This is a genomic window from Streptomyces sp. NPDC026394, from assembly GCF_055567735.1.
The window spans coordinates 1-229,488 of the sequence record NZ_JBVHPX010000007.1; the positions used below are offsets into that span (position 1 = coordinate 1).

Consider the following 229,488-nt stretch of genomic DNA (forward strand, 5'->3'; position numbering starts at 1 on the left):
CCGTTCGCCGCACCCGGCACCGACGAGACCGAGCCCGACACCCGCGAGACGGTCGTCGTCGAGGTCGGCGGCAAGCGCCTGGAAGTCTCGCTGCCCGTCCTCCCTGAGCATGCCCCTGGCCCGCGCCGCGGTCGCCGGCGGCGCCAAGCCCAAGCGCACGGCCGCCAAGAAGTCCGGCTCCGCCGCCTCCGGCGACACCCTCGCCTCCCCCATGCAGGGCACCATCGTCAAGGTCGCCGTCGAGGAAGGCCAGCAGGTCGCCGAAGGCGACCTCGTCGTCGTCCTCGAAGCGATGAAGATGGAACAGCCCATCACCGCCCACAAGGCCGGCACGATCGTGGGCCTGACCGCCGGAGCCGGCGCGTCCGTCACCGCCGGGTCCCCGATCTGCGACGTCAAGGAGTAGACCGTGACCGACCTCGTCTGCCCGCCGTCGGGCTTCCCTCCGGTCCCGCCCCTAGGCGCCCCGCCCTTCGCCCCCGTACGCCAGGTCGTCGTGCAGGCCGACGGCGTCCGGCTCTCCGGACTGCACTGCGCTCCCGTCTCCGGGCCGCCCCGCGCCATGGTCGTGGCGCTGCACGGCGCCGGAATGCGCGCCGGGTACTTCCACGGCCCCGCCCACCCCGGCCTCTCCCTGCTCACCCTGGGCGCCGAGCTCGGCTTCTCCGTCCTGGCGCTGGACCGCCCCGGCTACGGCCTGTCCGCCGCCGCCTTCCCCGACGGGCTGTCCCTGCCCGAACAGTCCGCCGTCCTCCGCAGCGCGCTCGACGCCATCCGCCGCCGGTACACGACCGGGGCCGGCGTGTTCCTGCTCGCGCACTCCTTCGGCGGCAAACTGGCCCTCACCCACGCCGCGGAACACCCCGCCGACGGCCTCCTCGGCGTGGACGTCTCGGGTTGCGGCCACCGCTACGCCCCCGGCGCCGAGAAGGCCCTCCGTGGCCGCGACGGCCGCGCGGCCTGGCAGTTCCACTGGGGTCCGCTCCGCCTCTATCCCGCCCGCACCCACACCACCAGCCGCGACCTGGTGACGCCGATGCCCGCACGGGAGACGGCGGACGCCCTGAGCTGGCCCGAAGCCTTCCTGCGGCTCGCCCCGCGCATCCGCGTCCCGGTCCGTCTCACCTTCGCCGAGCACGAACGCTGGTGGTGCCACGACGCACGGGCGGTGGACGAGATACGCGGCGCACTCGCCGGCGCGCCCGTCCAGGTGGAGCGTCAGCCCGACGCCGGCCACAACCTCAGCCTCGGGTGGGCCGCCCGCACGTACCACCTGCGGGCCCTCGACGGTTTCGCCACGCACCTGGCACAGCACTCCCCGCGCACCGCACACGGCGTACCGAACGCCCCGCAGCCCGTCCCGTACCCGTGATCGCGTCCCTGCTTCCTCCCACGGTCCGCGCCGCCGAAGTCCTCGCCGCCCCCGGCCACGCCTCTGGCCTCCCGGGCTCTGCCCTCGGTGCCGAGCAGGAAGACCCCAGCGCCGTCCTGCACCCCGAGGAACTCGCGCACCTCCAGCACGCCGTCGCCAAACGCCGCCGCGAATTCGCCCTGGTCCGGGCCTGCGCCCGCCGTGCCCTGCACGCGCTCGGCGCCCCACCGGCCCCGGTACTGCCCGGGCCGCACGGAGCCCCCCAGTGGCCCGCAGGCATCGTGGGCAGCATGACCCACCGCCAGGGCTACTGCGCAGCCGCCCTGGCGCACAGCGCCGACCTCCTGTCCCTGGGCATCGACGCCGAGCCCAACGAGCCCCTGTCCCCCGCTGTCCTGCGCGCCTTCGCCCTGCCCGAGGAACGCGACAGCCTCCGCCCCTGCCCCCACCACCCCGGTGTGCACCACGACCGTCTCCTCTTCAGCGCGAAGGAGTCGGTCTACAAGGCGTGGTTCCCCCTGACCCACCGCCCGCTACGGCCCCAGCACCTCCAGGTCCGCCTCCACTGCCCTTCCGCAAGGACCGCCTCGTCCACCGGCATCCCACCCCACACAGGCACCTTCCACGCCCGCCCCCTGCCCACGACGGACCCGGTACCCGACGCCCCGGCCCCACCCCGTCTCTTCACCGGCAGCTGGCTGGCACACCACAACCTCATCCTCACCGCAGTCACCGTCCCACACCCCACCACTCCGGCCCCGACGGCCACGAAGCCCTTGTGACGCGCGGGCACTGCGTCGCCGGCACGGGCCCAACCGCTCACAGCGGTAAGGGCGGCAAGAACTGGAACAAACCACAGGCCACCAGCAGCTTGTTGCAACGAGTAAGGGCGCGGCCGAGTCAGCAGCCGCGCCCCCTCGTACCGGAACCGGTAGGCCGGTCAGTCGCGCTGGGTGTTCGCCGGGAGGGCGCGCAGCTTCATCGTCTTGGACTTGGGGGTGCCGAAGCCGTGGTCGAGCAGCTTGGCGGCGTCGGCGTAGCGGTCCTTGCTGTTGAGGACGGTGCCGTAGAGGGTCTTGTCGCCGCGGGTGGCGGCGAAGACCAGGCAGTCGCCGGCCGGGGTGGTGGTGCCGGTCTTGATGCCGATGACGCCGTCGTAGGAGCCGAGCAGCTGGTTGGTGTTGTTCCAGGTGTAGTAGCGGGTGCGGCCGTTGGCCGCGGGTGCCTCACCCTTGTACTGCTTGGTCTTGACGACCGTGCGGAAGGTCTCGTTCCGCATGGCGTGGCGGGCGAGCTCGACCAGCTCCCTGGGGGTGCTGGCGTCGGTGCCCGCCCCGTCGAAGGAGGTGAACTTGGTGTGGTCGAGTCCGAGTTCGCCGGCCTTCTGGTTCATCTGGGCGATGAAGGAGGCGGTGCGCTCGTCGTTGGTGCTGCCGGTGCCGAAGGTGTCGGCGAGGGCGTAGGCGGCGTCCGCGCCGGAGGGCAGCAGGGCGGCGTAGAGCAACTGGCGGACGGTGAGCTTGTCGCCGGTCTGGAGGTCCGCGGTGCTGGAGCCGTGCTGGGTGACGAAGTCCCGGTACTCCTGCTTGACGGGGACCCGCCGCTCCAGGTCGACGCCCTTGGTGTCGAGCACCACGGAGGCGGCCATGATCTTCGCCGTACTGGCGATGGGGCGGACCGTGTCCGCCTCCTTGCCGAAGAGGGACCTGCCGGACGCGCCGTCGACCAGGCTCGCACCCTTGGCCGCGATGACGGGTGCGGTCTGAGTGGGCCGCGGGGTCTGGAAGGTGTGGGCGGCGGGTGCGTTCTGCGTGGGGGGTGTGACCTGAGCGGCCTGCGCGGTCAGGGGGGAGAGGGCGAGCAGGGCGCCGCCTGCGACGGCCGCCACTCGCGAAGTCAGGACTCGGGCAGTCAAGTTGGAACGCTCCATAACTGTCGTGCTGCTGGTCGAACTGTGTTCCCGTGCGGGACGAGCCTGCAGAGGATGCCCTCTACATCCAACTCCATGACCGGGGTTACGTCACCGCCGGGCCGGTCCCTGCCACCGCGCCGGGCGCGCGACTTGCGGAAGTAAGACGGCGGTTTGCCGGATACCGCCGGTCTGTACCGGATTGCCCCTGAGGTGTCGGAGGATTGGGGTTGGGTCCGAATCCGGGGAGGCGTAGGAAGGCGTAGGCAAGGCGTAGGAGTGGCGTCGTGGGGGGCGCTGCGTAGGTCGGGGGCGGTGTCCGCGAAGGGGGCGTCGCGAGGGGGGAGGTCCATGATGCGCGTCGTCCTCGGGGAAGACCTGTTCCTCCTGCGGGAGGGCATGGAGCACCTGCTGACCGCCCACGGCTGCACGGTCGTCGCCTCCGTCGGCAGCGCCCCGGAGCTGTTGCGCGCCCTGCTCGACGAGCGGCCCGACGTGGCCGTCGTGGACGTACGGCTACCGCCGGCCTTCTCGGACGAGGGCATCCAGGTCGCACTGGAGGCCCGCCGCCGCGTCCCCGGCCTGCCCGTCCTGGTCCTCTCGCAGTACGTGGAGCAGTTGTACGCCCGTGAACTGCTCGCGGACGGCGCGGGAGCGGTCGGCTACCTCCTCAAGGACCGGGTGCTCGACAGCCGCCAGTTCCTCGACGCGGTGCGCCGCGTCGCGGGCGGCGGTACGGCCATGGACCCCGCGGTCGTCGAGCGGCTGCTGCGCAACGGGCCGCGCCGCGAGCCGCTGGACCTTCTCACCCGGCGCGAGCTGGAGGTACTGGGTCTGATGGCCGAAGGCAGGTCGAACGCCGCCATCGCCGATGCGCTGTTCGTCACGGGCAAGGCCATCGACAAACACATCAACAGCATCTTCACCAAGCTTCGGCTACTGCCGTCCAAGGACGACAACCGCCGGGTGCAGGCGGTCCTGGCGTATCTGACCTACGTGCATCACGACCATGACGACCACCACGCCCCGGCCCGGCCGGCGGTGGCCGCCGCCGCGGTCACCGCGCGGAAGTAGGGCCAGCACCACTGACTACCTGCGCCGCGCGTCGGACGATGGACGCGTGAGGGACGAGTAAGGGATGCGGGTGCGGATGCGAATCCGTATGCGTACGACGCCGCGCACGCCCCGCACCGGGCGCCCGACCCCGGGCCCCGGGCCGGGCACGCGCACCGACACGGAGACGAGTGAGATGGCCGAAGGTCCAGGTCCGGGCAGCGACGTTCAGGATGTGCGCCAGGGACGCAACTGGTTCACCGCCGGCTGGTCGGCCATGGGGCGCGGCCTGAGCATGTTCTTCCTCGGTGTGCTCGCCGTCGTCCTCGCCTGGGTCGCCCTCGCCGGGATGTCCCTGGTGCTGCTCGGGTTCGGCCTGTTCCTCGTGCCGGGCCTGGTCGCGGCCCTGCGCCGGGCCGCGGGCGCGCAGCGGCGCCTGACCGGGAAGACGGGGGTGCCGATCGCCGAGCCGTACCGGCCCGCGCCCCGTGCGGAGAGCGGCTGGAAGGGTGCTCGGCGCCGCTGCGAAGCGGTCTTCACCGACAGCGCCACCTGGCGCGACGTGCTGTGGGCGCAGTGTGCCGTCACCGTGACGGGCCTCCTCGCGATCGTCCCGTTCGGAATGCTCGCGCACGGCCTGTTCGGGATGGCGCTGCCGTTCGTCTGGGAGCCGGTGACCGGGGCCTGGGACGGCACCTGGTACCTGTTCGTGCCCGTACGCGGCCAGGAGAGCGCCTGGATCGCCGCCGGCCTCGGCTTGGCCGAGATCCCCGTCGGCCTGCTGATCGCCCCGTACGTGCTGCGCCTGCACGCCCGCATCACGCGCTCCCTGCTGGCGCCGACCGCCAAGGCCGAGATGGGCCTGCGGGTGGAGCATCTGGCCCGCACCCGCACCGATGCCGTCGACTCGTCCGCGGCCGAGATCCGCCGCATCGAGCGCGACCTGCACGACGGGGCGCAGGCCCGGCTGCTGGCCATGGGCATGAAGCTGAGCGCCGCCGAATCGCTCCTGGACGAGAACCCCGAGGCCGTCCGTACGCTGCTGGCCGAGACCCGCGACGCCTCCATACGCGCGCTGGAGGAACTGCGCGACCTCGTCCGCGGCATCCACCCTCCGGTACTGGCCGACCGCGGCCTGGTGGACGCCGTCCGCTCACTCGCCCTGGAGAGCCGCCTCCAGGTCCGGGTGACCGCGGACCTGCCGTCCCGTCCGGAGCCTGCTGTGGAGTCCGCCGCCTACTTCGCCGTCTGCGAGCTGCTGACCAACGCCACCAAGCACTCCGGCGCGCAGCGGGTGCTGATCGACATCCAGTACCGCTCCGGCGCGCTCGTCGTAGGCGTCACCGACGACGGCAACGGCGGCGCGGGTCCGGAGCACGGCAGCGGCCTCCAGGGCATCCAGCGGCGGCTGGCCGCCTTCGACGGCACCCTCGGCATCAGCAGTCCGGCGGGCGGCCCGACGATCGTCAGCTTCCAGGTGCCCTGCGCGTTGACGGTCATGTCCTGAGCCTGTGCCCCGCCGGTGTGCCGAGGCGGAGGGAACAGCCGTACGTCACGCGCCTCGGCGCACGTAACCGGCCGTCGGATTCCGGGCACTTGCGACGCCACAGCTCCTTGTCCTTACCTGAGACGTGACCGAACAGGAGACCCTTGTGACCACGCACCGCCCCGCAGTCCGGCCCGGCACCCGCGCCGATGTACCCCGCGTCCTGCGCACGCTGGACCGCGCGTTCGCCGACTACCCCTTCACCCGGCACACCATCGCGGCCGACGACCACGCCGCCCGCCTGCACCGCTTCAACGAACTGTTCGTCACCCGGATCGGGCTGGACCACGGCCGGGTGTGGGTGGCCGACGACGGCGACGCGGTGGCCGTGTGGACCACCCCGGAGACCTCGGCGGCGGGCGATGTCTTCGCCGAGCTGGGCCCACGCTTCGCGGAGATCGCCGGGGACCGTGCCGAAGCGTCCGCGCGGGCCGAGGCCGCCATGAGCGGACACCGGCCCGGCGAACCCGTGTGGTTCCTCGGCTCGGTGGGCGTCCACCCCGGGTGCCAGGGCCGTGGTCTGGGCAGCGCGGTGATCCGCCCGGGACTCGAAGCCGCCGAGGCGGCGGGAGTGCCCGCCTTCCTGGAGACCTCCGACGAACGCAACGTGCGCTTCTACGAACACCTCGGATTCGAGGTCACCGCCGAGTGCTCGCTCCCCGACGGCGGCCCCCGCGCCTGGGCGATGACGCGTAAGACTGGGGCCTGACCGGGAGTTCGCCCTCGCTCGCGGCTGTGCGGCGGCTTTTCAGCGGGCGTTGGAATGCCCGTCGCGGCAAAAACGTTCAGGGGGCATCCACTTGCACCCACCGGAGGCCGCACGCATGCCGCAGACGACGGAACAGCGCGCCGGGGAACCGGCGCCCACCGCCGCGCATCCCCTGCCCGACCCCACCGAAGCAGCCCTTGACGCACCCGACGGGGCCCGGCGGACCGGAAGCGGCGCCGTCGTCCCCGTACTCGCCTTCGCCGGCATCGTCGTCGCCGTCATGCAGACGATGCTCGTACCGGTCATCAAGGACCTGCCGGCCCTCCTGGCCACCGCCCCGGGCAACGCCACCTGGGTGATGACGGCGACGCTGCTCACCGGCGCCGTCGCCACCCCCGTCATGGGCCGGCTCGGTGACCTGTACGGCAAGCGGCGGATGCTGCTGACGAGCTTGGCGTTCATGGTCCTCGGCTCGCTGATCTGCGGCTTTACGGTTGACATGGCCACGATGCTGGTGGGCAGGTCGCTCCAGGGCTTCGCCATGGGCGCCATCCCGCTCGGCATCGGCATCATGCGCGACGAGCTGCCCCGGGAACGCCTCGGCTCGGCCATGGCGCTGATGAGTTCGTCCATCGGCGTCGGCGGCGGCCTCGCGCTGCCCGCCGCGTCCCTGGTCGCCCAGCAGACCGACTGGCACGCGCTGTTCTTCGGCGCCGCGGGACTGGGCGTGCTGGCCATGCTGCTCAGCGTGGCCTTCGTACCCGAGACCTCCGTACGGGCCACCGGCCGGTTCGACGTGCTCGGCGCCATCGGGCTGACCGGTGGCCTCGTCTGCCTGCTGCTGCCGATCACCAAGGGCAGTGACTGGGGCTGGGGTTCGCCCACCACCCTCGGGCTCTTCGGCGGCGCGGTCGCCCTCCTGCTCCTGTGGGGCCTCTACGAACTCCGCGTCGCCGCCCCGCTGGTGGACCTGCGCACCACCGCCCGCCGCGAGGTCCTGCTCACCAACCTCACGTCCATCATGGTCGGTGTCGCCTTCTACGCGATCTCCCTCGTCCTGCCGCAGCTCCTCCAGCTCCCGGCGTCCACCGGGTACGGCCTGGGCCAGTCGATGGTGGTGGCGGGCCTGTGCGTGGCCCCGCTCGGCCTGACGATGATGCTCACCGCCCCCGTGTACGCGCGGATCTCCGCCCGGCGCGGCCCCAAGGCCACCCTCATGCTCGGCATGCTGGTCATCGCCGTCGGGTACGGCGCCGGGCTCGGCCTGATGAGCGCCGCCTGACAGACCGTGATCATCTCGGTGGTCGTCGGCGCGGGCATCGGCCTGGCGTACTCCTCACTGCCCGCCCTGATCGTGGGTGCCGTCGACCCGTCGGAGACCAGCGCCGCCAACGGCCTCAACACCCTGATGCGCTCGATCGGCACGTCCGTGTCGAGCGCCGTCATCGGCATGGTGCTGGCCCGCATGTCCGCCCCGGCGGGGACGGGTTCGGTGCCGACCCTGGCGGGGTTCCGCACCTCGTTCGCCATCGCCACCGGCGCGGTCGCCGTCGGGCTCGTCCTGGCGGCGTTCCTGCCGTCCCAGCGCACGGCGTCCCGCCCGCAGTTGCTGGCGCGCGGCGGGGAGGAGAGCGGGGACTTCGAACTGGTCGCGCCGGGCGGCGGGAAGGGCTACGGGGAGGGCGGCGTCTCGGACGGCGGGCGACGGACGGATCCCGCGGGCGCCACCACGCCCGCGTCGACCCTCGTCACCCCGCCCAGGTCCGGCTCCCACCGCATCCACGGCACCCTGCTCGGAGGCGCCGACGGCACCCCGCTCGACGGCGGACGCGTCGTCCTCACCGACGCGCACGGCGCGGTCGTGGCCACCACGACGGCCGATGCGCAGGGCGGTTGGGAACTGACCGGGCTCCCGCCCGGGAACGTCACCCTGGTACTGAGCGCCGCGGGTCACCGCCCGCTCGCACGCTCGCTCATGTCTCCCGGCACACCCGCACGTCAGGATGCCCGGCTCTACCCGGCGGCCGCGGTCCGCGGCACCGTACGGGACCCGCACGGACGTCCGCTGCCGGACGCCGCCGTCACTCTTCAGGATCAGGGCGGTGCACCCGCCGTCCACACCGTGACCGGTCCGGACGGCACCTTCGCCTTCACCGGTCTCGCTGGCGGCGCCTACACGCTGACGGCCGCCGGCTGCCCGCCGCACGCCCAGCGGGTCACGCTCGCCGCCGGTGACCGGGAACGCCGCCTCGATCTCGACCTCACCCACGAGGCTGCCAGGAGGCCGCTTCCGTAAGCCGGTCGGGGCCGGAGGGGCTGCTGCCGGTATCCGGTGCGTCCGTTGTCACCTGCGCCGTACGGCTCCGGGGCCCAGCGGCTCCAGGACTCACTGGCGCCAGGACTCACGGGCTCACGCGGTTGCGGCTCAGGCCCGCGCCCGGTACGGATCGGGCCCGCGCTCGGCACGGCCCGGAACGCCCGGCTCGGAACGCCCGGCTCGGCCCGCGCGTACTCCGTACGGCTCAGGCCGGGCAGAGGACGCGCTCGGGCCGACGGGCGGCGGGCACCGCGCCGCGGGGCGACGGCACCGCGGCGGCACGGGCCGGCGGCGCGCCCACGGGAGCGCTGTAGGGGGCCGGGTGCGACGCCGCGTACGGGGCGTCGAAGGCGTCGGCCTGCACGCAACGGGAGCTGGGTGCCGCGCCGTGCGCCTCGGCACGGATGCGCTGCTTCATCGTCGGCGGCAGGGTCCGCCCGTACATCGTCCGGGACGTGGCGAACAGTGGCGCGGTGCCCGGGTACCCGAAGTCGGGCTCGGCGTGCGGGCTTCGGGCCGCGTCCGGTGCCGGGCGCGACGCCGCGTGCGTCCTGCTGCCGGGCGGCGCGGTCGCCTCCCTCGCCCCGGGCGCGCGCCCGGCCCCGTCGGCGGCGGGCGCGGCGGCCGTGCCGCGCGTCTCCCCCTCGGCGGGGGCGGGGATCGTGGCGAAGGCCACGGAGGAGGCCGCGGCGGGGGTGCGGAACCCCAGTGCGGCGAGGAACTTGACGATGACGACGAGGAAGGCGGTCCAGAGTTTCGTGACCTTGGTGGCGGCCATGATCCCTCTCTTCTCTGCTCGGTCCTGCGGTGGTTCCGGGCCGTCGGGCTGCGCCGCGGTGCGGCGGTGGCACAGCGCCGGTGAGACGCTTGTCCCGATGACCGATTTGCGTACTTTCCTCATGATGTGTAGACGCCGCCGGAACACGAGCACCGGCCGCCGCGATTCGCCGTTCTTCGGATGAACACCACCCGGTCGGCCGAACCCGGCTCGCGCCGCCCCATCGCCCCGTGCCCACCGCGCCGCGCCCGCTTCCCTCTCCGCGCCCTCCGTTGGGGTGGCAGCGGCCGAGGCGCCGTGTGGTGGTCACCCGGCATTCACCGTGGGCTGGTGGGCTTCGCAGCGTCGGCATCCGGCCGGCGTACGAAGAGGAGAGCTCATGCGAAGACTGCGCCTGTCCCGCCGCAGCGTCATCACCGGTGCCGCCGTGGTGCTCGCCACCGCCGCGGCCGTACCCGCGGGAGCCGTCGCGTTCGGGTCAGCGGACCAGGCGGAGCGGGCGGTCCGGGGCGGAGCGGCGAAGAACGTCATCCTGCTGATCGGCGACGGGATGGGCGACAGCGAGATCACCCTCGCCCGGGACTACACCGTGGGGGCCGCGGGGCGGCTGAACATGGACAAGTTCCCGATGACCGGCACGTACACCACGTACGCCGTCGACAAGCGGAAGAAGCCGGACTACGTCACCGACTCCGCGGCCAGCGGCAGCGGCTGGGCCACCGGCCACAAGACGGTCAACGGCCGGATCTCCAAGACGCCGGACACCGACAAGGCGCTGCCGACGATCCTGGAGCTGGCGCAGAAGAACGGTTACGCCACCGGCTCCGTCACCACCGCCGAGCTGACCGACGCCACCCCGGCCGTGCTCGCCTCGCACGCCACCGACCGTAGCTGCCAGGGCCCGGCCGACATGGCCAAGTGCCCCACCGACAGGATCAGCAAGGGCGGCCCCGGCTCGATCGCCGAGCAGAGCGTCAACCACAAGGTGGACGTGCTCCTCGGCGGCGGCAAGCAGCGCTTCGACCAGAAGATCACCGAAGGCCCGTACAAGGGTCTGACGGTGGCCGAGCAGGCCCGCAAGCTGGGCTACCAGGTCGTCACCGACCGCGACGCGCTCAAGCGGGTCGAGAGCGTCGCGCACGGCAAGCCGGTGCTCGGCCTCTTCGCGCCGGGCAACGTGCCCGTGGAGTGGACCGGCAAGCCCGCCGCCGTCGGCGGCACCGACCCGCAGCGCTGCACCACCGGCAACCCGCAGCGGTCCAAGGGCACGCCCGCCCTGGACGAGCAGGCGGCCAAGGCGATCCAGTTGCTGGAGAAGAAGCAGCGGGCGCAGCGCGGCCACGGCCGGGACAAGGGCTTCTTCCTCCAGGTCGAGGGTGCCTCGATCGACAAGCAGGACCACGCGGCCGACCCCTGCGGGCAGATCGGCGAGACCGCGGCGTTCGACCGCGCGGTGAAGGTGGCGCGGGACTACGCCGCCAAGCACCCCGACACCCTCGTCGTCACCACCGCCGACCACGGCCACTCCAGCCAGATCGTGCCGCTGGACGCCAACCCGCCCGGCCTCTCCTCGACGCTCGTCACCGACGAGGGCGGCAAGCTGAAGGTCAACTACTCGACGAACACGCCGGGCAAGTCGCAGGAGCACACCGGTACGCAGGTCCGGATCGCCGCGCAGGGTCCGCAGGCGTACCGCGTCCTCGGTGTCACCGACCAGACGCAGCTCTTCAGCACCCTTCGCACCGCGCTGCGGCTGCGCTGACGGGCAGACAGCGGGCCGAGGCCACCTGAATCTCCCGGGGGGCTGCACGGGGAACGGGGGAGCGGGGGAATGCGGAGGGCCGGGGCCGATGCCCCGGCCCTCCGCACGTTCAGGGCCGTACCGGTCCGCACCCCCACCCTGGCGCGCCAGAATCTACAAGGCTGTAGATTTTGCTTGCGCATTACTCGACCAGCAGTGATGCGCGGCACCACGCGGGAACGACAAGGAGATCCACATGGCTCTGTGGGACCGGATCAAGGATTCCGCCCAGACGATGCAGACCCAGCTCGTCGCGAAGAAGAACGAACTGAAGAGCGGCGCCTTCCGGGACGCGAGCATGGCGATGTGCGCGCTCGTCGCCGCCGCCGACGGACACGTCGACCCCTCCGAACGGCAGCGGGTGGCCCAGCTCATCGCCACCAACGAGGTGCTGCAGAACTTCGCCGCCGACGATCTGCGCCGCCGCTTCGACACCTACCTGGACAAGCTGACCGCCGACTTCGACTTCGGCAAGGTCGGCCTCATGCAGGAGATCGGCAAGGTGAAGAAGAAGCCGGTCGAGGCGCGCGCCGTCATCCAGATCGGCATCGTCATCGGCGGCGCCGACGGCGACTTCGACAAGACCGAGCAGGCCGTCGTGCGCGAGGTCTGCTACGCGCTGGACATCCCGCCGGCCGAGTTCGACCTCTGACCGGACCGCGTCGTACGACGGGCGGGCCCGCGGCACATGCGCCGCGGGCCCGCCGTCGTACCGCTCCCGTCCGGGCCCGGGTCAGACGTTGACGCCGAAGTCCGCCGCGATGCCGGCCAGTCCGGACGCGTAGCCCTGGCCGACGGCGCGGAACTTCCACTCCGTGCCGTGCCGGTACAGCTCGCCGAAGACCATGGCGGTCTCGGTGGAGGCGTCCTCGGTCAGGTCGTAGCGGGCCAGCTCGGCGCCGTCCGCCTGGTTGACGACGCGGATGAACGCGTTGCGGACCTGGCCGAAGCTCTGGCCGCGGGACTGCGCGTCGTGGATGGACACCGGGAAGACGATCTTGGAGACCTCGGCGGGCACGCCCGCCAGGTTCACGTTGACGGACTCGTCGTCGCCCTCGCCCTCACCGGTCAGGTTGTCGCCGGTGTGCTGGACCGAGCCGTCCGGGCTGGTGAGGTTGTTGTAGAAGACGAAGTGCCGGTCCGAGACGACCTTGCCCGACTCGTTGCACAGCAGGGCGCTCGCGTCGAGGTCGTAGTCGGCACCGGTGGTCGTACGGACGTCCCAGCCGAGGCCCACCGTCACGGCGGTCAGGCCGGGCGCCTCCTTCGACAGCGAGACGTTGCCGCCCTTGGCCAGCGAGACTCCCATGGATGTTCCTCCCGGGTCGGGGTGTGGCCTCCCCTGTGCGGCGGGCCACAAAATCTACAGTGCTGTAGAAGATGACGAACGGGGAGCGGGACGCGTTCCCGCGCTGCTCAGTAGGATGCGGCGACGCCCCCGCCGCGCGGGGCATGCGGTACGAACGGGAGGCGACGGCGATGAACGGGGACCCCTCCGACGGCCGTACGGGCAGGTTCGGCGGCCATACGGGCGGACCCGGCGGCCGTACGGACGGATGCGACGCCCACCCGGACGGCCGCGACCGCGCGCGCCGCCGGGGCCAGGGCGAGCTGGAGGCGCAGGTGCTCGCCGCGCTGCACCAGGCGCCCGGCGCGGCCACCGCCGCCTGGGTGCAGGACCACCTCGGCGGCGACCTCGCGTACACGACGGTGATGACGATCCTCTCCCGTCTGCACGCCAAGAAGGCCGTCACCCGTGAACGCGCCGGCCGCTCCTACGTGTGGACCCCGGCCGCCGACGAGGCCGGGCTCGCCGCGCTGCGGATGCGCCGCGTCCTGGACAGCGAGTCCGACCGGGACGCCGTCCTGGCCAGCTTCGTCTCGGCGCTCTCCGCCCAGGACGAACAGTTGCTGCGCACCCTGCTGGAGCGCGCCACCGGCGAGGACCCCGGCCACGACGCCACCGGGCCCGGACCCGGACCCGGCCCGGACCGTCCCCCGCACGGAGACTGAACTGACCCATGGGCGTCTTCGTCTTCCTCCCGCTCGTCCTGCCGCTGACCGCGCTGCCGATCGCCCGCCTCGCCGGGCAGCATCTGCACCCGCGCAGCACCACCCGCCTGCTGACCGCCCTGTCCGTGGTCCTCGGCGTGTGCAGCACGTTGTGCCTGGGGCTGCTGATGGTGGTGGGCACCGCCCAGCTCCCCGGCAACCCGCTGCCCGACGGATGGTCCGACCCGGAGGTGCGCGCGGCGGTGCCGTTCGCCGAGGTGGCCGGTACGGCGGCGATCGCCGCGCTCGCCGCCGTCCTGACGGCCGGCGGTACCGAACTGCGCCGCCACTACCGCGTCCGCTCCCGTACGCACCGCGCGCTGGACGGCCTGCCGTCCGCCACGGAACTGGCGGTCCTGCCCGACGACTCCCCGTACGCCTACGCCGTCCCCGGCCTGCCCGCGCGCCCGGGCAGACCCGCGCGGGCCGGCCGGATCGCGGTCTCCCGCGGCATGCTGCGCAGCCTGGACAGCGACGAGCGCCGCGCCCTCCTCGCCCACGAGCGAGCCCACCTGACGGAGCGCCACCACCGCTTCCAGCTCGCCGTACGGCTGGCGGGCTGTGCGAATCCGCTGCTGCGGCCGCTGCGTACGGCGGTCGCCTTCAGCGCCGAGCGCTGGGCCGACGAGGAAGCGGCGCGGGCCGTGGGCGACCGGCGGCTGACCGCGCGGGCCGTCGGCAAGGCCGCGCTCGTCTCCCGGCCCACGCCAGGGCCCGCGCTGGCGGGCTTCGCCACCCCGGAACCGGGCCCCGTACCGCGCCGGGTGGCGGCCCTCCTGGGCCCGGTGCCCCCGGCCCGCAGTTGGCCGCCGGCTCTCACCCCGGCGGGCCTCGCCGCCCTGGTCGCGGCCGCCGGCACCGCCGCTTCGGCGCTCTCCGCACTGAACGCGGCGGTCGCCCTCTTCCTCGTCCTCAAGGCGGCCACCCCGCTCTGACGCCCCGTCCACCGGCCTCCGCCGACCCGTCCCACCCCCCTTTCCGCCCCACCCCTGTGTGATTCGCCCCACACCCACTCTCTTCTACAGTCCTGTAGAGCCGGACTGTAGAGTGCGCCGGAACATGCGCAACCGACGTGGTGGCAGGGGGAGATGACGACGAAGTCCGGGCCCTCGCCGGGAGGCGGTCCCCCTCCGGAGGCGGAGGTGCAGTGGGTCTACCAGCCGGTGGAGCTGCAACACCCCGACGGCGGGTGGGAATTGGGCCGCATCACCGCCTGGTGGCGGGACGGGGCAGGCGAACTGTGGTGCAGGTTGCGTACGATGCGCGGCAGCGGCGGCAGTTGCCCGCAGTGGTTTCCGTACGACCCCGACCGGATTCTCGTTCTGCCGAGCGCGGGCATCTGACGCACCAGAAGGACCATAGAGCGTGCAAGACAGGCACCGGCCCCGGCGGGGCGCACCCTCCGGCCAGACCGGCACTTCCGTCACCTCCGGCCCCGCGGGCCGGAGCGGCTCCTCGGGCCGCACCGGCCCCGCCGGGGGCTCCCGCCGGGCCGCCCGTGCGGGCTCCGGCGGCTCCCGCCGGGCCGCCGGCTCCGGCCGCGGGCGCAGGCCCGGCAAGGCCCGGATGACCCGGCGCGGGCGCATCCTCGCCTGGACCGGTGGCATCATCGGCGTCCTGCTGCTGATCACGGCCGGGGTGGGCGGCTGGGTCTACTTCAAGCTGGACGGCAACATCCACGGCGCGGACGTCGGCAGCCGGCTCGGCGGCGACCGCCCCGCCAACCTCAGCCCCGGCTCCAAGAACATCCTCGTCGTCGGGTCGGACAGCCGTGCGGGCGCCAACGCCAAGTACGGCAAGAACCTGGAGACGATGCAGTCGGACACCCTGATGGTGCTGCACATCGCCGCCAACCGGGAGTGGGCCACCGCCGTCTCCTTCCCGCGGGACTCCTGGGTGTCCATCCCGTCCTGCGACAGCGGCAACGGCCGGAAGTCCAAGCCCCACCACTTCAAGATCAACGAAGCGTTCACCATCGGCGGCGAGAGCGGTGACGTCGCCAACGCGGCGGCCTGCACCATCAAGACCGTCGAGAAGAACACCGGGCTGCGCATCGACCACTTCGTCTCGGTCGACTTCCAGGGCTTCAAGGGCATGGTCAACGCCCTGGGGGGCATAAAGGTCTGCCCGAAGACCGCGATCCACGACAAGAAGGCCCACCTGGACATGGAGGCGGGCTGCCAGAACGTCCAGGACGAGAAGGCGCTCGGTTACGTCCGTACCCGCTACAGCGTCGGCGACGGCTCCGACCTCGGCCGGATCGGCCGCCAGCAGGAATTCATGAAGGCGCTCGGCGAGAAGGCGCAGTCCAAGCTGACCAGCCCCGGCGCGCTGTACGACTTCCTCGACTCGGCCACCAAGTCGATCACCACCGACAACGAGCTGGCGGGCGTCAAACCGCTGTCCGAGCTGGCCTCCACGGTCAAGGACATCCCCAGCGACCGGCTCACGTTCCTGACCGTGCCGAACTATCCGCGCGAGGCGGACGTGCCCACCGACAAGGCGAACGTGGTGTGGCAGTACCCGCAGGCCGGCGGCCTCTTCAGCGACCTGGCGCACGACAAGGAGGTCGACAAGGACAAGCTGGCCGCCGAAGGCAAGAAGCTCGTCACGGCGCGCTCGGTGAAGGTACGGGTCCTCAACGGCACGGGGAGGACCGGCTACGCGGCCGAGGTGGCGGCGGCCCTGCGCAAGATGGGCTTCACGGTCGTCTCCACCGACAACGCGCCCCCCGGCACCAGCGAGACGGCCATCACCTACCCCGCGTCGCTGGACGCGCAGGCCAAGGTCCTCTCCGCCCGGCTCGCGGGCGTCAAGACGGAGAAGTCGGCGGACGCGACGGCCGCCGGTCCTGGCGTGGTGACACTGACGGTCGGGGAAGGGTTCAGCACGACGGGCTGACGGCTCCGGGGGGCGGCACGACGGGCCGGCCCCTCTGCGACGTACGTCAGCGTCGCGCAGACGCCGGAGCGCCGGGCGGGCTGAGTGGTCAGCCCGCCCGGCGCTCCGGCGTCAGTCCGTGTCCGGGAACCCGTCAGCTCTTCTCCTCCAGGTCGCCCTCGGTCTCCAGGAACGCCTCCCGGAGCGCCGTCAGCGTCTCCTTGTCCGGCTCGGCCCACATGCCGCGCGACTCCGCCTCCAGGAGGCGTTCCGCGATGCCGTGCAGGGCCCAGGGGTTGGCCTCCTGGAGGAACGCGCGGTTCTCCGGGTCCAGGACGTACGTCTGGGCGAGCTTGTCGTACATCCAGTCGGCGACGACGCCGGTCGTGGCGTCGTACCCGAACAGGTAGTCGACGGTCGCGGCCAGCTCGAAGGCGCCCTTGTAGCCGTGGCGGCGCATCGCCTCGATCCAGCGCGGGTTGACCACGCGGGCGCGAAAGACCCGGGAGGTCTCCTCGACCAGCGTGCGGGTGCGGACCGTCTCCGGGCGCGTCGAGTCGCCGATGTACGCCTCGGGCGCGGTGCCCTTGAGCGCGCGCACCGTCGCGACCATGCCGCCGTGGTACTGGAAGTAGTCGTCCGAGTCGGCGATGTCGTGCTCGCGGGTGTCGGTGTTCTTCGCCGCCACCGCGATCCGCTTGTACGCGGTCTCCATCTCCTCGCGCGCCGGGCAGCCCTCCAGGCCGCGCCCGTACGCGTAACCGCCCCACACCGTGTAGACCTCGGCGAGGTCCGCGTCGGTGCGCCAGTCGCGGGAGTCGATGAGCTGGAGCAGACCCGCGCCGTACGTGCCGGGGCGGGAGCCGAAGATACGGGTGGTGGCGCGGCGCTCGTCGCCGTGCGCGGCCAGGTCGGCCTGGGCGTGCGCGCGCACGTAGTTGACGTCGGCGGGCTCGTCCAGGGACGCGGCGAGCCGTACGGCGTCGTCCAGCAGGCCGATGACGTGCGGGAACGCGTCGCGGAAGAAGCCGGAGATGCGCAGCGTCACATCGACGCGCGGGCGGCCCAGTTCGTCTGCCGGGATCGGCTCCAGGCCGGTCACCCGGCGCGAGGCGTCGTCCCACACGGGCCGGATGCCGAGCAGGGCGAGCGCTTCGGCGACGTCGTCACCGGAGGTGCGCATCGCGCTCGTACCCCACAGGGACAGGCCCACCGAGGTCGGCCAGTCGCCGTGGTCGGTGCGGTAACGCTCCAGGAGGCTGTCGGCGAGGGCCTGGCCGGTCTCCCAGGCCAGCTTGCTGGGTACCGCCTTGGGGTCGACCGAGTAGAAGTTGCGGCCGGTCGGCAGCACGTTGACCAGGCCGCGCAGCGGCGAGCCGGACGGGCCCGCCGGGACGAAGCCGCCGGCCAGCGCGTGCACGGCGTGGTCGATCTCGTCGGTGGTCGCGGCCAGACGCGGCACGACCTCGCGGGCGGCGAAGGCGAGGATCGCCGCCACCGGCTCGCGCTGGTCACCGGGCAGCTCGGCGGTGACCCGCTCGACGGCCGCCGGGTCCCAGTCCGCGTCGTCCATGGCCTGCACCAGGCCGCGGGCCTGCTCCTCGACCGCGTCGGCGGTCGTCCGGGTCGCCGCCGACTCGTCCAGGCCCAGCGCCTCGCGCAGGCCAGGCAGCGAGGACGTGCCGCCCCAGATCTGGCGGGCGCGCAGGATGGCGAGGACGAGGTTGACGCGTGCCTCGCCCGCCGGCGCGCCGCCGAGGACGTGCAGCCCGTCGCGGATCTGCGCGTCCTTGACCTCGCACAGCCAGCCGTCGACGTGCAGCAGGAAGTCGTCGAAGCCCTCGTCGTCCGGGCGCTCCTCCAGGCCGAGGTCGTGGTGGAGCTTGGCGGCCTGGATCAGCGTCCAGATCTGGGCGCGGATGGCGGGCAGCTTGGCCGGGTCCATGGCGGAGATCGCCGCGTACTCGTCCAGCAACTGCTCCAGGCGCGCGATGTCGCCGTACGACTCGGCGCGGGCCATCGGCGGCACCAGGTGGTCGACGAGGGTGGCGTGCACCCGGCGCTTGGCCTGGGTGCCCTCGCCCGGGTCGTTGACCAGGAACGGGTAGATCAGCGGCAGGTCGCCGAGGGCCGCGTCCGGGCCACAGGCGGCGGACAGGCCGGCGTTCTTGCCGGGCAGCCACTCCAGGTTGCCGTGCTTGCCGAGGTGGACCATGGCGTCGGCGCCGAAGCCGCCGTCCTCCTGGGAGGCGGCGATCCAGCGGTACGCGGCCAGGTAGTGGTGCGAGGGCGGCAGATCGGGGTCGTGGTAGATCGCGATCGGGTTCTCGCCGAAGCCGCGCGGCGGCTGGATGAGGATGAGCAGATTGCCGCGGCGCAGCGCCGCCAGCACGATGTCGCCGTCCGGGTTCCGGCTCCGGTCCACGAACATCTCGCCGGGCGGCGGGCCCCAGTGCTCCTCGACCTGCTCGCGCAGTTCCTTCGGCAGCGTGCCGTACCAGCGCTTGTAGTCGGCGGCGGGGATGCGGACGGGGTTGCGGGCGAGCTGCTCCTCGGTGAGCCATTCCTGGTCGTGGCCGCCGGCCTCGATCAGCGCGTAGATCAGCTCGTCGCCGTCACCGGACTCCAGGCCGGGCACGGGCTCGTCCCCGTAGTCGTAGCCCTCTTCGCGGAGGCGCCGCAGCAGCGCCACCGCGCTCGCCGGGGTGTCCAGGCCGACCGCGTTGCCGATGCGGGAGTGCTTGGTCGGGTACGCGGACAGCACCAGCGCCAGGCGCTTGTCGGCCGGGGCGACGTGGCGCAGCCGGGCGTGGCGTACGGCGATGCCGGCGACCCGGGCGGCGCGCTCGGGGTCGGCGACGTACACCGGCAGGCCGTCCTCGTCGGTCTCCTTGAAGGAGAACGGGACGGTGATCAGCCGGCCGTCGAACTCCGGCACCGCGATCTGGCTGGCGGCGTCCAGCGGCGACAGACCCTCGTCGTTCTCCTCCCAGGCGCTGCGCGGCCCGGTCAGGCACAGGGCCTGGAGGATCGGCACGTCCAGCGCGGCCAGCGCGCCCGCGTCCCAGGACTCGTCGTCACCGCCGGCCGACGCCTCGGCGGGCTTGGTGCCGCCCGCCGCCAGCACGGTCGTCACGATGGCGTCGGCGGCCCGCAGCTCCTCGATCAGCTCCGGCTCGGGCGCCCGCAGCGAGGCGACGAACAGCGGCATCGGGCGGCCGCCGGCCTCCTCGATCCGCTCGCACAGCGACTCTATGAAGCCGGTGTTGCCGCTCATGTGGTGCGCGCGGTAGTAGAGCACGGCGACCAGCGGGCCGGTCGCGGCGCCCGTGTCGTCCGTACGGGCCACGACCTCCGCGCCGGTACGCGCCTCGGCCGCCAGGTGCTTCGAGCGCTCCAGGTGGCCCCAGGAGGGCGCGGCGGCCGGCGGCTCGAAGCCGTGGCCGGTCAGCAGCACGGTGTCGGACAGGAAGCGGGCGAGCTGCTCCAGGTTGGCGGGGCCGCCGTGCGCCAGGTAGGCGTGCGCCTCGGCCGCGATGCCGATGGGGACGGTGGACGCCTCCATGAGCTGCGCGTCCGGCGCCTGTTCGCCGGTGAGCACCACGACGGGCCGGGTCCGGCCGGCGGCGAGGAGCTGGTCCAGGCCCTCCTGCCAGGCGCGCAGACCGCCGAGGAGGCGGACGACGACCAGGTCGGCGCCGTCCAGGAGCGCGGGCAGCTCGGCGAGGTCGAGACGGGCGGGGTTGGCGAGCCGGTACGGCACGGGACCGGCGGCCGCACGGGCGCTGAGCAGGTCGGTGTCGGACGTCGACAGCAGCAGGATCATTGCGGCGTCTGGCCTTCCTCGGGGTCCGCGCCCCGGGCGGTGTCACGGACGGCGGGAGTTCCTGGCTCGCCCCGCGGTGGCCGGGCTCACAGTGGCGGGACCGCGCCGGGTTTCCACCGGGCTTCCTCCCTTGGCGCCGTCGCTGGCGTCCGATGGGCCAGCTGACCCACCGACCTGCATAGTAGAGGCTGTGATCGAACGGCGGGCAGCAGACCGTACAGACCATCGTCGGTATGCTCGCCGCCATGCCGCCCACCCCCGCGATACCCCCGCACCGGGACGAATCCCTCGTACGGGACAGCGGTGCCGCCTGCGCACAGGACCGTGGCGACGCCGTACCGCCCCGCGGGGACGCCGTACGGGGCCGTGCGGACACCCGGGGACCGGAGCACGCGGACGCCCGCGTACCGGCCCGTGAAGACGCCCTCGCGCAGGACAGCGGACCCGCCCGCACCCAGGACCGGGGCACCGCCCGCGTACGGGGCCGTGAAGACCCCCTCGTACGGGACCGCGGGGACGCCTGCCCCGGAGCGCTGCGGCTGCACTCCGCCGCCGACGGCTCCCTGGCCCGACTCCGTCTCCCTGCCGGGCTCCTGACCCCCGCTCAGGCACGCGCCCTCGCCGACGCCGCCGACCGCCTCGGCGACGGCCACCTCTCCCTCACCTCCCGCGGCAACGTGGAGCTGCGCGGCCTGGGCGACGGCTGCGCCGCGCCGCTCGCTGACCTGCTGCGCGCTGCCGGCCTCCTCCCCTCCGACCAGCACGAACGCATCCGCAACATCGTCGCCTCGCCGCTCGCGGGCCTGGACGGGCAGGGCGCCGACGGCGGCGCCGCCGTCCAGGAGTGGGCCCGTGAGCTGGACCGCCTGCTGTGCGCGAGCGACACGGCCCCCGCCCTCTCCGGCCGCTTCCTCTTCGCGCTGGACGACGGCCGCGGCGACGTGGCCGCGCTCGGCGGCGATGTGACGTTGGTCGCAGAACCCGGTGGCACGGCGCTGCTGCGCGTCGGCGACGACTCCGCGGCCCTGCGCCTCCCCGGCAGTGAGGCCACCCGCGCGGCCCGCACCGCCGCAGAAGTCTTTCTCTCCGTGGCCCACGAGGCCGGCAACGGCTCCTGGCGGGTCCGCGAACTCCCGCCGGGGCACGACGCCGCCGCCGTACGCGCCCTGCTCCGTACCCGCCTCCCGCAGCCGTACGAGACGACCGCGGCCCCCGCGCCCACCGCGCCCCGCCCGCCCCGTCCCGGCATCTTCACCGCCCCCGACGGCACCCGGGCCGCCCTCTCCCTCCTCGCCCCCCTCGGCCGCCTCACCACCGCCCAGCTACGGCGGCTGGCGGACGTGGCGGCCCAGGACGGCCACGGCGAACTCCGTATGACACCCTGGCGCGGCGTGGTCCTGCCCGGCCTCTCCCCCGAGGCGGCCGGCCCCCGGCTGCGCGCACTGGCCACGGCCGGCCTGGTCACCGACCCGGCCTCCCCCTGGTACGGACTCGGCGCCTGCACCGGCCGCCCCGGCTGCGCCAAGTCCCTGTCCGACGTACGGACGGACGCCGTGACCGGCCTGCGTACGGACGGCACCGGCGGCCCGCCCGGGGACGGCACCGGCGCACGCCGGGAAGACACCGGCCCGCGCGAGGACGGCACCGCCCCGCACCGGACAGGCGGCACCGGCCTCCTGCCCGTCCACTGGTCGGGCTGCGCACGCCGCTGCGGCCACCCGCACGGCGCGTGGGTCGATGTCGTCGCCACCGGCGACGCCTACGAGGTGTCCGTACGGGGCACCCGGCACGCGGCGCCCGCCACGGCCACCGTCCCCCTGACCGAACCCGGCCGCCTCGCCGACGCCGTCGCGTCGGCCCGCGCGGCCGGCCGCACCACGCCATGACGGCCCCCCGCACACCTGACCTGACCGATGACATGACCGAGGGCAACGAAACACAGTGAGCGAGTTCGACTACGAGAAGGACGGCGCGGAGATCTACCGCCAGTCCTTCGCCACCATCCGCGCCGAGGCGGACCTCGCGGACCTGCCCGACGACGTCAGCCGGGTCGCCGTCCGCATGATCCACGCCTGCGGCATGACCGACCTCGTACGCGACCTGGTGTACTCCCCGAAGGTCGTCGCCCACGCGAGCGAGGCCCTGCGCGGCGGCGCCCCCGTCCTCTGCGACGCCAACATGGTCGCCAGCGGCGTCACCCGCAAGCGGCTGCCCGCGGACAACGAGGTGCTCTGCACCCTCGCCGACCCGTCCGTACCGGACCTGGCCAAGCGCATGGGCACCACCCGCAGCGCCGCCGCCCTCGAACTGTGGCGCGACCGCCTGGACGGCGCGGTGGTCGCCGTCGGCAACGCCCCCACCGCCCTCTTCCGACTCCTGGAGATGATCGAGGAGGGCGCGCCCCGCCCGGCCGCCGTCATCGGCATCCCGGTCGGCTTCATCGGCGCGGCCGAGTCCAAGGACGCGCTGGCCCAGCACCCCGCGGGCCTGGAACACCTGGTGGTACGCGGCCGGCGCGGCGGCAGCGCCATGGCCGCGGCAGCGATCAACGCGATAGCGAGCGTGGAAGAGTGACCGAGCAGCACACCGCAGGCCACACGGCCGAGCCGTCCGCCCCTGCCCCGGGCCGCCTGTACGGAGTCGGCCTCGGCCCCGGCGACCCTTCCCTCATGACGCTGCGCGCCGTCGAGGTCATCTCCTCCGCCGACGTGATCGCGTACCACAGCGCCCGGCACGGCCGCTCGATCGCCCGTTCCATCGCCGAGCGCCACATCCGCCCGGACCACCACGAAGAACCCCTGGTCTACCCGGTCACCACCGAGTCCACGGACCACCCCGACGGCTACCGGGGCGCCCTCAACGACTTCTACACCGAGGCCGCCGCCCGCCTCGCCGCCCACCTCGACGCGGGCCGCACGGTCGCCGTACTCGCCGAGGGCGACCCCCTCTTCTACGGCTCGTACCAGCACATGCACCAGCGTCTGGCCGACCGGTACGAGACCGAGGTCATCCCCGGCGTCACCTCCGTGAGCGCCGCCGCGGCCCGCCTCGGCAAGCCCCTGTGCGAGGCGGACGAGGTCCTCACCATCCTCCCCGGCACCCTGCCCGCCGAGGAACTGACCGCCCGTCTCGCCGCCACCGACGCCGCCGTCGTCATGAAGCTCGGCCGCACCTTCCCCTCCGTGCACCAGGCCCTGACCGACTCCGGCCGCCTCCCGGAGGCCGACTACGTCGAACGCGCCACGATGCCCGGCGAACGCACGGCGCCCCTCTCGGACGTGGACCCGTCCACCGTCCCCTACTTCTCCGTCGCCGTCGTCCCCAGCCGCATCGCCACCCCGCCCCCCGCCCCCGTCTCCGGCTCGGTCGTGGTCGTCGGCACCGGCCCGGCAGGCCCCCGCTGGCTCACCCCCGAATCGCGCGGCGCCCTCGCCTCCGCCACCGACCTCGTCGGCTACACCACCTACCTGGACCGCGTCCCCGTACGCCCCGGGCAGGAGCGCCACGCCTCCGACAACAAGGTCGAGTCCGAACGCGCCGAACTCGCCTTGGACCTGGCCCGCCGCGGCCGCCGGGTCGCGGTCGTCTCCGGCGGTGATCCCGGCATCTTCGCGATGGCCACCGCCGTCCTCGAAGTAGCCGCCCAGGAGCCTTACCGCGCCATCCCCGTACACGTCCTCCCCGGCGTCACCGCAGCCAACGCTGCCGCCGCCCGCGCCGGCGCGCCCCTCGGCCACGACTACGCGGTCATCTCCCTCTCCGACCGCCTCAAGCCCTGGGAGGTCATCGCCGACCGCCTCCACGCGGCCGCCTCCGCCGACCTGGCACTGGCCCTGTACAACCCCGGCTCCCGCACCCGCACCTGGCAGGTCGCCAAGGCCCGCGAACTCCTCCTGGAACACCGCGCCCCCGACACCCCGGTGGTCATGGCCCGCGACGTCGGCGGCCCGACCGAATCCGTCCGTGTGGTCCCCCTGGCCGACCTCGCCCCGGAGGAGGTCGACATGCGCACCATCCTCCTCATCGGCTCCTCCCAGACGGAATCGGTACGGCGGGACAACACCGACCGGGACACGGTCTGGACGCCACGGCGCTACCCGGAGAAGTAGCCGCGTGACGGCCGGACCGGGCGCACACCCCGGCCCGGCCGTACCGCCCCGTATCCCTTCTCCCGGTCGAATACCCGCCACAAGGTCCCCACTCAGCAGGCGAATTCAGCCACCACCGGGCCGTGCCACCCCCGATCACCTACCCTCGGCGCGGTCCCGCCCACCCGGCGGACGACACACCGGAACACGCAGGCGGGGGCGGCACCACATGACCGGCACATCCAGAACCAGGCACACGCACTTACGCACCGCCGCAGCCACCGCCACGGCACTCCTGCTGACAACCTCAGCCACCGGCTGCGCCACCGAGGACGAACGCTGCGGTCCGGCCCCCTCGTCGCGCTACCGTGCCGCCGATCTCCACGGCGCCTGGACCTCCCTGAAGGGCGGCCGCCTCAAGCTCAGCGACCTCGGCGGCAAGCTGGGCCAGACCTTCGTCACCCTCGACTGGCCGAAAAACACCACCCTCGACCAGACCGTCAACGGCGCCCCCCTCGAAGGCGGCCTCTCCGGCAAGGGCAACTGGTCCCTCTCCACCGACCACACCACCCTCACCCTCACCTTCGACCGCCTGGACGCCGACCTGGAACGCAGCACCATCCACACCCTGCGGACCGGCGAGGAGAAGAACCGCCCGGTGCTCTACACCAGGGTCGGAGACCCGAAGGAGTGCCACGTGCTCACGCTGACGCGGCAGGGGGACTGAGCAGGGGTCCGGTGATGGGCCGGGGCCGGCAATGAGAGCCCCGCCCGTACCGCGACAAGGGCGCTTGGCGGTAGTGCGCGACCGCTCCTCCGCCTGTTCGGACGCCCCGACAACCGGTACGCCCTCCGATATGGCCGGCTTTCGGGCGTCCAACGCCGGCGCCCCCGCATGCACCGCTGTCAGCTTCGGCACGGGCAGGGGCTCGAAGGAAGACGGTGTGTCCGCGCTCGACGGGGAGGGGCTGAGTCAGGAGCGGTGGTCGCGCCCCTTCAGTTCGCCTATGAAGGCAACCCACGCGGCGTGGGTGAATATCAGCGTTGGGCCGTCTGCGTCCTTGCTGTCGCGTACGCGCAGCGAACCGGTGACCGCGTCGGCTACCTCGACACAGTTGCCGTCGCCGCCGTTGCTGTGGCTGCTCTTACGCCACCTCCCCGCCGCCGGGCCGTTGCCTCTACTCATGCCGTACTGCCCTCCAACAGGTGCTTGATGTACGCGACCGAGTCACACGGCGCCAGCGCCAAGTCCCACAACCGTTCATAGGACAGGCGGTACTGCGCCACCTCTGCCGCGTCCTCGATGAGTTCCCCCGACTTGTTGCCTTCAAGGTAGGCAACGGCACTTCCGTCCGCCATCCACAAGAGGGAAAGCGAGCCACCGAGCAGGTCGTGTACTCCCGCACTGAGCGGAAGTACCTGCAAGACGATGTTCGGCACGTCGGCGGACGCCATGAGATGCGCAAGCTGGGCCTGCCAGATCTCCGCGTCTTTCAACGGCCGCATGAGTACCGACTCGTCGATGATCACGCGGATATGGGGAGGCGTCGCTCGGCACAGGATTTCCTGCCTGCCGATGCGGGTCGCGACCGCCTCCTCCACTTCCTCTTCGCAGAGAGGCGTCGGGGCCGACGGGAGAACCGCCTTGGCGTAGTCCTCTGTCTGCAACAGGCCAGGCAGCACCATCATGTACTTGTGCATGACAGTGGCCCTCGCCTCGTACCACATGAACGACTTGTAGCGGTCTTTGAAAGCGTCCTGACGTGCGAGCCTCCACAGCCCAACAAGCAATTTGCCCGTTCCGTAGACCCGGTCCAGCGCCTCCATGACCTCCCGCCGCGACAGGCGCTCGCCGTTTTCCAGGCGGTTCAAGTACGTACGGTCGTACCTGGTTTCCTCAGCGAGCTGAGCCAGCGACATCCCGGATGCGTCCCGCAAACGGCTCGACTCACGCGCGAGCACCTCACGCGCCGACTCCTCTGCTCCGGCACCCTCCGTAGCCATGCGGCCTCCTCTGTTGCCCCTTCAGGGGTGACAACAGCGCCCCCCTACCTGCGGCTTGTCCGGAGGGTAACCATGGATGGACACAAGGTGCCCACGAACTCCATCGTCCACTCAAAGGCAGAAACACGTGGCTACGAATACGCCCACCCGAACCACGAACCCGATCAAAAACGCCGAGGAAGCGCGCGACGAACTCCGTACCGCCCTCACCGCAGTCGGCGTCAAACTGCCCACCCTGAGCCTGGACGCCGCCTCCCTCACCGGCGACATCGCCCGCCCGCTCGTCACCCTCGGCCGCTGCACCCCCGAGGTGGCCCGCCGCCTCGCCGCCGTACTCCGGACGTGCTCCACGTGACCGCCGAACAGCCGCGACCTCCGGAGCGGCCGTCAGAGCCGCCTCCGCCCCCGGGCCTGCCCATCCGCCGCGAGGCCCTGGAGGCACGTGTCCGGGAAGCCAACCGTTGGAGTGCGTCATGGCCCGGTGAAACGCGGCTCCGCGCGCCATAATCCAGCCAGGAGCCTGAACATTGCCCCTCGGACAAGAATGCGCGAAGCGACGGCAGTCCCCGCACCGAAGCCCTGGGGTTCGACACGGATGCGGCCCTTCCCCAAGGCATCCACCCTTGCCCCCGCCCGGGCCGTACTCGCCCCCGAGAGCCGAACCGCCCGGTGGCAGCACCCGGACGGGAGCGAACTGTCCACGCTGGAGCGGCACAGGCGATCGGAAACATCTTCCGGGACGGCGGTGCTGACCAACCCGGACGGCAACGCCGACCAGGGCAGTGACCAGGAAGGCGACACCGATTGACCGGTCAGCCACCCGTCCTGGTGGTCACCAGGCCGGACGACGCGACGGCAGACGTGGTGACGACCGAGCTGTACCGGCGCGCGGTCCCGGTCGTCCGCTTGGACCCGGGCGATTTCCCCACCGAGGTCGCCCTCAATGCCCACCTCGGCGAGGACGGTCTCACGGGGACCATCCGTACAGCGACCAGGAACGTGTCCCTCTCTGAGGTACGGGCCGTCTCCTGGCGGCGGCCCACCTCCTGCCCGCCTCCGCCGCTCCTCGCGGAGCAGGATGCTCGGTGGTGCGTGGAACAGGCCCGGTACGGCCTTGGCGGAGTGCTGGCCGCGCTACCGGGTGCGCACTACGTGAATCACCCGTGGCGCAACACCTCGCGGTCACAGCGCCAGCAGCCAGTCGACCGCCTGCCCCGGAGCCTCGACGACCGGTACACCGGGCGGGACCGCCGGCCTCTGTACGACCACCACCGGTACCCCCGCCTCCCGCGCCGCCGCCAGCTTCGGGGCGGTGGCTGTCGCGCCGCTGTCCTTCGTCACCAGGACGTCGATGCGGTGCTCGCGGAGCAGGGCGCGTTCGCCTTCGAGGGTGAAGGGGCCGCGGTCGAGGAGGGTCTCCATCCGGGGCGGGAACGGGGGCTCGGGGGCGTCCACGGAGCGGACGAGGAACCAGAGGTCGGTGAGGTGGGCGAAGGTGGCGAGGCCCATGCGGCCGGTGGTGAGGAAGACGCGGTGGCCGAGGGCGGGGAGAGTGGCGGCGGCCTCTTCGAGGGAGGCGGCCGGGTGCCAGTCGTCGCCCGGACCGGGGACCCAGCCGGGCCTGCGGAGGGCGAGCAGGGGAACATGGGCGGAGGCGGCCGCCTGCGCCGCGTTGAAACTGATCGTGCCGGCGAAGGGATGGGTGGCGTCGATGAGCGCGTCCACCGCGTGCTCGCGCAGCCAGTGTGCGAGGCCGTCCGGGCCTCCGAAACCGCCGATGCGCACCTCTCCGGCCGGGAGCCGGGGCGCGGCCACCCGGCCGGCCAGGGATGTGGTGACGCGCAGGCCGGGGTGCCCGTCCGCCAGTTCGGCGGCCAGCCGGCGGGCCTCGGTCGTGCCGCCGAGGATCAGGACGTGGGGAACACGCGCAGGTGCGGCGGGACCGGTCATGGCGGGCGGCATTCTCCATGGCTGAGACGGGTGCGGTTCCGGGTTCGGAGGGGAACAGTACGGGAGACGCGGGAAGCGGTGCCGGCGGCCGTACGGCGCAGCTCGCGCACACCGGGCTGCGGCACGGCTGGACGACCGGGGCCTGTGCGACCGCGGCGACGACCGCCGCGTACACGGCGCTGCTGACCGGGGACTTCCCGGACCCGGTGACGATCACCCTGCCGAAGGGGCAGACACCCGCGTTCGCGCTGGCCGCCGAGGAGCTGCCCGCGGACCGCGCCACGGCCATGGCGGCCGTGGTCAAGGACGCGGGAGACGATCCCGACGTGACGCACGGGGCGCTGATCCGGGCCACCGTGCGCCGGCTTCCGGCGGGCAGCGGCGTGGTGTTCAAGGCCGGGCCGGGGGTGGGTACGGTCACCCGCCCCGGGCTGCCGCTGGACGTGGGCGAACCGGCGGTCAATCCCGTGCCGCGGCAGATGATGCGGGAGCACGTCGCGGAGGTCGCGCGGCGGTACGGGGGCAGTGCGGACGTCGAGGTCGAGCTGTCGGTCGATCATGGTGAGGAGATCGCGCGCAGTACGTGGAACCCGCGGCTGGGGATCTTGGGAGGACTGTCGATCCTGGGGACTACCGGGATCGTGGTGCCGTACTCGTGCTCGGCGTGGATCGACTCGATCCGGCGGGGTGTGGATGTGGCGCGTGCGGCGGGGCGTACGCATGTGGCCGGGTGCACCGGTTCGACCTCGGAGAAGGTCGTCGTCGCCGAGCACGGCCTGCCCGAGGACGCGCTGCTGGACATGGGCGACTTCGCGGGCGCGGTGCTGAAGTACGTACGGCGGCATCCCGTGCCCAGGCTGACCGTGTGCGGCGGGTTCGCGAAGCTGTCGAAGCTGGCGGCGGGGCACCTGGACCTGCACTCGGCGCGGTCGCAGGTGGACAAGGGGTTTCTCGCCGAGCTGGCGCGGCAGGGCGGTGCGGACGCGGAGCTGACGGGCGAGGTCGCCGTGGCCAATACGGGGCTGGCCGCGCTCCAGTTGTGCGCGGCGCGCGGCGTACCGCTCGGTGACCTGGTCGCCAGGACGGCCCGCGACGAGGCGCTGGCGGTCCTGCGAGGCGCGCCGGTCGCGGTGGATGTGATCTGCATCGACCGGGCGGGGAACGTGGTGGGACGGGTCGGACCCCGGGGGCCGCGGGACGGGGAGTGACAGGCGCGGGCCTGGCGTACGCCCGCGTTCCGTTATGCGGCGGCCGGGCCCGGCGGTGCGGGCGGCGCGGGCGGCGCTTGGAACGGCACATCCTTCGCGTACGCGATGATTTCGACCTCGTCACCGAGGGCCCACTCCGCGACCCGCGAGGCCATCGCCGCCGGGACTCCCTCCGTCTCGCCCGGCGCGGGCGGTACGTCGTACGTGCCGTGCGCGTCGTGCGGCAGGACGACGCGGTACTCGCGCTCCAGGGCGGACCGCGAGGTCGCCAGCACGCACATCTCGGACATCACGCCGCAGACGACGAGGGACCGTACGCCGGACTCGGTGAGCAGCTCGCCCAGCGGCGTCCCGGCGAAACCGTCGTCCTGCGTCTTGCGGAGCACGACCTCGCGCGGGCCGGGCTCGACGTTCAGGTGCAGCTCCCAGCCCCGGGTGCCCGTCTCGTCGGACATACCGGGCGCACCGTCGTTCTGGAGGTGGACGATGAGCGCGCCGGCCGCCCGCGCCCGGTCGACCAGGTCCTCGGCGCGCGCCTGGACGGCCGCCGCGTGCGGTGCCGCGCCCTCGCCGGCGAAGAAGGCCGACTGCATGTCGACGACGATCAGCGCTTCGACAGGCTCGGGCAGGGGCTTGTCGGACTCGTGCGGGGTCTTGTCGGACTCGGCCAGGGCTTCGACGGGCTCGGGCTGCGGCATCGCGTTCATCCGGTCGATTCTGCTGAGGCCGCCGTACCCGATCAACCGGTTATCCGGCCTGCGCGTCGCGGAGTTGGCCGGACTCCGCCGCGCATCCCCGTTCCCGCTCCGTCGAGTACAGGTGGCTGTCGCGGAACTGCGAGGCGCCCAGCGTGCGGCCGACCATGATGACCGCCGTACGGACCACACCCGCCGCCTTCACCTGGTCCGCGATGTCGGCGAGCGTGCCGCGCAGCACCAGTTCGTCGGGGCGGGAGGCCATCGCGACGACCGCGGCGGGGCAGTCGGCGCCGTAGTGCGGCAGGAGTTCGCCGACGACCCGGTCCACGTAACGGGCCGCGAGGTGCAGGACCAGGAGGGCGCCGCTGCGGCCCAGGGTCGCCAGGTCCTCGCCCTCGGGCATGGGGGTGGCCTGCTGGGCGATACGGGTGAGGATGACGGTCTGGCCGACGGTGGGGACGGTCAGTTCGCGTTTGAGGGCGGCCGCCGCGGCGGCGAACGCCGGAACGCCGGGGACGACCTCGTACGGCACGCCCGCCGCGTCCAGGCGGCGCATCTGCTCGGCCACGGCGCTGAAGACGGACGGGTCGCCGGAGTGCAGCCGGGCGACGTCCTGGCCGGCCTCGTGGGCGCTGACCAGTTCGGCGGTGATCCGGTCGAGGTCCAGGTTCGCGGTGTCGACCAGGCGGGCGCCGGGCGGGCACTCGTCCAGCAGTTCGCGCGGCACCAGACTGCCCGCGTACAGGCAGACCTCGCAGCGCGCCAGGACGCGGGCGCCGCGCAGCGTGATCAGGTCGGCCGCGCCCGGTCCGGCGCCGATGAAGTGGACGGTCACTGTGCGTCTCCTGAGGCGGTGGGGTCGGAGGGGGCGATGGGGTCGGTGGTGGCAAAGGGGGCTGTGGTGCCGGAGGGGGCCGTCGCGGCGGAGGGGACGGAAGGTGCGGTAGGTGAGGGCGTCGCGGGCTTCGTCACCGACCACTGCGTGACCGGCATCGCCTGCCGCCAGCCGGTGAAGCCGCCCACCGGTACGGCGTGCGCGACCGCGAGCCGTACGAGGTCGCCGCCGTGCCGCCGGTACCAGTCGGCGAGCAGCGCCTCGGACTCCAGCGTGACGGTGTTGGCCACCAGCCGGCCGCCCGGCGGCAGCGCCGCCCAGCATGCCTCCAGGAGGCCGGGGGCGGTGAGGCCGCCGCCGATGAACACGGCGTGCGGGGCCGGGAGTCCGGCGAGCGCTTCGGGCGCGGGGCCGGTGACCACGCGCAGTGCCGGTACGCCGAGCGCGTCCGCGTTGCGGGCGATGCGTCCGGCCCGTACGGCGTCCCGCTCGACGGCGACGGCGCGGCAGGTGCGGTGCGTACGCATCCACTCGATGCCGATGGAGCCGGAGCCGCCGCCGACGTCCCACAGCAGTTCGCCGGGGGCGGGGGCCAGCGCGGCGAGGGTGGCGGCGCGTACATGGCGCTTGGTCAGCTGGCCGTCGTGCTCGTACGCGTCGTCCGGCAGACCGGGGGCGGCGGAGAGGCGGAGGGCTTCGGGGGCGCGGGAGCAGTCCAGGGCGATGACGTTGAGCGGGTCGATCGCGTGGAGCGGATGGCCCGTGGGGGTCGGGTCGGTGGCGTCGGTGGCGGGCGGGGGCGGCCAGTCCGCGGCCGTGACCTCGGCCTGCCGTTCGCGCGGGCCACCGAGCTGTTCCAGTACGCGCATCCGGGTCGGCCCGAAACCGTGCTCCCGCAGCAGCCCGGCGACCTGCGCGGGAGTCTCGGCGCCCGCGGAGAGGACGAGCAGCCGGCGACCGTCGTGCAGGGCGGCCGCCAGGCCCGCGAGGGGGCGGCCGACGAGGGTGACGACCTCGGTGTCCTCGACGGGCCAGCCGAGCCGGGCGCACGCGTACGAGACGGAGGACGGGTGCGGCAGCACACGCGGCGGCGCGGCACCCGCCTCGGCGAGCACTTCGGTGAGCGTCCGCCCGATGCCGTGGAACATCGGGTCGCCGCTGGCCAGGACGCACACCTCGCGCCCGGCGTGCGCGGCGAGCAACCCCGGTACGGCGGGCCGCAGCGGCGACGGCCACGGAACCCGCTCGCCCGCGCACTCCGCGGGCAACAGGGCGAGCTGCCGTGCGCCCCCGACGAGCGCCCCCGCGCCCCGCAGCACCTCTTGTGAGGCGGCCGGCAGCCCGTCCCAGCCGTCCGCGCCGATTCCGACGACGGTGACACGGGCGGGGCCGGGGACGCGCGGTACGGGGGCCGCCGACGACGGTTCGGGCGTACCCGGCGCGGGCGCTGCGGGCGGCGGGGCGGGGCTCACTGCCGGTTACCTCATGGCTTCGGGTCGGCCGCCGTACGGGGCGGCACGACGGGGTCCGGTGGACGCGGAAAGTCAACCGGGAGCAGACAACCCGGTCGGTGCGTTTCCAGAGTAAGAGGCGGTGCTCACGGCCCTCACCGGCGGGCTCCGGCCGCCGCTGCGCGCGATGCCCGCGGAACCGCCGCCGAATTCGTTTCACGGGCGCATAATTGGCTACTCCTAGTAATCGTGGCTTCACCGAGCGATGCTGTTCGGTGACGCGCGAACCGGGCTCCGAGGGAAGGCGCTGCGATCATGGACACAGTGGAACGCGCAACGGCGGGCGAAAAGATCACGGACGCGGAGGCGGCGCTGGACGAACTCCAGGCCGCGCTGGCCGGAGTGGGCATCACCCTGCCGTCACTGGGCCTGGACGGCCCGTCGCTGGCGGCCGACGCACCACGGCCGCTGGTGGAACTGGGCCGCTGCGCGCCCGACGTGGCACGGCGGCTGGCGGCCGCGCTGCGGTGCACGGGCCGGGAACGGTGAGGCCGCGGCGAGCGGTGAGGGCGCGGCAAGCCGTGAGAGCACGGCGAACGGCTACGGTGCGGCGGACGGCGACGGTGCGGCGAGCGGTGAGCGGCGGGTGGCCCGGAGAAGAAGGGTGCGGCGGGCTGCGGCTTCCGGGCCCGTAGAACCTGCTGAGCCCGGCCCGGCCCCGGGCAGGACCGGACCCGGCCCGGACCGGCCCCGGACAGGACCTGGCCCGGCCCGAACCCGGATAGGAACCGAACCGAGGAATCGGCTGGGGCGGAGACCGCCGACCCGCGTTGCGGCGGCGTGCCACGGACGCGTGGGCCACGCCGGCGGCGGACGTCTGCGCCCCGCCCTCTCGGCAATACAGGCCCCTCCTGTTCGAGGAGTCTGCGCAGTGGTGGTGCAGGTGTGGCGACGCCCCCGCGCGGACATGAAGGAGTACACCTGCCGCAACGCCCCACCAGCCCCGTGAGCCCCCTGCGCGGGCCCGCCATCGCGGCCGGCCACCGGGGCAAGGTTTCCTCAAGGACCGGTCAAGGCTTCCGTCCCGCGCCGCGGGCATCCCCACCTCAACCGGCCGACGTGTCCGGTCCGGAACACGCCGGCTTGATCCGACAGGGGGATGCCATGGGGGCATTGAGCGCTTTCGACAAGAATTCACCACACCAGTTACGTGAGTGGCTGACCCTCACCGGCCGCAAACGCGTCCTCGTCGTCGCCCACACGGTGACGTACATCAAACGCCTCCAGGAAGTGTTCTCGCTCCTGGAGTCCGACCTGCGGGTCCAGGTCCTGTTCACCGCCCCTCCGCACCCGTTCGGGGACGGGGTGGCCGCGTTCCTCCACCGGCTCGGCAGCGCGGTGCTGCCCTGGGAGAAGGCGGCCCGGCTCGAATACGACCTCGCGCTCGCCGCGGGGCCGCGCGGGCTGGGTGAGATCAGCGCGCCGCTGATCACGTTGCCGCACGGGGCCAACTACCTCAAGCGCATCATCGAGGGCACGGACGCCCGGGTGGCCGGCCTGGGGCGCCCGGACATCGTTCCGGACGGCCGGTGCCTGCCCGCCGCCGTGGTTCTGCCCCACCGGGACGACCTGCACGGCCTGGCGCAGTTGTGCCCGGAAGCCCTCCCCGTGGCCTCCGTGGTCGGGGACCCGGTGCACGACCGCATCGTGGCCAGCCTGCCCCGGCGCCCCGCCTACCGGCGGGCGCTCGGACTGCGCAAGGGGCAGAAGCTCGTCGCCGTGGTGTCCACCTGGGGCGCGCTGTCGTCCTTCGGGGCGATCGAAGCGCTGATCCCCCGCCTCATCAACGAGTTGTCCGGCAAGGACCGGCGGGTGGCGCTGCTGATCCATCCCAACGTCTGGTCGGGGCACGGCGCCTGGCAGGTACGGGCCTGGCTGGCGCAGTGCCGGCGGCACGGCATCGCCGTCGTACCGCCCGAGGCGGACTGGCGATCCGTCCTGGTGGCGGCGGACTGGATCATCGGGGACCACGGGTCGGTGACGCTGTACGGAACACTGACCCGCGCCCCGATCCTGCTCGCCTCGTCGCCGGAGCGGGAGATCAACCCCATGTCGCCCGCCGCGACCCTGGCGCGGACCGCTCCTGCCCTGTCTCCTGGCCATTCGCTCACCAGCCAACTGGCGTACGCCGCCGCCGAGTACGCGGAGCACCAGGGCGAGGAGTACGCGGCCATCGCGTCCCGGATCACCTCGGAACCGGGGCGGTTCACGAGAAACATGCGGCGGCTGATGTACCGGGTCCTGGGCCTGGGGCAGCCCGCGCACCCGGCGGTCACCCGGCAACTGCCGCTGCCGCCGCGCCTGGACTCCTGGTGCGCCTCGGACGCCGGTGCGGATACGGAGGCGACGGCATGATCGGTACGTGGGGCACGTCGGGCACGGCCGGCACGTCGGGCACGGCCGGCACGTCGGGCACGGCCGGTACGCCGGGCACAGCCGGTACGTGGGGCACGGCCGGTACCGCCGGTACCGCCGGTACCACCGCGCTACCGGCATCCGGCGGCCGGTGGGGGTGGCACCGTTCAGTACGGGTGCTCTCCGGGCCGCCGACCGCCGGTGCTTTCCGTACGGGAGCCGCCCCGGTACCCGGCATCACCCTCACCACGCGAACCGGAGTACGCACCGTGCTCGTCCGCACCGGGCAGCCGGACGTACCGGCCAGACCGGCCGCACCGGCCGCACCGGCCGCACCGGCCGCGCACCAGGCACTCCTCGGCACCGACGACCACTTCACCGTCGACGCCGACACCTGCGCCGAAGAGCCCTGGCTCGACTGCGCGGACGTCCTGGTCCACAGCCGGCCACGGCAGCGGCGCGAAGCGTGGCTTCGGCTCGACCGCGTACTCGCTCGCCATGTCGGCTGCCGGCTCGCGGCCTCGCCCCTTCTGGACGGCACCTGTGCCGTGGCGGTCCGCGACGGCACCCGATGCCTGCTGCGTCTCACCGAAGGGTCGGGTGCGGCGGGGCCGGAGAGATGGTCGCAGGCCGCGTCGTGCCTCCACGGCCTGGTCTCCACGGGGCACACCCTGGACGGGCTGCGTCACGTCAGCTTTCTGACGGGTCCGTAGGGCGCTCCTCCCGGGGGCCTGCCGGATCCACCGGCCTGCTCGTATCACCCAGGCCGGCCAGCAGGTCCCCTACGCGCCGGGCGTTCGAAGGGCTCTGTGACGCGTACAGATTCCTGGCGCGCTCCCAGTGTTCACGTGCCGTGTCCGGGAGGGAGTGCTCGCGCGCACACGCTCCCAGCATCTCCGACACCCGCGCCTGCCAGTGGGCGGACCCCGCGGAGGCGAAGAACCGCAGCGCCTCGCCGAGACGCTCCGCCGCCGTGTCGTACGTCCCGGTCAGCGCACTCGCCCGTCCGGAGAAGGCGAGCGCCCGCGCGGCGTCGTACGGGTCGTCCAGCGCCACCAGCGCTTCGTACGCCTGCGAGAAGAGTTCCGCCGCTCGCTCGGCCGGGCCGCCCGCGCCGCCGGAACGTTCTCTCTCCGCGTCCTCCAGCGCGATCTCGCCCAGTATGATCCGCGCCAGTGCCACTCCCCGCTCGTACCCCGCGGCCTGCCAGGTCGAGATGGACCGGTGGAGGTGGTCCGCCGCTTCCCGGAAACGTCCCGCCTCCCGGTGCGCGGCGCCGAGGCCGAGCAGCGCCTGCCCCTCGTCACGGGTGTCGCCCGCCTCGCGGGCGGCCCGCAGTGACTGCGTGAACCAGTCGATCGCGTCATCGGTGCGCCCGGCCGCGTTCAGGCCTATGGCACCGGAGTTCAGCATCTGGCGTTCCGCCGCACGGTCTCCGTCGCGGCGCGCCGCCCGGCGGCCGATCTCGTGTGCTTCGATCCAGAGGTCGTAGTAGCGCAGCCGGTGGAACATGGGCCATAACGCGTCCACGAGTTGCCAGGCCAGCTTGTCCCACCGCTTCTCGTCAGCGGTGCGCACGGTCGCCATCAGGTCCGCGCGCCGGGTCTCCAGCCAGGTGAGGGCGCCGCTCTCGTCCGTGAAGGGGCAGGAAAGGGCCGGTTCGTAGGCGTACGTGCGACCGAGGGTGAACTGTATGGGAGAGAGCAGCGCCTGTGCTGCTGACGCGGTGCGCAGGTGCCAGTCACCCACGCGCCGAAGCGTTTCTTCCCGGGCTGCCGGGCTCTCTTCCGCCCGGCCGCGTTCCTCGGCGTGCAGGCGGACGAGGTCGTGGAAGCGGTAGGCGTCCGGGCCCGTGTCCTCCACCAGGTTGGCCTCGACCAGCACGTCCAGCAGCCGCTCCGCCTCGCCGAGGGGCACGTCGAGAGCCACCGCCGCGAGGCGCGCGTCCAGTTCCCGGGCCGGGAGCAGCGCGAGGCGCCGGTACAGCCGGGCCGCCTCGGGCGTCAGTACCGCATACGACTCGTCCAGCGCCGCGTACACCGACAATTCCCCCTCCACGGCCAGCGCCGCCAACCGTCCTCGGTCCTGCTCCAACGCTTCCACCATGGTGCGCACCGGCTGCCGGGGGCGGGAGGCGAGCCGGGCGGACGCCAGGCACACCGCCAAGGGCAGACCGGCGCACAGGGACACGACCTGGTGCACCGCGCCGCCCTCACGCCGTACGCGCTCCGCGCCGATCCCCCGGGCAAGAATCTCGACGGCGGCATCCTGCTCCAGCAGGCCCAGTTCGTGGTACAGCGCTCCGTCGGCGCGCAGCCCGGTCAAGCGGTATCTGCTGGTCACGACGGTCAGACTGGGCCGGCCGCCGGGCAGCAGGGCCCGTGCCTGGGCGGCGGACAGGACGTTGTCGAGCATGATCGATATGTGCAGGCCGGCGGTGACCGAGCGCCACAGCGCGGCTCGCTCGCCCAGGCCGCGAGGCACCTCCCCGACGCCCAGCGCGCGCAGGAACTGGCTCATGACGTCGCCCGGAGCGGCCGGCCCGGTGTCCGAGTGGCCGCGGAGATCGGCGTACAACTGGCCGTCGGGAAATCGCTCGGTCATCCCGCGCAGCCATCGGGACACCAGGGCCGTCTTGCCGATTCCGGCGGGCCCGCTGACGACGATCAACGGGGTGGACAGCTCGGGAAATCTTCCGTGGAGATCCGCCAGTGCCGACAGATCATTTTCCCGGTCGGTGAAATGCGGCGTCACGGACAGAAGCTGGCGCGGAACGGGAAGCCGCGCGGCGGGGTCCCCGTGCACGTGTATGCCGCCGCTGACATCTCCCGTCTGGATACTCGTACCGTGAATCCTGGCCGAACCGCCAATGGCGTTCACATCCCGGCGCATCCCCCACCCCCGTCCGGTACGTCATGGATCACTTCAGCTCTACCCACGGAACAGTGACGGGAGACCTCCGGAAGGACGGCGGATGCCGCGAAGCCCGGCCACGGACCCGAACCGGCCACCCCCGGTGCCTACTGGCCACTTCAACCATTGAGTGCCATGCTCACCGAACCGGTATGGGGCGCCGATGAGGGGAGGCGCTGATGGAGATTTTCGTCCTCGGCCCCATTTGCCTCGGCTCGGACACGCACCGGGTCGGCCTCGGCTCCGACAAAGAGCGTGGCGTTCTCGCGTCGCTGGCCTTGTCCGTGGGCCGGCCCGTCGCCCTGGACGCATTGATCGACCGCCTTTGGGACGGCGCACCGCCGGGCAAAGCCCGTGAGTCGGTTCACACGTATGTGTCACGCATTCGCAAATCCATACGCGTGGCCGCCGCCGGAACCGGTCTTCCCGAGGCTGCGGCGATCACCCATCATGCGCACACTTATACCCTCGAAATTCTGCCCGAACGCATTGACTGGCACCGTTTCCGGGCTCTCGTCTCCAGGGCCCGGCGCCTGTCGGACGACGGGGGTGACGACCGGGCGGTCGCGCTGCTTCACCAGGCGGACGACCTGTGGCGCGGCGATCCCCTCGCGGGCCTGCCGGGATCGTGGGCCGAGCGGACGCGGACGAGTCTGGCCGAACAGCGCCTCAGCGCCACGACCTCGCGTATCGCCATGCAGTTGCGTCTGGGGCGCTTCAGCGAGGTGGTCGGTGTGCTCTGCTCCCTGGTCGACCAGTTCCCCGACGACGAAACCCTCCTCGGCTACTACATGCTGGCCTGTTACGGCTGCGGCCGGCACGCGGACGCCTTACGGATCTACCAGGAAGCCCGCCGGAAACTCCGTACGGAACTGGGCTCCGACCCCAGCGAAGAACTCGCGCGCATCCACCAGAGAATTCTGCGGCGCGTGCCGGCCCGCGAGGTCCTTTTCGACGGCCCGCAACATGCCCCTGACACATTCCGTACGGATTACGCCCCGCACAACCTGCCACGTCAGGTCGCTCTCGTCGGCCGCCGGCCGGAAATGCGGCGGTTCCACGCCGTCATCGCCGCCGCGAGCCGGACGGAAGGGGACGGTTACGCCTCCATCGTGGCCCTGGAAGCGATTTCCGGTATGGCCGGCGTGGGCAAGACGGCCCTGGCCGTGAACGCCGCCAGTGCGCTGGGCCGCCACTTCCCCGACGGGCAGCTCTACATCGACCTGCGCACCCATGCCCGCGTCCAGGAACCGATGAGCGCCGCCACCGCGCTGGCAACCCTGCTCCGCCTCCTGGGAGTTCCGGCGACCGCCATTCCTGCCGCGCTCGAAGAACGCACGGACCTGTGGCGGACGATGCTTTCGCACAAAAGAGCCGTCATCATCCTCGACGACGCCGCCGACACCGACCAGGTACGCCCGCTTCTTCCCGGCCTGTCACCCTCGCTCATCATCATCACCAGCCGCCGCCATTTGGCGGGATTACCCGGTGCCCACTCCCTCGCTCTCGATGTACTCCCCCCGCAGGACGCCGTGGCCCTCTTCCGTACGTTCTCCGGTCAGGAACGCACCCAGGACACCACCGGCATATCCCGGATCGTGAGCCTCTGCGGACATCTGCCGCTCGCCATCGAGATCGCCGCCAACCGGTTCAACGCCCGCCCCGCCTGGTCCCTGGCCGACCTCCGCGAACGACTCACCCGGGGCCCCGGCCGGCTCGCGGAACTGCACGACGGATACTCGGAGGTGGCCCGCGCCTTCGAGATGTCCTACCTGACGCTGACTCCCGCTCAGCAGTCCGCGTTCCGCCGCCTCGCCCTCCATCTGGGCGCCGAGTTCGGCCCGCACGCGGCGTCCGCTCTGCTGGGCCTGCCCCCGCAGCAAACGGAACGGCTTCTCGAAAGCCTGCTGTACTGCCATTTGCTCCAGGAGCCCCGCCCCGACCGGTACCGGTTCCACGACCTGCTCGGGGAGTACGCACGGGCACTGGCGCATTCCGAGGACGACGAGGAAACCCGCGACCAGGCCGTGCATCGCCTGATCGACTATTACTTGTCCGCCACCGAGACCGCTGACGCTCTCGTCTATCCGCAGCGGCCCCGGATGGCCCGTCAGCGCGCCGACAGCACCACCGGCTCCGTCGGCACCGTCGGCACCCGTCTGCCCTGGCGCGACGCCGAGGCGGCGAAGGAATGGCTCGTCACGGAACGCTCCAACCTCCTCACTGTGGAGCGCCATGCGCGCACCCACGGCATTCCCCGCCAGGCCGCACTGCTCAGCCACGCGCTGGCGGAGTTCCTGGACGCCGAATGCCATTGGGTGGACACCGACCGGATGCAGCGGCACGCCGTCGATCACTGGAAACAGGCGGGTGACCAGCGCGCACTCTGCCTGGCCCTGCTCGACCTGAGCGCCACCCGCACGAACACCGGGCACTACCCCGAGGCCATGGCGGCCGCCCGCCACGCGCTCGAACTGGCACGCGCCACACATGCCCCGGACGCGGAAGCCGACGCGCTGCGCAAACTGGGCATCCTGCACTGGAATCACGGCCGGAATCACGAGGCACTCGCCGCGCACCGGGAAGCCATCGCCGTACATGTCCGCTCGGGCAATACCTGGGGCCAGGCCCGCTGCGAAAACAACTATGCCATTTCCCTATTACATCTGGGAAAGCACCAGGAAGCTCTGGAGTATTTCACCCGGGCGATCGACACGTTCCAGCAGGCCGGCGACCGGCGGAATTCCGCCAAATGCATCAACAACCTCGGTGATCTGCACCTGCAAGTGGGCGATGTGGAGCTGGCACGCCGGACGTACGAAACCTCCCTCGCCCTCACCATGGACGTCGGAAGCCTCTCCGACGTGGCGACGATGCAGGCCAATCTCGCCGGACTGCTCTCCGCCTCGGCCGACCGGCACGACGTCGCTTCTGGCATGGACATGTTTAGGGAGTGCCTGTTCACCTTCCGGCGGCTCGGTGACCGAAAGAACGAGGGAAATGCTCTGATCGGCCTGGGCACGGCCCACTTCGGCCTAGGACAGTTCACCGAGGCGGCCACCCACCATCAGCAGGCCCTGACGCTCGCCCGGAGCATCGGCGCCGCCCAGGAAGAGGCGCGCGCTCTGCGGTGCCTGGGAAGCGCGGAGGCGGCACTCGGCCACCTCGCCGTCGCGGCGGAACACCTTTGCGCGGCGATTTCGCTCGCCCACCGAATTCACTTCCCGGAGGAAGAGGCGCGGGCGACGGATGCCCTGGCGGAGGTACGGCTCCGGGAGGGGAGCCGCGAAGCGGCCCAGGAGCTGTGGCGACAGGCGTTCGAATTGTTCGATGGTCTGGACAAGACGGAGGCGTCTCGGGTGGCTCGACGCCTTGATACAAAAGACGCCAAGAGTTGACAGTATTGTCAACCAACGTGCGTCGGAAGTAAGTTACTGATGAGCAAGTGTTGTCTTCCTGGCGACACGCATGGTCCAATGCGCCCTCAAGATCAGTCAAGCTTTCGACCGAGGACCATGCAAAGTGCACAATTGCGTAACTAGGCGTCTCGTCGCCTTAGCACTGGCCGGCGCCGCAGCCCTTCTGGCGCTGACCGTAGCGACCGCCTCGCCCGCGGCTGTGGAAGATCAAAAAGCCGCCCACAGCATGGTGTCCGCCACCGCGACACCCACCATGCGCGCGATCGCGAGGATATGTATACCGACGTAGACGCTCACGTCCGTCGTCAGTCGCGCCGAGGGGGCCGACGCAAGACCTGCGTCGGCCCCCTCGGCAGCCTCCGCCCCGCACCCCCCTGACCTGCACCGATGCGCCATCCGACGGTAATGACAACGGTCACCGGTGCAGCCTTTGGATCTAGCGGAGAAGTGCGGTTTGCTTCGTGGCGCACGTCCTGTCGGACGCCCCAGGGAGGAGCGCGCCCCATGACCGAGCACGCCCACAGCCACAGCCACGGACATGCGCATTCACATGCGCACTCGCACACCCTCTCCCCCGACGCCGATCGCCGCTGGCTGCGGGCCGCGCTGGTGCTGATCACCGCGTTCATGGCCGTGGAGGTGGTGATCGGGTTCCTGGCGCGCTCCCTGGCGCTGATCTCCGACGCGGCCCACATGCTCACCGACGCCGCCTCGATCGTGCTCGCCCTGGTCGCGATGCGGCTGGCCGCGCGGCCCGCGCGCGGTGGTTACACGTATGGACTCAAGCGCGCCGAGATCCTGTCCGCGCAGGCCAACGGCATCACTCTGCTCGTGCTGTCCCTCTGGCTCGGATACGAGGCGATCACCCGCCTGGTGTCACCGCCCGAGGTGACCGGCGGCCTGGTCCTGGTCACCGCGCTGGCCGGGGTCGTCGTCAACATCGCGGCCGCCTGGTGCATCTCCCGGGCCAACCGCAGCAGCCTGAACGTCGAGGGCGCCTACCAGCACATCCTCACCGACCTGTTCGGGTTCATCGCCACCGCCGTCGCCGGCGCGGTCGTCCTGACCACCGGCTTCGCGCGGGCCGACGCCATCGCCTCGCTCGTCGTGGTCGTCCTGATGCTGCGGGCGGGCACCGGCCTGGTCCGCGAGTCCGGGCGGATCTTCATGGAGGCCGCGCCGAGCGGTGTGGACCCGGACGCGCTGGGGGACCACCTGGTCGAGGTGGACCAGGTCGTGGAGGTCCACGACCTGCACATCTGGGAGATCACGTCCGGCGAACCGGCCCTGTCCGCGCACATCCTGGTCGCGGACGGCGGCGATTGCCACGCCGTACGGCGCGGCCTGCACGAGCTGCTGAGCCTGAAGTACGGCATCACCCATGCCACCCTCCAGGTCGACCACGTGGGCGAGCTGCCCCGGCCCGGCGAGGTGCTGTACATAGCGGCGGGGCCGGACGACGCGGCGCTGGCGCCCCCGCACTGCGAGGGCACGCACGGGCCGGTGCACCGGCCGGGCCCGCACGACCATTGAGGCGAGTCCGTCAGAAAGTGCCGTCCATCAGAAGGCGATGACTGTCAGAAGGTGCTGACTGTCGAAAGGTGACGACCGTCAGAAGGTGATGACCGTCTTGCCCTGCGTATGCCCCGCCCGGCTGGTCTCCAGCGCCTCCGGGGCCTCCCCCAGCGTGATCTCGTCGCCGAGGATCACGGTCAGCCGGCCCGCGTCGAGCTGACCGGCGAGGATCTCCAGGAGCTGCGGCGACGGCCGGTTCTGGAAGTTGAAGCCGCGCAGGTTGTGGTCGGTCAGCACGTCCGCGTCGGCGGACCCGACCGTGGAGACGGCCGTACCGCCGTCCCGTACGGTCCGGGTCATCTCGCCGAACGCGGCCGGACCGCTGACCAGGTCGAGCAGCACGTCCACACCGTCCGGGTGGGCGGCCAGCACCTGGTCGGCCACCGGGCCCAGCGTGTGGTCCACCGTCTCGGCGGCGCCCAGGCCGGCCACCAGGTCCGTCAGGCCCGGCCGCGCGGTGACGATCACCTCGGCGCCCCGGCCGGCCGCGAGCTGGGTGGCGAAGGTGCCGACACCGCCGGTCCCACCGACGATCAGGACCCGTTTGCCCTCGCTGATCCGGGTCTCCTCCACCAGGTTGTAGGCCGACGTCCCGGCGGTGGGGACGGCCGCCGAGGTCGCGTACGTGACGTTGCGGGCCGCGCCGGCCAAGGCCTTCTCCTCGGCCGCCGCGAACTCGCCGTACGAGCCGCCGCCCCGCTCCGGCCGCTGGAACTGGCCGAACACCGAGTCGCCCACCGTGAAGCGGCGCACTCCGGGGCCCACGGCGACCACCTCGCCCGCGCCGTCCGACCCCAGGACGAGCGGGAAGGTGTGCGGTGCCGCGTCCTTGAGAAGACCGTCGGCGATCTTCCAGTCAAGGGGGTTGACCCCGGCGGCGGACATCCGCACCAGGACCTCGCCCGGTCCGGGATCGGGCTCCGACAGTTCCATGAGCTGGGGCTGTTCGCCGAATGCGGTGACTGCTACGGCCTTCATCGTCGCGTTCCCTTCCGCCCGAACGATCCTCGATCCACCCTCCCGACCGGTGGCAGGGCAAGGGCCGCCGTCAACATGGCGCCCGTCGCGGCCCGCCTTCGGGTGAAACGACGCCAGGTGACGACAGCCCACAGGATCGTAAGCACGCGAACCGGGCGTATCCGGCAGGACGAGGGGCGGTGCCCCGGAAGCAACTCGTACGGCCCCCTTCCGAACCGGTGCCGCCCGGCTCCGCGCCGCGCCGCGTTTGCCCCGCGGCCCGGCCGGTTACCCGTCCTCGGTATGAGCGGCAGCAGCGGCGGCGCGGACGACGCACACACCATCAAGGCGGGGCGGCGCACGGTCAGGATCAGCCGGCCCGGCAAGGTGCTCTTCCCGGACGACGGGATCACCAAGGCCGACCTGGCCGACCACTACAAGGCGGTCGCCCGGCGCGCGGTCCCGCAGCTGCGCGACCGGCCGCTGATGATGGAGCGGCACCCCGACGGCATCGGCGGCAAGCCCCTGATGCAGAAGAACGCCCCCGACCACTTCCCCGACTGGGTACGGCGTTCCGAGCAGCCCAAGGAGGGTGGCACCGTCACCCACGTCGTGTGCGACGACCCGGCGACCCTCGTCTACCTCGCGGACCAGGCCACCGTCACCGTCCACCGCTGGCTCTCCCGTGAGCACCGCCCCGACCACCCCGACCTGATCATTTTCGATCTCGACCCGGCCGAGGGCGCGGACTTCGAGGACGTACGGTGGGCCGCCCACCGGGTCTGCGAACTGTGGGACGAACTGAAGCTGCCCGCCCGCCTGATGACCACCGGCTCGCGCGGCCTGCACGTCATCGCGCCGCTGGACGGCGGCTCCGCCTTCGACGCGGTGCGCGACTTCGCGCACCTGGCCGCCGAACGGCTCGCCCGCCAGTACCCGGACCGGCTCACCACCGAGCAGCGCAAGGCCGACCGCAAGGGCCGCATCTACCTGGACGTGCAGCGCAACGCGTACGCGCAGACCGCGGTCGCGCCCTATTCCGTACGGGCGAAGCCGGGCGCGCCGGTGGCGACACCGATCTCCCGCGACGAGCTGGACGACCCCGGCCTGACGGCCCAGCGGTGGACGGTCGCCACCCTCCCCGACCGTCTCGCCGAGGACGACCCGTGGGCCGGACTGTCCTGGCGCGGCCGGTCGGTCCGGGCGGCGCGGGAGCGGCTGGAGGCGTTGGAGGAGTAGGGCGGGGGGCGACTGCGCTCGCGCGGCCCGCCTGCGGGGCGGGCGGCGGGCGTGACTGCCCCTCGCGCGCGGTTCCGCCCGTTCGCAGGGCCAGCACGCACACTTCCGCACAGTCCCGCCCGTTCACAGGGCCACCGCGCACGCTTCCGCACGGCCCCGCCCGTTTGCCCGCATAAGGCGACCGCCTCCGGACCGCGGGCTTCAATGGACCAATGATCCGGTTCGAGTCCGTCACCAAGCGCTATCCGGACGGCACCACCGCCGTGGACGACCTGTCCTTCGAGGTCGCCGAGGGCGAGCTGGTGACGCTGGTCGGACCGTCCGGCTGCGGCAAGACCACGACGATGAAGATGGTCAACCGGCTCATCGACCCGACCGGCGGCCGCATCCTCGTCGAGGACGAGGACATCGCGACGGCCGATCCCGTACGCCTGCGCCGCCGCATCGGCTACGTCATCCAGCAGACCGGCCTCTTCCCCCACCGCACCGTCCTCGACAACACGGCCACCGTGCCGCACCTGCTCGGCTGGCCGCGCAAGAAAGCCCGCGCCCGCGCCGCCGAACTCCTGGACCTGGTGGGCCTGGACCCCGGCCTGCACGGGCCGCGCTACCCGGACCAGCTCTCCGGCGGCGAGCGGCAGCGCGTCGGCGTGGCCCGCGCGCTGGCCGCCGACCCGCCCGTCCTGCTGATGGACGAACCGTTCGGCGCGGTCGACCCGGTCGTCCGCGACCGGCTCCAGCGGGAGTTCCTGCGGCTCCAGGCCACCCTGCACAAGACGGTGCTGCTGGTCACGCACGACATCGAGGAGGCCATCCGGCTGGGCGACCGGATCGCGGTCTACGGGCAGGGCCGGATCGAGCAGTACGACACTCCGGCGAGCGTGCTGGGCGCGCCGGCCTCCCCGTACGTCGCCGAGTTCGTCGGCAGCGACCGGGCACTGAAGCAGCTCGCGGTCACCGGCATCGACCCCGGCGACCTGGAACACCCGCCCTTCGCCCGGCTCGGCGAACCGGCCGGCCGGGCGGCGGAGCGGCTGCGCGCGGAGGGCGCGCGCTGGGCCGTCGTCCTGGACGAGGAGGGCGGGCTGCACGGGTGGGTGGGGACGGAGGAGGTGACCGAAGCGCGGGGGAACGTTTCGGCGCACGCGCGCCGGATGGAGGCCTGGGTCCCGGTGAGCGGCTCGCTCAAAGACGCCTTCAGCGAGATGCTCAAGTACGACGCGGGCTGGATCGCCGTCGTGGACGGCACCCGCTTCCTGGGCGTCCTGACCCCGGCCAGGCTGCACGAGGCGCTGCGGCGCACGATCGGGTCCGACGAGCAGGGGGTGCCGCGGGAGGAGGCGGAGGTGGATTCCGTACCCACGGAGTGAGCGGGCGCCGCGACTGAGGGTCCGGTCACCGGCCCTACAGCAATCCCGCTGAGGGGACCGGCCACCGTCCCTACAGCAATCCCTTCTTCCGCAGGTAGTCCCGTGCCACGTCCTCCGGGAGCCGCCGCCAACTGTCCACCCGCTGGTTGAGGTCGGCCAGGTCCTCCGTCGTCAGTGCGGAGTTGAGCTTGCCGAGGGCAGCGGCGACCCGGGCGCTGCCCGCGCGGGCCCGGTTGACCACCGGAACGACGTAGTCCGCGTTCTGCAGCTTCTTGTCGTCCGCCAGGAAGACCAGCCCGAACTGCTCGACCGTCGCGTCCGTACTGGTCGTCAGCACCATCTGGTCCTGTCCGTTCTGCACGGCCTGCTTGGCGGGCGTGGTGCCCACCCCCTTCGGGTCGACGGCCGTGATGTCGATCCCGTACGTACGCTTCAGACCGGGCGCGCAGAACGGCCGCCGCACGCACTCGTCGCCCGCCGCCAGCCGCACCGGCAGCTTGGCGCGCCCCAGGTCGCTGAGGGTTTTCAGGCGGTGCTGCTTCGCGTACGAGGCGGCCACGGCGAACGCGTTCTGGTCGACGGCCCGGCCCGGCGGCAGCACGGTCAGGCCGCGGGGCGTGGCGAGGTCGCGCAGCGCCTTCATCGTCGTGCCGAGGTCCGGTGAGGCGACCGGGTCGGCGTCGGCCCCCTTGGTCTTGGCGTTCAGCCAGTCGGCGAAGGTCGCCGCGTACTCGGGTACGACGTCGATCTGGCCGCTTTCCAGAGACGGCTCGTACAGCTCCCGGTTGCCGACGGTGAGGATCTCGGTCTCGTACCCGGCCTTGTCGAGCAGCACCGCGTACATCTGGGCCAGCAGCTCACTCTCGGTGAAGCCGGCCGAGCCGATCGAAAGACGGTGGCTGTCGCCGGGCGCGGCGGTGACCTGCCCGCGGTTCTCCAGGGGCGGGCCGGTGGCGCACCCGGAGAGGGCCGACGCCACCAGCGCCACGGCGACGACGAAGCGGCGGGCGCTGCCGGGCGTACGGAGACGACCGGCCGCGGGGTCTCGTGGCCCGGTCGCGGAGCCTGGTAGACCGGCGGCGGAGCCGCGTAGACCGACGGCGGAACCTCGTAGCCAGGCCGCGGAACCTCGTAGCCCGGCCGCGGCTCCTCTGGTCGCTGTGCCTCGTCGCCTGATCGCGGCTCCTCCGGCCGCGGTTCCGCGTCGTCCGCTCACCGCGCCCTCCCCCGTGCCCAGGCCGGCCCCAGCCGCTGCACCACCTCGAACAGCACCTCCATCACCAGCGCGAACACCGCCACGATCACCGCCCCCGCCACCACCTGCGGCGTACTCGCCAGGTTGAACCCCGCCGTGATGATCCGCCCGAGCCCGCCACCGCCGACCAGCGCGGCCAGCGTCGCCGTGGCCACCAGTTGCACCGCCGCGATCCGCACCCCGGTCAGCACCAGCGGCAGCGCCAGCGGCACCTCAACCCGCCGCACCAACTGCCCGCCGGACATCCCCATCCCGCGCGCCGCCTCCACCACGTCCCGGTCCACCTCCCGCATCCCGACGTACGCGTTGGTCAGCAGCGGTGGCAGCGCGAACAGCACCAGCGCGATGAACGTCGGCCAGTCCCCGTGCCGGCCGAGCGGGGTCAGCAGGAGCAGCACCAGCACCGCGAAGGTGGGCACGGCGCGCCCGACGTTGGCGAGGTTGACGGCCAGCGCGCCGCCGCGGCCGAGGTGCCCGAGGGTGACGGCGACGGGCAGCGCGATCAGGCAGGCGGCGAGCAGGCAGCCGACGGTCAGCAGCAGATGTTCCGTGAGGCGGTGCCAGACACCGTTCTCACCCGCCCAGTTCGCGCCCGTGGCGAGCCAGGTCCAGACGTCTCCGAGCGTGCTCATACGTACCGCCACATCGAGCTCATGCGCGCCGCCACATCGTGTTCATGCGCGCCGCCACGGCGTCAGCAGCCGTTCCAGGCCGAGCAGCAGCAGGTCGAACGCGACGGCGATGACGACGCACAGGACGGACGCCGTCAGCACCTGCGCCTTGAAGAACGAGTTCATCCCCGCGTAGATCAGGTTGCCCAGCCCGCCGTGGCCGACGATCGCCCCGATCGTCGTCAGTGCGACGGCGGAGACGGTCGCGATGCGCAGCCCCGCCATCGCGGCGGGCACCGCCAGCGGCAGTTCGACGGCGAGCAGTTGCCGCAGCGGCCCGTACCCCATGCCGCGGGCCGCCTCCTTCGCCTCCTCCGGTACGCCGGCCAGGCCCGCCAGGATGTTCCGTACGAGCAGGGTCAGGGAGTACAGCGCCAGACCCACGATCACCAGGGTGGACGACAGCCCGTACAGCGGCAGCAGCAGCGAGAACATCGCCAGCGACGGGATGGTGTAGAGCACGGTGGTGACGCCCAGCACCGGCCCCACCGCCCAGCGCCACCGGCGCGCGATCAACGCCAGCGGCAGCGCGATCACCAGGCCGAGCAGCACGGACACCACGGTCAGGTGGAGGTGCTGGAGCGTCGCGTCGAGGAGGATGTGGCGGCGGGTGGCGAGGTAATCGCCGCAGATCCAGTCGTTGCGGGCCAGGCAGTCGTCCGGAGGGGCGGTCACGACAGCAGTCCACCGCGGTGCGGGGCGGGTGTCCTGCCGGGTGAGCCGGACGGGTGAGGGCGCCCGCACCTGCGCTGACCCCTACCTTGTCCGCTCCTTCCTTTTCCGCACCCTCCTTGTCCGCACCTTTCCCTGCCTTGTCCCTACGGCGTCGGAGACGGAGACGGAGACCGGGACGGCCGGGATGGCGACGGCGTCGCCCCCGCCCCCGGCCGCTTCGGCGGCGCGTGCGCGGCCTCCACGTCCTGCGGGAACGTGAGCTGACGCCCCTGCCACTCCAGGGCCGGCGCCACCTCCCGCCGCCATGTCGCGAACTGATGGCTGCCCCGCGGCAGGATGATCGAGTCGACGGTCATCGGGGGCTTCGCCGCCTCGACGAACCGCAGGGTGTCCCGGTAGTTCGGCTCACCCAGGCGGCTGCTGGCCACCAGTACCGAGACCCGCGGTACGGGCCGGTGCGCCAGCCGCCACAGCAGGTCGTGCTCGCGCTCCCGGCGCGCGGCGGCCGCACCGCTACCGAACAGGCTCCCGGTCGTCAGGTCGTCCTTGACGGCGTAGTCACCGGAGAGCGAGACCGCCGAGGTGTAGGTGCCGGGGCTGCGCAGGGCCAGCAGCATCGAACACGTACCGCCGGAGGAATAGCCGAACGCGCCCCACGCGCTGGGGTCGTGTCCGACCCGGTAGGCCGCCTTGACGGCCTCCGGCAGATCCTGGGTGAAGAACGTCTCGGCCTGCGGCCCGCCCGGCACGTCCACACACTCGGTGTCCCGCGGCGGCGCGATCGTCGGCCGGACCATCACCAGCACGGTCGGCTGCATCCGGCCCTCCTCGATCAGCCTGCCCGCGGTCTGCGGGATGCGGAGATGCTGCGCGAGGTTCATGATGCCGCCCGGGTAGCCGCTGATGACGACGGAGACGGGGAAGCGCTGGCGGCGGTACTGGTGCTGGAAGTACTGCGGCGGCAGGTAGACGAAGGCCGGGTTGACGACGCGGGTACGGCGCCCGACGAGCCGTACGGACTCCACCTTGCCGACCTCGTGGGGCGGGCCCTCCGGCAGCCCGGTCACCCGGTCCAGACCCTGCGGCCCGGCCGGCTGGACCAGTCCGCCCCGGAGGCTGCGGGCATCGGCGTACCGCGGGCCGCCGCCCCCGCTCACCGCCACCGGCCCCTCGTCGGCGGTGCCCAGCAGCTCGTCCCAACTGCTGTAGAACTCGAAGCTGGAGTTCACGGCCAGCGCGAGCGAGCACAGGACCGCCACCTGGGTGACGAGAATGGACCCGATCCTGCCCAGTACGGGGAGCACACCGCGCAGGGACAGCCGCGGCCACAGCCACACCGTCAGGGCCACACAGGCCACGGCCAGCGTGATCACCGCGATTTCGAGCGACTGACTGGTCAGCCCCATGCGCCCACATCTCCCGTCACCCGTACGAGGGTTGCCCGGTCCTCCGGACCGCCGCCAGGGTCAACGGGCGTCCGGTCGATGGGTCACCACACGGGCCGCGCCCACCACGGTCCCGCCGCCTCCGCCGCCGGGCGCCGAACTGTCCGTCCCTCCCACGACACCCCCATGTGACGTGCGCAGACGCCTACGTCACCGGCCCCGCACGCGGTCTTTCCGCAACCTCCACCCCTCCCTCACCACCCCTCACCGCACAAACATCCGCCTCGCCCAGTCGTCACGCCTCCTCCCTACCGTTCCCCTCCGCGTCCTCCGCGCCCTTCCGTCCCCTTCCGCTCCCCTCCGCCCCCTCGCTCCCGCCCCTTCGCACATCCGCCCGCCACACATACGCTCTCCCCACACACGTCCCACCCGCACACCCCCCACACCTCCACACCTCCACACCACCCCGCTACACAAAACACCCAAACGGGGCGTGCCGCGAGACGCGCGGGCTCCCACGATGGGACCGGCCCAGGCGGCTACCCTTACGTGTCCGGCCTGGTCAGGGACATGTCCGCGCTTCTCGGACATTCGCCGCACCCCACACACGCTAGAGAGGTTCGCCGATGGGCATTCGGAGTCTGCTGCGCAACGCTTTCGGTCGCTCCAAGGCGGCCCGCGAGGAATCGAACACCGCGGCGAGCGGCACCAAGGCGCCGGAAACGGCGACGATCCCGGAGGCCCGCGAAGAGGCCACCCCGGAACCCGCCACGCCCCGCGACCCCGCCGTCCCCACGGCCCGCACCGCCCCCGCCGACCCCCCGGCCGCCGCCCTCCCCGCCCAGACCACCCGCACGGACACCACGTCCCCCGCCGAGGACTCGGCCTCCGACCTCGTCTCCCAGGCATTCGACGCACCGAAGCCGACGCGGGGGGCGGAGGCGGAGACGGCAGCCAAGGCGGAGACCGAGGCGAAGGCGGAGGCGAAGGCGGAGACCGAGGCCAAGGCCGAAGGCGAGGCGAAGCACGGACCGGAGGCGGCGAAGGCGGAGCCGGAGGCCGTGGTCGAGGCCGTCGTCGAGGCAAAGCCGGAAGCCGTGGCCAAGACGGCGCCTGACACCAAGCCGGAGGCCGCGGCCAAACCGGAGACCGTGGCCGAGGCTGCGCCTGAGACCAAACCGGTGGCCGCGGCCAAGCCGGAACCTGACACCGAGCCGGGGGCCCTGGCCGAGCCGGAGCCCGAAGCGAAGGCAGAGCCCGAAGCCGCGGCGGAACCCCAGCCCGTAGCCAAGACCGAGCCCGAGACCACGCCCGAACCCGAGGCCACGCCCGAACCCGCGCCCGTAGCCAAGACGGCCCCCGAGCCGACCGTCGAGCCCGAACCCGTAACCGACACGGCCCCCGAGCCGACCGTCGAACCCGAACCCGAACCCGTAACCGAGACAGAACCCACCCCCACCTCCCCCTCCGCCCCCACCTCCCTGACCAAGGTCGAAGCCCAGGCCCCCGCCCTCGTCAGTCTCTACAAGGCGGCCCGGGTCTCCCTGGAGAAGCAGGGTCTGGCCACCCAGCGCGCCGCGGTCTACCTCGTCCTCGACCGCTCGGGTTCGATGCGCAACTACTACAAGGACGGCACCGTCCAGCACCTGGCCGAGCAGGCCCTCGGCCTGTCCGCCAACCTCGACGACGACGGCACCGTCCCGGTGGTCTTCTTCTCCACCGATGTCGACGGAACCGCCGACCTCGACCTGACCAACTACGCGGGCCGCATCGAAGAGTTGCACGCGGGCCTCGGCCACATGGGCCGTACGAACTACCACTGGGCGATCAACGCCGTGATCGAGCACTACGAGAAGTCCGGTGCCAGCGACCCCGCCTTCGTCATCTTCCAGACGGACGGCGCCCCCACGTCCAAGCCGGCCGCCGAGAAGGCGCTCTGCGAGGCCGCGAAGCTCCCCATCTTCTGGCAGTTCGTCGGCTTCGGCGACCCGGACGCCAAGGGCTTCGACTTCCTCCGCAAGCTGGACGACCTGGCCGTACCGGAGAAGCGCGTGGTCGACAACGCGGGCTTCTTCCACGCCGGCCGCGACCCGCGCGCCCTCGCCGACGCCGACCTCTACCAGCAGCTCATGGTCGAGTTCCCCGCCTGGCTCCAGGAAGCCCGCTCCGCCGGCATCCTCCCCGCCTGACGCACCACCCCTGCACTCCCCCGCACCACCCGTCGGGCGCGGGCCGGCCCCCCCCCCCCCCCCCCCCCCCCCCCCCCCCCCCCCCCCCCCCCGGGCCGCCCCGCCCCCCCCCCCCCCCCCCCCCCCCCCGACGGCATTTCCGCCACCACCCCTTGGTTGAACCCTTCACGGCGACCGCGGCCCAGCCGGTTCCCACAACTCCCAGCTCCACCGTCAGTGCCATGTGTAAGAGTGTTACGGCGTTGACCACACGGGGGTAGGGGGATCGCTATGTCATTGACCGAAGAAATCGCCGACATGTACGCGCACGACGGCGACCCACCGGCACTGATCGGGGAATTCCGCCGCACGAGCGTCTTGGTGCCCGTAACCGACGACGGGCTCATGTCCGCTGAATGGGGCGGAATACGCTGGCTCTACGCATTCACGGACGAGGACGCGCTCAGCCGCTTCGCCCTCGCCAGGGGAAGCACACCGGGCACCCGTTGGCATGCGCCCTGGACTCGGTCGGCGCGGAAGGAGTGGCCGACAAGGTCCGCTCCGCGGGCGAGGACGTTGCCGACAACCTCGGCGCCCACGTCGACGAGCGGAACCTGGGCGAGACCGACGACCCCAAGGACCTGGTCCACGGCGACGCCTCCGCGATCAACGAATCCGCTGCGCACCTGAAGGACTTCTACGCCGCCTTCGAACGGGTCGGCCAAGGCCTGCGCAAGCTGGACTCCGGCGGCTGGGAGGGCAAGGCGGCGGACAGCTTCCACGAGGAGTTCGACGCCCACCCGAAGCAGTGGATGCAGGCGGCGGACGCCTGCGAAGCAGCAGGCAAGGCCCTGCACGCGTACGGGGAGACGGTCTCCTGGGCCCAGAGCAAGGCCGAGACGGCCATCCACAAGTACCAGGCCGCGCAGGACGCCACCAAGAAGGCCATGGACGCCCACCAGGCCGAGGTCGACTCGTACAACGCCAAGGCGGACGCGTACAACGCCGCCTTGGAGAAGAACGCCGACCCGGGGCAGAAGCCCCAGAAGCCGGGCGCCTTCTCCGACCCCGGCGCGGAAGGGCGCAAGGCCGCCCAGGAACTGCTCAAGAACGCCCGCCACCAGCGGGACGAGGCTGCCGAGCGCGCTCAGCACGCCATCAGCCAAGCGCTGGCCCACGCGCCCCGGGAGCCGAAGTTCGGCCAGCAGTTCCTCTCCGACGTGTCGGACGGGGCGGTGTCCGGCGGCATCCAGCTCATGCACCTGGCAGGGGGTGTCCTCAGGACCGGGGCGGAAACGGTGGAACTGGTCCGTACGGTCAACCCGCTGGACATCTACAACCTCACCCACCCCTTCCAGTACATGTCCAACCTCTCCACCACGCTGATGGGACTCACCACCACGGCGGCCCACCCCGAGCGGCTGCCCAAGGCCCTGCTGGGTACGGGGTGGGGCAGCGACCCGGGGGACGCGACAGGGGCTCTGATCGGCAACCTCGTGGGCGGCAAAGGGGCCGGTGGCCTGGTCAAGGGCGCCGCCAAAGCCGGCGCGAAGGGGGCCGCCAAGGACTCCGCGCGCGCCGCGGTCAAGGAAGGCGGCAAGACCGCCCTTCGCGACCGCGCCCGCCGCTCCTGGTGCAAGGTCTTCGGCAGCGACCCGATCGACATGGCCACCGGCCGCATGATCCTGCCGCAGACCGACATCACCCTGCCCGGCAGCCTCCCGCTCGCCTTCAGCCGCACCTTCGAGTCGTCCTACCGGACCGGCCGCTGGTTCGGCCCCACCTGGATGAGCACCGTCGACCAGCGTCTGGAGATCGACGCCGAGGGCGTCGTCCTCATCGGTGAGGAAGGCAACCTGCTCGCCTACCCGCATCCGGCCGTCGGCGTCCCCTCCCTCCCCGTCGAGGGCGAAGGCCACCCGCTGGAGCGCACCCCGGACGGCGACTACTTCCTCACCGATCCGGTCGGCGGGACCCGCTGGTACTTCACCACGTACACCGACGACACCGCCGTCCTCGACGAGATCTCCGACCGCCGCGGCAACCGTCACACCTTCGACTACGACGAGACCGGTACACCGACCGCCATCACCCACAGCGCCGGCTACCGCCTGGTGTTCACGACCGAGGCGGGCCGCATCACCGCCCTCCACCTGGCAGGAGCGGCCCCCGGCGGCGGCGATCAGCTCATCCGCCGCTACGGCTACGACGAAACCGGCAACCTCACCACCGTCACCAACTCCTCCGGCCGGCCGCTGCGCTTCACCTACGACACCGCCGACCGCATCACATCGTGGACGGACACCAACAACAGCTCGTACAGCTACGCCTACGACGACCGGCACCGCTGCATCTGGCAGAGCGGCACCGAAGGCCACCTGCGGGCGCACTTCACCTGGGGCGACACCGACCCCGACACGGGTCTGCGCACCAACCTCCACCACAACTCCCACGACCAGGTGACCCGGCACCTGGTGAACGACCACCATCAGATCGTCGCCTCCACCGACCCCACCGGTGCCACGACCCGTACGGTCCGCGACGCCCTGCACCGCGTGCTGTCCGTGACCGACCCGCTGGGCCGCACGACCCGCTTCACGTACGACGACGGCCGCCCCACGGAGGTCACCCTCCCCGACGGCAGCCGCACCACCTCCACGTACAACGGCCTCGGCCAGCCGCTCACCACCACGGGGCCGGACGGAACCACCTGGTCCCACACCTACGACCTCGGCGGCAACCGCACCTCCTCCACGGACCCCGCAGGCGCGACCACGCACTACGCGTACGACGCCCGAGGTCACCTCTCCTCCGTCACCGACGCCCTCGGCAACACCACCCGCCTCTACTGCAACGAAGCGGGCCTGCCGCTCTCCACCACTGACCCCCTCGGCGCCCGCACCCATTACCGGCGCGACGCCTTCGGCCGCATCACCTCCGTCACGGACCCGCTCGGCGAGACCACCCACCTCATCTGGACCGTCGAGGGGCAGCTCGCCACCCGCATCGACCCCACCGGCGCCGCCGAACACTGGACGTACGACGGCGAGGGCAACCGCACCTCCCACACCGACGCCATCGGCCAGGTCACCCGCTTCGCATACACCCACTTCGACCTGCTCGCGGCCCGCACCGACCCGGACGGCACCCGTCACACCTTCACCCACGACACCGAACTACGCCTGACCCAGGTCACCAACCCCAAAGGCCTGACCTGGAGCTACGCCTACGACAGCGCCGGCCGCCTGTCCTCCGAGACCGACTTCGACGACCGCGTCCTCGCCTACACGCACGACGCGGCGGGCCGGCTCACCAGTCGTACCGACGCGCTGGGCCAGGTCACCACCTACACCCACACCCTCCTCGACCACCTCGCCGAGAAGAACGCCGCGGGCCTCGTCACCACCTACGAGTACGACATCGCCGGCCGCCTCCTGCGCACCGCCAATCCCGACGCGTCCATCACCTACACCCGCGACGCCCTCGGCCGCGTCACCACCGAAACCGTCGACGGCCGCACCCTCTCCTTCACCTACGACGCCCTCGGCCGCCGTACCTCCCGTACGACGCCCACCGGCGCCACCACCACCTACGCCTACGACGCCGTCGGCAACCGCACCCACATGTCGGCCTCCGGCCACCCGCTCGCCTTCGACCACGACGCCGCCGGCCGCGAAACCACCCGCCACCTCTCCGACGCCCTCACCCTCATCCAGTCCTGGGATCCCACAGGCCGCCTCACCTCCCAGTCCCTCACCTCTTCCTCTTCCCCTTCCTCCTCCCCTACCTCACCCCAAGCTCCCCTCCCCCCTCTCCTCTCCCGCACCTACACCTACCGCCCGGACGGCAACCTCACCGGACTCGACGACTCCGCCCGCGGCCACCGCACCTTCGACCTCGACCGCGCGGGCCGCGTCACGGCCGTCAACGCCGCCGACTGGTCGGAGACCTACGCCTACGACGAGTCCGGCAACCAGACCCACGCCACCTGGCCCGCCGAACACCCCGGCGCCGCCGCACAAGGGCCTCGCTCCTACACCGGCACCCGCATCAACCGAGCCGGCTCGATCCGCTACGAACACGACGCCCTCGGCCGCGTCACCCTCCGCCAGAAAACCCGCCTCTCCCGTAAACCCGACACCTGGCACTACACCTGGAACGCGGAAGACCGCCTCACCACCGTCACCACCCCCGACGGCGCCCTCTGGCACTACACCTACGACCCACTGGGCCGCCGCACCGCCAAACACCGCCTGTCCCCGGACGGCTCCACGCCCCTCGAATCCACCCGCTTCACCTGGGACGGCCCCACCCTCACCGAACAATCCACCACAACCCCCACCTCCCCCCAGTCCCTGACCCTCACCTGGGACCACGAGGGCCTGACTCCCCTGACCCAAACGGAACGCAAACTCACCACAGGCGACCTGTCCGCCGCTCCCCAACGGGTCGTGGACGAACGCTTTTTCGCCATCGTCACGGACCTGGTGGGCACGCCTACGGAGCTGGTCTCCGAGACGGGCGAGGTGGCGTGGCAGTCGCGCCCTACCCTCTGGGGCACCACCACCTGGAACGCGGGCGCCACGGCGTATACGCCGCTTCGGTTCCCTGGGCAGTATTTCGACTTGGAGACACACCTTCATTACAATCTTCAACGTCATTACGACCCGCACACAGCTCGCTTTATATCGCGCGATCCACTCGGCCTGAGGCCCGCAGATAATCCGGCTACCTACGTATCAAATCCGCACATATTCGTCGACCCACTCGGCCTCTCCCCATGCGAATGGAACATGGCGAAGATCGACGAGAAGTACGATAAGCACGTGTATGGCGACGGGAAGCCCAACGGCAGACCGGACATGCCCGAATACCAAGACCAAAGTCCAACCGACGACGGATTTGTCAGATACCAAAGGGACTCGCAAGCCCTTTCTCGTGACCCGCTACCCGAGGGCGCCCGAGAGATTGTGCGCAGCGGAGACGGCGCGATACTCCGCATGGACAAGGAAGGGCGACTGATCATCATGCAAGACGGTAAAATCAACACATACTTCCGACCGGACAACCCTCGCGAGTACATGGAAAATGAAAGTGAACGCTAAATCTTCGCCTTTCGCCTCGCACTTCAATCAGACTTTCCACTCACTGGGATGGACTCACGACATTTCACCAACCCAAGCGATTGACAGGTGGAATACATTCGAAGTGGATTGTCGGCAAGGGTACCCATGGGACCTTGAGGACTACCAGAACGAACTCACCCTCAGGAGCACACTGAAGAAAGCAATCCCCCAGCTACACCGGTACGAACCGACAGCTACTGCCGAAATGGTCGAGCGGATAGGAGCCATCGACCAGAGCCTCCAAACGCTCTTTACGAACCTCCTCAGCCCAGTCGCGGTTGACTGGTGGGTAAGGTTCACTCTCCCGTACGCATCAGCTTCGTTCTGCGAACAGGTTGGCGAGGCTTACGGAGTCCACATCCGGCCGAGTTCCAAATTCGATGAAAACTTGTTGCAATTGCAGCAAGCCTTGCCCAAAAGGCGAAATCCTGCCGAAGCATACCTGATAGCACGACGGGACGGATGGTACGTAACCGAACGCCCATCCTTGTTCTACCGGTGCTGCACGCATGCTTTCACCATGGACCGTCGACAAAGACAAGCACTCAGGTTGTGGATTCATGGGAAGCTGACGGATGAAGCATTCCAAGCCGCCTTTCAATCCGAACCGATTCAGTAAGAGAGGCGCAGATGCACGACACCGCCCAAACTGAACTTATGTTGTGACTCCTCGCCCGGGCGACGTGTGGCCGAGAGGGAGCGTGTCCTCCTGCACCCGGCCCGCCTCAGCCGGGCCGCCCACATCTCTTGGACGGATCTCGGCCTGGGCTTCGTCCTCGGGCGCTGCCTGCATTTCGACGAGGAGCGCTTCGGGAGATGGTTCACCGAGACGGTGGGCATCTACCGCACCCTAATGACGAATCCCGCGAGGGTGGGCCCAACTACAAGACGGTGGTGCCGAAGGCCCCCGTGGACGGGAAATACACCCTCACTAAGAATTTGAGTGACACGGTGGGCGCCCAGGTCCCGCGCAACGGCTCGTACGCTCACCGCATGACCACGGTGGACGGGCAATACCAGTCCGGCGCCAAGTCACTGGTGCTGCTCTCGATGTACGGCTCCGTCAGCGACCCGATGGAGGCCGTCAAGCAGACGATTCACGGAATGGAGAGCAGCGGCGGCGAACTGGTCGTGCCGAAGCGCGAAGAGCGGCCGCACGGCACCGAGGAACCGGTGTATTGCGGTGTCTTCGTGAAGCGGCAGATGGGCCAAAAATTTACCGCGCCGTTCTGCACCTGGGCGGATTCGAGTACGACCGGGAATGTGATGGAGACCGACGCGGAGCGGGTCGACGCCGATCCGTTCTCGGTGGACCTGGAAGCACTCGCGGAAAAGACGGACCGGATCCGTACCGAGACCAAGGTACCGACCGGGCCATAACCGGAGCCCGGGCGGCCGACAGGCGAGGGGGCGGGCCAGCGCCTACGCTGGTTTCGGGCTGCGGTGCTCGCCCGATGGGTGACCGCTGTCCGTTGTCCACGGCGGAGGCGGGTATTCATGAGCCAGGGTCAGGGTCAGAGCCGGACGCGGGAACGGACGGATACGGCAGGGGAGCCTGATCCGCGGCGGTGGTGGGGGCTCGTCGTCATTGCCGTGGCTCAGTTGATGGTTGTGCTGGACGCGACGATCGTGAATATCGCCTTGCCGTCCGCGCAGCGGGAGTTGCACATGTCGGATGCGAACCGGCAGTGGGTGATCACGGCATACACGCTTGCGTTTGGTGGGCTGTTGTTGCTGGGTGGGCGGATCGCTGACCTGGTGGGGCGGAAGCGGTCGTTCGTCATCGGGCTGGTGGGGTTCGCGGTCGCTTCCGCGCTGGGTGGGGCGGCGTCCGGGCAGGGGTTGCTGTTCGGGGCCCGGGCGTTGCAGGGGGCGTTCGCTGCTGTGCTGGCACCGTCCGCGTTGTCGTTGTTGACGACGACCTTCACGGACGGGAAAGAGCGGAGCAAGGCGTTCGGGATTTACGGCGCCATTGCGGGTGGCGGGTCGGCCATCGGGCTGATAGCCGGCGGGTTGCTGACGGAGTATCTGGACTGGCGCTGGTGTCTCTACGTGAATGTGCCGATCGCGGTGGTGGCCATCGCGGGGGCCTGGGTCTTTCTGCACGACCGGCGGGGGCATGGGGAAGCTCGGCTGGACGTTCCCGGCGTGGTGTTGGGGTGTGGTGGGCTGGTCGCGATCGTTTACGGGTGCAGTGAGGCGCAGCCGCGGGGTTGGGGGGATGCGATGGTTATCGGGCTGCTGGTGGGTGGGGCCCTGTTGTTGGCCGTTTTTGCGTGGTGGCAGGGGCGGGCGCGTTCACCGTTGCTGCCGTTGCACATCGTGCGGGACCGGAATCGTGCGGGGGCGTTTCTGACCATGGCGTTGGCGGTCATCGCCATGTTCGGGATGTTCCTTTTCATGACGTACTACCTCCAGGTGGTGCTGGGGTATTCGCCGGTGAAGACGGGCCTGGCGTTTCTGCCGATCACGGCGGCGATCATTGTGGGGTCGACACAGATATCGGCACGGCTGCTGCACCACCTGCCGCCCCGCGTGCTGATGGTGCCGGGCGCGGTGTTCGCGGCGGCGGGGCTGTTCTGGCTGACGACGTTGACCGCCGAACCCGCGTACGTCTCGCATGTGCTGCCGTCGGAGTTGCTGGTCGGGCTCGGGATGGGCCTGATCTTCATGCCGGTGATGTCCACGGCCACGGCGGGCGTCGCGCCGCAGGACTCGGGGGTGACCTCCGCGACCGTCAACACGGCTCAGCAGGTGGGTGGTTCGATCGGCACGGCGCTGCTGAACACCATCGCCACGTCGACGAGTGCCACGTACATCGGAACTCATCTGGCCACGGCTGCGAAGGAGGCGGGCGGGCGCCTGACGCCCGCGATGCGGGAGGGGGTCGTCAAGGACGGTGTCGTGCACGGGTTCACCGTGGCCATCGGGTGGGGCGCGGGGATCATGCTGCTGGCGGGGGTCGTCGCGGGCGTACTGGTGAATGGGAGGGCGCCGAAGCACGGGGATGGGGCTGGGGATGGGCCTGGGCCTGGGGCGAGGGCGGAGGCAGAGGCGGGGGCGAAGCCCGGGTGACGGCTTCGGGCACTGCGGGGTTCGCGCTGAGGGACTCGTACCGCGGGCCCGAAAAAATGTTGGCCACCCATGTCGAGAACTCCCGATCGGCTCCGTCCCCGTAGTGAACGCGACCACAATGGGCCGCACCACTCCGAGGAGACCCACGATGGCCAAGTACCTGCTGCTGAAGCACTACCGTGGCGCGCCGGCCCCGGTGAACGACGTGCCCATGGACCAGTGGACGCCGGAAGAGATCTCCGCCCACATGCAGTACATGCAGGACTTCGCGGACCGGCTGGAGAAGACCGGCGAGTTCGTGGACGGTCAGGCACTCGCCTCCGAGGGGGCGTGGGTCCGGTACGACGGGGAGGGCCGTCCGCCGGTGACCGACGGGCCGTTCGCCGAGACCAAGGACCTCATCGCCGGGTGGATGGTGATCGACGTCGACCGTTACGAGCGCGCCGTCGAGCTGGCCGGCGAACTGTCGGCCGCTCCCGGGGCGGGCGGGAAGCCGATTCACGAGTGGCTGGAGGTGCGCCCGTTCCTGGCCGCGCCGCCCACCGTCACGGAGTGACCTCCCAGGTGACGCGGATGGACGAGGCCCTGCTGCGGAGCCTCACGCCGAGCGTGATCGGGGTCCTCGTCCGCCGCGGGGCCGACTTCGCGGCGGCCGAGGACGCCGTACAGGAGGCTCTGGTCGAGGCGGTCCGCGGCTGGCCGGACGACCAGCCGCGCCATCCCAAGGGCTGGCTGGTCACGGTGGCCTGGCGCCGGCTTCTCGACGCGGCCCGGGCGGACGCGTCCCGCCGCCGCCGGGAGGACCTCGTCGACCAGGAGCCGGCGCCCGGGCCCGCGCCCGCGGCGGACGACACGCTCCAGTTGTACTTCCTGTGCGCCCACCCGTCGCTGTCGCCGTCGTCCGCGGTCGCGCTCACGCTGCGGGCGGTCGGCGGGCTCACCACCCGCCAGATCGCCCGCGCCTATCTGGTGCCCGAGGCGACGATGGCGCAGCGGATCAGCCGGGCGAAACGGACCGTGTCCGGCGTACGTCTCGATCGGCCCGGCGACGTCGCCACCGTGCTGCGCGTCCTCTACCTGGTCTTCAACGAGGGGTACTCCGGCGACCTGGACCTCGCCGCCGAGGCCGTCCGGCTCACCCGGCAGCTCGCGGCCGTGATCGACCACCCCGAGGTGGCGGGCCTGCTCGCCCTGATGCTGCTCCACCACGCACGCCGTGCCGCCCGTACCGCGGCCGACGGCAGTCTGGTGCCGCTCGCCGAGCAGGACCGGGGCCGGTGGGACACCGGGGCGATCGCGGAGGGCGTCGGGATCTTGCAGGCGGCGCTCGCCCGCGACCGGCTCGGCGAGTTCCAGGCCCAGGCCGCCATCGCGGCCCTCCACGCCGACGCGCCCACCGCGGCGGAGACCGACTGGATGCAGATCGTCGAGTGGTACGACGAGCTGGCGCGCCTGACCGACAGCCCGGTCGTACGGCTCAACCGCGCGGTGGCCGTCGGTGAGGCCGACGGGCCGCGGGCCGGGATGGCAGCGCTCGCGAAGCTGGACGCCTCGCTGCCCCGCCATGCCGCGGTGGCGGCGTACCTCCACGAGCGGGACGGCGACCCGGCGACGGCGGCGCGGCTGTACGCGGAGGCCGCGCGAAAGGCGCCCAACCTCGCCGAGCGCGACCACCTGACGCGCCAGGCCGCCCGGCTCAACGCCCGCCGGGACCGCCGACAGCCATAGCAGTCCCAGTAGTCCCAGTAGTCCCAGCAACATCAGCAGCGTCAGCAGCCCCCGGCATCGCAGTCCGCACGCGGAACGGTCCATGGCGGAGAGCCGACCTCAGTACGCTGGCCCCGTGTTCACCCCCGAGGGACCGACGCTCCGCGAGCTGACCGTGCAGGCGCTCTCCTCCGTCGAGCGCGGCTACGACCTGCTGGCCCCGAAGTTCGATCACACACCGTTCCGTACGCCGGACCGGATTCTCGACGCGACGGCGGAGGCGCTGCGGGGCCTCGGCCCGTTCGGGTCCGGGCTCGACGTCTGCTGCGGCACGGGAGCGGGCATGGGCGTGCTGCGGTCCCTGTGCCGGGAGCGGATCGTGGGGGCCGACTTCAGTACGGGGATGCTCGCGGCGGCGCGGAGCGCGCAGGAGCCCACAGTCCGTCCGGAGCCCACGGTCGGTCCGGAGTCCACGACGGGTCGGGAGCCCACGACGGGTCCGCCCGCCGACCCCACCACCGAGGGGCCATCCACCGGTCCCGCCACGGAAGCCCCGCCCACCGGCCCCACCGGCCCCACCGGCCCCACCGGCCCCACCGGCCCCACCGGCCCCACCGCAGCGTACGTACGCGCCGACGCCCGCGCCCTCCCCTTCCCCGCCGCCTTCGACCTGGCCGTCACCTTCGGCGCCCTCGGCCACTTCCTGCCCGCCGAGCGCGCCGCGGTCTTCGCCGGTGTGCACCGGGCGCTGCGTCCGGGCGGGACCTTCGCCTTCCCGATCGCCGCGCCCCCGCACCCCCGCTCCGCGCTGTACTGGACCCTGCTCGGCTTCGACGCGGTGATGCGCGCACGGAACGCGCTGTGGCGTCCCCCGTTCGTCATGTACTACCGGACCTGCGCGCTGCGCGACATACGGGCCGATCTGCGCACGGCGGGGTTCACCGTGGAGCTCCGGCCGGTGCGGGGAGCCGCCCGTCGCCCCGACGGCAGCCCCGGCTGGGGGCTCGTGGTGGCCCGCCGGCCCTGACCGCCCGAAAGAGACGATCAAGGACCGTACCGAGCGCGGAAAACCGGGCGCGGTCGCCCCGTACCCGTCCAGTACGATATTGACGTTCCGTAGAACAAAACCTCACTCACCGTAGCGACTTGGGAGCAGCCGGCAATGGCTCGACACCTCATCACCAGCGCCCTTCCGTACATCAACGGGATCAAGCACCTGGGCAACATGGTGGGGTCCATGCTCCCGGCCGACGTGTACGGGCGGTATATGCGCCAGCGCGGCCACGAGGTGCTCTACATCTGTGCGACGGACGAGCACGGCACGCCCGCCGAGCTGGCGGCCAAGGACGCCGGCCAGTCCGTCGACGCGTACTGCGGCGAGCAGCACGACGCGCAGAAGGCCATCTACGACGGCTTCCATCTGCAGTTCGACCACTTCGGGCGCAGCTCCTCGCAGCAGAACGTGGAGCTGACCCAGCACTTCGCGCGCAAGCTGCACGAGAACGGCTTCATCGAGGAGCGCGCCATCCGGCAGGTCTACTCGATCGCCGACGAGCGCTTCCTCCCGGACCGCTACATCGTCGGCACCTGCCCGCACTGCGGTTACGACAAGGCGCGCGGCGACCAGTGCGAGAACTGCACCCGGGTCCTGGACCCGACCGACCTGATCGACGCCCGGTCGGCGATCAGCGGCAGCAGCGACCTGGAGGTGCGCGAGACCAAGCACCTCTTCCTGCTCCAGTCCAAGCTCCAGGGCGAGGTCGAGCAGTGGATCGACGACAGCAGCGAGGACTGGCCGACGCTGGCGTCGTCCATCGCCCGCAAGTGGCTGACCGAGGGCCTCCAGGACCGGGCGATCACCCGTGACCTGGAGTGGGGCGTGCCGGTGCCGGCCGACGTGTGGCCGGAGCTGGCCGCCGAGGGCAAGGTCTTCTACGTCTGGTTCGACGCGCCGATCGAGTACATCGCCTCGACGAAGGAGTGGGCGGACGCCGACCCGGCGAACCGCGACTGGAAGTCGTGGTGGTACGAGGCCGACGACGTGCGCTACACGGAGTTCATGGCCAAGGACAACGTCCCGTTCCACTCGGTGATGTTCCCGGCCACCGAGCTGGGCACCCGCGAGCCGTGGAAGAAGGTCGACTTCCTCAAGGCGTTCAACTGGCTGACGTACTACGGCGGCAAGTTCTCCACCTCGCAGCGGCGCGGCATCTTCACCGACGCGGCGCTGGAGCTGCTGCCCGCCGACTACTGGCGCTACTTCCTGATCGCCAACGCGCCGGAGTCCGACGACACGTCCTTCACCTGGGAGCTGTTCTCCTCCTCGGTCAACAAGGACCTGGCCGACACCCTCGGCAACTTCGTCAACCGGGTGCTGTCCTTCTCCCGCAAGCGCTTCGGCGACGAGGTGCCGGCGGGCGCGGCGGCCGGGGAGGCCGAGGCGAAGCTGGGCGAGCAGATCGCCGAGCTGCTGGCGGAGTACGAGGGCCACATGGAGGCCCTCCAGTTCCGCAAGGCGGCCGCGGCCCTGCGGGCGCTGTGGAGCGCGGGCAACTCCTACCTGGAGGAGAAGGCCCCCTGGCTGGAGATCAAGACCGACCAGGAAGCGGCGGCGCTGACGCTGCGTACGGCGATGAACCTGATCCACCTGTACGCGATCGTCTCGGAGCCGTTCATCCCGGCGGCGGCGAAGGCGATGCGCGGCGCGTTCGCGCTCGACGGCGACACGGCGGCCTGGGTCACGGCGGAGGAGGCGCGGGCGCTGGCCTCGGTCCCGGCGGGTACGGCGTTCACGGTCCCGCCGGTGCTCTTCGCGAAGATCACGGAGGATGACCTGGCGGCGTACCGGGAGCGGTTCGGCGCGGCGGAGTAGGCACGCGGACGACGTAGGCCGAGGGGCCCGGAACCGGTCACCGGTTCCGGGCCCCCGTCATGTCTCCCGCTTCGATTCCACGCCCGGCTCCGCCAGCCAGCAGGACGGCTGGCAGGTACGCCGGGAGACCGTGTCGAAGTCACGGTCGTAGTGCAGAAGCGTCATGCCGGAGAGTTCCGCGGTGGCGGCAACGATCAGGTCGACCGGGCCGGCGGAACGGTGTTCGCCGTGGTCGGTGAGGAGTTGCTGCACCTCACGGGCTCGCTGGAAGACCAGGTCGGGCACGGGGGCCCAGACGAACGCCTGGCGCAGTTCTTCCTGTATGCCATCCCGGTCCCGGCGCGACCTCGCCGAGCAGAGAACCTCGATCTCCGTGAGGTCGCACATGGCGATCAAGCCGTTGACCATAGGTTCTGCCCAGTGATCGTCATACGCTTCGCTGCTCAGCAGTCGTACGGCGGCCGAAGTGTCGATCAGGTACGAGTTCTTCACCCGCGGTAGTTCCTCTTGTCGAGGAGAAGATCGAAGTCGCCGCGCGCACCCCTCTTCCTGAGCTTGGCGAGCGCTATGGCCCGACTACGCCGCTTGGCCACCTCCATCAGCGCCATGTTGACGGTGTCCTTCTTGGTCTTCGTGCCGAGGAGCTTCGCGGCTTCCGCCAGCGCCTCGTCGTCGACCTCCAGCAAAAGTTTCGACATACCGATCACTCCCCATATATCAGTCTACAAAAACTGTATATGCGGGCCATCCGGCCGTCCAATGAACCGTCAACGCGACGCCCGCAGAACCCTCCCCAGCTCCCTCGCCGATACGCCGCCTCAGCGCACCCAGCCCTTCAGCGGCTCGGTGTCCAGTTCGATGCCCACCGGGTCCGGCAGGGCGACCGTCTTCCCGAACGGCACCGTCAGGAGCATCTCGTAGCGGCCGCCGTCGGACTGCGAGTGCACCTTGACCTCGCAGGTGTCCCGGTCGATCAGCAGGTACACCGGGATGCCGGTCTCGGCGTACGCCTTCGGCTTCTCCACGCGGTCCCGGCGATCGGCGGCGTGGTCACGGGAGGTGATCTCGACGGCCATGAGCACTCCCTCGGCGTCCGTCCACCCGCCCTGGCCGACGAAGTTCTCGCTCGGCGCGAGGCAGCCGGTAGGGCGAGCATTGCTCTTGCGGTACGTCCCGACCCGCAGCCCCCGTCCCGCGTGAAGCCACCATCCCTCATCGGCCTTCATGCACAGACGCGTCAACCACGCGATGATCTCTGCATGGTCGCCGTCCGGCATGGGCTTCTCCCGGATCCTCCCGTTGACGAACTCCAGGCGCAGCGCCTCGTCCACGCGCTCACCGAAGCGAGCCAGCTCCTCGAACTGCTCCTGGCTCAGGACACTCGCGTGTACGTCTTCGCTGTCCGCCGCGGCCGGAGCCGCTTCGTGTGTCGCCATCCCCCCCGCAGCGTGGCACGCGAAAGGGCCCGCGATCATCCGATCGCGGGCCCTTCACACGTACGTATGAACTACTTGACCTGCGGCTTCCGGATCGACAGGTGCAGCTCCTTCAGGCGCGACTCCTCGACCTCCGACGGGGCGCCCATGAGCAGGTCCTGGGCGTTGCCGTTGAGGGGGAAGGCGATGGTCTCGCGGATGTTGGGCTCGTCGGCGAGGAGCATGACGATGCGGTCGACGCCGGGGGCGATGCCGCCGTGCGGCGGGGCGCCGAACTTGAAGGCGCGGAGCATGCCGCCGAACTCGGCCTCGACGGTGTCCTTGTCGTAGCCGGCGATGGCGAACGCCTTGTACATGACGTCCGGCTCGTGGTTGCGGATGGCGCCGGAGGACAGCTCGACGCCGTTGCAGACGATGTCGTACTGCCAGGCGAGGATGTCCAGCGGGTCCTTGGTCTCCAGCGCCTCCAGGCCGCCCTGCGGCATGGAGAACGGGTTGTGGGAGAACTCGATCTTGCCGGTGTCCTCGTCCTTCTCGAACATCGGGAAGTCGACGATCCAGCAGAAGCGGAACTCGCCCTCGACGAAGTGGCCGGTGCGCTTGGCCGCCTCGACGCGGACCGCGCCCATGATCTTGGAGACCTCGTCGAACTCGCCGGCGCCGAAGAAGACGGCGGAGCCGGGCTTCAGGTCCAGCGCCTCGACCAGCGCCTTCACGTCGTCCTCGGTGAGGAACTTGGCGATCGGACCGGTCAGGGTGTTCGACTCGCCCACGCGGACCCAGGCCAGGCCCTTCGCGCCCTGCTGGACGGCGAAGTCACCCATCTGGTCGAAGAACTTCCGCGGCTGGTCGGCGGTGTCCGGCACGGCCAGGGCGCGGACGTGCTTGTCGGCGAAGGCCTTGAAGCCGGAGCCGGCGAAGACGGACGAGACGTCGACCAGCTCCAGCTCGGCGCGGAGGTCCGGCTTGTCGGAGCCGTACTTGAGCATCGACTCGCGGAACGGGATGCGCGGGAACGGCGAGGTGACCGTGCGGCCGCCGCCGAACTCGGTGAACAGCTCGGTCATCAGCTGCTCGATCGGGCCGAAGACGTCCTCCTGCTCGACGAAGCTCATCTCGACGTCGAGCTGGTAGAACTCGCCCGGCGAGCGGTCGGCGCGGGCGTCCTCGTCGCGGAAGCAGGGCGCGATCTGGAAGTAGCGGTCGAAGCCCGCGATCATCAGGAGCTGCTTGAACTGCTGCGGGGCCTGCGGCAGCGCGTAGAACTTGCCGGCGTGCAGCCGGGACGGGACGAGGAAGTCGCGGGCGCCCTCGGGGGAGGTCGCGGACAGGATCGGCGTCGCCATCTCGTTGAAGCCGAGCGCGGTCATCTTGTGCCGGATGGCGGAGATGACGGCGGTGCGCAGCATCAGGTTGCGGTGCATCCGCTCGCGGCGCAGGTCGAGGAAGCGGTATTCGAGGCGCTTCTCCTCGTTGACCCCGTCCTCGGCGTTGATCGTGAAGGGGATCTGCTCGGCGGCGCCCAGCACCTCGACGGCCGTGACCTCGACCTCGATCTCGCCGGTGGGCAGGTCGGGGTTGACGTTGTCCGCGCCGCGGGCGCTGACCTTGCCGTCGATACGGACGACGGACTCCTTGGTCAGGGAGCCGAGCGCCTCGTTGGCGGGGGTGCCGGGACGGGCGACGAGCTGGACCAGACCGTAGTGGTCGCGCAGATCGATGAAGAGGATGCCGCCCAGGTCACGTCGATTGTGCAGCCAGCCGCTGAGGCGGACGTCGGTGTCGACGTCCGCGGCTCGGAGCTCGCCACAGTTATGGGACCGGTACCGATGCATCGCTCATCCAAGTCGTCGCAAGTTGGAGGGTGGGTTTCCTGTAACCGTTCCAGGTTACCGGTCACCCCACCGCCCGCGGTTGTCATATGCGCGTCAATCGGGCCATGGGATGATGGTCGGGTCCGCCGCACTGGTCGGCCGCCGTCAAACCCACATAAAGTGATGCAATGCGCACCAAGGACCTCCTGGCCGCCACCGCGACCGGCCTGTGGCGCTGGGACAACGTCTCGGGAGAAGTGACCCTCGACGCCGAGACCGCCCGGCTGCTGGGGCTGCCCGCGGAGCCCACCGAGCTGTCCGAGGCGGCCATGCGCTCCCGCCTCCACCCCGCCGACTTCGCCGAGATCACCGGCATCGTCAACCTCGCCGTCACCGAGAGCAGCATCGCCGAGGCACGGCTGCGCGTCATGGACAGCGCCGGCCGGGTGCTGCGCACCGTCCGCACCCGCTCCCGCGCCTTCCTGCGCAGCGACACCGACCACACGGACTACGAGCTGGTCGGCACCGTCCAGGAGATCTTCGAGGCCCAGCCCGGAACCGCCTCCCCGCACGCCCCGGCCAACGGCGACTGGCGCCGCTCGCGCGAGGCGTTCCTGCTGGACGCGGGCCGCGCGCTGGCCGAGGCGCACTCCACCGCCGAGGTGCTGCGCGTCGCCGCCGGCCTGTCCATGCCCGGCTTCAGCCCGGACGGCCTGGCGGTCTTCGGCATCGAGGGCGACCGGATCTCCGTCATCGGCCACCACGGGCACCGGCAGGGCGATCTCGCCCCCTTCGTCGACATGCCGCTGGACACCGACTATCCGGCCGCCGAGGTGGTACGGACCGGCCGCGCCGTCTACCTGCCCACCCCCGAGGACTACCGCCGCCGCTACCCCGCCACCTGGCCGCTGGCCGCCGCCTTCCGCCGGGCATCCTGGGCCTTCCTGCCCCTGGTGAGCGCGGGCCGCACGATCGGCGCCTGGATGGCGGCCTTCGGCACGCCGGTCGCCTTCACACCCGACGAACGCTCGGTGCTCACCACCGTCGCCCGGATGCTCGCCCAGGCGCTGGCCCGCGCCGGCGACCAGGAGTCGCGGCGCGAGCTGACCGACGGCCTGCAGCGCAGCATGATGCCGACGGTGCATCCGGACATCCCCGGCATGACGGTGGCGGCGCGGTACGTGCCGACCGGCGGCGGCCTGGAGGTCGGCGGCGACTGGTACGACATGATCACGCTGCCGTCCGGCCGGTTCGCGCTGGTCATCGGCGACGTGCAGGGCCACGACGTACGGGCCGCCGGCCTGATGGGGCAGTTGCGGATCGCCCTGCGCGCCTACGCCTCCGAGGGCCACCACCCCGACGCGGTGCTCTCCCGCGCCTCCCGCTTCCTGTCCGGCATCAACGACACCGAGTTCGGCGGCGAGGACCCGCGCTTCGCCACCTGCCTCTACATCGAGGTGGACCCGGCGACCGGCCTGCTGGACATCGCGCGGGCCGGGCACCCCGACCCGACCATCCGGATGGCCGACGGGACCGTTCTCGTCCGGCCCACCGCGGGCGGCCTGCCGCTGGGCATCGTGCCGGACACCGACTACCCCACCACCCGGCTCGTCCTGGAGCCCGGCGAGACGATGCTGGTCTGCACGGACGGGCTGATCGAGACCGGCGGGCACGACCTGGAGTCGGGCTGGGCGCGGCTGCGCCACGTGATCGAGACATACGGGGCCGAGGACCCGTCCGGCACCGCCACGGACGTGGTCGCGCCGACCCTGGAGGACGCGGCGGGCCTGGAGAAGCTCGCCGACGCGCTCGTGCAGGCCGTGCACGGCCCGCCGTCGTACCACACCACCGGCCCGTTCATGGATCGCCGCGAGGACGACATAGCGATGCTGCTGCTGTGCCGCGAGGGCGGGAGCTGCGGGGTGGGTACGGGCGGCACGGCGGCGCACCGGCCCGTCCGCCGTACGGTGCTGACCGTCAAGCAGGCCGAGCCCGAGCGGATAGCGGAGGCCCGTCACCAGGTCCGCGACGTGCTGCACGACTGGGCCGACGAGGACCAGGTCGACTCGGCCGTCCTGATGGTCTCCGAGATGGTCACCAACGTGCTGATGCACACGGACGGGGACGCGCTGCTGGTCGCGGAGATCACCGGCGAGAAGGGCAGCCGCCGGATCCGCGTGGACGTCGCCGACAGCAGCGACGAGCTGCCGCACCGCCGTACCCCGGGCGAACTGGCCTCCTCGGGGCGCGGCCTGGTGCTGATGGAACTGCTGGCGGGCGCGTGGGGCGTGGACCCGCGCGGCGACGGCAAGTCGACGTGGTTCGAGCTCTACGAGGACGCGGCGGGCGGCGCCGAGCCGTCACTGGCGGACCTCGCCGCCCCGGCCGGCCCGCCGGTCGATCCGCTGCCCGAACCCGCGGCGTAGTGCCGGCGCAGCTCCGAGAGCACGCCGAACGCCGCCGCGGTCAGCGGCACGGACAGCAGCATCCCCATCACCCCGGCGACGCTGGCGCCCGCGGTGATCGCCAGCATCACGATGGCCGGGTGCATCTGGACCGTACGGCTCTGCACGATCGGCTGGAGGATGTGGCCCTCCAGGAAGAACACCACCAGGACGATGCCCAGCGTCCAGATCGCGATGGCCGGGCCCCGGTCGTCGGCGAACGCGACCAGCACGGCCACCGAGCCGGACAGGAACGAGCCCAGGTACGGGATGTAGGCGCCCACGAAGACCAGCGCGCCCAGCCCGAACGCGCCGGGCACCTGGAGGATCAGCAGGCCGACGGTGATGCCGACCGCGTCGATCAGCGCGATCAGCGTCGTACCGCGCATGAAGCCCTCGATGGCCTGGTAGCCGCGGCGGGCCATCTGCTCCAGCCCCGGGCCGGAGTCGCCGGGCGCCCAGTCGTGCAGGGCGCGGACGGCCTTGTCCGCGTCGCGCAGGAAGAAGAACGTCAGGAACAGGGCGAGTACGGACGCGGCGAGGGTGGCCGCGACGACGCCGACGCCCTCCAGGACACCGGTGGCCGCGGTGCCGCCGAACTTCCCTATGAAGGGCTTGGCGTTGGAGACGATGTCGTCCAGTGAGGTGCCGGCGGCGCCGAAGTGCCGGGACACCTCCTTGGCGGCGTCCTTGAGCGAGGCGATGATCTGGTCGCCGGTGTCGATCAGCGCGCTGACGACGATGTACCCGGCGCCGCCGACCACCACGATCAGCAGGGCGCAGGTCAGCCCGGCGGCCAGCGAACGGTTCAGTTTCATCGCCACCAGCCGCCGGTAGACCGGCCCGAGCAGCGCGCTGCCGAGCAGTGCCAGCAGAACGGGGGTGACGGCGGCGCTCAGGGTCACGCACAGCCAGACGCCGACCGCCGCCACGGCGGCGACGAGCAGGCCCACACCGCACCAGGCCGCGGCACGGCGGGCGGGGTCCGGGAGCAGCGGCTGACGGTCCGGGGGTCTCAGATCGTTTCGCACCCCGCCAGTGGATCACGGGGCCGCCCGTGCGGGGCGGCATTCCGCCGCGAGCGGATGCGGTCTTGATGCGGCCGCGGGCGGGTACGGACCACCGTCGGCCCGTACCCGCTGTCTCCGGCTCAGTGGCCTTCGGCCGGCACCGTCCCCAGCCGTCCGGCCTGGAAGTCCTCGAAGGCCTGGGCCAGTTCGGCGTGGGTGTTCATGACGAACGGGCCGTAGTGCATCATCGGCTCGCGGATCGGCTGCCCGCCGAGCAGCACGACCTCCAGGTTGGGGCTGCGGGACTCCTGTGTGGCGTCCGCCCGGAGGGTGAGCGAGTCGCCGCCGGGGCCGAACACGACGGCCTGTCCGGTACGGAACGGCCGCCCGAGCGGGCCCGCGGTGCCGCGGCCGGCCAGCCCGTACGCCAGCGCGTTGAAGTCCGAGCGCCACGGGATGGTCACCTCGGCACCAGGATTGACCGAGACGTGCATCATCGTGATCGGGGTGTGGGTGATGCCCGGCCCCTCGTGACCGTCGATGTCACCCGCGATCAGCCGCAGCAGCGCACCGCCGTCCGCCGAGGTCAGCAGCTTGACCTGGCCGCCGCCGATGTCCTGGTAGCGCGGCGCCATCATCTTGTCCTTCTTGGGCAGGTTCACCCACAGCTGGAGGCCGTGGAAGAGCCCGCCCGTCATGACCAGCTCCTCCGGCGGCGCCTCGATGTGCAGCAGGCCGGAGCCCGCCGTCATCCACTGGGTGTCGCCGTCGTTGATGACGCCACCGCCGCCGTGCGAGTCACGGTGGATGAAGCTGCCGTCGATCAGGTACGTGACGGTCTCGAAGCCGCGGTGCGGGTGCCAGGGGGTGCCCTTGGGCTCCCCCGGCGCGTACTCCACCTCGCCCATCTGATCCATCATGATGAACGGGTCCAGGTACGTGTAGTCGATGCCGGCGAAGGCACGGCGTACCGGGAAGCCCTCCCCCTCGAAACCGCTCGGCGCGGTGGACACCGCGAGCACGGCTCGCGGCCGGGCGTCGGCGGGCGCCGATACCCGCGGCAGGGTCAGCGGGTTCTCTACGGTCACTGCGGGCATGACGGCCTCCTCGGTCGTTCACCGTTCAACTTAGTTGAAGACTGAACAACCTGCAAGGCGTCCGTCATTCCCCAGCCCCTTACGACGGAGAAGCCGCAGGTCACGGCGGTGCCGGAAAGCGGTACCCGGCGCACCACTTCCGCCCCTCCCGCGCCCCTCGCGCCGACCGCGTGTCCGGCGCACTCTGGACGCATGGGTGCATCCGCTCAGGACCCAGCGGGCCACGGAGAAAGGTGGAGGCAGCCGGGCCAGGGTCCCCCGGCGGCCTCGGGACAGGGACAGCCGGCACCGCCCGGCTCGCCGTACTCGGCAGCACCGCCGCCACCCGGGCGCAAGCGCGGCAAGGGATGTATGACCTGCGGCATCGCCGCGGCCGTCGCGGCCGTCGTGGTGGTGATCGCGATCATCGCCGTGTTCGCCTCCATGGGCGGCTCCGACGGCGGCAAGGAGGAGAGCGGCGGATCCGGCGGCTCGACGTCGCCGTCCGCGCCGGCCGGGAAGGGCAAGATCACCAAGGAGATGTACGACCGGGTCCGTACGGGCATGTCCGAGCGCGAGGTCACCGCGATCACCGGCCCCTGCGAGTCCTCGGCGGAGGACGAGGTGGCCGGCGTCCGGGGCAAGGTGCTGACCTGCCAGGGCGCCGAAGCCTTCAGCTCGGCGACGTTCACCTTCAGCAACGGCCGGCTGGCCGCCAAGGGGCAGGTGGGCCTGGGCGGCGACGCGGCCAGGAAGGGGTCGATGACCAAGGAGAAGTACGACCGGCTGCGGACCGGGATGACCGAGCAGGAAGCCCTGGCCGTCGCGGGGACGTGCGAGAAGAACTCCGACACCGACATCGCGGACAGCTCGGCGACCGGCTACACCTGCATGTCGGCGGACGGGCTGGGCAACGCATCGCTCGTGTTCTCCGACGGGAAGCTGGTGTCGAAGGCACAGGCCGGGCTGGAGTGACTGGCGCGGAACCGATGGCAGCGCGGCGGCGCCCCGGGGCGCCGCCGTCGTGCGGATGTCAGCCGTACATCCGGCGCATCGCGAAGTCGACCATCTGTTCCACCGACTTGGCGTCGAAGACCATGCGGTGGTCGCCCTCCATGTCCAGGACGAAGCCGTAGCCGGTGGGGAGCAGGTCGAGGACCTCGGCGCCGGTGATCACGAAGTACTTGGACTCCTTGCCCGCGTACCGGCGCAGCTCCTTGAGCGAGGTGAACATCGGGATGACCGGCTGCTGCGTGTTGTGCAGCGCCAGGAACCCGGGGTTGTCGCCGCGCGGGCAGTAGACCTTGGAGGTCGAGAAGATGCCCTGGAAGTCCTCCGCCGACATCGAGCCGGTGGTGAAGGCACGCACCGCGTCGGCGAGGGAGGGCGGGGACGGCTCGGGGTAGAGCGGCTGCTCGCCGTAGCCGCCGGGGGCCGGGTGCTGCGGCGGGGGCGCACCGTACTGCTGCTGCCCGGCGCCCGCGTTCTGGTCGTAGCCGTACATGCGGCACAGCGTACTGAGTCGGCGCGGTACGTACGCCGCTACGTTGGAAGAGCTCAGAGTCCGCCCGACCGACCGAGGCCCGCACCGATGACCGATCGCGATCGACCGAAGCCGCGCGTCACCCGTGGCGGCGTGCTGCTCACCGTCAGCGCCGTGACCGCCTGCGGGCTGATGCTCTTCGGCGCCATCCAGCTCAGGAACGCGCAGGCCGCCTGGTCCCTGACGTACGAGGCCACCCCCACGGGAGGGCCGCCGCGGGCCGACGAGGTGCGCTACCGGCACTCCGACGGCGGTGACGAGCGCGAGGAGGAGACCGGCAGGACGCGTCTGCCGTGGCGCGAGACGGTGGTCGTGGACGCGGGTGAGGAAGCGTGGCTGAAGGTGCGGCCGGCCGGGAACGGTACGGCTTCCTGCCGGATCCTGCTCGACGGCGAGCGCCAGGTCGCCTCGGGGAAGTCCGCGGGGCCGGGGAAGCCCGCCGTGTGCCGGGTGACCACCAGTGACACGTCGCAGCAGTGGCGGTAGGAGCCGTAGGGAGCCATAGAAGGGCCGTGGGGAGCGACAGGGGCGTGCGGCAGGGCCGCCCGGCCCCTCCGGAGCGGCGCAAAAAGGGCACCGCGGCCCCCGTAGACGTACGGCAGGGGCCCTGGCGCCGCGCATTGACGCTCGTCACAGATGGGCGGTCAGGGGTTGCTTCTTATTACCGACGGGTAGCATCATCGTAGCTACTTGCTGGTATTGCGTTTGAGGTCCCTCGCTTCCAAGCGCTGGGTCTCCTCCCGAACCTTACGGAGCCGTACCCATGGGCCACTACAAGTCGAATCTCCGCGACATCGAGTTCAACCTCTTCGAGGTGCTCGGCCGCGACGCCGTGTACGGCACCGGACCGTTCGCGGAGATGGACGTCGACACCGCCAAGAGCGTGCTGAACGAGATCGCCCGGCTCTCCGAGAACGAGCTGGCGGACTCCTTCGCGGACACCGACCGCAACCCGCCGGTCTTCGACCCGGACACCAACACCGCGCCGGTGCCCGACACCTTCAAGAAGAGCTACCAGGCGTACATGGACGCCGAGTGGTGGCGGCTGGGCATCCCGGAGGAGATCGGCGGAACCACCGCGCCGCGCTCCCTGCTGTGGGCCTTCGCCGAGACCATCCTGGGCGCCAACCCGGCCGTCTGGATGTACGCCTCCGGCCCGGCCTTCGCGGGCGTGCTGCACGAGGAGGGCACCGAGGAGCAGCACCGCATCGCACAGCTCATGGTGGACCGTCAGTGGGGCTCCACCATGGTGCTGACCGAGCCCGACGCGGGTTCGGACGTGGGCGCCGGCCGCACCAAGGCCACGCAGCAGGCGGACGGCACCTGGCACATCGAGGGCGTCAAGCGCTTCATCACCTCCGGCGAGCACGACATGTCCGAGAACATCGTGCACTTCGTGCTGGCGCGTCCCGAGGGTGCCGGTCCGGGCACCAAGGGCCTGTCGCTGTTCATCGTGCCGAAGTACGACTTCGACTGGGAGACCGGCGAGCTGGGCGAGCGCAACGGCGTCTACGCCACCAACGTCGAGCACAAGATGGGCCTGAAGGCCTCCAACACCTGCGAGATGACCTTCGGCGCCAACCACCCGGCCAAGGGCTGGCTGCTGGGCGAGAAGCACGACGGCATCCGCCAGATGTTCAAGATCATCGAGTTCGCGCGGATGATGGTCGGCACGAAGGCCATCGCCACCCTCTCCACCGGCTACCTCAACGCCCTGGAGTACGCCAAGGAGCGTGTGCAGGGCCCGGACCTGGCCGCCTTCACCGACAAGACCGCGCCGCGCGTCACCATCACCCACCACCCCGACGTGCGCCGCGCGCTGATGACGCAGAAGGCGTACGCCGAGGGCATGCGCGCCCTGGTGCTCTACACCGCGACCGTCCAGGACGAGATCATCGCCAAGGAGGCCGCGGGTGAGGACGCCACCGCCGCGACCCGCCTGAACGACCTGCTGCTGCCGATCGTCAAGGGCTACGGCTCGGAGAAGTCCTACGAGCAGCTGGCCCAGTCGCTGCAGACCTTCGGCGGCTCCGGGTACCTCCAGGAGTACCCGATCGAGCAGTACATCCGGGACGCCAAGATCGACACCCTCTACGAGGGCACCACCGCCATCCAGGGCCAGGACTTCTTCTTCCGGAAGATCGTCCGGGACCAGGGCCAGGCGCTGACCGCGCTCTCCGAGGAGATCAAGAAGTTCCTCGCGGAGGCCGTCGGCGGCGAGGCGCTGGAGACGGCCCGCGGCGAGCTGGCCAAGGCCGCCGCCGACCTGGAGGCGATCGTCGGCGCGATGCTGACCGACCTGGCCGGCACCGAGAAGGACGTGAAGTCCATCTACAAGGTGGGGCTGAACACCACCCGCCTGCTGATGGCCTCCGGCGACGTCGTCATCGGCTACCTGCTCCTGAAGGGCGCCGCGGTCGCGAGCGAGAAGCTGGCGGGCGCCTCCAGCAAGGACAAGCCGTTCTACGAGGGCAAGATCGCGGCGGCGAAGTTCTTCGCGCACAACGTGCTGCCGGGCGTGTCCGTGCAGCGTGGACTGGCCGAGACCGTCGACCAGTCGCTGATGGAGCTGGACGAGGCCGCGTTCTGAGGTGACCCGAGGGGCACGGCGCGCTCTGCGGGTCTTCTAAGGGCGGCTTAAGCCCCGTCCGGAAAAAACCGGTTTACGGGACGCTCTCACAGCGTTCTCAGACAAGCGCGCCAGTCTGGCGTTGCCCGCCTCCCATCCCCCGGGGAGGCGGGCATCGTCGTTCGGGGAGCTGCCGTACGGGCCTGACGGAAGGTGCCCGAACGGGCTTCCAGGAGATTCCCGAACGGGCCGCCCGGGTTCCCGTACGGGCCTTCCGGGGGACGCGGACGCGGGCCTCCCGGAGACGCCGACGCGGGCCTCCATGAGCCGTGGTCACGGCCCTCCGGGAGCCGCGCGAACGCCGGCCGCCGGGGCGTTCCGGTTCTCCTGCCGTGATGCATGCGGATTCGTATACCGAGGAAGGGCGCCCGCTAGTCCTTATGCTGAATCCATGAGCCATTCCGCCCGCTTCGACCGCGGCCACACCGACGACCTGATGTCCTTCCTCGCCGCCGCCCCCTCGCCGTACCACGCAGTGGCCAACGCGGCCGAGCGGCTGGAGAAGGCGGGGTTCCGGCAGGTGGCCGAGACCGACGCCTGGGACGGCGAGAGCGGCGGCAAGTACGTCCTGCGCGGCGGGGCGATCATCGCCTGGTACGTCCCGGAGAGCGCCACGGCAGCCACTCCGTACCGCATCGTCGGCGCACACACCGACTCGCCCAATCTGCGCGTCAAACCCATCCCGGACACCGGCCACCGCGGCTGGCGGCAGGTCGCCGTCGAGGTCTACGGCGGCACCCTGCTCAACACCTGGCTCGACCGTGACCTGGGCCTGAGCGGCCGGGTCACGCTGCGCGACGGCAGCAGCCGGCTGGTCAACGTCGACCGCGCCCTGATGCGGGTGCCGCAGCTCGCCGTGCACCTGGACCGCTCGGTCAACGCCGACGGCCTCAAGCTCGACAAGCAGCGCCACATGACGCCGATCTGGGGCCTGGGCGAGGTGCGCGAAGGTGATCTGGTCGCCTTCGTGGAGGAGGAGATCGGAGTGCCGGCCGGCCACATACGCGGCTGGGACCTGATGCTCCACAGCATCGAGCCGCCCGCCTACCTCGGCCGTGACCGCGAGCTGGTGGCCGGTCCGCGGATGGACAACCTGCTGTCCGTGCACGCCGGTACGGCCGCGCTGGCGGCGGTCGCCACGTCCGACGAGGAGCCGCCGTACATCCCGGTGCTCGCCGCCTTCGACCACGAGGAGAACGGCAGCCAGTCCGACACCGGCGCCGACGGCCCGCTGCTCGGTACGGTGCTGGAACGTTCGGTCTTCGCCCGCGGCGGCTCGTACGAGGACCGCGCCCGCGCCTTCGCCGGCACGGTCTGCCTCTCCTCCGACACCGGCCACGCCCTGCACCCCAACTACACCGAGCGGCACGACCCGGGCCACCACCCGATGCCCAACGGCGGGCCGATCCTGAAGGTCAACGTCAACCAGCGGTACGCCACCGACGGCAGCGGCCGCGCGGTCTTCGCGGACGCCTGCGAGCGGGCCGGCGTGCCGTGGCAGTCCTTCGTCTCGAACAACGCCATGCCCTGCGGCACCACCATCGGGCCGATCACCGCGGCCCGCCACGGAATCGCCACGGTCGACATCGGCGTTGCCATCCTGTCGATGCACTCGGCGCGCGAGCTGTGCGGCAGCGAGGACCCGCACCTGCTGGCGAGCGCCCTGACGGCCTTCCTGGAGGGCTGAGTTGGACTTCTCCCTGCTGGGCCCGATATCCGTCACCACCGGTTCCGGTGAGCTGGCGCTCGGGCCCGCCAAACGGAGCAGCGTGCTCGCGCTGCTGCTGTTGCAGCCCAACACGACTGTTCCCCTGGAGCAGTTGATCGACTCCCTGTGGGAGGAGGAACCACCCGAACACGCCCGTACCGTCGTCCAGGGCCATGTCTCGCGGCTGCGCGCCACGCTGGCCAGCGGCGGCGCCGAGGCGTACGGCATCGAACTGGCCACCCACGGCTCGGCGTACCTGCTGCGCCTGCCCGAGGAACTGATCGACGCCCACCGCTTCGCCGAACTGGTCGCCCTGGCCCGCCCCGAGGCGGCTCCCGCGGACGCGGTGCCGCTGCTGCGCGAGGCGCTCGGACTGTGGCGCGGCCCGGCCCTCACCGGCACGGTCACCAGCCCGCCGTTCGCGGCCGCCGCGCACGCGCTGGAGGAACAGCGGCTCGCCGCGACCGAGGCGCTGGCCCGGGCGCACGGCGCGCTCGGCGAGCACGAACAGGCCGCGGCGATCCTCTACACGGCCGCGGTCAACAACCCGCTGCGCGAGGGGATGGTCGCCGAGCTGATGCGGGCGCTGTTCCGTACGGGACGGCAGTCGGACGCGATGGAGTGGTTCCACCGGACCCGGCGCCTGCTCGACGAGGAACTGGGTGTCGGCCCCGGGGCGCGGCTCAAGGGCGCCTACGAGGAAATCCTCCGCGCGGAGGAAGCCGGGGCCGGGGGGCGTGCGCGGGGCGGCGCGGATCCCGGTACCGGCCGAAGAGGCGGCGCGGGACGGACGGCGCAGGGCGCGCCGCAGGAGGCGGGCGCCTCCGACGCGCGCCCCACCACCGCCGCGGACCCCCGCGTGCCCGCCCAGGGCGGCCGCGGCCCCACGGGCGGCGCACCCGGCCGTACCGCCGGCCCGCCCGCCGTACCCCGCCTGCTGCCCCGGCCACCCGCCCGCTTCCTCGGGCGGGAGCAGCAACTCGCCGCGCTCACCACCGTGGTGCAGTCCGCCGTACCCGGTGAGAGCCCGCTCGCCGTCGTCACCGGACCGGCCGGCGTCGGCAAGACCGCCTGCGCGGTCCAGTGGTCCCACGCGTACGCCGGGGCCTTCCCCGACGGCCAGCTCTTCGCTGACCTGCGCGGCTTCAACGAGGGCGCGGCGGCCGAACCCGTCGAGATCCTGCGCGACTTCCTGCTCGCGCTCGGTACGCCCCCGGACCGCGTACCGACGTCAGCGCAGTCGGCCTCCGCGCTGTTCAGGTCGCTGGTGGCCGAGCGCCGGCTGCTGGTCGTCCTCGACAACGCGCAGAGCTCCGCACAGGTGCGCCCGCTGCTGCCCGGCGGCGCGCACTGCGCGACGGTCGTCACCAGCCGCAGCCGCCTGGACGGCCTGGTCGCCACCGACGTCGCCCGGCCGGTGCCCGTCCAGGCGCTCGGCGCGGCGGAGGGCACCGCCCTGCTCGGGGCGATGCTCGGCGCGGAACGCGTCGCCGACGACCCGGACGCCGCGCAGGAACTGGTCGCCCTGTGCGACGGGCTTCCGCTGGCCCTGCGCGCGGCGGCCGCCCAACTGACGGCCAGGCCGCGCTGGCGTCTGGCCCGCCTGGCCGCCGCCCTGCGCGACGAACGGCGGCGGCTGGCCCTGCTGTCCGCCGAGGACACCGGGGTCGCGGCGGCCCTGCGGATGTCCGTGGCCCGCCTCTCGGCGGACGACGCGCGCCTGCTCAGCGCGCTCGCCGCGAACGCCGACGGCCATCTGAACGCGTCCGTCGCGGCGGCGCTGGCCGGTTCCGACCCGGAGCTCATCCAGGAGGGCCTGGACCGGCTCACCGAGATGCACCTGGTCGACGAGGAGGCCACCGACGTCTACACGATCAGCACGCTGACCCAGTTGTTCGCGCGCGACGAAGGGCCGGCCGGGGGGCCGGAGGGAGCACCGGGCGGCGGAACCGGCGGCAGCTCACAGCAGTAACCGGCGCGAGGCCGGACGCACGACCGACGGACCGCCGGCGCAGACGCCGGGCAACGGGGGACGGTCCGGAGGGCGGGCATCAGGGGTGGGCATCAGGGGCGGGAGCGGGTCGTAGCAGTCGGCGCCCGGGGCGGTCCATCGCGGCACGTGCCAGGGGCTGTCCCGGCGTACGCTCCACCCCGGCCCCGAGGGACGGAACGGACAGCCCCCTCCGAACCCCCACGTATCCGCAACACGTCTGCCCCTGCCCCCCGTTCGAACTGTTCCCTTCCCGGCCGGTACCCCCTACCGTCTGCGGATGCGCATGATCAAACGCCGGTACACGGCCGCTGCCGCCGCTCTCGCCTGCACGGCGTCCCTCTTCGCCGCCCAGTCCGCCACCGCGCGGCCGGCCGACCCGAGTGCCCGGTCCGCCGGCCACCACGCCACCCCGGTCTGGCAGCAGGTGGGTGACGGCATCACGTCGGGGATAAGCGGCCTCGCCGTCGTACCGGGTTCCCGGGCGGCCCGGACCGACCTCCTCGTCGCCCGCGACAACAAGGAGCCCGGCGAGAACCGGCTGGCCCTCGTACGCCTGCGCCCCGGCGACCGCCCCCAGGTCCGACCGCTGGCCTGGCGGGGCAGCCGCACCCCCGCCGACCTCGAAGCGCTCGACGCGGTCCCCGGCCGGCCCGGCGAGTACGTCGCCCTGGCCAGCGACGGCACCGGCTACCACCTGCGCCTGGACGCCGGTGCGGGCGTGGCGCGCGTCCTCGGCACCTTCACCGTCCCCGGCGCCGCGGAGGACGACAACTACGAGGGCTTCGCGCTCTCCGCCCAGGGCCACCGGCTCGTCGCCGTATGGGCCGACCGCGGCGAGGACAGCCGCCCCGGCACCCTGCACGCCGCCCGCCTCGACCTCACCCGGCGCGCCTTCTCCGCCCCGGTCACGGCCGCGTTCCGCGCGCCGTACCCCGCCGAGCACGTACGGCACGTCAGCGACCTGAAGATCGGCGCGGGCGGCGCGCTCAAGGTCTCCGCGGCCTCGGACAACGGCGACGACGGCCCGTTCGACTCCGCCCTCTACGACGCGGGTACGGTGTCCGTCGACGGCCGGGGCACGGTACGGCTGTCCGTACGGAACGCCCCGGAGCCCCTCGGCCGTTACGCCGGCCACAAGATAGAGGCGCTGGCCTGCCTGCCGCACTCCCGCCACGGCGTGTTCGGAACCGACGACGAGAACGCGGGCGGCGCGCTCCGCACCGTCGTCGGCGGCCCGTGCTGAAGCGGCACCCGGGAGCACCGCGCCGGCGCGCGGCCGGTCCGCGCCGGTGCCGAGCGGCCGATCCGCGCCGGTTCCGTTAGGCAAGCGTTAGCCAGGCGCCAGGGGAGCACGTCAGGGTGGCAGTACAGCATGCAGCGAACGTAGCGACCCCGGGAGTCCCCATGCCGCGCCACACCGTTACGGAGGCCGCCACCCCCCACAGCGCCCGCCGCCGTGCCGACGGCGGGCGCGCGCGTACCCGTACGCTACGGACCGCCGCCGCCGGACTCACGGCCGTGGCCGCCCTCGGCCTGCTCACCGCCTGCGGCGGGCAGGAGGCGCTCAAGACCAGTGACGCCAAGCCGTTCCACCCCTTCGGGAAGGACTCCGGCGGCTCGGACGAGCCGATGGGCCCCGGCATGCCCAGCAGCTCCCGTACCGGCCAGGCCGTCGGCAACAGCGGGCGCCCGGCCTGCGACTCCTCGAAGGTGGTGGTCGCGGCCAAGCCGCTTCCCCAGCCGCCCGGCCGTCTCCTCCTCCAGGCCACCAACACCTCCGCCGCCGCCTGCGACCTGTACGGCTTCCCGCGCCTGCGGGACGGTGACGTGTCCCCCACCGCCCCGAACACCCGCAACGCGCCCCGCTCACCCCTCACCCTCGCCCCCGGCGGCACCGCGTACGCCGCCCTCACGCCGTCCGCCACCGATTCCGCTCCCGAGACGCGCACCCTGTCGGTCGGCTTCACGGACCACCGCGGCCACGTCATACCCGGGGCCCGCACGCACGTCCGGCTGCCCGGCGGAGTCCGCTTCGACAGCGGCGCGCAGGTCACCTACTGGCAGTACGACGTGAACCGCGCGGTCCGGCCGTAACGATCCGCCCCCGAAACGGCACGATCCGGCCGAAAAGCTCCACCCGCCGCGCCCCCACCGGACGAGACACGCGATTGGCCCCACCGGCCCCGGGTACCCGGTCGACGACCGGCCCGGAACATCCAATTGCGTACGGAGGCACAACCATGGGCATCGGATGGTGCATCGGTCTGCTCGCGCTGGGAGGCATCCTGACCTTCGCGGTGGACTGGCACATGGCCGGAGTCAACCTCCACCTCGTCGGCCTGATCCTGATGGCGGTCGGCATCATCGGCATCGCGGCGTACGTCAGCATCTTCAAGCGCCGCCGCATGCAGCCGCCGCGCCCGGCGGCCCCGGTGGTCGAGGAGACCCACCGCATGCACTACGACGACTGACACGGCTGACACGCCTGGCACCGCCGCCGTCAGCGCGGCCCGGGCATCCCACCCGGCCCGCGAGCGCCGCAAAACCCTTTGCCCCCGCGGTGCGCCGCGAGGACCCTGTACGCCATGCCTTCACGACAGGACGGCCTCTGGGACGCGGAGACCGCTCGCCGCTACGACACCCCCGGCACCGGCATGTTCGCACCGGAGGTGCTGGACCCGACCGTCGACCGCCTCGCCCAACTCGCGGACGGCGGCAGGGCGCTGGAGTTCGCCATCGGCACCGGCCGCGTAGCCGTACCGCTCGCGCGGCGCGGCGTCCCGGTCACCGGCATCGAACTGTCCCGTCCGATGCTCGACCAACTACGCACAAAAGCCGACGAGGCAACCATCCCGGTCGTCGTCGGCGACATGGCAACCGCCACCGCCCCCGGCCCGTTCCACCTCGTCTACCTCGTCTTCAACACCATCTCCAACCTCCTCACCCAGCCCGAACAGGTCGAGTGCTTCCGCAACGCCGCCCGCCACCTCACCCCGGGCGGCCGTTTCGTCATCGAACTGGAAGTACCCGCCCTGCGAAAACTCCCGCCCGGCCAGCACGCCGTGGTCTTCACCTCGGACCCCGGCTACCTCGGCGTGGACACCTACGATCCCCTCCACCAACACCTCACCTCCCACCACTTCCGCTACACCGAGGACGGCAAGGCCCACCTGGCCCGCAGTCCCCACCGTTACATCTGGCCGGCCGAACTCGACCTCATGGCCCAACTGGCGGGGTTTGAGTTGGAGTGCCGGCATGCGGACTGGAAGGGCGGTGCGTTCACGGCGGAGTCGGGCTCTCATGTGTCGGTCTACCGGCTGCCGGATGGCGCATAGCGGTCCTCGCCGGCGGGACGGCCAACGGGCTCCGCCCCGCGATCGCGTCGCGGGGTGGAGCCCGGGGTGGGCACCGGTGCTAGTCGAACGGTATCCACCACTTCATGTAGGGATTGGATTCCGAGAAGTTGCTGGTGTACGCCTGACCCTTCATGTTGGAGTCCAGGGCGCGCTTGTTCTGGTGGTTGACCAGCGTGGATGCACCGGTCGTCAGGTAGTGCTGCTCCCACAACTGCCGGGGGTTCTCGGAGTCGCAGGCTCTGGCCATCACGCGGTCGCTTCCTGTCCCCCCGCCCGTGAGGCAGAGGCCGGTCTTGCTGTTCTGCAGCATCACTCCCTTACCGGAGGTGTGGAAGTACCAGCGCTGGTAGGGGTTGTTCACGCCGCAGCCGTTGCTGTTGTCCTTGGTGTAGACGGCTCCGTCGGCGTCGCTGTCGAGGCAGTACGACGTCTGCCAGTTGGTGAGCCCGCTGGACGCGCCCTGGGCGGCCGCGGGGGTCTGCGTGGCCACGACAGTCATGCAGGCGGCGGCGAACAGGGCGCCGACCACACCGGTCTTCTTCTTCACCGAGATCTTCATTGGTTACCTCCATTGAGAATGCTTCGGCCCGCCGGGGCAGGTCCTGGGCTTCGCCGGTACGGTCCCGCGGGCTGTGTGCGGACCGTGGGGTGTGGGCAGGGCCGACTCGGTTCTGCCCGGCAAGAGGGCATGGTCAGCGTCCGCTGCCGTAGAGCCCGAGGAAGGGGGCGAGCCGCGGGACGCCCTCGGTTCCCAGACGTATCTGCGTGATGTTGCGGTACGTGCGTCCGTCGATCGTCACGGGAGCAGCGTTCCCACCGTGCACGGTCTGGTGAGCGACGCGGGACAGGGCCGACCACTGGGTCTGCAGTCCGACACCGAAGTTGCCGAGGTGGGCCGGATGGTTCGGATCGCTCGGGTCGAAACCCAGGTCGATGGCGGCGGCGATACGGTTCTCGATCCAGCCGAAGCGCGCGGCTTCGGCGGTGGCACCGATGAGGTAGGCCAGGGTGCCTCGGTAGGTGCTGCGCGTCGCGTCGGTGATGTAGCTCAGGTCCGTCATTCTGTGCTGCATGTCGATCGCCCGGTACGCGAGGTGCCGACGGTTGGCGTCAGGGTCCAGGGAGTCGTAGTTGCCCCGGTAACCGAGATCGGTGAAGAGCGGCGGAACGGCCGACCTTTCGAAGTTCTGGATCTCATGCGCCAGCGGAAGCGTGGTGTCACGGAACTGATAGTGGTGGCCGCGGGCGGTGAAGCCGAGGAGATACAGGTTGTCCACGCTGAAGTAGAGCTTCACATGGCACTCGCTGGGGCCGCCGTACTCGTTGGTCCAGACGCGGACTTCGATGACCCGGTTCGTGTTCGTCCGTGTCGGCGTGTCGAGCAGGGCCGGGCTGTCGGCGCCGGTCATCTCGTGGCCCGAGGCGGCGCGGAGTTGCGCGACCATCTGCCGGTACCGGTTCGCACGGTCCGCGCCCGCGTTGCCCCCGGAACTGGTGTCGTCGAAGCCCTCCATGTGCCAGTCGATGACGGTGTACCGCCGGGAGGTTTCCGCCTGGGCCGGCGTGCTGCCGACGGTCATCAGGGTGCAGGTGGCCAGGAGGGCCAGGAGCATGGTGCCCAGGCGTCTGCCCGCGCGGCGTAGTGCGGGGATCGGATTCATCGGTGGCTTCCCTGAGGTGGTCGGCGCGGGCCCACGCACACAGGTGCGGGCTCCGCGGAGAGGAAGGTGGCGGCTTCGGGACGCCGGTGGTTCCGGTTCCTTGTCCGCGCCTCAGAGCCAACCCGATGAAAGGCAGGCGGCCCAGGCATTTCCACCGGCAGAAGTAGCGTCGGGCATACTTCTGCCGGACGGTTCACCGTTCCTGCCGGGACCACGTCGATCAGGGGATGCACACGGATGGGCACCGGGACACCGGCTGACGGCGCCTTCGGCGCGCGCTTGCGCGCGCTGCGCACGGGCGTGGGGCTGAGCCAGGCGGAGCTGGCGCAGAGCGCGGGGCTCAGTGTGCGCGGGCTGTCGGACATGGAGCGCGGCACTTCCCGCGGCCCGCAGCGCCGGACCGTGCAGGCCCTGTCCGCCGCCCTGCGCCTGGACCCCGCGACCGCCCGAGAACTGGAGCGCCTCGCAAGCCTGGGCCGCCCCCGCCCGGCTCGCGCCGAAGCCCCCCGTCCGGCCGCCGCATCCCCCGCCGCCCGCGACGCCGCCACCGCACAGCCGCCGGCCCCCCGGGAGGCCGCGCACCACACGCTGGCCCTGCCCCGTGACCTGAACGACTTCACCGCCCGCGGCCCGGCCCTCGACCGGCTCCGGGCCCTGGTGGAAGACCTCGATCCGGCCCGGCCGCCGGTGGCCGTGGTCTGCGGACAGCCGGGCCTGGGCAAGACCAGCTTCGCCGTGCACGCCGCCCATACCCTCGCCCCGCACTTCCCCGACGGGCAGTTCACCCTGGATCTGCGCGGCATGGATCCCTGCCCCGTCGCCCCCCGCGACGCACTCGCCCGGTTGCTGCGCGCCCTGGGCGTGGCGGAGGGTGCCGTGCCCGCCGGCACCGAGGACCGCGCCGGGCTGCTCCGTTCCGTCCTGCGCGAGCGGCGCGCACTGCTCCTGCTCGACAACGCCGCCACCGAGGACCAGGTCCGCCCTCTGCTGCCCGGCCACAGCCCCACCCTCACCCTGGTCACCAGCCGGCACACCCTGGCGGGCCTCGAAGCCGTGCACCGCACCGAACTCGCCCTGTTGCGCCGTGAGGAAGCCGTCGAACTGCTCACCCGCATCATCGGCCCCGAACGCGTCCGTCAGGAGAGCCAGGCCGCCCGCGACCTCGCGGAACTGTGCGGACACCTGCCGCTGGCCGTACGCATCGCCGGGCAGCGCCTGGCCTCCTGCCCCGGCGAACGCCTCGCCAAGCTCGTCGACCGGTTCGCCGCCCACGAGAGCCGCCTCGACGCGCTGCGGGCCGGCTCCCTCCAGGTCCGCGCCGCCTTCGCGCTGTCCTATCAGCAACTGGACCCGACCGCCCGCACCGTCTTCCGCCGCGCCGCTCTCGCCGACGGCCCCGACTTCAGCCCCCGGACCGCCGCCCTCCTGGCGGGTCTGCCCCTGCGCCACGCGGCCGGGTACGCACAGGACCTCACCGACGCCGGCCTTCTCCAGCCCCACCCCAGCGCCGACCGTTACCGCTTCCACGACCTCCTCCGCCTGTTCGCCACCGAACAGCTGGACGAGGAGGACACGCCCGCCGACATCTCCCTCGCCCACGCCCGGACCGACGCCTGGATGCTGCGCCGGGCCACCGCCGCCGCCCGGCTGTTCACCATCGACCACCGCCCCGACGGCTGCCGCGACGACGAGAGCGGCGACCCCGACCCGGCCACCGCGCCGGCCGACCGCGACCAGGCCCACGCCTGGCTGGAGGCCGAACGGCCCCAGTGGCTCGCCGCCCTGCGCCGGACCCAGGCGGCCGGCCGCCACCGGGAGGTCGTCGACACCGCCGAGGCGATGCACTGGTTCTCCGACCGCACCTCGCACTGGGAGCTGTGGACGGAGGTCTTCGAGCGGGCCGTCGGCTCCGCCCGCGCCCTGAACAGCAGCCGCGACGAAACCGTCCATCTCAACTACCTCGCCTGGGCCCACAACACCTGCCTCCACGACCACGCCACCGCGCTGAGCACCGCGCAGGCGGCCCTGGCCCTGGCACGTGAGACCGGCGACCAGCTCCAGGTCGGCTGGGCCCACAACTACGCGGCCCTGGCTCTCGACAGGCTCGGACGGCCCGACGAAGGCATCGCCCACCTCCACCAAGGCGCCGACTGCCTCGGCCGGCAGACCGGCGCGCAGAGCCGGCTCGCCGAACTCTCCATCCTCAACGCCCTCGGCCGGCTCCTGCGCCAGGCCGGCCGCGCGGACGAGGCACTGACCGTCCACCGGCGCAGCGAGGCCCTGTGCCGCGCCGGCATCCCGGGAAAGCCCCACGAACTGATCGACCTGTACCGGGCATCGGCCCAGCAGCACATCGGCAACGACCTCGCCGCCCTGCACCGCTGGGACGAGGCCGAAGCACCGCTACGGCACGCGGTCGCCCGCTTCGAGGCAGCCCGTATGCCGGCCTGGAGCGAACCGGCCCGCCTCGACCTCGGCATCGTCCTGCGCCGCTGCCACCGGGCCGAAGAGGCCCGCGCCACCCTGACCGCCGCCTACGAGGGCCTCGTCCGGCTGAACCACCCCCGCCAGCTCGAAGCCGCCGACCTGCTGCGCCTGCTCGACGAAGCAGGCGGTTCGCTGACAGGAACCCGGTCGGAACGAGGCACCGGCGGAGAGTGACTGCGCCGTGTGAAGGTTCGGCGCGTGACTGCGCCGAGTGAAGGTCCTGTGCCGAATTCCAGTGGCCGACGAGCGTGGGCCCGGCCCCGTACGTCCCGTCCATCCAGCACCACGCATTCTGCCCGCACAGAATGACGTCGATTCGGCTGATTGCAGTGTTCCGGCGCCAAAAGTGACGGCACTGGCGTCCCGGGCCCCACTCGTTATGGTGGCTTTGCCATGACACCGACGCACGCCCCGCCCAATCCGTACCGCCGATCGCAGTGAAACCGCTGGGGGACCACATGACCGCACGCCGCTCCCGCCGCTCAGCCGCCTGTGCGGCGATCGCCGTCGCGATGGCCGGATCGCTCGCTCTGACCGGCTGTTCCGGGAATGCGAAGAGCAAGAAAAGCGCGAAAAAGTCGTCTTCGAAGTCCTCGAAGTCCTCGTCGAAGAGCAAGAAGAAAAAGATCGTCGGCGGGGGCGCGGCGGCGGGTGCCGGGGCGGCGGCCGGGTCGCGGAGTGCGCGGGCGTGCGGTCCGGGCATGTTTCGTTTCGAGGTGTATGCGCACGCGCCGAACGATCATGTCGTGATCAAGGCCGTGAACACCAGCAGCACCCGTTCCTGCCTGGTCCACCACCACCCGCTGATCCGCTTCGGCGGCGCCAAGGACCCGCTGCCGCTGCTCAAGGGCAGCAATGTCATGGGCGGGGACGTGGAGACCGTACGGCCCAAGGGGGCGATATGGGCGAGCGTTCCCACCGCCACCGCCGCCCAGAAGGGCAGTGGCAAGAAGACGTACGCGACGATCGAGTTCAGCGGCAGCGACCTGAACGGTGCCCCGAAGGGGCCGCCGCAGCGCGTCGACTTCCGTAACGCGCCGGTCGCGGTCGGCGCCTCCCAGGTCACGTACTGGCAGAGCACGCTGAACCGGGCGGAGAGCTACACGAAGCCGAAGGGGTGAGGGGCAGCGGTCCGGACCGGCGGCCCGGACCGCACCGCGTCACTCCGCGCTCGCCTCGTCCATCCCCGCCAGCACCAGCGCCAGCCGCCCCGTGCCGCCCTCGACGACGCGTACCGGGACGCCCCAGTCCTGCTGGTGCACGTGGCAGGCCGGGTACTCGACGGCCGGGTCGTCGTCGCAGGACGCCGCCATCGCGGAGACGTGCAGCACGCCCTCCGTCACACCGTCCGCCAGGACCAGCTCGCGACTGAGGTCGGTGTCCGCGCCGTCGCCGGAGGCCAGCAGTTCGGGCGGGGTCGAGCTGACGAGGAGGCGGGTGGACGGGCCGTAGCGGAGGTCCAGCTTCTGGCCCGCCGGAGCCTGGAAGATGACATCGAGGCGGAGCTTGCCGGGGCCGACCTCGGTCGCCGCGCGCTGCGTGCGGTGCGCGACGGACTCGACCCGTACGGCCTCCTCGGGCAGCCGCAGCCGGGTCAGGCGGTGCCGCGCCGACTCGACCACGATGATGTCCGGATCGCCGGAACCGTCGCCGCCGACGAGCACCGCGTCCGAGGGCTCGCGCAGGTCGGTGGCGAGGGTGGTGACCTGCCCGGTCGCCGGATCGTAGCGGCGCAGCGCGTGGTTGTACGTGTCGGAGACGGCGACCGAGCCGTCGGGCAGCGCGGTGACACCCAGCGGGTGCTGGAGCAGTGCCCGGGCCGCGTCGCCGTCGCGGTGTCCGAAGTCGAAGAGGCCGGTGCCGACCGCCGTGTGCACGACGAGGTCGGTGTCGAGCCAGCGGACCGCGCTGGTCTCGGAGTCGGCGACCCACAGCCGGTCGCCGCCCGCCGCCAGCCCGGACGGCTGCGCGAACCACGCCTCGGCCGCCGGGCCGTCCACCAGCCCCTCGTTCGTCGTACCGGCGACCGCCTCGACGGTCTCCGTGGCCGGGTCGTACGTCCACAACTGGTGCACGCCGGCCATCGCGATCCACAGCCGGTCCTGCCACCAGGCCACGTCCCACGGCGAGGACAGGTCCACCTCGCGGGCGGGCCCGGAGGTCGCCGAGCCCTGCCACCACTGCTTGCCGGTGCCGGCCACGGTCGCGACCTCGCCGGTCTCCGGGTCGAAGGTGCGGATCGCGTGGTTGACGGTGTCCGCGACGGCGACCTTGCCGTCCGGCAGCAGCGCCAGGCCCTGCGGCTCGCTGAAGGAGTCCGGGCCGAGGCCGCGCTCCCCGCTGCCGATCCGGCGCAGTACGGTCTCGCCGTCCGCGGCCAGCTCCACGAGCTGGTGCCGGGTGGTGTCGGAGACCAGGAACGTGCCACCGGGCAGGCGCAGTGCCTTGCCGGGGAAGCGCAGGTCGGTGGCGACCGGCTCCGGCGGTACGTACGGCCCGTCGCCGCGCCGCAGCGTCCCCTTCGCCTCGTGCTCCGCCTCCAGCTCCGCGACCAGCGTCTCGATGGCGTGCGCGTGTCCCTCACCGGCGTGCTGGGCGACGACGTACCCCTCGGGGTCGATGACGACGAGCGTCGGCCAGGCCCGTACCGCGTACTGCTTCCAGGTGGCCAGCTCCGGGTCGTCCAGCACCGGGTGCTCGACCTCGTACCGCTCGACGGCGTCGACGACGGCCTGGTGCTCGGCCTCGTGCACGAACTTCGGCGAGTGCACCCCGATGATCACCACGGTGTCCCGGTGCCGCTCCTCCAGCTCCCGCAGCTCGTCCAGGACGTGCAGGCAGTTCACGCAGCAGAAGGTCCAAAAATCCAGGATGACGATGCGTCCCCGCAGGTCAGTAAGGGTGTAGTCCTTACCGCCGGTGTTCAGCCAGCCGCCCTTGCCGATCAGCTCGGGAGCACGGACTCGGGCGCGGCGCGGGGTGTTCGGGGCGGGGGCGGCGTCGTTCATGGTTCAAGGGTGCCACTTGGGCATGAACACGCGGTCACGGGAGTACGACGCGCGGGGCGGCGGGGAGGACCGCTTCGCCCTCACGTCCACCCCGCCTCCAGCTCCGTCCCGTGGACCGTGCGCATGTGCTGTTTGATCAGGACCCGGGCGTCCGTCTCGGCGCTGCGGTCGTGGGCGGCCGCCGCGCGGCGGCGGGCTGTGTTCAGGTGGGCGCAGCGGGTGCAGCCCGGGTCCGGGGTGAAGCGCCGTGTCGTCGCCGCGTCTGCCATGGGGTCATGGTCCGGGTGCGGTGGCCTGCGGAGGCGAAGGACCCGCGCAAGCTCCGTACAAGGTCACCTGGGTGCGCGGGCGGGGCGGGCGGCGGCGTGTCCCGGGGCGTACGGGCGCGTGGGGGCGGAGCGGCCGGGAACATGGGCGGCATGAAGTTTCTCGTGCACGACCGGATCTTCGGCATCGGTGACGATTACTGGATCGACGACGAGCACGGCCGGCATGCCTATCTCGTCGACGGCAAGGCGCTGCGGCTGCGGGAGACCTTCGAGCTGAAGGACACCGAGCGGCGGGTGCTGGTGACCATCCGCAAGAAGTGGCTCGCCCTGCGGGACACCATGACCCTCGAACGGGACGACCGGCCGCTGGCCACCGTCCGGCGCAAGCGGCTGTCGCTGCTGCGCAACCACTACCGGGTGGAGCTGGTGGACGGCACCGAGCTGGACGTCAGCGGCAAGATCCTGGACCGCGAGTTCGCCGTCGAGTACGACGGCGAACTGCTGGCGGACATCTCGCGTCGCTGGCTGTCCGTGCGGGACACGTATGCGGTGCACGTCGTGCGGGAGGACGCCGACGCGGCGCTGCTGATCGCCGTGGCGGTGTGTGTCATCCGGCTGGCGGAGCGGGAGCGGGGGGAGGACTGACGGCCGGGCGCCTCGCCTGCGGTTACGGGGCCTCCAGGCCCAGCACCCGGTCGCGCAGGGCCGGGAAGTCGGCGCGGGTCTTGGCCACCTTGGCCGGGTCCAGGTCGACGGTCAGCACTTCCTCGTACGGTCCGGCCTCCGCGAGGACCTCGCCCCACGGGTCGACGACGACGCTGTGGCCCGCCTGTTCGACGCCGCCGTTGGTGCCCGCGGTGCCGCAGGCCAGTACGTAGCTCTGGTTCTCGACCGCGCGGGCGCGGGCCAGCAGCGACCAGTGCGCACGGCGGCGGGCGGGCCAGCCCGCGGGGACGACGAGGGTCTGCGCGCCGGCGTCCACCAACTGCCGGAAGAGTTCGGGGAAGCGCAGGTCGTAGCAGGTGGCGAGGCCCAGGGTGGTGTCGGGCAGCGCTACCGTGACCGGCGTGTCGCCGGCGCCCATCAGGACCGCCTCGCCCTTGTCGAAGCCGAAGCGGTGGATCTTGCGGTAGGAGGCGGCGAGCTGCCCGTCCGGGGAGAAGACGAGGGACGTGTTGTAAAGGGTGCCGTCGGGGGCCCGTTCGACGAAGGAGCCCGCGTGCAGCCAGACGCCGGTGTCGCGCGCGGCCTGCGACATCGCCTGGTGGGTGGGGCCTTCGAAGGGTTCCGCCGCGTCGGCGAACGTCTCGAACGCGAAGGCCCCGACCGGCCACAGTTCGGGGAGGACGACGAGGTCGCTGGTCGCCCGTTCGCGGATCAGTGAACCGGCCCGTTCACGGCGTGAATTGACTGGTTCCGCCGGGTCCACGTGCATCTGGATCAGTGAAGCGCGCACAGTACCACCGCCTAAGCATTCGAGCCGGTCCGCCGTCAAAATTCAGCCTACGATGGTCACCCGAAAGCGCTGCCGGGGTACCGGTGCGCAGCGTAACTTAACTGAACAGACCGCAGCCCGCGTACGAACCGTCCGAGGGGTCCCGTGACCGTCCATCCCAGCCTGCAGCCCTCCATCGACGCCTGGACGCACTCCATCGAAGCGATATCCGAGCTGGTCAAGCCACTTGTCGAGGGCGAGTGGAACCGGGCGACGGACCTCCCGGGGTGGTCCGTGCGCGACATCGTCTCGCACATCATCGGCCTGGAGAGCGAGATGCTCGGGGACCCCCGGCCCATCCACTCCCTGCCACGCGACCTCTACCACGTACGCACGGAATTCGCCCGCCGGATGGAGCTCCAGGTGGACGTCCGGCGGCACCACACCGGTCCGGAGATGACCGCCGAGCTGGAGTACATGGTCATCCGCCGCGCGCGGTCGCTGCGCAACGAGACTCGCGACCCCGAGACGGTGCTGCGCACCCCGCTCGGCGAGGACCGCACGCTCGCGTACGCCCTGCGGCAGCGGGCGTTCGACGTCTGGGTCCACGAACAGGACCTGCGCCACGCGCTGAACCTGCCCGGCAACCTCGACTCCCCCGGCGCGCAGCTCACCCGGGACCTGCTGCTGCTCGCGCTGCCGAAGGTGGTCGCCAAGGACGCGGGCGCGCCCGCCGATGCGGCCGTGGTCTTCGACGTGGGCGGCGCGCTGGAGTTCATGCGGACGGTCCGGGTGGACGCGCAGGGCAACGGCACGATCGACGAGAGTGTCTCGCTCGGCCCGGCCGTGACGCTCTCGATGGACTGGGAGACGTTCTTCCGGCTGGCCTGCGGGCGGGTGCGGCCCGCCGCCGTCGCCGGGCAGGTGAAGATCGACGGCGACCGGCCGCTGGCGGACGCGGTGCTGGAGCACTTCGCGATCACGCCGTAGGGCTGCCCCGCACGGCCGTCGCCCGGCCGCTCACGCCGGTACGTGCACCGCCTCCACCCGGCTGGTCACCAGCCGCTCCCGCTCCCGCCGGTGCGCCGGCCCGCGCAGCCGCAGGATCTGCGCGACGCCCAGCGCCTCCAGGACGAAGACGGAGACGAACGCGATCCGGTAGTTGTCGCCGGTGGCGTCCAGCAGGACGCCGATGGCCAGCAGCGTGGTCATCGACGCGGTGAAGCCGCCCATGTTGACGATGCCGGAGGCGGTGCCCTGGCGCTCCGGCGGGTTGGCCGGGCGGGCGAAGTCGAAGCCGATCATCGAGGCGGGGCCGCAGGCGCCGAGCACCACGCACAGGACGATCAGCAGCCATACGGGCGCGTGGTCGGCCGGCCAGGCCAGCGTGGCCGCCCACAGCAGTGCGGTGGCGGCGACGGTGCCGAGCGCCAGCGGCGTACGGGCGTTGTGGTGGCGGGCGATGACCTGCCCGTAGACCAGGCCGACGACCATGTTGGACAGCACGACGAGGGTGAGCAGTTCGCCCGCTTCGCCGCGCGTCAGGCCCTGGGCCTCGACGAGGAACGGCAGGCCCCACAGGAGCAGGAAGACCATCGCCGGGAACTGGGTGGTGAAGTGCACCCACATGCCCAGCCGGGTGCCCGGTTCGCGCCAGGCGTCGGCTATCTGGCGCCGGACGTACGCGCCGCCGGTGTGGGTGGCGGGTGCCGGGGGCGGTTCGAAGCCCTCGGGGTGGTCCTTGAGGAAGGCCAGTACCAGGGCGAGGACGACGAAGCCGCCGGCCGCGCTGGCCACGAAGGTCGGCGTCCAGCCGAAGGTGTGCAGGAGGCGGGCCAGGACGAGGGTGGAGACGAGGTTGCCCGCCATGCCGATGAGGGCGGCGATCTGGGCTATCAGCGGGCCGCGGCGGGCCGGGAACCAGCGCGCGCCCAGCCGCAGCACGCTGATGAACGTCAGCGCGTCGCCGCAGCCGAGCAGGGCCCGTGAGCCCAGCGCCATGGCGTACGACTGCGACAGCGCGAAGCCGAACTGGCCGACGGTGTACAGCACGACGCCCAGGATCAGCACCTTCTTGGTGCCGAGCCGGTCGACCATCAGGCCGACGGGTATCTGCATGCCCGCGTAGACGAGCAGTTGGAGGATGGAGAAGGTGGAGAGCGCGGAGGCGTTGATGTGGAAACGTTCCGCCGCGTCCAGGCCGGCGACACCGAGGCTCGTACGGTAGGTGATCGCCACGAAGTAGACGGCGACGCCGATGCCCCAGACGGCCATGGCTCTGCGGCCGCCGGGCGGGTCGCCGGGCAGCAGGGTGCCCCGGCCCGTGGTGGTGCCGCTCATCGGACGTCTCCCTGCGCCAGGTTCCGCACCCAGCTGACGTGGCGGTGCACGGCGTCCACGGCCGCGGCCGCGTCGCCGGCGCGCAGCGCCTGGAGGATCTCGCCGTGCTCCGCGATGTTCTTCGCGATCCGGTCCGGGTTGGCGTGCATCACGGCGACACCCATCCGCAGTTGCCGGTCCCGCAGCTGTTCGTACAGCCGGTCCAGGATCTGGTTTCCGGCGCTGCGGACGATCGCGGCGTGGAAGCAGCGGTCGGCGACGGAGACGGCGGCGAGGTCGCCGGAGGCGGCCAGCTCCACCATCTTGGCGAGCTGTTCCTCCAGCTCGGCGAGGAGCGCGGGGGAGGCCGGCACGGCCTTGCGCGCGGCGTGCTCCTCGACGAGCAGCCGGGTCTCGACCACGTCCGCGATCTCCTGGGCGGAGACCGGCAGGACCATGGCGCCCTTCTTCGGGTAGAGCTTCAGCAGCCCTTCGACCTCAAGGCGCAGCAGCGCTTCCCGTACGGGCGTGCGCGACACGCCGACGGCCTCGGCCAGCTCCCCTTCGGTGAGCAGCACGCCGCCCTCGTAGTGGCGCTCCAGTACGGCCTGCTTGACGTACGCGTAGACGCGCTCGGCGGCGGGCGGGGCTTTGGCGGGAGCGGGGGCGGGGGCGTTCGTGGCGCGTGAGGTGTCCGGGGCAGAAGTGACCGGTGCGGCTGCTGAAGGCATGCGCACAGCATAGATACAACACGTATGCGTCAGGGAGGGCGGTCCGGGATGCGGACGGGGGCGGCGGCGGGGCGCAGGGGGCGCTCAGTGCTCGTGCGCCGACAGTTCCTCGTCGCGGTCCAGGGCGTACGCCCAGATCAGGTGCCGTACGCGGGGAGCGCTGCCGGGACGGGTCAGGCTGCGCGCCCGGATCTCCAGCTCCTGGTCCTCCTTGGTCCCGCGTTCCAGGTGCTGGCGCAGGTGTTCCCGCTCGGAGACGACGGTGAACGTTTCGAGGAAGAGCGTCGGGTCGTCCATGTCCTCGTACAGGCCCCACATCGTGGCGCCGGTCCGCCGCCGGGCCTGGCCGACCGGCCGCATGGCCCGGATGAACGCCTCCGCGTCCGGCCGGTCCACCCGCCACTCCACGATGACCAGGACGGGCCCGATGTTGCGGCCGGGCGTCTGCATGCTCTCCGGCTCGGGCCAGTGCTGGACGTGTTCCACGTCGATGTGGCCCGCGGGCATCGGCATCGTCCGCATGCCCATGACCGTGGTCAGCGCCAGCCCGATGCCTGCGATCACGAACGCGCTCTGCACGCCGAACCAGTCGGCCACCAGCCCCCAGCCCACCCCGCCCACCGCCTGGCCGCCCATGAAGACCAGTTGGTAGTAGGCGAGCGCGCGGGTGCGCGCCCAGACGGGCAGCAGGATCTGGGCGGAGGCGGAGAGGGTGGACAGCACCGCCACCCAGGCCAGCCCCGAGATGATCAGTGCGACGGCGGCGACGATCGACGACGTCACCAGTCCGATCACGGCCATGGTGGCCGCGTAGAGGATCATCGCGACGGTGACCAGGCCGTTCGTCGTCGTACGGGGCCGTACCGCGGGCAGCGCCAGCGCGCCGCCCACCGCGCCCACCCCGACGCAGCCGAGCAGCAGCCCGTAGCCGCCCGCGCTCATGCCCAGCGGGCCGCGGGCGATCGCCGGGAGCAGCGCCCACAGCCCGCCCGCGAAGAGCATGAACAGCCCGGAGCGGCCGAGTACGGCGCCGAACTCCGGAGCCCTGCGGACGTACCGGGCGCCCGCGCGGATCGCGCCGCGTACGTGCTCCGAGCCCAGCGGCCGGTGGGTGGCGGGCCGCCGCCAGGCGTACAGGACGACCATGACGCCCAGGAAGGACAGCGCGTTGATCCCGAAGGTGGCCGCCGGGCCCGCCGCGGAGATCAGCAGGCCGCCGAGGGCCGGTCCGGCGGCCCGCGCGACGTTGCCGTTGGCGCTGTTGAGGAGGGCTGCCTGGGGGATCTCGTCCTTGGTGACCAGTTCGGGCTGGATGGCCTGGAAGGAGGAGATGCAGAAGGCCTCGCCGACGCCCATCACGGCGGTGAGCAGGAGCAGCGAGGTCGGGGTGGCCCGGTCGGCGGCGGTGACGGCGGACAGGCCGGCCGCCCCGATGAACATCAGCAGTTGCCCGCCGAGGAGCAGCCGGCGCTGGTCGAGGATGTCGCCGAGCGCTCCGGCGGGCACCACCAGCGCGAAGACCGGCAGGGTGGTGGCCGTCTGGACGAGGGCGACCTCCAGCGCTCCGCCACCGAGGTCGCCCATCAGCCACTGGGCGCCCACGGTCTGCATCCAGGTGCCCATGTTGGCGGCGAGCTGGGCGATCCACAGCGCCCGGAACATCCGGCGGCGCATCGGGGCCCACGCCGACGGTTCCGGACGAGCCGCCTCCGGAGGCGCTTCGTCCGGGGGCGGCTCGTCCAGCACGGGTGGCTGATTCACCGGAAACGTTCTCCTCGCCGTGGGCACCGACCGCTGTGTCCCTGTGTCCGTACCCGCGACGACTGCGGACGGTCCCTTACATCCCGAGATTCACCGGTCTGGGAGAGGGGGCGGCGGCTCCGGAGGGCGGCTGCGGACCGCGGCTCCCGTGGCCGGGTCCGCGCCACGGGCACCGGCCGCCGGGCCGGATCTGCCGCTGACGGCCGAGGCGGGCAGCCGGGTACCGATGCTGCGGTAGCGGACGGGCAGGGCGGCCATCTGCTCCGGACTGAGGCAGTTCTTGCCGTCGATGACCAGCCGCGGCTCGTACAGCAGGGCCGCCAGGGCCCGCCAGTCCGCCTCGATCGCCTGCGGCCACTCGGTGAGCACCACGACGGCGTGCGCCCCCTCGACCGCCTCCGTCAGGCCGGACGCCGGGCGGGCGCCGGGGAAGAGGCCCGCGATGGCGTCCGGGTCGGTGCCCGGGTCCCACACCCGTACGCGTGCGCCGTGGCCGAGCAGCGCCGGGACCACCGTGCGGCTGGGCGCCGCGCGCAGGTCGTCGCTCCAGGGCTCGTACCGTACGCCGAGCACCGCGATCTCCGCGTCCGCCAGGCCGTCGGCGGGCCCGTCGCCGAGTTCGGTGCGCAGCAGGTGGACGGCCAGCCCGAACTGGGCGTCGTTGACGGCGATGGTGGCGCGCAGCAGCGGGGTCGGCAGGCCCGCGGTGCTCGCCCAGTGGGCCAGCGCGTTGGTGTCCTTGGGCAGGCAGGAGTCGCCGTAGCCGAGGCCGGGCTGGAGGAAGGCGTGGCCGATCCGGGGGTCGAAGCCGACGCCCTGCATCACGTGGTCGACGTCGATGTCGGGGCCGCAGCACATGCCGGCCACCTCGTTCGCGAAGCTGATCTTCGTGGCGAGGAAGGCGTTGCTCGCGTATTTGATCATTTCGGCGCCGGACGGCGTGGTCTCGACCCACGGCGCGGCGATCCCCTCGTACAGCTCGCGCAGCGCCCGCAGACCGGCCTCGCCCCAGGTGCCGGCCACGATACGGGCAGGCACCGACCAGTCCTCCAGCGCGCTTCCCTGGTTCAGGAACTCGGGGTTGTACGCGAAGCGTTCCCGCAGTCCGGGGTACGTCTCGGCGAGCACGGCGCTCGTGCCGGGCGGCACGGTGGACTTCAGCACCACGCAGGGGGCGGGCAGCAGTTGCAGGACCTCGTCCAGTACGGAGGTGACCTGCGTCAGGTCGGCGGACCCGTCGGAGGCGGGCGGCGTGCCGACCGTGACGAGCACGATGTCGAAAGGTGTCCGCCGGTGGGTCTCGGTGACGGAGCCGGAGAAGTCGAGCCGCCCGGTGGCCTGTGCGGCCGCGAGCTGCTCCGGCAGTCCGGGCTCGAAGACCGGGGCCCGGCCCGCGCCCAGGACGCGCAGCCGGTCCGGGTCCTGCTCGACCCCGGTGACGTGATGCCCTTGGTGGGCCAGGGCGACCGCTCCGGTCAAGCCCACATATCCCTGTCCTACGACCGCTACTCGCATCACAAATCAGCCCCTTCGGTCCTGCTGATTTGATTCGCCGCGCCCCCGGAATGGCGGATTCGTGCCGCGCGACGAGGCAATTGCTGCCAGTGTGCGGGGTGCGGTGCGAAGGCGCAGCCGGAGCCGGCCTCCCGTAGCGGAAAAGGCGTCCGGGGCAGCGGTTCCCCCACCGCCCCGGACGCCTTTCACTTCACCTGCCGGCCCGCTGCCTCGGGGCCGCGCGGTTCAGCGCTTCCCGTTCGTGCTCAGCGCTTCCAGTTCGTACCGACCGACACCAGCTTGTCCTTGCCGCAGTCACCGCCGAACGACCACGACCCACGGCCGACCCAGGCGCCGTTCTTGGCGTAGGTCTTCCGCTTCTTGTTCCAGCACTCGGTCTCGGCACGCGCCTTGCCGCTCCACACGATGCAGCTCGCGGTCCACTTGTGCTTGCCGCTCTTCCAGTTGCCGCACGCGTAGTCGTTCGACTTGGCGCTGGCGGGCGAGGCCGTACCGAGCAGCATGCCGCCGACGAACACCGCGGTGGCCGCGATCCCGGCCGCCCGGCCGCGCTTTCCCGAAATCCGCATTCCCCGTGAACCCCGTTTCCGCCCGGAAGTGCCGGGCGTACGTACGCAAATGAACTCACCCGCACCAATGTGTGCGCGTGACCGGCCCGGCGCTTACCCGCGCGGGCGCGTGATCATTGTCCCATGAAGGGGGCGGGAGTTCAGCCGTGAATCACCCCGGGAACAGCGGCACCCGGGCAGGGAGAAAACGCGGGAGGAGGCGCGGGGCGGCCCCCCTGCGCCGGCGGGCGGCCGGGCCGTTGACGGACCGCTGACCGGCCGCCGACGGACCGCCCGCCGGCGGGCCCGGCAGGTCCGCCCCTCAGGCCGCAGCCGTACCGCCACCCACCCCCGCCCCCTGCTCCGCGAGCCAGGACCGGTACCAGTCCACCGTCGCGCCGATCCCGGCGGGCAGCGGGGTCGGCGCCATGTCGAAGCGCCGCTCGAACGCGTCCGAGACCATCGTCTGCGCCTCGGTGTGCTGGTAGAACAGCTCGGCGTACTCCGCCATGAACGCCTCGTCGAACGGCCCCCAGGGGCGCGGTTCCGCCAGCACCTGCGTCTCGAACGGAACCCCGGCGCGCTCCCGCACGAGAGCCAGCACCTCGCGCATCGTGGGGGCCGGGGCCGTCGGCAGGTGCCAGGCCCGGCCGTACGCGTCCGGCTCCTGGCCGAGGCGGGCCAGGCCGCGGGCGACGTCGCCGATGTACGTGAAGCTGTGCGGCAGGTCCAGGTCGCCGAGAGCCAGGGCCGTGCCGCCGATCAGGGCCGCGGGGAAGGCCGTGGCGCCCAGCGTCGAGTTGAGGACGCGCGGCCCGTAGAAGTCGGCGGCGCGGGCCAGTACGACCGGCAGCCGACCCGCCTCATGGGCCGCCAGGTACGCCTCGTCCAGCTCGGCCCGCATCCGTCCCTTACGGGAGGTGGCCCGCCATGGGGAGTCCTCGGTCAGCGGCACGCCGCCGGACGGGCCGTACGGGTAGAGGGTGTCCATCACCACCAGCCGGGCACCGGCCGCCGCCACGGCGTCCACGATGACCTTCTGGAGGGCGGGCATCACCTCCACCTGAAGCTCGTAGGCCACGTTGACGCAGTGGTAGACCACCGCGGCCCCGGCCACCGCCTCCCGTGCGGCGTCCGGTGATCCCAGGTCGGCGGCGACGGCCTCCGCGCCGGGCGGTCCGCCCCGGCCCGAGCGGTCGACGGTCCGTACGCGGAAGCCCTGCCGGAGCAGTTCCTCGGCCAGCGTGGTCCCGGCCGGGCCGGTACCGAGGACGACGTGCAGCGGGCGGGACGACGTGACGGCGGACATGCGGAACCCCTGTCTTCGAAGGAACGGCGGAAGAACGGCAGGCGGAACGGTGACGCGGCGTGCCACGCCACGGCGCTCGGCGCTACCGGCCCTCACTGTAGCTATAACCTCTAACCAAATCTACAGCCGATCGCATTTCCGTTACCCTCCACACGAAGAGCCCGCCCCGGTCCCCGTCCCCGCTGGAGCCGCACCATGTCCCCCTCCACCACCGACCCCGCCCAGACGCCACGCCAGCGCTACCGCGCCCAGGTCCAGCAGGAGATCAAGCAGACCGCGCTGGCCCAGATCGCGGAAGGCGGCATCGAGGCGCTGAGCATCAACGCCATCGCCAAGGCCCTCGGCATGTCGGGCCCCGCGCTCTACAAGTACTTCCGCAACCGCGACGACCTGCTCACCGCGCTCATCAGCGACGGGTACGAGGACGCCGCCGAGGCCGTCCGCACGGCCGCGCACCGGGCCGCCGACCGGTCACCGCGCGAGCGTCTGCTCGCCCTCGCCCACGCGTACCGCGACTGGGCCCTCGCGCAGCCGCACCGCTACCTGCTCCTCCAGGGCACACCCGCCACGACGTACGAGGCCCCCGCCCACACCACGGACAGCGCCCGCGCGGTCATGGGCCCGTTCCTGGCCGTCCTGGCCGAGGGCACGCCGTGGCCGGCCGCCGAACCGCTGTACGACGAGGTGCGCGCCTGGGTGACGGACGCCCCCGCGGTCGCCGAGTGGGCCGCCGCGTACGCCCCCACCGCCGACGACCCGGTCCCCGCGCTCGCGGCCTCCGTGCTCGCCTGGTCCCGTATGCACGGCATCGTCAGCCTCGAAGTCCAGGGCAGCTTCCAGGGCATGGGCCACGACTCCGCGACGCTCCTCGCCCTCGAAATCGGCTCACTGGCCGACGCGGCGGGGTTGCCTTCCGTCGCCTGACACCGCACGGAAAAGGGCCTTGGCGATGCCCATCGCCAAGGCCCCACACGGCGGCGACGCTGCGCCGCAGAGGGGGAAGAGTTGAGACCTATCCGATGAGTCCCACCGGGGCCTTGCCGCCCGACTGAAGGCAGGTCGTAGGTCGCAGGCCTTCCGGTCAGGACCGGCGCACGAACAATGGCTCATTTTTATTTAACGTTCAACCTATGTAGGGGGCATGCTGATGGGAGCAACGGAGACCGCCCCGGTCTCCGGTTCAACACCCCAGCCGATCAACGGAGATGACCCACATGAGCCAGGCCCTGCCGCTCCGTCTTCACCACCACGCATGGATCACCGACGACCAGGAGGCCAACCGGCACTTCTACGAGGACGTCATCGGCCTGCCTCTGGTGGCCACATGGACCGAACGCGAGGTGCTCTCCGGGGCCGAACGCGCCTACAGCCACACCCTCTACGGTATGGCCGACGGCAGCGCGCTCGCCTTCTTCCAGTTCGCCGACCCCGAGGACCAGGAGGAGTTCAAGACGGACCTCAATTCCACCCCCGTGCGCCACATCGCCTTCAAGGTCGAGACGGAGACCCAGGAAGCCATACTCCAGCGCGTCAACGCGGCCGGCTACGCCGATGCGAACGCCCACGTACTCGACCACGGCTTCTGCGTCTCGCTGTACGTCACGGACCCCAACGGGCTCATCCTGGAATTCGCCGTCGACCACCCCGACGTGGAAAAGATCGACGCCGAGCGACGCGCCACAGCCCACGCCGACCTCGCCCGCTGGCTCGCCGGCGACCACACCAGCAACAACCACTGGCGCTGAACCTGCTGCCGCACCGGGCTCTCCAACGGACGGAGTTCGGCACGGGAAGGCATCCAGGGGCACAGATTCACACGGCGGGGTCCGCCGCGCGTATCAGTCCGTCGATCACGGCGGCACGGAAAGCCAGCCACTCACGGTCGCCGAAGAGCAAGGTGCGTCCCAACGGGTTCTTCGAGTCGCGGACCGCCACGACGTCGGGCACGTTGGTCGCCACCTCGACACATTCCGCGTGCGGCTCCCCGCCACTGTGGCTGGACTTTACGTACACGAACGGGCCCACGGTCCTACGTCTCCTTGAGGATGCTCTCGATCAACCGCGTCGAGTTACTTTGTGCCAGCCCCAGATGCGTGATGCGGTCGAAAATCGCTAGGTGCTGCGCAGCGTCAGTCTCGCTCTCCAACCACAGTGACGTCGAGACGGTATCTGCGCGCACCACGTCCAGCGCCCCTGCTTCGGCGAACGAAACCACGCTGAAGGCGCTGGTCATGCCGGGGTGAGCGCCCGCCGAATACGGCAGGATTTGGATCTCCACGTGGGGCAGCCGGGCCATGTCCAGCAGGTGCTCCAGTTGGCCGCGCATGACAGCCCGGCCACCGACGAGCTGCCTCAACGCATTCTCCTGGACGACAGCCCACACGTGCAAAGGCGCCTCACCGCCCAGTCGAGCCTGTCGTGCCATCCTCGCTTCCACGAAGCTCTCGATCTCCGCCAGGTTCCGCCACGCACCGTTACCCACAACCAAGGCACGCGCGTAGTCCGGAGTCTGGAGCAGGCCCGGTACGGTCGTCAGTTGCCAGGTCCTTATCGAGGTCGCAATGTCTTCCAGCGCGAAGTACTCGGCCTGCGAACGCAAGACCGGGTACTGGTTCCACCAACCCTTCGCTTTTCGGCGCTCCCGGTCCAACCGCGCCAGGTCGAGGAGGGCTCCCACCACTTCAGGGCCGTCCTGTCCGTAGAACGCGCACAAGGCACGGATATCCGGATCTCTCACCGGAACCCATCCGCGCTCCATCTTCACAATCTTCGTAGCTGTCGCACTCAGGACTTGGGCGGCTTCTTGCTGCGTCTTGCCCGCCGCGTCACGGAGCAGCAGGAGCTGCCCGCCGAGCCGCCTACCCAACACGGTCGAAGCGCGGTTTCCCTGCTCTGAACGGTTCACCGGGACAGTCTTGCCTGCACCAGGCCTCGCCGTCGACGACCTTCACTCTGTCGGGGAATTTATTCCCCGTAACTTGAGTCCCGAGAGCAGAGTTCCCATACAGTCGGCACTCACTCGCGCTGCTACAGCGCACAGTTGGCCACCAGACGGAGGCGATCAGCCATGCCCGTTCCCCAACTCCCCCACCTCGTCCACGAGGACAAGCTCGACTACACCCCCACCGCCCGCAGCGTCTCCCTCGCCCGGCGGCGGGCCGCGCGGCTGGTGGCGGAGTGGGGGCAGGCGGAAGCCGCCGGGGATGCGGCGTTGATCGTTTCGGAGTTGGCCACCAACGCGCTGCTGCACGGGACGCTGCGGGGGCGGCTCTTCCGGGTGCGTCTGGTGATGAGCGCGACGATGTTGCGGGTCGAGGTCAGTGATCCGCGGGGGGAGCGCGTGCCGCGGAAGAGGCGCGGGGTGGCCTCCACGTCGGGGCACGGGCTCGTGCTCGTCGACGGCCTCGCCGACCGGTGGGGGATCGAGCCCCGTACGGTCGGCAAGACGGTGTGGGCGGAGGTGGAGCTGGGGGTCCGGGCGCGCGCCGTCAAGCGGACATGCGGCCCTGCGCGATCAGGCGGTTGACCACCCGCGCATGAGCCGGCGCGCAGCGCTCGCGCGCCTCGTGGCGGTCGAACCAGGCGTATTCGGCGATCTCGCGGCCGGGGACGGGCGTGATGTCCTGCGGGCCGCCGGTGAAGCACGTCATGTGGAGGCGGCGGCCGGCGTTCACGCCGTGGGCGGTGGCGTGGACGGTGAAGGCTTCGGTGAGGTCGGCTGCCGGGACCGTCAGGCCCAGTTCCTCGGAGAGTTCGCGGGAGAGGGCCTCGGACGCGGTCTCGCCCGGTTCGTACTTGCCGCCGGGCAGGTAGAACGTGTCGTTGCCGCGCGTACGGACGCTGAGCAGGCGGCCGTCCCGTACGTGCAGCCAGCCTACGGAGCGCAGCGGCGCCGGGCGTTCGAGAGCGACCAGGGTTTCGCCGGTCGCCTCGTCCGTGCGGCGGGCGCGCTCCGTGAAGCCGAGGTGGGCGTAGAACGCGCGGGCCGCCTCGTTGCGTTCGAAGGCTTCGAGGGTGAGGGCGCCGTGGCGGGACGCGGCGTGTTCGAGGAGCTGGGCGCCGATGCCACGGCCCTGCGCCTCGGGGGCCACGAACAGGCCGCCGATCTCGGAGCCGAGCAGCCCCAGGAGGGCGACGACCGTGCCGTCGCGCTCGTCCTCGGCGACCCAGTTGTCCGCCTGGACCAGGTAGACCTCGCGGACCTCGCGCGCCCGTTCCCCCGTTCCCTCGCCCTCGATGAACGGGTGGGCCCGGCGTACGGCGCGGGACCACAGGTCCATGACGGCGGGCTCGTCCGCCGGACGGTAGGGGCGGATGATCGTCGCGCTGCTCATCCGGCCGACGGTAGGCGGGGCGGGCGGGGGCGGCAACTTCATTTCCCGGGGAGGCGAGGACCGGGCCCCCTTCGCGCCGCCGCGATCTGCCGAAGGATGTACCTGATGCCCGGAAGGTGTCCGACTTAAGGCTGACGTGAGTCTGTACCTGACGCGTACGACATCGGCGGATTCCCGTGAAGTAATGGGAGGGAGGGGTCGCCAGTGCGGCTCTGAACCGTACGCAAGGGGAGACCACCATGCAGTCCAGGACGAACGCCGGCCGACGTGCTCGGACCACCGTCATGGTCGCGCTGCTCGTGGCCGCGCTGTGGGGCGGTATCGCGCTGACGAAGGGCGCGGCGCAGGCCGAGCCCTCGGCGCCGGGCGGGCCCGTGGGGCACCTCAGCCGCGCCGTCGAGATCATCCGGGGCTGAGCAGCGAAGACACAGCACGAAGACGCACAGGGCGGGCCCGGAGGCGAACCGTTTCGGTTGCCTCCGGGCCCGCCCTCATGGGGTGCGGGGGCCGGGGCCGGAACCCGGCCCGTGACCCGTCAGGCCCAGGTGATCAGGCGCTTGGGCTGTTCCAGGATCGCCGCGGTGTCCGCGAGGACCTTGGAGCCCAGCTCGCCGTCGACCAGGCGGTGGTCGAAGGAGAGCGCCAGCGTGGTGACCTGGCGGGGCTTGACCTTGCCCTTGTGGACCCAGGGCTGGAGCTTGACCGCGCCCATGGCGAGGATCGCCGGCTCCCCCGGGTTGAGGATCGGGGTGCCGGTGTCGACGCCGAAGACACCCACATTGGTGATGGTGATCGTGCCGCCCGCCATGTCACCGGGCGCCGTCCGGCCCTCGCGGGCCGTGGCGACCAGCTCGCCGAGCGCGGCGGCAAGCTGCGGCAGGGTCTTGGCGTCCGCGTCCTTGATGTTCGGCACGATCAGACCGCGGGGGGTGGCCGCGGCGATGCCCAGGTTCACGTAGTCCTTGCGGACGATCTCCTGGTTCTCCTCGTCCCAGGCCGCGCTGATCTCCGGGTTGCGCTTGATGGCGACCAGCAGCGCCTTGGCGACCAGCAGCAGCGGGTTGACACGCAGGCCCGCCATGTCGGGGTCCTGCTTCAGCTCCTGGACGAGCTTCATCGTGCGGGTCACGTCGACGGTGATGAACTCCGTGACGTGCGGCGCGGTGAAGGCACTGTTGACCATCGCCTGGGCAGTGGCCTTGCGTACGCCCTTGATCGGGACGCGGGTCTCCCGGGCCCGGACCGCCTCGGAGCCCGAGGGGGCCGGGGAAACATCCGGCTGCACGGCCGAAGCCGGGGCCTCGGCGGCGGGCGCGGGGGCCGCCGCCGCATGCACGTCCTCGCGGGTGATCACGCCGTCCGGACCGGTCGGGGTGACCGAGGCCAGGTCGATGCCGAGATCCTTGGCCAGCTTGCGGACGGGCGGCTTGGCCAGCGGCCGGCCGGCCACGGGGACGGCGGCCGGGGCGGACGGAGCCGGGGCGGGAGCGGAAGGGGCGGCGGGAGCGGCCGGGGCCGCGGCGTGGCCGTTGAGTTCCGCCTGGACCGCCGCGGCGGCCGGCTCCTGCGCCGGGACGCCCGGCTGCGGCTTGCGCGCCCGCCGCTTGGTGGACGACGGGGCCGCGCCGTACCCGACGAGGACGGCCTGCCGGCCCTGCGGCTCGGTGTCCTCCTCGGCAGCGGCCGCAGCGGGCTCGGGAGCGGCGGCCGGGGCCTCGGCCGGGCCGGCGCCCGGGTCGGTGTCCACGGCGATGATCGAGGTGCCCACGTCGACGGTGGCGCCCTCCTCGAAGTGCACCGCGTGCACCACACCCTCGTACGGGCAGGGCAGCTCCACGGCGGCCTTGGCGGTCTCCACCTCGCAGATGACCTGCCCGTCGGTGACGGTGTCACCCGGCTGTACGTACCACTTGAGGATCTCGGCCTCGGTGAGCCCCTCGCCCACGTCGGGCATCTTGAACTCGCGGAAGCGCTGCCCGGTTGCAGTCATGGTCACTACTCCTCAAGCCCTTCAGTACGCCAGCACGCGGTCGACCGCATCGAGCACCCGGTCGAGTCCCGGCAGGTATTCGTCCTCCAGCCTGGACGGCGGATACGGCGAGTGGAAACCGCCCACCCGCAGCACCGGCGCCTCCAGGTGGTAGAAGCACCGCTCGGTGATGCGGGCGGCGACCTCCGAACCCGAACCGAGGAAGACCGGCGCCTCGTGGACGACCACCAGCCGCCGCGTCTTCTCCACCGAGGCCTGGATCGCGTCGAAGTCCATGGGCGAGATGGACCGCAGGTCCAGCACCTCGACCGACCTGCCCTCCTCGGCGGCCACCTTGGCGGCGTCCAGACAGACCTTGACCATCGGCCCGTACGCGGCCAGCGTCACGTCCGTGCCGATCTGCGCCACCCGCGCCGCGTGCAGCGGATCAGGAATCGCCTCGGTGTCCAGGCGGCCCTTGTCGTGATAGCGGCGCTTGGGCTCGAAGTAGATGACCGGATCATCGCTCTCGATGGCCTGGCGCATCATCCAGTACGCGTCCGAGGCGTTCGAGGGCGAGACACACTTCAGGCCCGCGACATGCGCGAACAGAGCCTCGGGCGACTCGGAGTGATGCTCGACCGCCCCGATGCCACCGCCGTAGGGGATACGGATGACGACCGGCATCTTGATCTTGCCCAGCGCGCGGGCGTGCATCTTCGCGAGCTGCGTGACGATCTGGTCGTACGCGGGAAAGACGAAACCGTCGAACTGGATCTCCACCACCGGCCGGTAGCCGCGCAGCGCCATGCCGATGGCGGTGCCGACGATGCCGGACTCGGCCAGCGGGGTGTCGATCACCCGCTCCTCACCGAAGTCCTTCTGCAGCCCGTCGGTGACCCGGAAGACACCACCGAGCTTGCCGACGTCCTCACCCATGACCAGGACCTTGGAGTCGGCCTCCATGGAGGCGCGCAGCGACGCGTTGATCGCCTTGGACAGCGTGATCTTCTCGAAGACAGCCATGGTCAGTTCTCCTCCGCGTCCACGAACGACGCCTGGTACGCGGCGAACTGCGCGCGCTCCTCGTCGACGAGCGCGTGTCCGTCGGCGTACACGTTCTCAAAAATGGCCATCGTGTCCGGATCCGGCATCGTGCGCACCACCTCACGCACCCGCTTGCCCAGCGTCTCGCTCTCCTCCTCGACCGCGTCCAGGTACGCCTGGTCGGCGATGCCCTCGGTCTCCAGGTAGGTGCGCAGCCGCAGGATCGGGTCCTTGGCCTCCCACGCCTCACGCTCCTCGTCGGCGCGGTAGCGCGTCGGGTCGTCGGAGGTGGTGTGCGCGCCCATCCGGTACGTGAACGCCTCCACCAGCGTCGGCCCCTCACCCGCACGGGCCCGCTCCAGAGCCGCCCTGGTCACCGCCAGGCACGCCAGGACGTCATTGCCGTCCACCCGCACACCGGGGAAACCGTAACCACGGGCCCGCTGGTAAAGCGGGACACGGGTCTGCTTCTCCGTGGGCTCGGAGATCGCCCACTGGTTGTTCTGGCAGAAGAACACCACAGGCGCGTTGTAGACCGCGGAGAAGGTGAACGACTCGGCCACATCACCCTGGCTGGAGGCGCCGTCACCGAAGTACGCGATGACCGCCGAGTCGGCGCCGTCCTTCTGGACGCCCATGGCGTAGCCGGTCGCGTGCAGCGCCTGCGAGCCGATGACGATCGTGTACAGGTGGAAGTTGTTGGTGTTGGGGTCCCAGCCGCCGTTGTTCACGCCGCGGAACATGCCCAGCAGGTTCGTCGGGTCCACGCCACGGCACCAGGCGACCCCGTGCTCCCGGTAGGTCGGGAAGACGTAGTCGTCGTCGCGCAGCGCGCGCCCGGAGCCGATCTGCGCGGCCTCCTGACCGAGCAGCGAGGCCCACAGGCCCAGCTCGCCCTGGCGCTGGAGGGTGGTCGCCTCGGCGTCGAAGCGTCGCGTCAGGACCATGTCCCGGTACAGTCCGCGCAGTTCCTCGTCCGACAGGTCGATCGCGTACTCGGGGTGCTCGACGCGCTTGCCTTCGGGGGTCAGCAGCTGTACAAGCTGGTCCTGCTCCGCCTCGGCAGACGCCGGGGCGGCCGTCTTCGCCTTGGCGGGTGACGTCTTTTTTGCGGTGGTGCGCTTGCCGCCACCGCGGGTGTTCTTCCGCGCGGCAGTGCTCTCCACGGTCACGTGCTGCTCCTCCGTCTGTCCGGCCCCCGGGGTCCGCCGGTGGCCGTATTGCGGCTCACCCGGTATCCGATACGGCGCACGGGGTGTGTGCGGCACGGCGCGGCCCGGGTGGAACAAGGTGCCCCGGCCACGGCCTGCCGGAAGGGGCGTTGTGCCCTACTTCCGGAGCCTAGGCGAAAGGGGCCCTGACCTGCGACTTTGCTTGGGGTTCCAAGTATTTTGCTTGGATTTCCGAGCATTCGCGCCGATCAGTCGGCAATCCCCTGTTCACAGCGTTGCAGTCCGCCGGGACAACGGCACGTTATATCGGTGACACGGAGCACGGGAAGAGTTGGTGTGTGAGACTGATCGGGTGCGCGACGACGGAAAAATCACGGTATTCCTGCTCGACGACCACGAGGTCGTGCGGCGCGGCGTCCACGAGATGCTCTCGGTGGAGGCGGACATCGAGGTGGTCGGCGAGGCCGGCACCGCCGCAGATGCCCTGGTCAGGATCCCTGCGACGCGTCCGGACGTGGCCGTGCTGGACGTCCGGCTGCCGGACGGCAGCGGGGTGGAGGTCTGCCGGGAGATCCGCTCCCAGGACGAGTCCATCAAATGCCTGATGCTCACCTCTTTCGCGGACGACGAAGCTCTTTTCGACGCCATCATGGCGGGCGCGTCCGGGTACGTGCTCAAGGCGATCCGGGGCAACGAGCTGCTGACCGCCGTACGGGACGTGGCGGCCGGCAAGTCGCTGCTGGACCCGGTGGCGACCGCCCGTGTACTGGAGCGCCTGCGGGACGGCAACAACCCGCGCGGCGACGACCGGCTGGCCAGCCTGACCGAGCAGGAGCGCAAGATCCTCGACCTGATCGGCGAGGGGCTGACCAACCGGGTGATCGGTGAGCGGCTGCACCTCGCCGAGAAAACGATCAAGAACTATGTCTCCAGCCTGCTCTCGAAGCTGGGCATGGAGCGCCGGTCGCAGGCGGCCGCCTATGTGGCGCGGATGCAGGCGGAGCGGCAGTAGTACCGCGCAGTACCGCGTGAAAATCCTGGGGGTTTTCCGTGGACGAATAGTGTGGGCGGACGGGGGTGAACGTTCAAGAGTAGGGAAAATCCGCCGCCCGTAACTGGTCTGACCTGCTGAAATAGCACCGAAGCGGAGAATTGCCGCACGATTCAGGACCAACGTCCCGTTTCCACCAGGGCGGGTGCCCCTACTTTTGAGCACACCGGCACGGCAGGGTGTAGTCATGCCCACCGACGACCTCCATGCCATCGAGCTGCTGCACCGCGTCCCCTACGGACGGGTGTCGGCCAGCCAGCGGGCACTGCCCTTCACCGCCGTCACGCGGCATGTCGTGACCGACGGCCGGCTGCTGCTGCGGCTGCACCGCGGCCACGGCTACCACCGCGCCCTGGACGGCAACGTCGTCGCCTACGAGGCCGACAACGTGAACTCCGGCGCGAACGACACCTGGTCCGTCCAGTTCACCGGCACCGCCCGCGCCATCGTGCCCACGCCGGCCGAGTACGAACTGTTCGGCCCCACGCCGCGGCTGGCCGACGGAGAGCCCTTCGACCCGGTTTTCCTCCGCGTGGAACCGGAGTTTGTCAAGGTCCACTACCTCTGTGATGTCCCTGTGTTCCGTTACGCCCACTCAGCGTGACGCAGTGATCTAACATCTGGCGCGTGCTGCGCTCATCCGATGTCCGGACGGTGACCACGCCCGACGGACACATCCTCGGCTCCCTGCTGCGCCGTTACGGCGCCGGGGAGCCGTTGACGTGCGAGCCGGTCGCCGAGGGGCTGCTCAACCGCGGTTACCGCCTCGCCACCACCCACGGCCGCTACTTCCTCAAACACCACCTCGACGGCGACCAGGCCGCCATCGCCCGCCAGCACCGCGCCACGCGCCGCCTGGGCGCGCTCGGCCTGCCGGTCGCCCCGCCGCTCGCCGACGCGGACGGCCGTACGGTCACGGTCCTCGGCGGCCGGTGCTACGCGCTGCACCCCTGGGTCGAGGGCCGGCACCGCGACGGCGCCGCCCTCACCCGGCTCCAGTCGCGCCGCCTGGGCGCCCTGCTGGGCCGTGTGCACACCGCGCTGGAGCAGGTCATAACGCGCGAGCCGACGGTGCCCCGCGCCCCGTACGAACACCCGGGCGCCGACCCGGCGCGAACCTTCGAGATGATCGACGAACTGCTCGCGCTCGCCCGCCGGACCCGCCCGCGCAGCAGCTTCGACGAACTGGCCGAACACCGGCTGCTGGAACGCCGGACGCTGCTGGAACGGGAGGCGCACCGGCGCCCCGCGGCCGCGCAGGTACCGGCCGCCGGCTGGGTCCACGGCGACTTCCACCCGCTCAACCTGCTCTACCGGGGCGCCGAGCCCGCCGCCATCGTCGACTGGGACCGGCTGGGCGTGCAGCCCCGCGCCGAGGAGGCCGTACGGGCCGCGGCCATCTTCTTCGTCCAGCCCGCCGGCACCCTCGACCTGCCGAAGGTACGGGCCTACGCGAGCGCCTACCGCCGCGCCTCGGGCGCCGGCGCGGCGGAACTGGCCGCCGCCGTCCACCGGGTGTGGTGGGAGCGCCTCAACGACTTCTGGATGCTCGACTGGCGCTACCGGCTCGGCGACCGGCGGGCCGACCCGCAGTTCCCCGCGGCGGCCGCGCTGGCGGTGTGGTGGACGCGGGAGTACGGGGCGGTGCGGGGGGCTTTCACGGAGTGAGGGGGCGGGGACGCCACAGCGGGCGGCCGGTGATCCGGCCGCCCGCTGTGTCCGGACGAGGTGCTGAGCAGTGGTCAGACGGTCGCTGAGCAGTGATCAGGCGGGGAGGCGGTCAGTCGCCGTCCAGGTCGCCGACGGCGCCGCTGCCGCCCGGGCCGCTGCCCGCGTTCGTCCCGGCGTTCGTGTTGCCGCTGCTCGTGTTGCCGCTCGACGTGTTGCCGTTGGAGTCACCGCCGTTGCCGCCGTTGGCACCGCTGCTCGTGTTGCCGCTGGACGTGTTGCCGTTGGTCGGCTTGCCGGTCGGCGTCGTCGTCGGGGGCTTGCTCGACGGCGGCGGCGAGCTGGGCGGCTGGGAGGTGCGCGGCGTGCTCGGGTAGCGCGTCGTCGGCGGGTTGTACGTGTGCGAGTTGCCGCCCGAGCCGCCCGGCTGCGTGTACGTGTTGGTCGGCTCGTCGGACGGCTCCTCGGAGGGCTGCTCCGAGGCGCTCTGGGAGGCCGACGGGCTCTTGGTCGGCGCCGGGTCCTTCTTCTTGTCGGCGCCCGCGTTCTGCAGCGCGATGGCCACCCCGACCGCGATGGCGATCACCGCGAGCGCCGCGATCAGCCAGATCTTGCCGCGGCCGCCCTTGGCGGGCCGGTGTCCGCCCTCGTAGCCGCCGTCGCCGTCCCGCATACCGGGGGGCAGGATCGGCTGGGCCGTGGTCTGCCCGTGGTCCGGGTGCGGCAGCGCCGTGGTGGCGGCGGCCGAGCCCAGGGCCGGGGTGTGCCCGCCCTCGTGCACGGCGACCGGGCCGGTGTTCCACGTACCGGTGTGGCCGCCCTGCTCGTGCAGCATCTGCAGGGCGTACTGGACCAGCCCGCGCATCTCCTCCGCGGTCTGGAAACGGTCGTCCGGGTCCTTGGCCAACGAGCGCATCACCAGGCCGTCCAGCTCCGGCGGCACCGCTCCGGCGACCTCGGAGGGCGGCACCGGCATGTCCTGGACGTGCTGGTAGACGACCGACAGCGGGGTCTCGCCGGTGAACGGGGGGCGCAGGGCCAGCAGTTCGTACAGCAGGCAGCCGGTCGCGTACAGGTCGGAGCGGGTGTCCACGGTCTTGCCGAGGGCCTGCTCGGGCGACAGGTACTGCGGCGTGCCCATGACCATGCCGGTCTGGGTCATCGTCGACTGCGCGCCGTGCAGCGCGCGGGCGATGCCGAAGTCCATCACCTTGACCGCGCCGCCGTGCGTGATGATCACGTTCGCGGGCTTGATGTCGCGGTGCACGATGCCGTGCTGGTGGCTGTAGGCCAGCGCCTCCAGCACCCCGGAGACGATGATCAGCGCCTGGTCCGGCGGCGGGGCGTCCGCGTTCAGCAGCAGGTCACGGATGGTGCGGCCCTCGACCAGCTCCATCACGATGTACGGCACGGTGTTGCCGCCGACGTAGTCCTCGCCGGAGTCGTACACCGCCACCACCGCGTGATGGTTCAGCCCCGCGACGGACTGTGCCTCACGCGTGAAGCGGGCCTTGGAGACCGGGTCCTCCGCGAGGTCGGCCCGCAGCAGCTTGACGGCGACGGTGCGGCCGAGGCGCACGTCCTCGGCGGCGAACACCTCCGCCATGCCGCCACGGCCGAGCCGGCGCGTGAGCCGGTAGCGTCCGTCGCCCACCAAACCGCCATTGCCCCACATCTCCGGTGCATCGGAAGGATTTGCATCAGGAGAGTGGGAGCCGGTGGCATCAGGATCGGACGGGCCCTGGGGGCTCTGCGTCGGTGCCATCGGTCCTCGCCGTCGTATCGATCCGCATCACAGCGGTAAGGTCTCGGTCTTCGCTAGAGCACGCTACAGGCTCCGCGGCACACGCCGGTCCCGTGATGGACCGGTCATCACACCTTCTACGGCCCCATTGTCGCAAGTTAACCCCGGGCGACGACCCGCCGACGGGCGGCCCGGACGGTCCGGGACCGTAATGGGATCTTGCGCATCCGGTCACGGAACGGGCACACGGCTTGACGTGTCCGTGCCCTGGGAGACACTGGGCTGGGATTCGGCCACGATCCCGGTACAACCCATACTGATCTCGGCACGTCCGCAGGCGCACGTGCCGCGGGCCCACCACCTGCCGCAGGTACCGGGGGCCCACCACCTTGAGTAACGTCTGTGCACGTCAACAGGTCACACAGGGCGGCACGGACGGGCACGGCAACAGCCACGAGGCGCGGCGCGCCGCAACACGGGCGCGGGAACAGCGCGCCGAGGGGGAAGCGGAACCATGAGCCAGGACGGCGCTCAGAACGGGTACGAGGGCCGTTCGGTCGGCGGGGGACGCTACCAGCTCCGTGATCTTCTGGGCGCCGGCGGCATGGCGTCCGTGCACCTCGCGTACGACACCGTCCTGGACCGCGAGGTCGCGATCAAGACGCTGCACACCGAGCTCGGCCGCGAGCAGGCGTTCCGCGAACGCTTCCGGCGCGAGGCCCAGTCCGTGGCGAAGCTCACGCACACCAACATCGTCTCGGTGTTCGATTCCGGCGAGGACACGCTGTCCGACAGCGCCTCCGGCGCGGGGGACGGCGGCGTGGTGCCGTACATCGTCATGGAGTACGTGGCGGGCCAGCCGCTCCGCTCCGACCTGGACGGCGACATCGCCCGGCACGGCGCGATGCCCACCGGGAAGGCCCTGAAGATCACCGCCGATGTGCTGGCCGCCCTGGAGGCCAGCCACGAGATGGGCCTGGTCCACCGGGACATCAAGCCCGGCAACGTCATGCTGAACAAGCGCGGCGTCGTCAAGGTCATGGACTTCGGCATCGCCCGCGCCATGCAGTCCGGCGTCACCTCCATGACACAGACCGGCATGGTCGTCGGCACCCCGCAGTACCTCTCGCCCGAGCAGGCCCTGGGCCGCGGCGTGGACGCCCGCTCCGACCTGTACTCGGTCGGCATCATGCTCTTCGAACTGCTGACCGGCCGCCTCCCCTTCGACGCGGACTCCCCGCTGGCCATCGCGTACGCGCACGTCCAGGAGGAGCCGCCGGTCCCCTCCGGCATCAACCGGTCGCTGCCGCCCGCCGTGGACGCGCTGGTCGCCCGCGCGCTGAAGAAGAACCCCAACGAGCGGTTCCCGACCGCCGAGGCGATGCGCGAGGAGTGCCTGCGCGTCGCCGGGTCGGGCCAGTCCGGCGCCACCCCGCTGATCATCAGCGAGGGCCCGCGCGCCCGTACCAGCGGCGCCTCGGTGGCCTCCGCGGTCTTCCCGACCGCGTCCCCGAACGCCGCCGGGCCGCAGACCCCGGCGCCGCCGAGCGTCCAGACGCCGTACCGGCCGACGCAGGCCGCGCCCCAGTCCGGCCCGCAGATGGGCCCCGGCCCGTCGGCGGCCGGCGGACCGGGCTTCGGGCCGTCGGCGCCGTCCACGCCGCCGCCGGTGAACGCTTATCCGGGGCCGGGTCAGGGGCCGATTCCGGGGCAGGGGCCGATGGGGGCTCCGGGGCCGATGGGGGCGTCTGGGTCGATGGGGACGTCTGGGCCGGTGGGGGTTTCGGGGCCTGTGGGGGCTCAGGGGCCGATCCCGTCACAGGGGCCGATGCCGTCACAGGGATCGATGCCGTCACAGGGTCCGCTTCCGGCCCAAGGTCCGGCTCCGTTCAACAGCGGCTTCCAGACCCCGCCGCCGTACGCCGGACCGTCGACCCCCGCTCCGGCGCCCGCACCGGTCGGCCCTCGGCCGGGCGGCAACCGTTCCGGCGGCCGCGGCAACACCCCGGTGATCGTCGTCTCCGCCGTCATCGGCGTGGTCGTGGTCACCGCGATCGCCATCGGCATCGGCCTGAGCGGCGGCAGCGACACCACGCACACCCGCCGCACCAGCCCGTACACCTACTCGCCGTCCCCCTCGGTCAAGCCCGAGGACCCGACGGCCACGATCTCCACCACGCGCTGCACCGACCCGGCCAAGAGCTACAGCCAGAAGGGCAAGATCTTCCTGCCGTCCTTCTACGGCAAGAACCTGACCTCGGTGAAGCAGTGCATGGACGCGGCCGGCTGGTCGTACGACATCTCCGAGCGCAGCAGCTCCATCCACGGCAAGAACACCGTCGTCAGCCAGTCCCCGACCACCCTGTGGGACCCCAAGGGCGGCGAGAAGATTCACCTGACCGTGTCCACCGGGCGCAGTTCGTAGGACCGGGACCGCTCCGGCCGGCCGATCGGCCGGAGCAGGGGGCCGGGCGGCTCAGAGGTACGGACCCGAGCGGGCGCCGCCCTGGCCGGGGTTGGGCTGCTCCATGTCGTCGGCCGGCACCGCACCGGGCGGCAGCGCGCGGCGCATCTGCTCCAACTGGGCGCGGGCCGCCATCTGCTGGGCGAACAGCGCGGTCTGGATGCCGTGGAACAGGCCCTCCAGCCAGCCGACCAACTGGGCCTGGGCGATCCGCAGTTCCGCGTCCGTGGGCACCGAGTCGTCGGTGAACGGCAGGGACAGCCGCTCCAGCTCCTCCACCAGCTCCGGCGCCAGGCCGTCCTCCAGCTCCTTGACCGAGCTGGAGTGGATCTCCTTGAGGCGCACCCGGCTCGCCTCGTCCAGCGGCGCCGCCTTCACCTCTTCGAGAAGCTGCTTGATCATGCTGCCGATGCGCATGACCTTTGCGGGCTGTTCGACCATGTCCGTCACGGGAACCTCGCGGGACTCGTCGTCGCCGTCCCCGCCCCCGGAGCCGGCGCTGCCGAGAGCCATTCCGTCCGGGCCGACCACCAGGACGTGCGGGCTCTCCTGCGACCGTTCGTTCATCGGCATATCCATGCCGCCATTCTCTCGTACAGCCGACCAGGAACGGTTGTGCCCCGGGAGAAAGGTGATCCAACCTCCGGGGCCGGACGGGCTTCGGGGAGAGTGCGGGGTGATCTTGAGGCGTACGGGGGTGATCTCGAGGCGGGCGCCGGGCCGGGCTCAGGAGCGTCTCAGGCGCAGGGCGATGAAACCGAGGCCCAGCCCGGTCAGCGCCATGCCGGCGCCCAGTGGCAGGACCCGGTGGACGCCGCTGCCCGTACCGGAGTCGGCGTACGGGGCCCGGGACGCGGCGGAGGCGGCGCCGGGCACCGCGCCGGGCGCGTAGCGGGAAGGACCGTGCGTCCGGGCGGCGGTCGCCGTCGGAGCGGGGGCCTGGAGAGGCGGCAGGGGCACGTAGGGGCGGCGGGCGAGGCGTCCGGCCAGATCACCCCGTCGGGTGGCCGCGGGGGCGGGAGAGGCCGCTCCAGGGCGTTGCGAGGTGGCGGCTGGGGACGGGGGACGGGACACACGGCCGTCCGTGGCGCCCGCGGCGGCCGAGGGGGCGGCGTTCGGGGTGGACGGGTGCGGCTCCGACGGGAGGGCCGGGTGGGCGGGGCCCGGACCGGAACCGAGCAGGGGGCCGAGCGGGACCGGGAGGAGAGGGCTCAGGGGGTTGGCCTGTTCGAGCTCGGTCAGGGGGTCGGGGGCGGGGTGGGGGGTGGAGTGGGGATTGGAGTGCGGGTTGCTGTGGTGCGGGTTGGTGTGGTGCGGGTTGGTGTGGTGCGAGTCGGTGTGGGGGTGGTGGTGACGGCTGGGGCTACGGGTGGGAGCAGGGGCGGGAGTGCTCCGGCCCGTATCGGGGGCAGGGCTGTGGCCGGAGGCGTCACCGCTGCGGAGAACGGCGTGAGCGGCCGTGCCCGCTGCCGTGGCCGCCGATGCGGTCCCGTGGAGAAGGGGCAGCAGCGTGGCGGTGCAGAGCAGCAGGCCGGAGGCGAGACGGAGGCGGAACCGACGGGGGCGGGCCCGCTGTAGCCAGGGGCGGGCCCGACGGGTGCGGACCCGCTGTGGGCGGGGGCGGTCCCGGTTCGGACGGGGGCGGGCCCGGTGCGGGCGGGGGCCGTCCCGGTGCAGGCGGGGGCGGTACGGCCGCCGCCGTTGCCGCAGCGCCGCGGCCACAGGTCCCGGGGCCATGGGTTCCGGGGTCACGCGTTCCGAAGTCACGCCCATGACCTCCCGGGCCTGCGGAGTCGTCGCCTGATCACCTCAGCGTCACACGGAGGGTGGTCAGCGGCATCTCGGGCGTAGCGGGCGTACGGCCGGGGGATGATGGCGCGGCCCGGGAGGAGGTGGGTTCAGACCGTCAGGACGACCTTGCCCACGTGGCCGCTCGCGTCCACGACCCGGTGCGCCTCGGCGGCCTCCGCGATCGGCAGCGTACGGTCCACGATCGGCTTGACCCGGCCGTTCTCGATCAGCGGCCAGACGTGTTCGCGTACCGCCGCCACGATCGACGCCTTCTCGGCCAGCGGACGGCCACGCAGCGAGGTGGCGGTGACGGCACCGCGCTTGGCCAGCAGCGCGCCAAGATGCAACTCGCCCTTGGCGCCGCCCTGGAGGCCGATGATCGCGAGCCGTCCGTTGGTGGCCAGCGCCTTGACGTTCGGGCCGAGGTACTTGGCACCCATGATGTCCAGGATGACGTCCGCGCCCTTGCCCTCGGTGGCCTTGCGCACCTCCTTGACGAAGTCCTGGTCCCGGTAGTTGACGAGGATGTCGGCGCCCAGTTCGGCGCAGCGGGCCAGCTTGTCGGCGCTGCCCGCGGTGACCGCCACCCGGGCGCCGACGGCCTTGGCGAGCTGGATCGCCATCGTGCCGATGCCGCTGGAGCCGCCGTGCACGAGCAGCGTCTCGCCGGGCCGCAGGTGGGCGATCATGAAGACGTTGGACCAAACGGTGCACGTCACCTCGGGCAGCGCCGCCGCGGCGGCCATGTCGAGGCCCTTCGGTACGGGCAGTAGCTGGCCCGCCGGGACGACGACCTGCTCCGCGTACCCGCCGCCCGCCAGCAGCGCGCACACCTCGTCGCCGACCGACCAGCCGCTGACCCCCGGGCCGAGGGCCTTGACGCGCCCGGCGCACTCCAGGCCGGGGTACGGGGGCGCGCCGGGCGGCGGGTCGTAGAAACCCTGGCGCTGGAGGAGGTCGGCGCGGTTGACGGCCGTGGCCGCCACCTCGACCAGGACCTCCCCCTCGGACGGTTGCGGGTCGGGCACCTCCGCCCATACGAGGGCGTCGGGACCGCCGGGTTCGGGAATGGTGATCGCACGCATGGCCGCGAGGCTACTCCGCCGCCCGGGGCGGTGGAGGGAGGCGGGGAGGCAGGCAGGCGAAGGAGGCGGGGCTCGGGGGCTCGGGGGCTCGGGCTGGGAGCTCGTCCTAGTCGTCGCGGCGCACCGGCGCCATCGAGGACACCCCCGTACCGGGGATCATCGGCTTCACGCCGGGCTTGGTCGGGCCGTCCTGCTGTTCCGCGGACGCCGCCCGGACGATGGTGATCACCCGGTCCGCGGCCTGCAACGGGCTGGCCGCCGGATCGTCGTACCCGAGCAGCCGGTGCCCGCGCAGCACGGAGACGATCAGGTCGTCGGTCTCCCGTACCGACTTGCCGACCTCGGCCTTCACCACCGGGCGCTCGATCAGGTCCAGCCCGCTGCCCTGCTGGATCAGGTCCTCCAGGACCGTACCGGCGCTGGGACTGTGCACCGACAGGCCCAGCAGCCGGCCGGCGGCGCTGGCCGAGGTGATGACCATGTCGGCGCCGGACTGGCGCAGCAGCGGCGCGTTCTCCTCCTCCCGTACGGCCGCGACGATGTTGGCCTTCTTGTTGAGCTGGCGGGCGGTGAGCGAGACGAGGACGGCCGTGTCGTCGCGCTGGGTGGCGATGACGACCTGCCGGGCCCGCTGGATCTCGGCCCGTACGAGGACGTCGCTGCGGGTCGCGTCGCCGACCACGCCCGCGAAGCCCTCGGCCACCGCCGAGTCGATGACCTTGGGGCTCGGGTCGACGATGACGATGCGGTCGCGGGTCAGGCCCGTCGCGCGCAGGGTCTGGGCCGCCGACCGGCCCTTGGTGCCGAATCCGACGATGACGGTGTGGTCGCGCAAGGCGTTTCTCCAGCGGTTCAGTTGCCACTGCTCGCGGGTGCGCTCGGTGAGGACTTCGAGCGTGGTGCCGACCAGGATGATCAGGAAGAGGACCCGGAGGGGCGTGATGAGCAGGATGTTCAGCAGCCGCGCGCCGTCTCCGTACGGGACGATGTCGCCGTAACCGGTGGTGGAGAGCGTGACGGTGGCGTAGTAGACGCAGTCGAGGAAGTCGACGGAGCCGTTGGCGTTGTCGTGGTACTCGTCGCGGTCGACCCAGACGATGGCCACCGTCGCGACGAGCACGAGCAGGGCCATCAGGAGCCGGCGCGCGACCTGGCGCAGCGGCGCCACCGGGGTGCGGCGGGGCAGCACGACGCGGTGGCTGGACTCCTCGGGGATCTCGCGCGCCGCGGCGTCGTGGGTGGGGAGCTTCACGCGGCGCCTCCGCCGGTCGGGTCGGTGGGGCCGGGTGAGGGGGTGGGTGGGGGGTCGGGTGGGGTGGGGCCCGGTGGGGTGGCTTCTGGAGCGTTGTCCGGTGGCCGGGGCGCGGAAACGTTCGAGCGCGGGTCTGGGGTGGTGCCGGAACCGGGACGGTCCCCGGTGTCGGGGGCGTCGGAGGGGGCGGGCTGGGGGGATGCACCAGGCGTGACGGAAGGGGTGGGCTGGGGAGATACGCCAGACGTGACGGAGGAGGTGGGCCGGGGGGACGCGCCAGGTGTGGCGGGCGGGGCGGGTGCCTCGGGCGCCCAGCCCGTCACCGCGTCCGCCGTCCCGTCGGCCGTCCAGGGCAGGTCGAGGAGTTCGACCTCGTCACCCCGTTCCGCGCCGCCGGGCGGTACGACCGCCATCGCGTCGGCCGCCGCGATGCCGCGCAGCATGGCGGGCCCGCTGAAACGCAGCGGTACGACCGCGCCGCCGTCCTCCTCGTCGGCCGCGCCGTCCCGGAAGGCGACCGGAACCAGCCGCGTGTCGTGCGGGTGGCCGGGCACGTCGGCGGTCAGCGGTGCCCGGTAGGAGGGCAGCCGACGGCGGGCGGCGAGCGTGCGCAGTGCCGGTTCCGCCAGGGTGAGCAGGCCCGACACGGCTGCCAGGGGATTGCCGGGCAGCCCGACGAGGAGACGGCCGGGGGCCGGGTGGCCTGGTTTGCACGGATCGTTCGGATGATCCGGGTGGTCCGGGTGGTCCGGGTGGTCCGGGATACGGGCGAGGAGCATGGGGTGGCCGGGGCGTACCGCCACACCGTCCACCAGAATCTCCGCCCCCAGCCTGCGCAGCGTGGGGTGGACATGGTCGACCGGCCCGGACGCCGTACCCCCGGTGGTGATCACCAGATCGGCCTCCGAGGACGCGAGGGCGTCGTACAACACCTCGGCGTCGTCCCCGAGATGGCGGGGCGGCCCGGCCTCAGCGCCCAGCGCCCGCAGCCATGGGGTGATCATCGGGCCGAGCGCGTCCCGGATGCGGCCCTCACCGGGCAGCCCGGAACTCAGCAACTCGTCACCGAGCACCAGAACTTCCACGCGCGGCCTGGCGTACGCGGCCAGCGCGTCGTACCCCGCGGCGGCGGCCAGGCCCAGCACGGCCGGGGTCACCAGCGCACCGGCGGGCAGGAGTTGGTCGCCACGGCGGCACTCCTGCCCGCGCGGCCGGATGTCCTGACCGTGCGGTACGGGAGCGGGCGCGTACAACTGCGCGCCGCCGGTGGGCCGGACGCGTACCTCGCCGTGTTCGCTGCGCAGTACGGCCGTGGCGCCGGGCGGGATGCGCGCGCCCGTGGCGATCGGCACCGCGTCACCGTCGGCCACGCCTTCGGACGTCTCGTGACCGGCCAGGATGCCGTGCTCGCGCTCATCCGGGCGGGTACGGGCGGCGAGATGCCAAGGGCCGGGCCCGGCCACCGCCCAGCCGTCCATCGCGGAGGTGTCGAAGGACGGCAGGTCGGTGAGCGCGACCAGCGGCTCGGCGAGGGTACGGCCGAGCGCCGCGCTGCCCAGCGGGCAGACGACCGGGGGCAGCGGGCCGTACGGCGCACGGGCGGCGATCCTGCGGGCCGTGCGCCATGAGGTGGGCGCGGGGTGGTCGTGCTGGGTGCGTCGGCCGTGGTGGTCGGGGATGTCGCGGGTGGGGTTGCGGGGGACGGTGGGAGCGCTGGGGTGGTCGGGGGCACCGGGGCGATGGGGATCGCCGGAGCAACCGGGGGCGCCGGGGCCGGCCGCCGGTGGGGACGGCACGGGTGAGGAGGGGCGCGTCGAAGGTGAAGTCCGGGGCACGGGCGCGGACGGGGGATCGGGCGCGCTGCCAGGGGCGTGCGGCGGCTCGTGCGCTCCCGAGGGCGGGGCGGCGTCCCACGGGGTGTAGGGGCCCCGGCGCGTGTCGTCGTCCAGCCCCGTACCGGCCGTCGGCGCCCGTCCTCCCCTGCCGGTCTCCCGGGTCGGCTCCCGCTCCTCGAAGATCCACGCGTAACCGTCGTCGAAGACCGGCGCGTAACGGTCATCACCGGAGGCGGGAGCGGGAGCGGCACCGGAAGCGGGCGCGGGCGCGGGCACGGCACCGGAAGCGGGCTCGCCCCCGTACCCGTACTCGTTCCTGTTCGCGTACCCGTCACCGTGCTCCGGCGCCCGGCCGGCACCGGAACCAGAACCGGCACCGCGATACCCCGAGCGCCCGTCGTCGTACCGGCTCCGCTCACGCCGGTCGCCGTCGTAGCCGCTTTCCCCACGCCGGCCGTCGTCGTAGCGGCTTTCCCCACGCCGGCCGTCGTCGTACCGGCCCGGCGCACGCTGAGCGTCGGCGTCGTGGCCCGGCGGCCGGTGAGCGTCGCGGCGCGGCATCTCGACCGGGCCGCCGTTGGCCAGCGCCAGCGCGTCGTCGAACTCCCCGTCGGTCATTCCGCCGGCTTCGCTTCCGGCTCGGCCTCGGGTGCCGCCTCCGGCGTGGCACCGGCAGTCCCGGCGGCCCCGGTGCTCCCAGCGCTCCCGGCCTTCCCGGTGACCTCAGCGGCCCCGGGGTTCCCGGCGGCCCCGGTGTTCTCGGCGGTCCCGGTGCCTCCGGCGGCCTCGGCGGCCCAGCGGTTGGCCAGCGCGGCCGCCTTCTCCGCCAGGGCCGACACGTCCCGGCCCTGCTGGGCGGCGGCGTAACCGACCAGGAACGTCGTCAGCGGCGCCGCCGGCCGGGCCACACCGTGCGCGGCGTCGCGCGCGAGGTCGAGGAGGGCCGCCGTGTCGACATCGAGTTCAATGCCCAGTTCGGCCTTGGCTGCGGTGATCCATTCGTCCAACACGGTTCCATGCTCCCTGATGCGGGCGCGTGCCGCCTCGATGTCCTCCCAGGTGTCGCAGTCGAAGGACGCCGCGGCCGTCGGATCCGGCACCCGGCGCAGCGCCAACCGCCCCGTCAGCGCGCGCAACGGCAGCCCGGTGAGCGCGCCGTGCTCGGCCCGTACGCCGTCCAGCGCCCGGCGCAGCGGCTCCGCCCGGTATGCGGCGACCAGCGGCTGGTCCCGGCCCTCCGTGTCCCGGAGCAGGGCGCCGTCGGCCCCGTCCTGCGCGGCCGCCGCGAGCAGGGCCCGTACGGTCACGCCGGTCAGGAACGGCAGGTCGGCGGAGAGCACGAGCACCACCGGCGCCGTGCTGTGCCGCAGCCCGGCGTCCAGCGCGGCCAGCGGCCCGCCACCGGGCGGCTCCTCACGGGCGTGCACGACCGGCCGCACGGTGGGCCTCGCGGGCCCGACGACGACCGCGGTCGTCGCGTCCGCGCAGGCGTCGAGCACCCGGTCCAGCAACGGCCGTCCCCCGACGGACACCGCGGGCTTGTCCACCCCGCCGAGCCGCCGGGCAGCGCCCCCGGCCGGAACGATCACGTCGTACGGACGCTGATCGTGCGAACCCTGGCCGTACGGACCCTGGTCGTACGGACTCTGACCGTGCGGGTCCTTGCCGTGCGGGTCCTTGCCGTGCGCGGTCTGGTGGTCGGTCACTCCTTGAGTATCGCCGGGAGCGTCCCGATCACCGACCGGGCCCGCTCACACCGAGCGCAACAACACCGCCGGCCGCTCCACACAGTCCGCGACAAACCGCAGGAACCCGCCCGCCGTACCTCCGTCACACACCCGGTGGTCGAAGGTGAGCGACAGCTGCACGACCTGGCGTACGGCCAACTCCCCCTCGTGGACCCACGGCTTCGCCGTTATTCGGCCCACCCCCAGCATCGCCGCTTCGGGATGGTTGATGATCGGTGTGGAGCCGTCGACGCCGAAGACGCCGTAGTTGTTGAGGGTGAAGGTGCCGTGGGTCAGCTCGGCCAGGCCGAGCTGACCGGTCCGGGCCGCCTCGGTCAGCCGGGCCATCTCGGCGGACAGCCCCTCGGCCGTACGGCGGTGCGCGTCCCGTACGACCGGCACGACCAGTCCGCGATCGGTCTGCGCCGCGAAGCCCAGGTGCACGGCGGGCAGCCGAACGATCTCGTTGGCCGCCAGGTCGACGGTGGCGTTGAGCTGCGGATACCGCGCGAGCGCCGCCGTACAGACACGGGCCAGCAGCGCGAGCAGCGAGACCTTCGCCCCACCGGCCGCGTTCATGTCCCGCCGCGCGGCGAGCAGTTCCGTGGCGTCGGCGTCCACCCAGCAGGTCGCGTCGGGGATCTCCTGACGGCTGCGCCGGAACTTCTCCGCCGCGGCGCCCCGCATGCCCCGCAGCGGTATGCGCTCGGCCTCCGGGGGAAGCCCCACGGACGTCACCGCACCGCCTTCCGCACCGGCCGCACTCCCCGACACGGCCGACGGCCGGCCCTCACCACCGACGGCCCCGAGCCCGACGCCGGGCCGAGCCCCAGCCCCGACCCGGGCTCCAGCCTCGGTCACGGCCCCGGTCCCGGCTCCGGCCGCCCGCGCCCGTACCGCCATCTCCACATCCGTACGGAGGATCAGGCCCTCCGGCCCCGACCCGCGTATCTCCCGCAGGTCCAGCCCGTGCTCCCGCGCCAGCCGTCGGACGAGCGGGGAAATCACCGGCACCGGACCGGCCGCCGCACCACCCCGCCGTACGTCCTTCGGCCCCGAAGCCCCGCCCCGCCCCGCGCCCGAGGCCCCACCCGGTCCCCCGGCCGCCCCGGCACCCGCGCTGGGGCGGACCCGTCGCCGACGCGCCGCCGCTGCACTCGTGCCGTACCCGACCAGGACATTCCCCGACCCTTCGGCCGCACCCGTACCCGCACCGGACCCCGCGTCCCCACCGGCCTCACCACTCGCTTCCCCCGCACCCGCGCCCTCCTCGGCGGCCCCTGCCTGCCCGGCGCCCGGCGCCTGCGACCCGACCGCCACCGTCAGCAACGGCGACCCGACGGGCAGTTCCGCCCCCTCGTCCCCGAACCGCGCGGTGACCACACCCCCGTACGGGCACGGCACGTCCACCAGCGCCTTCGCGGTCTCCACCTCGACCACCGGCTGATCGACGGCGACGACCTCGCCGACCTCGACCAGCCACCGCACCACCGTCGCCTCGGTCAGGCCCTCTCCGAGGTCGGGCAGCGTGAACTCACGGACCACGGCCATCAGTCACCGCTCCCCTCGGTCCAGTCCGACTCCCACTGGAGGCGGCTGACGGTGTCCAGGATCCGGTCGACGCCCGGCAGGTGGTGGCGCTCCAGCATGGGCGGCGGGTACGGGATGTCGAAGCCCGCGACCCGCAGCACCGGCGCCTCCAGATGGTGGAAACAGCGCTCCGTGATGCGCGCGGCTATCTCCCCGCCGGGGCCGCCGAAGCCGCTGGACTCGTGCACGACGACCGCGCGGCCCGTACGCCGTACCGAGGCGCAGACCGTCTCGTCGTCGAAGGGCACCAGCGAGCGCAGGTCGAGGACCTCCAGGTCCCAGCCCTCCGCCGTGGCCGCTTCGGCCGCCTCCAGGCAGACCGGCAGCGACGGTCCGTACGTGATCAGCGTGGCGCTGCGCCCGGGCCGCCGGATCTCGGCGCGGCCCAGTTCGGCCACCGGTTCCGGGGCGTCGGGGGACCAGTCGGCGCGCGACCAGTACAGGCGCTTCGGTTCGAGGAAGACCACCGGGTCGTCGGAGGCGATGGCCGCCCGCAGCAGCCCGTACGCGTCGGCGACCGTCGCCGGGGTGACGACCTGGAGCCCGGGGGTGGCGAGGTAGTACGCCTCGGAGGAGTCGCTGTGGTGCTCCACGCCGCCGATGCCGCCGCCGTACGGGACGCGGATGGTCAGCGGCAGCGGCATGGCACCCCGGGTGCGGTTGCGCATCCGGGCGACATGGCTGATGAGCTGCTCGAACCCGGGGTAGGCGAAGGCGTCGAACTGCATCTCCACGACCGGCCGCAGCCCGTACATGGCCATACCGACCGCCGTACCGAGGATGCCCGCCTCGGCGAGCGGGGTGTCGCCGCAGCGCTCCTCGCCGAACTCCTTCGCCAGGCCGTCGGTGATCCGGAAGACCCCGCCCAGCTCGGCCACGTCCTCGCCCATCACATGGACGGCCGGATCGTCGGCCATCGCGTCGCGCAGCGCGCGGTTCAGCGCCTGCGCCATGCTGGCGGGCTTGCGTCCGGCCTCCGCCGCTGTCGCCGTCATGTCCGCTCCTCCTCAGCCGCGCCGCGCGCCGTCCCGCCGGCGGTATCCCCTCCGGTGTCGCCCTCGGCGTCCGCCGCCTCGGCCTCCAGCTCGGCCCGGAGCTGCGCCGCCTGCTCACGCAACTGGGCGGTCTGCTCGGCGTAGACGTGCGCAAACAGGTCCATCGGGGCCAGGGCCGGGTCCTGGTTCATCCGCTCCCGGAGTCCGGCGGCCAGCTCCTCGGCGCCGTCCCGGGTCCGCTGCACGAAGTCGTCGGTGAGCAGGCCGCGCTCGGTCAGCTCCCGCTCCACCAGGGCTATCGGGTCGTGCTGACGCCACTCCTCGACCTCGGCCTCGGTGCGGTAGCGGGTGGCGTCGTCGGCGTTGGTGTGCGCCTCGATGCGGTACGTGAGCGCCTCCACGAGCGTCGGTCCCCCGCCCCGGCGCGCCCGCTCCACCGCCTCGCCGAGCACCTCGTGCAGCGCGGGCGCGTCGTTGCCGTCCACCAGACGGCCCGGCATCCCGTACCCGACGGCCTTGTGGGCGAGGGACGGTGCGGCGGACTGCTTGGCGAGCGGTACGGAGATCGCGAACCCGTTGTTCTGGACGAGGAAGACCACCGGGGCCTGCCACACCGCGGCGAAGTTCAGCGCCTCGTGGAAGTCACCCTCGCTGGTGCCGCCGTCACCCACCAGTGCGAGCGCCACCACGTCGTCCCCCTTCAGGCGCGCGGCGTGCGCGAGGCCCACCGCGTGCGGGAGCTGGGTGGCGAGCGGTGTGCACAGCGGGGCGATGCGGTGCTCGTGCGGGTCGTACCCCGTGTGCCAGTCGCCCCTCAGGAGGGTGAGGGCCTGTACGGGATCGAGGCCGCGGGCCACGGTGGCGAGGGTGTCGCGGTAGCTGGGGAAGAGCCAGTCCTGCTCCTTCAGCACCCGCGCGGCGACGACCTGGCACGCCTCCTGGCCGGTGGAGGAGGGGTAGACCGCCAGCCTGCCCTGCCGCGTCAGGGCCGTGGCCTGGGCGTTGTAGCGGCGGCCGCGCACCAGTTGCTCGTACAGGTCCGTCAGCAGTCCGGCATCGATCCGGCCGGCGGCGTCCGTGCCCAGCAGCCGGTACGGCTCCGCGTCGGGCAGGAGGGGCGCGGGGTCCACGCGGGGACGCCACGCGGGCGGCGGTGCGGGCCAGTAGCTCCCGCTCCTCCTGCTGCCGCGCTGCTCAAGAACCGTCATGACGAGCACCTCCTTGGACTTCGGAAAGAGTGGCGCGGAGCGCCTGGCGGGGGTCGGTGATGGACGACGGGCGGGTAGAGGAACGAAGGGACCGGACGAGTGGCCCGCACCTACCGATTGTTCGGTCGTCGGCACATTTTGGCTACAGGCGGGCTCAGCCTGTGGACAATCGGTTCTCCACAGCCTGAGATGAGGACAGGGTGTCCATCCAGGGGAGGCGAGGCGGTATGCCGGACGAACAGATGGCCAACGGTGGCGGGCAGCGCCCCGCCCGCCCCTTGGACACCATCGACCGCGCGATCCTGAACATGCTGCAGGCGGACGGACGCGCATCCATACGCTCCGTTGCCGAGCGTGTACACGTCTCCCGCGCCAACGCCTACGCGCGCATCAACCGGCTGATCGACGACGGAGTGATCCGCGGCTTCAGCGCGCGCATCGACCAGGAACGGGCCGGGCAGGGCGCCTCCGCCTACGTCACGCTGAAGATCGTGCAGAACTCCTGGCGCACGGTCCGCGCCCAGCTCACCGAGCTTCCGGGGGCCGCGCACATCGCCCTGGTCAGCGGCGATTTCGACGTGCTGCTGTTAGTGCACACCAAGGACAACCAGGAGCTGCGGGAACTGGTCCTCACCCGTATCCAGTCGATCCCGGAGGTGCTCAGCACCCGCACCCTGCTCGTCTTCGAGGAGACCGATCTGGGGGCCGAGCGCAGTTAGACGCGCCGTTCAGGGACGTCTGAAGGACGTCTCAGGACGTCGGCGGCCGGCCCGGGGCCCCGCCTCAGGTCCGCAGCCCCGCGAACGCCGTCCGCACCACGGCCTCGGCGACCTCGTCACTGTTCGCCGAGCCGCCCCGGCCCGGCCGGTACCACTCCACGATCGAGTTGATCATGCCGAAGAGCAGCCGGGTCGCCAGCCGGACGTCCACGTCCGCGCGCAGGTCACCGTCGGCGGCGGCCTGCTTGAGCAGCTCGGTGACCTCGCCGTCGAAGTCCCGCCGGCGCTCCATGGCCCAGCGCTCCGTGTCGGTGTTGCCGCGCACCCGCAGCAGCAGCGTCACGTACGGCAGCTCCTCCATCAGCACTTCCGCCTCGCGCCTGGCCACGTACTCCAGCCGCTCGATGGCCCGCCCCGTACGCGCGCCGGGCTCCTGGAGGACTCCGAAGAGCCCGTCCAGTGCCCGGCTTATGGCGCGGTGCAGCAGTTCTTCCTTGCTGCGTACGTGGTGGTAGATCGAGGACTTGGAGATACCGGCCGCCCGGGAGAGGTGCTCCATGGAGGTGCCGTCGTACCCGCGCTCGTTGAACACCTCGACGGCGACCGACAGCAGCGAATCGGGCGTGTAGGTGTCGCGCTTGGCCATGGTCATGATTAGAGCATCCGGCCGTTCAGCTTCAAACTGCGGCGCAGGGCCCGGGACGGTCCGTAACGGCCGTCGGCGTACTGGTGGCGCAGCGTCTCCAGCAGGTCGCACACCCAGTGCCGGCCGACGCGCGCGGCCCACTCCGAGGGCCCGCCGGGGTAGTTCACCCCGAGCCGCATGGCCGTGTCGATGTCCTCGCGGCTCGCGACGCCGCGCGCCTCGGCGTCCGCGGCGAAGTCCACGATCATCGCGACGGTACGGGCGACGATCATGCCCGGTACGTCGTCGATGACGCTCACCTTCTTGCCGAGCGCCTGGAAGAGGCCGACCGCCTCCCGTACGTCCTGCTCGGATGCCTCCGCGCCGGGCGCGAGGGCGATGCGGGTCGCGGCCCAGTAGTCCAGCGCCAGGTCGAAGCGGATCGCCGGACCTGACGGGTCCCCGGTGGCGGGGCGGCCGTCGGTCAGCGCCAGGCGGGCGCCGCCCGGCAACCGGATGCAGCCCTGGTGCTCCCCTGGCGTGCCGTCCCGGGTGACCTTGATGCCGGCCTCGTCGATCAGCTCCTGGAGGACGGCGGCCGGCCCGGTGAGCTGCGTGTGCACCGTCACGGCCGCCGGTGCCGGGCACGGCTGCGCGGTGTGCGGCTGCTGCCCGGGGGCGCCGTCGGCGTGGTCGTACCAGCCCCGCCCCGTCTTGCGGCCCAGCAGCCCGGCCTCCACCAGGCGCCGCTGCGCCAGTGAGGGCGTGAACTTCGGGTCACGGAAGAAGCCTTCCCACACCGATCGGGTGACGGCTTCGTTCACGTCCTGTCCGATGAGGTCCATCAGCTCGAACGGCCCCATCCGGAAGCCGCAGGACCCGCGCAGCACGGCATCGACGGTGGCCGGGTCGGCGGCCCGCTCCTCGTACACGCGCAGGGCCTCCGCGTAGAAGGGGCGGGCGATGCGGTTGACGATGAAGCCGGGAGTGTCGGCGCTGCGTACGGGAGTCTTGCCCCAGGCCGCGGCCGTCTCGTACGCGGTGGTGGCCGCCGAGGCGTCCGTCGTGAATCCGCTGACGACCTCGACGAGGGGCAGGAGCGGTGCCGGGTTGAAGAAGTGCAGGCCCACGAAGCGCCCGGGCAGGCGGAGCGCGCCGGCGACGGCGGTGACGGACAGGGAGGAGGTGTTGGTGGCCAGCAGGCAGTCCTCGCCGACCACGTCCTCCAGGGCGGCGAACAGTTCCTGCTTCGCGCCGAGTTCCTCCACGATCGCCTCGACGACGAGTGCGGCGTCGGCGAGTTGGGGGAGTGCGGAAGCGGGGGTGAGGCGCGCGCGGGCCGCCGCGCGCTCCGCGGGCGCCATCCTGCCCTTCTCCACCAGCCGGTCCAGGCGGCGTCCGATCACCTCGGCGGCATCGGCGGCCCGGCCCGGCAGCGCGTCGTAGAGCCGCACCGGGTGGCCCGCGATCAGCGCGACCTGCGCGATTCCCTGGCCCATGGTGCCCGTGCCGACGACCGCGACGGTGCGGCCCGCTTCGATGGCTGTCATGACGGCTGATCCTCCCCGACGGAGTTGTCCACAGGTTCGCCGGACCCGCTTGCCCCGACCGATCGTTCGGTTACTCTAGCCCCGTCGCCGAAATGGTGCCCAGCCCTGTCCTCGGACCTGTCCGCGCAGAGGCGTCGCTTCCTCGGCGTGGCGTCCGCGCCGCGCGTCGGGCGCCCTGAGACGGCAGGCCCAGCCCGCCCGACGAGGAGTTGGTCTTCGATGGCCGCCGAACTGACCGCAGCGCAGCTGCTCGAAAAGCACCGTCCGACGCTCGACCAGGCGCTGGAGGCGATCCGTACCCGCGCGTACTGGTCCCCGCATCCCGAGCATCCCAAGGCCTACGGGGAGAACGCCGCGGCGGACGGCCAGAGCGCCTTCGACGCCCTGCGCGGCAAGCGTTTCGAGCTGGACCAGCCCGGTACGGACGACTGGGTGGGCGCGGAAGTCTCCCCGTACGGCATCGGGTTGAACATCAGCTACCCGCACCCGGACGCGGACGTGCTGCTGCCCGCGATGCGCGCGGCGGTGCCCGCGTGGCGCGATGCCGGCCCGCAGACCAGGGCCCTGGTCTGTCTGGAGATCCTGTCGCGGATCAGCGCGCGCACCCATGAGTTCGCGCAGGCCGTGATGCACACCAGCGGCCAGGCGTTCATGATGGCGTTCCAGGCGGGCGGGCCGCACGCCCAGGATCGCGGCATGGAGGCCGTCGCGTACGCCTACGCCGAGCAGGTCCGCACCCCGGACCAGGCCTCCTGGTCCAAGCCGCAGGGCAAGCGCGACCCGCTGGAGCTGACCAAGTCCTTCAAGGCCGTCCCCCGCGGCGTCGCCCTCCTGATCGGCTGCAACACCTTCCCGACGTGGAACGGCTACCCGGGCCTGTTCGCCTCCCTGGCCACCGGCAACGCGGTCCTGGTCAAACCGCACCCACGGGCCGTGCTGCCGCTCGCGCTCACCGTCCGGGTGGCGCGCGAGGTGCTGGCCGAGGCCGGGTTCTCCCCCGACCTGGTCGCCCTGGCCGTCGACCGGCCCGGCGAGGGCCTGGCCAAGACCCTCGCGGTACGCCCCGAGGTCCGCATCATCGACTACACGGGCTCCACCGAGTTCGGCGACTGGCTGGAGGCCAACGCGCCCCAGGCGCGCGTCTACACGGAGAAGGCCGGCGTCAACACGGTCGTCATCGACTCGACGGACGACTACAAGGGCATGCTCGGCAACCTCGCCTTCTCCCTGTCCCTGTACAGCGGCCAGATGTGCACCACCCCGCAGAACCTCCTCATCCCCCGCGACGGCATCACCACGGACGTCGGCCCCAAGTCGTACGACGACGTGGTCGGCGACCTCGCGACCGCCGTGGACAAGCTGCTGGGCGACGACGCGCGGGCCAACGCCCTGCTGGGCGCGATTGTCAACCCGCAGGTCAAGGAGCGGATCGAGGCGGCCTCCGGGCTGGGCGAGGTGGCTCTGCCCTCCCGCGAGGTGGCCAACCCCGACTTCCCCGACGCCACGGTCCGTACGCCAGTGATGGTCAAGATGGACGGCGCACGCAAGCTCTGGGAAGGCGCGGGCGCCGACGCCGCCTACCTCTCGGAGTGCTTCGGCCCCGTCTCCTTCGCGGTGGCCGTCGACTCCGCGGCGGACGCGGTGGACCTGCTGCGGCACACGACCCGCGTCAAGGGCGCGATGACGGTCGGCGCGTACACCACTTCCGGGGAGGTGGAGAAACTGGTGGAAGAGGCGTGCCTGGAGGAGTGCGCGCAGCTCTCCCTCAACCTGACCGGCGGGGTGTACGTCAACCAGACCGCCGCCTTCTCCGACTTCCACGGCTCGGGCGGCAACCCGGCGGCCAACGCGGCCCTGTGCGACGGCGCGTTCGTGGCCGACCGCTTCCGGACGGTGGAGGTGCGCAGGCCCGCCCAGGAGAACTAGAGCCCAGGAGAGAAGAGCGTCGGCCCGGCAGCCGCTCCGTTCACCCCGGCCGCGGCGGCCGGTGCCGCCGTGCCGCGGGACATCCAGTGGAAGAGGCCCATGGCCACGCTCGTGGCCAGGTTGAAGCTGGACACCCGCGCCTGCATCGGCACCGCGACCAGCGCCGTCGCCCGCTCCCGCAGCTCGTCCGAGATGCCCTGCCGCTCGGACCCGAAGGCCAGGATCGCGTCGTCCGGGAACGTCACGGAGCGGATGTCCACGCCTTCGGGGTCGAGGGCATAGACCGGTCCTGGCGGCAGTTCCGGCAGCGTCAGGCGCTCCACCGCACCGGCGAAGTGCAGACCGGCGCTGCCCCGTACGGCGTTGGGGTGCCAGGGGTCGAGCGAGCCGGTGGTGACCACGCCGGTGGCGCCGAAACCGGCCGCCAGGCGGACGACGGCACCGATGTTGCCCAGGTTGCGGGGATTCTCCAGGAGCACGACGGGAGCGGGCCGCGGGACCTCGCGGAGCCGGGCCAGGTTCGCCGCGGCGTCGGGGCGTACGGCGAGGGCCGCGACACCCGTGGGGTGCACCTTCGGCAGGAGAGTACGCAGTGCGGTCACGGGAACCTGCTCCGCCAGCGCGTCGAGGTCGCCGGTCAGGTCGTCCGCGAGTTCCTCGGCGAGCGCCAGCAGGGCGGGCTTGTCGCTGGTCAGGACGTGCCGGACGTCCCCGCCGAAGCGCAGGGCGTGCTTCAGCGCGTGGAAGCCGTCCAGGAGGACCGAGGCCGGATCGCCGGCGCTCGCGCGCCAGCGCCGTACCGGATCGTCCGAGGTCCCGTTCTCGATCATTTCTCCACTATCTCAACTGCCCGCCGGGCGGACACCCGCCGCTCCCGTCCACGGCGTCACTCACGTACCGCCGCATGACGTCACTCGCGGACCGCTGGACGACATCACTCGCGTACCGCTGTACGGCGTGGGAGCACCCGGTCGCGTACGGAGGTGACCCGGGCTCCCAGCCACACCAGGAAGACCGTCGGCAGGAACACCGCGTCCGCCGTGATCATCGCGAGCGAGAAGAACGGCAGGCCGAGCAGGAACGCGATCGACAGGTGCTCGCAGATCATCGCGACCAGCAGCACGTTCTTCAGGCGGCGGTTGAAGAGGGTGAAGGGGAAGGCGACCTGCACGATCACCGTGCCGTACGTGATCAGCATGATCATCAGGCCGTTGTCGGCGAGCACCCGGGACAGCTCCGGCCAGGGCGAGAAGTAGTCCAGGTGCATCGGGTAGTACACCGCGGTGCCGTCCTGCCAGCGCGTTCCCTGGATCTTGTACCAGCCCGCCGTGGCGTAGATCAGGCAGACCTCGACGACGATCACCAGCAGGGCACCGTTGTGGATCAGCTTGGTGATCATGTCGAGGACGGTGCGCGGCTCTCCGGGCGCGTACCTCCGCACCGCCCACCACACCCCGTGCGAGAGCCACAGCAACCAGAAGGTCAGGCCCCAGCCCACGTTCGGGAAAGGCCCGGGGCCGAACCAGGAGAGGCCCGACAGGCCCAGGACCTGGGCGACGGCGAGGAACAGCCCGAGAACCGCCCACAGGACGACTCCGGTGAGGTCACGCGACGGTCCCCCGCCGGGCGGTCCCGCGTGCTGCGCCGCGCGGCGCGCGTCCAGCGACCACACCTGCCCGCACCGGGTCAGCACCAGGTATATCGCCATCAGGTGCAGGACGTTGTCGCCGCCGTCCCCGATGAAGATGCTGCGGTTCTGCAGCGAGAGCACACCCACCATGAACAGCACCGACATGGTGCGGGTCCGCCAGCCGACCAGCAGCAGGGCGCTGGCGACGACGGCGAGGCCGTAGACGAGTTCGAACCAGCCCCGGTTGTCGGTCCACGTCAGGACCGAGAACGCCTCGTTTCCGTCGAGGAGCCGACGCGCCATGTCGCCGCTCCAGGGGCCGTGGGGACCGTACAGCTCGTGCCGGTACGGCCACTCCCGCAGCAGGAAGAAGAGCCAGGTGGCCGCGAACCCGATGCGGATGACGGCGGACTGGTACGGGGCGAACGCGCTGCCCGTGACGCGCCTGAAGGCCTGTCCGAAGGCGCGCTCGACGCGCGTCTCGTCGGGGCGGGCGGTCGTCGCGGGGGCCGGGCGGGGGGCCGGGTCGGACGCCGGGACGGTGGGCGGCTCCGAAGGCGGGCCGGGGGGCTGGGGGACGGTGGGCCAGACGGTGCGGGCCTGGGCGGGGGAGTCGGTGTGTTCCGTCCGGCTCTGGGCAGGGACGGTTGCTGCGGGACGGCCGGTGTCCGTGTCGGTGTCCGAGTTCGAGCCCGAGTCCGGGTCCGAGTCCGAGCGGTTCTGGGCGGGGACGACCGCCGCGGCGACGCCGCTGTCCGTCCGGCCGGTTGTCAGCGCGGTGCCGGCTCCGGTACCGGTGGTCGTCGCCGAGGAGCCGATACCGCTCTCGCCGACTGCCGGCGGCGTGCCGGTGTCCGTACGGCCGCTCCCCGCCGCGGCCTCCGTCTCCGTACGGCGCTTCGCCGCCGGGGAACCGGTGTCCGCCGCGTCCCGCGCCCCTTGCGGAGTCCCTTGCGAAGGCGTCCTGTGCGCTGTCACTGGATTTTCGCTCCTTCGGGCAGGTCGTCTGCGGTGACCGGCCACCAGGGCAGCTCGCGGTACCTGGGCTTCTCGCTGATCTTCTCCGAGCTCCACGACGGCGGGCTGACGGCCGTCGTCATCGAGCGCACCTGAATCTGCTCGACCTTGCCGCGCGCCGCCCACTGCGCGCTCATGCGCTGCATCACGATCCGCCGTACGTACTGCTCGGCCAGCTCACCTCGTGCACCGGAGGTGCGGTTCTGTGCGTCGTGGGTGTTCAGGTAGTACTCCCAGGCGCGGCGGAGTTCGTTCTGCTGCGTGTGACTGGGTACGGGGTTGTGCAGCAGGGCCCGGCCGTCGACGGCGGACAGGTCGGTCCAGCCGGTGGTCAGCCGGTCGTCGCCCTCGGTGCGCACCTGGGCGCGCACCTGCACCGCGATGTTCTGCTGCAGCGGGTTGGGCGCGAACAGCTTCCAGTTCTGCTCGTACTCCGGGAAGACGTAGTCGTTGATCACTTCGCTGTGCTGCTTGCTCAGCGTGTTGGGCGGCGCCACGTGCAGGAACATCATCGCCAGGTGGACGGCGACGGCCAGCGTCACGGCGCCCGCCACGACGGTCACCACGATGCGTGACGGTAGCGAGAGCGCGGCCGGTGGCCGCGGTTCGTCCCCGTAATGCTGCATTCCTGCCCCGTTCCCAGATCCCGAGCGGCTTTTCACCGCTCCGGAACCGTACCTAGGCGACCCCACGCGGCACACCCTCCCCTGAGTTATCCACAGGCTTGACACCCCGCACGCGCGGCCACACCATTGAACCGAACGATCGGTCGGTCGGGAGGCAGGGGGATCACATGACGACGATCGCGCCGGGCGAGGAGTCCCTCGCGGCCCTGGAGTCAGGCTTCGACGCCGCCGTGGCAGCGGACGAGCGCATCGAGCCGCGTGACTGGATGCCGGACGCCTACCGCTCCTCGCTGGTACGCCAGATAGCGCAGCACGCGCACTCCGAGATCATCGGGATGCAGCCGGAGGCGAACTGGATCGCCCGGGCCCCGTCGTTGCGCCGCAAGGCGATCCTGATGGCGAAGGTGCAGGACGAGGCGGGCCACGGCCTGTATCTCTACAGCGCCGCCGAGACCCTCGGAGCAAGCCGCGACGAGCTGCTCGACAAGTTGCACTCCGGCCGCCAGAAGTACTCGTCCATCTTCAACTACCCCACCCTGACCTGGGCCGACGTCGGTGCCATCGGCTGGCTGGTGGACGGCGCCGCGATCACGAACCAGGTCCCGCTGTGCCGCTGTTCGTACGGCCCGTACGCCCGCGCCATGGTCCGCGTCTGCAAGGAGGAGTCCTTCCATCAGCGCCAGGGCTACGAGCTCCTGCTGGCCCTGAGCCGCGGCACCGAGGCCCAGCACGCCATGGCGCAGGATGCCGTGGACCGGTGGTGGTGGCCCTCGCTGATGATGTTCGGCCCGCCCGACGACGCATCGGCGCACTCGGCCCAGTCCATGGCCTGGAAGATCAAACGGCACTCCAACGACGAACTGCGCCAGCGCTTCGTGGACATCTGCGTCCCACAGGCCGAATCCCTCGGCCTCACCCTCCCGGACCCCGACCTGACGTGGAACGAACAGCGCGGTCACTGGGACTTCGGCCCCATCGACTGGGACGAGTTCCGCGAGGTGCTCAAGGGCAACGGGCCCTGCAACGACCAGCGGATGAGCCAGCGGCGCCGCGCCCACGAAGAAGGCGCCTGGGTGCGCGACGCCGCGGCGGCGTACGCGGCCAAGCACGGGGAGGGGACCCGATGACCACGACCGGTACGCAAAGCAGCGAGCACCCGGGAAGCCGGCCGGCTCCGGACGGCGCCGGGAGCCGGACCGGACCGAGGAGCCAGCCCGAGTCCGGGGCTGCACCAGCGGGACCGGACACACCGCAGCCGGCACCCGGCGGTGCGCCCGCCGCCCACCGGGGCAGCACACCGGCCACGCCCACCGCGAAGCCCACCGACTGGCCCCTGTGGGAGGTCTTCGTCCGTAGCCGGCGCGGCCTGTCCCACACCCACGCGGGCAGCCTGCACGCTCCGGACGCCGAGATGGCCCTGCGCAACGCCCGCGACCTCTACACCCGCCGCTCGGAAGGCATCTCGATCTGGGTGGTCCCGTCCGCCACGATCTCCGCCTCCTCCCCGGACGAGAAGGACTCCTTCTTCGAACCGGCCGCCGACAAGCCCTACCGCCACCCGACCTTCTACGAGATCCCGGACGGGGTGCAGCACCTGTGAAGCCCGTACCGACAGCACAGGCCCCGGCCACCGCCGACAGCACCGCCGCGGCTCCCGCCCCCGCGGGCTCCCTCGCCCGGGACGTCGCCGCCGCTGCCCCGGCCCTGGCCCTCGGTGACGACGCCCTCGTCCTGTCCCACCGGCTGGGGGAGTGGGCCGGGCACGCCCCCGTACTGGAGGAGGAGGTGGCCCTCGCCAACATCGCGCTGGACCTCCTCGGCCAGGCCCGCGTCCTGCTCTCCCTCGCCGGGGACGAGGACGAACTGGCCTACCTCCGCGAGGAACGGGCCTTCCGCAACTGCCAGCTCGTCGAGCAGCCCAACGGCGACTTCGCCCACACCATCGCCCGCCAGCTGTACTTCTCCACCTACCAGGAGCTGCTGTACGGCCACCTGGCCTCCGGGGGCTCCCCACTGGCCCCGCTGGCGGCGAAGGCGGTCAAGGAGGTCGCCTACCACCGTGACCACGCCGAGCAGTGGACCCTGCGCCTGGGCGACGGCACCGAGGAGAGCCACGAGCGGATGCAGCGCGGCCTGACCGCCTTGTGGCGCTTCACCGGCGAGCTCTTCGAGCCCGTGCCGGGGCTGGACGTCGACCTGCCCGCCCTGCACGACGCCTGGACCACCCGCATCGAGGACATCCTAACGCAAGCCACCCTCACCGTCCCCCAGGGCCCGAGCCGCGGTGCCTGGACCGCGGGGGCCGGGCGCCAAGGGCTGCACACCGAACCGTTCGGCCGGATGCTCGCCGAGATGCAGCACCTGCATCGAAGCCACCCGGGGGCGACATGGTGACCACCGCCCTCGAAGAACGGCTGCGCGATCTGGCCGGCTCCGTACCCGACCCGGAGCTGCCGGTCGTCACCCTGGCCGAACTGGGCGTTCTCCGCGGGCTGCGGCTGACCGGCCCCGGGCAGGTGGAGGTCGAACTCACCCCGACGTACACGGGCTGCCCCGCCGTCGAGGCCATGTCCGCCGACATCGAACGCGTCCTCCACGACAACGGCGTCCCCCAGGTCGAGGTGCGTACCGTCCTCGACCCGCCGTGGACGACCGACGCGATCACGGCCGAGGGCCGCCGCAAGCTGACCGAGTACGGCATCGCCCCGCCGCGCCCCACCGGCCCGGCCGGCGGGCCCGTACCGGTGGCGCTGGCCATCCGCTGCCCGCACTGCGGATCGACCGACACCACGCTGCTCAGCCGGTTCTCCTCCACCGCCTGCAAGGCACTGCGCCGCTGCGAGACCTGCCGCGAACCGTTCGACCACTTCAAGGAGTTGTGATGTTCCACCCGCTCCGGGTCGCGGAGATCGAACGGCTCACGGACGACGCCGTCGCCGTCACCTTCCAGGTGCCGCCAGAGCTGCGCACGACCTTCCGGCACGTCCCGGGCCAGCACATCGCCCTGCGCCGCACGGTGGACGGCCGGGAGATCCGCCGTACGTACTCGATCTGCACCCCGGCAGCGGACGCCCCCGTGCTGCGGGTGGGGATACGGCTGGTCGAGGACGGCGAGTTCTCCACCTACGCGCTCAAGGAACTGGCCGTCGGTGACACGGTCGACGTCATGGCGCCGGCCGGGCGCTTCGTTCTGGAGCCCCGCCCCGGGCACTTCGTCGGCATCGTCGGCGGCAGCGGCATCACACCGGTGCTGTCCATCGTCGCGACGCTGCTGACCCGTCAGCCGGACGCCCGTTTCTGCCTGGTCCGCAGCGACCGTACGGCAGCGTCGACGATGTTCCTGGAGGAGGTCGCCGACCTCAAGGACCGCTTCCCGGAGCGCTTCCAGCTCGTCTCCGTCCTCTCCCGCGAGGATCAGCAGTCGGGCCTGTCCTCCGGCCGACTGGACGAGGAACGGCTGCGCGCGCTGTTGCCCGCCCTGCTGCCCGTGGCATCCGTCGACGGCTGGTACCTGTGCGGCCCGTACGGCCTCGTCCAAGCCGCGGAACACGCCCTGCGCAGCCTCCAGGTCCCCCGGAACCGCATCCACGAAGAAATCTTCCACATATCCGGGCCCACACCCGCGGAAGCCGCCCTCGCGGACGCCGCCTCCACGAACCCCACCGTTACTGCCCCCACCTTCGCGGGCACCACGGTTGCGGGAGACTCCACCTCTCTCCCCGGCGGCCCCGAACCTCTTCGCGCCCCCGCCCACAGCACCGTGACCGCGACCCTGGACGGCCGGGCAGGTAGCTGGCCGGTCCTGGACGGTGAACCGCTGCTGGAAACCGTGCTGCGCAACAGGGCGGACGCCCCGTACGCCTGCAAGGGAGGCGTCTGCGGCACCTGCCGCGCGTTCCTGGTGTCGGGTGAGGTCCGGATGGACCGCAACTATGCCTTGGAGGACGAGGAAGTCGCATCGGGATACGTTCTCGCCTGTCAGTCGCATCCCGTGACGGAGGAGGTCGAGCTGGACTTCGACCGCTGACCCCATTCACAAATACTGCAACCTGTTCTAACTTGACGACCCGTCAGGCAGTCGCCGTGCGGGCACGCGGGAGGACAGGACAGTGGACTTCACCTTCACCGAGGAGCAGCAGGCGGCCGTCGAGGCGGCCAAGGCGGTCTTCGCGGATGTCGCTCCCGACAGCGTGCCGAGCCCAGCCCTCACCGCCGGTGCCGTGGCCGACGACATCGACCGCCCCCTGTGGCGCAAGCTGGCCGACGCCGACCTGCTGAGCCTGGTGCTCGCCCCGGAGTACGGCGGTGCGGGGCTGGACCCGATCGCGCTCTGCCTGGTGCTGTGCGAGTCCGCCAAGGTGCTCGCCCGCGTACCGCTGCTGGAGAACAGCGCCGCGGGCCTCGCTGTCCAGACCTACGCCACCGACGCTCTGCGCGCCGATGTACTGCCCCGGGCCGGACGCGGCGAGCTGGTCCTGACGGTCGCCGCTGCCGGACGCACCGGCCACGACCCTGCCGAGCTCGCCGTCACCGCCCGCCATGAAGACACCGGCTGGGTCCTCGACGGCATGCAGACCGCCGTCCCCTGGGCGCAGGCCGCCGACCGCCTCCTCGTCCCCGCCCACACCGGCGACGGAACCGCCGTGCTCGCCCTCGTACCCCGCCTCCAGCACGGCGTCCGCCTCGACGACCAGACCTCCACCAACGGCGAACGCCACGCGGAAGTCCACCTGGACTCCGTACGGATCCGCGACGAAGAGATGATCACCGCGCCCGGCGCCTGGGAGTGGCTGCGCAACCTCCTCACCACCGGCACCTGCGCGCTGGCCCTCGGCCTCGGCCAAGCCGTACTGGCCATGACCAGCGCCTACACGGCGAAGCGCGAACAGTTCGGCTTCCCCGTCGCCACCTTCCAGGCCGTCGCCGTCCAGGCCGCCGACCGCTACATCGACCTGCGGGCCATGGAGGCCACCCTCTGGCAGGCCGCGTGGCGCATCAGCAGCGGCGCGAACGGCGCACTGCCGCCGGCGGGGGATGTCGCGGTGGCCAAAATCTGGGCGTCGGAGGGCGTACGCCGCGTCGTGCAGACCGCACAGCACCTGCACGGCGGCTTCGGAGCGGACACCGACTACGCACTGCACCGGTACCACGCCTGGGCGAAGCAGCTCGAACTCTCGCTCGGCCCCGCCGCCGCACACGAAGAAGCCCTGGGCGACCTGCTGGCCGCCCACGCCCTCGGCTGAGCGGCCGGCCGAACGCGGCAGGTCAGACGACCGCGCCCGGCTCGCCCTTGCTGTCCTTCACCGGGCGGCCGGAAGCCTCCCACGCCTGCATCCCGCCATCGACGTTCACCGCGTCGATGCCCTGCTGGATCAGGTACTGGGCGACCTGCGCGGAACGGCCACCGACCCGGCACAGCACATAGACCTTGCCGCCGTCGGGCGCCCGCTCCGTCAACTCGCCGTACCGGGCGACGAACTCGCTCATGGGGATGTGCAGCGCGCCTTCGGCGTGCCCCGCCTCCCACTCGTCATCCTCCCGGACGTCCAGGAGGAAGTCCTCGGACGTCAATGCGTCCACCTTGACCGTGGGCAGAGAACCGAAATGCATGGGCCCGACGCTACCCGACCAGCTGCGTCAGGTACGCCTCGCGCTCGGCCACATCCGCCAACAGCTTCTCGGCGATCTCCTCCAGCAGCGCGTCCGGATCCTCGGGCGCCATCTTGATCATCGCGCCGATCGCACTGTCCTCCAGCTCGGCGGCGATCGCCGCGAGCATCTCCTTACGCGCCGCCAGCCACTCCAGCCGCGCGTAGAGCTCCTCACTCTCGCTCGGCCGCTGCTCCTGCGGCACCGGGCCGGCCTCCCACTCACGGGCCAGCTCACGCAGCGCCGCCTCGTCCCCGGCCCCGTACGCGGCGTTGACCCGCATGATGAACGCGTCCCTGCGGCCCCGCTCGGCCTCGTCGCGCGCCAGGTCGGGGTGGGCCTTGCGCACCAGGTCGCGGTAGACCCGACGGGCCTCCTCGCTCGGCCGCACCTTCTGCGGCGGCCGGACCGACTGTTCGTTGAGCATCGCTTCGGCCTCCGGGTACAGCCCCTCGGACCCCATCCACCCGTGGAAGAGCTCCTCGACATCAGGCATCGGCAGCACCGACGCCCGCGCCTCCCGCGCCTTGCGTACGTCCTCGGGGTCGCCCGTACGAGCTGCGATCGCCTCGGCGATCCGGGCATCCAGCTCGTCCAGCCGCGCGTACATGGGGCCGAGGCGCTGATGGTGCAGCCGGGAGAAGTTCTCCACCTCCACCCGGAAGGTCTCCACCGCGATCTCGAACTCGATCAACGCCTGCTCAGCGGTTTCCACCGCCCGCGCCAACCGCCGCGTCGAAGCCCCGCCCGCGCCGTCGTCCTCGTGTGCGCGGCCCGCATCCGCACCCTGGACGCCGGGGTCGGCGTGATCGCCCCGCACCGCATCGGCCGCCGGGCCCGCCTGCCCCGTCTGCCCCGGCTGAGTCCCTTGATCCATCAGGCCCCCCTGACCCGCCTGGCCTGTCGGGCCCTCCTGACCCGCCTGGGCCTGGTGTCCCCCTTGCGTCGCGTGGGCCGCATGCCCCGGGGCCCCGTGGTCAGCGTGTGCGTCCTGGCCGTCCTGCGCGTTCTCCGCCTGCGAGTTCGTCACCCGGCCACCCTACGGCCCGTGCCGACCCCGCTCAGACTCCCGTCTCCGCGGCTATCCGTCCCTTCCTGATCGCCGCGACCAACTCCGCGTGATCCGCCTCCGTACGGTCCGCGTAGACCACCGCGAAGTCGGCCAGCGCCTCGTCCAACGCCTCCCCCTTGCCGCAGTAACCCGCCACCACACGCGGATCGGCGCTGTGCGCATGCGCCCGGGCCAGCAACGCGCCTGTCATCCGTGCGTAGTCGTCGATCTGGTCGCCGGCTAGGGCGGTCGGGTCGACGCTGCCTTTACGGTTCCGGAACTGCCGCACCTGGTAGGGCCTCCCCGCCCCCTCCCCCCGCCCCCCACCCCGCCCTTCGTGTCGTGCCCCCGCCCACCCCTCAGCCCGCCACCGGGCCGACGTCTCGCCCTCGCCCTCGCCCAGCCCCTCACCCCAGGCCCTGCCCGGCCTCGCGCCCCACGTCACTCCCCGCTTCGCACACCCCGTCCCGCCACGCCCCGCACCCCACGCCCCGTTACGCCCTTCGCCCCACGCCTCACCGTGCCCCTCACCCCACGCCTCGCCAGGCCCCTCAGCCCACTCCTCGCCCCGGCCCCTGCCACGCCCTCGCTCGCGTCCCCGCCCCGCTTGCTCGCCTGCGTCACCGCCGCTCTCACCGCTTCCCGCGTGCGGCTCGTACACCGTCGTCCAGCCCAGCAAGCTGTCGCTCACCACCTGCATGTGCCGCTGTCCGCGTACGATCCGTCGGCCCTCGTGCGCGACCGCCGACGCAGGGAAGCCGGCCTTCTCCGCGTACGGTGTCAGCGCCGAACTCCTCGCCTCCTTCACCTGGAGCACCAGTGGCTCACCACGGTGGTCGAGCAGCAGCACCACATAGGAGCGCAGGCCCACACTCCCCGTGCCCACCACCCTGAACGCCACGTCCTGCACCTCGTACCTGGCCAGCAGCGGGAGCCGGTGCTCCGGCAGCGTGTCCAGGTAGCCGGCGAGCGAGGAGGCGACCGCGGCGGCCTCCGCGTCCGGTATGCGCCGCAGTACGGGCGGGGCGTCCACGAACCTCCTGCCGCCGCCGGATATCTCCTCCGTCGCCTTCGCCGCGAACCGCGCGCTGGTGTTCTTCCGGGCCTTGGCCACCACCCGCTCCAGCGTGCCCAGCAGATCGCGGGCGTCCGTGTGGGAGACCAGTTCCTCGTCGGCTATCGCGTGCCAGGCGTCGGCGGCCGACATGCCCGCCAGCAGCCGCATCGTGCGGCGGTACGCACCCACCGCGTCCCGGGCCGCCTCACGGCACTGCTCCTCACTCGCCCCCGCCTCCCGGCCGGCCAGCACCAACGACGCCACGAGCCGCTTCAGGTCCCATTCCCAGGGCCCGTACAACGTCTCGTCGAAGTCGTTGAGATCCATCACCAGCTTGCCGCGGGCGTCGCCGTAGAGACCGAAGTTGGCCGCGTGCGCGTCACCGCATATCTGCGCGCCGATGCCGGTCACCGGGGTGGTCATCAGGTCGTACGCCATCAGGCCGGCGGTCCCGCGGAGGAAGGCGAAGGGACCGGCAGCCATGCGGCCGACCCGTATGGGCACCAGTTCCGGTAGACGGCCGGTGTTGGATTCCTCGACCGTCGTCACCGCGTCGGGCCGCCCGGCGTCCGGCGTGAACCGGCCGTGCGCGGAGCGGGGTGCCCGCTCCCGGAGCGCCTTGCCGACCGCTTTCGGTGCGGGTCCCCGCGCGTCCGGCTTCGCGAACCCCGTTACGTACGGCAATCGCGTCATCGCCGCCACCTCCCCCTTCGTACCCCTGCCCCTGCCCCGGACTCCGTCGTCCGGCCGCGTCGGAACCCGCAGAAACCGGTGGTCTGCCGCCGGTTGGCGGAGCGCTGTCTCCGCCGCGTGTTCACGACGGTACAGACAGACCCCGCCTTGCGGCAGGGCCTGTGGATAACTCTGGGTGACGGATTTGAGGGACGGATCTGCGGGACGGAGTGGGAAGGGGCGAGGCGGGTGCGTCACCCGTGGCGGGTGCCTTACGACTCGGTCGACCCGGTCGGTCGGGTCGGTTGGGGCGGTTGGGGCGGTTGGGTCGGGCCGCCCGGACCGGTCGGTTCACCCGGCCCGGGCGATCCTGCCCAGGCTCGCCCGGCCCGGTCGGCCCGGTCGGCTCAGACTCCGACTGCCTCTTCCATCTCCTCCTCGGCCTCCTCGGCCTTTTCATCTGCCTCGGACCGCCCAGCCCGCTCCGCGTTCCGGCCATCGCCGGCCCCCGCAGCATGGGCGGGGCGGCGTTCCGGCACCGTTGCGGCCACGGCGGCTGCGGCCACGGCCGTCGCGTTCTGCGCTGCTGCCGCCGCCGCGCGCCGGCGGCGTGCCTCGGCAAGGGATGCCACGCCGATCATCACGAAGCCCACGATCAGCCACAGCACCAGCGTCCAGACGTGCCCGGCCAGCCCGTTGCCGTCGAAGTAGACGTGGCTGCGGGTGCCCTCGACGAAGCCGGCGCCGTTCCAGAACGCGTGGAGGGAGGCGAAGAAACCGTTCTGCAGCTCGGGGCGGAAGACACCGCCCGCAGAGGTGAAGTTGAGCATGACGAACAGCGCCATGACACCCAGCGTGGTCCAGCGCTTGAGGAACGTGTGCAGGCCGGTACCGATCAGCAGGATGCCCGCCGAGTACAGCCAGGCCATGGCCCACAGCCCCCACAGCCCGTGGTCCACGAGGTGGAAGACCGGTCCGGCGAAGAGCGTTCCGAGGATGCTGACCACGAAGGAGGTACCGACCGCCAGCGCCGCGCGCAGCCGGATCGGCAGGACGGCCCCGGCGCCGCCGATCACCGCGACCGAGGCGTACGAGCCGATGCTGATCGCGACCATCAGGAAGAAGAGGCCCTGGCCCGTCGGGTCGTCCTCGCTCGGCGGAGCGACATCGGTGACCTTGAGCGGCGTGCCCTGCTGGGCCGCGACGGGCGTGAAGATCTTCTGCACCACGGTCGCCGTGGTGTCGGAGCCGGCGGTCGCGACCATCAGTTCCGGCGCCGCCTTCGCCCCTGCGCCGTTCTTCGCCGCCGACGCGCCGCCCCCCTTCGAGGCCGGCGCTCCGCCGCTCGCCCCGGCCGGCGCACCGCTGCCGGCGGCGTGCGCGTCCATCACGTACGCGCCGAAGATCTCCTGGTGCTTCAGCTGGTCCACGGCCTCGGCCCGGTCGCCGACCGTGCGGACGTCCAGGCCGCCGTGCGCCTTGTCACTGATCGACTGGGCGAGCACCTGTGCCGGGGATCCCGAACCGACCACGGCGACGGGCAGGTGGTGCGGCTCGGGGTGCGCGAACGCCCCCAGGTAGGCCAGGCCCATCCCGATGCACATCAGCAACGGGGTGATCAGGTGGGTCAGGACGTGCCGCAGATCGGCTCGGTGGTCGGGGCGGTGGTGGTCAGGACGTCGGACCGAACTCATGCGTCGTGCCTTCTCAAGCTAGTCGCTCAGCATCGAGTAGTTGGCTTATACAACTCTCACTTCACGTTGTACTATACAACTACTACGACGAAAGGCAAGCACCCGTGGCCCGCAGAGACGAATCCGTCGAGACCATCCAGCAGGAGATGACCGCGTTCGCCCGCCGGGCACGCGCCACCGCCGCCCGTATGCACCCCGAGCTCTCGCTCGTCTCCTACACACTGCTGGCGCATCTCGACGATCAGAAGGGCTGCCGCGCGACCGACCTCGCCGCGCATTACCTCCTGGACAAGTCCACGGTCAGCCGGCAGATCTCCGCCTTGGAGAAGCTCGGCTTCGTCGAGCGCCGCGTCGACCCGGACGACCACCGCGTCCAGGTGCTGCACCCCACGACCAAGGGCGCGCAGATGCTGGCCAACGTCACCGCCAGCCGCCGCCAGGCGTTCCACGAGCGGCTCGCCGACTGGGACGAGGAGGACCTGGACCGTTTCGCCTCGTACCTGCTGCGCTACAACGCCGCGCAGGCGCGGCTCGGCTGAGAGTCGCAGACGGGCCCGAGCCCTGCCTCTGCCGCGCCGACCGGGAATCCCGCCCCTGCCGTCTCGACCGGGAGGGGCCCTGCCTCTGCCACCTCGGCAGCCCTTGCCGTCCCCGCCCCCGCTCAGCCCCGGAAGCGCGCCGGACACTGCCCGCCGTCGGCGAGGTACGTCTCCGCCCACCGGGACAGTTCCTTGAGGGCGGGGTCGAGCGCCCGCCCCGCCTCGGTCAGGCGGTACGAGACGCGCAGCGGCGGGCCGCCGTCCACCTCGCGTACGACCAGACCGGCCGCGGACAGCTCCGTGAGCCGGTCCGAGAGCATGCGCTCACTGATTCCGGGGACCGCCCGCCGTAGCTCGGCGAAGTACACCGGGCCGTCGAGAAGGACGGCCACGACCAGGCCCGTCCACCGCTTGCCCAACAGCGAGAAGACCCGCGTCATGCCGGTGTCCACCTGCCTGCATGCCTCTTCGCCGCGCTCCGTCATACGCCCAGGTTACTGCGCCCTCGTTGGGTACTGAATAAAAGTAAGCTACTGTTCTATCCATAGGTACGAACGGAACTCATCCGCAGGCCGTACGCCGGCCACGACCGAAGGACCGCATCATGGCCACGCTCCTGCACCTCGACTCCTCCCTCTTCCCGGCCGACGGATCCGCCTCCCGCGCGGTGACCGCGGCCTTCCGCAAGGCATGGGAGGAGCAGCACCCCGACGGCACCGTCGTCTACCGCGACCTCGCCGCCACTCCGCTGCCGCACCTGGAGGCCGCTGGGTTCACCGCCGCCTTCAGCGCCCCGGATGACCTCACCCCCGAGCAGCGGGCCGCTTTCGCGCAGCGCCTCGAACTGGTGGAGGAGCTGGAGCAGGCGGACGCGGTCGTCCTCGGCGCGCCCATGTACAACTTCACGATCCCCTCCACCGTGAAGGCATGGCTGGACTACGTGATCATCATGGGCCGGACCACCGGGGACGAGTCCACACTCAAGGGCAAGCCGCTGACCGTCGTCACCAGCCGTGGCGGCTCGTACGCCCCGGGCACGCCCCGCGAAGGCTTCGACTATGTGCAGAACTACCTGGAGGCCGTGTTCGGCACCATGTTCGGCATGGAGGTCGACTTCATCGTCCCCGAGCTGACGATGGCGCCCACCAACCCCGCGATGGCCGACCTCATACCCCTGTACGAGGCGTCCCGCGACAAGGCTTTCCAGGAAGCCGCCGACAAGGCCAAGGCCCTCGCCACGCGCCTCGCCGCCTGACGCGGCACGCCCGGCACAGGCCCGCACACGCCCGGCACAGGCCCGGTGCATGCCCGGCCCGGACGCGCTCCGGGCCGGGCGGCCCTACGCCCCCGACTCCGCGTCGCGCGCGAGCAACGCCGCCTGTACCCGGTTCTCGCAGCCCAGCTTGGACAGGATCCGGCTGACGTACGTCTTCACCGTCGCCTCGCTCATGTGGATCCGCTCACCCGCGTCGGCGTTGGAAAGCCCCTCGCCGAGCAGGGACAGCACCTCCTTCTCCCGCTCCGTCAGGACGGACAGCCGCCGCCTGGCCTCTTCCGCACGCCGTGCCGTGCGCGTCGCACCGGTCTCGGCGCCCGCACCGCTGCCGTGTGCCACCAGCGAATCGGCCACGTGCCGGGTCGCCACCGGTGACATGTAGGCATGGCCCTCGGCCGCGGCGCGCACCGCACGGATCAGTTCGTCCGGCGCGGAGTCCTTCAGCAGGAAGCCCGCGCTTCCCTCACCCATCGCCCGCAGGACGTTCTCCCGCTCCCCGAACGTCGTCAGGATCAAGGCGCGTACGGCCGGTACCGCGCGGCGCAGCTCGGCGAGTGCCGTCAGCCCGTCCATGACCGGCATCTGGATGTCCAGGAGCACCACGTCCGCGCCGTGGCCCCGCGCGGCCTCGACCGCCTCCTTGCCGTTGCCCGCCTCCGCCACGACCGCGATGTCCCGGTCGGAGGTGAGGATCATCCGGATACCGGCTCTGATGAGCGGCTCGTCGTCAGCGACGATCACCCTGATCACTCGGGCTCCCGCACGGGCTCGGTCGGTTGTTTCCACGGACAGCGCCATCTTCCCCCCATTCACGCGCCGGTCCGTCCGGCCGCCCTCAGACCTTCCCCAGGAAGGTCTGCTTCTCCACGAGCTTCCCGTCCTTGAAACAGAACCGGAACGCGCGCTCCTCCGCCCAGTCCGCAGACGGTTCGGCGGACGCGAACGTCTCGCAGCGCGCGCCCTCCGGCTTCGCGGGCCCCTGGTCGTTCAGCCCGCTGTTCAGGAACGACTCCTCCGGCAATTCTTCTCGCACCTCCTCCTCCGGCGTCCCGACCCTCATCTGCTCGAAGGTGCCCGGTGACACCGAACTGTCCTTCATCGCCTTGAAGAGCTCGACCATCCCCCACGCGGTCACCAGGCCCAGGACCACGACCACGCCCGCCGCCAGACCGCACCCGACGGCAAACCCGCTGCGCCTCGCCTCCCCGCGGAACATCGCCGTGTCCGGCGCCGCGTACACCCGCGACCAGTCGATGACCGGCCGGCCGTCCTTGCCGGTACGCACCACGGGACGTCCACGATCGGTGTCCGGGAAACCGCCGCCGGAACCACCCGGGCCATCTGATCCCCCGGGGCTGATCAGGCCGCCCGGACCGCTCAGGCCGCCCGGTCCACCCGCCGCCCCTGCCGCTTCGGCCGTCGGTACGGGCTCCCTGGCCGACACCGCCACCGGCCCGTACGGCAGAACCCCTGCCAGCCGGAAGCCGCCGCCCGGCACCGGGCCGCTGTGCACCATGCCGCCCACCAGCCGCGCCCGCTCCCGCAGCCCCGTCAGTCCCTGGCCGCCGCTGACCTGAGGACCGCCGGCCGCACCCGGCGGCACCGGCCCGTTGACGACCTCCACCAGCAGCGAGTCCGGCTCGTAGCGCAGTGCCACCGCCACCGGCGCGCCCGACGCGTGCTTGTGCGCGTTGGTCAGCCCTTCCTGCACGATGCGGTACGCGGCCCGGTCCACGGCCGGCGCCAGCGCGCGCGGTTCTCCCGCCCGGGAGACGGATATTCGCGCTCCCGCGCCACGCGACGCCTCGGCCAGCGCGTCCACCTGGTCCACCCCGCGCTGCCCCGCGTCCGGAGCCGTGCCCGCGCCGATCGCCGGATGCGCCGCGGCCGTTTCCTCGTGCTCGTCGCGCAGCAGGCCCACGACCTCGCGCAGTTCGCGCATCGCCGCCACCGAGGCTCCGCGCAGCACGCCGACGGCCTCCCGCTGCCGCCCGTTGAGCTCGGAGTCCACCTCCAACGCGCCCGTGTGCACGGCGATCAGCGTGAGCTGGTGCCCCAGGCTGTCGTGCATGTCCTGCGCGATGCGCTGCCGCTCGCGCAACCGCGTCTGGCGGGCGATCATCGCGTTCTCCCGCAGCAGTTGGGTGCGCTGTGCGTGGAGTGTCTCCACCAGGGTGCGGTTCTGCGACCAGTAGCGGCTGGAGATGCCCGGCATGGCCACTATCGCCAGGAAGGACACCGCCAGGATCATCAGCTTTTCCGGTGACACCAGAGGGAGGTCCGGGACCACCGGCACCACCGTGCTCACCACCAGCGCCACCGCGAACACCGCCAGCGCCCGCGCGCTGCCCGCGATCCGGCGCCCGGCCGACCAGCCCGCCACGATCAGCAGCACCGTCATCCCCGGGCAGGGCCAGCTCAGCGCCGCCGCGAGGATCAGGACCGTACCGGGCAGGGCTCGGCGCAGCGGGGCGAGCACCACCACCGCACCCGTCACCAGCCACGTACGGACGTCGCCGCTGTCGACGAGCTTCTGTATGCCGAGCGCGATCAGCCCCAGCAGCAGTGCCAGCAGCGATTCACCGACGACGCGGTACGGCGGCCACTGCTCCGGACGGGCCAGGCACCGCCATCCCCGCCCGACCGCCGCCCGGGCCTCCGCGGCCCGGGCCGCCACCCGGCCCGCCACCTGTTCCTTCCCCCTGATGTTCACGTACCGAGCGTAGGCACGCCCCGCCCACCGACACAGTCACCATTCGTCGCTCCCTCCCGCGACGAAAGTCGCGGCCCCGCCACCCCACCGCACCCCTCCGCCCCCCACACACCGACCCAGACCCCACCCGGCCCCACCCCGGACCGTCCTCCTCCCCCCTCCCCCTCTCCCTTCACACCCTCCCGCCCCCAGGCCCCTGCCCCACCCCCACCGCGATCAACGCCCCCACGGCCAGCGCGCCCCCGCTCCACAGCACCGCGGTGATCCCCCAGCCGTCCACCACCCGTCCACCGCCGAAGGCACCCAGCGCGATGGCCGCGTTGAACACCGCCACGAACAGCGCGGACGCCGCCTCCCGCGCCTCCGGGGCCACCACCATCAGCCACGTCTGCGTGCTGACCGACACTCCTCCGTAAGCCAGCCCCCAGACCGCCAGCAACGCCGACGCGCCCGGCACGCCCACCCCCAGCACGGGCACCAGCAGCACGGCCCCGGCCAGCACCGCGCTGATCACCACCAGCGTGCCGCGCGGCGACCGCCCCGCCCCCGCACCGCCCACGAAGTTGCCCGCCACCCCCGCGACCCCGTACACCAGCAGCAGCGTGCTGATCACCCCGGGACCGACCCCGGACACCTCCTCCAGCACCGGCCGCACATACGTGTACGCGGCGAAGTGCCCGCCCACCAGAAGCGCCACCACGACCAGCCCGGTCCGCACCCGCGCGTCGTGGAACAGCCGCAGCACCCCGCCCAGCCGTACCGCCCCCTCGGCCGGCAGCGGCGGCAGCAGCACGGCCAACGCCCCCGTGACCAGCGCCGCCAGCACGCCCACCACGACGAACGCCGCACGCCACCCGCCCAGTTGCCCGATCAGCGTGCCCACCGGCACCCCGAGCACCGACGCGGCAGCCACCCCACTGAAGATCAACGATGTCGCCGCGGCCACCGACCGCGCCGCCACCAGCCGTACCGCGAGCCCCGCCGCCAGCGCCCACACGCCGCCCATGCCCAGCCCGACCAGCACCCGCGCCACCAGCATCACGCCGAAGCCCGGAGCCCACGCGGCCAGCAGGTTCGCCGCCGCAAGCATCGCCATCAGCCCGCACAGCACCAGCCGCCGGTCCGCCCGGCCCACCGCCAGAGTGAGCACCGGCGCTCCCAGCGCCGCGACCACGCCGGCCACCGTCAGCGTCAGCCCCGCCGTACCGTCCGTCACCCCCAGCGCGCCCCCGATCGGCGTCAGCAGCCCCACCGGCAGCATCTCCGACGTCACCACCGTGAACGTGGCCGCCGCCAGCGCCCCCACCGCGGGCCACCCCCCGCCCCGCCGCAACTCGCCGTCGCGGCCCGCCGTTTCCTCGATCGTTGTCATGTCCCCCAGCCAATGCGCAGCCGCCCGCGGGAACAACGGCGAACCTCTCACGCTTCCATGAGCGTGGCTCATCGATCCCGGAATACCCGGAGTACCCCTTCCCCCCGGAGCAACACCGCGCCTGTCCCCTCCGGCGGCCTGGAGATGCGCGAACTGGAGTGCTTTCTCGTCCTCGCCGAAGAGCTGCACTTCGGGCGCACCGGCGCACGCCTGTACGTCTCCCAGAGCCGCGTCAGTCAGCTCGTCCGCGCCCTGGAGCAGCGCGTCGGCGCCCGCCTCGTCGAGCGCACCAGCCGCCGGGTACGGCTCACCCCTCTGGGTACGGACTTCCTGGCCGGACTGCGCCCCGCCTACGACGCCCTGCGCGGCACGGTCGAGTCCACCGTCGCCGCTGCCCGCGGCATCGAGGGCCGGCTGCGCATCGGCTTCCAGGGGACCGCCGACGGCCGCATCATGCGGGCCATCGACACCTTCCACACCCGCCACCCCGGGTGCGCCACGGAGATCGTCGAAATTCCGCTCCAGGACCCTTTCGGTCCGGTGCACCGGGGCGAGGTCGACGCCGCCGTCGTCCTGCTGCCCGTCGAAGAACCCGGCCTCGTACTGGGCCCGGTCTTCTCCGAGCAGCAGCAGACCCTGGCCGTCTCCGTACGCCACCCCTTCGCCTCCCGCGCCTCCATCGACGCCGAGGAACTGGCCGACGGGCCGCTCGTCACCGTCGAAGGCCCCGCCCCCGAGTACTGGCGCCACGCCCAGGCCCCCACCAGCACCCCCGGCGGCCGCCCCATCCCGCCCGGACCCGGTGTCCGCACCCTCCAGGAGGGCCTCACCCTGGCCGCCGCCGACCGCGGCGGGATGCTGCTCTGCCGCCCCACGGCGGACTACCACGGGCGCCGCGACCTCACGTTCGTACCGGTCACCGGCCTGCCGGACTCCGCACTCGGGCTCGTCTGGCACCGGGACCGCGAGACCGCGCGCACCCGCGCCTTCCGTACGGCCGTCACCGATGTGACGTAGCGCTCGCCGACGCGACACACTCCCGCCGGTGCGGCGCAGCCCCCGCCGACGCGACGCGGCTCCGCCGGTTCGGCGCAGCCCCCGCCGGTGTGACGTAGGACTCACTGATCGTCAGTCCGTGCACGGCGGACCTGACGTGTGCGGAAAGCCACCGGCACAACGCAAGACCCCCGGTCCGGGAATCCCGGACCGGGGGTCTCATCTGTGCGCGAGGGGGGAGTTGAACCCCCACGCCCTTTCGGGCACTGGAACCTGAATCCAGCGCGTCTGCCTATTCCGCCACCCGCGCATTTGGGTGTGTCATCCGATTCTCTCACGCGATCCGGGCTGTTCCGTCCGGGTCTTGTGCGAGCGCCTTCCGACATGCAGAACATTAGCACGCTGCCGGGGGTGCCATCACATCCGTTCTCCGGCACCCGCCCGTGACCTGCTCCGGAACCCCGTGGAGCCCCCTCCGTCGCCCGCCGCCCGTCACCCGACGTGCCCCCGCCAAGACGACCGACGCCACGGCCGGCACCCCGACCCGCGTCCTCACGTCCCGCCACACCCGCCGCCGACGCCCGCACCGACTCCCCCCTCCGGACGATCCCCGGTCACCCCTCCGCCACACCCGGCAGCCACCGTTCATCCCACCCGGTCGCCGCTCGCCCCACTCCGGCGGACGCCCGTCCGCCCCACCCGACGACCGGCCTCGCCCGCCCCGGACCGCGCCCCGGACCAGGCTGGTTCCCGCCACCCCGGCCGATTCCCGCCACCCCTGTACACCCCCGCCCACATCCGTCCCCGCCTCGCCGCCCCGCCCGGTCGGTGAACCCGGCGGTTGCGGGACACTGTGAGTGGGGCACATCTACGATCGCAGTGCCATCGCAACGCCGGCGCGGCCCCATCGCGAAGCCATCGCGGTGCCGGGGCCCGTCCCGGCGGCCGGTGACACGGCAGGTTTCACCATGGCGGCACCGCGGCCCCATCGCGGTTACGCCGGAGTGACGCACCAGCAAGCAGCAGTGAGCAACCTTGTGAGGGGCGACACTCGTCCTCACGACGGGAAAGGGGAACCAGCCGATTTCCCGGCGCGTGGATACGATCAGTAAGCAGTATCAGGACGACCCTGTCGAAGACCGACCTGACGAAGACTGAGGAAGGAGGTGCCCCCGTGGGAGTACTGAAGCGCTTCGAGCAGCGTCTCGAAGGTCTCGTCAACGGCACCTTCGCCAAGGTGTTCAAGTCCGAGGTGCAGCCCGTTGAGATCGCCGGCGCGCTCCAGCGCGAGTGCGACAACAACGCCACCATCTGGAACCGCGACCGCACGGTCGTCCCCAACGACTTCATCGTCGAACTGAGCACCCCCGACTACGAGCGGCTCAGCCCGTACAGCGGCCAGCTCGGAGACGAGCTCTCCGGCATGGTCCGCGACTACGCCAAGCAGCAGCGCTACACCTTCATGGGCCCGATCAAGGTGCACCTGGAGAAGGCCGACGACCTCGACACCGGCCTGTACCGCGTCCGCAGCCGCACCCTCGCGTCCAGCACCTCCCAGGAACACCCGGGTGCCGCCGCCGCGGCCCAGCGCCCCACCGCGCCCCGGAACAGCCCGTCCGGCCCCGGCGGTCATGTGGGTCCGCCCCCCATGCCCGCCTCGCCGCCCGGTGCGGCCCAGCCCGCGTCCCGCCCGGGGCTGCCGGGCGCGGCCTCCGACAGCTGGTACCAGGGCCGGGGCGGCGCGGAGCGTGGCGCACCGACGCGACGCTGGATCGAGATCAACGGCAACCGCCACCAGATCTCCCGGTCGACCCTCGTCCTGGGCCGCAGCACCGACGCCGACGTACGGATCGACGATCCGGGAGTCTCCCGTCGGCACTGCGAGATCCGCGTCGGAACACCGCCGACCGTCCAGGATCTGGGTTCTACCAACGGCATCGTGGTAGACGGGCAGCACACCACCCGCGCTACGCTCCGCGACGGCTCGCGGATCGTCGTGGGCAGTACCACCATCGTTTACCGGCAAGCCGAAGGGTGAAGCGGGGGCAATGTCAGAGCTGACCCTCACGGTCATGCGGTTGGGTTTCCTCGCCGTACTGTGGCTGTTCGTCATCGTGGCCGTCCAAGTCATCCGCAGCGACCTGTTCGGCACGCGTGTCACGCAGCGCGGCGCCGCCCGCCGCGGCGGCCAGGAGGCGCGTTCGCAGCAGCGCCAGCAGGCCGCTCCGCCGCAGCAGCGCCGCCAGGAAGGCGGCCGCGGCAACAACCGTCAGCGCCGCGGTGCCCCCACAAAGCTGGTGGTCTCCGAGGGCACGTTGACGGGGACGACCGTCGCCCTCCAGGGCCAGACCATCTCCCTGGGACGCGCGCACGACTCCACGATCGTGCTGGACGACGACTACGCCTCCAGCCGGCATGCCAGGATCTACCCGGACCGTGACGGCCAGTGGATCGTCGAGGATCTCGGGTCCACCAACGGCACGTATCTCGACCGGACCCGACTGACGACCCCGACACCGATTCCGCTGGGCGCCCCGATCCGCATCGGCAAGACCGTCATCGAGCTGCGGAAGTAGTGCTACGTCATGAATGAGCGCGAGCGGCGCGAGCACGCCGCGGCGGTCCACTCGACGGACCCGAGCGTGCTCCCGACCGGAGGGTGGGCACCGTGCGGATGTACCCCGAGCCGACGGGCGAGGTGCGTATGAGTCTGTCACTGCGCTTCGCCGCCGGATCGCACAAGGGCATGATCCGGGAGGGCAACGAGGACTCCGGTTACGCCGGCCCGCGCCTGCTCGCCATCGCCGACGGCATGGGCGGCCAGGCCGCGGGCGAGGTCGCCTCCTCCGAGGTGATCTCCACCCTCGTCCAGCTCGACGACGACGTCCCCGGCTCCGACATCCTCACCTCCCTCGGTACGGCCGTCCAGCGCGCCAACGACCAGCTACGCGTCATGGTCGAGGAGGACCCGCAGCTGGAGGGCATGGGCACGACCCTGACCGCCCTGCTGTGGACCGGGCAGCGGCTCGGCCTCGTCCACGTCGGCGACTCCCGCGCCTACCTGCTGCGCGACGGCGTCCTGACGCAGATCACGCAGGACCACACCTGGGTGCAGCGGCTCGTCGACGAGGGCCGCATCACCGAGGAGGAAGCCACCACCCACCCGCAGCGCTCCTTGCTGATGCGCGCGCTGGGCAGCGGCGACCACGTCGAACCCGACCTGTCCATCCGCGAGGTACGGGCCGGCGACCGCTACCTGATCTGCTCGGACGGCCTGTCCGGCGTGGTCAGCCACCAGACCCTCGAAGACACCCTCGCCAGCTACCACGGCCCGCACGAGACGGTGCAGGAACTGATCCAGCTGGCGCTGCGCGGCGGCGGCCCGGACAACATCACCTGCATCGTCGCCGACGTCCTGGACGTCGACGCCGGCGACACCCTCGCGGGCCACCTCAACGACACCCCGGTCGTCGTCGGTGCCGTCGCCGAGAACCAGAACCAGCTCAGCGACCCCAGCACGATGCAGACGCCGGCCGCCCGCGCCGCCGAACTGGGCCGCCACCGGGACGCGCCGCAGAGCGCGCCGGGCGGCTCCTTCGGCCCGCCGGGCAGTGGCGACAACGGCGTCACGGGCCCGCCGCAGGGCTCGTTCGGCGCGTTCACGGACGAGGAGTTCCTCAAGCCGGAGCGCGGCCGGGGCCGGTGGATCAAGCGTTCGCTGATCCTCGTGCTGGCGCTGGCCGTGGTCGGCGGCGGCCTGTACGCGGGCTACCGCTGGACGCAGACGCAGTACTTCGTCGGCGCGAAGGACGACCACGTCGCGCTGTACCAAGGCATCAGCCAGGACCTCGCCTGGATCAAGCTCAACAACGTCGACGAGGACCACCCGGAGATCGAACTCAAGTACCTCCCGGTCTACCAGCGCAACCAGGTCAAGGAGACCATCGCCGTCGACAGCCGCAACCAGGCGATCGACAAGGTCACCGAACTGGGCAAGCAGGCCACCGCCTGCCGCTCGAAGGAGACGCGGGAGACGGCGGAGCGTGAGGCGGCCCGTAAGAAGGCCGAGGAAGACGCCCGAAAGAACAACAAGCCCGGCAAGCCCGGTGCGTCCCAGGCGACTCCGAAGCCCACTCCCACCACCAGCCAGACGCCCCCCTCCGAGGAGCAGCAGAAGCTGGAAAAGAATTGCAGCACCCAGCAGTGAGGGCGTAGGGGGCCGTAGAACTGATGAGCAGTACCACCACCACGACCACCGTGGGCACGATCGGTGCCCCGAGCCGCCGCAACACCGAGCTGGCCATGCTCGTCTTCGCGGTGCTCATCGCGGTGTTTGCGTACATCAACGTGGGCCTGGCCAAGGAAGGCTCGGTCCCGGCCGGCGTACTCGGCTACGCCCTCGGCCTCGGCCTGCTGGCCGGCATCACCCACCTCGTCGTCCGCAAGTGGGCGCCGTACGCCGACCCGCTGATGCTGCCCATCGCGACCCTCCTCAACGGTCTCGGCCTGGTCTTCATCTGGCGCCTGGACCAGGAACCACAGATCACCACCAAGCAGCTCGGCGGCGCGATGGCGCCCGGGCAGCTCATGTGGTCGACGCTCGGCGTCGCCCTCTTCCTCGGCGTGCTGATCTTCCTCAAGGACCACCGCGTCCTGCAGCGCTACACCTACATCTCGATGGTCGTCGCGCTGGTCCTGCTGATCGCCCCGATCTTCTTCCCGGCCAAGTTCGGCGCCCGCATCTGGATCACCATCCCCGGTGTCGGTTCGCTGCAGCCCGGTGAGTTCGCCAAGATCGTCATCGCGATCTTCTTCGCGGGCTATCTCATGGTCAAACGGGACGCGCTGGCGCTGGCCAGCCGCCGCTTCATGGGCCTGTACCTGCCGCGCGGCCGCGACCTCGGCCCGATCCTGGTCATCTGGGCACTGAGCCTGATGATCCTGGTCTTCGAGACCGACCTCGGTACGTCCCTGCTGTTCTTCGGCCTGTTCGTGATCATGCTGTACGTGGCCACCGAGCGCACCAGCTGGATCGTCTTCGGCCTGCTGCTCAGCGCCGGCGGCGCGGTCGCGGTGGCCACCTTCGAGTCGCACGTGCAGGAGCGGGTGCACAACTGGCTCAACCCCCTCCAGCTGATCAACGGCGGCGTCACCGAGACCGCCCAGGCCATGTACTCCTTCGGCTCCGGCGGCATCCTCGGCTCCGGCCTCGGCCAGGGCTACTCCCGCCTGATCGGCGGCATCGCGCCCAAGAGCGACTACATCCTCGCCACCGTCGGCGAGGAAGCCGGACTCGCCGGCGTGATGGCGATCCTGCTGCTGTACGGCCTGCTCATCGAGCGCGGCATCCGTACGGCGCTGGCCGCCCGCGACCCGTTCGGCAAGCTCCTCGCCATCGGCCTGTCCGGCGCCTTCGCCCTCCAGGTCTTCGTCGTCGCCGGCGGTGTCACCGGCCTGATCCCGCTGACCGGTATGACGATGCCGTTCCTCGCCCAGGGCGGCTCCTCCGTCATCGCGAACTGGGCCCTGGTCGCGATCCTGCTGCGCATCAGCGACACCGCGCGCCGTCCCGCCCCGGCCCCCGCGCCCTCCACCGACGCCGAGATGACCCAGGTGGTCCGACCGTGAACAAGCCTCTGCGCCGCGTAGCCATCTTCTGCGGCCTGCTGGTTCTCTCACTGCTCATCCGCGTCAACTGGGTGCAGTTCGTCCAGGCCGACGAGCTGAAGAACGACACGCACAACCGGCGCGTGGCCATCGAGCGCTACAGCCAGCCGCGCGGCAACATCATCGTCGACGGCAAGGCCGTCACCGGCTCGACCACCAACGAGAGCGGCGACTTCAAGTACAAGCGGACCTACAAGGACGGCCCGATGTGGGCGCCGGTCACCGGTTACGCGTCCCAGGCGTTCGGCTCCAACCAGCTCGAAAAGCTCAACGACAGCATCCTGTCCGGCACCGACGACAAGCTCTTCTTCAGCCGTACGGTCGACATGTTCACCGGCGAGAAGCAGAAGGGCGGCGACGTCGTCACCACCCTGAACGCCAAGGCGCAGAAGGCCGCCTACGACGGTCTGGGCAAGAGCAAGGGCGCGGTCGCCGCGATCAACCCGGAGACCGGCGCGATCCTGGCGCTGGCCAGCACCCCGTCGTACGACCCCTCCACCTTCGCCGGCATGTCCGACAAGGACTCCAAGGCGTACAACGGGCTGCTGAAGAAGAACAACCCGGACGACCCGATGCTCAACCGGGCGCTGCGCCAGACCTACCCGCCGGGCTCCACGTTCAAGGTCGTCACCGCCGCCGCCGCGCTGGAGAACGGCCTCTACACGGACATCAACGCCAAGACCGACTCGCCGCTGCCCTGGTACCTGCCGGACACCGCGCACCAGCCGCTGAACAACGAGGGCAACATCCCCTGCGAGAACGCCAGCCTCAAGGAAGCGCTGCGCTGGTCCTGCAACACCGTCTTCGGCAAGATCAGCGCCGACCTCGGCAACAAGAAGATGAAGGCCGAGGCCGAGAAGTTCGGCTACAACGACCCCGAGGTCGACACCCCCGTACGGGCCGCCGAGAGCGTCTACCCGACCGACAACCGGCCGCAGAACGCGATGGCCGGCATCGGCCAGGCGTCCAACCGCGCCACCCCGCTGCAGATGGCCATGATCACCGCGGCCATCGCCAACGGCGGCAAGCTGATGAAGCCGTACATGGTCGACCAGCTGGTGGCCCCCAACCTCAACGTCGTGCAGCAGCACACGCCGGAGGCGATGAGCCAGCCGCTCAAGCCGGAGAACGCCCAGAAGCTCCAGGAGATGATGGAGGGCGTCGTCAAGAACGGCACCGGCACCAACGGCCAGATCGACGGCGTCACCGTCGGCGGCAAGACCGGCACCGCCCAGCACGGCGAGAACAACAAGGACAACCCGTACGCCTGGTTCATCTCCTACGCCAAGACCTCCAAGGGAACGCCGGTGGCCGTCGCCGTCGTGATCGAGGGCTCGGACACGCTCCGCGGCGACATCGCGGGCGGCAAGCTGGCCGCCCCCATCGCCAAGAAGGTCATGGAGGCGGTACTCGACGGCAAGAAGTGACCCCGGTCACGCCAATACCGGTCGGATATCAGGTGCCGGTCGCGACCGGGCCCCGCACGGCGTGCCGGGTACGGTATGCCCGAACAGCACACCGCCGGACCACACACGGGTGCGGTCGGGACTGACGGAGAGGGCTGGAGAAGCTTATGGAAGAGCCGCGTCGCCTCGGCGGCCGGTACGAGCTGGGCTCGGTGCTCGGCCGCGGTGGCATGGCCGAGGTCTACCTCGCGCACGACACCCGCCTGGGCCGCACCGTCGCTGTGAAGACGCTGCGCGTGGACCTCGCCCGCGACCCGTCCTTCCAGGCCCGGTTCCGCCGTGAGGCCCAGTCGGCCGCCTCGCTGAACCACCCGTCGATCGTCGCGGTGTACGACACCGGCGAGGACTACGTCGACGGCGTCTCCATCCCGTACATCGTCATGGAGTACGTCGACGGCTCCACCCTGCGTGAGCTGCTGCACTCCGGCCGCAAGCTGCTGCCCGAACGGTCGCTGGAGATGACCATCGGCGTGCTCCAGGCGCTGGAGTACTCCCACCGGGCCGGCATCGTCCACCGCGACATCAAGCCGGCCAACGTCATGCTGACCCGCACCGGCCAGGTGAAGGTCATGGACTTCGGCATCGCCCGTGCGATGGGCGACGCCGGCATGACGATGACGCAGACCGCCGCGGTCATCGGCACCGCGCAGTACCTCTCGCCCGAGCAGGCCAAGGGCGAACAGGTCGACGCCCGCTCCGACCTGTACTCGACCGGCTGTCTGCTCTACGAACTGCTCACCGTGCGGCCGCCCTTCGTCGGCGACTCACCCGTCGCCGTGGCCTACCAGCACGTACGGGAAGAGCCGCAGCCGCCGAGCAACTTCGACCCCGAGATCACCCCCGAGATGGACGCCATCGTCCTGAAGGCGCTGGTCAAGGACCCCGACTACCGCTACCAGTCGGCGGACGAGATGCGCGCCGACATCGAGGCGGCCCTCGACGGGCAGCCGGTCGCGGCGACCGCCGCCCTCGGCGCGGTCGGCTACGACCAGGACCAGCCGACGGCGATGCTGCGTCCGCAGGACCCGGCCGGGCAGACGTCGATGCTGCCGCCGATGAACCCGGACGACGGCGGTTACGGCTACGACGAGCGGCCCGACCGGCGCCGCGGCGGTGGCGGCCAGAAGAAGAAGCACACCTCCACGATCCTGCTCGTCGTCGCGGGCATCCTCGTCCTGGCCGGTGCGATCTTCATCGGCAAGGCGATGTTCAGCAACCAGAACACCAGCAGCGACGTCAAGGTGCCGGAGCTGACCGGGAAAACCCTGGAACAGGCCAAGTCGGCCGGTGTGAACGGCGGCTTCAAGGTCTCCAAGGGCGGCAGCACGGCCTGCGACAACGTCGAGAAGGACCAGATCACCAAGCAGGACCCGGCCGCCGGCGGGACGGTCGCCAAGGACGACACGGTGACGGTGACGCTCTGCACCGGGCCGGAGAAGGTCACCATCCCCGACGTCACGGGCCTGACCTTCGACAAGGCGAAGGGCGACCTGAAGAACAAGGGCTTCGAGGACGTCCAGAAGACCGAGCGGGTCTCGGAGCGCCCGGAGGGCACGGTCGTCGACCAGGACCCCAAGGGGCAGAGCGAGGGCACCAAGAAGACCAAGATCACGCTGGTCGTCGCCAAGAAGTCGCCCACGACGACGGTGCCGCCGGTGACCGGTCAGGACTTCAACACCGCCCAGAAGCAGCTCACCGACCTCGGCTTCCAGGTCAGCAAGAACGAGCAGGAGGTCTCCGACCCGAACCAGGTCGGCAAGGTCACCGCGCAGTCCCCGAACGGCAACTCGCAGGCCAGGAACGGCTCCACGGTCACGCTGACCGTCGGCAAGGCCGCCGAGCAGAAGCCGGTGCCCACCGTCATCGGCCAGTCCGTCAAGGACGCCAAGAAGGCCCTGCAGGACGCCGGCTTCACGAACATCCAGTTCGCGGGCGGCAGCTCGCAGGACGACAAGGCCCGCGTGGTCAGCCAGGACCCGCAGCCCAACACCCCGTCCGCCCCCGGCTCCACGACGGTGACGCTCACCACGATGGGCGGCCCCAGTGGTGACGACGACAGCGGTGACGACGGAGGCGGCGTCATAGGCGGCTGGTGGGGACGGCACAACAGGCACTGACGGAGAACCGTCCAGGCAGCAGACGCAACGGAAGCGATGACGGTCCGCCGCCGGACCACCGACGGGGAACCGTCACCGCACGGGAAAGCCCCGGCGCCTTCGGGAGCCGGGGCTTTGCCGTGGTCGGGGGCGGTACGGGCCGACGGGATCGGTACCGGCCGTGGAGGCCGGTACCGTCCTCAGCGCAGTTCCTTCGGCGGAGTGCGCTCGGCGTCGACCTTCTCGGTGCGCTCCAGCTCGCCCCAGACGATGTAGCGGTACGTGGAGGTGTAGACCGGCGTGCAGGTCGTCAGCGTGATGTAGCGGCCCGGCTTGCGCTTGCCGGACTCCTTGGGGACGTCGTCCAGGACGTCGACGTTGTACTTCGAGGTCTCGTCCAGGGACGCGTAGACCTTGTAGATGTACCAGGTGTCCTTGGACTCGAAGACGATCGGATCGCCTTCCTTGAGCTTGTCGATGTTGTGGAACTTCGCGCCGTGCCCGTCGCGGTGCGCGGCGAGCGAGAAATTGCCCTTCTTGTCCTGCGGGAGGGCCGACTTGACGGGTTCGGTGTAGTAGCCGGCGACGCCCTCGTTCAGGACGTCGGGGTCGATGCCCTTCTTGACGAGCACCTCGCCGTTCTTCATCGCCGGGACGTGCAGGAAGCCGATGCCGTCCTTGGTGTCGAGCGCGCCGGGACCCTTCGGGGCCTGCGCCCAGTTCTTGCGTACCGTGTCGCCCTGCTTGTGCGCCTCGCGGTCGGCGAGCACGTTCGTCCACCACAGCGAGTAGACGACGAAGAGGGCCAGGATCAGCCCCGCCGTGATCAGCAGTTCTCCGACGACGCTGACGACGGCGGCGATGCGCCCGCGCAGTCGGCGCGGCGGCGTGGACGCCGGTGGCTCCGCCGCCGCGCCGGTGTCCTCGTCGTGTCCGGTGGCAGTCACCGCGTGGTACCCCTCTTACGTTCGCTCAGCTGACGAGCGCATCCGGCTTGCCCTTGCTCCGCGGCCGCTCCTCGACCATCTTGCCCCAGACGATCATCCGGAAGGTACTGGTGAATTCGGGGGTGCAGGTCGTCAGCGTGAGGTAGCGGCCGGGGCGGGTGAATCCGGATCGCCTCGGCACCGGGTCGAGCACCGCGATGTCCCGGGGCGAGGTCTGCGGCAGGATGCTCTCCATCGTGTACGTGTAGTACGTGCTGCGCGTCTCGACGACGATCTTGTCGCCCTTGACCAGCTTGTTGATGTAGCGGAACGGCTCACCGTGCGTGTTGCGGTGCCCGGCCACCGCGAAGTTGCCCTGCTTGTCCCAGGGCATCGCGGTCTTCACGCTGTTCTTGTCGTAGTGGCCGATCATGCCGCGGTCCAGCACCGCGGGCTTGCTGATGCCCTCGGCGATCGGCACCTTCACGTCCAGCTTGGGGATATACATGATCGCGAAGCCCTGGCCGGGCGAGAAGGCGTCGGGCCTGCGGTCCTCGCCGCCCTCGTCCCACTCCTGCTCCAGGTTGCTGGCGGTGCCGCCCGCCTGCTGGTGCGCCAGGACGTTCGTCCACCAGAGCTGGTAGGTGACGAAGAGCAGCATCAGCACGCCGAGGGTGATGAACACCTCGCCCACGGCGCGGCTGACGATGATGCCTGGGCTCTCCTTGCCCGCCCGCTCGGCGCGGCGGGCCTCCATCCGCGTCATCGGCACGGAAGGCGCCTCAGCGGCCGAGGAGGAGGCGCCCGCGCCGCCCGAAGGGGAACCACGCCGCGCGCGCCTGTTGCCGCGCTTGGCGGCCTCCTGGGCGGCTTTACGGCGTGCGGCGCGGCCACCGGTCACCGGTGGCGTCGAAGCCGACGAGCCGGAAGCCGGTGCTTCGGGCTCGGTTTCACGTGAAACAACGTCCGGCCCGCCGTGGTCGCCGACCGGCTCCGCGGCCTGACGGAGTGCCATGGTCTCGGCGTCGTGAGCGGGGTCCGGGCCGGCGGTGCCGACCGGCCCTGGTACGTACGGCGGGTCGAGGACCGGGTTGAGGAACGGGTCTGCCGTGGGGTCGGCGGGTGCGGGGGCGGATGCCGCGACCGGGCCCGGGGGCGGAGTCGGGTTCGCGCCCGGGGACGGAACCGGGTGCGGGGCCGCGTCGGGTGCCGGGTGCGGGGCCGGGTTCGGAGCAGGCACGTGAATGGGCGCCTGCGCCTGCCCGTACGGGGGCGCGGGGGCCTGGTCCGGGCCGGGTATCGCGCTGCCGCGGCCATGGACCTGGCCCTGCTGCTGTGCGGGAGGCGCCACCGGAGCCTGATGCGGCCGGAACCACGGAGAACCGCTCCGCCCGGAGGCGGGCTGCCCGGACTGCGCGGGCCCCCCAGGCTGAGGGGACCGCCCCGGCTGACCGGGTTGCGAGGTCTGCGCATGCTGCGTGGAGCGCACCGGCTGCGCCGGCCGCTCCGCCCCGGCAGGTCGCTCCTGCGGACGCCCGGTCCGCCCGGGGCCCGGCCGCGGTTCCCGCGCCGGCGGGCGGCCGGGGAGCGGGTCCGTCAGCGGGTCGTCCAGCCGTCCGACGGCCGCCTCGAACGCCTCACGGTCGTACGGGCCGTCGGCTTCACGCGACGGCTCGTAGGACCTCCCCTCGCGCTCGGGGCGGAGGTCGGTCACGTGCCGACCTTGCCGACCACCGGGGCGAGCCCCGCCGAACGCTCCACCGCACCGGAATCGCCGCACTCCACCAGCCAGTTGGCGAGCATCCGGTGGCCCCACCCGGTCAGGACCGACTCGGGGTGGAACTGGACGCCCTCGACGGGAAGTTCCCGGTGCCGCAGCCCCATCGCCACACCGGTCTCGGCGTCGTCGCCCGTCCAGGCGGTGACCACCATCTCGTCGGGGACGGTGCCGGGCTGCACGGCCAGGGAGTGGTAACGGGTGGCGGTGAACGGGGTGGGCAGGCCCTTGAAGACGCCCGCGCCCTCGTGGGAGACCAGCGACGTCTTGCCGTGCAGCAGCTCGGGCGCCCGGCCCACGACACCGCCGTAGGCGACCGCCATCGACTGGAGACCGAGGCACACACCGAAGACCGGCACGCCCGTGTCGGCGCAGTGCCGGACCATGTCGACGCAGACACCGGCCTGCTCGGGAGCGCCGGGCCCGGGAGAGAGCAGGACGCCGTCAAACCCGTCCTGGGCATGGCGCAGCTCGACCTCGTCGTTGCGCAGCACCTCGCACTCGGCCCCGAGTTGGTAGAGGTACTGGACGAGGTTGAAGACGAAGCTGTCGTAGTTGTCGACGACGAGGATCCTCGCGGTCATCGGACGGCTCCCATCCCTCGGTCGACCGTGACGTCGTTGAAGGGGAGCAGCGGCTCCGCCCACGGGAAGACGTACTGGAAGAGCACATAGACGATCGCCAGCACCAGCACGAGTGAGACCAGCGCCCTCACCCATGCGTTGCCCGGCAGATGCCGCCAGATCCAGCCGTACATGCTGTCGCTGCCCCTACTTGCCGATGACGATGACCGTGTCGATCGATGTCGATCGCTCCACCAGACTAAAGGGCGAGGGCGGCGGCCGGGGGCTCAGCCGGTCAAAGCCGACGGCCTTCCGCGCTCCACGGGTTGGGTGGAATCCAGGTGCGCCCAGACGATCAGCCGGTGGCTGTGACCCCACTCCGGCTCGCAGGTCGTCAGGGTCAGGTACCGGCCCGGACCGTTGTATCCCGATTTGTGCGGTACGGGGTCGATCACCCCGATGTCGGTGGGCAGCGTCGTGTAGGGGCGCCGGTCGATCCGGTACGTGTACCAGGTCGTGCCGTCCGTGAGCACCACCGCGTCGCCCGGCCGCAGTTCGGGGAAGTCCTTGAACGGTTCGCCGTAGGTGCGGCGGTGCCCGGCGACCGCGAAGTTCCCCGTACCGCCGAGCCGCGCGGTGCGCTCGTAGTGCCCCAGACCCTTCTTCAGGACGTCCGTCCCGGTGCCTTCCAGTACGGGCTTGCTCCAGTCGGCGCCGAACCGCGGGATGTACATCACGGCGAAGGACTTGCCGTTCTCGTACCGCGGTTGTCTCCCGGCCCTGTCGGGCTGCCCGGCGGCCGCGTCCTGGGACGCGGCGTCCGGGCCGGTGGACCACCGGTCCTGGAGTGCGCCGATCTCACCGTCCATCGCACTGTCGGCCCGTACGCCGGTCCAGAACAGGACGTACACCACGAAGAGAACGATCAGCGTGCCGACGGTGACGCACACCTCGCTGAACGTCCGTACGACCAGCCGCGCCGCCGAGGCGCGCCGCCTCCCCCCGCCGGGCCGGCCTCCCGTCCCGGGCCGCGCCGCCTTGGACCGTGCCGTCATCGCGGACCGCCCCCTCCCCGGCCGCCGGCGCCGGTGCGGGCGGCCGGCGGGTCACGGCTTCACAGGCTGTGCGTAGTGGAGATCCACTGTGCCGGAGTAGCCGGGCAGAGTCACCGTCTCGTGCTGGTCGACTTTCCAGCCGAGCCCGTAGGCGTTGACGTACTGCATGTAGTTCTGGATGGCCGGCGAGGCGGTCAGCGCCCTGCTCAGCTTCTCCCGGTCGCCGACGGCGGTGACCTTGTACGGGGGCGAGTAGACGCGGCCCTGGAGGATCAGCGTGTTGCCCACGCAGCGCACCGCGCTGGTGGAGATCAGTCGCTGGTCCATGACCCGGATTCCCTTGGCACCGCCCTGCCACAGCGCGTTGACCACGGCCTGCAGGTCCTGCTGGTGGATGACCAGGTCGTTGGGCTGCGGCTCCGGTACGCCGGGGATCTTCGCGGTGGCGTTGGGCGGGGCGTCCGTGAGGGTGACGGTCACACCCTGGCCGTCGACCGGCTTGGTGCCCGCATTCTTCTCCAGCGCCGCCAGCCGGGCGTTCTCGGCCGCCGAGTTGCCGTTGTCCTGGTGCGCGAGGGTGTCGACCTCGTCGCGCAGCGCGGCGTTGCGCTCGTCGTGCGCACCGTTCTTGTGGCTGCGTTCCTGGATGAGGTCGGACAGGCGCAGCATCGAGTCGTCGGAGCGCAGGTCCGTGCCGCGCGCGGTGTCGAAGCTCAGCCAGAAGATCAGCCCGGCGAGCGCGAAGACGCCCAGGGTCAGCAGGCGCACCGGCCGCAGGCGGCGGCGCGGCGGGCGGCCGGGGGAGTCAGCGGAAGTGCTCAACGTACCCTTGCTCCTTACGACGCCGCGGAAGCACTACGCTAACGGACGCCCGGGGAGGGAATCCGCTCCCCGTCGCGTCCCCGCCCGGCCCGCGTCAGCATCATCCGCCCTCAGTGCGGTCACGCAGATCATCGACAGGAGAGTTCCTCGTGCCGAAGTCACGGATCCGCAAGAAGGACGACTTCACGCCGCCGCCGGCGAAGCAGACGACCAGCCTGCGCATGAGTTCCGGCCGGGGCTGGGTCGCCCCGGTGATGCTGGCGCTGTTCCTGATCGGCCTGGTGTGGATCGTGCTCTTCTACGTGACCGGGGGCGACATGCCCGTCAAGGCGATGGGCAACTGGAACATCGTGTGCGGGTTCGGCTTCATCGCGGTGGGCTTCGGCGTGTCCACCCAGTGGAAGTAGCCCGGACCGAGCCGCGTCCCCGGTGACACCGGTCATCGGGGACGGCCACCCCCGGCGGAACGGCCGCGGTGCCGCCCCTGCCCGGCCCGCTTTTCGCCCTGGCGCGGGCGTCGTCGCGCAAGCCCTGCCCAAGGCCATCCACACAGTTATCCACAGCCGGGGAAAACTTCAGAAGATCTGTGGATAACTTCCCGGCCGTTGACGCCGGTGTGACCAGCGGCCCGTCACCCCGACTGCCGCCCCGCCCCGTCCTTCCTGGGAAAACGCGTCTTTGTACAGACCGGAACACGCGTTCCCCACCTGGTGCACAAGATCCGCCACCCGCTGTGGACAACCCGTACCCGGAGCGTGGACAACACGTACCCGAAGCGCCTCCCGCGCCCTCACGGACCGGTACGGGACAACCGCGCACCGCGCACGGCAGACCCGCGCACCGTGGACCACGCCCGCCGCCCCGCTCACCCCACGAGCTGAACGGTCCGAACCCACACCACCGCGACGATCACCAGGAACGCCACCGCGAACGTCAGGCCCTGCACCAGCGCCCGCCGCTCCCGCGGCGCGTGCACGATCCCGTACGTCACGGCCGCGCCGACGACCAGCCCGCCGACATGGGCCTGCCACGCGATGTTGGGCCACGCGAACGTGAAGACCAGGTTGAGCGCCAGCAGGATCAGTACGGGCCGCATGTCGTAGCTCAGGCGGCGCATCAGTATGGCCGTCGCGCCGAGCAGCCCGAAGACCGCGCCGGACGCCCCCAGCGAGGGCTGGTTCTGCGCGGCGAGCAGATACGACAGGGCGCTGCCGCCGAGCGCGGAGAGCAGGTAGAGCCCGATGAAGCGGACCCGGCCGAGGGCCGCCTCCAGCGGCGGGCCCAGCCACCACAGCGACAGCATGTTGAAGATGATGTGCATCGGCTCCTGGTGCAGGAACGCCGCCGTCAGCAGGCGGTAGAACTCGCCCTCGGCGACGCCGATGAACGTCAGGTCCTCGGGAACGAACGCCCCGCCGATCATCTCCAGGCCCTGGACCAGGCTGTCGCCCACCGCCAGCACCGCGATGAACACCGCGACGTTGATGCCGAGCAGGACCTTGGTGACCAGGCGGGTGTCCGCGGCGAGCGAGCCGCCCGCGATCGTCCGGGGGGCGGTGGCCTGCGCCGTACGGCCCGTACCGCTGCCGCCGCGTACGCAGTCCGGGCACTGGAACCCGACCGACGCGCTGACCATGCACTCGGGGCAGACGGGCCGCTCACAGCGCGTACAACTGATGCCCGTCGCACGGTCCGGATGGCGGTAGCAGCCGGGCGCGGCGTCGCCCGGCCGTGCGTCCTGCGGCTCCTGCGGGCTGCCCGGCGCCTGGTCCATGGTCCCCTCGGTCCCTCGTCCGAATCCGTGCGGACGTCACCGCACGACGAAGTGCGCGCCCCACCCGATCTACGACCGGGCGGGGCGCAATGTTCCCGCGGGTCCGCGGTCCGGGGCCGCTGCGGGTCTCCCGGACCGGACGTCCGCGGTGACGCGGTACGCGCGTCAGCGGGTCTCGACGACGACCGACTCGATCACGATGTCGCTGACCGGGCGGTCGGTGCGCGGGTTGGTCTGGGTACCCGCGATGGCGTCCACGACCTTCTTGCCCGCGTCGGTGGTGACCTCGCCGAAGATGGTGTGCTTGCCGGTCAGCCAGGTGGTCGGGGAGACCGTGATGAAGAACTGCGAGCCGTTGGTGCCCGGGCCGGCGTTGGCCATGGCGAGCAGGTACGGCTTGTTGAAGGCCAGGTCCGGGTGGAACTCGTCCTTGAACTCGTACCCCGGGCCGCCGGTGCCGTTGCCCAGCGGGTCGCCGCCCTGGATCATGAAGCCGCTGATCACCCGGTGGAAGACGGTGCCGTCGTACAGCTTCTCCGTGGTCTTCTTGCCGGTCTCCGGGTGGGTCCACTCGCGCTCGCCCTTGGCGAGCTCGACGAAGTTCTTCACCGTTGTCGGGGCGTGGTTCGGCAGGAGCCGAATCTCGATGTCGCCCTGATTGGTCTTCAGGGTGGCGTAGAGCTCTTCAGCCACGATCTACCTTCCATAAGTCTGCACTGACGGTTCCCGATCCTCGCACGGACGTGTGCCCCGCACCCGGACACCGCAGCGTTCGGTCTGCCTTTCCGCCACCAGTACCGGCCGAACCGGCGCACGGCCCGGAAAACCGTGGCATTGTCATCGCAAGGCTCCGTATGGCCCCCAATGACCCGGATGCCCGCTCGCACATGCCGTATGTCGTGTGAGCAGGCATGATCTTGAACCGGGTGGACAGGCGACACAGCAGACATCGGGGGACAACCCCCGAGCCCCCCGGACACGCCACCGAGGAGGAGGATCCCGTGACCCGCAAGGACAGCGTGCGCGCGGCGACCAGTTCGGCCAAGGACAGCGTGCGACACGCGGCGGAGGTGGTGGCTCCGTATGCCGGTACGGCCAAGGACACCGCCACCCACTACGCGCACGAGGCCCGCACGCGACTGGCACCCAAGGTGGCCGAGGCCGCTCACCAGGCCCGCAGCCAGTACGACGCCCACCTGCAGCCGCGCATCGAGCACGCCCGCGGCGCCCTGCCGCCGAAGGTCGACGCGGCCGCGAGCCGCGCCGCCGAGCGCACCCGCAAGGCAGCCCGCCAGGCCGCCGACTACACCGCCCCGCGCGTCGAGCACGCCGTGCACAGCGCACGCGCCGCCGCGGAACCGGTCCGCGAGCAGGCCGTGGCACGCGGCACGGCCGCCATCGCGGCCCTCCGCGGCCAGGTGTCGGCCAAGGAGATCGAGAAGCTCGTCAAGAAGCACAACCGCCGCCGCCGTGCCGGCAAGGCCGTCAAGCGGATCGCGGTCGTGGGGCTCCTCGCCGGCGGCGCCTACGCGGCCTGGAAGTGGTGGGACAAGCAGGCCAACCCCGACTGGCTGGTCGAGCCCCCCGCCCCCACCGAGGTCAGCGAACGTGCCACTCTGACCGCCGTCGACGGCACCGCGGAGGCGGCCGCCCTGGACCCGGAGGTCCAGGCCAAACAGGCCGAAGCCGAAGCGGAAGAACGCGGCGGCCCCACGCCCTGACCCCCGTGCCCTCTCCGGCGACACCCCGCCCCCGACGTCTCCGGACCCCGCCCGGCCCGCGCCGCGACGCCCATCAGGAGCGCGCGGCACGGGCCGCCGCGCGTTCAGGGCGCTGGCAGAAAAAGGCGGCAAAAAGACCCCCTGACCTGCTTTTCAGCAGGTCAGGGGGTCTGACCATGTGGAGCCTAGGGGAGTCGAACCCCTGACATCTGCCATGCAAAGACAGCGCTCTACCAACTGAGCTAAGGCCCCGTCGCGAACCAGGGTACCCGGTGCCCGGGAGGTTTCCCGACCGGGTATCGCCGCGCGCAGGTGCTCTCCGTAGGATGCTTCGCGAGATTCGCGGCAGCGAAGCGCGATCGGGGAGACAGGGGAGACGCCATGGACGCAGCACAGCAAGAAGCCACCGCGCGCGCTCGGGAGCTGCAGCGCAGCTGGTACGGCGAGCCCCTGGGAGCGCTGTTCCGCCGTCTCATCGACGACCTCGGCCTCAACCAGGCACGCCTCGCGTCCGTACTGGGACTCTCCGCGCCGATGCTGTCACAGCTCATGAGCGGCCAGCGGGCCAAGATCGGCAACCCGGCCGTCGTCCAGCGGGTCCAGGCACTCCAGGAACTGGCCGGGCAAGTGGCGGACGGCAGTGTGAGTGCCGCCGAGGCCACCGACCGGATGGACGAGATCAAGAAGACCGCGGGCGGGTCGGTGCTCAACAACACCACGCAGACCGCGTCGTCCACGGGGGCGACGACCGTACGGCGTGTGGTGCGCGAGATCCAGTCGCTGTTGCGCTCGGTTTCGGCCGCCGGCGACATCATCGACGCCGCGAACACCCTCGCCCCCAGCCACCCCGAACTGGCAGAGTTCCTCAGGGTCTACGGAGCGGGGCGCACCGCGGACGCGGTCTCCCACTACGAGGCCCACCAGAGTTAGACGGCGAGCAGCCGGGGGCGGCGCGCGACAGCCCCCGGGAGTCGGGCAGTTCGGTGGTTCGGTAGGCGGACGGGGCGCAATGGGTGAGGTCTTCGCCGGTCGGTACGAGCTGATCGACCCGATCGGGCGGGGCGGCGTGGGAGCCGTGTGGCGCGCCTGGGACCAGCGGCGCCGCCGTTATGTGGCGGCCAAGGTGCTGCAGCAGAGCGACGCGCACACGCTGCTGCGGTTCGTACGGGAGCAGGCCGTACGGATCGACCACCCGCACGTACTGGCCCCCGCGAGCTGGGCCGCGGACGACGACAAGGTCCTGTTCACCATGGACCTGGTGCACGGCGGTTCACTGGCACACCTCGTGGGGGACTACGGGCCGCTGCCGCCACGCCTGGTGTGTGTCCTGCTCGACCAGCTGCTGTCGGGGCTGACCGCGGTCCACGCGGAAGGCATCGTGCACCGCGACATCAAGCCCGCGAACGTCCTGCTGGAGTCGACCGGGACCGGCCGGCCGCACGTGCGGCTGTCCGACTTCGGCATCGCGATGCGCAAGGGCGAGCCACGGCTGACCGACGCCAACTACGTGGTGGGCACGCCCGGTTACTTCGCGCCGGAACAGATGCTGGGCGCCGATCCAGACTTCCCCGGGGACCTCTTCGCGGTCGGCCTGGTCGCGGTGAACCTGCTCACCGGTGCCAAGCCGGACGCGCAGGGCCTGGTCGAGCGCTTCACCGAGCACGGCACTCCGGAGGCTCCCGAGGACATCGCGGAGCCGCTGTGGCAGGTGCTGGCGAACCTGTTGCAGCCGGACCCGGAGCTGCGCTTCAAGACGGCCTCGGGCGCGCGCAAGGCGCTGCTCGCGGCGGCCGAGCTGCTGCCGGAAACGACGATCGAGGACGAGGTCGTCGAGGTCTTCGACCACATCGGTCCGCTGCCCGCCGGGTTCGGGCCGGACGGCCCGCTCCGGGCGAGGACGCCGAAGCGGGCGGAGGGGCAGGGAGAGGGCGGGCAGGGGAAGGGCGGGCAGGAGGGGCAGGGGCAGCAGGAACACCACGGGTCGCCTCGGCCGGAGCAGCCGGCCGCCACGCCCTCCACGCCGCCCACCCCGCCTCCGGTGCCCCTGTCCGACACCGGCGGCTTTCCCTTGGCGCCGCCCTCCACCGGTATACCCGCACCGCAGCACCCCGCCACCGACGCCCCGGGCGCTGCGCACACGCCCGGCACCGGCCGCGACGGCGTACGGCCCCAGAGCGGCGCTCAGGGAGCCGCTCAGGGAGCCGCTCGGGGACCCGATCAGGAGCGCGTAGGCGGCCCGCACGGGAAGGCGTACGGAGCGCAGTACGAAGCCCAGTACGGAGCGCAGTACGGAACAGCGCACGAATCACCACCCGAAACCCCGCCCCCGCCCCCCTACGCGGCCCCGCAACCCCCCACCACACCCCCGACCCTGCCCCCGGCGCACCCCCTCGGCCACGGCCCGTCCAGGCCCCCGGACACCCGCCCGTACACGCCCGACCGCCCGCAGCCGTTGCCGCCCTCCGGACGCGCAGCGGCCCGTCGGCACCGGGCCGTGCCGCAGCGGCGTCCCGGGCCTCCGCCCAAGGTCGCGGTTCCGGTGATCGTGGTGGCACTGCTGTGCATCGCGTTCGGTGTCTGGGCTCTGTCCGTCAGTTGACACGCAGCGCCCCACCCAGCAAGCCCTCGGTCCGCCAACGCAGTTCACTGCTGCCCGCGCGCCCCACCGCTCTTCCAGCGCGCAGCCAACGCCCACGCCCCCAGCGCCAACAACAGCACCGTCCCCGTGCTGATGCCGCCGTACCCCAGCACGCGCAGCCTGCTGCTCGACGCCACCTGCTGCGTCGTCATGCCCTCGTCTGCTGCTGCGCGTTGTTGCGGCGACACAGAGAAGTCGGTGGTCTTCTCTCGGTAGCCGGGGCCGCGTTGCGGTCGGCCTGCCGGGTCGATGCGTAGGGTGATCGGGGTGCCGTCCTCGAAGTACTTCGCGGCATCCGGATGCAGTGACACGGCGAGGTAGTAGGAGCCCGCGAAACGCATCGCGCTCACCGGGGCGGCGGCGTTGTAGCGGTTGCCGTAGTCCACGGGTGCTGTGGCGATCCTGGCGGCGGCCGGCTTGCCGTCGTACGCGATGAAGCGCGTGTCGCTGACCGGGCCGCGCGCCGGGTTGTAGACCCCCAGCCCCAGCGCGCTGGCCACGAGCCGCGAGCCGGCCACCGCGCGCTGCCCGCGCACCGCAGCGCCCCCGCCCGCCAGCGTCCCGCCCGGCAGCTCGACGCTCACGCTCAGTTGCTGCCCCCAGTCCACCGGTACGCGGTAGAACCGGGTCTCCCCCGGCCTGATGCGGTCCTGCCACACCCCTTTGCCGATCGGCCCGGCGTCGTTGAAGCCGGTGCCGCCGTCGGCGTCCTTCTTCTTGCCGCCGGTCAGCGGTACGGGGGTCGCCGTGGACCAGGAGCCGGGGGCAGGTTGGGCGGGTGGTGCGCCCGTGAGCCCGGGTTCGCGCTGGAAGCGGAGTTCGACGGGCCAGCGGGCCGCTCCCGGTGCCGATGCCTTGCCGACCCGCTTGACCACGAAGTAGTAGGCGCCTGCCTTCTGGCAGTTGGTCCGCGGCCCGTCGGCACGGCGGGTGGCGTAATCGGCGATCGGGTACGCCATGCCGCGGCCGCGGAAGGCCGTACTCCCGCCCGGGGAACAGGCGTTGCCGTCGGCGTCGCGGAGGCTGACCTTCAGGCTGTCGGTGTGGTCCGCGACCTCGCTGCCGGGCCGGGGCGCGGCCACCGCCGAGAAGTAGGCGCTGGACTTCTCGTCCAGCCGCACCGTGTAGTGCTTCTCGTCGCCGCGGGCGAGGGTGTCGGTGTACGTCCCTGGCTCGATACGCGGCGCGCCGGACGGTCTCTGGGTGCCCTGCACGGGCTGGGCGCCGGCCGCCGTCCGGTAGGCGGGCGGGCTGTTCCGCGCACCGTCCGCGGGCCCTGCCGCCCCGGCACCCGCCAGCGCCGGTACGGATACGAGTACGGGCACCAGGACGGGCACCAGCCTCCCGGCGCGCCCACCCCTTCGCGTACGCCCCCTTGCCACGAGCCACCCCTCACCACATTTGCTTTTGCAAGCTACTTATGTGCTATGGCAAACCCGTCGGGACGGCCGCGTCGCACGCCGCGTCACGCGCCGTCCCGCCCCCGGACGCACGAGACCCCGGTCACCGTCACACGGTGGCCGGGGTACGTACGTTGACTACGAACTGCTGTGCGTCTCACACACCCGAACCTGCGGGCACGGAGTCGGTCGCCTCCGTCCACAGATCCTGCTCGGCGCGATCCGCCTGGATCTGGCGGTACACGAGGAGCCCGCCGATGGCGGCCAGTGCGACCAGGAGAAGCTTCTTCACCGCGCGACCTCGTCTTTCGTTGACGTAGGGGACCTCTGGGGGCCGATGATACACACCGGCCGATACCGATCGGTGACCTAGGGCCCGACCCATGCGCGATGACGCACGGACCGTCCTCGCCCGGACCCGCACGCCCGGCCGTGGCCACCCCGAACGCGAAAGAGGCCCCACCGTCTCCGGTAGGACCTCTCTCGCGCTGGTGGGGCTAACAGGACTTGAACCTGTGGCCTCTTCCTTATCAGGGAAGCGCTCTAACCGTCTGAGCTATAGCCCCGCGCTGCACCGAAAGATTAGCGCACTTCAGAGGCATTCCCAAAATCGTGGTCCGGGAGTCCCCGGGCCCTCGGGAGGGGCCGCCGTACGGCCCCTCCCGAGGATGCCCGCGTCCGTCACTCGTCCTCGGCGAGGGTCAGCTCGACGCCGCCCACGAACCCGGCCGAGATGTTGTAGATGAAGGCCCCGAGCGTGGCCAGCGCCGTGGCGAGCACGACGTCGATCACCGCGATGACCGCGGTGAACAGCAGCACCCGCGGCAGCGACAGGAACGACTGGAGGTCGAAACCGCCGCCGTCGCCCGACCCCGTCGCCTCGCTGATCGTGCCGCCGACCGTGGTGAAGACGCCCATCGCGTCCATCACCATCCACAGCACCGACACCGCCACGATGGTGCAGATCCCCAGCGCGATGGAGAGCAGGAAGCTGACCTTCATCACCGACCAGGGGTCGGCCCGGGCCACGCGCAGCCGGGCCTTGCGGGTACGAGGCGTCGTACGGGCGCCCGTACGCGGCCGGCGCACCCCCTGCTGCGCCCCCGCGCCCTGTCCCGCACCCGATCGGTACGCCTGGGGCGGCTGGTACGGCTGCTGGCCGCCCTGCGTGCCCCCGCCCTGGGGCCCGGGCGCCGGACCCGAACCCTGGGCCGGGGACTGCGGCTGCGCCGCGGAATGCGGTTGCGGCTGTCGCCGGTCGGTCACGGTTCCCCCCTGGTAGGAGCCCTCGGACGAGGTGTCACCGGACGCGGCGGAGCCACGGGCGCTGTCCTCCGTCACGGTCGCGGGTCCCGAACGGGAGCTCTTCCTGTCTCCCGGTCCACCCGCCGCAGCGCCCGTGGCTCCACTCACGACCTACTCCTCGCGTTACTCCGCCGCGGGCTCGCCGCCCTCGGCCACCGCGGACTCGGTGCCCTCCGCCTCGTCGGCCGCCCCGGGCTCCACACCCGCGTCGACCTCCTCGGCCTCGCGACCGGCCTCGGCGTTACGTGCGATACCGACCACGGCATCGCGCTTGCCCAGGTTGATCAGTTGGACGCCCATGGTGTCACGGCCCGTCTCCCTGACCTCGCTGACCCGCGTACGGATCACGCCACCGCTGAGCGTGATGGCGAGAATCTCGTCCGTCTCCTCGACCACCAGGGCGCCGACCAGCTCACCCCGGTCCTCCACGATCTTGGCGGCCTTGATGCCGAGACCACCGCGACCCTGGACGCGGTACTCGTCCACCGAGGTGCGCTTGGCGTAGCCGCCGTCGGTGGCGGTGAAGACGAACGTACCGGCCCGCACCACATTCATCGAGAGCAGTTCGTCGCCCTCGCGGAAACTCATGCCCTTGACACCCGAGGTGGCGCGTCCCATCGGACGCAGCGCGTCATCCGTGGCGGTGAACCGGATCGACTGCGCCTTCTTGCTGATCAGCAGCAGGTCGTCCTCGGCGGAGACCAGTTCGGCACCGATCAGCTCGTCGTCCGCGCCCTCCTCCGTCTCCCGGAGGTTGATGGCGATGACACCGCCGGAACGCGGCGAGTCGTAGTCCTTGAGCGGCGTCTTCTTCACCAGGCCGCCCTTGGTGGCGAGCACCAGGTAGGGCGTGGCCTCGTAGTCGCGGATCGCCAGGATCTGCGCGATCTGCTCGTCCGGCTGGAAGGCGAGCAGGTTGGCCACGTGCTGGCCGCGCGCGTCCCGCCCGGCGTCCGGCAGCTCGTACGCCTTGGCCCGGTAGACCCGGCCCTTGTTGGTGAAGAACAGCAGCCAGTGGTGGGTGGTGGAGACGAAGAAGTGGTCGACGATGTCGTCTTCCTTCAGCTTCGTGCCCCGTACGCCCTTGCCGCCGCGCTTCTGCGACCGGTAGTCGTCGGTCTTCGTCCGCTTCACATAGCCGCCACGGGAGATCGTGACGACGATGTCCTCCTCGGCGATCAGGTCCTCGACGGACATGTCGCCCTCGAAGGGCACCAGCTTCGAGCGCCGGTCGTCGCCGAACTTCTCGACGATCGCCGCCAGCTCCTCGCTGATGATCTGGCGCTGGCGCTCCGGCGAGGCGAGGATCGCGTTGTACTCGTTGATCTTCGCCTGCAGCTCGTCGTGCTCGGCGGTGATCTTCTGGCGCTCCAGGGCGGCCAGCCGGCGCAGCTGCATCTCCAGGATCGCGTTGGCCTGGATCTCGTCGATGGCCAGCAGGCCCATCAGGCCCTCGCGCGCCACGTCGACCGTATCGCTGCGCCGGATGAGCGCGATGACCTCGTCGATCGCGTCCAGCGCCTTGAGCAGACCGCGCAGGATGTGGGCCCGCTCCTCGGCCTTGCGCAGCCGGAACTTGGTGCGCCGGACGATGACCTCGACCTGGTGGGTGACCCAGTTGCGGATGAACGCGTCCAGCGACAGGGTGCGCGGCACGCCGTCCACCAGGGCGAGCATGTTCGCGCCGAAGTTCGTCTGCAGGTCGGTGTGCTTGTAGAGGTTGTTCAGCACGACCTTGGCGACGGCGTCCCGCTTGAGGACGATGACCAGGCGCTGGCCCGTACGCGAGGAGGTCTCGTCACGGACGTCGGCGACGCCGCCGATCTTGCCGTCCTTGACCAGGTCGGCGATCTTCTGCGCGAGGTTGTCCGGGTTGACCTGGTACGGCAGCTCGGTGACCACCAGGCACTGGCGGTTCTGGATCTCCTCGACCGCCACCACCGCACGCATGGTGATCGAGCCGCGGCCGGTGCGGTACGCGTCCTCGATGCCCTTGCGGCCCACCACCAGCGCGCCGGTCGGGAAGTCCGGGCCCTTGATGCGCTCGATGAGCGCGTCCAGCAGCTCCTCGCTGGAGGCCTCCGGGTGCTCCAGCGCCCACTGGGCGCCGGCGGCGACCTCGCGCAGGTTGTGCGGCGGGATGTTGGTCGCCATGCCGACCGCGATGCCGGCGCTGCCGTTGATCAGCAGGTTCGGGAAACGGGCCGGCAGGACCGTCGGCTCCTGGTTGCGGCCGTCGTAGTTGTCCTGGAAATCGACGGTCTCCTCGTCGATGTCCCGCAGCATCTCCATGGAGAGCTGCTTCATCTTGCACTCGGTGTACCGCATGGCCGCGGCCGGGTCGTTGCCGGGCGAGCCGAAGTTGCCGTTGGAGTCCACCAGCGGCATCCGCATCGACCACGGCTGGGCCAGCCGGACCAGGGCGTCGTAGATGGAGGAGTCACCGTGCGGGTGGTACGTACCCATCACGTCGCCGACGACGCGGGCGCACTTGTAGAAGCCCTTCTCGGGGCGGTACCCGCCGTCGTACATCGCGTACAGGACGCGGCGGTGCACCGGCTTGAGGCCGTCCCGTACGTCCGGCAGCGCGCGCGAGACGATGACGGACATCGCGTAGTCGAGGTAGGAGCGCTGCATCTCCGTTTCGAGCCCGACGGGCTCGACACGCATGCCCACGCCTTCGATGGCGGGGGCCGCGCCCTCGGCGGTCACGCCGTCCGGGGTCACAGGGGTGTTCTCGTCGGCCATTGCTGTTCTAGATCCTTTCGAGCTGCGGCTGCTGCGGTCCCCGCCGTCGGGCGGGGGAGGGCCGACAGGGCTCAGATGTCGAGGAAGCGGACGTCCTTGGCGTTGCGCTGGATGAAGGAGCGCCGGGCCTCGACGTCCTCACCCATCAGCACCGAGAACAGGTCGTCGGCGCGCGCCGCGTCGTCCAGCGAGACCTGGCCGAGCACGCGGCTGTCGACGTCCATGGTCGTCACGCGCAGTTCCTCGGCGTTCATCTCGCCCAGACCCTTGAAGCGCTGGACCGAGTCGTCCTTGATCCGCTTGCCGTTCTGCTTGCCGAGCTCGATCAGGGCGTTGCGCTCCCGGTCGGAGTAGGCGTACTCGAAGTCGTCCCGGCCCCACTTGATCTTGTAGAGCGGCGGGCGGGAGAGGTAGACGTGCCCGGCTTCCACCAGCGGCCGCATGAAGCGGAAGAGGAAGGTGAGCAGCAGGGTGTTGATGTGCTGGCCGTCGACGTCGGCGTCCGCCATCAGGATGATCTTGTGGTACCGGAGCTTCTCGATGTCGAAGTCCTCGTGGACACCGGTACCGAAGGCCGAGATCAGCGCCTGCACCTCGTTGTTGTGCAGGATCTTGTCGACCCGTGCCTTCTCCACGTTCAAGATCTTGCCGCGGATCGGCAGGATGGCCTGGTACTGCGGGTCACGGCCGGACTTGGCCGAGCCGCCGGCCGAGTCACCCTCGACGATGAAGATCTCGCACTTGGTGGGGTCGTTGGACTGGCAGTCCGAGAGCTTGCCGGGCAGCGACGCCGTCTCCAGCAGGCCCTTGCGGCGGGTCAGGTCCCGGGCCTTACGGGCCGCCACCCGTGCGGTCGCGGCCTGGATGCCCTTGCGGATGATGTCCGCGGCCTCGTTCGGGTTGCGGTCGAGCCAGTCCGTCAGGTGCTCGTGGACCACCTTCTGCACGAAGGTCTTGGCCTCGGTGTTGCCCAGCTTCGTCTTGGTCTGGCCCTCGAACTGCGGCTCGCCGAGCTTGACCGAGATGATCGCCGTCAGACCCTCGCGGATGTCCTCACCCGTGAGGTTGTCGTCCTTCTCGCGCAGCAGCTTCTTGTCCCGGGCGTAACGGTTGATCAGGCCCGTCATCGCCGAGCGGAAGCCCTCTTCGTGCGTACCGCCCTCGTGCGTGTGGATGGTGTTCGCGAAGCTGTAGACACCCTCGGTGTACTGGGTGTTCCACTGCATCGCGACCTCGAGGGAGAGCATCCGCTCCTTGTCCTCGGCCTCGATGTCGATCACCGTGGGGTGGACGACCTCGCCCTTGCGCGAGTTCAGGTACTTCACGAAGTCGACGATGCCGCCCTCGTAGTGGTACCGGACCGTGAGCGCCTTGCCCTCCTCGTCCACATGGGCCTCGCGCTCGTCGGTGAGCGTGATCGTCAGGCCCTTGTTGAGGAACGCCATCTCCTGGAAGCGGCGCGACAGCGTCTCGAAGCTGTACTCGGTCGTCTCGAAGATGTCACCGTCGGCCCAGAAGGTGACCGTCGTACCGGTCTCCTCGGTGGCCTCGTTACGGGACAGCGGAGCCGTCGGCACGCCGAGCTTGTAGTCCTGGGTCCAGCGGTAGCCGTCCCGCTTGACCTCGACGGCGACCTTCTGCGACAGCGCGTTGACGACGGAGACACCCACGCCGTGCAGACCACCGGAGACCGCGTAACCGCCGCCGCCGAACTTGCCGCCCGCGTGCAGCACCGTCAGCACGACCTCGACGGCCGGCTTCTTCTCCGAGGGCACGATGTCGACGGGGATGCCGCGGCCGTTGTCGACGACGCGCACGCCGCCGTCCGGCAGGATCGTCACGTCGATGGTGTCCGCGTGCCCGGCCAGCGCCTCGTCGACGGAGTTGTCGACGACCTCGTACACGAGGTGGTGCAGACCACGCTCGCCGGTCGAGCCGATGTACATACCGGGGCGCTTACGGACCGCGTCCAGGCCCTCAAGGACGGTGATCGCGCTGGCGTCGTACGACTTCTCTTCCGGAGAGTCGCCACTGGCGCCGGCAGGAACCCCCTCTTCAGTAGAAGCCGTCTTGTTCTCGTTGAGGTCGCCGGAGTCGGCCACGAAGCGCCCTTTCTGGCACAGCACGAGCCGCCTCCATCAGAAGCAGGGCGGCTGCGTCGTTCGACATGTTCCGCGAGTGGGCGGGATTGCTACCAGTCTACCGGTAGCGCCGACACTAATGGGGGTTTGCGGGCGCCTGAGTCGTCATGTGCCGCCCTGAAGTGCCGTTGGCCGACTCCCCATATCTGCGACGGGCCCCCAGGACGCTCTAGACGGCGTTCAGCGCTTCGGGCTGTCAACCTCCGGCTACCGTGAGCGGAGTCTCACCCGCAACACGCGTTCACCTCGGAGCCTGTGTCCGAGCCCCGGCCGGATCAGCGCACGTCGTCCGGTGCACTGCGCTGCGCTCCGTCTCGGCTCTTCCATCATTCCTTCGGAGGCCGAACCGATCGCAAGGCGCCGGAGTGTCTTCGTGGGGCGCCCCCTGACCTTTCGGGCCTCGGGCCTTTCGGGGGGAGGCAGGCGCCCGGCCGTGGCTCGGACAGAGGCTCTCAGCCGTACGTGTCCCCGGGGCCCTTGCTGCCGGGCGCCCGCAACGGCCCGTACCGCCGCGCCGGACCGCCCGGACCCAGCACCTTGATCAGCTTCACCGTGCCCTGCCCCAGGTCCTGGTTCAGCCGCGCGACGAGCTGCGGCGCCAGCAGCCGCAGCTGTGTCGCCCACACCGTCGAGTCGCACTGCACCGTCAGTACGCGCGCTTCCTCGTCGTACTTCTGCGGTTCGCAGTGCTGCGCCACCTCCGGCCCCACGAGCTGCGGCCAGCGCCCCATGACGCCGCCCACCGCGGCCGGGGTCTCCCAGCCGCGCTCCGTGATGAGCCGGTTGATCGCCGCTCCCAGCGGCAGCGGGTCGCGCCCGTCGGCGCGCGCGCCGGAGCGCAGACCGCCGCGGCGCGCCTGCTTCTTCTGCTGCGCGGCGGCACCCCGCGCCTTCGCCTGCTCCTTGGCGGCGACCAGCGCCTGCCGGGCCAGGTCGATCCCGGACAGCTCCGGGGGCTTGGGCTGGTCGGCGCCGGGCGGCCGCTCCGAGGGCTCCTCGGAGGGCGTTTCCGGCCGCTCGCCGCTCATCACCGGCTCCGACGCCCGCTCACGGCGAGACCTTCTCCGCGACACCCTCGGACACCGCGAACCGGGCCCCCGACAGCACGCCCGGCACGTCGTCGTCCACCGCCGCGGTCACCAGCACCTGCTCACCGGGCGCCACCAGCTCCGCCAGCCGCTCCCGCCGCCGGCTGTCCAGCTCCGCGAACACGTCGTCGAGCACCAGCACCGGCTCGTTGCCCTCACCGCGCAGCAGGTCGTACGAGGCCAGCCGCAGCGCGAGCGCGTACGACCAGGACTCGCCGTGGCTCGCGTACCCCTTGGCGGGCAACTGCCCCAGCTTGAGCAGCAGATCGTCGCGGTGCGGACCGACCAGCGTCACTCCGCGCTCGATCTCGTTCTTACGGGCCGCGCCGAGCGCCTCGGTCAACAGCCCGTACAGCTCCTCCCGCGTCGAGACACCGTGCATCGCGTCACCGGCCGAGCCGCGGTACTCCATCGCGAGGGGACCGCCGCCCGGCGCCAACTGCTCGTACGCCTTGTCGGCCAGCGGCTGGAGCGTGGCGATCAGGTCCAGGCGCTGAGCCAGCAGCTCCGCGCCGACCCGGGCCAGGTGCTGGTCCCACACGTCCAAGGTGGACAGGTCCATCTGGCGTCCGCCGTGCCGCCTGGCCAGCGCCGCGCTCTTCAGCAGCGTGTTGCGCTGCTTGAGCACCCGGTCGTAGTCCGAGCGCACGCCCGCCATCCGCGGCGACCGCGCCGTGATCAGCTCGTCCAGGAAGCGGCGGCGCTCCCCCGGATCGCCCTTGACCAGCGCCAGGTCCTCCGGCGCGAACAGCACCGTCCGTACGATCCCCAGCACGTCGCGCGGTCTGACCTGCGACGACCTGTTGATACGCGCCCGGTTGGCCTTGCCCGGGTTCAGCTCCAGCTCGACCAGTTGCTGCCGCTCGCCCTGGACGACCGCGGCCCGCACGATCGCCCGCTCGGCCCCCATCCGCACCAGCGGCGCGTCGGAGGAGACCCGGTGGCTGCCGAGCGTGGCCAGATAGCCGACCGCCTCGACGAGGTTGGTCTTGCCCTGCCCGTTGGGGCCGACGAAAGCGGTGACGCCCGGGTCGAGCGGGACCTCGACCCGGGCGTACGAGCGGAAGTCGGCGAGCGAGAGATGCGATACGTGCATGTGGCGCGCCGACCTCCCCCGGCTACCGGACCTTCTGCTACCTGGCTGTCTGCTTCTTCGTGCGGCTTACTTCTTCGCGTTCTCGACGGCGTGGCCGCCGAACTGGTTCCGCAGCGCCGCGATCATCTTCATCTGCGGCGAGTCGTCCTGACGCGAGGCGAAGCGCGCGAAGAGCGACGCCGTGATCGCGGGCAGCGGCACGGCGTTGTCGATCGCGGCCTCGACCGTCCAGCGGCCTTCGCCGGAGTCGGCGGCGAAGCCCCGCAGCTTCTCCAGGTGCTCGTCGTCGTCCAGCGCGTTGACCGCCAGGTCCAGCAGCCAGGAACGGATGACCGTGCCCTCCTGCCAGGACCGGAAGACCTCGCGTACGTCGGTGACCGAGTCGACCGCCTCCAGCAGCTCCCAGCCCTCGGCGTAGGCCTGCATCATGGCGTACTCGATGCCGTTGTGGACCATCTTCGCGAAGTGGCCCGCGCCCACCTTGCCGGCGTGCACCGAGCCGAACTCGCCCTCCGGCTTGAGCGCGTCGAAGATCGGCTGGACCTTGGCGACGTCCTCCGTGGAGCCGCCGTACATCAGCGCGTAGCCGTTCTCCAGGCCCCAGACACCGCCCGAGACGCCGCAGTCGACGAAGCCGATGCCCTTGGCGCGCAGCTCCTCGGAGTGCTTCTCGTCGTCGGTCCAGCGGGAGTTCCCGCCGTCCACCACGACGTCACCGGGGGACAGCAGGTCGCCCAGCTCGTCGATGGTCGCCTGGGTCGCGTCGCCGGCGGGCACCATGACCCACACCACGCGCGGACCCTTGAGCCCGTCCACCAGTTCCTTGAGGCTGTTCACGTCAGCCAGGTCCGGGTTGCGGTCGTATCCGATGACGGTGTGGCCTGCGCGGCGGATGCGCTCGCGCATGTTGCCGCCCATCTTGCCGAGACCGACGAGACCGAGCTCCATCAGTACCCCTTACGTTGCGTTACGGCACATCCCCGCCCTACGTGTCGAGTTTACGCGCGAAGCCACGACGCGGCGGAGCGGGCCCCACACCTGTGGACGACCGGGGGTGCGGCGGGGACGCCTCGTGAGCCTTTCGGCTTTTCGGACCGGAACTCCTGCCAGGCGTGGAGAATTCGGGCCGAGCGGGTCTCCTGAAAAGCCCGCTTCCGGACGATCACCTGTTTCGAGCCGCCGAACGAGGCGAGCCGGGTGTACGACTTCGTACGGAAACGAGCCTCTCCGCGGCGGGCCGTACCGCATCTACTTCTCAGCGGCTCCGAGGACGTGGTGGGGCGCGGCCGTCGGCCGGGATTTCCACAGGGTCCGTCGGATCGGGGCATCAGCAGCCCTGTGACCAGCGGCTGGGCGACGCCGCGCCAGCTTCGTCCACCGGCTGTGGATGACTTCTGGCCCCGGAGCCGTACCCGGCACAGGCCCGGGTACGGCGCCCGGCGGTGTTGTGGACGTACGTGTCTCCGGCTGCCGGTTGTTTCCACAGGCGACCGGAATGCGATTTCCCCGCGTTCCGGTCGGCGCGGGAAAGCGTCTTGCTGTATTCCGCTTACGTCACGCGCATACAGGCTTTTCGCCGGTCCCGCGGCACCGCCGGTAAAGCCATTCGCACACACCGCCCGCAGAAAAGAGATCCGCCCCTGATGCACGTACGTGGCGTTCGTGTATCAGGGGCGGAGTGAAAACTCCTGGGTGACTTCCGTCGACGGACGGACGTACGGCTGGAGTCGCCCGGATGCCGGGGCCGTCCGGCACCCGTCGGACGGTCAGCCGGACAGGCGCACCGGCATGATCAGGTACTTGTACGCGTCGTCCGCCTCGGCGTCCTTGGCCGGGCGGCCGCTGAGCAGCGCCGGTTTGGTCGAGGTGGTGAAGGACAGCTGGGCCACCGGGGAGTCGATCGCCGACAGGCCCTCCAGGAGGAAGCCCGGGTTGAAGGCAATGGAGATGTCGTCGCCCTCCAGGTCCGCGTCCACCCGCTCCACAGCCTGTGCGTCGTCGCTGGAGCCGGCCTCCAGGATCAGCACGCCCTGCTCGAAGCTCAGGCGCACCGGCGTGTTCCGCTCGGCGACCAGTGCCACACGCTTGACGGCCTCGACGAAGGGGGCGGTCTCGATCACGGCGACCGAGTTGAACTCGGTGGGGAAGAGCGTGCGGTACTTCGGGAGGTCGCCCTCCAGGAGCCGGGTGGTCGTCCGGCGGCCCGCGCCCTCGAAACCGATCAGGCCCTCACCGGCACCCGAGCCGGACAGCGCCAGCGTGACGCTGTCGCCGCCGCTGAGGGACTTGGCGGTGTCCAGCAGCGTCTTGGCGGGCACCAGGGCCACCGCGGAGGCGTCCGGGCTCTCCGGCTTCCACAGGAACTCGCGGACCGCGAAGCGGTAGCGGTCGGTGGAGGCCAGTGTGACGGTGTCGCCCTCGATCTCGATCCGGACACCGGTGAGCACCGGCAGGGTGTCGTCACGGCCGGCGGCGATGGCGACCTGGGCGGCGGCCGCGGCGAAGACCTCACCGGGCACGGTCCCGGTGGCGGTCGGCATCTGCGGCAGTGCCGGGTACTCCTCCACCGGGAGGGTGTGGAGGGTGAACCGCGAGGAGCCGCAGACGACGGTGACCCGTACACCGTCGGTGGAGATCTCCACCGGGCGGTTGGGGAGGGCACGGCAGATGTCGGCCAGCAGGCGGCCGGAGACCAGGACGGTGCCTTCCTCCTCCACGTCCGCGTCGACGGAGACGCGCGCCGAAACCTCGTAGTCGAAGCCGGAGAGGCTCAGGCTGCCCTCCTCCGCCTTCAGCAGCAGGCCCGCGAGGACGGGCACCGGCGGACGGGCCGGGAGGCTCTTGGCCGCCCAGGCCACTGCCTCCGCGAGTACATCGCGCTCCACCCGGATCTTCACCGGAAACCGCCTCCTGCTGTTGCTGGCTTACGCCCTGCTGGCCTTCTTCGTCGGCTGGGTCGCCGGGGACCAGTCTGACGTACGTCACCGACAGCTGTTGCGGCTCGGGGTCAAGTCGGGTCGAGAGGCGTCGGACGACCGATCCCCAAGTTGTGCACAGCACCCGATTCGAAACGAGTTCCCCGGTAGCTATCTGTGGTCGTAGTAGTAGGGCCTGTGGAAACCGTGGACAACTGGATCTGCGCAGGTCAACGCGGCTTTTTTGTCCACCGGGCCTGTGGGCGGCAGCCGTGGACAACCGGCTGTGTCTGTGGACCGCCGCTTTTCATGCACACCCGATGCACAGGGGAGCCCTACTTCTCCCCAGTCCTGTCCCCAGCTTTACCCCGGTTCCCCACAGCCCAATCCGGCACCTTGGTGTGACGCCTTTCACTCGGCCCGGTGAGCGCGGGTGTCGCCTTGCCGAACAGTGGACAGGGGTGTGGAGAAGTTGGGGACAAGCGCGGGCCACCTGTGGGCAGGCAGTGGACAACGCGATGGACCCCCTGTGGACGAATCTTCTGTCCACACCCTGTGGATGAATGTTAGCCACAAATCCACACGCCGCTGAGCTGGGCTGATGCCCCTGCGGTCGGCCCTCCTGTGGAAGCCACAGGGATAACTTCCCAGTCCCCAGCATGTGGACGGAAGAATCTTGGCCAATCTGTGGAGTACGGCCGTGACCTGACGAGGAATCGAACAGAGCGGTGGCCTTCCACAGGGTCGGGGTGGTCGTGGGGCGGGGTCGAAGGGGCTGCGAGGCGCGGTGGAGATGTCTCCGTACGGCGAGTTCGGGCGTTCCGTACGGGGCGGAGAAGCCCGCTGAGCGAGACGGAGGACTCCGCTGTACGAGCCGGGGGACGCGCCGCACGGATACGGGGCCAGGGAGCTCGCCGTACGCCCGCCGCGGCACCTCTTCCGTACGTCGGCCCGGAGCCGCGCCGTACGGCCACCGCGGCCTCTGCCGTGTCCGTCGGAGCCGTGGCGTACATCCGTCGAAGCCGTGCCGTCCGTCCGTGGACCCCGCCGAGCGACGAAAGGCGCCCCGGGAGCGGTTACGTCCCCGGGGCGCCCTCGGAACTCCGGCCGGCCGGTGGCCGATGCCGCGTCAGCCGTTCTTGATGCGGTTCGTCAGCTCGGTGACCTGGTTGTAGATGGAGCGCCGTTCGGCCATCAAGGCCCGGATCTTGCGGTCCGCGTGCATCACCGTCGTATGGTCACGCCCGCCGAACTGCGCCCCGATCTTCGGCAGCGACAGGTCCGTCAGCTCACGGCACAGGTACATCGCGATCTGCCGCGCCGTCACCAGCACGCGGCTGCGCGACGATCCGCACAGGTCGTCCACGGTCAGCCCGAAGTAGTCCGCGGTCGCGGCCATGATCGCGGTCGCGGTGATCTCGGGGGCCGCGTCCTCGCCGCCGGGGATCAGGTCCTTCAGGACGATCTCCGTCAGGCCCAGGTCCACCGGCTGGCGGTTGAGGGAGGCGAAGGCGGTGACCCGGATCAGCGCCCCCTCCAGTTCGCGGATGTTGCGCGAGATGCGGGAGGCGATGAACTCCAGCACCTCCGGCGGCGCGTTGAGCTGCTCCTGGACCGCCTTCTTGCGCAGGATCGCGATCCGGGTCTCCAGCTCCGGCGGCTGGACGTCGGTGATCAGCCCCCACTCGAAGCGGTTGCGCAGCCGGTCCTCCAGAGTGACCAGCTGCTTGGGCGGCCGGTCCGAGGACAGCACGATCTGCTTGTTGGCGTTGTGCAGCGTGTTGAAGGTGTGGAAGAACTCCTCCTGCGTCGACTCCTTGCTCGCCAGGAACTGGATGTCGTCGACGAGCAGGATGTCCATGTCGCGGTAGCGCTTGCGGAACGCGTCCGCCTTGCCGTCGCGGATGGAGTTGATGAACTCGTTGGTGAACTCCTCCGAGCTGACGTACCGCACCCGGGTGCCCGGGTAGAGACTGCGCGCGTAGTGCCCGATGGCGTGCAGCAGGTGCGTCTTGCCGAGGCCGGACTCCCCGTAGATGAAGAGCGGGTTGTACGCCTTGGCCGGCGCCTCGGCCACGGCGACCGCGGCGGCGTGTGCGAAGCGGTTGGACGCGCCGATGACGAAGGTGTCGAAGAGGTACTTCGGGTTCAGCCGGGCGGTCGGCTCGCCGGGGCCGGTCGCCGGCGCGGGCTGCGCGGCGAGCGGGCCGGGGGCGCCGCTGGGCGCGGGCAGGCCGCCGGGGCCGGGGTTCTGGATGTGCGCGGGGGGCTGGTGCTCGGCCAGGTCACGCCGCTGCGGCGGCTGCTGCTCGTACGGGGGGTGGCCCTCGGAGTGCTGGTGCTGCGGCGGGCCGGTGTGCTCGGGAGCCGACGACCGGTAGTCGCTCTGTGACCGCTGAGGGTGCTGGTGCTGCTGCTGAACGTGTGCGGGGGGTGGCGTGGCGTAGGGGTCGCGTTCGGGGAAGCCGCCGAGGCGCTGCTGCTGCCATCCGTAGTCCTCGCGCGGACCGGGGCCGTTCTGGCCGCCCCTGCCGGAGTGCTGCGGCCAGGCGCCGGGCTCGTGCCGGGGCTGCTGATGCTGCTGGTACTCCGGGTACGCGGGACGTACGTGGGGCAGGTCGTCGTCCTGGTGGCCGTAACCCTGACGGTTGTCGTAGCCCTCGTTCTGCCGGCTGTCGTAGCCGCCGTACGCATCGTGCTGCTGCCCCGACTGTCCACCTTGCTGCTGGGGCTGCTGGGGCTGGTGCCGCTGCTGCAGGTGCGGAGACTGCTGCGACTGCGGCATCGACTGCTGGGGCTGCGGCTCCTCGGCGGAGTCGTCGACGGTGATCGCGATCCGGATCGGGCGCCCGCACTCGTGGCTCAGCGCCTCCCCGATGAGCGGCGCGAGCCGGCCTTCCAGCACGCCCTTGGCGAACTCGTTGGGCACGGCCAGCAGGGCGGTGTCGGCCACCAGCGCCAAGGGCTGGGTCCGCTTCAGCCAGTCCTGGTCCTTCGGCTTGAGGCTGTCGCTCTCCGCGCGTAGGAGGTGATCAAGTACGCGTGGCCACACTGCGGCAAGATCGGCAGGTACGTCGGCCACAGAGCACGCTCTCTCACTGGTCCCACGAATGTGTGATTCTCAGGACGGGCGGGAAGGAATCGGAGTTGACCCACGGTAGTCAGGGCGACCCTGGTGATTCAAGTTGTTGTCCACAGGCTGTGCATAGTGTGTCCCGGCCGGGGGCCGGTTTGACCGGATGACGCCGCCGCGCGTACCGTAACCAGGTCGAGTTGTCGATGGCTGCTGCCGCCTGCCTCCGATGGGCAAAGATCGCGCTCTGGTGATCGAAGTAGCGGTGCACTCGGGCGTTGCGAGCTTCTCGTGGGCGCACGGTGACAGCCAATCGACGCCCCACACCTGTCTCCCCGGAGACACCAAGCATCTCTGGAGCCCCCGAGTGAGCAAGCGCACCTTCCAGCCGAACAACCGTCGTCGCGCCAAGACCCACGGCTTCCGCCTGCGGATGCGTACCCGTGCCGGCCGCGCGATCCTCGCGTCCCGCCGTGGCAAGGGTCGCGCCCGCCTGTCGGCCTGAGCCCTGAGCTAGGTCCATGACGTGCTGCCTACCGAGCATCGGCTGAGGCGGCGCGAGGACTTTGCGACCGCGGTACGCCGGGGACGCAGGGCCGGGCGCCCGCTCCTCGTCGTCCATCTACGCAGCGGTGCAACGGACCCGCACGCAGCGGGGGAGAGCCCTCCCCCGGCGCGTGCGGGTTTCGTCGTGAGCAAGGCCATCGGCGGTGCCGTGGTCCGCAACAAGGTCAAGCGCAGGCTGCGCCACCTCGTGCGCGACCGGCTGGACCGGCTGCCCGCCGGTAGCCTGGTTGTCGTACGGGCGCTGCCCGGTGCGGGCGATGCGGACCACGAACAGCTGGCCCGTGACCTGGACACCGCGCTGCAGCGGCTGCTGGATGGAGTTCCCCCCACCCGAGGTCAGGGGAGGGAGCCGCGGTGAAGTACCCGCTGCTGCTGTTGATCAAGCTGTACCAGTGGACCATCAGCCCCCTGCTGGGGCCGGTCTGCCGGTACTACCCGTCGTGCTCCCACTATGGCTACACGGCCATCGACCGGCACGGCGCGGTGAAAGGGACCGCGCTGACGGCTTGGCGCATCCTGCGTTGCAACCCGTGGTCGCCCGGTGGCGTCGACCACGTTCCACCCCGGAAGCGTCCGGTCTGGCATCGGCGGCTGAGGAGCCGCCTGGGCGGGTCCACCGTCCCTGAGCCTGCCGCACAGCCTGAGACTCAGCCCACCGCCCAAGGAGCCTGATTCGTGGACACGATCCTCAGTCCTCTCTATTACGCAGTTTCCTGGATCATCGTCCAGTTCCACTCGTTCTACAGCCTCATCTTCGACGAGAACAGTGGCGCGGCGTGGGGTCTGTCCATCGTCTCGCTGGTGGTGCTGATCCGTATCTGCCTGATCCCGCTCTTCGTGAAGCAGATCAAGTCGACGCGGAACATGCAGGCGCTCCAGCCGAAGATGAAGGCGATCCAGGAGCGCTACAAGAGCGACAAGCAGCGTCAGTCCGAAGAGATGATGAAGCTGTACAAGGAGACGGGCACCAACCCGCTCTCCAGCTGCCTGCCGATCCTGGCGCAGTCGCCGTTCTTCATCTCGCTGTACCAGGTCCTCAGCCACATCGCGAACAACCAGACCGTCGGTGTGATCAACCAGTCGCTGCTGGAGAGCGCCCAGAAGGCGCACATCTTCGGCGCGCCGCTGGCCGCGAAGTTCCTGGACACCCCGGAGAAGATCCAGTCTCTGGGCGCGTCGGTCACCGACGTCCGCGTGGTCACCGTCATCATGATCGTCCTGATGTCGGCGTCGCAGTTCTACACGCAGCGCCAGCTGATGACCAAGAACGTCGACCTGACGGTGAAGACGCCGTTCATGCAGCAGCAGAAGATGCTGATGTACGTCTTCCCGGTCATGTTCGCCGTCTTCGGTATCGGCTTCCCCGGCTTCCCCGTCGGCGTTCTCCTGTACTGGCTGACCACCAACGTCTGGACCATGGGCCAGCAGATGTTCGTCATCCGCCGGAACCCCACCCCGGGCAGCAAGGCGTTCGAGGAGCGTCAGCAGCGGCTGCGCGCCAAGGGCAAGCTCAAGGAGGACCCGGCCGAGGTCGAGGCCAAGAAGGTCGCCGAGGAGGCGCGCCAGAACCGGCAGCAGCCCAAGCGGCAGAGCAAGTCCCAGCGCCAGACCCAGCCCACCGCCGGCGGCGGCAAGCAGGCCGGTGGCGCCGGTGCGCAGCGGCGCACCCGCGCGGGGGCCGGCTCCAGCGCTTCCGACGCCTCCGGCGCGGACACTTCGAAGAAGCAGTCCCTGGAGAAGCAGGCACCTCAGGACAGCAAGCCGAAGGGCGGCTCCTCCGCCTCCGGCTCCCGTAACGCCAAGTCCGGACAGCGCAAGGGCCAGCAGCGGCCCAAGCACCCGTCCAAGAAGTAAGAAGGAGTCCTTCCGTGACGGACACGACCCGCCCCTCGTCGTCGACAGGGGGGACCCCGGCTGCCGAGGGGACCGACACCCTCACCCGCCTGGAGCAGGAGGGTGAGATCGCGGCCGACTACCTTGAGGGCCTGCTGGACATCGCCGACCTCGACGGTGACATCGACATGGACGTCGAGGCCGACCGCGCCGCTGTGTCGATCATCAGTGACTCGACCAGCCGTGACCTGCAGAAGCTGGTGGGCCGGGACGGTGAGGTGCTGGAGGCGCTCCAGGAGCTGACCCGGCTCGCGGTGCACCGTGAGACCGGTGACCGCAGCCGTCTGATGCTGGACATCGCCGGGTACCGGGCCCAGAAGCGCGAGGAACTCGCGGAGCTGGGCGCCAAGGCGGCGGAGGAGGCCAAGGGGACCGGCGAGCCGGTGAAGCTGAAGGCCATGACCCCCTTCGAGCGCAAGGTCGTGCACGACGCGGTGGCGGCCGCGGGGCTGCGCAGCGAGTCCGAGGGCGAAGAGCCCCAGCGTTGTGTGGTGGTCCTCCCGGCCTGACGGCCAGAGCCCCGCACAGCTTGATGTCACCGGCCCCGTCTGTCTCGCAGGCGGGGCCACATCTTGTCAGCCTTATAACTAGTCCAGAGGAAGGGCGTTTCCCGTGACGGACGCAGCAGCGGAGCTCCCACCGGCGCCGGATGTGGCGCGTGAGGTGTTCGGTGAGCTTTTTCCGGAGGCCGTGCGCTACGGCGAGCTGCTCGCCGACGCGGGCGTGCGCAGAGGTCTGATCGGTCCGCGTGAGGTGCCGCGGCTGTGGGAGCGGCACCTGCTGAACTGCGCGGTGCTCTCCGAGGTGGTGCCCGAGGGCGTCACGGTCTGTGATGTCGGCTCGGGTGCGGGGCTGCCGGGTATTCCGCTGGCCCTGGTGCGGCCGGACCTCAAGATCACGCTGCTGGAGCCGCTGCTGCGACGGACGAACTTCCTGCTGGAGGTGGTCGAGCTGCTCGGGCTGGACCATGTCACGGTGGTGCGCGGCCGTGCGGAGGAGGTCATGGGCAAGCTTCCGCAGGTGCATGTGGTGACGGCGCGTGCGGTGGCACCGCTCGACCGGCTGGCGGGCTGGGGTGTGCCGCTGTTGCGTCCCTACGGCGAGATGCTGGCGCTGAAGGGGGACACGGCCGAGGAGGAGCTGAAGGGGGCCCGGGCCGCGCTGAGCAAGCTCGGTGTCGTGGAGACCTCGGTCGTCCAGGTCGGTGAAGGGGTCGTGGACCCGCTGTCGACCGTGGTCCGTGTCGAGGTGGGCGAGAGCCCTGGTGGTGTGCGTTTCGCGGCCAAGCGTGCGAAGGCGGCCCGGCCCAGTCGGGCGCAGCGGGGACGGCGCCGCTGAGTGGGGCGGAAGCCTCACTGACTCCCCCAGCGAAACCAACAAAACGGCATAAAGCGGAGTGTCGCGTACAAAACGGACGCAACGCTGTCATCGTGTTTCACGTGAAACGTCGTTCTCTGCTGCATGGAATCATCAGCCGTGGTCGCGCGGCTGCCGCGCCGCGTGACCGGAAGCCCCCAGGGGTCACGGAAGTATCCACAGAGGTGGGTTCATCCACAGGAGAACGGGCCTCACTGGTTCACGACACCGAAAGCATGGCAGGCTCTGAGCACTGCGAGCCTGATGTCGAGGAGAGTGAATCCTTGCGGTCCGACGCCAACATCGCGGGCCCGATGACCGATCCGGTCCCCGGTCCCCGTAGCGAGTCGCTCGGGGATGACGTTTCACGTGAAACGCCGTCCCCCATGGACGACACCCCGATCGGTCGTGCAGCTCAGCTGGCGGTTCAGACGCTTGGCCGCACCGGAGAAGCCCTGCCCCGGCCCGAAAACACTCGGGTCATGGTGGTCGCCAACCAGAAGGGCGGGGTCGGTAAGACCACCACGACGGTCAACCTTGCTGCCTCGCTGGCTCTGCACGGCGCCCGAGTCCTGGTCATCGACCTCGATCCGCAGGGCAACGCCTCCACGGCCCTGGGCATCGACCATCACGCCGAAGTCCCCTCCATCTACGACGTGCTGGTGGAGAGCAAGCCGCTGGCCGATGTCGTGGTGCCGGTGCCCGACGTGGAGGGACTGTTCTGTGCGCCGGCCACGATCGACCTGGCCGGCGCCGAGATCGAACTGGTCTCGCTGGTGGCGCGGGAAAGCCGGCTGGACCGGGCCATCAGGGCCTACGAACAGCCGCTGGACTACATCCTCATCGACTGCCCGCCGTCGCTCGGCCTGCTGACCGTCAACGCACTGGTCGCGGGTGCCGAGGTACTGATCCCGATCCAGTGCGAGTACTACGCGCTGGAAGGGCTCGGCCAGCTGCTGCGCAACGTCGACCTGGTGCGCGGGCACCTCAACCCCAAGCTCCACGTGTCGACGATCCTGCTCACCATGTACGACGGCCGCACCCGGCTGGCCTCCCAGGTCGCGGAGGAGGTGCGTAACCACTTCGGCAGCGAGGTGCTGCGCACCAGCATCCCCCGTTCGGTGCGTATCTCCGAGGCGCCCAGCTACGGGCAGACGGTCCTCACCTACGACCCGGGCTCCAGCGGCTCGCTCTCCTACCTGGAAGCGGCCCGGGAGATCGCCTTGCGTGGAGCCGCCCAGGCCGGGACCGCGGCCGAGGGGCTCACCGTGAACTACGAACCACAGCACAGCATGTCGGAGGGGAATCAGTGAGCGAACGACGTAGAGGACTGGGCCGTGGGCTCGGTGCGCTGATCCCCGCGGCACCGCAGGCAGCGGACAGCGCCGCGCCCGTGGTGGGCCGGGGAGCGACCTCGCCGTCCGCGGTGCCGGCCATGCCGCCGGACCGCGGGGTGGCGGCGGCCAAGGTCACCTCGATCGCGGCCAGGGCCGTTTCACGTGAAACGGAAGAGCCGCAGAAGACGGAAGCGGCGGCGGATGTGACGGAGGAGGTTGCGGGGGCGCACTTCGCCGAGCTGCCGCTCGACGTGATCACGCCCAATCCGCGGCAGCCGCGTGAGGTCTTCGAAGAGGAGGCACTCGCCGAACTGGTCACCTCCATCCAGGAGGTCGGTCTCCTCCAGCCGGTGGTGGTCCGGCAGACCGGTCCCGAGCGGTACGAGCTCATCATGGGCGAGCGGCGCTGGCGGGCCTGCCGTGAGGCCGGCCTGGAGCGGATCCCGGCGATCGTCCGCGCGACCGACGACGAGAAGCTGCTGCTGGACGCCCTGCTGGAGAACCTCCACCGGGCTCAGCTGAACCCGCTGGAAGAGGCCGCGGCCTACGACCAGCTGCTGCGGGACTTCAGCTGCACCCACGACGAGCTGGCCGACCGTATCGGCCGGTCGCGCTCGCAGGTATCCAACACCCTGCGGCTGCTGAAGCTTCCGACGTCCGTGCAGTTCAGGGTGGCCTCCGGGGTGCTCTCCGCCGGCCACGCGCGCGCCCTGCTGGGTGTGGACGACGCCGACGAGCAGGAGGAACTGGCGCGCCGCATCGTCCGCGAGGGACTCTCGGTGCGTTCGGTCGAGGAGATCGTACGGCTGATGGGCTCCGAGCCCGCCGGTGCCACCAAGACGAAGAAGCCGCGGGCCGGCACCCGCGTCTCCCCTGCCCTGACCGGCCTTGCCTCCCGGCTGTCCGACCGCTTCGAGACCCGGGTGAAGGTCGACCTAGGGCAGAAGAAGGGCAAGATCGTCGTCGAGTTCGCATCGATAGAGGACTTGGAGCGCATCCTCGGCACCATGGCTCCCGGCGAGGGCCGGGTGCTCGACAAGAGCCTCACCGAGGACAACGGCGACAAGGACTGAGCCGAGTTCCCCGGCCCCGTGGGCGGGCCGTGTTCCCAGCGGATTGCGGAACACGGCCCGCCCATTGCTGTGTGGCGGTACCCGCACACGCGGACCGTGGATACGATGCGATCGGGTATGGCGCGCATCCACGTGGAAACCCCCACATCAAGGAGTAAGCCATGCGAACGGTGAGCCGCACCGGACTGCTGGCAGCGGGCTTCGGCCTCGGAGCAGTCGGTGGTTTCGTCGGTGGCCTGCTCAGAGAGCGGGACGTGCGGACGGCATCGCGCGGTGCGGCGGGCGAAAGTGAGGACCTGTCTTCATGGGCCGTCGGCTCGTACCGCTCACGCTGGACAACCTTCCGGACCTCCCCAAGCGCTGCCGCTCCTGCGTCTTCTGGGAACTCGACCCCGTAAGCGGCGAAGCCGCGGTGCGAGCGGGCCGGCCCGAGCTGGAGAAGGAAGCCTGGATCTCGGCCGTCCTTCTGGAGTGGGGCTCCTGCGGCCGCGTGGTGCAGGTCGACGATGTCCCGGTCGGCTTCGTGCTGTACGCGCCGCCCGCGTATGTCCCGCGCTCCACGGCCTTCCCCACCAGCCCGGTGTCCCCCGACGCCGTACAGCTCCTCACGGCCTGGCTGATGCCCGGATACCAGGGGCAGGGGCTGGGCCGGGTAATGGTGCAGACGGTGGCCAAGGACCTGATCCGCCGCGGCTTCAAGGCGGTCGAGGCTTTCGGTGACGCCCGCTGGTCGGAGCCCGCGTGCGTGCTTCCCGCCGACCACCTCCTGGCCGTCGGCTTCAAGACGGTTCGCCCGCACCCCCGCTTCCCCCGCCTGAGGCTGGAGTTGCGCACCACGATCTCGTGGAAGGAGGACGTGGAGATGGCTCTCGACCGCCTCCTGGGCGCGGTACAGAAAGAGCCCGCCCTGCGTCCGCTCTGAAGAGCGGCTCCGCACGAACGCGAACGGGCCCGGCCCCAGGAGGGGCGGGCCCGTTCGCGTTCGTGCGGGTCGCGGAGGGCGATCAGGCGAGGAAGTCGCCCAGCTCGCGCTCCAGCATCGCCTTCGGCTTGGCGCCGACGATGGTCTTCACGACCTCGCCGCCCTGGTAGACGTTCATCGTCGGGATCGACATGACGCCGTACTTGGCGGTGGTGGTCGGGTTCTCGTCGGTGTTCAGCTTCGCGATGACGATCTCGTCGTGCTCGGCGGCGATCGCCTCCAGCGACGGGGCGATCTGGCGGCACGGACCGCACCAGGTGGCCCAGAAGTCCACGAGTACGGGCTTGTCGCTCTTGAGAACGACCTCTTCGAAGTTGGCGTCCGTCACGGTCACCGTGGCACCGGCCATGGCAGTCTCCTTACTGGGTGGAATGGGGCTCGGGGGCGTCAGGGGCGGAGTCAGGCGGAGGCGGTCTTCTCCGGCTCCGGGACGTCCTCGCTGTCCGAGAGCGCGGCGAGGTGCCGCTCGGCGTCCAGAGCCGCGGAGCAGCCGGTACCGGCCGCCGTGATCGCCTGGCGGTAGGTGTGGTCGACGACGTCACCGGCGGCGAAGACACCCGTGATGTTCGTACGGGTGCTCGGGGCCTCCACCTGGAGGTAGCCCTCGTCGTCCAGCTCCAGCTGGCCCTTGAACAGCTCGGTGCGCGGGTCGTGGCCGATCGCGATGAACAGGCCGGTCACCGGGGACTCCGAGGTCTCGCCGGTCTTCAGGTTGCGCAGCGTCAGGCCGGAGAGCTTGTTCTCGCCGTGCAGCTCGGCGACCTCGCTGTCCCAGACAAAGTTGATCTTCGGGTCGGCGAAGGCGCGCTCCTGCATCGCCTTGCTGGCCCGCAGCGTGTCGCGGCGGTGGATGATCGTGACCGACTTGGCGAAGCGGGAGAGGAAGGTGGCCTCCTCCATCGCGGTGTCGCCGCCGCCGACCACGGCGATGTCCTGGTCCTTGAAGAAGAACCCGTCGCAGGTGGCGCACCACGAGACACCGCGGCCGGAGAGCTCGTCCTCACGGGGCAGGCCCAGCTTGCGGTGCTGGGAGCCGGTGGTGACGATCACGGCCTTGGCGCGGTGGACGGTGCCGGCGGTGTCGGTGACGGTCTTGATCTCGCCGGTCAGGTCGACCGCGACCACGTCGTCCGGAACCAGCTCGGCGCCGAAGCGCTCGGCCTGGGCACGCATGTTGTCCATCAGGTCGGGGCCCATGATGCCGTCGCGGAACCCGGGGAAGTTCTCCACCTCGGTGGTGTTCATCAGCGCGCCACCGGCGGTGACGGCGCCCTCGAAAACCAGCGGCTTCAGGGAGGCACGGGCGGTGTAGAGCGCGGCGGTGTAGCCCGCGGGCCCGGAGCCGATGATGATCACGTTACGGACGTCGCTCACGGGTGTCTTCCTTGTCTCTGCCGACTGCTTGCTGGGGCTCTCGGTGAACTCTCACCCCACCCAACGGATCCTACGGGGCAAGCATTCCCGCGGGGCCCCGGCGCCCTTACCGCCGGTTCAGGCTCGCCGGTACGAGTGGGTCAGCAGTACCTTGCCAGGAGCCGGCGGAGACGCGGACACGCAGGAGGAGGAGATGACGTAGGCGGAGACGCGGTCGGTGTCGGTCGGGTGCGGCAACACCAGGAGATACGCGTCCTGGCCCTCATAGGTGCTGTGCGTGGACGCCAGGGGAGTCTCCGGCCGTCCGGTGCCGCGCTGGACACAGGACGGCACGGTGTCCGTCGCCCCTCGCAGCGGGGTGTCGGGAGAGCTCTGCGTTCCGACGTCCGGCGTCTTCCTGCTGTGCGACGAGGCCAGCAGGTCGTGAACCCGTGATTCCAGGGTGGCGGATGTCAGCGCGGACGCGGCCCCGGCGCTCTTCTCCGCGGCTCCGGTGTGCGGCTTCCGTGCCGCCCCCTGGTCACTGCTGGAGGAGGCGTTCTGGATGACGATCCCGCCGACGCCGATGACCGCCGCGGCAGCGGCGGCACCGAGCAGCGCCCTCGGCCAACGTCGGCTCCGAGGCCGGGCACCGGCTGGGCGGCGTCCCGGGCCGGAAGCCGCCCGAGGATGCCCTGCGGGCCGGGAGACGGACGCGGGCGGGGCGGCGGAGGTGGCGCTGTCGGTTTCACGTGAAACAGGAACGGTCACGGCTGCCGGGACTTCCCGCACGGCCGGTGCCTGGTCCGGAGCGGTGGAGTCGAGCAGCGCCTCGGCAGCCAGCGCGGCGTCGATACGCTCCGCCACGTCGGTCGGCATCCGCGTGGGTCCGGGAAGGGTGCCCAGCAAGCCCCGGATCTCCTCCAGGGAGGCATGGACGTCCTCGCACAGCTCGCAGCACGCCAGGTGATCGCGTAGATCCGCGGTGCGGGACGGGGAGAGCAGCCCGTCCGTGAGCGCGGAGATCTCGGAGACCTCCGGGTGCTCGTCCGTGTCGGTCGTCGAAGTCACGAGCGCCCACCTCCGCCCTTCACGGCATCTGTGTCCTTCGGCCCTGCCGCCTCTGGGACGGATGTCCCCTGCGCCCGGTTCCTTCCCCCGCCGACGGGTCTGCTATCCCCTTCACCCGGGCGCAGATGGGTGAGCATCGGAAGAAGCCGGGCCCGGCCTCGCGCACAGCGGCTCTTCACCGTCCCGGTGGGGACGTCGAGGATCGCGGCGGCCTCGGCCACCGGATATCCCTGCATGTCAACGAGGACCAGCGCCGCACGTTGTTCTTCGGGCAGCGTGCGCAGCGCACCGAGCAGTTCCCGGTGCAGATCCTGCCGCTCGGCCGGCCCGGCGGCGGACTCGTGCGGTTCCAGCAGTTGCTCCAGCCGCTCCGTCTCGGCGATCGGGGAGGTGCGGCGGGAGGCCGCTTTGCGCGCCCGGTCCAGACAGGCGTTGACCGTGATGCGGTGCAACCAGGTCGTGACGGCCGACTGGCCGCGGAAGGTGTGAGCGGCCCGGTAGGCCGAGACGAGCGCGTCCTGCACGGCGTCCGCCGCTTCTTCCCGGTCACCGAGGGTGCGCAGCGCCACCGCCCAGAGCCGGTCGCGGTGGCGCCGGACTATCTCGCCGAAGGCTTCGGGGTCACCGGCCACGTGGCGCGCGAGGAGGTCACCGTCGCTCACCACGTCAGAGCCGCCCGTCTCAGGCCCCACATGTCCCCCTGCTCGCGGCGGGTAGCGGATAGGTGGCTCCATTGAAGCCCGCCGGGCTGTGAAAGTAAACGCCGGTCAGATGCGGGACCGGTCTCGGGTACCGCAGGCGTTGCTCGCCGTTCGGCGCTGAGCGCACCATTACTTCGCCGTCGTAAAGGCACGCATTGCGAAAGTTGCCGAAGCGCGACGGCGGCTGAAACGATCAAGGTTCTGCGCAAAAACCGACTGCCGGGAATCGGCCGCTGTGGAGCAGTTCGGCCGGCTGCTTCTCGTCCGTCGACAAAGATTCAAGGAATTGCTGTATGAAAAATCTCAAGCGCCTTCTGCTGATCGCGGTGGCTTCGGTCCTCGCCGTGGGGGCGATGCCGGGTTCGGCGTCCGCGTACTCGAAGGGCGGCTGCAGCTACCGCAAGACCCTGTCGGTGAAGACCTACGGCGGGCACGCCACGGTCAAGCTCCTCGTCTACCGGTGCAAGGACGGTCACGACTGGACGATGGCCAGCATGACATCGAACGGCAGCGACAGTGAGGGGGCGCTCTGGATGGACGTCTCCCGCAACGGCGGAAAGACCTGGAAGGGATTGGTGCAGAAGCGCCGGGTCACTCTCGACCCGGGCGACACGGCATCGATCGCGAACAACAACCTCCAGAACGACGGCCCCGGATACTCGGTGCGGGCCTGTGGGTACTTCGGCAACAATAAGGTGTATTGCACCAAGTGGAACTGAAGCGTTAGTAGGTGCCGATTTTCCGGGGCTCCTGGCCGATGCGTCGGTCGGAGCCCCGGTGTGTTCCTGGGTCTTCTTCGGCAAAAACGGCCGGATTCACGCGTGATTGCCGGAATTCGGGCCGGAAGTCACCCGTCGGTTCACAAAAAACGGAGCACGTGCTGCTGAGGCAGCACGTGCTCGGTCCTCGTGAAGTGGCCGGATCCCGCGGCAGCAGGGAGCAGGCCGAGCCCTTCGAGCGCCCGTGAAGGGGGATCGAAGGGTCAGCCGCTGACCTTGATCTCCGAGATGCCGCCCCGGTAGCCGTCCTCCTCTTCGTCGCTGGGCAGCTCGGTGATGTGGATCAGGACGTAACGCGTCTTGACGGGCTTGTCCAGCTTCGCGGACAGCGAGGAGCCGGCCTTCTCCAGCTTGGAGAGGCGCTGCGGGAACGCGTTGAGCGTCGTCGGGTTCGACGCCCCGGGGTCCGCGGCGAGCACCTCGGCCGTCTGCCCCGCCCGGTACATGCTGGCCTGCACCTCGGAGACGTCCTGGACGCTGCCGAGGTCGACGACCAAGCCGCTGCCGTCCGCGCGGTACGGGAGGTTGCCGAAGTTCGCCCAGCCCTTGAACAGTCCGGTCACCCAGGCGGTGTCCGGGTCCCCGTCCACGGCGTTCGATGCCGGGCTGTAGCGTCCGCCGACGGGCGAACTGGTGCGGGGAGAGAACTCCGTAGCGCTGTCGATCTTGATCGGCTTCGGCGCGGGCTTTTTCTGCTTGCCGCTCTCGGGCTGGGTGTTCTCCTGGCTGTCCTGGCCTTCGCCCTTGATGAGGGTGTCCGCCAGCTGCCAGCTCCCGAGCCCCAGTGCCGCGATCAGAAGTCCGGAAACGCACCACTTCAGTGCCCGGCCGGTGCGGCTCTGCAACGGTGGCGGCGGAGCGGGCACAGCGGCGGCCCGGGCCGGAGCCCCGCCGTTGCGCGACGGGGGCTGCCCGTACGAGCCCTGCTGGAAAGCGGTGCGCTGGTAGGGCGGCGGTGAGGTGAAGGACGTCTCCGGCGGACGGATGCGCGGTATGGCCGTGACGGCCTTCGCCAGTTCCTCCGGAGTCGTGCAGGCCGGCTCCTGGCGGGAGGCGGTGGCACCGTCGTTGACCAGCGCCCGCATGGCCAGCTCGGACAGACCGCGGTGCACACCGGCCCGTACCTGGTCCGGCGGGATCATGCCGACGTCCTTGGGCAGCCCGGACAGGCCGTACGCGTCGCTCTCGTACGGCCAGCGCTGCGTGAGGGCGGCGTACAGCAGCGCGCCGATCGCCTCGGTGTCCGTGCGCTGCGGGTGCTCGCTGGTGATGCCGCGCAGCGCGGCCATCACGGCCAGGCCGCGGATGCGGTACTGCCCGGACTCGGTCCGCAGCACCGAGCCGGGGTTGAGCCTGAGATGGGCCAGGCCTTCCCGGTGGGCGGCGGCCATGGCCTGGGAGACCTGGCTGACGAGCTGGTAGGCGTCGTGCGGTTCGAGCGGGCCGCTCGCGAGCACCGCGGTCAGTTCCGTGGCGTCCGGCAGCCACTCGTGCACGACGTAGACGAGGTCGTTCTCCTCGACGGCGTCGAGGACCTGCACGAAGCGGGGGTCGCCGAGCAGCGCGGCGGAGCGCGCGGCGGACAGCACGGGGCGGGCACGCGGGTGGTCCGCGGGCAGGATGTGTACGCCGACGGCACGGCGCAGTTTCTCGTCGACCGCACGCCAGCTGCTGAATCCGTCCAGACGGGTGACGCACTCCTCCAGGCGGTAGCGTCTGGCGAGCTTGTGGCCGCTGTGCAGTTCGGGCGGCTTGGTGTCGGCCACCGCGGCAGGCTGTTCGCCGGTGCGTGCGGTGTCCTGGTCCGTGCCGGTTACGCTCTCGGCCTCCGCACCGTCGTCCGTGGCCTGTCCCGCCTGGGCGGTCAGCGGTTCGTCACCGCTCGTGTCGGCCACGTCGACGGCAGCCGTGCTCCGTTCCGCCACCGTCGTTCCTGCCTCCCCATCCGTTGCAGGCTCTACGAGCCAAGACAATTGTGCCCACAGTCCGCCACTATGCACGACACACGGTTGCGGCCGATGGTTGTGCCCGCTCAGCGCCCCAGCTTGGCGCGGACCATGCCGACCATGGCGTTCATCTCCTCGACCCGCATCCGTTTCGCGGCGAGGAAGAAGACGGCGATCAGTGTGACACCGCCACCGGCCAAGGCGGCCAGCGAACCGGTGACGCCGCTGCCGAGCGCCAGGGTGATTCCGTATGCGGCCGCGCCGCCGACCAGGGCGGCGGGCACGCAGGCGCCGGCGAGACGGGCGTACGTACGAATGACGTGCGGTCCGTCCAGGTCGCCACCCAGCCGTGTGCGCAGGCGCCGCCAGGCCACGCCGACGCCGACGGCGTAGGCGAGGCCATAGGACGCCGCGAGGCCGACCACGACCCAGCGGGGCGGCAGGAGGAGGAAGCACAGTCCGGAGCCCGCCGCGTTGACGGCCGCGACGATCACCGTGTTGAAGAACGGTGTGCGGGTGTCCTCGTAGGCGTAGAAACCGCGCAGGATGACGTACTGCGCGGAGTACGGGATCAGGCCCAGCCCGAACGCCATGATCACGTAACCGATGTTGGTGGCGCCGGTGCCGGCGCTGGAGAACATCAGCGTCGCCATGGGCACACCGAGCGCCAGGAAGGCGAAGGCGCACGGAACGATGGCCACCGCCGAGGTCCGCAGCCCGTAGGAGATGTCGTCGCGGACGGCGGTGACGTCCCCGTCGTGGGCGGCCCGGGAGATGCGCGGCAGGACGGCGGTCATGACCGAGACGGTGATGATGGCCTGCGGCATCTGCCAGAGCTGCAGCGCGTAGTTGTAGGCGGTGATACCGGTGCCGGAGTGGCCCTCGCTCTCGGCCACCGAGCCGGCCCAGGTGGCGATCTGGGTCACCACGACCATGCCGAGCTGGTTGGCGAGGACGAAGAAGAAGGTCCACTTGGCGAGCCGGGCGGCCTTGCCGAGCCCGTGCCCGCGCCAGTCGAAGCGGGGGCGGAGCCGGAAACCGGCGTCCCGGAGGTAGGGGAACATGGCGAGCGCCTGCACGGTCAGTCCGAGCAGAGTGCCGATGCCCAGCAGCCGGACCGCGTCGGCGGAGACGTTGCCCGCGCCCACGCCGCTGTGCGAGAAGCTGCCGAAGACCCAGATGAACGCGCCGAAGGTGGCGATCACGATGATGTTGTTGAGGACCGGGGTCCACATCATCGCGCCGAACCGGCCGCGGGCGTTGAGGATCTGTCCCAGTACGACGTGCACGCCCATGAAGAACATGGTCGGCAGGCAGTAGCGGGCGAAGGCGACCGCGACGTCCATCTGTTCGGGGTCCGAGGCGATCTTCGGCGACATCATGCTGATGAAGATCGGCGCGGCCAGCACACAGACCGTGGTGACACCGGCCATCAGCACGGTGACCAGGGTCAGGAGCCGGTTGGCGTACGCCTCGCCGCCGTCCTCGTCGTTCTTCATGGCCCGCACCAGTTGCGGGATGAAGACGGCGTTCAGGGCGCCGCCACCGACCAGGATGTAGATCATCGTCGGCAGGGTGTTGGCGACCTGGTACGAGTCGTTGAGGGTGCCGACGCCGATCGCCGCGGCGATGACGAGGTTGCGGACGAAACCGAGGATGCGGGAGACCAGCGTGCCCGCGGCCATGACGGCGCTGGACTTCAGCAGGCTGGAGGCGCGCCCGCCGGAGCGCTTGGCGGGCTCCGGCGCGGGCACCGGCGCAGGCGGCTGCTCCGGCACCGCGGCGGCCTGCGGAACGGGGTCCGGCTGCGGCGTCATCTGCTGCTGCGGCTCGTACGGGCGCTGCTGGCCGTAAGGCTGCTGTGTTCCTTGCGGGGGCTGCTGTCCGTACGGCTGCTGTGGGTGCTGTCCGTACGGGCGCTGCTGGTCGTACGAAGGCTGCTGCGCTTCCTGCGGGCGTTGCTGGCCGTACGGCGCTTGCTGTGCATCGTGCGGGCGCTGCTGCTCGTAAGGGCGCTGTGGCTCGTACGACTGCTGCTGGTCCCGGTACAGGTGCGCGAAGGCGTCCTGCCCGGGACGCTCGTCGGCGGCCTGTGTGATGAGGTCGTCCACCCCCACGAACTGGGTGGTGGCTGCGTCGTCACCGTACGGCAGGTGCCGGGTCGGGCCCTGGGGCTCGGGCGGCGGGGGCGGGGCCCACACCTGGGGGTCCGGAGTGTGACGCGGGGCAGGCGGCTGCTGGTAGAGCGGGTTCGGGGCCTGGCCGGGGGCCGGCGGGGGGTGGGCCGACCGGTCGTAGAGGACGTCGTCGACCGGGTCCTGGGTCGTGGGGTCCTGCGACCGGTACGGGTCGTTGGCGTACGCGTCCTGCACGTACGGGTCCTGGGGCGGCTGCCCCTGAGGCGTCGGCGGTCCCTGACCCGCAGGAGTGCCGCGCGCACCCCTGCCGCGGTCACCGTCGTACGGCGCATTCATCGCTGCCCCACCTCATCCGTCGCCGGCCATCCGGCCCCGCCATCTATCAACGGTCCACTTTCTCACCTGAGCCGGACGGGTCCGTGCTTCCCGAACCGGTGTCCGGCTCGGGGTCACCCGGCTGCACCGGCCCGTCACCGTCCGTACCGCCGTCGTCGGTTCCGCCGCTGTTCCCGCTGCCGCCGTCGGCCCCTTCACCGCCGGGGCCCTCGCCGCCGCCGGTCCCGTCGGCGTCCTCGCCGCCGTCGGTCCCTTCCCCGCCGTGCCGGGACCCGGCACGTTTGCGCTGGAGATAGATGCGCACGCCGGCGAGGACGAGCAGCAGCACCCCGCCGGCGATCACGAGCATGATCGTCGAGGTGATCTCGGTGACGTTGACCTGGAAGGTCATCGGCAGGCCGTACGGCTTGCCCTCGGAGGTGTAGAGCTGGGCCGTCACCTGCACGGGACCGTTGGCGTTCGCCGTCGTGTCGAACTTGAACGACTGGCTGTGGCCGCCGTCGACCGTGATCTCCTGCGGCTCACCCGTGTCGAGACGGTTGGGCTGCGAGGACGTCAGCTCCAGTGTCAGGCTCTTCACGCCCTGCACCAGGTTGTTCTGCACCGTCACCGGGATGGTCGCGCTGCGCCCGGAGAGCGTCGCGTCCGACTTCTGGATCAGCTGCACGTTCTTCGTCAGGCCGTCGAGGTAGGTGCGTACGGAGCTGCGGAAGGCCGCGGCGCCCGCTTCGTCGCCCCGCCACTCCGTCGACATCTCCCGCATGATGGCGTTGCCGAACGGCGTCACCACGCGGGCGGGCTGGGACAGGACGGGCTCGAAGTCGTCCAGCGTGCTCTGGGTTTCCTGGATCTGCTCGAAGGCCGCGGTCGGCAGTTCCTGCTCGCGCAGAGAGGACGGATACGCGGAGCTCCGGGGCACGACGCGGTTGGCGTCGGGGTCCGGCGTCGCCTTGGCGGCGCCCGCCAGGTTCAGCGGTTCGGCCCAGCGGCCGGGCACCAGGCTCTTCACGCCGGCGGCCATGGCCTGGGCCTGGCTGACCGATGGGGTGCGCTGCGGGGCGACGACGATGTTGCGCTGCCGCTCGGGCTCCTGGCCGTTGACCATCAGGCTCTGGGCGAGGAACTCCTGGATCGCCAGGGTGGAGTTCTCGGCCTTGGACAGATCGCCTTCGAAGGCGGTGGACAGCCGGGCGTCCGAGACGATCGCGGTGTTTCCGCCGCCGATGGGACGGGCCGCCGTCGGGCTGTAGGAGAGGTCGTTCTCCTGGAGGCTGTCGCTGCGGGCGATGATGTTGTGCGCGCCGCCGGAGGTGGCCACGTCGACGATCGAGGAGTCGATGGCGCCCTCGGCGGGCCAGGCGAAGTCGGTACGGGGCTTGACGCCCAGGATCGTCTCCACGGTCGTGGCCGCCAGTGTCGTGGCGGGACCGAGGTGCCCCAGGGCGCTGGGGACCTCCTTGCCGCGGTGGGCGAGGGAGGCCAGGTCGGGGTCGGCGAAGGGGAGGGCGACCACCTCGTGGGTCTTGACGGCCTCCTCCAACTGGCCCAGCCACTGCTTGGCGACGGCCTGGTTCTTCCCCGCCGTGGGGCCGTTCGGGCCCTCGACCTTGTACGTCTTGGTCATCGCGTCGACGGAGGCGAGCACGTCCGGGTCGACGACGAAGGTGACGGGGAGGTCCTTGCCGAGCGCCACGAGCTGCTGGAGCCGCCCGCCGGGAGCGATCTCCGCGGCCAGGTTGTCGTTGCGGAAGACGGGGGTCTGCTCCGCGTCCGCGTCGGTCTCCGCGGTGAGGTGCGTGGAGGAGATCAGCGGCCACAGGTAGGTGAGCTGGGACTTCTTCGCCACGTCGGAGGTCTGCCAGGGCAGGAACGTGCGCTGGGCACCGAGCACCTGCTCGTACGAGGAGTCGCCGGACCGGCCGGACAAGGAGACACCGAGCTGGTAGACACCGTCGTCCCCCAGGGCGAGGTCCTTGACCGGCACCTGGAGGGTGAAGGTGCGGCTGACGCCCGGGGCCAGCTTGTCGATCTTCTGCGTGCGGTTCTTGATCTCCTCGCCGTCCGCGCCGGGCGAGAAGCCGGTGCGCTTGGCGGCCGTGTCGATGGCGCTGCGGCTGGTGAGGGCCTGCCCCCGCCGAAGGCCCACGTGAGCGTCGGTGACCGGTGCGTCGCTGCGGTTGGTGAGCGTGCCGGAGACGGTGAGGGTGTCGTCCTTCTTCGGCACGGTGGGCGTGAGCGCGTCGATGGATACGTCGACGGTGCGCGGCCCGGCGGCACGGGCTTCGGGGGCGGCCGGGAACTGCACCATCGCCATCAGCAAAGGCACTCCGGCGATCAGTGCCGCGGCCCGGCGCGACCACCGACCACGCGGCCGTTCACTCCCCTGCAACCCTGCCGCCTCGGCCACGCGTTCGCCCGTCCCTCGTCGTCGTCAGTGGTCGTCGGAATGTGCGTCCACGCATGGTAACGAGACCCGCTGTGCCGAAGTGCTGGGGACTGCTCCACAAGATCGCCCGTCGGCCGGCCGCCGGAGGACCTTGTCCCCTTTTCCCGGGGATGCCCGGCGTGCCGGACGACAGGACGCTTCGCCGGGCGCGGACCCGTACCCTGTTCTGTTGTGCCGAACGCCAACAATGACTTCCTCGCCCCGCAGTCCGAGCGGACCTCGCAGTCGACGAGCGCGCTGAGCCAGGTGCAGCGCCGTGCCGTCGGTGAACTGTTGCGGGTCTCCCCTGTCGCGGACGACCTGGCCCGCCGCTTCCAGGAGGCCGGGTTCACGCTTGCCCTGGTCGGCGGTTCGGTGCGGGACGCCCTGCTCGGCCGGCTCGGCAACGACCTGGACTTCACCACCGACGCCCGCCCCGAGGACGTGCTGCGGATCGTGCGGCCGTGGGCGGACGCGGTGTGGGAGGTCGGTATCGCCTTCGGCACGGTCGGCTGCAAGAAGGACTCGTTCGACATCGAGGTCACCACGTACCGCTCCGAGGCGTACGACCGGACCTCGCGCAAGCCCGAGGTGTCCTACGGCGACTCCATCGAGCAGGACCTGGTGCGCCGGGACTTCACGGTGAACGCCATGGCGGTGGCGTTGCCGCAGAAGGAGTTCATCGATCCGCACAACGGTCTGGAGGACCTGGCGGCGCGCGTCCTGCGGACGCCGGGGACGCCGGAGGAGTCGTTCTCCGACGATCCGCTGCGGATGATGCGGGCCGCCCGGTTCGCGGCCCAGCTGGACTTCGAGGTGGCCGAGGACGTCGTCTCGGCCATGAAGGCCATGGCCGAGCGCATCGACATCGTCTCCGCCGAGCGGGTGCGGGACGAACTGAACAAGTTGCTGCTGGGCGCACATCCGCGCAAGGGGCTCAGGCTGCTGGTCGACACGGGTATCGCCGACCGGGTGCTGCCGGAGCTGCCCGCCCTGCGGCTGGAGAGTGACGAACATCACCGTCACAAAGACGTCTATGAGCACTCGCTGACGGTGTTGGAGCAGGCCATCGACCTCGAAGAGGACGGTCCGGACCTGGTGCTGCGGCTGGCTGCGCTGCTGCACGACATCGGCAAGCCGAAGACACGGCGCTTCGAGAGCGACGGGCGGGTCTCCTTCCACCACCACGAGGTCGTGGGGGCGAAGATGACCAAGAAGCGGATGGCCGCGCTGAAGTACTCCAACGACATGATCAAGGACGTCTCGCTTCTGGTGGAGCTGCACCTGCGCTTCCACGGCTACGGGACGGGTGAGTGGACCGACTCCGCCGTCCGCCGGTACGTGCGGGACGCGGGCCCCCAGCTGCGGCGCCTGCACAAGCTGACGCGTTCGGACTGCACCACCCGCAACAAGCGCAAGGCCAACGCTCTCTCCCGCGCCTACGACGGCCTGGAGGAGCGGATCGCGCGTCTGCAGGAGCAGGAGAAGCTGGACTCGATCCGGCCGGACCTGGACGGCAACGACATCATGCAGGTCCTCGGCGTCGCACCTGGCCCGGCGGTCGGCAAGGCGTACAAGCACCTGCTCGAACTGCGCTTGGAGAACGGGCCGATGGAGCGGGACCAGGCCGTCGCAGCGCTGCGGGAGTGGTGGGCCGCGCAGAGCTGAGCCGGCTGTTTCACGTGAAACACGGCACCGGAGCCGGGCCGTGTTTCACGTGAAACCAGCTCGCTGCCCTACTCCTTGAGGTTTTCGAGGCAGGGGACGTCTTTGTTGCAGTGCCTGCGGCCGGTGGCTTCCGCATAGGCGCTGTACTTCATCAGGTCGCACAGCTTCTCTCGTCGGCGGTGTCGTCATGCGCCTCGGCGACTCGTAGGCGGCGCCGGAAGCGGAGCAGGCCCCCTGATGAACGACGCGTCGTGCGCGCGTGACGCGCGTAACGTAGCGGGCCGCGAGGGACCCAGGCGCACGGCGAGTGCCGGAAGGCCGGTGCCTAGTTCCGCAGGAAGCGCACCAGCGTCGCGGCGGTCGCCGCGTGCAGCAGGGCCACGCCGATGACGAGCAGGATCGACTTGCCGTCCGGCGGCAGCATCAGCGCGGCCACGGCCGCGGCACCGACGTAGGCGACGTTGAAGAGCATGTCGTACACGGCGAAGACGCGGCCGCGGAAAGCGTCGTCCACGGAGGACTGCACCACCGTGTCCGTGGAGATCTTGGCTGCCTGCGTGCTGAGGCCGAGCACGAAGGCCGCCACCAGCACCGGGCCGTACGCGAAGGTCAGCCCCAGAGCGGGAGCCAGCACGGCTGACAGTCCCGCACAGCACGCCATCCAGGCCAGGGGGCCGAACCGGGCCACCGCCGGAGGAGTGAGGACCGCGGCGGTGAAGAAGCCGGCCCCCGACACGCCGACGGCGATCCCGAGGAGCGCCAGCCCGTCCGCTTCGCTGTCGGACCAGGCGTACCGGCACAGCATCAGCACCATCACCGTCAGCGCTCCGTAGCAGAAGCGCAGCGCGGCCATCGCTGTCAGCGCCACCGCGGCGGTACGGCGCTGGGCAAGGTGGCGCAGGCCCTCGACCAGGCCACGGGCGGTGCTCGACAAGGCGGCCCCCAACCGCGGCTGGAGCTGCCCGGGTTCAGGCCCGAGCAGCCCCGGAGCCATCCTCAGGGAGACCCCGGCAGCGCAGAGATAGAGGCCCGCGGCCAGTATCACGACGACCGAGTTCGACTCGACGCCCGCGAGCCGTGCCGCGAAGGCGAGGCCGCCGCCCACGGTGGTCGCGAGGGTGCCTGCGGTCGGCGACAGGGAATTGGCCAGCACCAGGCGCTCCGTACCGTCGACCACGCGGGGCAGGGCGGCCGAGAGCCCGGCCAGCACGAAGCGGTTGACGGCCATGACGGAGAGGGCGGACGCGTAGAAGAGCCAGTCCGGGACCTGTGCGGCGATCAGGGCCGCGGTCCCGGCGGTGAGTGCGGTGCGCAGCAGGTTGCCGTACATCAGTACCTGCCGGCGGCGCCAGCGATCGAGCAGGACACCGGCGAAGGGGCCCAGGAGCGAGTACGGGAGCAGCAGGACCGCCATGGCCGAGGCGATGGCCGCGGGAGAAGCCTGTTTCTCGGGTGAGAAGACGACGTACGTGGCGAGCGCGACCTGGTAGACGCCGTCGGCGGCCTGGGAGAGCAGCCGCACGGTCAGCAGGGAGCGGAAGTCGCGCAGTTGGAGCAGTACGCGGAGGTCACGCACAACGGGCATGAGGCCCAGCCTCACACAGCTCACAGGCCCCCGGGCGGAATTTCCGGGGGCCTGTGAGCACGGGGAAGGGCGCGGAGCTTAGCGCTCGACCTCACCCTTGATGAACTTCTCGACGTTCGCGTGCGCCTCGTCGTCGAAGTACTGCACCGGCGGCGACTTCATGAAGTACGAGGACGCGGAGAGCACCGGGCCGCCGATGCCGCGGTCCTTGGCGATCTTCGCGGCGCGCAGAGCGTCGATGATGACACCGGCGGAGTTCGGGGAGTCCCAGACCTCCAGCTTGTACTCCAGGTTCAGCGGGACGTCACCGAAGGCGCGGCCTTCGAGGCGGACGTAGGCCCACTTGCGGTCGTCCAGCCAGGCGACGTAGTCCGACGGGCCGATGTGGACGTTGTCCTCGCCCAGCTCGCGGTCGCGGATCTGCGAGGTGACGGCCTGGGTCTTGGAGATCTTCTTGGACTCCAGACGCTCCCGCTCCAGCATGTTCTTGAAGTCCATGTTGCCGCCGACGTTCAGCTGCATCGTGCGGTCCAGGACGACGCCCCGGTCCTCGAAGAGCTTGGCCATCACGCGGTGCGTGATCGTGGCGCCGACCTGGGACTTGATGTCGTCACCGACGATCGGCACACCCGCCTCGGTGAACTTGTCCGCCCACTCCTTGGTGCCGGCGATGAAGACCGGGAGGGCGTTGACGAAGGCGACCTTGGCGTCGATGGCGCACTGCGCGTAGAACTTCGCGGCGTCCTCGGAGCCGACGGGCAGGTAGCACACCAGGACGTCGACCTGCTGGTCCTTGAGGACCTGGACGATGTCCACCGGCGTCTCGTCGGACTCCTCGATGGTCTGGCGGTAGTACTTGCCCAGACCGTCGAGGGTGGGTCCGCGCTGGACGGTCACGCCGGAGTTCGGCACGTCGCAGATCTTGATGGTGTTGTTCTCGCTGGCGCCGATGGCGTCCGCCAGGTCGAGGCCGACCTTCTTGGCGTCGACGTCGAAAGCGGCCACGAACTCGATGTCACGCACGTGGTAGTCGCCGAACTGCACGTGCATCAGGCCGGGCACGCGGGTGTCCGGGTCTGCGTCCTTGTAGTACTCGACGCCCTGTACCAGCGAGGCGGCGCAGTTGCCCACGCCGGCGATGGCTACGCGAACCGAACCCATTCCGGTTGCTCCCTGTGATCTCGAGAAGGTCCCGCTGACTGCGGACCTCATGTGGTGGTGTCATCGGACGGATCCGGCCGGGAACCACCCCGACGCCGGGGCAGGCCGCCCGCATCTCCTGACGTGTCCTTCTGCTGCTGCTCGGCAGGGTCGACGGCGCGCTGGTCGCGGCCGGCGCGCTCGCTCTCGATCAGCTCGTTGAGCCACCGGACCTCGCGTTCCACGGACTCCATGCCGTGCCGCTGAAGTTCGAGGGTGTAGTCGTCCAGCCGCTCACGCGAACGGGCCAGGGAGGTGCGCATCTTTTCGAGGCGTTCCTCCAGCCGGCTGCGGCGGCCTTCGAGGACCCGCATCCGTACGTCGCGCGAGGTCTGCCCGAAGAAGGCGAAGCGGACGCCGAAGTGCTCGTCCTCCCACGCGTCCGGGCCGGAGTGGGCGAGCAGCTCCTCGAAGTGGCTCTTCCCCTCCGCCGTCAGCCGGTAGACGATCTTCGCCCGGCGGCCGGTGAGGGACGCGGGCTCCGGGGAACCGTCCGTCTCCTCGGCCAGCCAGCCGTTGGCGACCAGCGCCTTCAGGCAGGGATAGAGCGTGCCGTAGCTGAACGCACGGAAGACCCCCAGCGAGGTGTTGAGCCGTTTACGCAGCTCATAGCCGTGCATGGGGGACTCACGGAGCAGTCCGAGGACGGCGAACTCAAGGATGCCGGACCGCCTGCTCATGTCCGCCTCCTTGGTGTCGTGCGCTCTTTATGCCGAGCTGATGTATCGATCCGATACATCCAGACGATAGATCGGCCCCAGGGGAGGAACAAGAGGGGGGACGGTGAACGCCATCACATCACCGTTTCGTTCTACCCAACCTGACTGATTTGGAGTGAATTTCGACAGTGGGCAGGTTTTGGCCGTGCGTAGTCTGTGCGCCATGCAAACTGCCGGGAACCGCGGGGCGGAACATGACGTCCCCGTCCCCGGTGTAGTGCGACCCCATGAGCCATATGGGTGCCGTACGTCGGGGGGACCTGAAGCCAACTGCCGCCTTCAGGCGACGAGATAGATAGCGCGCCTGCCCGAGGAGTATTCGTTCCATGAGCGAGCACCGTCGCAAACCGCCCCAGCCGCAGGGCGGCGGACGTGCTGCGGCCCGACGAGCCGCACAGCAATCACCGGGGCGCCGCGCCGCGCCCACCCGCGGCTCCGCACCTGCCCCCGGACCCGATCCCGGAGCGTACGGGCAGGAACGGCCGGCCGGCGGCAGAGCTGAGGCCCGGCGCGCCGCACAACGCGGCGGCCGACGACGTGCCTCCGACACGGCGGCGATGGCCTCGGGCAGCGGACATGGCGGCCGCGGAGGCGGCCGCCGCGCCGGTGGCGGCGGTGGTGACGAAGGTGGTCGCGGACGGGGCCGGGGGTCGGGCAGGCCCGGCAAGAAGCGGCTCATCGACTACCCGCGCTCCGGCAAGGTCGGTTGGCGCCGGTTCGTACCCTCCTGGAAACAGACCCTCGGCACCTGCATCGGCTTCCTCGCGCTGATCGTCGGCGCATCAGGACTCGCACTCGCCTACGTGGACATCCCGGATGTGCAGAAGGCGTCGCTGCTGCAGAAGAACGTCTACTACTGGTCCAACGGCAAGCCGATGGTCGTCGCGGGCGGCGGCGAGCTCAACCGCCAGATCGTGCCGATCACCTCCATCCCCTCGACCATGCAGAACGCGGTGATCTCCGCCGAGAACGCGTCCTTCGAGAAGGACTCGGGAGTCGACCCGATGGGCATCGCCCGAGCGGTCTTCAACATGGCTCGGGGCGGTGAGACCCAGAGTGGCTCCACCATCACCCAGCAGTACGTGAAGAACACCTACCTCGACCAGTCGCAGACCCTCAAGCGCAAGCTCACCGAGCTGTTCATCTCCGTGAAGGTGGGCATCAAGGAGGAGAAGAAGGACATCCTGGCGGGCTACCTCAACACCGCGTACTACGGGCGCGGTGCGTACGGCATCCAGGCCGCGTCCCGGGCGTACTACGGCAAGGACTGCGACAAGCTCACCCCGAGTGAGAGCGCCTTCATGGCCGCGCTGCTCAACGGCCCCAACCTCTACGACCCGTACATCACGACGGAGGCCAAGGGCGCGAACCTCAAGCGCGCCGAGGCCCGCTGGAAGTGGACGCTGGACCGTGAGGTCGAGGTCGGACGGATGAAGAAGGCGGACCGGGACCCGATCAAGGACTTCCCGATGCCCAAGGAGCCCAAGAAGGCCATGGACCTCCGCGGCCAGAAGGGCTACCTGGTCGACCTGGCCAACAACTACATCACGGCGAACACTAAGATCACGGATGCCATGCTCAAGAAGGGTGGCTACGAGATCCACACGACGTTCGACGAAAAGCAGGTCAACGAGCTCGCGGCGTCCGTGGACAAGGTCACCAAGGAGCACATCGATCCGGCCAAGCGCGAGGTGGACAAGTACGTCCAGTTCGGCGGCGCCTCGGTCGAACCGGGCACCGGCAAGATCGTCGCCATCTACGGCGGCAAGGACGCGACCCAGCACTACACGAACAACGCCGACTACACCGGTGTCCAGGTCGGCTCGACCTTCAAGCCGTTCGTGCTGGCGGCGGCGATGAGCGACGGCGTACGGGATCCGCACAATCCCGAACGGCGCACACGCGTCTCGCCGAACAGCATCTACAACGGTGACAACAAGCTGAAGCTGCTCAACTACGACGGGACCGTCTGGCACGACAAGGACGGCAAGGAGTGGCACCAGGCGAACGACGGCAACGAGGACAAGGGCAAAGTCACCCTCCGCACCGCCATGCAGTTCTCGGTGAACACCCCGTACATCCAGCTCGGCATGGATGTCGGCCGGGACAAGGTGAAGGAAGCGGCCATCGCCGCGGGACTCCGCGACGACCAGAGCATGGCGAAGACCACCCCGGCCTTCTCGCTGGGCACCTCGGCGCCGAGCGCGATCCGGCTGGCGGGCGCGTATGCCACCTTCGCCGCCAGCGGGCAGCAGGACGACCCGTACTCGGTCGAGTCCGTCGAGAAGGACGGCCAGACCAAGTACGAGCACACCAAGAAGCCCAAGACGGGCTTCAGCGCCGCGGTCGCGGACAACGTGACGGACGTGCTGAAGACCGTGGTGGAGAAGGGCACCGGTACGGCGGCGAAGCTGCCCGACGGGCGCGAGGCGGCCGGCAAGACCGGTACCACCGACGACAACAAGTCGGCCTGGTTCGCCGGCTACACGAAGCAACTGGCCACCACGATCGGCATGTGGCGGGTGGACGACCAGGCCAAGCAGCAGCAGTTCCTGAAGATGTACGGCGTGGGCGGTGAGAAGAAGGTCCACGGTGCGTCGTTCCCGGCCCGTATCTGGGCGGACTACATGGCGCAGGTCATGAAGGGCAAGAAGCTCGAACGCTTCCCGCAGCCCGGACCGATCGGCCAGACGGTCTACGGGGACGGTATGAGCCCGTCCCCGAAGCCCACCCCGTCCGCTCCCGCGCCGAGCTCCCCGACGCCCACGCCCTCCAAGCCCGCACCGACCAGTCCTACGCCCACGCCCAAGCCGACCCACACGTGTTCGGACTGGGACCTCAACTGCCAGAACAACGGCGGAGCGAACGGCGGGGACAACGGTGGACGTCCGGGCGGCGGAGATTCCGGCGGCACCACGGCGACACCCGACCCGAGCACCGGAGGGCCCGGAGGCGACGACGGCGGCATCTTCGACCCCCCGGCCGGCGGCTCGGCGTCAGGGGGACGACGCGACTACTGACCGGTGACTGTTTCACGTGAAACGTGACGGAGAAGCCTCCGGAACCCGTGCATACGGGCCGGGGGCTTCTCCGCGTTCGGGCCAGGGTCGTACGGCAGGATGGGCGCATGACGAGCGTGCGACAGGACGAGCCGGTACGGCCGACGCGACGGGACGAGGTGGCGGCGGCCGGCAGCGAGCTGGTCGGTGGCCTTGCCGGGCGGCGCGCGGTCTTCGGCACGGGCTGGTGGAACCCGGTACGCGTCATCGCGCTCGTCATGATCGGGATGTTCGCGCTCGGCATGGTGCAGAAGCTGCCGTGCTACGAGAGCGGGTGGTTCTTCGGCGCCACCAGTCAGTACACCCACGCCTGCTACTCCGACATCCCCCACCTGTACGCGGGACGCGGCTTCGCCGACGGTCTGATTCCGTACTTCGACAGGCTGCCCGGCGAAATGGAGTACCTCGAATACCCGGTACTGACCGGCGTGTTCATGGAGGTCGCTTCCTGGTTGACCCCGCACGGCGGCTCCATGCAAGAGCGCGAACAGATCTACTGGCTGGTCAACGCCGGCCTGCTGATGGCCTGTGCCGCGGCGCTCGCCGTCTGCGTGGCACGCACCCATCGCCGACGCCCCTGGGACGGCCTCCTGGTCGCCCTCGCTCCCGCCCTCGCGCTCACGGCCACCATCAACTGGGACCTCCTGGCCGTCGCGCTGACCGCTGCCGGAATGCTGATGTGGTCGCGTAGCCGAACCCTCGCAGCAGGCGTGTTCATCGGGCTCGCGACCGCCGCGAAGCTGTACCCGGTGCTGCTGCTCGGCCCGCTGCTCGTCCTGTGCTGGCGGGCCGGGCAGTGGCGTTCCTACGGCAAGGCCGTCGCCGGAGCCGCGGCCGCGTGGCTGGTCGTCAACGTGCCGGTGATGATCACGCACGACGGGTCCGGATTCCACATCCGGGAGGGCTGGGCGAAGTTCTACACCTTCAGCCAGGAGCGGCCCATCGACTTCGGATCGATCTGGCTGCTCATCTCCCAGCGCACCGGCAATCCGCTGGAGGACGCGAACACCTACGCGACGCTGCTGATGATCCTGGGGTGCGGCGCTCTGGCGCTGCTCACCTTCCACGCACCGCGCCGACCGCGGTTCGCGCAGCTCGCCTTCCTGGTCGTCGCGCTGTTCATCCTCACCAACAAGGTCTACTCACCGCAGTACGTGCTGTGGCTGATCCCGCTCGCCGCGCTGGCACGGCCGCGCTGGCGTGACTTCCTGGTGTGGCAGGCGTGCGAGGTCATGTACTTCCTCGGCATCTGGCTGTACCTGGCCTACACGGGCAACGGTGACAAGCACCAGGGACTGCCGCTGGAGGGCTACCAGCTGGCCATGGCACTGCATCTGCTGGGGACGTTGTACCTGTGTGCCGTGGTGGTACGCGACGTGTTGCTGCCGGAGCGGGACGTCGTACGCAAGGACGGTGACGACGACCCGTCGGGCGGCGTGCTGGACCAAGCACCGGACGTCTTCGTGCTCGGCCGGGCACAGCACCTGCCACGGCACGCCGTGCAGTTCGAGGGAACGCCGCAGGTGCGCTGGGGTGCGGCCCGGAAGTAACCGGGCCGGTAGCGGCGCGTACGGAACAGGCACGGGGCCGCAGAGCAGATCTGCGGCCCCGGGCCTGTGCTGTTCCGTGCGAGCGACCGCTGCTCAGCGGTCCACGATGCGGTCGTACTGCGTCGTGGTGTGCCGCAGATGCGCCACCAGTTCCTCACCGACGTGGGGCTCGGGGGCGTCGCCCGGCACGAAGAGGATGGAGACCTGCATGTGCGGGGGCTCCGCGAACCACCGCTGCTTGCCCCCCCACACGTACGGCGAGAGGTTGCGGTTGACGGTCGCCAGGCCCGCCCGCGCCACGCCCTTGGCGCGGGGCATCACACCGTGCAGCGCCTTGGGCGACTCCAGGCCCACGCCGTGCGACGTACCGCCGGCCACCACGACCAGGTAACCGTCCGACGCGGCCTTCTGCTGGCGGTAACCGAAGCGGTCGCCCTTGCCGACCCGGGTGACGTCCAGGACCGAGCCGCGGTACTGGGTGGCCTCGTGGTCCCCGAGCCACAGCCGGGTTCCGATCCGCGCGCGGAAGCGCGTCTGCGGGAACTGCTGCTGGAGACGGTGGAGTTCATCGGCCTTGAGGTGACTGACGAACATCGTGTGCAGCGGCAGGTGGGCGGCCCGCAGCCGGTCCATCCAGCCGATGACCTCCTCCACCGCGTCGGAGCCGTCGGTACGGTCCAGCGGCAGGTGGATGGCGAAGCCTTCCAGCCGTACGTCCTCTATGGCCGAGGCCAGCTTCGGCAGGTCCTCGGGCAGCACGCCGTGGCGCTTCATGCTGCTCATGACCTCGATGACCACCCGGGCGCCCACCAGACCGCCCACACCCTCGACCGAGGAGACCGAACGGATGGCTCGGTCCGGCAGCGGAACCGGTTCCTCACCGTGCCGGAAGGGGGTCAGTACGAGCAGGTCACCGCTGAAGTAGTCCTTCATGCGAGCCGCTTCGTACGTCGTCCCCACGGCCAGGAGGTCGGCACCGAGCCGGGTCGTCTCCTCGGCGAGGCGCTCGTGGCCGAAGCCGTAGCCGTTGCCTTTGCAGACCGGGACGAGCCCCGGGAACTGCTGCAGAACGCTCTGCTGGTGTGCCCGCCAGCGCGCGGTGTCGACGTAGAGGGTGAGCGCCATGGCCGGGCCCGGAACCTTTCTCGTGGCTGCGATGCGGTCGAACAGGGAGTGTGACGGTCAGCGACGCGACATGTAGATGTCGAGCGCCTTGTGCAGGAGCTTGTTGAGCGGGAAGTCCCACTCGCCCAGGTACTCGGCTGCCTGCCCACCCGTGCCCACCTTGAACTGGATGAGGCCGAAAAGGGGGTCGTTCTCGTCGAGCGAGTCGCTGATGCCGCGCAGGTCGTAGACGGTGGCGCCGAGCGCGTAGGCGTCGCGCAGCATCCGCCACTGCATGGCGTTGGACGGCCGGACCTCACGGCCGATGTTGTCCGAGGCACCGTAGGAGTACCAGACGTGGCCGCCGACGACCAGCATCGTCGCGGCGGAGAGGTTCACGCCGTTGTGCCGGGCGAAGTACAGCCGCATGCGGTTGGGGTCCTCGGTGTTGAGGGCTGCCCACATCCGCTGGAAGTAGCCGAGCGGCCGCGGCCGGAAGTGGTCGCGCACCGCGGTGATCTCGTACAGGCGCTGCCACTCGGCGAGATCCTCGTAGCGGCCCTGGACGACCTCGACGCCGGCCTTCTCGGCCTTCTTGATGTTGCGGCGCCACAGCTGGTTGAAGCCCTTGTGGACATCCTCCAGCGAACGGTTCTCCAGCGGCACCTGGAAGACGTACCGGGGCTGGACGTCACCGAAGCCGGCTCCGCCGTCCTCACCCTGCTGCCAGCCCATCCGGCGCAGCTTGTCGGACACCTCGAAGGCACGCGGCTCGATGTGGGTGGGCTCGACGTCACGCAGGCGCTTGACGTCCGGGTCCTGGATCCCGGACTTGATCGCGCCGGAGTCCCAGCGCCGGATGATCACCGGCGGGCCCATCTTCACCGAGAAGGCGCCCTGCTGCTTCAGGTGCGCCAGCATCGGCTTGAGCCAGTCCTCCAGGTTCGGCGCGAACCAGTTGATGACCGGCCCCTCGGGCAGGTACGCGAGGTACCGCTTGATCTTGGGCAGCTGGCGGTAGAGCACCAGGCCCGCGCCGACCAGCTGACCGGTCTTGTCGAACCAGCCCAGGTTCTCCGAGCGCCATTCGGACTTCACATCGGCCCAGGCCGGCACCTGCATGTGGCTCGCCGAAGGCAGGCTCTGGATGTACGCCAGATGCTGCTCTCGGCTGATGGTCCTCAGGGTCAGGCTCATGCGGGGCGCTCCTCGGCAGGTTTGTCCCCAGGGTCGGGGCTCCGGCTCTCGCGCCGAAGCCTACTGTGACTAGGGAGCGCCCCGTTTGGGCGTAGGGGGGTGGAGCCCCGCCGCCCGGCTAGCCGAGCAGCCCGCCGAAGAGGCCTCCGTGCGCCATGCCGAGGAAGAAGCCGACCGCCGCGGCGCCGAGGCCGATGATCAGCAGGAAGCGCTCGCCGGTGGTGGCGGAGATGAACTGACCCCACGCGCCGGTACCGATGCCGATCAGCCCCGTCCAGGAACTCAGCAGGTGAAGGTGGTGGAAGTGGGCGGTGGCGAAGGCGATCGCGCCGAACACCAGCGTCACGGCGACGAGGGTGTTCTCGACGGGATGGGCCTTGCCGTCGCTGTTCAGAAAAGAGAGGAGGCCGTGCTGCGGCCGGACTGCCTGTGCCATGCGGCACCTCCGAAGACAGGGCGGCGAACTGTAACGCCGCTCACACCCGTTGTGTTCCAGATTGGGGGGATCAGCGGCCGGATTTCAACCGGAAGCCCGCGGGCGGGTACTCTGTACAGTCTGCGCCCACGTCTGCCCAGGTCTCCTGGCCGGGCCGGGTGCGGAACGCATCATGACCCTCCTGCCACGGAACGACCGTGGCCGCTGAGTCCAAAGGAGGTGGGTTCTACATGCGTCACTACGAGGTGATGGTCATCCTCGACCCCGATCTCGAGGAGCGCGCTGTCTCCCCGCTGATCGAGAACTTCCTCTCCGTCGTCCGTGAGGGCAACGGAAAGGTCGAGAAGGTCGACACCTGGGGCCGTCGTCGTCTCTCGTACGAGATCAACAAGAAGCCCGAGGGCATCTACTCGGTCATCGACCTGCAGGCCGAGCCTGCGGTCGTCAAGGAACTCGACCGTCAGATGAACCTGAACGAGTCGGTCCTCCGGACCAAGGTCCTCCGTCCCGAGACCCACTGACGCATCAGCGTCAGCGGTAACCGGGTTCGAGTAGCAACACCAGCAGCCAGCAGCACACCCGCCGAGAGGTTCCCCTAATGGCAGGCGAGACCGTCATCACGGTCGTCGGCAATCTTGTCGACGACCCCGAGCTGCGCTTCACCCCGTCCGGTGCGGCGGTCGCGAAGTTCCGCGTCGCGTCCACCCCCCGCACCTTCGACCGTCAGACCAATGAGTGGAAGGACGGCGAGAGCCTGTTCCTGACCTGCTCGGTGTGGCGTCAGGCGGCGGAGAACGTCGCCGAGTCCCTTACGCGGGGCACCCGCGTGATCGTGCAGGGCCGCCTGAAGCAGCGGTCGTACGAGGACCGCGAGGGCGTCAAGCGCACGGTCTACGAGCTCGACGTCGACGAGGTCGGCGCCAGCTTGCGCAATGCCACGGCCAAGGTCACCAAGACCTCGGGCCGCGGTGGCCAGGGCGGCGGCTTCGGCGGCGGTCCGCAGGGCGGTGGCCAGGGTGGCGGCGGCTGGGGCGGCGGCCCCGGCGGTGGCCAGCAGGGCGGCGGCGGTGCTCCCGCCGACGACCCGTGGGCGACCGGTGCTCCTGCCGGCGGCGGCCAGCAGGGTGGCGGCGGTGGCTGGGGCGGCGGCTCCGGCGGCGGCTACTCGGACGAGCCGCCCTTCTAGGTCCGACATCCGGCACGTACACGCGCTGTTTCACGTGAAACAGCGCGAGACGGCCGGGGGCCTGAGGGCGTCAGCACAAACTTCTTGAACTCACTGGAGAGAGACAATGGCGAAGCCGCCTGCTCGCAAGCCTAAGAAGAAGGTTTGCGTGTTCTGCAAGGAGAAGATCTCCTACGTCGACTACAAGGACACGAACCTGCTGCGGAAGTTCATCTCCGACCGCGGCAAGATCCGTGCCCGCCGGGTGACCGGCAACTGCACCCAGCACCAGCGTGACGTCGCCACGGCCGTGAAGAACAGCCGTGAGATGGCGCTGCTGCCCTACACCTCCACTGCGCGATAAGGGAAGGGTGACCGACACATGAAGATCATCCTCACCCACGAGGTCTCCGGCCTCGGCACCGCCGGCGACGTCGTCGACGTCCGCGACGGTTACGCCCGTAACTACCTGGTCCCGCGCGGTTTCGCGATCCGCTGGACCAAGGGTGGCGAGAAGGACGTCGAGCAGATCCGCCGCGGTCGCAAGATCCGCGAGATCGCCTCGGTCGAGCAGGCCAACGAGATCAAGGGCCAGCTCGAGGGCGTCAAGGTGAAGCTGGCCGTGCGTGCCGGCGACGCCGGCCGCCTGTTCGGCTCCGTCACCCCGGCCGACGTCGCCTCGGCGATCAAGGCTGCGGGCGGCCCCGACGTGGACAAGCGCCGCGTCGAGCTCGGCTCGCCGATCAAGACCCTGGGCGCGCACCAGGTGTCCGTACGCCTGCACAGCGACGTCGTCGCGAAGCTGGGCGTCGAGGTCGTCGCCGCCTGATAGCAGCGACACCGCAGCACGCGTGAGGGCCGCACTCCGGTAACGGGGTGCGGCCCTCACGCATGCGCACGGGGCTGCTGAGAGTCGCCGGCTCTCAGCCTTCGTCCTCTTCCTGGGCCCGCTCGTACAGATCGGCGACAGCGTCACCGAAGTACGCGGCGTAGGAGATGTCGTCCTCGTCGCCGCCGCCTTGGTGCCCGCCCAGGACGCCGATCACCGTGCCGGTGTGGCTCTTCGGGTCGTAGTCGGCGAGCCAGGGGCTGCCGCTCGTGCCGCCCGCGAAGTCGGTGCACCGGACGCGCATCTGTGTGTCGCTGAACTTCGTGGCGCGGTTGTGGCAGGAGATCGGTGTCTCACTGCTGGTGGGGTAGCCGGTGATCTTGACGTCATTGTCGAAGCCGGGGTCGATGCCGAGGGTGTTGCCGCCCAGCACGTCTTGGATCTGCTTGCCGTCCTTGCTGCCGAGGACGAGGAAGGCGACGTCCATGTCCTCGTCCTGGGACTTGGCCCAGCGTTCGTCGACGACGACCTTCTCGACCTTCCACAGGCCGGTCGGCTCCTTGCCGTCGCGGTAGTCGGGTGCGAAGACGAGGTCGTTGACGGGTTCGCCGGTCTCGACGTCGAAAGCGCAGTGCGCCGCGGTGATCAGCATGTTTCGGCCGGGACTCTGCACGACGCTGGCGGTGCAGAAGTGGTCGCCGGAGTCGTCCTTCTCGAAGAGGGCCCCCACGCGGGCGTTCTGCTCGGTACTGCGCGGGGTGTACGCGCTGCCGTCGTCGGCGGGCGCGGTGGCGGCAGGGTCCTGGTCCTGGGGGTCCTGGCGGGCCTCTCCCGACTTCCCGTGACCGCTTCTGAGCGTGCCGTTGCCACGGCTGCTGGTGTCGGCTTCCTGGGAGGCGTAGCCCACTATGGCGCCTGCCCCGACGACAGTCAGCGTCAGGGGCAGGACGATCTTCCTGGCAAGCGGGCGCACAGGGTCATTATCAGCACGGGGCCATTGTTTCGGGTGGCTTCAACGCGAGGCTCCGGTCACAATCCAGCGGCCCGACCGGGTGCGTGCCCACAATGTCAGCATCCGCACGGTCATCATCAGGGTCATGGCCCACCACAGCGCGGTCAGGCCGCCACCGATGACCGGCACCAGCAGTGCGGCCGGCGCGAAGAGGGCCAGCGTCACCAGCATCGCCCAGGCCAGGTAGGGACCGTCACCGGCGCCCATCAGCACGCCGTCGAGAACGAAGACGATGCCGGCGACCGGTTGGGTGAGGGCGACGACCAGGAGCGCGGGCAGCAGCGCGTCCTTCACGGCCTGGTCGTCGGTGAACAGTGGCATGAACAGCGGCCGCGAGAGGACGACGAGCAGCCCGAGCACCACGCCGGAGGCGAGGCCCCACTGCACCATGCGGCGGCAGGCGGCCTTGGCGCCCGTCACGTCGTCGGCTCCCAGGTAGCGGCCGATGATCGCTTGGCCGGCGATGGCGATGGCGTCCAGGGCGAAGGCCAGCAGGGACCACAGGGTGATGACGATCTGGTGGGCGGCCACCTCGGCGTCCCCGAGGCGGGCGGCCACGGCGGTCGCGATCATGAGGACGGCGCGCAGCGAGAGCGTACGAACGAGCAGCGGCACCCCGGCCTGGGCGCAGGCGCGGATCCCGGCCGCGTCCGGCCGGAGGGAGGCGCCGTGCCGACGGGCGCCCCGCACCACGACGACCAGGTAGACGGCGGCCATACCGCACTGGGCGATGACCGTCCCCCAGGCGGATCCGGCGATGCCGAGTCCGGCGCCGTAGACCAGTCCGATGTTCAGGGCCGCGTTGACGGAGAAGCCGCCGATGGCGACGTACAACGGTGTCCGGGTGTCCTGGAGGCCGCGCAGTACGCCGGTGGCCGCCAGCACCACGAGCATCGCCGGGATGCCGAGGGCGCTGATGCGCAGGTACGTGATGGCGTACGGGGCAGCGGTGGCCGAGGCACCGAAGATGTCGACGAGCCAGGGTGCGGTGGGCAGGACGGCGGCCAGTACGGCGGCGCCCAGCAGCAGGGCGAGCCAGATACCGTCCATACCCTGCCGGATGGCGGCCGAGCGGTCACCGGCGCCGACCCGCCGGGCGACGGCGGCGGTGGTGGCGTACGCGAGGAAGACGAAGACCGAGACCGCGGTCGTCAGCAGCGGGGCGGCGACGCCGAGCCCGGCGAGCTGCCGGGTGCCGAGGTGACCGATGACGGCGCTGTCGACCATGACGAAGAGCGGTTCCGCGACGAGCGCTCCGAAGGCGGGCAGGGCGAGCGAGATGATCTCGCGGTCGTGGCGGCGGTCGGTACGCCGCGGCGTCGCGGGAGCCTGTGTCATGCCGCCAATCTAATCTTCCACAGGTAAGTGGCACAACTGCTGAGCAATCATTACTTCGCAGCGCGTGGAGCGTTCTCCTCCACGCCGTTCGGCCCGATCATGAACAGGTTGCCGAAGTTTTTCTCCTGCACAGCCTATGGACGACAAAGTCGCAGGTCAGGTGGCCAGGGGTCGACTGATTGTGTGTTTGTCCACAGCGGTGTCCCCCGTGCCGTGCACAGGATCGGCGGACTTCTCCACAGGAACGGGGCCATCGTCCACATGGCCTGTGGATAACCAGATTGGCGGACGGTCCCGGCGGGCCTACCGTAGTCCGGCGCCTGGCCCCTGATCCGGCCTGAGAACCCATCCGAACTCGACGCGCCGTAACCGGAGCCGGGCGTCTCGATTTGTCAGTGCTGTGCCGTAAGAAAGAGGGGCACAGCAAGGTCCGCGCCGCGGACGGGAGGAGGTGCCGGGGTGAGCATGCCCGAGCCCGTGGAAGACCCCTGGGCTGACGCCGGCCCCAGTGACCGGCTGCCCGCCGCGCGCTCCCGTCGAGGCGAGGGCAAGGGCCGGGGCCGCGACGACCGCCGCGACCGCGGTGGCGACGAGGAGGGTGGCTGGTCCTCCGGCGGCTTCGAGCGCGTACCGCCCCAGGACCTGGACGCCGAGCAGTCCGTGCTCGGCGGCATGCTGCTGTCCAAGGACGCCATCGCGGACGTCGTCGAGGTGCTCAAGGGCCACGACTTCTACCGGCCGGCCCACGAGCTGATCTACCAGGCGATCCTCGACCTGTACGCCAAGGGCGAGCCGGCCGACCCGATCACCATCGCGGCCGAGCTGACCAAGCGTGGCGAGATCGCCCGGGTGGGCGGCGCGTCGTATCTGCACACCCTGGTCCAGTCCGTGCCGACGGCGGCCAACGCCGAGTACTACGCCGAGATCGTCCATGAACGGGCGGTCCTGCGGCGGCTCGTCGAGGCCGGCACCCGCATCACCCAGATGGGATACGCGGCCGACGGCGACGTCGACGAGATCGTCAACAGTGCCCAGGCGGAGATCTACGCCGTCACCGAGCAGCGCACCAGCGAGGACTACCTGCCGCTCGGCGACATCATGGAGGGCGCCCTCGACGAGATCGAGGCGATCGGCTCCCGCCAGGGCCAGATGACCGGCGTACCCACCGGCTTCACCGACCTGGACTCCCTCACCAACGGCCTGCACCCCGGCCAGATGATCGTCATCGCGGCCCGCCCCGCGATGGGTAAGTCCACCCTCGCGCTGGACTTCGCCCGGGCGTGCTCCATCAAGAGCAACCTGCCGAGCGTGATCTTCTCGCTCGAAATGGGCCGCAACGAGATCGCGATGCGTCTGCTGTCCGCCGAGGCGCGGGTGGCCCTGCACCACATGCGGTCCGGCTCGATGACGGACGAGGACTGGACCCGCCTGGCCCGGCGGATGCCGGACGTGTCGGCTGCGCCGCTCTACATCGACGACTCGCCGAACCTGTCGATGATGGAGATCCGCGCGAAGTGCCGCCGCCTCAAGCAGCGCAACGAGCTGAAGCTGGTGGTCATCGACTACCTCCAGCTGATGCAGTCCGGCGGATCCAAGCGCGCCGAGAGCCGTCAGCAGGAGGTCTCGGACATGTCCCGTAACCTCAAACTGCTGGCCAAGGAGCTGGAACTGCCGGTCATCGCGCTCTCGCAGCTGAACCGTGGCCCCGAGCAGCGTACGGACAAGAAACCGATGGTCTCCGACCTGCGTGAGTCCGGCTCCATCGAGCAGGACGCGGACATGGTCATCCTGCTGCACCGCGAGGACGCCTACGAGAAGGAGTCGCCCCGCGCCGGCGAGGCCGACCTGATCGTGGCCAAGCACCGTAACGGCCCGACGGCGACCATCACCGTGGCTTTCCAGGGGCACTACTCCCGTTTTGTGGACATGGCGCAGACCTGACGAGCGGTGTAGCGGCCTGCGGGCGGAGAACCGCAGATGAGGGGTGTCACCCGTTCGGGTGGCACCCCTGTGCTTTTCCCCTGCCTACCTGGTGAAGAAGCTGATGAACTCCTGGGGTGTGGGGTTGTGAGTGACCTCGGAGGCCGCGGCGGCCGTGGCGCTGCGGGGGAACAGGGCCTGCTCGTATGTGGTGAGGGCGGTCTCGATGGCGTCGGGGTGCGCGGCCAGGGCCGTGCCGAGTTCGGCGGCGTCCTGCATGGCCAGGTTGGCGCCCTCGCCGTCAGGGGGGCTGAGGTGGGCGGCGTCCCCGAGCAAGGTCACTCCCGGTATCCGGTCCCAGCGGTGCCCGACCGGCAGGGCGTGGAGGGGGCGCAGGACCGGTGCGGTGTCGATGCCGGTGATCAGGGCGGTGAGTTCCGGTGCCCAGCCGTCGTACTCCTGCGCGATCCGTGCGGCGGCCACTGCGGTATCGGTGAAGTCGACGGTGGTGAACCAGTCCTGGGGCTTGGCCAGTGTGATGTAGGTGCGCAGGGTGTCGTCCTTCTCCCGGTGTGCCACGAGCCATTTCCCGCGCTCGTCCGGGTCGACCGCCGCGAGCGTCCCGCCGCCGACCGCTTTCGCGGTGGCCGGGTGCCGGGTGTCGGCGTCGTGCAGACAGGTTTCGACGAAGGACCGGCCGACGTATTCGGGGGAGGCGTCGGAGAGCAGCGGCCGGACGCGTGACCAGGCGCCGTCCGCGCCGACCAGGAGGGCCGTGGTGACGGTGGAGCCGTCGGCGAAGGCCACCTCGTGACGCCCCTCACCGAGGGCGCGCACGCCGGCGGTCTTGTGGCCCCACATGACGGTGCCGGTGGGGAGCGCGTCGAGCAGGATCTGCCGCAAGTCGCCGCGCTGTACCTCGGGGCTCGTGCCGGTGCCGTCGTCGGCCTTGCTGAAGAGGACGGTCCCGTTCCGGTCGAGGAGCCGTGTCGCTTGGCGGCCCTCCAGAACGATGCCGCGAAACTCGTCCGTCAAGGCGGCTGCTTCGAGCGCGGGTTGGCCGCTGTGGGCGTGGATGTCGAGCAGCCCGCCCTGTGAACGCGCCGTCGGCGATGGCTCCGCCTCGTAGACCACGGCCGGGATGCCGTGTACGTGCAGGACGCGGGCCAGCACCAGGCCGCCGAGGCCGGCGCCGATGATCGTTACAGGAGTGTGCATGGGACTCCTTGCGTGTCGTACACCTGCCGGGCGGGCCCGGCAGGGTTTCTGAGAGGGAAGCGGATCGCCCGGCCGCGCGGGAAGCGGGTCAGACGACGATGACCCGGCGCCCGCGGGTGTGACCGGCCTGGCTGTCGCTGTGCGCCGCCGCGGCCTCGGCGAGCGTGTACGTCTTCTCGACCGGGATGTGGAGCTTGCCCCGCGCGATGAGGGCGGCGGCCTCGGCGAGCGCGTCCGGCACGCTTCCGGCCACGCCGGAGAAGCGGACGCCGAACTCCGGCGCGCCGAGGTCGGCGATGGAGATGACCTTCTGCGGGTCCCCGGTCAGTTCGACGAGTTCGCGGATCACGCCCGAACCGGCCAGGTCGAGGGCCGCGTCGACGCGGCCGAGCTGCCGCACCCGCTCGGTCCAGCCCTCGCCGTACGTGGTGGCGGTGGCGCCCAGGCTGCGCAGATAGTCCTGGTTCGCGGCCCCGGCCGTGCCGATCACGGTGATGCCGCGGTCGCGGGCGATCTGCAGCACTGCCGAACCGACGCCCCCGGACGCACCGCTGACCAGCAGCGTCTGCCCGGGCCGCACCCCGACCTGGCGGATGATGCGCAGCGCGGTCTCCATCACGGAGGGGTACCCGGCCGCCTCTTCGAACGTCAGGTGCTCGGGCATACGGGCCCAGGCCGACAGCACGGCGAACTCGGCGTAGGTGCTCGTGCCCTCGCCGAAGACGTGGTCGCCGGCCTGGACCCCTTCGACGCCCTCACCGACCTCGTCCACCACTCCGGAGGCGTCCAGCCCGACCCCCGCGGGCAGCTCGATCGGATTGGCCTTCTGGAACTGGCCCTCGCGGATCCGCCAGTCGACGGGGTTCACGCCCGCCGCCCGCACGGCGATACGTATCTGCCCGGGGCCCGCGTGGGGCTCCTCGGCGTCGATGAGGTGCAGGACGTCCGGGCCGCCGAATTCGGTGAAGCTCACTTTCTTCATGCCGGGACCGTAGCACTAACAGTTAGCGTTCCGGAACAGTTACAGTCTCGTACCTGATAGCATCAGGGCATGACGGAGCCGTCCGGACGCCGTGAGCGCAAGAAAGCAGCGACGCGCCAGAAGATCGCCGACGCCGCCCTGCGGCTCTTCCTGGAACGCGGGTACGACGAGGTGGGCATCCGTGACGTGGCCGCGGAGGCGGACGTGGCCGTCACCACGCTCTTCTCCCACTTCGCCTCGAAAGAGGCCCTGGTGTTCGAGCAGGACGAAGACTTCGAGCAACGCCTCGTCCAGGCGGTCACCGGCCGGGCGCCCCACGAGCCGCTCATCCCCGCGCTGCGCCGCGAGATCCAGGCCCTGGTGCGTCACTGCACGGCGGAGGCCGCCGCCCCGATCTGGCACATGATCGACGCATCGCCCGCCCTGCGGAAGTACGAGGAGTCGATGCGGCTGCGCCATGCGGAGTCGCTGGCGGCGATCATCGCCGCCGACCCCGGCCTGCCGCAGACCACGACGGCCGCCCGGACGATCGCGCGGTTCGTGATCGACGCCTATTCGCTCGCCCGTGAGGAGGCCGAACCGGAGGCCGCGGTGGACGAGATCTTCCGGATGATCGAGGCGGCCTGGGAGGTCGCCCGCTCCGCGTGACGGGCGTACGGAACTGTTCGTCCCGCCACGCAGGCCGGCTGACGCGGGCTGTCGGGCGTCCGCTGCGTTGTGCAACTCGCATCACGCCCGCGTTGTCAGTGGTGGCTGTGATGCTGCGCCACATGATTCCTCTGACGCTCACTGACATCACGCAGGCGGTCCGATCGAGCTGGGCTGCTGACACCTGTTCGGCCGACGATCTCGCCCGTAGTCCCTGGACCACTGAAAACCCGGC

At 71.1% G+C, this 229,488-nt stretch carries 194 protein-coding genes, 3 tRNA genes, 4 pseudogenes and 1 riboswitch (1 of these 202 only partly in view); of the genes and pseudogenes, 100 read left to right on the forward strand and 101 right to left on the reverse strand.

Going from position 1 to position 229,488, the window contains the following annotated elements:
- From ACZ4QV_RS18155 to ACZ4QV_RS18165, 3 genes and pseudogenes are all read left to right on the forward strand, one after another.
- Positions 1-406, forward strand: a pseudogene (locus tag ACZ4QV_RS18155) (biotin/lipoyl-containing protein); the annotation flags it as partial.
- Between the two features lie 3 nt (positions 407-409).
- Entirely contained in the window at positions 410-1,372 is a 963-nt protein-coding gene (locus ACZ4QV_RS18160; RefSeq protein WP_361160095.1) for an alpha/beta hydrolase, read from the forward strand.
- Complete coding sequence (locus tag ACZ4QV_RS18165; protein WP_467763113.1) at positions 1,369-2,154, forward strand: 4'-phosphopantetheinyl transferase family protein; 786 nt, start codon at positions 1,369-1,371, stop codon at positions 2,152-2,154. Before ACZ4QV_RS18160 ends, ACZ4QV_RS18165 begins: the two co-directional genes overlap by 4 nt.
- Before the next feature lie 158 nt (positions 2,155-2,312).
- On the opposite strand, the gene ACZ4QV_RS18170 is transcribed toward ACZ4QV_RS18165, so the two are convergent.
- Complete coding sequence (locus ACZ4QV_RS18170; protein WP_467763114.1) at positions 2,313-3,302, reverse strand: D-alanyl-D-alanine carboxypeptidase family protein; 990 nt, start codon at positions 3,300-3,302, stop codon at positions 2,313-2,315.
- 333 nt (positions 3,303-3,635) lie between these two features.
- On the opposite strand from ACZ4QV_RS18170, the gene ACZ4QV_RS18175 reads away from it, so the two are divergent.
- From ACZ4QV_RS18175 to ACZ4QV_RS18190, 4 genes and pseudogenes are all read left to right on the forward strand, one after another.
- A complete protein-coding gene (locus ACZ4QV_RS18175) occupies positions 3,636-4,355 on the forward strand; it encodes a response regulator transcription factor (RefSeq protein ID WP_361581295.1) in 720 nt (239 codons plus the stop codon).
- A 175-nt stretch (positions 4,356-4,530) separates the two neighbouring features.
- On the forward strand, positions 4,531-5,841 hold the full coding sequence (locus ACZ4QV_RS18180; protein WP_361581075.1) for a sensor histidine kinase: 1,311 nt from the start codon (positions 4,531-4,533) through the stop codon (positions 5,839-5,841).
- A gap of 145 nt (positions 5,842-5,986) precedes the next feature.
- Positions 5,987-6,589 (forward strand): GNAT family N-acetyltransferase, encoded by a 603-nt coding sequence (locus tag ACZ4QV_RS18185; RefSeq protein ID WP_361581072.1) that lies wholly within the window; start codon positions 5,987-5,989, stop codon positions 6,587-6,589.
- A 115-nt stretch (positions 6,590-6,704) separates the two neighbouring features.
- A pseudogene (locus tag ACZ4QV_RS18190) lies at positions 6,705-8,885 on the forward strand (MFS transporter).
- A 226-nt stretch (positions 8,886-9,111) separates the two neighbouring features.
- On the opposite strand, the gene ACZ4QV_RS18195 reads toward ACZ4QV_RS18190, so the two are convergent.
- A complete protein-coding gene (locus tag ACZ4QV_RS18195) occupies positions 9,112-9,684 on the reverse strand; it encodes a DUF6344 domain-containing protein (RefSeq protein ID WP_361581069.1) in 573 nt (190 codons plus the stop codon).
- A 379-nt stretch (positions 9,685-10,063) separates the two neighbouring features.
- Here ACZ4QV_RS18195 and ACZ4QV_RS18200 point away from each other — a divergent pair, with 379 nt between their 5' ends.
- Both ACZ4QV_RS18200 and ACZ4QV_RS18205 read left to right on the forward strand, forming a co-directional pair.
- Entirely contained in the window at positions 10,064-11,446 is a 1,383-nt protein-coding gene (locus tag ACZ4QV_RS18200) for an alkaline phosphatase (protein ID WP_361160080.1), read from the forward strand.
- A gap of 235 nt (positions 11,447-11,681) precedes the next feature.
- Positions 11,682-12,137 (forward strand): tellurite resistance TerB family protein, encoded by a 456-nt coding sequence (locus ACZ4QV_RS18205; protein WP_031005144.1) that lies wholly within the window; start codon positions 11,682-11,684, stop codon positions 12,135-12,137.
- Between the two features lie 81 nt (positions 12,138-12,218).
- Here the strand turns inward: ACZ4QV_RS18205 and ACZ4QV_RS18210 are convergent, their stop codons facing one another.
- Entirely contained in the window at positions 12,219-12,794 is a 576-nt protein-coding gene (locus ACZ4QV_RS18210) for a TerD family protein (RefSeq protein ID WP_073765654.1), read from the reverse strand.
- Between the two features lie 170 nt (positions 12,795-12,964).
- On the opposite strand from ACZ4QV_RS18210, the gene ACZ4QV_RS18215 reads away from it, so the two are divergent.
- The 4 genes from ACZ4QV_RS18215 (at position 12,965) to ACZ4QV_RS18230 (ending at position 16,438) form a co-directional block, all read left to right on the forward strand.
- Positions 12,965-13,498, forward strand: a complete 534-nt coding sequence (locus ACZ4QV_RS18215) for a BlaI/MecI/CopY family transcriptional regulator (RefSeq protein WP_467763115.1) — start codon at positions 12,965-12,967, stop codon at positions 13,496-13,498.
- A gap of 8 nt (positions 13,499-13,506) precedes the next feature.
- On the forward strand, positions 13,507-14,472 hold the full coding sequence (locus ACZ4QV_RS18220; protein ID WP_361160078.1) for a M56 family metallopeptidase: 966 nt from the start codon (positions 13,507-13,509) through the stop codon (positions 14,470-14,472).
- A gap of 153 nt (positions 14,473-14,625) precedes the next feature.
- Positions 14,626-14,880, forward strand: coding sequence for a hypothetical protein (locus ACZ4QV_RS18225; protein ID WP_361581064.1), 255 nt, complete (start codon positions 14,626-14,628; stop codon positions 14,878-14,880).
- A 223-nt stretch (positions 14,881-15,103) separates the two neighbouring features.
- Entirely contained in the window at positions 15,104-16,438 is a 1,335-nt protein-coding gene (locus ACZ4QV_RS18230; RefSeq protein ID WP_361160109.1) for an LCP family protein, read from the forward strand.
- A 133-nt stretch (positions 16,439-16,571) separates the two neighbouring features.
- On the opposite strand, the gene cobN is transcribed toward ACZ4QV_RS18230, so the two are convergent.
- Positions 16,572-20,243, reverse strand: a complete 3,672-nt coding sequence (cobN, locus tag ACZ4QV_RS18235) for a cobaltochelatase subunit CobN (protein WP_361160072.1) — start codon at positions 20,241-20,243, stop codon at positions 16,572-16,574.
- 55 nt (positions 20,244-20,298) lie between these two features.
- Positions 20,299-20,371: riboswitch (cobalamin riboswitch) on the reverse strand.
- Positions 20,372-20,488: 117 nt separating this feature from the next.
- Here cobN and cobG point away from each other — a divergent pair.
- From cobG to ACZ4QV_RS18255, 4 genes are all read left to right on the forward strand, one after another.
- Positions 20,489-22,129, forward strand: coding sequence for a precorrin-3B synthase (gene cobG, locus ACZ4QV_RS18240; RefSeq protein WP_361639983.1), 1,641 nt, complete (start codon positions 20,489-20,491; stop codon positions 22,127-22,129).
- A gap of 55 nt (positions 22,130-22,184) precedes the next feature.
- Positions 22,185-22,817: a precorrin-8X methylmutase gene (locus ACZ4QV_RS18245; RefSeq protein WP_361160067.1), complete on the forward strand. Its 633-nt coding sequence runs from the start codon at positions 22,185-22,187 to the stop codon at positions 22,815-22,817.
- On the forward strand, positions 22,814-24,352 hold the full coding sequence (locus tag ACZ4QV_RS18250; protein ID WP_361160064.1) for a precorrin-2 C(20)-methyltransferase: 1,539 nt from the start codon (positions 22,814-22,816) through the stop codon (positions 24,350-24,352). The genes ACZ4QV_RS18245 and ACZ4QV_RS18250 overlap by 4 nt, the downstream gene beginning before the upstream one ends.
- Before the next feature lie 208 nt (positions 24,353-24,560).
- Positions 24,561-25,058, forward strand: a complete 498-nt coding sequence (locus ACZ4QV_RS18255; RefSeq protein WP_361581057.1) for a hypothetical protein — start codon at positions 24,561-24,563, stop codon at positions 25,056-25,058.
- A 246-nt stretch (positions 25,059-25,304) separates the two neighbouring features.
- Here ACZ4QV_RS18255 and ACZ4QV_RS18260 read toward each other — a convergent pair whose 3' ends face one another.
- Together ACZ4QV_RS18260 and ACZ4QV_RS18265 are read right to left on the reverse strand one after the other, a co-directional pair.
- Positions 25,305-25,517: a DUF397 domain-containing protein gene (locus ACZ4QV_RS18260; RefSeq protein WP_361581054.1), complete on the reverse strand. Its 213-nt coding sequence runs from the start codon at positions 25,515-25,517 to the stop codon at positions 25,305-25,307.
- Entirely contained in the window at positions 25,514-26,335 is an 822-nt protein-coding gene (locus ACZ4QV_RS18265) for a helix-turn-helix domain-containing protein (protein WP_467763116.1), read from the reverse strand. Before ACZ4QV_RS18265 ends, ACZ4QV_RS18260 begins: the two co-directional genes overlap by 4 nt.
- Before the next feature lie 127 nt (positions 26,336-26,462).
- Here ACZ4QV_RS18265 and ACZ4QV_RS18270 point away from each other — a divergent pair, with 127 nt between their 5' ends.
- The 3 genes and pseudogenes from ACZ4QV_RS18270 to ACZ4QV_RS18280 form a co-directional block, all read left to right on the forward strand.
- Positions 26,463-26,690 carry a hypothetical protein gene (locus ACZ4QV_RS18270; protein ID WP_361160054.1) on the forward strand — a complete coding sequence of 76 codons (228 nt, stop codon included), beginning with the start codon at positions 26,463-26,465 and terminating at the stop codon, positions 26,688-26,690.
- 240 nt (positions 26,691-26,930) lie between these two features.
- The gene (locus ACZ4QV_RS18275; RefSeq protein WP_467763117.1) at positions 26,931-27,143 is read left to right on the forward strand and encodes a putative ATP-grasp-modified RiPP; all 213 of its coding nucleotides are present in this window, start codon (positions 26,931-26,933) and stop codon (positions 27,141-27,143) included.
- A gap of 20 nt (positions 27,144-27,163) precedes the next feature.
- Positions 27,164-27,487 (forward strand): annotated as a pseudogene (locus tag ACZ4QV_RS18280) (MvdC/MvdD family ATP grasp protein); the annotation flags it as partial.
- A gap of 30 nt (positions 27,488-27,517) precedes the next feature.
- Here the strand turns inward: ACZ4QV_RS18280 and ACZ4QV_RS18285 are convergent.
- On the reverse strand, positions 27,518-28,285 hold the full coding sequence (locus tag ACZ4QV_RS18285; protein WP_361160044.1) for a cobalt-precorrin-6A reductase: 768 nt from the start codon (positions 28,283-28,285) through the stop codon (positions 27,518-27,520).
- 17 nt (positions 28,286-28,302) lie between these two features.
- Between ACZ4QV_RS18285 and ACZ4QV_RS18290 the strand changes: the two genes are divergently transcribed.
- A complete protein-coding gene (locus tag ACZ4QV_RS18290; protein WP_467763118.1) occupies positions 28,303-29,493 on the forward strand; it encodes a cobalt-precorrin-5B (C(1))-methyltransferase in 1,191 nt (396 codons plus the stop codon).
- A gap of 32 nt (positions 29,494-29,525) precedes the next feature.
- Here the strand turns inward: ACZ4QV_RS18290 and ACZ4QV_RS18295 are convergent, their stop codons facing one another.
- The 3 genes from ACZ4QV_RS18295 to cbiE all read right to left on the reverse strand — a co-directional run bounded on the left by ACZ4QV_RS18295 (position 29,526) and on the right by cbiE (position 32,498).
- Positions 29,526-30,086 (reverse strand): isochorismatase family protein, encoded by a 561-nt coding sequence (locus ACZ4QV_RS18295; protein ID WP_467763181.1) that lies wholly within the window; start codon positions 30,084-30,086, stop codon positions 29,526-29,528.
- Between the two features lie 154 nt (positions 30,087-30,240).
- Positions 30,241-31,026, reverse strand: a complete 786-nt coding sequence (cobM, locus tag ACZ4QV_RS18300) for a precorrin-4 C(11)-methyltransferase (protein ID WP_467763119.1) — start codon at positions 31,024-31,026, stop codon at positions 30,241-30,243.
- Complete coding sequence (gene cbiE / locus ACZ4QV_RS18305; RefSeq protein ID WP_361160036.1) at positions 31,023-32,498, reverse strand: precorrin-6y C5,15-methyltransferase (decarboxylating) subunit CbiE; 1,476 nt, start codon at positions 32,496-32,498, stop codon at positions 31,023-31,025. The genes cobM and cbiE overlap by 4 nt, the downstream gene beginning before the upstream one ends.
- A gap of 294 nt (positions 32,499-32,792) precedes the next feature.
- Between cbiE and ACZ4QV_RS18310 the strand changes: the two genes are divergently transcribed.
- The 3 genes from ACZ4QV_RS18310 (at position 32,793) to ACZ4QV_RS18320 (ending at position 35,605) form a co-directional block, all read left to right on the forward strand.
- Positions 32,793-33,026, forward strand: coding sequence for a hypothetical protein (locus ACZ4QV_RS18310; RefSeq protein WP_361160033.1), 234 nt, complete (start codon positions 32,793-32,795; stop codon positions 33,024-33,026).
- A gap of 615 nt (positions 33,027-33,641) precedes the next feature.
- A complete protein-coding gene (locus ACZ4QV_RS18315) occupies positions 33,642-34,892 on the forward strand; it encodes a hypothetical protein (protein WP_467763120.1) in 1,251 nt (416 codons plus the stop codon).
- Positions 34,889-35,605: a hypothetical protein gene (locus ACZ4QV_RS18320; RefSeq protein ID WP_361617250.1), complete on the forward strand. Its 717-nt coding sequence runs from the start codon at positions 34,889-34,891 to the stop codon at positions 35,603-35,605. The genes ACZ4QV_RS18315 and ACZ4QV_RS18320 overlap by 4 nt, the downstream gene beginning before the upstream one ends.
- Here ACZ4QV_RS18320 and ACZ4QV_RS18325 read toward each other — a convergent pair.
- Complete coding sequence (locus ACZ4QV_RS18325) at positions 35,583-37,646, reverse strand: tetratricopeptide repeat protein (protein WP_467763121.1); 2,064 nt, start codon at positions 37,644-37,646, stop codon at positions 35,583-35,585. The two genes, ACZ4QV_RS18320 and ACZ4QV_RS18325, sit on opposite strands and share 23 nt — an antisense overlap.
- A 560-nt stretch (positions 37,647-38,206) precedes the next feature.
- Here ACZ4QV_RS18325 and ACZ4QV_RS18330 point away from each other — a divergent pair.
- Together ACZ4QV_RS18330 and ACZ4QV_RS18335 are read left to right on the forward strand one after the other, a co-directional pair.
- Complete coding sequence (locus ACZ4QV_RS18330; RefSeq protein ID WP_467763122.1) at positions 38,207-41,203, forward strand: AfsR/SARP family transcriptional regulator; 2,997 nt, start codon at positions 38,207-38,209, stop codon at positions 41,201-41,203.
- A gap of 525 nt (positions 41,204-41,728) precedes the next feature.
- On the forward strand, positions 41,729-42,757 hold the full coding sequence (locus ACZ4QV_RS18335; protein WP_467763123.1) for a cation diffusion facilitator family transporter: 1,029 nt from the start codon (positions 41,729-41,731) through the stop codon (positions 42,755-42,757).
- Positions 42,758-42,835: 78 nt separating this feature from the next.
- On the opposite strand, the gene ACZ4QV_RS18340 is transcribed toward ACZ4QV_RS18335, so the two are convergent.
- Positions 42,836-43,777, reverse strand: coding sequence for an NADP-dependent oxidoreductase (locus tag ACZ4QV_RS18340; RefSeq protein WP_361581028.1), 942 nt, complete (start codon positions 43,775-43,777; stop codon positions 42,836-42,838).
- A gap of 282 nt (positions 43,778-44,059) precedes the next feature.
- Between ACZ4QV_RS18340 and ligD the strand changes: the two genes are divergently transcribed.
- Together ligD and ACZ4QV_RS18350 are read left to right on the forward strand one after the other, a co-directional pair.
- Positions 44,060-44,995 (forward strand): non-homologous end-joining DNA ligase, encoded by a 936-nt coding sequence (ligD, locus tag ACZ4QV_RS18345; protein ID WP_361581025.1) that lies wholly within the window; start codon positions 44,060-44,062, stop codon positions 44,993-44,995.
- A 212-nt stretch (positions 44,996-45,207) separates the two neighbouring features.
- Positions 45,208-46,365, forward strand: a complete 1,158-nt coding sequence (locus ACZ4QV_RS18350) for an ABC transporter ATP-binding protein (protein WP_361160009.1) — start codon at positions 45,208-45,210, stop codon at positions 46,363-46,365.
- A 70-nt stretch (positions 46,366-46,435) separates the two neighbouring features.
- On the opposite strand, the gene ACZ4QV_RS18355 is transcribed toward ACZ4QV_RS18350, so the two are convergent.
- The 4 genes from ACZ4QV_RS18355 to ACZ4QV_RS18370 all read right to left on the reverse strand — a co-directional run bounded on the left by ACZ4QV_RS18355 (position 46,436) and on the right by ACZ4QV_RS18370 (position 50,372).
- On the reverse strand, positions 46,436-47,353 hold the full coding sequence (locus ACZ4QV_RS18355) for an ABC transporter substrate-binding protein (protein ID WP_361581022.1): 918 nt from the start codon (positions 47,351-47,353) through the stop codon (positions 46,436-46,438).
- 224 nt (positions 47,354-47,577) lie between these two features.
- Positions 47,578-48,252 (reverse strand): ABC transporter permease, encoded by a 675-nt coding sequence (locus tag ACZ4QV_RS18360; protein WP_361160005.1) that lies wholly within the window; start codon positions 48,250-48,252, stop codon positions 47,578-47,580.
- A gap of 42 nt (positions 48,253-48,294) precedes the next feature.
- Positions 48,295-48,966, reverse strand: a complete 672-nt coding sequence (locus ACZ4QV_RS18365) for an ABC transporter permease (protein WP_361581019.1) — start codon at positions 48,964-48,966, stop codon at positions 48,295-48,297.
- A 143-nt stretch (positions 48,967-49,109) separates the two neighbouring features.
- Positions 49,110-50,372 (reverse strand): alpha/beta hydrolase, encoded by a 1,263-nt coding sequence (locus ACZ4QV_RS18370; protein ID WP_361160000.1) that lies wholly within the window; start codon positions 50,370-50,372, stop codon positions 49,110-49,112.
- A 605-nt stretch (positions 50,373-50,977) separates the two neighbouring features.
- Between ACZ4QV_RS18370 and ACZ4QV_RS18375 the strand changes: the two genes are divergently transcribed.
- The 9 genes from ACZ4QV_RS18375 (at position 50,978) to metG (ending at position 65,299) form a co-directional block, all read left to right on the forward strand.
- Positions 50,978-52,540, forward strand: a complete 1,563-nt coding sequence (locus tag ACZ4QV_RS18375; RefSeq protein WP_467763124.1) for a vWA domain-containing protein — start codon at positions 50,978-50,980, stop codon at positions 52,538-52,540.
- Positions 52,541-53,025: 485 nt separating this feature from the next.
- Positions 53,026-57,624 carry a putative T7SS-secreted protein gene (locus tag ACZ4QV_RS18380; RefSeq protein ID WP_467763125.1) on the forward strand — a complete coding sequence of 1,533 codons (4,599 nt, stop codon included), beginning with the start codon at positions 53,026-53,028 and terminating at the stop codon, positions 57,622-57,624.
- Between the two features lie 706 nt (positions 57,625-58,330).
- Positions 58,331-58,588 carry a DUF1266 domain-containing protein gene (locus tag ACZ4QV_RS18385; protein WP_467763126.1) on the forward strand — a complete coding sequence of 86 codons (258 nt, stop codon included), beginning with the start codon at positions 58,331-58,333 and terminating at the stop codon, positions 58,586-58,588.
- A 50-nt stretch (positions 58,589-58,638) separates the two neighbouring features.
- On the forward strand, positions 58,639-59,025 hold the full coding sequence (locus ACZ4QV_RS18390; protein ID WP_361633557.1) for a hypothetical protein: 387 nt from the start codon (positions 58,639-58,641) through the stop codon (positions 59,023-59,025).
- A 117-nt stretch (positions 59,026-59,142) separates the two neighbouring features.
- On the forward strand, positions 59,143-60,720 hold the full coding sequence (locus tag ACZ4QV_RS18395; RefSeq protein ID WP_361876344.1) for an MFS transporter: 1,578 nt from the start codon (positions 59,143-59,145) through the stop codon (positions 60,718-60,720).
- Between the two features lie 148 nt (positions 60,721-60,868).
- Positions 60,869-61,276 carry a YciI family protein gene (locus ACZ4QV_RS18400; RefSeq protein WP_361159979.1) on the forward strand — a complete coding sequence of 136 codons (408 nt, stop codon included), beginning with the start codon at positions 60,869-60,871 and terminating at the stop codon, positions 61,274-61,276.
- 17 nt (positions 61,277-61,293) lie between these two features.
- The gene (locus tag ACZ4QV_RS18405) at positions 61,294-62,448 is read left to right on the forward strand and encodes an RNA polymerase sigma factor (protein ID WP_467763182.1); all 1,155 of its coding nucleotides are present in this window, start codon (positions 61,294-61,296) and stop codon (positions 62,446-62,448) included.
- Positions 62,449-62,563: 115 nt separating this feature from the next.
- Complete coding sequence (locus tag ACZ4QV_RS18410) at positions 62,564-63,454, forward strand: class I SAM-dependent methyltransferase (protein ID WP_467763127.1); 891 nt, start codon at positions 62,564-62,566, stop codon at positions 63,452-63,454.
- Positions 63,455-63,589: 135 nt separating this feature from the next.
- Positions 63,590-65,299: a methionine--tRNA ligase gene (metG, locus tag ACZ4QV_RS18415; RefSeq protein ID WP_361159974.1), complete on the forward strand. Its 1,710-nt coding sequence runs from the start codon at positions 63,590-63,592 to the stop codon at positions 65,297-65,299.
- Positions 65,300-65,356: 57 nt separating this feature from the next.
- Here the strand turns inward: metG and ACZ4QV_RS18420 are convergent, their stop codons facing one another.
- The 4 genes from ACZ4QV_RS18420 to aspS form a co-directional block, all read right to left on the reverse strand.
- Positions 65,357-65,791: a PIN domain nuclease gene (locus ACZ4QV_RS18420; RefSeq protein WP_361159971.1), complete on the reverse strand. Its 435-nt coding sequence runs from the start codon at positions 65,789-65,791 to the stop codon at positions 65,357-65,359.
- Positions 65,788-65,997, reverse strand: a complete 210-nt coding sequence (locus tag ACZ4QV_RS18425; protein WP_361159969.1) for a type II toxin-antitoxin system VapB family antitoxin — start codon at positions 65,995-65,997, stop codon at positions 65,788-65,790. The genes ACZ4QV_RS18420 and ACZ4QV_RS18425 overlap by 4 nt, the downstream gene beginning before the upstream one ends.
- A gap of 120 nt (positions 65,998-66,117) precedes the next feature.
- Positions 66,118-66,735 carry a Uma2 family endonuclease gene (locus ACZ4QV_RS18430; RefSeq protein WP_467763128.1) on the reverse strand — a complete coding sequence of 206 codons (618 nt, stop codon included), beginning with the start codon at positions 66,733-66,735 and terminating at the stop codon, positions 66,118-66,120.
- 71 nt (positions 66,736-66,806) lie between these two features.
- On the reverse strand, positions 66,807-68,570 hold the full coding sequence (gene aspS, locus ACZ4QV_RS18435) for an aspartate--tRNA ligase (RefSeq protein WP_361580996.1): 1,764 nt from the start codon (positions 68,568-68,570) through the stop codon (positions 66,807-66,809).
- A gap of 167 nt (positions 68,571-68,737) precedes the next feature.
- Between aspS and ACZ4QV_RS18440 the strand changes: the two genes are divergently transcribed.
- Positions 68,738-70,975 carry an ATP-binding SpoIIE family protein phosphatase gene (locus ACZ4QV_RS18440; protein ID WP_361153370.1) on the forward strand — a complete coding sequence of 746 codons (2,238 nt, stop codon included), beginning with the start codon at positions 68,738-68,740 and terminating at the stop codon, positions 70,973-70,975.
- Here ACZ4QV_RS18440 and ACZ4QV_RS18445 read toward each other — a convergent pair.
- Together ACZ4QV_RS18445 and ACZ4QV_RS18450 are read right to left on the reverse strand one after the other, a co-directional pair.
- The gene (locus ACZ4QV_RS18445; protein ID WP_361153367.1) at positions 70,879-72,024 is read right to left on the reverse strand and encodes an AI-2E family transporter; all 1,146 of its coding nucleotides are present in this window, start codon (positions 72,022-72,024) and stop codon (positions 70,879-70,881) included. The genes ACZ4QV_RS18440 and ACZ4QV_RS18445 overlap by 97 nt on opposite strands.
- Positions 72,025-72,143: 119 nt before the next feature.
- On the reverse strand, positions 72,144-73,100 hold the full coding sequence (locus tag ACZ4QV_RS18450; protein WP_361580990.1) for a pirin family protein: 957 nt from the start codon (positions 73,098-73,100) through the stop codon (positions 72,144-72,146).
- A gap of 351 nt (positions 73,101-73,451) precedes the next feature.
- On the opposite strand from ACZ4QV_RS18450, the gene ACZ4QV_RS18455 reads away from it, so the two are divergent.
- Positions 73,452-74,054 carry a hypothetical protein gene (locus ACZ4QV_RS18455; protein ID WP_361153361.1) on the forward strand — a complete coding sequence of 201 codons (603 nt, stop codon included), beginning with the start codon at positions 73,452-73,454 and terminating at the stop codon, positions 74,052-74,054.
- 58 nt (positions 74,055-74,112) lie between these two features.
- Here the strand turns inward: ACZ4QV_RS18455 and ACZ4QV_RS18460 are convergent, their stop codons facing one another.
- Positions 74,113-74,583 (reverse strand): SseB family protein, encoded by a 471-nt coding sequence (locus ACZ4QV_RS18460; RefSeq protein ID WP_003980379.1) that lies wholly within the window; start codon positions 74,581-74,583, stop codon positions 74,113-74,115.
- A gap of 87 nt (positions 74,584-74,670) precedes the next feature.
- Here ACZ4QV_RS18460 and ACZ4QV_RS18465 point away from each other — a divergent pair, with 87 nt between their 5' ends.
- The 8 genes from ACZ4QV_RS18465 (at position 74,671) to ACZ4QV_RS18500 (ending at position 84,287) form a co-directional block, all read left to right on the forward strand.
- On the forward strand, positions 74,671-75,108 hold the full coding sequence (locus ACZ4QV_RS18465; protein WP_467763129.1) for a hypothetical protein: 438 nt from the start codon (positions 74,671-74,673) through the stop codon (positions 75,106-75,108).
- Positions 75,109-75,385: 277 nt separating this feature from the next.
- Positions 75,386-77,212 carry an acyl-CoA dehydrogenase gene (locus ACZ4QV_RS18470; RefSeq protein WP_361153355.1) on the forward strand — a complete coding sequence of 609 codons (1,827 nt, stop codon included), beginning with the start codon at positions 75,386-75,388 and terminating at the stop codon, positions 77,210-77,212.
- Positions 77,213-77,642: 430 nt separating this feature from the next.
- On the forward strand, positions 77,643-78,938 hold the full coding sequence (locus ACZ4QV_RS18475; RefSeq protein WP_361153353.1) for a M18 family aminopeptidase: 1,296 nt from the start codon (positions 77,643-77,645) through the stop codon (positions 78,936-78,938).
- A 1-nt stretch (position 78,939) separates the two neighbouring features.
- Positions 78,940-80,931 carry an AfsR/SARP family transcriptional regulator gene (locus ACZ4QV_RS18480; RefSeq protein WP_361153350.1) on the forward strand — a complete coding sequence of 664 codons (1,992 nt, stop codon included), beginning with the start codon at positions 78,940-78,942 and terminating at the stop codon, positions 80,929-80,931.
- A 298-nt stretch (positions 80,932-81,229) separates the two neighbouring features.
- The gene (locus ACZ4QV_RS18485) at positions 81,230-82,195 is read left to right on the forward strand and encodes a hypothetical protein (protein ID WP_361620014.1); all 966 of its coding nucleotides are present in this window, start codon (positions 81,230-81,232) and stop codon (positions 82,193-82,195) included.
- A 161-nt stretch (positions 82,196-82,356) separates the two neighbouring features.
- Positions 82,357-83,046: a DUF4232 domain-containing protein gene (locus ACZ4QV_RS18490; protein ID WP_361153345.1), complete on the forward strand. Its 690-nt coding sequence runs from the start codon at positions 82,357-82,359 to the stop codon at positions 83,044-83,046.
- 146 nt (positions 83,047-83,192) lie between these two features.
- Positions 83,193-83,423, forward strand: a complete 231-nt coding sequence (locus ACZ4QV_RS18495; protein WP_361153343.1) for a DUF6458 family protein — start codon at positions 83,193-83,195, stop codon at positions 83,421-83,423.
- Between the two features lie 114 nt (positions 83,424-83,537).
- Entirely contained in the window at positions 83,538-84,287 is a 750-nt protein-coding gene (locus tag ACZ4QV_RS18500; protein ID WP_361153340.1) for a class I SAM-dependent methyltransferase, read from the forward strand.
- A 79-nt stretch (positions 84,288-84,366) separates the two neighbouring features.
- Here the strand turns inward: ACZ4QV_RS18500 and ACZ4QV_RS18505 are convergent, their stop codons facing one another.
- Positions 84,367-84,867: an RICIN domain-containing protein gene (locus ACZ4QV_RS18505; protein ID WP_361153337.1), complete on the reverse strand. Its 501-nt coding sequence runs from the start codon at positions 84,865-84,867 to the stop codon at positions 84,367-84,369.
- Between the two features lie 133 nt (positions 84,868-85,000).
- Positions 85,001-85,969, reverse strand: coding sequence for a ribosome-inactivating family protein (locus ACZ4QV_RS18510; RefSeq protein ID WP_361580969.1), 969 nt, complete (start codon positions 85,967-85,969; stop codon positions 85,001-85,003).
- Between the two features lie 237 nt (positions 85,970-86,206).
- Between ACZ4QV_RS18510 and ACZ4QV_RS18515 the strand changes: the two genes are divergently transcribed.
- Together ACZ4QV_RS18515 and ACZ4QV_RS18520 are read left to right on the forward strand one after the other, a co-directional pair.
- Positions 86,207-88,630, forward strand: coding sequence for an ATP-binding protein (locus ACZ4QV_RS18515; RefSeq protein ID WP_361614084.1), 2,424 nt, complete (start codon positions 86,207-86,209; stop codon positions 88,628-88,630).
- Positions 88,631-88,914: 284 nt separating this feature from the next.
- Positions 88,915-89,577 (forward strand): DUF4232 domain-containing protein, encoded by a 663-nt coding sequence (locus ACZ4QV_RS18520; RefSeq protein ID WP_361580963.1) that lies wholly within the window; start codon positions 88,915-88,917, stop codon positions 89,575-89,577.
- 39 nt (positions 89,578-89,616) lie between these two features.
- Here ACZ4QV_RS18520 and ACZ4QV_RS18525 read toward each other — a convergent pair whose 3' ends face one another.
- Together ACZ4QV_RS18525 and ACZ4QV_RS18530 are read right to left on the reverse strand one after the other, a co-directional pair.
- The gene (locus ACZ4QV_RS18525; protein ID WP_361614087.1) at positions 89,617-91,464 is read right to left on the reverse strand and encodes an NHL domain-containing thioredoxin family protein; all 1,848 of its coding nucleotides are present in this window, start codon (positions 91,462-91,464) and stop codon (positions 89,617-89,619) included.
- An 80-nt stretch (positions 91,465-91,544) separates the two neighbouring features.
- On the reverse strand, positions 91,545-91,733 hold the full coding sequence (locus ACZ4QV_RS18530) for a hypothetical protein (protein ID WP_361614090.1): 189 nt from the start codon (positions 91,731-91,733) through the stop codon (positions 91,545-91,547).
- A gap of 150 nt (positions 91,734-91,883) precedes the next feature.
- On the opposite strand from ACZ4QV_RS18530, the gene ACZ4QV_RS18535 reads away from it, so the two are divergent.
- Complete coding sequence (locus tag ACZ4QV_RS18535) at positions 91,884-92,378, forward strand: LURP-one-related/scramblase family protein (protein ID WP_361153320.1); 495 nt, start codon at positions 91,884-91,886, stop codon at positions 92,376-92,378.
- Between the two features lie 22 nt (positions 92,379-92,400).
- Here the strand turns inward: ACZ4QV_RS18535 and ACZ4QV_RS18540 are convergent, their stop codons facing one another.
- Entirely contained in the window at positions 92,401-93,189 is a 789-nt protein-coding gene (locus tag ACZ4QV_RS18540) for a carbon-nitrogen family hydrolase (RefSeq protein WP_361614092.1), read from the reverse strand.
- Positions 93,190-93,333: 144 nt separating this feature from the next.
- Here ACZ4QV_RS18540 and ACZ4QV_RS18545 point away from each other — a divergent pair, with 144 nt between their 5' ends.
- The gene (locus ACZ4QV_RS18545; RefSeq protein WP_361153314.1) at positions 93,334-94,158 is read left to right on the forward strand and encodes a maleylpyruvate isomerase family mycothiol-dependent enzyme; all 825 of its coding nucleotides are present in this window, start codon (positions 93,334-93,336) and stop codon (positions 94,156-94,158) included.
- A gap of 30 nt (positions 94,159-94,188) precedes the next feature.
- Here ACZ4QV_RS18545 and ACZ4QV_RS18550 read toward each other — a convergent pair whose 3' ends face one another.
- The 6 genes from ACZ4QV_RS18550 to ACZ4QV_RS18575 all read right to left on the reverse strand — a co-directional run bounded on the left by ACZ4QV_RS18550 (position 94,189) and on the right by ACZ4QV_RS18575 (position 101,351).
- On the reverse strand, positions 94,189-95,508 hold the full coding sequence (locus ACZ4QV_RS18550) for an MFS transporter (protein WP_361153312.1): 1,320 nt from the start codon (positions 95,506-95,508) through the stop codon (positions 94,189-94,191).
- Entirely contained in the window at positions 95,505-96,218 is a 714-nt protein-coding gene (locus ACZ4QV_RS18555; protein ID WP_361153309.1) for a GntR family transcriptional regulator, read from the reverse strand. Before ACZ4QV_RS18555 ends, ACZ4QV_RS18550 begins: the two co-directional genes overlap by 4 nt.
- A gap of 84 nt (positions 96,219-96,302) precedes the next feature.
- Positions 96,303-97,979, reverse strand: coding sequence for an MFS transporter (locus ACZ4QV_RS18560; protein WP_361153306.1), 1,677 nt, complete (start codon positions 97,977-97,979; stop codon positions 96,303-96,305).
- A gap of 90 nt (positions 97,980-98,069) precedes the next feature.
- A complete protein-coding gene (locus ACZ4QV_RS18565; protein ID WP_361153304.1) occupies positions 98,070-99,494 on the reverse strand; it encodes a UDP-glucose dehydrogenase family protein in 1,425 nt (474 codons plus the stop codon).
- Positions 99,495-99,739: 245 nt separating this feature from the next.
- On the reverse strand, positions 99,740-100,063 hold the full coding sequence (locus tag ACZ4QV_RS18570; RefSeq protein ID WP_361153301.1) for a hypothetical protein: 324 nt from the start codon (positions 100,061-100,063) through the stop codon (positions 99,740-99,742).
- A 301-nt stretch (positions 100,064-100,364) separates the two neighbouring features.
- Positions 100,365-101,351: an NAD-dependent epimerase/dehydratase family protein gene (locus ACZ4QV_RS18575; protein ID WP_361614094.1), complete on the reverse strand. Its 987-nt coding sequence runs from the start codon at positions 101,349-101,351 to the stop codon at positions 100,365-100,367.
- A gap of 195 nt (positions 101,352-101,546) precedes the next feature.
- Here ACZ4QV_RS18575 and ACZ4QV_RS18580 point away from each other — a divergent pair, with 195 nt between their 5' ends.
- Positions 101,547-102,275 (forward strand): TetR/AcrR family transcriptional regulator, encoded by a 729-nt coding sequence (locus tag ACZ4QV_RS18580; RefSeq protein WP_361614096.1) that lies wholly within the window; start codon positions 101,547-101,549, stop codon positions 102,273-102,275.
- 290 nt (positions 102,276-102,565) lie between these two features.
- Entirely contained in the window at positions 102,566-103,096 is a 531-nt protein-coding gene (locus ACZ4QV_RS18585; protein WP_361614099.1) for a VOC family protein, read from the forward strand.
- A gap of 67 nt (positions 103,097-103,163) precedes the next feature.
- Here ACZ4QV_RS18585 and ACZ4QV_RS18590 read toward each other — a convergent pair whose 3' ends face one another.
- A complete protein-coding gene (locus ACZ4QV_RS18590; protein WP_361633587.1) occupies positions 103,164-103,376 on the reverse strand; it encodes a DUF397 domain-containing protein in 213 nt (70 codons plus the stop codon).
- A gap of 4 nt (positions 103,377-103,380) precedes the next feature.
- The gene (locus tag ACZ4QV_RS18595; protein WP_361633590.1) at positions 103,381-104,256 is read right to left on the reverse strand and encodes a helix-turn-helix domain-containing protein; all 876 of its coding nucleotides are present in this window, start codon (positions 104,254-104,256) and stop codon (positions 103,381-103,383) included.
- Positions 104,257-104,418: 162 nt separating this feature from the next.
- Here ACZ4QV_RS18595 and ACZ4QV_RS18600 point away from each other — a divergent pair, with 162 nt between their 5' ends.
- The gene (locus ACZ4QV_RS18600) at positions 104,419-104,877 is read left to right on the forward strand and encodes an ATP-binding protein (protein WP_361153285.1); all 459 of its coding nucleotides are present in this window, start codon (positions 104,419-104,421) and stop codon (positions 104,875-104,877) included.
- Here ACZ4QV_RS18600 and ACZ4QV_RS18605 read toward each other — a convergent pair.
- On the reverse strand, positions 104,840-105,685 hold the full coding sequence (locus ACZ4QV_RS18605) for a GNAT family N-acetyltransferase (protein ID WP_361153283.1): 846 nt from the start codon (positions 105,683-105,685) through the stop codon (positions 104,840-104,842). The genes ACZ4QV_RS18600 and ACZ4QV_RS18605 overlap by 38 nt on opposite strands.
- A 239-nt stretch (positions 105,686-105,924) precedes the next feature.
- Between ACZ4QV_RS18605 and ACZ4QV_RS18610 the strand changes: the two genes are divergently transcribed.
- Positions 105,925-106,101 (forward strand): hypothetical protein, encoded by a 177-nt coding sequence (locus ACZ4QV_RS18610; RefSeq protein ID WP_467763130.1) that lies wholly within the window; start codon positions 105,925-105,927, stop codon positions 106,099-106,101.
- A 119-nt stretch (positions 106,102-106,220) separates the two neighbouring features.
- Here ACZ4QV_RS18610 and ACZ4QV_RS18615 read toward each other — a convergent pair whose 3' ends face one another.
- The 3 genes from ACZ4QV_RS18615 to pdhA (ACZ4QV_RS18625) are packed head-to-tail and all read right to left on the reverse strand — an operon-like array spanning position 106,221 to position 109,873.
- Positions 106,221-107,675, reverse strand: coding sequence for a dihydrolipoamide acetyltransferase family protein (locus ACZ4QV_RS18615; protein WP_361153277.1), 1,455 nt, complete (start codon positions 107,673-107,675; stop codon positions 106,221-106,223).
- Between the two features lie 21 nt (positions 107,676-107,696).
- Positions 107,697-108,680, reverse strand: coding sequence for an alpha-ketoacid dehydrogenase subunit beta (locus ACZ4QV_RS18620; protein WP_361153274.1), 984 nt, complete (start codon positions 108,678-108,680; stop codon positions 107,697-107,699).
- Positions 108,681-108,682: 2 nt separating this feature from the next.
- Positions 108,683-109,873: a pyruvate dehydrogenase (acetyl-transferring) E1 component subunit alpha gene (gene pdhA, locus ACZ4QV_RS18625; RefSeq protein WP_361153272.1), complete on the reverse strand. Its 1,191-nt coding sequence runs from the start codon at positions 109,871-109,873 to the stop codon at positions 108,683-108,685.
- 352 nt (positions 109,874-110,225) lie between these two features.
- Between pdhA (ACZ4QV_RS18625) and ACZ4QV_RS18630 the strand changes: the two genes are divergently transcribed.
- From ACZ4QV_RS18630 to ACZ4QV_RS18640, 3 genes are all read left to right on the forward strand, one after another.
- On the forward strand, positions 110,226-110,885 hold the full coding sequence (locus ACZ4QV_RS18630) for a response regulator transcription factor (RefSeq protein WP_361153401.1): 660 nt from the start codon (positions 110,226-110,228) through the stop codon (positions 110,883-110,885).
- Between the two features lie 226 nt (positions 110,886-111,111).
- Positions 111,112-111,528 (forward strand): pyridoxamine 5'-phosphate oxidase family protein, encoded by a 417-nt coding sequence (locus tag ACZ4QV_RS18635; protein ID WP_361153269.1) that lies wholly within the window; start codon positions 111,112-111,114, stop codon positions 111,526-111,528.
- 23 nt (positions 111,529-111,551) lie between these two features.
- Positions 111,552-112,592, forward strand: a complete 1,041-nt coding sequence (locus ACZ4QV_RS18640; RefSeq protein ID WP_361153266.1) for a phosphotransferase — start codon at positions 111,552-111,554, stop codon at positions 112,590-112,592.
- 112 nt (positions 112,593-112,704) lie between these two features.
- On the opposite strand, the gene ACZ4QV_RS18645 is transcribed toward ACZ4QV_RS18640, so the two are convergent.
- The gene (locus tag ACZ4QV_RS18645) at positions 112,705-114,357 is read right to left on the reverse strand and encodes a protein kinase domain-containing protein (RefSeq protein WP_361153263.1); all 1,653 of its coding nucleotides are present in this window, start codon (positions 114,355-114,357) and stop codon (positions 112,705-112,707) included.
- 493 nt (positions 114,358-114,850) lie between these two features.
- Between ACZ4QV_RS18645 and ACZ4QV_RS18650 the strand changes: the two genes are divergently transcribed.
- Positions 114,851-116,761 carry a Stk1 family PASTA domain-containing Ser/Thr kinase gene (locus ACZ4QV_RS18650; RefSeq protein ID WP_467763131.1) on the forward strand — a complete coding sequence of 637 codons (1,911 nt, stop codon included), beginning with the start codon at positions 114,851-114,853 and terminating at the stop codon, positions 116,759-116,761.
- A gap of 51 nt (positions 116,762-116,812) precedes the next feature.
- Here ACZ4QV_RS18650 and ACZ4QV_RS18655 read toward each other — a convergent pair whose 3' ends face one another.
- The 9 genes and pseudogenes from ACZ4QV_RS18655 to pdhA (ACZ4QV_RS18695) all read right to left on the reverse strand — a co-directional run bounded on the left by ACZ4QV_RS18655 (position 116,813) and on the right by pdhA (ACZ4QV_RS18695) (position 128,283).
- Positions 116,813-117,379, reverse strand: coding sequence for a bacterial proteasome activator family protein (locus ACZ4QV_RS18655; RefSeq protein WP_174857193.1), 567 nt, complete (start codon positions 117,377-117,379; stop codon positions 116,813-116,815).
- Positions 117,380-117,526: 147 nt separating this feature from the next.
- Positions 117,527-118,537, reverse strand: coding sequence for a hypothetical protein (locus ACZ4QV_RS18660; RefSeq protein ID WP_467763132.1), 1,011 nt, complete (start codon positions 118,535-118,537; stop codon positions 117,527-117,529).
- Between the two features lie 161 nt (positions 118,538-118,698).
- Entirely contained in the window at positions 118,699-119,676 is a 978-nt protein-coding gene (locus tag ACZ4QV_RS18665; protein ID WP_361153254.1) for an NAD(P)H-quinone oxidoreductase, read from the reverse strand.
- Between the two features lie 106 nt (positions 119,677-119,782).
- Complete coding sequence (locus ACZ4QV_RS18670; RefSeq protein WP_361153251.1) at positions 119,783-120,928, reverse strand: potassium channel family protein; 1,146 nt, start codon at positions 120,926-120,928, stop codon at positions 119,783-119,785.
- Between the two features lie 341 nt (positions 120,929-121,269).
- Positions 121,270-122,763 (reverse strand): annotated as a pseudogene (locus tag ACZ4QV_RS18675) (molybdopterin molybdotransferase MoeA); the annotation flags it as partial.
- Between the two features lie 614 nt (positions 122,764-123,377).
- Complete coding sequence (locus tag ACZ4QV_RS18680) at positions 123,378-124,352, reverse strand: NTP transferase domain-containing protein (protein ID WP_361153398.1); 975 nt, start codon at positions 124,350-124,352, stop codon at positions 123,378-123,380.
- 162 nt (positions 124,353-124,514) lie between these two features.
- Entirely contained in the window at positions 124,515-126,041 is a 1,527-nt protein-coding gene (locus tag ACZ4QV_RS18685) for a dihydrolipoamide acetyltransferase family protein (protein ID WP_361580922.1), read from the reverse strand.
- Complete coding sequence (locus ACZ4QV_RS18690) at positions 126,041-127,075, reverse strand: alpha-ketoacid dehydrogenase subunit beta (protein ID WP_361614110.1); 1,035 nt, start codon at positions 127,073-127,075, stop codon at positions 126,041-126,043. Before ACZ4QV_RS18690 ends, ACZ4QV_RS18685 begins: the two co-directional genes overlap by 1 nt.
- On the reverse strand, positions 127,072-128,283 hold the full coding sequence (gene pdhA / locus ACZ4QV_RS18695; RefSeq protein ID WP_361580917.1) for a pyruvate dehydrogenase (acetyl-transferring) E1 component subunit alpha: 1,212 nt from the start codon (positions 128,281-128,283) through the stop codon (positions 127,072-127,074). Before pdhA (ACZ4QV_RS18695) ends, ACZ4QV_RS18690 begins: the two co-directional genes overlap by 4 nt.
- A gap of 227 nt (positions 128,284-128,510) precedes the next feature.
- On the opposite strand from pdhA (ACZ4QV_RS18695), the gene ACZ4QV_RS18700 reads away from it, so the two are divergent.
- On the forward strand, positions 128,511-129,002 hold the full coding sequence (locus ACZ4QV_RS18700; RefSeq protein ID WP_361153241.1) for an Lrp/AsnC family transcriptional regulator: 492 nt from the start codon (positions 128,511-128,513) through the stop codon (positions 129,000-129,002).
- A gap of 64 nt (positions 129,003-129,066) precedes the next feature.
- On the opposite strand, the gene ACZ4QV_RS18705 is transcribed toward ACZ4QV_RS18700, so the two are convergent.
- The gene (locus ACZ4QV_RS18705) at positions 129,067-129,654 is read right to left on the reverse strand and encodes a TetR/AcrR family transcriptional regulator (RefSeq protein WP_361153238.1); all 588 of its coding nucleotides are present in this window, start codon (positions 129,652-129,654) and stop codon (positions 129,067-129,069) included.
- A gap of 2 nt (positions 129,655-129,656) precedes the next feature.
- The gene (locus ACZ4QV_RS18710) at positions 129,657-131,177 is read right to left on the reverse strand and encodes a 3-hydroxyacyl-CoA dehydrogenase (protein WP_361580913.1); all 1,521 of its coding nucleotides are present in this window, start codon (positions 131,175-131,177) and stop codon (positions 129,657-129,659) included.
- A 219-nt stretch (positions 131,178-131,396) separates the two neighbouring features.
- On the opposite strand from ACZ4QV_RS18710, the gene paaN reads away from it, so the two are divergent.
- Positions 131,397-133,103, forward strand: coding sequence for a phenylacetic acid degradation protein PaaN (gene paaN, locus ACZ4QV_RS18715; RefSeq protein WP_361580910.1), 1,707 nt, complete (start codon positions 131,397-131,399; stop codon positions 133,101-133,103).
- On the opposite strand, the gene ACZ4QV_RS18720 is transcribed toward paaN, so the two are convergent.
- The 3 genes from ACZ4QV_RS18720 to ACZ4QV_RS18730 form a co-directional block, all read right to left on the reverse strand.
- Entirely contained in the window at positions 133,100-133,933 is an 834-nt protein-coding gene (locus ACZ4QV_RS18720; RefSeq protein ID WP_361580907.1) for a TrmH family RNA methyltransferase, read from the reverse strand. The genes paaN and ACZ4QV_RS18720 overlap by 4 nt on opposite strands.
- Positions 133,934-134,037: 104 nt before the next feature.
- Positions 134,038-135,711, reverse strand: a complete 1,674-nt coding sequence (locus ACZ4QV_RS18725; RefSeq protein ID WP_467763133.1) for an HTTM domain-containing protein — start codon at positions 135,709-135,711, stop codon at positions 134,038-134,040.
- A complete protein-coding gene (locus tag ACZ4QV_RS18730; RefSeq protein WP_361580904.1) occupies positions 135,708-136,376 on the reverse strand; it encodes a DUF5819 family protein in 669 nt (222 codons plus the stop codon). The genes ACZ4QV_RS18725 and ACZ4QV_RS18730 overlap by 4 nt, the downstream gene beginning before the upstream one ends.
- Before the next feature lie 167 nt (positions 136,377-136,543).
- On the opposite strand from ACZ4QV_RS18730, the gene paaA reads away from it, so the two are divergent.
- The 6 genes from paaA (at position 136,544) to ACZ4QV_RS18760 (ending at position 141,619) form a co-directional block, all read left to right on the forward strand.
- Positions 136,544-137,503, forward strand: a complete 960-nt coding sequence (gene paaA, locus ACZ4QV_RS18735; protein WP_361153227.1) for a 1,2-phenylacetyl-CoA epoxidase subunit PaaA — start codon at positions 136,544-136,546, stop codon at positions 137,501-137,503.
- A gap of 206 nt (positions 137,504-137,709) precedes the next feature.
- Complete coding sequence (paaB, locus tag ACZ4QV_RS18740; RefSeq protein WP_361153393.1) at positions 137,710-137,976, forward strand: 1,2-phenylacetyl-CoA epoxidase subunit PaaB; 267 nt, start codon at positions 137,710-137,712, stop codon at positions 137,974-137,976.
- Positions 137,973-138,770 (forward strand): 1,2-phenylacetyl-CoA epoxidase subunit PaaC, encoded by a 798-nt coding sequence (gene paaC, locus ACZ4QV_RS18745; RefSeq protein ID WP_467763134.1) that lies wholly within the window; start codon positions 137,973-137,975, stop codon positions 138,768-138,770. Before paaB ends, paaC begins: the two co-directional genes overlap by 4 nt.
- Positions 138,764-139,258: a 1,2-phenylacetyl-CoA epoxidase subunit PaaD gene (gene paaD, locus ACZ4QV_RS18750; protein ID WP_361153224.1), complete on the forward strand. Its 495-nt coding sequence runs from the start codon at positions 138,764-138,766 to the stop codon at positions 139,256-139,258. Before paaC ends, paaD begins: the two co-directional genes overlap by 7 nt.
- Positions 139,258-140,403, forward strand: coding sequence for a 2Fe-2S iron-sulfur cluster-binding protein (locus ACZ4QV_RS18755; protein ID WP_361580900.1), 1,146 nt, complete (start codon positions 139,258-139,260; stop codon positions 140,401-140,403). The genes paaD and ACZ4QV_RS18755 overlap by 1 nt, the downstream gene beginning before the upstream one ends.
- Positions 140,404-140,485: 82 nt before the next feature.
- The gene (locus ACZ4QV_RS18760; RefSeq protein ID WP_467763135.1) at positions 140,486-141,619 is read left to right on the forward strand and encodes an acyl-CoA dehydrogenase family protein; all 1,134 of its coding nucleotides are present in this window, start codon (positions 140,486-140,488) and stop codon (positions 141,617-141,619) included.
- 22 nt (positions 141,620-141,641) lie between these two features.
- Here the strand turns inward: ACZ4QV_RS18760 and ACZ4QV_RS18765 are convergent, their stop codons facing one another.
- The 4 genes from ACZ4QV_RS18765 to ACZ4QV_RS18780 form a co-directional block, all read right to left on the reverse strand.
- Entirely contained in the window at positions 141,642-141,986 is a 345-nt protein-coding gene (locus tag ACZ4QV_RS18765) for a rhodanese-like domain-containing protein (RefSeq protein WP_361153216.1), read from the reverse strand.
- Positions 141,987-141,996: 10 nt separating this feature from the next.
- Entirely contained in the window at positions 141,997-142,902 is a 906-nt protein-coding gene (locus ACZ4QV_RS18770; protein WP_361153213.1) for a J domain-containing protein, read from the reverse strand.
- A 184-nt stretch (positions 142,903-143,086) separates the two neighbouring features.
- On the reverse strand, positions 143,087-144,826 hold the full coding sequence (locus ACZ4QV_RS18775) for a DUF2252 family protein (RefSeq protein ID WP_361614119.1): 1,740 nt from the start codon (positions 144,824-144,826) through the stop codon (positions 143,087-143,089).
- Between the two features lie 386 nt (positions 144,827-145,212).
- On the reverse strand, positions 145,213-146,499 hold the full coding sequence (locus tag ACZ4QV_RS18780) for an ABC transporter permease (protein WP_361614121.1): 1,287 nt from the start codon (positions 146,497-146,499) through the stop codon (positions 145,213-145,215).
- Positions 146,500-146,603: 104 nt separating this feature from the next.
- Between ACZ4QV_RS18780 and ACZ4QV_RS18785 the strand changes: the two genes are divergently transcribed.
- The gene (locus ACZ4QV_RS18785; protein WP_361153204.1) at positions 146,604-147,038 is read left to right on the forward strand and encodes a MarR family winged helix-turn-helix transcriptional regulator; all 435 of its coding nucleotides are present in this window, start codon (positions 146,604-146,606) and stop codon (positions 147,036-147,038) included.
- Between the two features lie 122 nt (positions 147,039-147,160).
- Here ACZ4QV_RS18785 and ACZ4QV_RS18790 read toward each other — a convergent pair whose 3' ends face one another.
- Positions 147,161-147,523 (reverse strand): winged helix-turn-helix transcriptional regulator, encoded by a 363-nt coding sequence (locus tag ACZ4QV_RS18790; RefSeq protein ID WP_361153201.1) that lies wholly within the window; start codon positions 147,521-147,523, stop codon positions 147,161-147,163.
- A 119-nt stretch (positions 147,524-147,642) separates the two neighbouring features.
- Between ACZ4QV_RS18790 and ACZ4QV_RS18795 the strand changes: the two genes are divergently transcribed.
- Entirely contained in the window at positions 147,643-148,293 is a 651-nt protein-coding gene (locus ACZ4QV_RS18795; RefSeq protein ID WP_361153199.1) for an FMN-dependent NADH-azoreductase, read from the forward strand.
- 84 nt (positions 148,294-148,377) lie between these two features.
- On the opposite strand, the gene ACZ4QV_RS18800 is transcribed toward ACZ4QV_RS18795, so the two are convergent.
- The 3 genes from ACZ4QV_RS18800 to ACZ4QV_RS18810 form a co-directional block, all read right to left on the reverse strand.
- Positions 148,378-149,064, reverse strand: coding sequence for a response regulator transcription factor (locus tag ACZ4QV_RS18800; RefSeq protein ID WP_361614124.1), 687 nt, complete (start codon positions 149,062-149,064; stop codon positions 148,378-148,380).
- Between the two features lie 85 nt (positions 149,065-149,149).
- Positions 149,150-151,027 carry a sensor histidine kinase gene (locus ACZ4QV_RS18805; RefSeq protein ID WP_361614127.1) on the reverse strand — a complete coding sequence of 626 codons (1,878 nt, stop codon included), beginning with the start codon at positions 151,025-151,027 and terminating at the stop codon, positions 149,150-149,152.
- 172 nt (positions 151,028-151,199) lie between these two features.
- Positions 151,200-152,399, reverse strand: coding sequence for an MFS transporter (locus ACZ4QV_RS18810; RefSeq protein WP_467763136.1), 1,200 nt, complete (start codon positions 152,397-152,399; stop codon positions 151,200-151,202).
- Between the two features lie 144 nt (positions 152,400-152,543).
- On the opposite strand from ACZ4QV_RS18810, the gene ACZ4QV_RS18815 reads away from it, so the two are divergent.
- Positions 152,544-153,416, forward strand: coding sequence for a LysR family transcriptional regulator (locus ACZ4QV_RS18815; protein ID WP_361153189.1), 873 nt, complete (start codon positions 152,544-152,546; stop codon positions 153,414-153,416).
- 205 nt (positions 153,417-153,621) lie between these two features.
- Here the strand turns inward: ACZ4QV_RS18815 and ACZ4QV_RS18820 are convergent.
- Positions 153,622-153,705, reverse strand: a tRNA-Leu gene (locus tag ACZ4QV_RS18820).
- 864 nt (positions 153,706-154,569) lie between these two features.
- Here ACZ4QV_RS18820 and ACZ4QV_RS18825 point away from each other — a divergent pair.
- The 6 genes from ACZ4QV_RS18825 (at position 154,570) to pknB (ending at position 162,645) form a co-directional block, all read left to right on the forward strand.
- The gene (locus ACZ4QV_RS18825) at positions 154,570-155,433 is read left to right on the forward strand and encodes an FhaA domain-containing protein (RefSeq protein WP_467763137.1); all 864 of its coding nucleotides are present in this window, start codon (positions 154,570-154,572) and stop codon (positions 155,431-155,433) included.
- A 10-nt stretch (positions 155,434-155,443) separates the two neighbouring features.
- Entirely contained in the window at positions 155,444-155,971 is a 528-nt protein-coding gene (locus ACZ4QV_RS18830) for an FHA domain-containing protein FhaB/FipA (protein WP_030017036.1), read from the forward strand.
- A gap of 128 nt (positions 155,972-156,099) precedes the next feature.
- Complete coding sequence (locus ACZ4QV_RS18835) at positions 156,100-157,602, forward strand: PP2C family protein-serine/threonine phosphatase (protein WP_361153183.1); 1,503 nt, start codon at positions 156,100-156,102, stop codon at positions 157,600-157,602.
- Positions 157,603-157,625: 23 nt separating this feature from the next.
- Positions 157,626-159,023, forward strand: a complete 1,398-nt coding sequence (locus ACZ4QV_RS18840; protein WP_361153180.1) for an FtsW/RodA/SpoVE family cell cycle protein — start codon at positions 157,626-157,628, stop codon at positions 159,021-159,023.
- Positions 159,020-160,489, forward strand: coding sequence for a peptidoglycan D,D-transpeptidase FtsI family protein (locus tag ACZ4QV_RS18845; RefSeq protein WP_361153178.1), 1,470 nt, complete (start codon positions 159,020-159,022; stop codon positions 160,487-160,489). The genes ACZ4QV_RS18840 and ACZ4QV_RS18845 overlap by 4 nt, the downstream gene beginning before the upstream one ends.
- Positions 160,490-160,635: 146 nt before the next feature.
- On the forward strand, positions 160,636-162,645 hold the full coding sequence (pknB, locus tag ACZ4QV_RS18850) for a Stk1 family PASTA domain-containing Ser/Thr kinase (protein ID WP_361580871.1): 2,010 nt from the start codon (positions 160,636-160,638) through the stop codon (positions 162,643-162,645).
- 179 nt (positions 162,646-162,824) lie between these two features.
- On the opposite strand, the gene ACZ4QV_RS18855 is transcribed toward pknB, so the two are convergent.
- The 6 genes from ACZ4QV_RS18855 to ACZ4QV_RS18880 all read right to left on the reverse strand — a co-directional run bounded on the left by ACZ4QV_RS18855 (position 162,825) and on the right by ACZ4QV_RS18880 (position 167,767).
- A complete protein-coding gene (locus ACZ4QV_RS18855) occupies positions 162,825-163,571 on the reverse strand; it encodes a class E sortase (RefSeq protein WP_361153172.1) in 747 nt (248 codons plus the stop codon).
- A gap of 25 nt (positions 163,572-163,596) precedes the next feature.
- Positions 163,597-164,796: a class E sortase gene (locus tag ACZ4QV_RS18860; RefSeq protein ID WP_467763183.1), complete on the reverse strand. Its 1,200-nt coding sequence runs from the start codon at positions 164,794-164,796 to the stop codon at positions 163,597-163,599.
- A gap of 464 nt (positions 164,797-165,260) precedes the next feature.
- On the reverse strand, positions 165,261-165,911 hold the full coding sequence (locus ACZ4QV_RS18865; RefSeq protein ID WP_467763138.1) for an aminodeoxychorismate/anthranilate synthase component II: 651 nt from the start codon (positions 165,909-165,911) through the stop codon (positions 165,261-165,263).
- Positions 165,908-166,084 carry a hypothetical protein gene (locus ACZ4QV_RS18870; protein ID WP_361153165.1) on the reverse strand — a complete coding sequence of 59 codons (177 nt, stop codon included), beginning with the start codon at positions 166,082-166,084 and terminating at the stop codon, positions 165,908-165,910. Before ACZ4QV_RS18870 ends, ACZ4QV_RS18865 begins: the two co-directional genes overlap by 4 nt.
- A gap of 93 nt (positions 166,085-166,177) precedes the next feature.
- Positions 166,178-166,945, reverse strand: coding sequence for a class E sortase (locus ACZ4QV_RS18875; RefSeq protein WP_361614137.1), 768 nt, complete (start codon positions 166,943-166,945; stop codon positions 166,178-166,180).
- Positions 166,946-166,996: 51 nt separating this feature from the next.
- Positions 166,997-167,767 carry a DUF881 domain-containing protein gene (locus ACZ4QV_RS18880; protein WP_361153159.1) on the reverse strand — a complete coding sequence of 257 codons (771 nt, stop codon included), beginning with the start codon at positions 167,765-167,767 and terminating at the stop codon, positions 166,997-166,999.
- Between the two features lie 149 nt (positions 167,768-167,916).
- On the opposite strand from ACZ4QV_RS18880, the gene crgA reads away from it, so the two are divergent.
- A complete protein-coding gene (gene crgA, locus ACZ4QV_RS18885) occupies positions 167,917-168,174 on the forward strand; it encodes a cell division protein CrgA (RefSeq protein WP_030017047.1) in 258 nt (85 codons plus the stop codon).
- A gap of 458 nt (positions 168,175-168,632) precedes the next feature.
- Here the strand turns inward: crgA and ACZ4QV_RS18890 are convergent, their stop codons facing one another.
- Positions 168,633-169,541 carry a rhomboid family intramembrane serine protease gene (locus tag ACZ4QV_RS18890; RefSeq protein WP_361153156.1) on the reverse strand — a complete coding sequence of 303 codons (909 nt, stop codon included), beginning with the start codon at positions 169,539-169,541 and terminating at the stop codon, positions 168,633-168,635.
- Between the two features lie 165 nt (positions 169,542-169,706).
- Entirely contained in the window at positions 169,707-170,234 is a 528-nt protein-coding gene (locus ACZ4QV_RS18895; protein ID WP_361153153.1) for a peptidylprolyl isomerase, read from the reverse strand.
- Positions 170,235-170,542: 308 nt separating this feature from the next.
- Here ACZ4QV_RS18895 and ACZ4QV_RS18900 point away from each other — a divergent pair, with 308 nt between their 5' ends.
- The gene (locus tag ACZ4QV_RS18900) at positions 170,543-171,262 is read left to right on the forward strand and encodes a DUF5324 family protein (RefSeq protein WP_361580854.1); all 720 of its coding nucleotides are present in this window, start codon (positions 170,543-170,545) and stop codon (positions 171,260-171,262) included.
- 179 nt (positions 171,263-171,441) lie between these two features.
- Here the strand turns inward: ACZ4QV_RS18900 and ACZ4QV_RS18905 are convergent.
- Positions 171,442-171,514, reverse strand: a tRNA-Ala gene (locus ACZ4QV_RS18905).
- 129 nt (positions 171,515-171,643) lie between these two features.
- Here ACZ4QV_RS18905 and ACZ4QV_RS18910 point away from each other — a divergent pair.
- Together ACZ4QV_RS18910 and ACZ4QV_RS18915 are read left to right on the forward strand one after the other, a co-directional pair.
- Complete coding sequence (locus ACZ4QV_RS18910; RefSeq protein ID WP_361153148.1) at positions 171,644-172,192, forward strand: helix-turn-helix domain-containing protein; 549 nt, start codon at positions 171,644-171,646, stop codon at positions 172,190-172,192.
- A 79-nt stretch (positions 172,193-172,271) separates the two neighbouring features.
- The gene (locus ACZ4QV_RS18915; protein ID WP_361580851.1) at positions 172,272-173,861 is read left to right on the forward strand and encodes a serine/threonine-protein kinase; all 1,590 of its coding nucleotides are present in this window, start codon (positions 172,272-172,274) and stop codon (positions 173,859-173,861) included.
- Between the two features lie 44 nt (positions 173,862-173,905).
- On the opposite strand, the gene ACZ4QV_RS18920 is transcribed toward ACZ4QV_RS18915, so the two are convergent.
- The 11 genes from ACZ4QV_RS18920 to dnaA all read right to left on the reverse strand — a co-directional run bounded on the left by ACZ4QV_RS18920 (position 173,906) and on the right by dnaA (position 189,675).
- Positions 173,906-175,225: a hypothetical protein gene (locus ACZ4QV_RS18920; RefSeq protein ID WP_467763139.1), complete on the reverse strand. Its 1,320-nt coding sequence runs from the start codon at positions 175,223-175,225 to the stop codon at positions 173,906-173,908.
- A gap of 232 nt (positions 175,226-175,457) precedes the next feature.
- Complete coding sequence (locus tag ACZ4QV_RS18925; protein ID WP_003958712.1) at positions 175,458-175,592, reverse strand: DLW-39 family protein; 135 nt, start codon at positions 175,590-175,592, stop codon at positions 175,458-175,460.
- A 197-nt stretch (positions 175,593-175,789) separates the two neighbouring features.
- Positions 175,790-175,866: transfer RNA gene (locus ACZ4QV_RS18930), tRNA-Ile, on the reverse strand.
- Between the two features lie 115 nt (positions 175,867-175,981).
- A complete protein-coding gene (locus ACZ4QV_RS18935; protein ID WP_467763140.1) occupies positions 175,982-176,713 on the reverse strand; it encodes a DUF3566 domain-containing protein in 732 nt (243 codons plus the stop codon).
- A 15-nt stretch (positions 176,714-176,728) separates the two neighbouring features.
- Entirely contained in the window at positions 176,729-179,353 is a 2,625-nt protein-coding gene (gyrA, locus tag ACZ4QV_RS18940) for a DNA gyrase subunit A (RefSeq protein ID WP_361153137.1), read from the reverse strand.
- Between the two features lie 71 nt (positions 179,354-179,424).
- Positions 179,425-181,479, reverse strand: coding sequence for a DNA topoisomerase (ATP-hydrolyzing) subunit B (gene gyrB, locus ACZ4QV_RS18945; RefSeq protein ID WP_361153134.1), 2,055 nt, complete (start codon positions 181,477-181,479; stop codon positions 179,425-179,427).
- A gap of 467 nt (positions 181,480-181,946) precedes the next feature.
- Positions 181,947-182,522 carry a DciA family protein gene (locus ACZ4QV_RS18950; RefSeq protein WP_361153132.1) on the reverse strand — a complete coding sequence of 192 codons (576 nt, stop codon included), beginning with the start codon at positions 182,520-182,522 and terminating at the stop codon, positions 181,947-181,949.
- 19 nt (positions 182,523-182,541) lie between these two features.
- On the reverse strand, positions 182,542-183,678 hold the full coding sequence (gene recF, locus ACZ4QV_RS18955; RefSeq protein WP_361580844.1) for a DNA replication/repair protein RecF: 1,137 nt from the start codon (positions 183,676-183,678) through the stop codon (positions 182,542-182,544).
- 66 nt (positions 183,679-183,744) lie between these two features.
- Positions 183,745-184,626, reverse strand: coding sequence for a phosphogluconate dehydrogenase (NAD(+)-dependent, decarboxylating) (gene gnd, locus ACZ4QV_RS18960; RefSeq protein ID WP_361153126.1), 882 nt, complete (start codon positions 184,624-184,626; stop codon positions 183,745-183,747).
- An 818-nt stretch (positions 184,627-185,444) separates the two neighbouring features.
- Positions 185,445-186,575, reverse strand: coding sequence for a DNA polymerase III subunit beta (dnaN, locus tag ACZ4QV_RS18965; RefSeq protein WP_361153124.1), 1,131 nt, complete (start codon positions 186,573-186,575; stop codon positions 185,445-185,447).
- Between the two features lie 1,147 nt (positions 186,576-187,722).
- Positions 187,723-189,675, reverse strand: coding sequence for a chromosomal replication initiator protein DnaA (gene dnaA, locus ACZ4QV_RS18970; protein ID WP_361580840.1), 1,953 nt, complete (start codon positions 189,673-189,675; stop codon positions 187,723-187,725).
- 358 nt (positions 189,676-190,033) lie between these two features.
- On the opposite strand from dnaA, the gene rpmH reads away from it, so the two are divergent.
- From rpmH to ACZ4QV_RS19015, 9 genes are all read left to right on the forward strand, one after another.
- On the forward strand, positions 190,034-190,171 hold the full coding sequence (gene rpmH / locus ACZ4QV_RS18975; RefSeq protein ID WP_003949374.1) for a 50S ribosomal protein L34: 138 nt from the start codon (positions 190,034-190,036) through the stop codon (positions 190,169-190,171).
- Positions 190,172-190,192: 21 nt separating this feature from the next.
- Positions 190,193-190,591, forward strand: a complete 399-nt coding sequence (gene rnpA / locus ACZ4QV_RS18980) for a ribonuclease P protein component (RefSeq protein ID WP_361153118.1) — start codon at positions 190,193-190,195, stop codon at positions 190,589-190,591.
- Positions 190,588-190,905, forward strand: a complete 318-nt coding sequence (yidD, locus tag ACZ4QV_RS18985) for a membrane protein insertion efficiency factor YidD (protein WP_003978865.1) — start codon at positions 190,588-190,590, stop codon at positions 190,903-190,905. Before rnpA ends, yidD begins: the two co-directional genes overlap by 4 nt.
- A gap of 3 nt (positions 190,906-190,908) precedes the next feature.
- Entirely contained in the window at positions 190,909-192,087 is a 1,179-nt protein-coding gene (gene yidC, locus ACZ4QV_RS18990) for a membrane protein insertase YidC (protein WP_361153115.1), read from the forward strand.
- A 14-nt stretch (positions 192,088-192,101) separates the two neighbouring features.
- Positions 192,102-192,635: a Jag family protein gene (locus tag ACZ4QV_RS18995; RefSeq protein WP_030017064.1), complete on the forward strand. Its 534-nt coding sequence runs from the start codon at positions 192,102-192,104 to the stop codon at positions 192,633-192,635.
- Positions 192,636-192,738: 103 nt separating this feature from the next.
- Positions 192,739-193,464: a 16S rRNA (guanine(527)-N(7))-methyltransferase RsmG gene (gene rsmG, locus ACZ4QV_RS19000; RefSeq protein ID WP_030017065.1), complete on the forward strand. Its 726-nt coding sequence runs from the start codon at positions 192,739-192,741 to the stop codon at positions 193,462-193,464.
- Positions 193,465-193,718: 254 nt separating this feature from the next.
- Positions 193,719-194,795, forward strand: a complete 1,077-nt coding sequence (locus ACZ4QV_RS19005) for a ParA family protein (RefSeq protein WP_467763141.1) — start codon at positions 193,719-193,721, stop codon at positions 194,793-194,795.
- Positions 194,792-195,892, forward strand: coding sequence for a ParB/RepB/Spo0J family partition protein (locus ACZ4QV_RS19010; RefSeq protein WP_361633661.1), 1,101 nt, complete (start codon positions 194,792-194,794; stop codon positions 195,890-195,892). Before ACZ4QV_RS19005 ends, ACZ4QV_RS19010 begins: the two co-directional genes overlap by 4 nt.
- A gap of 304 nt (positions 195,893-196,196) precedes the next feature.
- Complete coding sequence (locus ACZ4QV_RS19015) at positions 196,197-196,814, forward strand: GNAT family N-acetyltransferase (RefSeq protein WP_361153110.1); 618 nt, start codon at positions 196,197-196,199, stop codon at positions 196,812-196,814.
- Between the two features lie 82 nt (positions 196,815-196,896).
- On the opposite strand, the gene trxA is transcribed toward ACZ4QV_RS19015, so the two are convergent.
- From trxA to sigM, 4 genes are all read right to left on the reverse strand, one after another.
- Positions 196,897-197,223, reverse strand: coding sequence for a thioredoxin (gene trxA, locus ACZ4QV_RS19020; RefSeq protein ID WP_030017069.1), 327 nt, complete (start codon positions 197,221-197,223; stop codon positions 196,897-196,899).
- Positions 197,224-197,273: 50 nt separating this feature from the next.
- Positions 197,274-198,248: a thioredoxin-disulfide reductase gene (gene trxB, locus ACZ4QV_RS19025; protein ID WP_125055285.1), complete on the reverse strand. Its 975-nt coding sequence runs from the start codon at positions 198,246-198,248 to the stop codon at positions 197,274-197,276.
- A 117-nt stretch (positions 198,249-198,365) separates the two neighbouring features.
- Positions 198,366-199,298 carry an anti-sigma factor gene (locus ACZ4QV_RS19030; RefSeq protein ID WP_361153106.1) on the reverse strand — a complete coding sequence of 311 codons (933 nt, stop codon included), beginning with the start codon at positions 199,296-199,298 and terminating at the stop codon, positions 198,366-198,368.
- On the reverse strand, positions 199,295-199,990 hold the full coding sequence (gene sigM, locus ACZ4QV_RS19035; protein ID WP_361153103.1) for an RNA polymerase sigma factor SigM: 696 nt from the start codon (positions 199,988-199,990) through the stop codon (positions 199,295-199,297). Before sigM ends, ACZ4QV_RS19030 begins: the two co-directional genes overlap by 4 nt.
- Before the next feature lie 302 nt (positions 199,991-200,292).
- On the opposite strand from sigM, the gene ACZ4QV_RS19040 reads away from it, so the two are divergent.
- A complete protein-coding gene (locus tag ACZ4QV_RS19040; RefSeq protein WP_361153100.1) occupies positions 200,293-200,718 on the forward strand; it encodes a hypothetical protein in 426 nt (141 codons plus the stop codon).
- A 263-nt stretch (positions 200,719-200,981) separates the two neighbouring features.
- Here the strand turns inward: ACZ4QV_RS19040 and ACZ4QV_RS19045 are convergent, their stop codons facing one another.
- The 3 genes from ACZ4QV_RS19045 to ACZ4QV_RS19055 form a co-directional block, all read right to left on the reverse strand.
- Positions 200,982-202,703, reverse strand: a complete 1,722-nt coding sequence (locus ACZ4QV_RS19045; RefSeq protein WP_361153097.1) for a protein kinase family protein — start codon at positions 202,701-202,703, stop codon at positions 200,982-200,984.
- 107 nt (positions 202,704-202,810) lie between these two features.
- Positions 202,811-205,198, reverse strand: coding sequence for a murein biosynthesis integral membrane protein MurJ (murJ, locus tag ACZ4QV_RS19050; RefSeq protein WP_361633664.1), 2,388 nt, complete (start codon positions 205,196-205,198; stop codon positions 202,811-202,813).
- 46 nt (positions 205,199-205,244) lie between these two features.
- Positions 205,245-207,605, reverse strand: coding sequence for a DUF6049 family protein (locus tag ACZ4QV_RS19055; RefSeq protein WP_361633667.1), 2,361 nt, complete (start codon positions 207,603-207,605; stop codon positions 205,245-205,247).
- 210 nt (positions 207,606-207,815) lie between these two features.
- Between ACZ4QV_RS19055 and ACZ4QV_RS19060 the strand changes: the two genes are divergently transcribed.
- A complete protein-coding gene (locus ACZ4QV_RS19060; RefSeq protein ID WP_361153088.1) occupies positions 207,816-209,291 on the forward strand; it encodes a CCA tRNA nucleotidyltransferase in 1,476 nt (491 codons plus the stop codon).
- 325 nt (positions 209,292-209,616) lie between these two features.
- On the opposite strand, the gene ACZ4QV_RS19065 is transcribed toward ACZ4QV_RS19060, so the two are convergent.
- The 3 genes from ACZ4QV_RS19065 to ACZ4QV_RS19075 all read right to left on the reverse strand — a co-directional run bounded on the left by ACZ4QV_RS19065 (position 209,617) and on the right by ACZ4QV_RS19075 (position 212,756).
- On the reverse strand, positions 209,617-210,876 hold the full coding sequence (locus tag ACZ4QV_RS19065) for an MFS transporter (protein WP_361153085.1): 1,260 nt from the start codon (positions 210,874-210,876) through the stop codon (positions 209,617-209,619).
- Between the two features lie 78 nt (positions 210,877-210,954).
- Positions 210,955-212,037 carry an inositol-3-phosphate synthase gene (locus ACZ4QV_RS19070; protein ID WP_361153082.1) on the reverse strand — a complete coding sequence of 361 codons (1,083 nt, stop codon included), beginning with the start codon at positions 212,035-212,037 and terminating at the stop codon, positions 210,955-210,957.
- Between the two features lie 47 nt (positions 212,038-212,084).
- The gene (locus tag ACZ4QV_RS19075; RefSeq protein WP_361153080.1) at positions 212,085-212,756 is read right to left on the reverse strand and encodes a PadR family transcriptional regulator; all 672 of its coding nucleotides are present in this window, start codon (positions 212,754-212,756) and stop codon (positions 212,085-212,087) included.
- Between the two features lie 365 nt (positions 212,757-213,121).
- Between ACZ4QV_RS19075 and ACZ4QV_RS19080 the strand changes: the two genes are divergently transcribed.
- Together ACZ4QV_RS19080 and ACZ4QV_RS19085 are read left to right on the forward strand one after the other, a co-directional pair.
- On the forward strand, positions 213,122-215,815 hold the full coding sequence (locus ACZ4QV_RS19080; RefSeq protein ID WP_361614160.1) for a transglycosylase domain-containing protein: 2,694 nt from the start codon (positions 213,122-213,124) through the stop codon (positions 215,813-215,815).
- A gap of 107 nt (positions 215,816-215,922) precedes the next feature.
- Positions 215,923-217,404: a glycosyltransferase family 87 protein gene (locus ACZ4QV_RS19085; protein WP_361153074.1), complete on the forward strand. Its 1,482-nt coding sequence runs from the start codon at positions 215,923-215,925 to the stop codon at positions 217,402-217,404.
- 93 nt (positions 217,405-217,497) lie between these two features.
- Here ACZ4QV_RS19085 and ACZ4QV_RS19090 read toward each other — a convergent pair whose 3' ends face one another.
- From ACZ4QV_RS19090 to ACZ4QV_RS19100, 3 genes are all read right to left on the reverse strand, one after another.
- Positions 217,498-218,529 carry an alanine racemase gene (locus ACZ4QV_RS19090; RefSeq protein ID WP_361153071.1) on the reverse strand — a complete coding sequence of 344 codons (1,032 nt, stop codon included), beginning with the start codon at positions 218,527-218,529 and terminating at the stop codon, positions 217,498-217,500.
- Positions 218,530-218,586: 57 nt separating this feature from the next.
- Complete coding sequence (locus ACZ4QV_RS19095) at positions 218,587-219,705, reverse strand: lipid II:glycine glycyltransferase FemX (RefSeq protein WP_361580810.1); 1,119 nt, start codon at positions 219,703-219,705, stop codon at positions 218,587-218,589.
- Between the two features lie 118 nt (positions 219,706-219,823).
- Positions 219,824-220,141 carry a hypothetical protein gene (locus tag ACZ4QV_RS19100; protein WP_467763142.1) on the reverse strand — a complete coding sequence of 106 codons (318 nt, stop codon included), beginning with the start codon at positions 220,139-220,141 and terminating at the stop codon, positions 219,824-219,826.
- 230 nt (positions 220,142-220,371) lie between these two features.
- On the opposite strand from ACZ4QV_RS19100, the gene rpsF reads away from it, so the two are divergent.
- The 4 genes from rpsF (at position 220,372) to rplI (ending at position 222,135) form a co-directional block, all read left to right on the forward strand.
- On the forward strand, positions 220,372-220,662 hold the full coding sequence (gene rpsF, locus ACZ4QV_RS19105) for a 30S ribosomal protein S6 (protein ID WP_003978891.1): 291 nt from the start codon (positions 220,372-220,374) through the stop codon (positions 220,660-220,662).
- 77 nt (positions 220,663-220,739) lie between these two features.
- Positions 220,740-221,327 (forward strand): single-stranded DNA-binding protein, encoded by a 588-nt coding sequence (locus tag ACZ4QV_RS19110; RefSeq protein ID WP_361153065.1) that lies wholly within the window; start codon positions 220,740-220,742, stop codon positions 221,325-221,327.
- A 106-nt stretch (positions 221,328-221,433) separates the two neighbouring features.
- Positions 221,434-221,670: a 30S ribosomal protein S18 gene (gene rpsR, locus ACZ4QV_RS19115; protein WP_003978893.1), complete on the forward strand. Its 237-nt coding sequence runs from the start codon at positions 221,434-221,436 to the stop codon at positions 221,668-221,670.
- 18 nt (positions 221,671-221,688) lie between these two features.
- The gene (rplI, locus tag ACZ4QV_RS19120) at positions 221,689-222,135 is read left to right on the forward strand and encodes a 50S ribosomal protein L9 (protein ID WP_030017088.1); all 447 of its coding nucleotides are present in this window, start codon (positions 221,689-221,691) and stop codon (positions 222,133-222,135) included.
- Positions 222,136-222,229: 94 nt separating this feature from the next.
- Here rplI and ACZ4QV_RS19125 read toward each other — a convergent pair whose 3' ends face one another.
- Together ACZ4QV_RS19125 and ACZ4QV_RS19130 are read right to left on the reverse strand one after the other, a co-directional pair.
- Positions 222,230-223,108, reverse strand: coding sequence for a trypsin-like serine peptidase (locus ACZ4QV_RS19125; protein ID WP_361153061.1), 879 nt, complete (start codon positions 223,106-223,108; stop codon positions 222,230-222,232).
- Positions 223,109-223,147: 39 nt separating this feature from the next.
- The gene (locus ACZ4QV_RS19130) at positions 223,148-224,485 is read right to left on the reverse strand and encodes an MATE family efflux transporter (protein ID WP_361153058.1); all 1,338 of its coding nucleotides are present in this window, start codon (positions 224,483-224,485) and stop codon (positions 223,148-223,150) included.
- A gap of 465 nt (positions 224,486-224,950) precedes the next feature.
- Between ACZ4QV_RS19130 and dnaB the strand changes: the two genes are divergently transcribed.
- Positions 224,951-226,426, forward strand: a complete 1,476-nt coding sequence (gene dnaB, locus ACZ4QV_RS19135; protein WP_031007727.1) for a replicative DNA helicase — start codon at positions 224,951-224,953, stop codon at positions 226,424-226,426.
- A gap of 84 nt (positions 226,427-226,510) precedes the next feature.
- Here dnaB and ACZ4QV_RS19140 read toward each other — a convergent pair whose 3' ends face one another.
- Together ACZ4QV_RS19140 and ACZ4QV_RS19145 are read right to left on the reverse strand one after the other, a co-directional pair.
- A complete protein-coding gene (locus ACZ4QV_RS19140; RefSeq protein ID WP_467763143.1) occupies positions 226,511-227,623 on the reverse strand; it encodes an FAD-dependent oxidoreductase in 1,113 nt (370 codons plus the stop codon).
- Positions 227,624-227,711: 88 nt separating this feature from the next.
- Entirely contained in the window at positions 227,712-228,605 is an 894-nt protein-coding gene (locus ACZ4QV_RS19145) for an NADP-dependent oxidoreductase (RefSeq protein ID WP_361580796.1), read from the reverse strand.
- Positions 228,606-228,674: 69 nt separating this feature from the next.
- On the opposite strand from ACZ4QV_RS19145, the gene ACZ4QV_RS19150 reads away from it, so the two are divergent.
- Both ACZ4QV_RS19150 and ACZ4QV_RS19155 read left to right on the forward strand, forming a co-directional pair.
- Positions 228,675-229,253: a TetR/AcrR family transcriptional regulator gene (locus ACZ4QV_RS19150; RefSeq protein ID WP_361153048.1), complete on the forward strand. Its 579-nt coding sequence runs from the start codon at positions 228,675-228,677 to the stop codon at positions 229,251-229,253.
- 110 nt (positions 229,254-229,363) lie between these two features.
- On the forward strand, positions 229,364-229,488 hold the 5' portion of the coding sequence (locus ACZ4QV_RS19155) for a YunG family protein (RefSeq protein ID WP_361580793.1). Its footprint extends 322 nt past the window's final position; 125 of the gene's 447 nt are visible here — the first part of the coding sequence; the start codon lies at positions 229,364-229,366; its stop codon lies off the right edge, out of view.

What these genes read in the sequence shown, in the direction of transcription:
- ACZ4QV_RS18730 (WP_361580904.1), bottom strand. Translation starts at nt 136,376, where the DNA reads ATGCAGCATTACGGGGACGAACCGCGGCCACCGGCCGCGCTCTCGCTA.
- ACZ4QV_RS18835 (WP_361153183.1), top strand. Translation starts at nt 156,100, where the DNA reads ATGAGTCTGTCACTGCGCTTCGCCGCCGGATCGCACAAGGGCATGATC.
- ACZ4QV_RS19110 (WP_361153065.1), top strand. Translation starts at nt 220,740, where the DNA reads ATGGCAGGCGAGACCGTCATCACGGTCGTCGGCAATCTTGTCGACGAC.
- ACZ4QV_RS18425 (WP_361159969.1), bottom strand. Translation starts at nt 65,997, where the DNA reads ATGTCGAAACTTTTGCTGGAGGTCGACGACGAGGCGCTGGCGGAAGCC.
- ACZ4QV_RS19040 (WP_361153100.1), top strand. Translation starts at nt 200,293, where the DNA reads ATGAAAAATCTCAAGCGCCTTCTGCTGATCGCGGTGGCTTCGGTCCTC.
- ACZ4QV_RS19140 (WP_467763143.1), bottom strand. Translation starts at nt 227,623, where the DNA reads ATGCACACTCCTGTAACGATCATCGGCGCCGGCCTCGGCGGCCTGGTG.
- aspS (WP_361580996.1), bottom strand. Translation starts at nt 68,570, where the DNA reads ATGCATCGGTACCGGTCCCATAACTGTGGCGAGCTCCGAGCCGCGGAC.
- ACZ4QV_RS18665 (WP_361153254.1), bottom strand. Translation starts at nt 119,676, where the DNA reads ATGCGTGCGATCACCATTCCCGAACCCGGCGGTCCCGACGCCCTCGTA.
- ACZ4QV_RS18175 (WP_361581295.1), top strand. Translation starts at nt 3,636, where the DNA reads ATGCGCGTCGTCCTCGGGGAAGACCTGTTCCTCCTGCGGGAGGGCATG.
- paaN (WP_361580910.1), top strand. Translation starts at nt 131,397, where the DNA reads ATGGCCGCCGAACTGACCGCAGCGCAGCTGCTCGAAAAGCACCGTCCG.
- rpsF (WP_003978891.1), top strand. Translation starts at nt 220,372, where the DNA reads ATGCGTCACTACGAGGTGATGGTCATCCTCGACCCCGATCTCGAGGAG.
- ligD (WP_361581025.1), top strand. Translation starts at nt 44,060, where the DNA reads ATGAGCGGCAGCAGCGGCGGCGCGGACGACGCACACACCATCAAGGCG.
- ACZ4QV_RS18890 (WP_361153156.1), bottom strand. Translation starts at nt 169,541, where the DNA reads ATGGACCAGGCGCCGGGCAGCCCGCAGGAGCCGCAGGACGCACGGCCG.
- ACZ4QV_RS18870 (WP_361153165.1), bottom strand. Translation starts at nt 166,084, where the DNA reads ATGTACGGCTGGATCTGGCGGCATCTGCCGGGCAACGCATGGGTGAGG.
- ACZ4QV_RS18705 (WP_361153238.1), bottom strand. Translation starts at nt 129,654, where the DNA reads ATGACCATGGCCAAGCGCGACACCTACACGCCCGATTCGCTGCTGTCG.
- ACZ4QV_RS18290 (WP_467763118.1), top strand. Translation starts at nt 28,303, where the DNA reads ATGGCTGAGACGGGTGCGGTTCCGGGTTCGGAGGGGAACAGTACGGGA.
- gyrA (WP_361153137.1), bottom strand. Translation starts at nt 179,353, where the DNA reads ATGGCCGACGAGAACACCCCTGTGACCCCGGACGGCGTGACCGCCGAG.
- ACZ4QV_RS18520 (WP_361580963.1), top strand. Translation starts at nt 88,915, where the DNA reads ATGACCGCACGCCGCTCCCGCCGCTCAGCCGCCTGTGCGGCGATCGCC.
- ACZ4QV_RS18650 (WP_467763131.1), top strand. Translation starts at nt 114,851, where the DNA reads ATGAGCCAGGACGGCGCTCAGAACGGGTACGAGGGCCGTTCGGTCGGC.
- ACZ4QV_RS18600 (WP_361153285.1), top strand. Translation starts at nt 104,419, where the DNA reads ATGCCCGTTCCCCAACTCCCCCACCTCGTCCACGAGGACAAGCTCGAC.
- ACZ4QV_RS18655 (WP_174857193.1), bottom strand. Translation starts at nt 117,379, where the DNA reads ATGGATATGCCGATGAACGAACGGTCGCAGGAGAGCCCGCACGTCCTG.
- ACZ4QV_RS18755 (WP_361580900.1), top strand. Translation starts at nt 139,258, where the DNA reads ATGTTCCACCCGCTCCGGGTCGCGGAGATCGAACGGCTCACGGACGAC.
- ACZ4QV_RS18360 (WP_361160005.1), bottom strand. Translation starts at nt 48,252, where the DNA reads ATGAGCACGCTCGGAGACGTCTGGACCTGGCTCGCCACGGGCGCGAAC.
- ACZ4QV_RS18170 (WP_467763114.1), bottom strand. Translation starts at nt 3,302, where the DNA reads ATGGAGCGTTCCAACTTGACTGCCCGAGTCCTGACTTCGCGAGTGGCG.
- ACZ4QV_RS18315 (WP_467763120.1), top strand. Translation starts at nt 33,642, where the DNA reads ATGGGGGCATTGAGCGCTTTCGACAAGAATTCACCACACCAGTTACGT.
- ACZ4QV_RS18510 (WP_361580969.1), bottom strand. Translation starts at nt 85,969, where the DNA reads ATGAATCCGATCCCCGCACTACGCCGCGCGGGCAGACGCCTGGGCACC.
- ACZ4QV_RS19100 (WP_467763142.1), bottom strand. Translation starts at nt 220,141, where the DNA reads ATGGCACAGGCAGTCCGGCCGCAGCACGGCCTCCTCTCTTTTCTGAAC.
- ACZ4QV_RS18635 (WP_361153269.1), top strand. Translation starts at nt 111,112, where the DNA reads ATGCCCACCGACGACCTCCATGCCATCGAGCTGCTGCACCGCGTCCCC.
- ACZ4QV_RS18375 (WP_467763124.1), top strand. Translation starts at nt 50,978, where the DNA reads ATGGGCATTCGGAGTCTGCTGCGCAACGCTTTCGGTCGCTCCAAGGCG.
- ACZ4QV_RS18310 (WP_361160033.1), top strand. Translation starts at nt 32,793, where the DNA reads ATGGACACAGTGGAACGCGCAACGGCGGGCGAAAAGATCACGGACGCG.
- ACZ4QV_RS18470 (WP_361153355.1), top strand. Translation starts at nt 75,386, where the DNA reads ATGGGCCACTACAAGTCGAATCTCCGCGACATCGAGTTCAACCTCTTC.
- ACZ4QV_RS18500 (WP_361153340.1), top strand. Translation starts at nt 83,538, where the DNA reads ATGCCTTCACGACAGGACGGCCTCTGGGACGCGGAGACCGCTCGCCGC.
- ACZ4QV_RS18815 (WP_361153189.1), top strand. Translation starts at nt 152,544, where the DNA reads ATGCGCGAACTGGAGTGCTTTCTCGTCCTCGCCGAAGAGCTGCACTTC.
- ACZ4QV_RS18505 (WP_361153337.1), bottom strand. Translation starts at nt 84,867, where the DNA reads ATGAAGATCTCGGTGAAGAAGAAGACCGGTGTGGTCGGCGCCCTGTTC.
- ACZ4QV_RS18220 (WP_361160078.1), top strand. Translation starts at nt 13,507, where the DNA reads ATGGGCGTCTTCGTCTTCCTCCCGCTCGTCCTGCCGCTGACCGCGCTG.
- ACZ4QV_RS18215 (WP_467763115.1), top strand. Translation starts at nt 12,965, where the DNA reads ATGAACGGGGACCCCTCCGACGGCCGTACGGGCAGGTTCGGCGGCCAT.
- ACZ4QV_RS18485 (WP_361620014.1), top strand. Translation starts at nt 81,230, where the DNA reads ATGCGCATGATCAAACGCCGGTACACGGCCGCTGCCGCCGCTCTCGCC.
- paaA (WP_361153227.1), top strand. Translation starts at nt 136,544, where the DNA reads ATGACGACGATCGCGCCGGGCGAGGAGTCCCTCGCGGCCCTGGAGTCA.
- ACZ4QV_RS18795 (WP_361153199.1), top strand. Translation starts at nt 147,643, where the DNA reads ATGGCCACGCTCCTGCACCTCGACTCCTCCCTCTTCCCGGCCGACGGA.
- ACZ4QV_RS18710 (WP_361580913.1), bottom strand. Translation starts at nt 131,177, where the DNA reads ATGACAGCCATCGAAGCGGGCCGCACCGTCGCGGTCGTCGGCACGGGC.
- ACZ4QV_RS18285 (WP_361160044.1), bottom strand. Translation starts at nt 28,285, where the DNA reads ATGACCGGTCCCGCCGCACCTGCGCGTGTTCCCCACGTCCTGATCCTC.
- ACZ4QV_RS18230 (WP_361160109.1), top strand. Translation starts at nt 15,104, where the DNA reads ATGACCCGGCGCGGGCGCATCCTCGCCTGGACCGGTGGCATCATCGGC.
- ACZ4QV_RS18555 (WP_361153309.1), bottom strand. Translation starts at nt 96,218, where the DNA reads ATGCCTTCAGCAGCCGCACCGGTCACTTCTGCCCCGGACACCTCACGC.
- ACZ4QV_RS19145 (WP_361580796.1), bottom strand. Translation starts at nt 228,605, where the DNA reads ATGAAGAAAGTGAGCTTCACCGAATTCGGCGGCCCGGACGTCCTGCAC.
- ACZ4QV_RS18585 (WP_361614099.1), top strand. Translation starts at nt 102,566, where the DNA reads ATGAGCCAGGCCCTGCCGCTCCGTCTTCACCACCACGCATGGATCACC.
- ACZ4QV_RS18260 (WP_361581054.1), bottom strand. Translation starts at nt 25,517, where the DNA reads ATGAGTAGAGGCAACGGCCCGGCGGCGGGGAGGTGGCGTAAGAGCAGC.
- ACZ4QV_RS18840 (WP_361153180.1), top strand. Translation starts at nt 157,626, where the DNA reads ATGAGCAGTACCACCACCACGACCACCGTGGGCACGATCGGTGCCCCG.
- ACZ4QV_RS18180 (WP_361581075.1), top strand. Translation starts at nt 4,531, where the DNA reads ATGGCCGAAGGTCCAGGTCCGGGCAGCGACGTTCAGGATGTGCGCCAG.
- ACZ4QV_RS18645 (WP_361153263.1), bottom strand. Translation starts at nt 114,357, where the DNA reads ATGGCACCGACGCAGAGCCCCCAGGGCCCGTCCGATCCTGATGCCACC.
- ACZ4QV_RS19075 (WP_361153080.1), bottom strand. Translation starts at nt 212,756, where the DNA reads ATGAGCAGGCGGTCCGGCATCCTTGAGTTCGCCGTCCTCGGACTGCTC.
- ACZ4QV_RS18335 (WP_467763123.1), top strand. Translation starts at nt 41,729, where the DNA reads ATGACCGAGCACGCCCACAGCCACAGCCACGGACATGCGCATTCACAT.
- metG (WP_361159974.1), top strand. Translation starts at nt 63,590, where the DNA reads ATGGCTCGACACCTCATCACCAGCGCCCTTCCGTACATCAACGGGATC.
- ACZ4QV_RS18770 (WP_361153213.1), bottom strand. Translation starts at nt 142,902, where the DNA reads ATGGATCAAGGGACTCAGCCGGGGCAGACGGGGCAGGCGGGCCCGGCG.
- ACZ4QV_RS18225 (WP_361581064.1), top strand. Translation starts at nt 14,626, where the DNA reads ATGACGACGAAGTCCGGGCCCTCGCCGGGAGGCGGTCCCCCTCCGGAG.
- ACZ4QV_RS18460 (WP_003980379.1), bottom strand. Translation starts at nt 74,583, where the DNA reads ATGTACGGCTACGACCAGAACGCGGGCGCCGGGCAGCAGCAGTACGGT.
- ACZ4QV_RS18455 (WP_361153361.1), top strand. Translation starts at nt 73,452, where the DNA reads ATGACCTGCGGCATCGCCGCGGCCGTCGCGGCCGTCGTGGTGGTGATC.
- paaD (WP_361153224.1), top strand. Translation starts at nt 138,764, where the DNA reads ATGGTGACCACCGCCCTCGAAGAACGGCTGCGCGATCTGGCCGGCTCC.
- ACZ4QV_RS18865 (WP_467763138.1), bottom strand. Translation starts at nt 165,911, where the DNA reads ATGACCGCGAGGATCCTCGTCGTCGACAACTACGACAGCTTCGTCTTC.
- ACZ4QV_RS18620 (WP_361153274.1), bottom strand. Translation starts at nt 108,680, where the DNA reads ATGGCTGTCTTCGAGAAGATCACGCTGTCCAAGGCGATCAACGCGTCG.
- ACZ4QV_RS18535 (WP_361153320.1), top strand. Translation starts at nt 91,884, where the DNA reads ATGAAGTTTCTCGTGCACGACCGGATCTTCGGCATCGGTGACGATTAC.
- ACZ4QV_RS18350 (WP_361160009.1), top strand. Translation starts at nt 45,208, where the DNA reads ATGATCCGGTTCGAGTCCGTCACCAAGCGCTATCCGGACGGCACCACC.
- ACZ4QV_RS18475 (WP_361153353.1), top strand. Translation starts at nt 77,643, where the DNA reads ATGAGCCATTCCGCCCGCTTCGACCGCGGCCACACCGACGACCTGATG.
- ACZ4QV_RS18390 (WP_361633557.1), top strand. Translation starts at nt 58,639, where the DNA reads ATGACCACGGTGGACGGGCAATACCAGTCCGGCGCCAAGTCACTGGTG.
- ACZ4QV_RS19150 (WP_361153048.1), top strand. Translation starts at nt 228,675, where the DNA reads ATGACGGAGCCGTCCGGACGCCGTGAGCGCAAGAAAGCAGCGACGCGC.
- ACZ4QV_RS18810 (WP_467763136.1), bottom strand. Translation starts at nt 152,399, where the DNA reads ATGACAACGATCGAGGAAACGGCGGGCCGCGACGGCGAGTTGCGGCGG.
- ACZ4QV_RS18570 (WP_361153301.1), bottom strand. Translation starts at nt 100,063, where the DNA reads ATGCGGATTTCGGGAAAGCGCGGCCGGGCGGCCGGGATCGCGGCCACC.
- murJ (WP_361633664.1), bottom strand. Translation starts at nt 205,198, where the DNA reads ATGAATGCGCCGTACGACGGTGACCGCGGCAGGGGTGCGCGCGGCACT.
- ACZ4QV_RS18450 (WP_361580990.1), bottom strand. Translation starts at nt 73,100, where the DNA reads ATGCCCGCAGTGACCGTAGAGAACCCGCTGACCCTGCCGCGGGTATCG.
- ACZ4QV_RS18465 (WP_467763129.1), top strand. Translation starts at nt 74,671, where the DNA reads ATGACCGATCGCGATCGACCGAAGCCGCGCGTCACCCGTGGCGGCGTG.
- ACZ4QV_RS18950 (WP_361153132.1), bottom strand. Translation starts at nt 182,522, where the DNA reads ATGAGCGGCGAGCGGCCGGAAACGCCCTCCGAGGAGCCCTCGGAGCGG.
- trxA (WP_030017069.1), bottom strand. Translation starts at nt 197,223, where the DNA reads ATGGCCGGTGCCACGGTGACCGTGACGGACGCCAACTTCGAAGAGGTC.
- ACZ4QV_RS19005 (WP_467763141.1), top strand. Translation starts at nt 193,719, where the DNA reads ATGGCAGGCTCTGAGCACTGCGAGCCTGATGTCGAGGAGAGTGAATCC.
- ACZ4QV_RS18265 (WP_467763116.1), bottom strand. Translation starts at nt 26,335, where the DNA reads ATGGCTACGGAGGGTGCCGGAGCAGAGGAGTCGGCGCGTGAGGTGCTC.
- ACZ4QV_RS18525 (WP_361614087.1), bottom strand. Translation starts at nt 91,464, where the DNA reads ATGAACGACGCCGCCCCCGCCCCGAACACCCCGCGCCGCGCCCGAGTC.
- ACZ4QV_RS18530 (WP_361614090.1), bottom strand. Translation starts at nt 91,733, where the DNA reads ATGGCAGACGCGGCGACGACACGGCGCTTCACCCCGGACCCGGGCTGC.
- ACZ4QV_RS18295 (WP_467763181.1), bottom strand. Translation starts at nt 30,086, where the DNA reads ATGCAGTCGGCCTTCTTCGCCGGCGAGGGCGCGGCACCGCACGCGGCG.
- ACZ4QV_RS18195 (WP_361581069.1), bottom strand. Translation starts at nt 9,684, where the DNA reads ATGGCCGCCACCAAGGTCACGAAACTCTGGACCGCCTTCCTCGTCGTC.
- ACZ4QV_RS18580 (WP_361614096.1), top strand. Translation starts at nt 101,547, where the DNA reads ATGTCCCCCTCCACCACCGACCCCGCCCAGACGCCACGCCAGCGCTAC.
- ACZ4QV_RS18910 (WP_361153148.1), top strand. Translation starts at nt 171,644, where the DNA reads ATGGACGCAGCACAGCAAGAAGCCACCGCGCGCGCTCGGGAGCTGCAG.
- ACZ4QV_RS18685 (WP_361580922.1), bottom strand. Translation starts at nt 126,041, where the DNA reads ATGGCCGTGGTCCGTGAGTTCACGCTGCCCGACCTCGGAGAGGGCCTG.
- ACZ4QV_RS19065 (WP_361153085.1), bottom strand. Translation starts at nt 210,876, where the DNA reads ATGCCCGTTGTGCGTGACCTCCGCGTACTGCTCCAACTGCGCGACTTC.
- ACZ4QV_RS18275 (WP_467763117.1), top strand. Translation starts at nt 26,931, where the DNA reads ATGCGGCCCTTCCCCAAGGCATCCACCCTTGCCCCCGCCCGGGCCGTA.
- ACZ4QV_RS18700 (WP_361153241.1), top strand. Translation starts at nt 128,511, where the DNA reads ATGCCGGACGAACAGATGGCCAACGGTGGCGGGCAGCGCCCCGCCCGC.
- ACZ4QV_RS19095 (WP_361580810.1), bottom strand. Translation starts at nt 219,705, where the DNA reads ATGAGCCTGACCCTGAGGACCATCAGCCGAGAGCAGCATCTGGCGTAC.
- ACZ4QV_RS18370 (WP_361160000.1), bottom strand. Translation starts at nt 50,372, where the DNA reads ATGGGGCTGACCAGTCAGTCGCTCGAAATCGCGGTGATCACGCTGGCC.
- ACZ4QV_RS18660 (WP_467763132.1), bottom strand. Translation starts at nt 118,537, where the DNA reads ATGGCCCCGGGACCTGTGGCCGCGGCGCTGCGGCAACGGCGGCGGCCG.
- ACZ4QV_RS18340 (WP_361581028.1), bottom strand. Translation starts at nt 43,777, where the DNA reads ATGAAGGCCGTAGCAGTCACCGCATTCGGCGAACAGCCCCAGCTCATG.
- ACZ4QV_RS18395 (WP_361876344.1), top strand. Translation starts at nt 59,143, where the DNA reads ATGAGCCAGGGTCAGGGTCAGAGCCGGACGCGGGAACGGACGGATACG.
- ACZ4QV_RS19130 (WP_361153058.1), bottom strand. Translation starts at nt 224,485, where the DNA reads ATGACACAGGCTCCCGCGACGCCGCGGCGTACCGACCGCCGCCACGAC.
- ACZ4QV_RS18320 (WP_361617250.1), top strand. Translation starts at nt 34,889, where the DNA reads ATGATCGGTACGTGGGGCACGTCGGGCACGGCCGGCACGTCGGGCACG.
- ACZ4QV_RS18915 (WP_361580851.1), top strand. Translation starts at nt 172,272, where the DNA reads ATGGGTGAGGTCTTCGCCGGTCGGTACGAGCTGATCGACCCGATCGGG.
- ACZ4QV_RS18205 (WP_031005144.1), top strand. Translation starts at nt 11,682, where the DNA reads ATGGCTCTGTGGGACCGGATCAAGGATTCCGCCCAGACGATGCAGACC.
- ACZ4QV_RS18605 (WP_361153283.1), bottom strand. Translation starts at nt 105,685, where the DNA reads ATGAGCAGCGCGACGATCATCCGCCCCTACCGTCCGGCGGACGAGCCC.
- pknB (WP_361580871.1), top strand. Translation starts at nt 160,636, where the DNA reads ATGGAAGAGCCGCGTCGCCTCGGCGGCCGGTACGAGCTGGGCTCGGTG.
- recF (WP_361580844.1), bottom strand. Translation starts at nt 183,678, where the DNA reads ATGCACGTATCGCATCTCTCGCTCGCCGACTTCCGCTCGTACGCCCGG.
- ACZ4QV_RS18210 (WP_073765654.1), bottom strand. Translation starts at nt 12,794, where the DNA reads ATGGGAGTCTCGCTGGCCAAGGGCGGCAACGTCTCGCTGTCGAAGGAG.
- ACZ4QV_RS19085 (WP_361153074.1), top strand. Translation starts at nt 215,923, where the DNA reads ATGACGAGCGTGCGACAGGACGAGCCGGTACGGCCGACGCGACGGGAC.
- ACZ4QV_RS18440 (WP_361153370.1), top strand. Translation starts at nt 68,738, where the DNA reads ATGCGCACCAAGGACCTCCTGGCCGCCACCGCGACCGGCCTGTGGCGC.
- pdhA (WP_361580917.1), bottom strand. Translation starts at nt 128,283, where the DNA reads ATGACGGTTCTTGAGCAGCGCGGCAGCAGGAGGAGCGGGAGCTACTGG.
- ACZ4QV_RS18615 (WP_361153277.1), bottom strand. Translation starts at nt 107,675, where the DNA reads ATGACTGCAACCGGGCAGCGCTTCCGCGAGTTCAAGATGCCCGACGTG.
- ACZ4QV_RS19070 (WP_361153082.1), bottom strand. Translation starts at nt 212,037, where the DNA reads ATGGGTTCGGTTCGCGTAGCCATCGCCGGCGTGGGCAACTGCGCCGCC.
- ACZ4QV_RS18200 (WP_361160080.1), top strand. Translation starts at nt 10,064, where the DNA reads ATGCGAAGACTGCGCCTGTCCCGCCGCAGCGTCATCACCGGTGCCGCC.
- ACZ4QV_RS18775 (WP_361614119.1), bottom strand. Translation starts at nt 144,826, where the DNA reads ATGACGCGATTGCCGTACGTAACGGGGTTCGCGAAGCCGGACGCGCGG.
- ACZ4QV_RS18515 (WP_361614084.1), top strand. Translation starts at nt 86,207, where the DNA reads ATGGGCACCGGGACACCGGCTGACGGCGCCTTCGGCGCGCGCTTGCGC.
- rplI (WP_030017088.1), top strand. Translation starts at nt 221,689, where the DNA reads ATGAAGATCATCCTCACCCACGAGGTCTCCGGCCTCGGCACCGCCGGC.
- cobN (WP_361160072.1), bottom strand. Translation starts at nt 20,243, where the DNA reads ATGATCCTGCTGCTGTCGACGTCCGACACCGACCTGCTCAGCGCCCGT.
- ACZ4QV_RS18720 (WP_361580907.1), bottom strand. Translation starts at nt 133,933, where the DNA reads ATGATCGAGAACGGGACCTCGGACGATCCGGTACGGCGCTGGCGCGCG.
- ACZ4QV_RS18575 (WP_361614094.1), bottom strand. Translation starts at nt 101,351, where the DNA reads ATGTCCGCCGTCACGTCGTCCCGCCCGCTGCACGTCGTCCTCGGTACC.
- ACZ4QV_RS18610 (WP_467763130.1), top strand. Translation starts at nt 105,925, where the DNA reads ATGCAGTCCAGGACGAACGCCGGCCGACGTGCTCGGACCACCGTCATG.
- ACZ4QV_RS18565 (WP_361153304.1), bottom strand. Translation starts at nt 99,494, where the DNA reads ATGCGAGTAGCGGTCGTAGGACAGGGATATGTGGGCTTGACCGGAGCG.
- ACZ4QV_RS18495 (WP_361153343.1), top strand. Translation starts at nt 83,193, where the DNA reads ATGGGCATCGGATGGTGCATCGGTCTGCTCGCGCTGGGAGGCATCCTG.
- ACZ4QV_RS19015 (WP_361153110.1), top strand. Translation starts at nt 196,197, where the DNA reads ATGGGCCGTCGGCTCGTACCGCTCACGCTGGACAACCTTCCGGACCTC.
- cobG (WP_361639983.1), top strand. Translation starts at nt 20,489, where the DNA reads ATGCCGCCCACCCCCGCGATACCCCCGCACCGGGACGAATCCCTCGTA.
- ACZ4QV_RS18430 (WP_467763128.1), bottom strand. Translation starts at nt 66,735, where the DNA reads ATGGCGACACACGAAGCGGCTCCGGCCGCGGCGGACAGCGAAGACGTA.
- ACZ4QV_RS18400 (WP_361159979.1), top strand. Translation starts at nt 60,869, where the DNA reads ATGGCCAAGTACCTGCTGCTGAAGCACTACCGTGGCGCGCCGGCCCCG.
- gnd (WP_361153126.1), bottom strand. Translation starts at nt 184,626, where the DNA reads ATGGAGCTCGGTCTCGTCGGTCTCGGCAAGATGGGCGGCAACATGCGC.
- ACZ4QV_RS18690 (WP_361614110.1), bottom strand. Translation starts at nt 127,075, where the DNA reads ATGACGGCGACAGCGGCGGAGGCCGGACGCAAGCCCGCCAGCATGGCG.
- rpsR (WP_003978893.1), top strand. Translation starts at nt 221,434, where the DNA reads ATGGCGAAGCCGCCTGCTCGCAAGCCTAAGAAGAAGGTTTGCGTGTTC.
- ACZ4QV_RS18780 (WP_361614121.1), bottom strand. Translation starts at nt 146,499, where the DNA reads ATGAGTTCGGTCCGACGTCCTGACCACCACCGCCCCGACCACCGAGCC.
- ACZ4QV_RS18875 (WP_361614137.1), bottom strand. Translation starts at nt 166,945, where the DNA reads ATGACGGCACGGTCCAAGGCGGCGCGGCCCGGGACGGGAGGCCGGCCC.
- ACZ4QV_RS18830 (WP_030017036.1), top strand. Translation starts at nt 155,444, where the DNA reads ATGTCAGAGCTGACCCTCACGGTCATGCGGTTGGGTTTCCTCGCCGTA.
- ACZ4QV_RS18790 (WP_361153201.1), bottom strand. Translation starts at nt 147,523, where the DNA reads ATGACGGAGCGCGGCGAAGAGGCATGCAGGCAGGTGGACACCGGCATG.
- ACZ4QV_RS18490 (WP_361153345.1), top strand. Translation starts at nt 82,357, where the DNA reads ATGCCGCGCCACACCGTTACGGAGGCCGCCACCCCCCACAGCGCCCGC.
- ACZ4QV_RS19080 (WP_361614160.1), top strand. Translation starts at nt 213,122, where the DNA reads ATGAGCGAGCACCGTCGCAAACCGCCCCAGCCGCAGGGCGGCGGACGT.
- dnaB (WP_031007727.1), top strand. Translation starts at nt 224,951, where the DNA reads ATGCCCGAGCCCGTGGAAGACCCCTGGGCTGACGCCGGCCCCAGTGAC.
- ACZ4QV_RS18405 (WP_467763182.1), top strand. Translation starts at nt 61,294, where the DNA reads ATGGACGAGGCCCTGCTGCGGAGCCTCACGCCGAGCGTGATCGGGGTC.
- ACZ4QV_RS18765 (WP_361153216.1), bottom strand. Translation starts at nt 141,986, where the DNA reads ATGCATTTCGGTTCTCTGCCCACGGTCAAGGTGGACGCATTGACGTCC.
- ACZ4QV_RS19090 (WP_361153071.1), bottom strand. Translation starts at nt 218,529, where the DNA reads ATGGCGCTCACCCTCTACGTCGACACCGCGCGCTGGCGGGCACACCAG.
- ACZ4QV_RS18255 (WP_361581057.1), top strand. Translation starts at nt 24,561, where the DNA reads ATGACCGGCACATCCAGAACCAGGCACACGCACTTACGCACCGCCGCA.
- ACZ4QV_RS18550 (WP_361153312.1), bottom strand. Translation starts at nt 95,508, where the DNA reads ATGAGCGGCACCACCACGGGCCGGGGCACCCTGCTGCCCGGCGACCCG.